This is a genomic window from Lysinibacillus piscis (genome assembly GCF_026012395.1).
Taxonomy (GTDB): Bacteria; Bacillota; Bacilli; order Bacillales_A; family Planococcaceae; genus Lysinibacillus; species Lysinibacillus piscis.
This window is the reverse complement of record NZ_BRZA01000002.1, coordinates 980,418-1,211,103: the sequence shown is the minus strand read 5'-3', so window position 1 is coordinate 1,211,103 and position 230,686 is coordinate 980,418. Positions and strand designations below refer to the sequence as shown.

207 protein-coding genes, 2 pseudogenes and 3 riboswitches (2 of these 212 only partly in view) are annotated in these 230,686 nt (G+C 38.3%); of the genes and pseudogenes, 153 read left to right on the top strand and 56 right to left on the bottom strand.

Features of this window, described 5'->3' with window-relative positions; all coding sequences use genetic code 11:
* The 29 genes from terS to OPF91_RS12330 form a co-directional block, all read left to right on the top strand.
* Positions 1-191: the final stretch of a phage terminase small subunit gene (terS, locus tag OPF91_RS12470; RefSeq protein ID WP_264989077.1), read on the top strand. The gene continues 538 nt to the left of window position 1, outside the view; only the last 191 of its 729 coding nucleotides appear in the window; the start codon falls outside the window, past its left edge; it ends in the stop codon at positions 189-191.
* The gene (locus OPF91_RS12465; protein ID WP_264989076.1) at positions 191-1,399 is read left to right on the top strand and encodes a PBSX family phage terminase large subunit; all 1,209 of its coding nucleotides are present in this window, start codon (positions 191-193) and stop codon (positions 1,397-1,399) included. The genes terS and OPF91_RS12465 overlap by 1 nt, the downstream gene beginning before the upstream one ends.
* Before the next feature lie 12 nt (positions 1,400-1,411).
* Positions 1,412-2,824 (top strand): phage portal protein, encoded by a 1,413-nt coding sequence (locus OPF91_RS12460; protein WP_264989075.1) that lies wholly within the window; start codon positions 1,412-1,414, stop codon positions 2,822-2,824.
* Positions 2,825-2,828: 4 nt separating this feature from the next.
* A complete protein-coding gene (locus OPF91_RS12455) occupies positions 2,829-4,511 on the top strand; it encodes a putative phage head morphogenesis protein (RefSeq protein ID WP_264989074.1) in 1,683 nt (560 codons plus the stop codon).
* 16 nt (positions 4,512-4,527) lie between these two features.
* Positions 4,528-4,734, top strand: coding sequence for a hypothetical protein (locus OPF91_RS12450; protein WP_264989073.1), 207 nt, complete (start codon positions 4,528-4,530; stop codon positions 4,732-4,734).
* Between the two features lie 187 nt (positions 4,735-4,921).
* Positions 4,922-5,569, top strand: a complete 648-nt coding sequence (locus OPF91_RS12445) for a DUF4355 domain-containing protein (RefSeq protein ID WP_264989072.1) — start codon at positions 4,922-4,924, stop codon at positions 5,567-5,569.
* Between the two features lie 29 nt (positions 5,570-5,598).
* On the top strand, positions 5,599-6,462 hold the full coding sequence (locus OPF91_RS12440; RefSeq protein ID WP_264989071.1) for a phage major capsid protein: 864 nt from the start codon (positions 5,599-5,601) through the stop codon (positions 6,460-6,462).
* 12 nt (positions 6,463-6,474) lie between these two features.
* Positions 6,475-6,621 (top strand): DUF7302 family protein, encoded by a 147-nt coding sequence (locus OPF91_RS12435; RefSeq protein ID WP_264989070.1) that lies wholly within the window; start codon positions 6,475-6,477, stop codon positions 6,619-6,621.
* 8 nt (positions 6,622-6,629) lie between these two features.
* The gene (locus OPF91_RS12430) at positions 6,630-6,956 is read left to right on the top strand and encodes a head-tail connector protein (protein WP_264989069.1); all 327 of its coding nucleotides are present in this window, start codon (positions 6,630-6,632) and stop codon (positions 6,954-6,956) included.
* Complete coding sequence (locus OPF91_RS12425) at positions 6,943-7,260, top strand: phage head closure protein (RefSeq protein WP_264989068.1); 318 nt, start codon at positions 6,943-6,945, stop codon at positions 7,258-7,260. The genes OPF91_RS12430 and OPF91_RS12425 overlap by 14 nt, the downstream gene beginning before the upstream one ends.
* A gap of 2 nt (positions 7,261-7,262) precedes the next feature.
* Entirely contained in the window at positions 7,263-7,691 is a 429-nt protein-coding gene (locus OPF91_RS12420; protein WP_264989067.1) for an HK97 gp10 family phage protein, read from the top strand.
* 4 nt (positions 7,692-7,695) lie between these two features.
* On the top strand, positions 7,696-8,115 hold the full coding sequence (gp17, locus tag OPF91_RS12415; RefSeq protein ID WP_264989066.1) for a tail completion protein gp17: 420 nt from the start codon (positions 7,696-7,698) through the stop codon (positions 8,113-8,115).
* 11 nt (positions 8,116-8,126) lie between these two features.
* On the top strand, positions 8,127-8,879 hold the full coding sequence (locus OPF91_RS12410; RefSeq protein WP_264989065.1) for a phage major tail protein, TP901-1 family: 753 nt from the start codon (positions 8,127-8,129) through the stop codon (positions 8,877-8,879).
* Positions 8,880-8,940: 61 nt separating this feature from the next.
* The gene (locus OPF91_RS12405; RefSeq protein WP_264989064.1) at positions 8,941-9,444 is read left to right on the top strand and encodes a tail assembly chaperone; all 504 of its coding nucleotides are present in this window, start codon (positions 8,941-8,943) and stop codon (positions 9,442-9,444) included.
* Between the two features lie 56 nt (positions 9,445-9,500).
* On the top strand, positions 9,501-9,800 hold the full coding sequence (locus OPF91_RS12400; protein ID WP_264989063.1) for a hypothetical protein: 300 nt from the start codon (positions 9,501-9,503) through the stop codon (positions 9,798-9,800).
* A gap of 13 nt (positions 9,801-9,813) precedes the next feature.
* Positions 9,814-14,148 carry a hypothetical protein gene (locus OPF91_RS12395; protein ID WP_264989062.1) on the top strand — a complete coding sequence of 1,445 codons (4,335 nt, stop codon included), beginning with the start codon at positions 9,814-9,816 and terminating at the stop codon, positions 14,146-14,148.
* A 7-nt stretch (positions 14,149-14,155) separates the two neighbouring features.
* Positions 14,156-15,052: a phage tail domain-containing protein gene (locus OPF91_RS12390; protein WP_264989061.1), complete on the top strand. Its 897-nt coding sequence runs from the start codon at positions 14,156-14,158 to the stop codon at positions 15,050-15,052.
* Positions 15,053-15,066: 14 nt separating this feature from the next.
* Positions 15,067-16,716, top strand: a complete 1,650-nt coding sequence (locus OPF91_RS12385) for a tail fiber protein (RefSeq protein WP_264989060.1) — start codon at positions 15,067-15,069, stop codon at positions 16,714-16,716.
* Between the two features lie 4 nt (positions 16,717-16,720).
* Positions 16,721-17,005: a YomQ N-terminal domain-containing protein gene (locus OPF91_RS12380; protein WP_264989059.1), complete on the top strand. Its 285-nt coding sequence runs from the start codon at positions 16,721-16,723 to the stop codon at positions 17,003-17,005.
* Entirely contained in the window at positions 17,006-17,176 is a 171-nt protein-coding gene (locus OPF91_RS12375; RefSeq protein ID WP_264989058.1) for a CD1375 family protein, read from the top strand.
* Between the two features lie 104 nt (positions 17,177-17,280).
* Positions 17,281-18,030: a hypothetical protein gene (locus OPF91_RS12370; protein WP_264989057.1), complete on the top strand. Its 750-nt coding sequence runs from the start codon at positions 17,281-17,283 to the stop codon at positions 18,028-18,030.
* A gap of 38 nt (positions 18,031-18,068) precedes the next feature.
* Complete coding sequence (locus OPF91_RS12365) at positions 18,069-19,925, top strand: phage tail spike protein (RefSeq protein WP_264989056.1); 1,857 nt, start codon at positions 18,069-18,071, stop codon at positions 19,923-19,925.
* A 25-nt stretch (positions 19,926-19,950) separates the two neighbouring features.
* The gene (locus OPF91_RS12360; RefSeq protein ID WP_264989055.1) at positions 19,951-20,313 is read left to right on the top strand and encodes a hypothetical protein; all 363 of its coding nucleotides are present in this window, start codon (positions 19,951-19,953) and stop codon (positions 20,311-20,313) included.
* Positions 20,314-20,390: 77 nt separating this feature from the next.
* Positions 20,391-20,594: a hypothetical protein gene (locus tag OPF91_RS12355; RefSeq protein ID WP_264989054.1), complete on the top strand. Its 204-nt coding sequence runs from the start codon at positions 20,391-20,393 to the stop codon at positions 20,592-20,594.
* A 94-nt stretch (positions 20,595-20,688) separates the two neighbouring features.
* Entirely contained in the window at positions 20,689-21,222 is a 534-nt protein-coding gene (locus OPF91_RS12350) for a DUF4046 domain-containing protein (RefSeq protein ID WP_264989053.1), read from the top strand.
* 62 nt (positions 21,223-21,284) lie between these two features.
* The gene (locus OPF91_RS12345; RefSeq protein ID WP_264989052.1) at positions 21,285-21,530 is read left to right on the top strand and encodes a hemolysin XhlA family protein; all 246 of its coding nucleotides are present in this window, start codon (positions 21,285-21,287) and stop codon (positions 21,528-21,530) included.
* Positions 21,531-21,541: 11 nt separating this feature from the next.
* Positions 21,542-21,724 carry a hypothetical protein gene (locus tag OPF91_RS12340; protein WP_264989051.1) on the top strand — a complete coding sequence of 61 codons (183 nt, stop codon included), beginning with the start codon at positions 21,542-21,544 and terminating at the stop codon, positions 21,722-21,724.
* A 2-nt stretch (positions 21,725-21,726) separates the two neighbouring features.
* Positions 21,727-22,473, top strand: coding sequence for an N-acetylmuramoyl-L-alanine amidase (locus OPF91_RS12335; protein ID WP_264989050.1), 747 nt, complete (start codon positions 21,727-21,729; stop codon positions 22,471-22,473).
* A gap of 144 nt (positions 22,474-22,617) precedes the next feature.
* Positions 22,618-23,211: a hypothetical protein gene (locus OPF91_RS12330; RefSeq protein WP_264989049.1), complete on the top strand. Its 594-nt coding sequence runs from the start codon at positions 22,618-22,620 to the stop codon at positions 23,209-23,211.
* A 98-nt stretch (positions 23,212-23,309) separates the two neighbouring features.
* Here OPF91_RS12330 and OPF91_RS12325 read toward each other — a convergent pair whose 3' ends face one another.
* Together OPF91_RS12325 and OPF91_RS12320 are read right to left on the bottom strand one after the other, a co-directional pair.
* Positions 23,310-24,308: an Ig-like domain-containing protein gene (locus tag OPF91_RS12325; protein ID WP_264989048.1), complete on the bottom strand. Its 999-nt coding sequence runs from the start codon at positions 24,306-24,308 to the stop codon at positions 23,310-23,312.
* Positions 24,309-24,463: 155 nt separating this feature from the next.
* The gene (locus tag OPF91_RS12320) at positions 24,464-25,024 is read right to left on the bottom strand and encodes an Ltp family lipoprotein (RefSeq protein ID WP_264989047.1); all 561 of its coding nucleotides are present in this window, start codon (positions 25,022-25,024) and stop codon (positions 24,464-24,466) included.
* A gap of 321 nt (positions 25,025-25,345) precedes the next feature.
* Here OPF91_RS12320 and OPF91_RS12315 point away from each other — a divergent pair, with 321 nt between their 5' ends.
* The 10 genes from OPF91_RS12315 (at position 25,346) to OPF91_RS12270 (ending at position 35,180) form a co-directional block, all read left to right on the top strand.
* Positions 25,346-27,403, top strand: coding sequence for a hypothetical protein (locus OPF91_RS12315; protein ID WP_264989046.1), 2,058 nt, complete (start codon positions 25,346-25,348; stop codon positions 27,401-27,403).
* A 10-nt stretch (positions 27,404-27,413) separates the two neighbouring features.
* The gene (locus OPF91_RS12310; RefSeq protein ID WP_264989045.1) at positions 27,414-27,743 is read left to right on the top strand and encodes a hypothetical protein; all 330 of its coding nucleotides are present in this window, start codon (positions 27,414-27,416) and stop codon (positions 27,741-27,743) included.
* An 87-nt stretch (positions 27,744-27,830) separates the two neighbouring features.
* Positions 27,831-28,757, top strand: a complete 927-nt coding sequence (locus OPF91_RS19105; RefSeq protein ID WP_309297430.1) for an excalibur calcium-binding domain-containing protein — start codon at positions 27,831-27,833, stop codon at positions 28,755-28,757.
* Between the two features lie 30 nt (positions 28,758-28,787).
* Positions 28,788-29,012, top strand: a complete 225-nt coding sequence (locus tag OPF91_RS12300; protein WP_264989044.1) for a hypothetical protein — start codon at positions 28,788-28,790, stop codon at positions 29,010-29,012.
* A 131-nt stretch (positions 29,013-29,143) separates the two neighbouring features.
* Entirely contained in the window at positions 29,144-29,359 is a 216-nt protein-coding gene (locus OPF91_RS12295) for a DUF1659 domain-containing protein (protein ID WP_264989043.1), read from the top strand.
* 16 nt (positions 29,360-29,375) lie between these two features.
* A complete protein-coding gene (locus tag OPF91_RS12290; protein ID WP_264989042.1) occupies positions 29,376-29,600 on the top strand; it encodes a DUF2922 domain-containing protein in 225 nt (74 codons plus the stop codon).
* 64 nt (positions 29,601-29,664) lie between these two features.
* Positions 29,665-29,787, top strand: a complete 123-nt coding sequence (locus OPF91_RS12285) for a YvrJ family protein (protein ID WP_264989041.1) — start codon at positions 29,665-29,667, stop codon at positions 29,785-29,787.
* Between the two features lie 92 nt (positions 29,788-29,879).
* Positions 29,880-30,494 (top strand): SCO family protein, encoded by a 615-nt coding sequence (locus OPF91_RS12280; RefSeq protein WP_264989040.1) that lies wholly within the window; start codon positions 29,880-29,882, stop codon positions 30,492-30,494.
* A gap of 392 nt (positions 30,495-30,886) precedes the next feature.
* Positions 30,887-32,848: a methyl-accepting chemotaxis protein gene (locus OPF91_RS12275; RefSeq protein WP_264989039.1), complete on the top strand. Its 1,962-nt coding sequence runs from the start codon at positions 30,887-30,889 to the stop codon at positions 32,846-32,848.
* Between the two features lie 370 nt (positions 32,849-33,218).
* Complete coding sequence (locus OPF91_RS12270; protein WP_264989038.1) at positions 33,219-35,180, top strand: methyl-accepting chemotaxis protein; 1,962 nt, start codon at positions 33,219-33,221, stop codon at positions 35,178-35,180.
* Positions 35,181-35,223: 43 nt separating this feature from the next.
* Here OPF91_RS12270 and OPF91_RS12265 read toward each other — a convergent pair whose 3' ends face one another.
* Complete coding sequence (locus OPF91_RS12265; protein WP_264989037.1) at positions 35,224-35,985, bottom strand: glucosaminidase domain-containing protein; 762 nt, start codon at positions 35,983-35,985, stop codon at positions 35,224-35,226.
* Between the two features lie 250 nt (positions 35,986-36,235).
* Here OPF91_RS12265 and OPF91_RS12260 point away from each other — a divergent pair, with 250 nt between their 5' ends.
* The 4 genes from OPF91_RS12260 (at position 36,236) to OPF91_RS12245 (ending at position 41,535) form a co-directional block, all read left to right on the top strand.
* Complete coding sequence (locus OPF91_RS12260; protein WP_264989036.1) at positions 36,236-37,903, top strand: sensor domain-containing protein; 1,668 nt, start codon at positions 36,236-36,238, stop codon at positions 37,901-37,903.
* 117 nt (positions 37,904-38,020) lie between these two features.
* Positions 38,021-38,464, top strand: a complete 444-nt coding sequence (locus OPF91_RS12255) for a hypothetical protein (protein ID WP_264989154.1) — start codon at positions 38,021-38,023, stop codon at positions 38,462-38,464.
* Positions 38,465-38,490: 26 nt separating this feature from the next.
* The gene (locus OPF91_RS12250) at positions 38,491-40,614 is read left to right on the top strand and encodes a YheC/YheD family protein (protein ID WP_264989035.1); all 2,124 of its coding nucleotides are present in this window, start codon (positions 38,491-38,493) and stop codon (positions 40,612-40,614) included.
* Between the two features lie 153 nt (positions 40,615-40,767).
* Positions 40,768-41,535, top strand: coding sequence for a nucleotidyltransferase domain-containing protein (locus OPF91_RS12245; RefSeq protein WP_264989034.1), 768 nt, complete (start codon positions 40,768-40,770; stop codon positions 41,533-41,535).
* A 327-nt stretch (positions 41,536-41,862) separates the two neighbouring features.
* Here the strand turns inward: OPF91_RS12245 and OPF91_RS12240 are convergent, their stop codons facing one another.
* Positions 41,863-43,074, bottom strand: a complete 1,212-nt coding sequence (locus OPF91_RS12240) for an ATP-grasp domain-containing protein (protein ID WP_264989033.1) — start codon at positions 43,072-43,074, stop codon at positions 41,863-41,865.
* A gap of 136 nt (positions 43,075-43,210) precedes the next feature.
* Between OPF91_RS12240 and OPF91_RS12235 the strand changes: the two genes are divergently transcribed.
* From OPF91_RS12235 to OPF91_RS12210, 6 genes are all read left to right on the top strand, one after another.
* Positions 43,211-44,596, top strand: a complete 1,386-nt coding sequence (locus tag OPF91_RS12235; RefSeq protein ID WP_264989032.1) for a Mur ligase family protein — start codon at positions 43,211-43,213, stop codon at positions 44,594-44,596.
* Between the two features lie 15 nt (positions 44,597-44,611).
* Positions 44,612-46,000 (top strand): UDP-N-acetylmuramoyl-tripeptide--D-alanyl-D-alanine ligase, encoded by a 1,389-nt coding sequence (locus tag OPF91_RS12230; protein WP_264989031.1) that lies wholly within the window; start codon positions 44,612-44,614, stop codon positions 45,998-46,000.
* 148 nt (positions 46,001-46,148) lie between these two features.
* Positions 46,149-46,709 carry an RNA polymerase sigma factor gene (locus OPF91_RS12225; RefSeq protein ID WP_264989030.1) on the top strand — a complete coding sequence of 187 codons (561 nt, stop codon included), beginning with the start codon at positions 46,149-46,151 and terminating at the stop codon, positions 46,707-46,709.
* On the top strand, positions 46,687-48,195 hold the full coding sequence (locus OPF91_RS12220; protein ID WP_264989029.1) for a DUF4179 domain-containing protein: 1,509 nt from the start codon (positions 46,687-46,689) through the stop codon (positions 48,193-48,195). Before OPF91_RS12225 ends, OPF91_RS12220 begins: the two co-directional genes overlap by 23 nt.
* 121 nt (positions 48,196-48,316) lie before the next feature.
* A complete protein-coding gene (locus OPF91_RS12215; RefSeq protein ID WP_264989028.1) occupies positions 48,317-49,327 on the top strand; it encodes a hypothetical protein in 1,011 nt (336 codons plus the stop codon).
* A 52-nt stretch (positions 49,328-49,379) separates the two neighbouring features.
* A complete protein-coding gene (locus OPF91_RS12210; protein WP_264989027.1) occupies positions 49,380-49,919 on the top strand; it encodes a GNAT family N-acetyltransferase in 540 nt (179 codons plus the stop codon).
* Between the two features lie 323 nt (positions 49,920-50,242).
* Here OPF91_RS12210 and OPF91_RS12205 read toward each other — a convergent pair whose 3' ends face one another.
* Both OPF91_RS12205 and OPF91_RS12200 read right to left on the bottom strand, forming a co-directional pair.
* Complete coding sequence (locus OPF91_RS12205; RefSeq protein WP_264989026.1) at positions 50,243-51,166, bottom strand: C40 family peptidase; 924 nt, start codon at positions 51,164-51,166, stop codon at positions 50,243-50,245.
* Between the two features lie 161 nt (positions 51,167-51,327).
* Entirely contained in the window at positions 51,328-52,242 is a 915-nt protein-coding gene (locus tag OPF91_RS12200; RefSeq protein ID WP_264989025.1) for an EamA family transporter, read from the bottom strand.
* 73 nt (positions 52,243-52,315) lie between these two features.
* Between OPF91_RS12200 and OPF91_RS12195 the strand changes: the two genes are divergently transcribed.
* Together OPF91_RS12195 and OPF91_RS12190 are read left to right on the top strand one after the other, a co-directional pair.
* Complete coding sequence (locus OPF91_RS12195; RefSeq protein ID WP_264989024.1) at positions 52,316-53,230, top strand: AraC family transcriptional regulator; 915 nt, start codon at positions 52,316-52,318, stop codon at positions 53,228-53,230.
* A 250-nt stretch (positions 53,231-53,480) separates the two neighbouring features.
* On the top strand, positions 53,481-58,550 hold the full coding sequence (locus tag OPF91_RS12190) for an ATP-binding protein (RefSeq protein ID WP_264989023.1): 5,070 nt from the start codon (positions 53,481-53,483) through the stop codon (positions 58,548-58,550).
* A 45-nt stretch (positions 58,551-58,595) separates the two neighbouring features.
* Here the strand turns inward: OPF91_RS12190 and OPF91_RS12185 are convergent, their stop codons facing one another.
* Positions 58,596-59,276 carry a response regulator transcription factor gene (locus OPF91_RS12185; RefSeq protein ID WP_264989022.1) on the bottom strand — a complete coding sequence of 227 codons (681 nt, stop codon included), beginning with the start codon at positions 59,274-59,276 and terminating at the stop codon, positions 58,596-58,598.
* A gap of 141 nt (positions 59,277-59,417) precedes the next feature.
* On the opposite strand from OPF91_RS12185, the gene bioB reads away from it, so the two are divergent.
* Positions 59,418-60,416: a biotin synthase BioB gene (gene bioB / locus OPF91_RS12180; protein ID WP_264989021.1), complete on the top strand. Its 999-nt coding sequence runs from the start codon at positions 59,418-59,420 to the stop codon at positions 60,414-60,416.
* A 56-nt stretch (positions 60,417-60,472) separates the two neighbouring features.
* Here bioB and OPF91_RS12175 read toward each other — a convergent pair whose 3' ends face one another.
* Complete coding sequence (locus OPF91_RS12175) at positions 60,473-61,636, bottom strand: aminotransferase-like domain-containing protein (protein WP_264989020.1); 1,164 nt, start codon at positions 61,634-61,636, stop codon at positions 60,473-60,475.
* A gap of 157 nt (positions 61,637-61,793) precedes the next feature.
* Between OPF91_RS12175 and OPF91_RS12170 the strand changes: the two genes are divergently transcribed.
* Positions 61,794-63,035: a DNA polymerase IV gene (locus tag OPF91_RS12170; protein ID WP_264989019.1), complete on the top strand. Its 1,242-nt coding sequence runs from the start codon at positions 61,794-61,796 to the stop codon at positions 63,033-63,035.
* A gap of 14 nt (positions 63,036-63,049) precedes the next feature.
* Positions 63,050-63,808 carry an alpha/beta fold hydrolase gene (locus OPF91_RS12165; protein WP_264989018.1) on the top strand — a complete coding sequence of 253 codons (759 nt, stop codon included), beginning with the start codon at positions 63,050-63,052 and terminating at the stop codon, positions 63,806-63,808.
* Between the two features lie 192 nt (positions 63,809-64,000).
* Here OPF91_RS12165 and OPF91_RS12160 read toward each other — a convergent pair whose 3' ends face one another.
* Positions 64,001-66,052 (bottom strand): sensor histidine kinase, encoded by a 2,052-nt coding sequence (locus OPF91_RS12160; protein ID WP_264989017.1) that lies wholly within the window; start codon positions 66,050-66,052, stop codon positions 64,001-64,003.
* On the bottom strand, positions 66,039-66,725 hold the full coding sequence (locus OPF91_RS12155) for a response regulator transcription factor (RefSeq protein ID WP_264989016.1): 687 nt from the start codon (positions 66,723-66,725) through the stop codon (positions 66,039-66,041). Before OPF91_RS12155 ends, OPF91_RS12160 begins: the two co-directional genes overlap by 14 nt.
* A gap of 916 nt (positions 66,726-67,641) precedes the next feature.
* On the opposite strand from OPF91_RS12155, the gene hepT reads away from it, so the two are divergent.
* Complete coding sequence (gene hepT / locus OPF91_RS12150) at positions 67,642-68,070, top strand: type VII toxin-antitoxin system HepT family RNase toxin (protein WP_264989015.1); 429 nt, start codon at positions 67,642-67,644, stop codon at positions 68,068-68,070.
* A 588-nt stretch (positions 68,071-68,658) separates the two neighbouring features.
* Here the strand turns inward: hepT and OPF91_RS12145 are convergent.
* A complete protein-coding gene (locus tag OPF91_RS12145) occupies positions 68,659-71,181 on the bottom strand; it encodes a winged helix-turn-helix domain-containing protein (protein ID WP_264989014.1) in 2,523 nt (840 codons plus the stop codon).
* Between the two features lie 271 nt (positions 71,182-71,452).
* Between OPF91_RS12145 and OPF91_RS12140 the strand changes: the two genes are divergently transcribed.
* Positions 71,453-76,264, top strand: coding sequence for an S-layer homology domain-containing protein (locus OPF91_RS12140; RefSeq protein WP_264989013.1), 4,812 nt, complete (start codon positions 71,453-71,455; stop codon positions 76,262-76,264).
* Between the two features lie 113 nt (positions 76,265-76,377).
* Here OPF91_RS12140 and OPF91_RS12135 read toward each other — a convergent pair whose 3' ends face one another.
* A complete protein-coding gene (locus tag OPF91_RS12135; RefSeq protein WP_264989012.1) occupies positions 76,378-77,388 on the bottom strand; it encodes a GNAT family N-acetyltransferase in 1,011 nt (336 codons plus the stop codon).
* A gap of 385 nt (positions 77,389-77,773) precedes the next feature.
* On the opposite strand from OPF91_RS12135, the gene OPF91_RS12130 reads away from it, so the two are divergent.
* A complete protein-coding gene (locus OPF91_RS12130; RefSeq protein WP_264989011.1) occupies positions 77,774-78,442 on the top strand; it encodes a trimeric intracellular cation channel family protein in 669 nt (222 codons plus the stop codon).
* A 43-nt stretch (positions 78,443-78,485) separates the two neighbouring features.
* Here OPF91_RS12130 and OPF91_RS12125 read toward each other — a convergent pair whose 3' ends face one another.
* A complete protein-coding gene (locus OPF91_RS12125; protein WP_264989010.1) occupies positions 78,486-79,247 on the bottom strand; it encodes a hypothetical protein in 762 nt (253 codons plus the stop codon).
* Between the two features lie 846 nt (positions 79,248-80,093).
* On the opposite strand from OPF91_RS12125, the gene OPF91_RS12120 reads away from it, so the two are divergent.
* Positions 80,094-81,461 carry a flagellin N-terminal helical domain-containing protein gene (locus OPF91_RS12120; RefSeq protein ID WP_264989009.1) on the top strand — a complete coding sequence of 456 codons (1,368 nt, stop codon included), beginning with the start codon at positions 80,094-80,096 and terminating at the stop codon, positions 81,459-81,461.
* A 205-nt stretch (positions 81,462-81,666) separates the two neighbouring features.
* Here OPF91_RS12120 and OPF91_RS12115 read toward each other — a convergent pair whose 3' ends face one another.
* The 5 genes from OPF91_RS12115 to OPF91_RS12095 all read right to left on the bottom strand — a co-directional run bounded on the left by OPF91_RS12115 (position 81,667) and on the right by OPF91_RS12095 (position 86,569).
* On the bottom strand, positions 81,667-83,769 hold the full coding sequence (locus OPF91_RS12115) for a methyl-accepting chemotaxis protein (RefSeq protein ID WP_264989008.1): 2,103 nt from the start codon (positions 83,767-83,769) through the stop codon (positions 81,667-81,669).
* Between the two features lie 169 nt (positions 83,770-83,938).
* Entirely contained in the window at positions 83,939-84,775 is an 837-nt protein-coding gene (locus OPF91_RS12110; RefSeq protein WP_264989007.1) for an energy-coupling factor ABC transporter ATP-binding protein, read from the bottom strand.
* Positions 84,772-85,545, bottom strand: a complete 774-nt coding sequence (cbiQ, locus tag OPF91_RS12105) for a cobalt ECF transporter T component CbiQ (protein ID WP_264989006.1) — start codon at positions 85,543-85,545, stop codon at positions 84,772-84,774. Before cbiQ ends, OPF91_RS12110 begins: the two co-directional genes overlap by 4 nt.
* A 3-nt stretch (positions 85,546-85,548) precedes the next feature.
* Positions 85,549-85,821 carry an energy-coupling factor ABC transporter substrate-binding protein gene (locus tag OPF91_RS12100; protein WP_264989005.1) on the bottom strand — a complete coding sequence of 91 codons (273 nt, stop codon included), beginning with the start codon at positions 85,819-85,821 and terminating at the stop codon, positions 85,549-85,551.
* Between the two features lies 1 nt (position 85,822).
* Positions 85,823-86,569 carry an energy-coupling factor ABC transporter permease gene (locus OPF91_RS12095; protein ID WP_264989004.1) on the bottom strand — a complete coding sequence of 249 codons (747 nt, stop codon included), beginning with the start codon at positions 86,567-86,569 and terminating at the stop codon, positions 85,823-85,825.
* Between the two features lie 133 nt (positions 86,570-86,702).
* A riboswitch (cobalamin riboswitch) is annotated at positions 86,703-86,887 on the bottom strand.
* 123 nt (positions 86,888-87,010) lie between these two features.
* Positions 87,011-87,193: riboswitch (cobalamin riboswitch) on the top strand.
* 166 nt (positions 87,194-87,359) lie between these two features.
* Between OPF91_RS12095 and OPF91_RS12090 the strand changes: the two genes are divergently transcribed.
* The 24 genes from OPF91_RS12090 (at position 87,360) to OPF91_RS11975 (ending at position 109,997) form a co-directional block, all read left to right on the top strand.
* The gene (locus tag OPF91_RS12090) at positions 87,360-87,731 is read left to right on the top strand and encodes a (2Fe-2S) ferredoxin domain-containing protein (RefSeq protein ID WP_264989003.1); all 372 of its coding nucleotides are present in this window, start codon (positions 87,360-87,362) and stop codon (positions 87,729-87,731) included.
* 2 nt (positions 87,732-87,733) lie between these two features.
* Complete coding sequence (gene cobJ, locus OPF91_RS12085; protein WP_264989002.1) at positions 87,734-89,401, top strand: precorrin-3B C(17)-methyltransferase; 1,668 nt, start codon at positions 87,734-87,736, stop codon at positions 89,399-89,401.
* A gap of 18 nt (positions 89,402-89,419) precedes the next feature.
* The gene (locus OPF91_RS12080) at positions 89,420-90,307 is read left to right on the top strand and encodes a sirohydrochlorin chelatase (RefSeq protein ID WP_264989001.1); all 888 of its coding nucleotides are present in this window, start codon (positions 89,420-89,422) and stop codon (positions 90,305-90,307) included.
* Entirely contained in the window at positions 90,304-91,065 is a 762-nt protein-coding gene (gene cobK / locus OPF91_RS12075) for a precorrin-6A reductase (protein WP_264989000.1), read from the top strand. The genes OPF91_RS12080 and cobK overlap by 4 nt, the downstream gene beginning before the upstream one ends.
* Positions 91,066-91,078: 13 nt before the next feature.
* On the top strand, positions 91,079-91,738 hold the full coding sequence (locus tag OPF91_RS12070) for a precorrin-8X methylmutase (protein ID WP_264988999.1): 660 nt from the start codon (positions 91,079-91,081) through the stop codon (positions 91,736-91,738).
* The gene (locus tag OPF91_RS12065) at positions 91,738-92,871 is read left to right on the top strand and encodes a cobalt-precorrin-5B (C(1))-methyltransferase (protein ID WP_264988998.1); all 1,134 of its coding nucleotides are present in this window, start codon (positions 91,738-91,740) and stop codon (positions 92,869-92,871) included. Before OPF91_RS12070 ends, OPF91_RS12065 begins: the two co-directional genes overlap by 1 nt.
* Complete coding sequence (gene cbiE / locus OPF91_RS12060; protein ID WP_264988997.1) at positions 92,828-94,048, top strand: precorrin-6y C5,15-methyltransferase (decarboxylating) subunit CbiE; 1,221 nt, start codon at positions 92,828-92,830, stop codon at positions 94,046-94,048. The genes OPF91_RS12065 and cbiE overlap by 44 nt, the downstream gene beginning before the upstream one ends.
* The gene (gene cobI / locus OPF91_RS12055; RefSeq protein ID WP_264988996.1) at positions 94,041-94,748 is read left to right on the top strand and encodes a precorrin-2 C(20)-methyltransferase; all 708 of its coding nucleotides are present in this window, start codon (positions 94,041-94,043) and stop codon (positions 94,746-94,748) included. The genes cbiE and cobI overlap by 8 nt, the downstream gene beginning before the upstream one ends.
* Complete coding sequence (gene cobM / locus OPF91_RS12050; RefSeq protein ID WP_264988995.1) at positions 94,748-95,536, top strand: precorrin-4 C(11)-methyltransferase; 789 nt, start codon at positions 94,748-94,750, stop codon at positions 95,534-95,536. The genes cobI and cobM overlap by 1 nt, the downstream gene beginning before the upstream one ends.
* Positions 95,529-96,650: a cobalt-precorrin 5A hydrolase gene (locus OPF91_RS12045; RefSeq protein ID WP_264988994.1), complete on the top strand. Its 1,122-nt coding sequence runs from the start codon at positions 95,529-95,531 to the stop codon at positions 96,648-96,650. Before cobM ends, OPF91_RS12045 begins: the two co-directional genes overlap by 8 nt.
* 12 nt (positions 96,651-96,662) lie before the next feature.
* Complete coding sequence (locus OPF91_RS12040) at positions 96,663-98,030, top strand: cobyrinic acid a,c-diamide synthase CobB (protein WP_264988993.1); 1,368 nt, start codon at positions 96,663-96,665, stop codon at positions 98,028-98,030.
* Complete coding sequence (locus OPF91_RS12035; protein WP_264988992.1) at positions 98,023-98,661, top strand: precorrin-2 dehydrogenase/sirohydrochlorin ferrochelatase family protein; 639 nt, start codon at positions 98,023-98,025, stop codon at positions 98,659-98,661. Before OPF91_RS12040 ends, OPF91_RS12035 begins: the two co-directional genes overlap by 8 nt.
* Complete coding sequence (cobA, locus tag OPF91_RS12030; protein WP_264988991.1) at positions 98,658-99,440, top strand: uroporphyrinogen-III C-methyltransferase; 783 nt, start codon at positions 98,658-98,660, stop codon at positions 99,438-99,440. The genes OPF91_RS12035 and cobA overlap by 4 nt, the downstream gene beginning before the upstream one ends.
* On the top strand, positions 99,437-99,997 hold the full coding sequence (locus OPF91_RS12025) for a nitroreductase family protein (RefSeq protein WP_264989153.1): 561 nt from the start codon (positions 99,437-99,439) through the stop codon (positions 99,995-99,997). Before cobA ends, OPF91_RS12025 begins: the two co-directional genes overlap by 4 nt.
* 17 nt (positions 99,998-100,014) lie before the next feature.
* Positions 100,015-100,551 (top strand): cob(I)yrinic acid a,c-diamide adenosyltransferase, encoded by a 537-nt coding sequence (locus OPF91_RS12020; protein WP_264988990.1) that lies wholly within the window; start codon positions 100,015-100,017, stop codon positions 100,549-100,551.
* A gap of 19 nt (positions 100,552-100,570) precedes the next feature.
* Positions 100,571-102,064, top strand: coding sequence for a cobyric acid synthase (locus OPF91_RS12015; protein WP_264988989.1), 1,494 nt, complete (start codon positions 100,571-100,573; stop codon positions 102,062-102,064).
* Positions 102,061-102,900: a class I SAM-dependent methyltransferase gene (locus OPF91_RS12010; protein ID WP_264988988.1), complete on the top strand. Its 840-nt coding sequence runs from the start codon at positions 102,061-102,063 to the stop codon at positions 102,898-102,900. Before OPF91_RS12015 ends, OPF91_RS12010 begins: the two co-directional genes overlap by 4 nt.
* Positions 102,901-103,059: 159 nt before the next feature.
* The gene (gene rnz, locus OPF91_RS12005; RefSeq protein ID WP_264988987.1) at positions 103,060-103,995 is read left to right on the top strand and encodes a ribonuclease Z; all 936 of its coding nucleotides are present in this window, start codon (positions 103,060-103,062) and stop codon (positions 103,993-103,995) included.
* A 207-nt stretch (positions 103,996-104,202) separates the two neighbouring features.
* Positions 104,203-106,197 carry a methyl-accepting chemotaxis protein gene (locus OPF91_RS12000; protein WP_264988986.1) on the top strand — a complete coding sequence of 665 codons (1,995 nt, stop codon included), beginning with the start codon at positions 104,203-104,205 and terminating at the stop codon, positions 106,195-106,197.
* An 81-nt stretch (positions 106,198-106,278) separates the two neighbouring features.
* Positions 106,279-106,515, top strand: coding sequence for a DUF4318 domain-containing protein (locus OPF91_RS11995; protein WP_264988985.1), 237 nt, complete (start codon positions 106,279-106,281; stop codon positions 106,513-106,515).
* Positions 106,516-106,763: 248 nt separating this feature from the next.
* Complete coding sequence (locus OPF91_RS11990; RefSeq protein ID WP_264988984.1) at positions 106,764-107,219, top strand: hypothetical protein; 456 nt, start codon at positions 106,764-106,766, stop codon at positions 107,217-107,219.
* A 274-nt stretch (positions 107,220-107,493) separates the two neighbouring features.
* A complete protein-coding gene (locus tag OPF91_RS11985) occupies positions 107,494-107,937 on the top strand; it encodes a MarR family winged helix-turn-helix transcriptional regulator (protein WP_264988983.1) in 444 nt (147 codons plus the stop codon).
* A gap of 54 nt (positions 107,938-107,991) precedes the next feature.
* On the top strand, positions 107,992-108,939 hold the full coding sequence (locus OPF91_RS11980) for a ring-cleaving dioxygenase (RefSeq protein ID WP_264988982.1): 948 nt from the start codon (positions 107,992-107,994) through the stop codon (positions 108,937-108,939).
* Between the two features lie 2 nt (positions 108,940-108,941).
* The gene (locus OPF91_RS11975) at positions 108,942-109,997 is read left to right on the top strand and encodes an LLM class flavin-dependent oxidoreductase (protein WP_264988981.1); all 1,056 of its coding nucleotides are present in this window, start codon (positions 108,942-108,944) and stop codon (positions 109,995-109,997) included.
* Positions 109,998-110,148: 151 nt separating this feature from the next.
* On the opposite strand, the gene OPF91_RS11970 is transcribed toward OPF91_RS11975, so the two are convergent.
* Positions 110,149-110,529 carry a hypothetical protein gene (locus tag OPF91_RS11970; protein WP_264988980.1) on the bottom strand — a complete coding sequence of 127 codons (381 nt, stop codon included), beginning with the start codon at positions 110,527-110,529 and terminating at the stop codon, positions 110,149-110,151.
* Positions 110,530-110,953: 424 nt separating this feature from the next.
* Between OPF91_RS11970 and OPF91_RS11965 the strand changes: the two genes are divergently transcribed.
* Genes OPF91_RS11965 through OPF91_RS11955 form a run of 3 tightly spaced genes read left to right on the top strand, consistent with a single transcriptional unit; the run spans position 110,954 to position 114,504 of the window.
* Positions 110,954-111,706: a DeoR/GlpR family DNA-binding transcription regulator gene (locus tag OPF91_RS11965; RefSeq protein WP_264988979.1), complete on the top strand. Its 753-nt coding sequence runs from the start codon at positions 110,954-110,956 to the stop codon at positions 111,704-111,706.
* A complete protein-coding gene (gene pfkB, locus OPF91_RS11960; RefSeq protein ID WP_264988978.1) occupies positions 111,703-112,614 on the top strand; it encodes a 1-phosphofructokinase in 912 nt (303 codons plus the stop codon). The genes OPF91_RS11965 and pfkB overlap by 4 nt, the downstream gene beginning before the upstream one ends.
* A 12-nt stretch (positions 112,615-112,626) precedes the next feature.
* Complete coding sequence (locus OPF91_RS11955) at positions 112,627-114,504, top strand: PTS fructose transporter subunit IIABC (protein ID WP_264988977.1); 1,878 nt, start codon at positions 112,627-112,629, stop codon at positions 114,502-114,504.
* A 78-nt stretch (positions 114,505-114,582) separates the two neighbouring features.
* Here OPF91_RS11955 and OPF91_RS11950 read toward each other — a convergent pair whose 3' ends face one another.
* The 6 genes from OPF91_RS11950 to proC all read right to left on the bottom strand — a co-directional run bounded on the left by OPF91_RS11950 (position 114,583) and on the right by proC (position 120,557).
* On the bottom strand, positions 114,583-115,221 hold the full coding sequence (locus tag OPF91_RS11950; RefSeq protein WP_264988976.1) for an ABC transporter ATP-binding protein: 639 nt from the start codon (positions 115,219-115,221) through the stop codon (positions 114,583-114,585).
* An 800-nt stretch (positions 115,222-116,021) separates the two neighbouring features.
* Complete coding sequence (locus tag OPF91_RS11945; protein WP_264988975.1) at positions 116,022-116,843, bottom strand: hypothetical protein; 822 nt, start codon at positions 116,841-116,843, stop codon at positions 116,022-116,024.
* Positions 116,824-117,603, bottom strand: a complete 780-nt coding sequence (locus tag OPF91_RS11940; RefSeq protein WP_264988974.1) for a hypothetical protein — start codon at positions 117,601-117,603, stop codon at positions 116,824-116,826. The genes OPF91_RS11945 and OPF91_RS11940 overlap by 20 nt, the downstream gene beginning before the upstream one ends.
* Positions 117,604-117,720: 117 nt before the next feature.
* Entirely contained in the window at positions 117,721-118,128 is a 408-nt protein-coding gene (locus OPF91_RS11935; protein ID WP_264988973.1) for a hypothetical protein, read from the bottom strand.
* Positions 118,129-118,692: 564 nt separating this feature from the next.
* A complete protein-coding gene (namA, locus tag OPF91_RS11930; RefSeq protein WP_264988972.1) occupies positions 118,693-119,703 on the bottom strand; it encodes an NADPH dehydrogenase NamA in 1,011 nt (336 codons plus the stop codon).
* Between the two features lie 47 nt (positions 119,704-119,750).
* Complete coding sequence (gene proC / locus OPF91_RS11925; RefSeq protein WP_264988971.1) at positions 119,751-120,557, bottom strand: pyrroline-5-carboxylate reductase; 807 nt, start codon at positions 120,555-120,557, stop codon at positions 119,751-119,753.
* A gap of 635 nt (positions 120,558-121,192) precedes the next feature.
* Here proC and OPF91_RS11920 point away from each other — a divergent pair.
* From OPF91_RS11920 to OPF91_RS11865, 12 genes are all read left to right on the top strand, one after another.
* Positions 121,193-122,140: an MBL fold metallo-hydrolase gene (locus OPF91_RS11920; RefSeq protein ID WP_264988970.1), complete on the top strand. Its 948-nt coding sequence runs from the start codon at positions 121,193-121,195 to the stop codon at positions 122,138-122,140.
* Between the two features lie 9 nt (positions 122,141-122,149).
* A complete protein-coding gene (locus OPF91_RS11915) occupies positions 122,150-122,899 on the top strand; it encodes an SDR family NAD(P)-dependent oxidoreductase (RefSeq protein WP_264988969.1) in 750 nt (249 codons plus the stop codon).
* Between the two features lie 131 nt (positions 122,900-123,030).
* Positions 123,031-124,224, top strand: coding sequence for an argininosuccinate synthase (locus OPF91_RS11910; RefSeq protein ID WP_264988968.1), 1,194 nt, complete (start codon positions 123,031-123,033; stop codon positions 124,222-124,224).
* 71 nt (positions 124,225-124,295) lie between these two features.
* Entirely contained in the window at positions 124,296-125,669 is a 1,374-nt protein-coding gene (gene argH, locus OPF91_RS11905; RefSeq protein ID WP_264988967.1) for an argininosuccinate lyase, read from the top strand.
* Between the two features lie 409 nt (positions 125,670-126,078).
* Positions 126,079-129,792, top strand: a complete 3,714-nt coding sequence (locus OPF91_RS11900) for a DUF8508 domain-containing protein (RefSeq protein WP_264988966.1) — start codon at positions 126,079-126,081, stop codon at positions 129,790-129,792.
* A 114-nt stretch (positions 129,793-129,906) separates the two neighbouring features.
* Positions 129,907-131,160: an alpha/beta hydrolase gene (locus tag OPF91_RS11895; protein WP_264988965.1), complete on the top strand. Its 1,254-nt coding sequence runs from the start codon at positions 129,907-129,909 to the stop codon at positions 131,158-131,160.
* A gap of 318 nt (positions 131,161-131,478) precedes the next feature.
* A complete protein-coding gene (locus tag OPF91_RS11890) occupies positions 131,479-132,354 on the top strand; it encodes a phosphotransferase (protein ID WP_264988964.1) in 876 nt (291 codons plus the stop codon).
* 384 nt (positions 132,355-132,738) lie between these two features.
* Positions 132,739-132,891 (top strand): YpzG family protein, encoded by a 153-nt coding sequence (locus OPF91_RS11885; protein ID WP_264988963.1) that lies wholly within the window; start codon positions 132,739-132,741, stop codon positions 132,889-132,891.
* A 146-nt stretch (positions 132,892-133,037) separates the two neighbouring features.
* Positions 133,038-133,379, top strand: a complete 342-nt coding sequence (locus OPF91_RS11880) for an RpnC/YadD family protein (protein WP_264988962.1) — start codon at positions 133,038-133,040, stop codon at positions 133,377-133,379.
* 269 nt (positions 133,380-133,648) lie between these two features.
* A complete protein-coding gene (locus OPF91_RS11875) occupies positions 133,649-134,287 on the top strand; it encodes a metal-binding protein ZinT (protein WP_373877051.1) in 639 nt (212 codons plus the stop codon).
* Between the two features lie 110 nt (positions 134,288-134,397).
* Entirely contained in the window at positions 134,398-134,757 is a 360-nt protein-coding gene (locus tag OPF91_RS11870) for a hypothetical protein (RefSeq protein ID WP_264988960.1), read from the top strand.
* 1 nt (position 134,758) lies between these two features.
* Complete coding sequence (locus OPF91_RS11865; protein ID WP_264988959.1) at positions 134,759-135,634, top strand: GNAT family N-acetyltransferase; 876 nt, start codon at positions 134,759-134,761, stop codon at positions 135,632-135,634.
* A 117-nt stretch (positions 135,635-135,751) separates the two neighbouring features.
* On the opposite strand, the gene metC is transcribed toward OPF91_RS11865, so the two are convergent.
* The 3 genes from metC to mscL form a co-directional block, all read right to left on the bottom strand.
* Positions 135,752-136,912, bottom strand: a complete 1,161-nt coding sequence (gene metC / locus OPF91_RS11860) for a cystathionine beta-lyase (RefSeq protein ID WP_264988958.1) — start codon at positions 136,910-136,912, stop codon at positions 135,752-135,754.
* 3 nt (positions 136,913-136,915) lie between these two features.
* Positions 136,916-138,031, bottom strand: a complete 1,116-nt coding sequence (locus OPF91_RS11855) for a methionine biosynthesis PLP-dependent protein (RefSeq protein ID WP_264988957.1) — start codon at positions 138,029-138,031, stop codon at positions 136,916-136,918.
* A 182-nt stretch (positions 138,032-138,213) separates the two neighbouring features.
* Positions 138,214-138,603: a large conductance mechanosensitive channel protein MscL gene (gene mscL / locus OPF91_RS11850; protein WP_264988956.1), complete on the bottom strand. Its 390-nt coding sequence runs from the start codon at positions 138,601-138,603 to the stop codon at positions 138,214-138,216.
* Positions 138,604-138,777: 174 nt separating this feature from the next.
* Here mscL and OPF91_RS11845 point away from each other — a divergent pair, with 174 nt between their 5' ends.
* Complete coding sequence (locus OPF91_RS11845) at positions 138,778-139,476, top strand: lytic transglycosylase domain-containing protein (RefSeq protein ID WP_264988955.1); 699 nt, start codon at positions 138,778-138,780, stop codon at positions 139,474-139,476.
* Between the two features lie 60 nt (positions 139,477-139,536).
* On the opposite strand, the gene OPF91_RS11840 is transcribed toward OPF91_RS11845, so the two are convergent.
* Both OPF91_RS11840 and OPF91_RS11835 read right to left on the bottom strand, forming a co-directional pair.
* Positions 139,537-139,794: a GlsB/YeaQ/YmgE family stress response membrane protein gene (locus tag OPF91_RS11840; protein WP_264988954.1), complete on the bottom strand. Its 258-nt coding sequence runs from the start codon at positions 139,792-139,794 to the stop codon at positions 139,537-139,539.
* Positions 139,795-139,873: 79 nt separating this feature from the next.
* The gene (locus OPF91_RS11835) at positions 139,874-140,422 is read right to left on the bottom strand and encodes a cysteine hydrolase family protein (RefSeq protein ID WP_264988953.1); all 549 of its coding nucleotides are present in this window, start codon (positions 140,420-140,422) and stop codon (positions 139,874-139,876) included.
* Between the two features lie 415 nt (positions 140,423-140,837).
* Between OPF91_RS11835 and OPF91_RS11830 the strand changes: the two genes are divergently transcribed.
* The 13 genes from OPF91_RS11830 to OPF91_RS11770 all read left to right on the top strand — a co-directional run bounded on the left by OPF91_RS11830 (position 140,838) and on the right by OPF91_RS11770 (position 158,272).
* Entirely contained in the window at positions 140,838-142,013 is a 1,176-nt protein-coding gene (locus tag OPF91_RS11830; protein ID WP_264988952.1) for an amino acid deaminase/aldolase, read from the top strand.
* The gene (locus OPF91_RS11825; protein WP_264988951.1) at positions 142,001-143,326 is read left to right on the top strand and encodes a D-arabinono-1,4-lactone oxidase; all 1,326 of its coding nucleotides are present in this window, start codon (positions 142,001-142,003) and stop codon (positions 143,324-143,326) included. The genes OPF91_RS11830 and OPF91_RS11825 overlap by 13 nt, the downstream gene beginning before the upstream one ends.
* A 286-nt stretch (positions 143,327-143,612) precedes the next feature.
* Positions 143,613-145,283, top strand: coding sequence for a dihydroxy-acid dehydratase (gene ilvD, locus OPF91_RS11820; RefSeq protein ID WP_264988950.1), 1,671 nt, complete (start codon positions 143,613-143,615; stop codon positions 145,281-145,283).
* 445 nt (positions 145,284-145,728) lie between these two features.
* Complete coding sequence (gene ilvB / locus OPF91_RS11815; RefSeq protein ID WP_264988949.1) at positions 145,729-147,486, top strand: biosynthetic-type acetolactate synthase large subunit; 1,758 nt, start codon at positions 145,729-145,731, stop codon at positions 147,484-147,486.
* Positions 147,483-147,998: an acetolactate synthase small subunit gene (ilvN, locus tag OPF91_RS11810; protein WP_264988948.1), complete on the top strand. Its 516-nt coding sequence runs from the start codon at positions 147,483-147,485 to the stop codon at positions 147,996-147,998. Before ilvB ends, ilvN begins: the two co-directional genes overlap by 4 nt.
* A 45-nt stretch (positions 147,999-148,043) precedes the next feature.
* The gene (gene ilvC / locus OPF91_RS11805) at positions 148,044-149,078 is read left to right on the top strand and encodes a ketol-acid reductoisomerase (RefSeq protein WP_264988947.1); all 1,035 of its coding nucleotides are present in this window, start codon (positions 148,044-148,046) and stop codon (positions 149,076-149,078) included.
* 102 nt (positions 149,079-149,180) lie between these two features.
* Entirely contained in the window at positions 149,181-150,281 is a 1,101-nt protein-coding gene (leuB, locus tag OPF91_RS11800; RefSeq protein WP_264988946.1) for a 3-isopropylmalate dehydrogenase, read from the top strand.
* A 16-nt stretch (positions 150,282-150,297) separates the two neighbouring features.
* Complete coding sequence (leuC, locus tag OPF91_RS11795) at positions 150,298-151,707, top strand: 3-isopropylmalate dehydratase large subunit (protein WP_264988945.1); 1,410 nt, start codon at positions 150,298-150,300, stop codon at positions 151,705-151,707.
* A gap of 19 nt (positions 151,708-151,726) precedes the next feature.
* Positions 151,727-152,317: a 3-isopropylmalate dehydratase small subunit gene (gene leuD, locus OPF91_RS11790; RefSeq protein WP_264988944.1), complete on the top strand. Its 591-nt coding sequence runs from the start codon at positions 151,727-151,729 to the stop codon at positions 152,315-152,317.
* A gap of 297 nt (positions 152,318-152,614) precedes the next feature.
* Positions 152,615-153,520 (top strand): ribokinase, encoded by a 906-nt coding sequence (gene rbsK / locus OPF91_RS11785; RefSeq protein ID WP_264988943.1) that lies wholly within the window; start codon positions 152,615-152,617, stop codon positions 153,518-153,520.
* A gap of 185 nt (positions 153,521-153,705) precedes the next feature.
* Positions 153,706-155,556 (top strand): dynamin family protein, encoded by a 1,851-nt coding sequence (locus tag OPF91_RS11780; protein WP_264988942.1) that lies wholly within the window; start codon positions 153,706-153,708, stop codon positions 155,554-155,556.
* 86 nt (positions 155,557-155,642) lie between these two features.
* The gene (locus tag OPF91_RS11775; RefSeq protein WP_264988941.1) at positions 155,643-156,851 is read left to right on the top strand and encodes a PDDEXK-like family protein; all 1,209 of its coding nucleotides are present in this window, start codon (positions 155,643-155,645) and stop codon (positions 156,849-156,851) included.
* Positions 156,848-158,272: an aldehyde dehydrogenase family protein gene (locus tag OPF91_RS11770; protein ID WP_264988940.1), complete on the top strand. Its 1,425-nt coding sequence runs from the start codon at positions 156,848-156,850 to the stop codon at positions 158,270-158,272. Before OPF91_RS11775 ends, OPF91_RS11770 begins: the two co-directional genes overlap by 4 nt.
* Before the next feature lie 33 nt (positions 158,273-158,305).
* Here the strand turns inward: OPF91_RS11770 and OPF91_RS11765 are convergent.
* Positions 158,306-158,502, bottom strand: a pseudogene (locus tag OPF91_RS11765) (DUF6366 family protein).
* A gap of 30 nt (positions 158,503-158,532) precedes the next feature.
* Complete coding sequence (locus OPF91_RS11760; protein ID WP_264988939.1) at positions 158,533-159,042, bottom strand: ferritin; 510 nt, start codon at positions 159,040-159,042, stop codon at positions 158,533-158,535.
* A 453-nt stretch (positions 159,043-159,495) separates the two neighbouring features.
* Between OPF91_RS11760 and OPF91_RS11755 the strand changes: the two genes are divergently transcribed.
* From OPF91_RS11755 to OPF91_RS11745, 3 genes are all read left to right on the top strand, one after another.
* The gene (locus OPF91_RS11755; protein ID WP_264988938.1) at positions 159,496-159,816 is read left to right on the top strand and encodes a hypothetical protein; all 321 of its coding nucleotides are present in this window, start codon (positions 159,496-159,498) and stop codon (positions 159,814-159,816) included.
* Positions 159,817-159,909: 93 nt separating this feature from the next.
* Positions 159,910-161,919, top strand: a complete 2,010-nt coding sequence (locus OPF91_RS11750; RefSeq protein ID WP_264988937.1) for a bacteriocin-associated integral membrane family protein — start codon at positions 159,910-159,912, stop codon at positions 161,917-161,919.
* A 2-nt stretch (positions 161,920-161,921) separates the two neighbouring features.
* On the top strand, positions 161,922-162,566 hold the full coding sequence (locus OPF91_RS11745) for a putative bacteriocin export ABC transporter (protein ID WP_264988936.1): 645 nt from the start codon (positions 161,922-161,924) through the stop codon (positions 162,564-162,566).
* A gap of 210 nt (positions 162,567-162,776) precedes the next feature.
* Here the strand turns inward: OPF91_RS11745 and OPF91_RS11740 are convergent, their stop codons facing one another.
* Positions 162,777-163,535 (bottom strand): TerC family protein, encoded by a 759-nt coding sequence (locus tag OPF91_RS11740; RefSeq protein WP_264988935.1) that lies wholly within the window; start codon positions 163,533-163,535, stop codon positions 162,777-162,779.
* A 354-nt stretch (positions 163,536-163,889) separates the two neighbouring features.
* Here OPF91_RS11740 and OPF91_RS11735 point away from each other — a divergent pair, with 354 nt between their 5' ends.
* Entirely contained in the window at positions 163,890-165,647 is a 1,758-nt protein-coding gene (locus OPF91_RS11735; RefSeq protein WP_264988934.1) for an ABC transporter ATP-binding protein, read from the top strand.
* A gap of 57 nt (positions 165,648-165,704) precedes the next feature.
* Here OPF91_RS11735 and OPF91_RS11730 read toward each other — a convergent pair whose 3' ends face one another.
* The 6 genes from OPF91_RS11730 to OPF91_RS11705 form a co-directional block, all read right to left on the bottom strand.
* Entirely contained in the window at positions 165,705-166,865 is a 1,161-nt protein-coding gene (locus OPF91_RS11730; RefSeq protein ID WP_264988933.1) for a Ger(x)C family spore germination protein, read from the bottom strand.
* Positions 166,862-168,313, bottom strand: coding sequence for a spore germination protein (locus OPF91_RS11725; protein ID WP_264988932.1), 1,452 nt, complete (start codon positions 168,311-168,313; stop codon positions 166,862-166,864). Before OPF91_RS11725 ends, OPF91_RS11730 begins: the two co-directional genes overlap by 4 nt.
* Positions 168,297-169,409 carry an endospore germination permease gene (locus OPF91_RS11720; protein ID WP_264988931.1) on the bottom strand — a complete coding sequence of 371 codons (1,113 nt, stop codon included), beginning with the start codon at positions 169,407-169,409 and terminating at the stop codon, positions 168,297-168,299. Before OPF91_RS11720 ends, OPF91_RS11725 begins: the two co-directional genes overlap by 17 nt.
* A gap of 136 nt (positions 169,410-169,545) precedes the next feature.
* Positions 169,546-170,427, bottom strand: a complete 882-nt coding sequence (gene rsiV / locus OPF91_RS11715; RefSeq protein WP_264988930.1) for an anti-sigma-V factor RsiV — start codon at positions 170,425-170,427, stop codon at positions 169,546-169,548.
* Entirely contained in the window at positions 170,420-170,938 is a 519-nt protein-coding gene (sigV, locus tag OPF91_RS11710) for an RNA polymerase sigma factor SigV (protein ID WP_264988929.1), read from the bottom strand. The genes rsiV and sigV overlap by 8 nt, the downstream gene beginning before the upstream one ends.
* Positions 170,939-171,052: 114 nt before the next feature.
* Positions 171,053-171,808, bottom strand: a complete 756-nt coding sequence (locus OPF91_RS11705; RefSeq protein ID WP_264988928.1) for a TSUP family transporter — start codon at positions 171,806-171,808, stop codon at positions 171,053-171,055.
* 132 nt (positions 171,809-171,940) lie between these two features.
* On the opposite strand from OPF91_RS11705, the gene OPF91_RS11700 reads away from it, so the two are divergent.
* Both OPF91_RS11700 and OPF91_RS11695 read left to right on the top strand, forming a co-directional pair.
* Positions 171,941-172,933, top strand: a complete 993-nt coding sequence (locus tag OPF91_RS11700) for an LLM class flavin-dependent oxidoreductase (RefSeq protein ID WP_264988927.1) — start codon at positions 171,941-171,943, stop codon at positions 172,931-172,933.
* A gap of 189 nt (positions 172,934-173,122) precedes the next feature.
* Positions 173,123-173,602, top strand: coding sequence for a hypothetical protein (locus tag OPF91_RS11695; RefSeq protein WP_264988926.1), 480 nt, complete (start codon positions 173,123-173,125; stop codon positions 173,600-173,602).
* Between the two features lie 77 nt (positions 173,603-173,679).
* Here OPF91_RS11695 and yfkAB read toward each other — a convergent pair whose 3' ends face one another.
* Complete coding sequence (gene yfkAB, locus OPF91_RS11690) at positions 173,680-174,792, bottom strand: radical SAM/CxCxxxxC motif protein YfkAB (RefSeq protein WP_264988925.1); 1,113 nt, start codon at positions 174,790-174,792, stop codon at positions 173,680-173,682.
* A 274-nt stretch (positions 174,793-175,066) separates the two neighbouring features.
* Here yfkAB and OPF91_RS11685 point away from each other — a divergent pair, with 274 nt between their 5' ends.
* The 3 genes from OPF91_RS11685 to OPF91_RS11675 all read left to right on the top strand — a co-directional run bounded on the left by OPF91_RS11685 (position 175,067) and on the right by OPF91_RS11675 (position 177,670).
* The gene (locus OPF91_RS11685; protein WP_264989152.1) at positions 175,067-175,753 is read left to right on the top strand and encodes a YjjG family noncanonical pyrimidine nucleotidase; all 687 of its coding nucleotides are present in this window, start codon (positions 175,067-175,069) and stop codon (positions 175,751-175,753) included.
* 28 nt (positions 175,754-175,781) lie between these two features.
* On the top strand, positions 175,782-176,678 hold the full coding sequence (locus tag OPF91_RS11680; protein WP_264988924.1) for an S-layer homology domain-containing protein: 897 nt from the start codon (positions 175,782-175,784) through the stop codon (positions 176,676-176,678).
* A 623-nt stretch (positions 176,679-177,301) separates the two neighbouring features.
* On the top strand, positions 177,302-177,670 hold the full coding sequence (locus OPF91_RS11675; RefSeq protein ID WP_264988923.1) for a hypothetical protein: 369 nt from the start codon (positions 177,302-177,304) through the stop codon (positions 177,668-177,670).
* Between the two features lie 292 nt (positions 177,671-177,962).
* Here OPF91_RS11675 and OPF91_RS11670 read toward each other — a convergent pair whose 3' ends face one another.
* Both OPF91_RS11670 and OPF91_RS11665 read right to left on the bottom strand, forming a co-directional pair.
* Positions 177,963-178,508, bottom strand: a complete 546-nt coding sequence (locus OPF91_RS11670) for a flavodoxin family protein (protein ID WP_264988922.1) — start codon at positions 178,506-178,508, stop codon at positions 177,963-177,965.
* Positions 178,509-178,520: 12 nt separating this feature from the next.
* Positions 178,521-179,540: an S-layer homology domain-containing protein gene (locus OPF91_RS11665; protein ID WP_264988921.1), complete on the bottom strand. Its 1,020-nt coding sequence runs from the start codon at positions 179,538-179,540 to the stop codon at positions 178,521-178,523.
* A 150-nt stretch (positions 179,541-179,690) separates the two neighbouring features.
* Between OPF91_RS11665 and OPF91_RS11660 the strand changes: the two genes are divergently transcribed.
* The 3 genes from OPF91_RS11660 to OPF91_RS11650 are packed head-to-tail and all read left to right on the top strand — an operon-like array spanning position 179,691 to position 182,148.
* Positions 179,691-180,647, top strand: coding sequence for a bile acid:sodium symporter family protein (locus tag OPF91_RS11660; RefSeq protein ID WP_264988920.1), 957 nt, complete (start codon positions 179,691-179,693; stop codon positions 180,645-180,647).
* Positions 180,637-181,821: an MFS transporter gene (locus OPF91_RS11655; protein WP_264988919.1), complete on the top strand. Its 1,185-nt coding sequence runs from the start codon at positions 180,637-180,639 to the stop codon at positions 181,819-181,821. Before OPF91_RS11660 ends, OPF91_RS11655 begins: the two co-directional genes overlap by 11 nt.
* 18 nt (positions 181,822-181,839) lie before the next feature.
* Entirely contained in the window at positions 181,840-182,148 is a 309-nt protein-coding gene (locus OPF91_RS11650) for an antibiotic biosynthesis monooxygenase family protein (RefSeq protein WP_264988918.1), read from the top strand.
* A gap of 166 nt (positions 182,149-182,314) precedes the next feature.
* On the opposite strand, the gene OPF91_RS11645 is transcribed toward OPF91_RS11650, so the two are convergent.
* From OPF91_RS11645 to crcB (OPF91_RS11635), 3 genes are read right to left on the bottom strand one after another with little or no spacing between them, the layout of a single operon-like run.
* Positions 182,315-182,650 (bottom strand): hypothetical protein, encoded by a 336-nt coding sequence (locus OPF91_RS11645; RefSeq protein ID WP_264988917.1) that lies wholly within the window; start codon positions 182,648-182,650, stop codon positions 182,315-182,317.
* Positions 182,651-182,663: 13 nt separating this feature from the next.
* Complete coding sequence (gene crcB / locus OPF91_RS11640; RefSeq protein WP_264988916.1) at positions 182,664-182,996, bottom strand: fluoride efflux transporter CrcB; 333 nt, start codon at positions 182,994-182,996, stop codon at positions 182,664-182,666.
* On the bottom strand, positions 182,993-183,352 hold the full coding sequence (crcB, locus tag OPF91_RS11635) for a fluoride efflux transporter CrcB (RefSeq protein ID WP_264988915.1): 360 nt from the start codon (positions 183,350-183,352) through the stop codon (positions 182,993-182,995). The genes crcB (OPF91_RS11640) and crcB (OPF91_RS11635) overlap by 4 nt, the downstream gene beginning before the upstream one ends.
* Before the next feature lie 483 nt (positions 183,353-183,835).
* Between crcB (OPF91_RS11635) and OPF91_RS11630 the strand changes: the two genes are divergently transcribed.
* The 5 genes from OPF91_RS11630 to OPF91_RS11605 all read left to right on the top strand — a co-directional run bounded on the left by OPF91_RS11630 (position 183,836) and on the right by OPF91_RS11605 (position 190,917).
* Positions 183,836-185,578, top strand: a complete 1,743-nt coding sequence (locus OPF91_RS11630; RefSeq protein WP_264988914.1) for an ABC transporter ATP-binding protein — start codon at positions 183,836-183,838, stop codon at positions 185,576-185,578.
* Complete coding sequence (locus tag OPF91_RS11625) at positions 185,575-187,311, top strand: ABC transporter ATP-binding protein (protein ID WP_264988913.1); 1,737 nt, start codon at positions 185,575-185,577, stop codon at positions 187,309-187,311. Before OPF91_RS11630 ends, OPF91_RS11625 begins: the two co-directional genes overlap by 4 nt.
* A gap of 230 nt (positions 187,312-187,541) precedes the next feature.
* Positions 187,542-188,468 (top strand): LCP family glycopolymer transferase, encoded by a 927-nt coding sequence (locus tag OPF91_RS11620; RefSeq protein WP_264988912.1) that lies wholly within the window; start codon positions 187,542-187,544, stop codon positions 188,466-188,468.
* A gap of 323 nt (positions 188,469-188,791) precedes the next feature.
* A complete protein-coding gene (gene lepB / locus OPF91_RS11610) occupies positions 188,792-189,343 on the top strand; it encodes a signal peptidase I (protein ID WP_264988910.1) in 552 nt (183 codons plus the stop codon).
* Between the two features lie 240 nt (positions 189,344-189,583).
* Positions 189,584-189,680: riboswitch (purine riboswitch) on the top strand.
* A 70-nt stretch (positions 189,681-189,750) separates the two neighbouring features.
* The gene (locus OPF91_RS11605) at positions 189,751-190,917 is read left to right on the top strand and encodes an MFS transporter (RefSeq protein ID WP_264988909.1); all 1,167 of its coding nucleotides are present in this window, start codon (positions 189,751-189,753) and stop codon (positions 190,915-190,917) included.
* A gap of 30 nt (positions 190,918-190,947) precedes the next feature.
* Here OPF91_RS11605 and OPF91_RS19145 read toward each other — a convergent pair whose 3' ends face one another.
* From OPF91_RS19145 to OPF91_RS11595, 3 genes are all read right to left on the bottom strand, one after another.
* The gene (locus tag OPF91_RS19145; RefSeq protein WP_373877050.1) at positions 190,948-191,124 is read right to left on the bottom strand and encodes a VanZ family protein; all 177 of its coding nucleotides are present in this window, start codon (positions 191,122-191,124) and stop codon (positions 190,948-190,950) included.
* Positions 191,125-191,259: 135 nt separating this feature from the next.
* Positions 191,260-191,688, bottom strand: coding sequence for a DUF3231 family protein (locus tag OPF91_RS11600; RefSeq protein WP_264988908.1), 429 nt, complete (start codon positions 191,686-191,688; stop codon positions 191,260-191,262).
* Between the two features lie 47 nt (positions 191,689-191,735).
* Entirely contained in the window at positions 191,736-192,659 is a 924-nt protein-coding gene (locus OPF91_RS11595; RefSeq protein ID WP_264988907.1) for an alpha/beta hydrolase, read from the bottom strand.
* 135 nt (positions 192,660-192,794) lie between these two features.
* Here OPF91_RS11595 and OPF91_RS11590 point away from each other — a divergent pair, with 135 nt between their 5' ends.
* From OPF91_RS11590 to OPF91_RS11580, 3 genes are all read left to right on the top strand, one after another.
* Complete coding sequence (locus OPF91_RS11590; RefSeq protein WP_264988906.1) at positions 192,795-193,271, top strand: dihydrofolate reductase; 477 nt, start codon at positions 192,795-192,797, stop codon at positions 193,269-193,271.
* A gap of 301 nt (positions 193,272-193,572) precedes the next feature.
* Positions 193,573-195,261 (top strand): methyl-accepting chemotaxis protein, encoded by a 1,689-nt coding sequence (locus OPF91_RS11585; protein ID WP_264988905.1) that lies wholly within the window; start codon positions 193,573-193,575, stop codon positions 195,259-195,261.
* 559 nt (positions 195,262-195,820) lie between these two features.
* Positions 195,821-196,648 (top strand): GNAT family N-acetyltransferase, encoded by an 828-nt coding sequence (locus OPF91_RS11580; RefSeq protein WP_264988904.1) that lies wholly within the window; start codon positions 195,821-195,823, stop codon positions 196,646-196,648.
* Positions 196,649-196,716: 68 nt separating this feature from the next.
* On the opposite strand, the gene OPF91_RS11575 is transcribed toward OPF91_RS11580, so the two are convergent.
* Entirely contained in the window at positions 196,717-197,244 is a 528-nt protein-coding gene (locus OPF91_RS11575) for an ATP-binding protein (RefSeq protein WP_264988903.1), read from the bottom strand.
* 137 nt (positions 197,245-197,381) lie between these two features.
* Entirely contained in the window at positions 197,382-198,017 is a 636-nt protein-coding gene (gene trhA, locus OPF91_RS11570; RefSeq protein ID WP_264988902.1) for a PAQR family membrane homeostasis protein TrhA, read from the bottom strand.
* Positions 198,018-198,234: 217 nt separating this feature from the next.
* Between trhA and fakB the strand changes: the two genes are divergently transcribed.
* The 6 genes from fakB to OPF91_RS11540 all read left to right on the top strand — a co-directional run bounded on the left by fakB (position 198,235) and on the right by OPF91_RS11540 (position 203,620).
* Complete coding sequence (fakB, locus tag OPF91_RS11565) at positions 198,235-199,077, top strand: DegV family protein (RefSeq protein WP_264988901.1); 843 nt, start codon at positions 198,235-198,237, stop codon at positions 199,075-199,077.
* Between the two features lie 211 nt (positions 199,078-199,288).
* Positions 199,289-200,221 (top strand): GDSL-type esterase/lipase family protein, encoded by a 933-nt coding sequence (locus tag OPF91_RS11560; protein ID WP_264988900.1) that lies wholly within the window; start codon positions 199,289-199,291, stop codon positions 200,219-200,221.
* A gap of 4 nt (positions 200,222-200,225) precedes the next feature.
* On the top strand, positions 200,226-200,807 hold the full coding sequence (locus OPF91_RS11555; protein WP_264988899.1) for a YpmS family protein: 582 nt from the start codon (positions 200,226-200,228) through the stop codon (positions 200,805-200,807).
* 12 nt (positions 200,808-200,819) lie between these two features.
* Positions 200,820-201,347, top strand: a complete 528-nt coding sequence (msrA, locus tag OPF91_RS11550) for a peptide-methionine (S)-S-oxide reductase MsrA (protein WP_264988898.1) — start codon at positions 200,820-200,822, stop codon at positions 201,345-201,347.
* Positions 201,347-201,775, top strand: a complete 429-nt coding sequence (gene msrB / locus OPF91_RS11545) for a peptide-methionine (R)-S-oxide reductase MsrB (RefSeq protein ID WP_264988897.1) — start codon at positions 201,347-201,349, stop codon at positions 201,773-201,775. Before msrA ends, msrB begins: the two co-directional genes overlap by 1 nt.
* A gap of 66 nt (positions 201,776-201,841) precedes the next feature.
* Complete coding sequence (locus OPF91_RS11540) at positions 201,842-203,620, top strand: sensor domain-containing diguanylate cyclase (RefSeq protein WP_264988896.1); 1,779 nt, start codon at positions 201,842-201,844, stop codon at positions 203,618-203,620.
* Between the two features lie 99 nt (positions 203,621-203,719).
* On the opposite strand, the gene OPF91_RS11535 is transcribed toward OPF91_RS11540, so the two are convergent.
* The gene (locus tag OPF91_RS11535) at positions 203,720-204,211 is read right to left on the bottom strand and encodes a DUF2975 domain-containing protein (RefSeq protein ID WP_264988895.1); all 492 of its coding nucleotides are present in this window, start codon (positions 204,209-204,211) and stop codon (positions 203,720-203,722) included.
* Positions 204,212-204,358: 147 nt separating this feature from the next.
* On the bottom strand, positions 204,359-206,206 hold the full coding sequence (locus tag OPF91_RS11530) for a methyl-accepting chemotaxis protein (RefSeq protein WP_373877044.1): 1,848 nt from the start codon (positions 206,204-206,206) through the stop codon (positions 204,359-204,361).
* Positions 206,207-206,466: 260 nt separating this feature from the next.
* Here OPF91_RS11530 and OPF91_RS11525 point away from each other — a divergent pair, with 260 nt between their 5' ends.
* A complete protein-coding gene (locus tag OPF91_RS11525) occupies positions 206,467-206,688 on the top strand; it encodes a YozE family protein (RefSeq protein ID WP_264988893.1) in 222 nt (73 codons plus the stop codon).
* Positions 206,689-206,769: 81 nt separating this feature from the next.
* Entirely contained in the window at positions 206,770-207,477 is a 708-nt protein-coding gene (gene deoD, locus OPF91_RS11520) for a purine-nucleoside phosphorylase (RefSeq protein WP_264988892.1), read from the top strand.
* Between the two features lie 274 nt (positions 207,478-207,751).
* Here the strand turns inward: deoD and OPF91_RS11515 are convergent, their stop codons facing one another.
* Both OPF91_RS11515 and OPF91_RS11510 read right to left on the bottom strand, forming a co-directional pair.
* Positions 207,752-208,198, bottom strand: coding sequence for a MarR family winged helix-turn-helix transcriptional regulator (locus OPF91_RS11515; protein WP_264988891.1), 447 nt, complete (start codon positions 208,196-208,198; stop codon positions 207,752-207,754).
* The gene (locus tag OPF91_RS11510; protein WP_264988890.1) at positions 208,182-208,469 is read right to left on the bottom strand and encodes a transporter suffix domain-containing protein; all 288 of its coding nucleotides are present in this window, start codon (positions 208,467-208,469) and stop codon (positions 208,182-208,184) included. The genes OPF91_RS11515 and OPF91_RS11510 overlap by 17 nt, the downstream gene beginning before the upstream one ends.
* A gap of 463 nt (positions 208,470-208,932) precedes the next feature.
* On the opposite strand from OPF91_RS11510, the gene OPF91_RS11505 reads away from it, so the two are divergent.
* From OPF91_RS11505 to OPF91_RS11470, 8 genes and pseudogenes are all read left to right on the top strand, one after another.
* Positions 208,933-212,040, top strand: coding sequence for an ATP-binding response regulator (locus OPF91_RS11505; protein WP_264988889.1), 3,108 nt, complete (start codon positions 208,933-208,935; stop codon positions 212,038-212,040).
* Between the two features lie 258 nt (positions 212,041-212,298).
* Positions 212,299-212,409 (top strand): annotated as a pseudogene (locus OPF91_RS11500) (MerR family transcriptional regulator); the annotation flags it as partial.
* A gap of 73 nt (positions 212,410-212,482) precedes the next feature.
* Positions 212,483-213,208: a polysaccharide deacetylase family protein gene (locus tag OPF91_RS11495; RefSeq protein WP_264988888.1), complete on the top strand. Its 726-nt coding sequence runs from the start codon at positions 212,483-212,485 to the stop codon at positions 213,206-213,208.
* Between the two features lie 178 nt (positions 213,209-213,386).
* The gene (locus tag OPF91_RS11490; RefSeq protein ID WP_264988887.1) at positions 213,387-214,121 is read left to right on the top strand and encodes a peptidoglycan recognition protein family protein; all 735 of its coding nucleotides are present in this window, start codon (positions 213,387-213,389) and stop codon (positions 214,119-214,121) included.
* A 240-nt stretch (positions 214,122-214,361) separates the two neighbouring features.
* Positions 214,362-215,876, top strand: coding sequence for a lmo1851 family serine protease (locus tag OPF91_RS11485; protein ID WP_264988886.1), 1,515 nt, complete (start codon positions 214,362-214,364; stop codon positions 215,874-215,876).
* A gap of 67 nt (positions 215,877-215,943) precedes the next feature.
* Positions 215,944-216,843 (top strand): CobW family GTP-binding protein, encoded by a 900-nt coding sequence (locus OPF91_RS11480; RefSeq protein WP_264988885.1) that lies wholly within the window; start codon positions 215,944-215,946, stop codon positions 216,841-216,843.
* A 190-nt stretch (positions 216,844-217,033) separates the two neighbouring features.
* Positions 217,034-217,690, top strand: a complete 657-nt coding sequence (locus tag OPF91_RS11475; protein WP_264988884.1) for a CAP domain-containing protein — start codon at positions 217,034-217,036, stop codon at positions 217,688-217,690.
* Positions 217,691-217,924: 234 nt separating this feature from the next.
* Positions 217,925-218,629: a helix-turn-helix domain-containing protein gene (locus OPF91_RS11470; RefSeq protein WP_264988883.1), complete on the top strand. Its 705-nt coding sequence runs from the start codon at positions 217,925-217,927 to the stop codon at positions 218,627-218,629.
* A gap of 112 nt (positions 218,630-218,741) precedes the next feature.
* Here the strand turns inward: OPF91_RS11470 and OPF91_RS11465 are convergent, their stop codons facing one another.
* On the bottom strand, positions 218,742-220,094 hold the full coding sequence (locus OPF91_RS11465; RefSeq protein WP_264988882.1) for an MATE family efflux transporter: 1,353 nt from the start codon (positions 220,092-220,094) through the stop codon (positions 218,742-218,744).
* 256 nt (positions 220,095-220,350) lie between these two features.
* Between OPF91_RS11465 and murG the strand changes: the two genes are divergently transcribed.
* Positions 220,351-221,427: an undecaprenyldiphospho-muramoylpentapeptide beta-N-acetylglucosaminyltransferase gene (gene murG, locus OPF91_RS11460; RefSeq protein WP_264988881.1), complete on the top strand. Its 1,077-nt coding sequence runs from the start codon at positions 220,351-220,353 to the stop codon at positions 221,425-221,427.
* A gap of 157 nt (positions 221,428-221,584) precedes the next feature.
* Here the strand turns inward: murG and OPF91_RS11455 are convergent, their stop codons facing one another.
* Positions 221,585-222,133 carry a GNAT family N-acetyltransferase gene (locus OPF91_RS11455; RefSeq protein ID WP_264988880.1) on the bottom strand — a complete coding sequence of 183 codons (549 nt, stop codon included), beginning with the start codon at positions 222,131-222,133 and terminating at the stop codon, positions 221,585-221,587.
* Between the two features lie 511 nt (positions 222,134-222,644).
* On the opposite strand from OPF91_RS11455, the gene OPF91_RS11450 reads away from it, so the two are divergent.
* The 5 genes from OPF91_RS11450 to odhB all read left to right on the top strand — a co-directional run.
* On the top strand, positions 222,645-224,663 hold the full coding sequence (locus OPF91_RS11450; protein WP_264988879.1) for a diguanylate cyclase domain-containing protein: 2,019 nt from the start codon (positions 222,645-222,647) through the stop codon (positions 224,661-224,663).
* 98 nt (positions 224,664-224,761) lie between these two features.
* Entirely contained in the window at positions 224,762-225,436 is a 675-nt protein-coding gene (locus tag OPF91_RS11445; protein ID WP_264988878.1) for a response regulator transcription factor, read from the top strand.
* A complete protein-coding gene (locus OPF91_RS11440) occupies positions 225,433-226,830 on the top strand; it encodes a sensor histidine kinase (RefSeq protein WP_264988877.1) in 1,398 nt (465 codons plus the stop codon). The genes OPF91_RS11445 and OPF91_RS11440 overlap by 4 nt, the downstream gene beginning before the upstream one ends.
* A gap of 288 nt (positions 226,831-227,118) precedes the next feature.
* The gene (locus tag OPF91_RS11435; protein WP_264988876.1) at positions 227,119-229,944 is read left to right on the top strand and encodes a 2-oxoglutarate dehydrogenase E1 component; all 2,826 of its coding nucleotides are present in this window, start codon (positions 227,119-227,121) and stop codon (positions 229,942-229,944) included.
* A gap of 88 nt (positions 229,945-230,032) precedes the next feature.
* A protein-coding gene (odhB, locus tag OPF91_RS11430) for a 2-oxoglutarate dehydrogenase complex dihydrolipoyllysine-residue succinyltransferase (RefSeq protein WP_264988875.1) crosses the window boundary here: on the top strand, positions 230,033-230,686 show its 5' portion. 591 nt of this gene lie beyond the right edge of the window; 654 of the gene's 1,245 nt are visible here — the first part of the coding sequence; it begins with the start codon at positions 230,033-230,035; its stop codon lies off the right edge, out of view.

Genomic DNA, 230,686 nt, shown 5'->3' with positions numbered 1-230,686 from the left:
AGTTGCGTTCTTCTATTCGTCAATTTGTAGAGATGGCCGACCAAGATGATGAACGTAGGCTCAAACTTGAGCAGCTGCAGTTGAATATTGATAAAACAAAAGCCGAAATCAATAAATTAGAAAATCCTAATGTCAGCACACAAGAATCCGAAGTTGCTAAAATGTTACGACGAATGGCTGGTGAAGAGTAATGGCTGAATTAACAAAAAAACAACAAGCCGTTATGGATTCGTACATTAAAGAAAAACCTAAAATTACAGTCGCAAGTGGCGCAAAGCGAGCAGGAAAAACTTTTGTGTTTATCTTGCTTTTTTTAATGCACATCGCAAAGTTTGAAGGACAAGGGTTATCGTTTATCATTGGTGGCGCTACGCAGGCTAGTATAAGACGAAACGTACTAGACGATATGGAAATGATATTGGGCAAAGAACTGAAGCTAAATAAGTCTAATGCTGTTACGATTTTTGGTAATAAGGTATATGTATTCGATGGGGCAAAAGCAGATTCATGGAAAAAAGCACGTGGATTTACATCAGCTGGCGCTTTTGTCAACGAAGGTACAGCACTGCATGACACATTTGTAAAAGAAGTTATTTCACGTTGCTCTTATCCAGGAGCACGAGTATTAATCGACACAAACCCTGAAAATCCAGCACACAGCATCAAAAAAGATTACATTGACCAAGACGGTCAAACTTTAAAAAGTGGCCGTTTGAATATCCGTGTATTCCATTTTTCTTTATTTGATAACGACAAATTAGATGAAGAGTATATTGAATCGATTGTAGCCAGTACTCCATCGGGAATGTTTACTGATCGTGATATTCATGGGCGATGGGTAGCTGCTGAAGGCATCATATACAAAGATTTTAATGAAAAGGTACATTATGTTTCTTCGCAAGAATTTGCGAAAAAGAATATTGTTAAATATTTTGCTGGTGTTGACTGGGGGTATGAGCATTTTGGCTCTATCGTTGTACTAGCAGAGGATGATAAAGGGGACGTATACTTATGCGAAGAGCATGCTCATCAATATTATGAGATTGATGATTGGGTAAAAATAGCGAAGGACATTAAAGTACGATATGGCAATATCAATTTTTATTGTGATACAGCTCGACCAGAACATATTGATCGTTTTAAACGTGAAAAAATACGAGCATTTAATGCAAGAAAAGCAGTTGTTGCTGGTATCGAAGAAGTGGCTAGAAGATTTAAGTTAGAGCGATTGTTTATTGTACGTGATGAAATTAAACGTTTTGAAGATGAAATATATCAATATGTGTGGAACTCAGGTACAGGAGAGCCAGTGAAATTATGGGACGATGTACTAGATGCCCTGCGGTATGCTATTTATACACATTATTACAAACAAATTATCACTGGGAAGAATCGATAAGGAGGTGCTGTCATGAATGAATACATCACATATATTGATGAAAAAGGTATAACGCCTCTATTGCTAAACAAATTAGTAGAGGAAACCAAGAGTGAAAGAAATAAACGGCTGCTCAACTACAACCGTTACAAAACGGAGCATTCAGCGGTGCCTATTTTAACACGCAAACCGACGGAGTATGCCCAAGGAAATGAACATGTGCAACGTGTTGATGACAAAGTGAACAACACATTAAATAATTCATTCGATGCTGATATCGTGGACACAAAAATAGGCTACATGTTCGGCAATCCAATTTCATATGTATTAGATAAAAAAGCTCAAACCCTAGCTAAATTAGCAGAGGTAATTGAGCTTTTTAATTTACGTAATGCTATCGATGACTTAGATAGTGAATCAGGCAAAAAGACAGCTATATGTGGCTATTCAGCACGGTTACTCTATATTGATACAGATGGTAATGAAAGGGTGACAGCTATACCTCCATGGGAAACGATTATTCTTTCAGAAACAGCAAATGTGAGCGATCCTAAATATGCATTTCGATATTATAAAGTCGCAGAATTAAACGATGAAGGTGACAAAGTAGAAATAGAACAACTGGTATTTTATGACGCAACGACAGAGCGACTTTACACACGAATCGATACAGATTCACCATTTACTTTGAAAAATGAACGGAAGCATTTATTCGACTATTGTCCGTTGTTTGGGATTATGAATAACGAAGAGTTACAAGGTGATGCTGACAAGGTGTATAAGTTGATTGATGCATATGACCGTACATTTTCAGATGCCTCTAACGAAATTGAACAATGGCGTTTAGCTTATTTGGTGCTTCGAGGTATGGGAATGGATGAGGAGGATGCGAAGAAAATTTCACGTACAGGCATTTTCGAGCTAATGGGAGAAAACGATGACATTAAATACTTAACAAAAGAAGTCAATGATCAAATGATAGAAAATCACTTAGACCGTTTGGAAGAGAATATTATGAGATTAGCAAAGAGTGTGAACTTTAGTGATGAGGCATTCAGTGGTAATGCAAGTGGCGTGGCGATGAAATATAAATTAATGGCGCTTGCTAATAAATGTAAAACAATGGAACGGAAGTTTACTACGGCTTTAAGGTACCAATTCAAAGTGCTATGTAGTGCATGGGCAAAGAAAGGCATCTGTTCCAAAGATGATTATTTAAAGCTTTGGTTCGGCTTCAAACGTAATTTGCCTGCTAATCTACTAGAGGAAGCAGAAATTCAGGAGAAGCTACAGGGCCGGGTATCGGAACGTACACGTTTATCGTTGTTTAGTGAGGTTGATGATGTAGAAGCAGAAGTCGAGGCAATGATACAAGATGAAGAGGAGTTTGGTAATCGCTCAATGCCTCTGACCCAGAATGAATCACAAGCATTTGAAAGAGAGTGATTGAATGGATCAATTACGAATCTTCGCTGAAGTGCAAACAATTCTTGAACAGCTAGAAAAAACGCTTGAAAAAAAGTATTTTCAACTCTCAAACCGTTTATTAAAAATAACAGAGGGCTACTACGGGAAATATGGAGAAACATTATCTGAATTTCAACGATATAAGCGTTTAGAACATTACAAGCATGCAATAGATAAAGAGGCAACCACAACGTACCAGCAGATTTTAGCCGATTTACAACAAGCAGAAGAAGAGAGTTTCAACAAGATGTATTTGTTATATGCCTACTTACTTTATTCGTGGCTTCAGCAAAATCCAGCGAATATCATTGCAACAGGTTTTACAGCGCTCGGAAACGTAACGGAAACATTAATGGGCGGAATTGTTAGTTTTATCAAGTGGCTATTAAGTCGACAGAAGCTTTTGTTTCAAGCCTTTAAAAAAGAATACGCAGATTACACTGTACAACTATTTAGCAGACATAAGAATGATTTGACTCTAAACGTCTACAGGGATATTAGGGAAAATTTGCGCACAGAAGCAGGGCAAATTGAAACGACTAAACAAATAAAAAAGCGAACACTCAATTCTAAATTTTATGGAATACAACGAGCACGGGATTTATTCAATCTCGTGTTAAATTTTGCTCAAGATAAAATTTATGAATTAGCAAAAGAACGAATTGATATACAAAAGATGTGGGTAAGCATGCGCGATATGCAAGTGCGTATGCAACACCGAATACTAGATAGCCAAATAGCAGATGCTGCAGGGTATTTTCATTATGGAGGGGATAAAGCAAAGCGTCCAAAAACGTGGAAAGACCCAGGGATGAATTGGGGATGCCGATGTAAAATCTTTTTACTCATCAACGGAAAAGTCCCGAAAACTAGCAGAATCTATGACTATCAAGATGACCGATACCAAGCTGCAGTACAGGCTAAAATCCAAGAGTATCAAGCAAAGGGAAAGACTTATTTGCAAGCTTTAAAGTTAGCACAGTCTGATATTCACCCTCCAAAAAGAAAATTAAAAGGATATATTACATTTAATGAATGGTTAGAAAAGTTTGGGATTCAGCATGATAAAGCTTCATTCTTAAAAAATCGTCAAGAAATAAATGAAAATATCGAACGAAATAATCCTGATTTATCATCAGAATTCAGGGATTATGTATCAACGGCTGCAGAACAAGCCTTAGACAAAGTACGGATCGATTTCCCACAAGTGGACTTTGAGAATATAATTGTTGATAATGGGCTATTTGTTGAATATGACGAGGAATTCACTGGAGTTGCTGCATATTTCAGAAGGACACTTTATATAAATACGTCCTTTGGTTCTATAGAAGATACAGAGAATTTCATTACACAATCTGTCAACGAAGGGGCATTTGTTAAAACTGATTATAGTGGAATGGAGCAAACAGTTGCTCATGAGCTTGGGCACGCAATCGAAGAACAATTGATAGGTATTCGTAATGTTGAATTTCAAAATGATCTACGTGAATTGGTGAAGGATTATAAAATTCGAGAACAATTATCAGCATACGCAGCAGAAGCATATCATCTAGATGACAATCACATGGAATTACTTTCAGAGGCGATAGCGCTACATTACTTAGGAAAAAGTACCGTACTTTCAGAAAAAATAGTAGAATTGATGAAAAAATACGTAAAAAGGTAAGGTGATTTTCGTGGTTATGATTGTGAAGCCTAAAGAATTAAGAGATATGTATAAAAAGGTAGAACCTTATCTAGTTGAAATCAGCAATAATCAGCAGCCAATACTCAATAATGAAGCACCCCAAGAAATACAAGAGCTGTACCAGGAGTATCTTGAAGAAAATAAAAAATGGCGAGAAAAAACGCGTGCATTTAGAGAATTATTATATAAACAGGAAGAATGAAGCACCTAATTGATGTTAGGTGTTTTTCTTATGCCTAGAAAGGGGCTTTAAATGGCTAACGCTTCTGTTGTATGCAACGAATAATATTTTGTCTTTCCTCTCGCAGACGCTATAAAGAACGAGAACAAATACAATTTTGAACAGTTTAGGGATTCATCAGAGTAACTAAATTGGGCAAGGAGGATACATGATTAAAAATCTATTTAATATCAAACTTATTGTGCCACTAGATCTTCAGTTTTTTGCAGATGACCCTGAACCTACACCGGAGCCACCTCCAGGAGGAAACGGACAAGGGGCAGAATTAACGATTGAAGCTGTAACTGCGTTTCTACAGGAAAATGAACAAGGTAAAACGTACCTGCAATCTTTTGCGGATACACGAGTAACTGATGCTATTAAAACGTATGAAACCAAAACGCTTCCCAAAAAATTAGAAGAAGAAATTGCTAAACGATACCCTCCAGAAACAGAGGAAGCAAAGCAGTTACGTGATTTAAAAGCGCAGTTTGAGCAGTCACAAAAAGAAGCTGCACGTGAAAAATTAGTTAATCAAGCACTTTCTACTGCGACAGAAAAGAGTCTGCCGAGTAAATTAGTAGAATTCTTTGTAGGTGAAGATGCAGAGCAAACAAGTGCTAATTTAAGTGTCCTTGAGGTTGAATTTAATGCAGCTGTTAATGCAGAGGTGGAAAAGCGTTTCAAAGATGGGGGGACACAACCACCATCTAAAGCAAGTGATCCTAAAGCGCTGACGAAAGAGGATGTTCTAAAAATGACACCTAATGAAATCAATGCGAATTGGGAAGAAATCGTTAAAAATAAATTACTATAACCGTTAATCGGTAAGGAGGAAATATTAGTATGGCTACTTCAAATTTTATTCCAGCAATTTGGTCAGCACGATTGTTGCATAACTTGCAAAAATCTTTAGTGTTTGGTCAAACGGGTGTTATTAACCGTGATTATGAGGGTGAAATTAAGGCGTATGGTGACACTGTAAAAATCAATGGTATTGGTACTGTTACAATTGGTGATTATACAAAAAACGCCAACATGGGTGATCCAGAAGAATTAACGGATCATACTCGTTCTTTACAGATTACTGAATCGAAATTCTTCAATTTCCAGATTGATGACCTTGATAAAATTCAACAAAACCCAAAATTAATGGACGCTGCAATGGCTGAGGCTGCATATGCACTATCAAATGTTGCTGACCAATTTATTGCATCACACTATGTTCATGCAACAAATACTATTGGTACAGATGCAGCTCCAATTGATGTGACAAAGGACAATGCGTACGAGTACTTAGTGGATTTATCAACAAAACTTGATGAATCCAACGTGCCGACACAAGGTCGTTTTGCTGTTCTTCCGCCTTGGTTCGAGGGGCTGTTATTAAAAGATGACCGTTTTGTTGGTTCAGGGGCTTTACCGGCTGATGAGCGTTTATTAAATGGGGTTGTAGGTCGAGCTGCAGGCTTTTTATTAATGAAATCTAATAATGCACCTTCTGTTGCAACAGGTTCTGGAGTTGTAGCAAACTCAAAAATCATTGCTGGTCATAACATGGCGTGGACATATGCAGAGCAAGCAGCACAAGTTGAAGGATACCGTCCAGAAAAGCGCTTTGCAGATGCTGTTAAAGGGCTTCATCTGTACGGTGCTAAAGTGACACGCCCAGAAGCTCTAGCAGTCCTTTCAGCTAAACGTCCAGTATAAGGAGGGATTTAGGTGTTAGTGAAAAACTTAAAAACAGATATTACATGGGCGGTCACTGAAGAACATGGTGCCCGTCTTTTACGTACTGAAGATTTCGAAGAAGTAGAAGCACCAAAACCTAAACGGGCTCCTTTAAAGAAAACTGAAACTGAAGAGTAGGTGATTTCATGTGGCAACCCACGCAAGAAGAAATAGATCTACTAAAGCAAATGAATGGAGTTACAGGGGCTAAGCATGATGCATTTTATCAAGCGATGGCTCCCGTTTTATTTGATGTAGCGAAGGACCACTGTAATGGTAATTGGGAACCGTCTGAAATGCCTCAAGGTGTACGTCTATTCATCGCTAAAGCTATTCAATTTAATATGCAAACAACAGGATTAAATAGTCGAAGGATGGGCTCCGTTTCCTATTCTTATGATACAGAGTTCCCAAATGCCATTTGGACTTATTTAAGGCCGTACAAGAAGGTGAAGTTCCATGCCTTACGATGAATTTCCACATACAACAAAAATAAAAGAGGAAAAGTCAGTTCCAAATGGCTCTGGTGGCTCTACAAAAAAATGGGAAGTAACAAATAAAATAGATTGTTTCATGGATACACCTTCAACATCTCGACTTGTGGAAATGAAGCAACTCGGTGTGTCATTCCATCGTGATGTGTACTATCCTTATGGCACTTTAATTCCTGTAACAGCAAGGATAGAGTATGAAGGTGTAGAGTACACTGCTGCAGGTGATGCGGAGGACCAGGGCGGCATGCATGAAATCATGCGATTACCTCTAAAGAGGGTGTAACTTTGGGCATCTATAAATATGGTAATCGTAGAATGTCACGAGCAATAAGAAAATGGCAAGACGATATCATCGATGAAGTAAAACGTATCATTCGCAATACAACAATTTTACTTGAAAAAGAGTTGAAAGCACGTATGCCTCACGAAACAGGTGAGATGGCCGACTCTATTAACGTAACATTTGATGCTGACGGTTATGGTGCGAAGTTAGAGATAGGAGCTTTCTATGCTTTGTACGTGAACTACGGGACGGGAATCTATGCACAAGGACCAGGAGGAAGCAGGGCGAAGAAAATTCCCTGGGTGTACTTTAATACAAGGTGGGGTCGTTTTGTGCTTACGCATGGCCAGAGAGCTCAGTTTTTCTGGGAAGGTGCTGTAGATGAAGCAGCAGATTACTTCATCAAAGAATTTCGTAAGTTAGGGAAGTGACAATATGGCACTACCATTTGTAGAATTACAAACGGCGGTGTATCAGAGGTTATCTACTGATGCATCGCTTTTAAATTTGGTAACAGGCGTCTACGATCATGTGACGGAAGAAACACCTTTTCCTTACGTTTATCTTGGTGAACCAATGTTAAACATAGATCAAGAAGTGAAGATTGAAGAGATTGTTGAAGAAACGATTGCCATACATGTCTACCACAACCAAGCAACTAACGGGGAATATGGTAATGTAAAGGTTTATGAAATCATCGCTTCGATTCATGAAGCTCTTAAATATAAGATTGAGCTAACATCTTATGAAATTATGCAAGTGACACCGCATGAACCTCGTGTCTTTGATGATATTGACAATGTTCATAAGCATGGCGTAATCACTTACAAATACAAACTATTAAAAACAAAATAGGAGGATATACAATGGTAAAAATTATTATGGTACAACCTACCAATAATGTGCTGGGTGCTGATGGTCTAGTACCAGGCTTTCAAACAGATTATTCACACAGCGTAGAACGTGACAATTCGACTGAAGCTACAAAAATGGGCTCTATTTCGGCTATTGGAACATTAACTGAAACAATGGAATTGTCCATGTATGGCCGTAAGGGAGATGCAGGACAGAAAGCTATTTATCGTGCAATAAAGGATGGTAAAGAGCTAAAAGTGTGGGAAATTGAAACAGAAAAGAATGATGAAGGCACGCATGATGCGAAATTTGCGTATGCGGTTGTCGATTCATTTGAAACATCAAGCCCTGTCGAAGGGTTAGACGAATTGAGCGCATCTATGACAGTGCAAATCGAATCAGCCGAAGGCGCATTTATGGATTTACCACCAGGTCTTATTAATTTTGCTAAGTACGGATTCCAGTTACCAGGTGACACAACTGGTGATTCTAGCAATATTGTTAATAAAACAAAGGTCACAGGTCTTACAGTGACGCCTGACACACTTACTTTAGCGCCAACGGATAAGCAACAATTAAGCGTAGAAGTTACACCATCCGATGCCTCAAATCAATATGTAGTATACACATCAACTAATAAAGATGTGGCAACAGTTTCAGCTAATGGGTTAGTAACAGCCTTAGTAGCAGGTAACGCAACAATTACAGTGACTTCAAAGGACAATCCTACAGTTACTGATACAGTGTCAGTAACAGTTTCTTAAAGGGCGGACTTAGGTTCGTCTTTTTCTTATGTCCAAAAATTAAAGAGAGAAGGAATATAAAATGGCTACATTAACAATTAAAGATACGACTTACAATTTAAAATGTTCGATTATGTTGGATAAGGTTTTGAATAAGGTGATTCCTGAGGCGGAATCTCAGGATGGTAAATCCCAAAAGGATAAAGTATCAGGAGGCATTTCTAAGTTGCTCCCCTTACTAATCGAACAAGATTTTGAAGGGCTTTTATATCTGTGGGAATCTGCTATCAAGTTGGATACAAAAAAGCTGCCAACTCAAGATGAAATCCTAACAGCAATCGATCAACGGATGGACGAGGAAGGCGATGCAACTGCGTTATTTGCAGAAGTTTTTGAGGCGATTGATGAATCGGCTTTTTCTCGCAACGAGTTTGCGAAATTCAAGAAGAATATGCTGCTCGTTTCGAAGATGAAGCAAAAGGACGAAGAGGAAATTCAGAAGATGGAATTGATGTTGAAACGTCTAGGGGATGGGTACAAGGAAATCACTGGACAAGAGCTATTCGAGGTAACGACGACAGCTTAACTTATGACGATTTCGAGCGTAACTGTGCTAGGTTTTTATGTATCTATGATGTGAATTTGATTTATTCATGGTCTCCTAGAGAATACCGCAACTTTCTTCAAGGTGCACAGTTAGCAAAAATTGACGAATACGAGCGTCAAGTACAGAGTGCATGGATAGGTGGGATGGTATCTAAGCAAAAGAAATCACGTAAAGAAAATCCACCAAAAAAATACTTTGATGCTGAGAAAGCACGTAAGGAAGTCCTTTCAGGTACTAATAATACAAAACAAATGGATATAGATTTTACATTGTATGACCAAATGCGCGAAGAGTTAAAAACATTTAATTGGCAGCGTGTAGAGAAAAAATCATAAAGGCGGTGAGATTATGCCAGTAGAGCGCTTTAAAGCAGAAGTTGATGCAGATATTAAACGCTTCAAACGAAAAATGGTAGAAGTAGATCGTCAAATGAGAGAGCTAGCAACAGGCGTATCTGTTGAAATCAATGCTTCCATCAACGAATTTGTTGCGAAAGTACAGCAGGTTCAAGCGCAGCTTCAACAACTTGATGCAACGCAAGCGACTGTTGAAATTGAAGCAATACTCAACGACTTTATGCAAGACATCTTACGCGCCAAAGCACTTGCACAAGACTTAGACAAAGAGTCAATAAAAATCAAGGTACATCTTGATATGGATGTATTTTATACACAGATTCTAATGGTCCAAGCTGAGTTAGCTGCACTAGGAAACAGCTCCACAACAGCCACAGTTAACTTAAACGCCCATACAGGGGGAGCTATTGCGGATTTAACTACTGTTGAAACTTTACTTGCAGCTATACGAGATGTGACTATTGATATTAGAGCGGACATTAGTGACTTTTTAGCAGGCGTTGTTGTTGTGGACCGACAGTCAAAAAAAATAAAGAAGAACATCGTCATTAAGATTTGGGCTGATTATACAAATGCTATGGAATCATATGCAACTACGGTTCGAGCATTTGCAGAAGCTGGGCAACAAATGATAGGTGGTGCGCTATTATCATTAGTGCCAGCACTGTCACAATTTTTATCAGTAATTGTAGGCTTAATTGGCTCACTGGGTGTCATGATTGGTGTATTAGCTGGGCAATTATTAATCTTAGCTAGTGCACTAAGTATTGCAGCATTAGGGTTTGTTGGACTAGCTGCTGTGGCCATTCCAACGATTAAAAAATTATTTGATGAGAATGCAAAATTAAATGCTGAACAAAAGCGTGCCAAAGCTTCATGGGATGCTTTTAAGAGCACATACAACAATTTAGTAAAAGCAACAGAAACACCTGTGTTGCAAGCATTTACGAGCGCTATGCAAAGTGCTCAAAAGATACTACAATCGTTGTCGCCAATGATTGAATCGGTAGCGCAAAGCACGGCTAGATTGATGGATGCTTTCAATAAATCAATTGATAGTCAACCCATTCAAAAGATTTTTGAAACGTTTAATAAGTATGGATCAAGTATTTTTGAAAATTTTGTTACGGGTATAGGGCATCTTGTAGCTGGACTAGGTAGTTTAATAGCTGCTCTTGCACCTGCAGCTGAAGCATGGTCGAAAAACTTTAATGGTATGATGAAATCCTTTGCCTCTTGGGCTGATGGTTTAAGTCAATCTGAAAGCCTCAAAGCGTTCATAGATTATGTTCAAACATACATGCCTGTCATTTCTGATATTTTCGGAAATCTCACAATGGGTATTGTTGCATTCTTTTCGGCCTTTGCCGATATGGGTGGAAGCTTTATGACAAGTCTCGCTGAAATGACGGAGAGATTTAGAACATGGGCTGAAACACTGGGCGAGAATCAGCAGTTCCAACAATTTTTAGCATTCATTCAAGCATCTACTCCAGCTGTATTAGATTTATTGAGCAATCTCTGGGATTTAATAATCAATTTAGGGATTGCATTTGCGCCAATGGGTGCTGCTGTTTTAGATGCAGCTAATGCCTTTTTTGAGTGGTTTAACAATTTACTACAGACTAATCAAAACGCAGCTGCATTGGTAGCCTTATTCCCAGTTGTGTTGGGTGTTATTTCTGCTTTGGCTCCTATTGTTATATCTGTTGTATCCGTTTTTGGTAATTTAATTGGCGTTTTTGTAAAGATTGCTCCACACTTAACAAGCTTCTCAACAATCATTGCAAAAGTGACCCCGTATGTTACAAAGTTTTGGAGCGTTATTTCTAAATTAGGCGGAGTATTCACTTGGCTAGTATCTCCAATAGGTTTAGTTGTAGCTGCTATTGGTTTAATTATTGGTGTATTAGTTTTAGCCTATAACAAAGTAGAGTGGTTCCGAGATTTTGTTAATGAAGCTTGGAGTAAAATTGCTACTCGTACGAAAGAAATATTCGGAAAAATTGCTAAAGATATCTCCGAAGCGCTCACTACTATCGTAAATTTTGGAAAGAAACAGCTAGAGAAATTTAAGGGCTTTTGGGCCGAAAATGGCAAAGAAATCATGGACATTGTTTCAAAATTCGGAGTGGTAATCGTCACAGGATTATCATTAGCGATGAACACCATTTTGACAATTGTCCAAGTTGGATGGGCTCTGATTTCTGCGGCCTTTAAAATTGCCTGGACTTTAATTTCTAGCATTATTGATATTGGGGTAACGTTAATTCTTGGCATCGTATCGGCAGGAATGGCTTTACTGCAGGGTGATTGGAAAAAAGCTTGGAATATTATTGTTGATACTGCTAAATCAATAGGTTCAATAATTGTAAAAACATTCCAATCTATTATTGACAGTGTGAAACAAGCTGGAGTTGATATCGTAAATGGACTTATTTCTGGTATCACCTCAATGTTCGGCTCAGTGGCTACAGCACTAGGAAAACTGACTGATAAGATACCTCAGTGGGTTAAATCAGCGCTTGGAATTCATAGCCCCAGTCGTGTCATGGCGGCAATTGCTAAATGGATTCCAGCTGGTATTGCTAAGGGGATTTTAGATAGTATCAATCTTGTAAAATCAGCATCTAAAGAAATGGCAGATGCCGTAGTACCTGATTTTTCAAAGGAAATAAAAGCATCTCAGGCACAGATTGAAGGTGCTCAAAAAGCCGTTAGTCGTGTCATTGCCCAAAATAACAGCGAAATCAAAGAACTAGAGCGTAAGGCAGCCAAGGAAATTTACGATATCAACAGCAAGTTAGCTAAAGATGTCCAAGGCGTTAGTAGCAAAGCATCTAAAGCTAAAAGCAAGACAGCTAAATCTGGCAGTGCTGAAATAGTTAAGGCTCAACGTGATGCAAGTAACAAAATTCTTGGAATCAACCGTAAACTTGCAGAAGAAACAAGAAAGATTAATGATTCGGTAAATGCTGATAAGTTACAAGCATTGCAGGAATATGTGGATGTACAAAAAGAACTATATGGCTTGAGTGCAGTAGAGGAAGCAGCCTATTGGAAATACGCATCTACAGCGTTTAAGGATGGTACAGACGACAAACTTAGAGCACTTAATAAGTATCAAGATGCGTATAAACGTGCCATGCAAGAGCAATTTAGCTATGAAAATGAATTGATTGATCAAGCTGTGAAATATAATGCCATGTCATTTACAGATAAATTACAAGCTTATGAGCAGTATATGAAGCAATACAAAGTAGGTAGTGAAGAACAAATTGCTTATGAAGAAAAAATATATGATGCTAAAAAAGAAATGTATGATCGTCTGAAATCGTTAGCAGATGATTACTTAGCTAAAGTAAAAACTATCTACGATGAACTAGCTAATGAAGAAAAACGACTGCGTGATGAATTCCAGCAAACGTATGATGCAAGGGTAGATACACTCAAAAATACGTGGGGACTTTTTGATGAAGTCAGCTTGACGAAAATGGTTGAGTATGACGATGAGGGCAACATCAAAAAGCAAATCGACCTATTGCAAAATATGCGTGATCAAGTCGGTACTTTACGTGGCTGGATGAATGATTTATTTACTTTAGAAGCACAGGGATTGGATAAAGGGTTGATTGAAGAGTTGCAACAGTTAGGTCCTAAATCAGCTGCAGAGATTAAAGCCTTATCACAAATGACTGCATCCCAGTTGGACGAATATCAAATGTTGTGGCAGACAAAAACAGAGATGGCTAAAAAGCAAGCAACGAAAGAATTAGAATCAGCTCGCTTAAAAATGGAAGATGAAATTCAAAAATTGAATTCAAACGCTGGGGAAAAGTTGAAAGAGCTACAAGATACTTTTGAGAAAGAAGTCAAAGCTCTACGTTATGGTGCAGAGGGTGAATTCAATCTTATGTCAGCTTCTCTTCCTGAAATCGGTGTACATGCTGTACAAGGCTTGATAGATGGTCTAACATCCATGAAGGGTAAGCTTCAAGATGCGGCTAAATCGATGGCCAATAGTTTGAAAAATACTCTTCAAACTACTTTGGATATTCAAGGGTCGATTAAAGGTGCAACCAAAGATGCAGGAGCGTCTTTAGCTTCATGGCTACAAAATGATTCACTTCAGACTGCGTTTGCAGGTAATAATTTTACAAGTGCATCGTCTCAATATTTCAACCAAGAGCTTGTACAAGATGTAGATTATGACAAGCAACCAATCAACGTTATCATTAACCAAGACTGGAATGGTGAAGAGGTAGAGTCCTATTTAGTTGATCGTAGCGCAAAAAATCTGCAATTAAAAACTTTTAAGAAAGGATGATGCCATAATGGCAATATTAGAAACGATGGATGGCGTGCGTCACAATTTAGCTGATTATGGCGTCCCCATCTTGAAAGTTGTACCAATGGATATTGTCTATAATTCCGAAAACATTCAAGGGCGCCCAGGGCGTAATCGAACAGAACGTTATCATGGTGTGAGAAAGTTACAATTGACCTTAATGTTACAAGCCAAAAATGTAACAGATACAGAGTTATTGACAGAGCAGTTAGCAGAAATCTTGGATGGAGATGAGGAATTTTATATTTATCAGCAACTTATGACTGATAGCTATAAGTTTGAATTGCCTGGAGAATCATCATTTAAAAAAGCACTTGATATGGTGAAATGGACACCTCATTTGCATAAGCGTTGGAAAGTGGAACGTATCAATAATGATGCGGTTGAATGGAACGGATTACGAGGAAAACGAGTGATTGAATATGAGACAAGTGACTTGCCCTATGCAGAAACGACATTCACTAGCCTTCAATTAATGGGTAAAGAATGGGATTTAGAACAAATTGCATGGGGAATGGATTTTGATTGGGATGAGGACCCTCCACAATTCATTTTTGCTACTGATAATTTCATTTTGAAAAACTATGGCAATGTGAAAGTTGATCCTCGGTATATGCCATTAAAAATTGTGTTAAAAGGTAGTTTCCCAAGCTTTGTACAAATCACGAATGTAGCAACAGGCGATGTATTTAGATTAAACACAGGCTTAACACCATCTGACACATTAGTCCTTGATGGCGTGAGCTATTTTAAAAATGGCCAACATGTCACAGGTCAAACAAATAAAAAATTAATAACACTCAAAAAAGGGAACAATCAATTTCTGATTAGTGGTGGCCTAGTCACTTCAATCAGTCTTGATTTTCCTTTTTATTTTAAGTAAGGAAGGTGATAACTTTGTCACAGAAATATCCTTTACAAGAAACATTGTCTCCTGTTGATAAGGAGGGCCGTGACAGGATAAATGAAAACTGGACACGTATCATGGCTTATTTTGAGCATGTACAAGGACAAATTAATTTACTGTCAGGGAATGAAGATATCGGTGAATTGATTGCAGATCTTATTAAGGCGACAGAAAATGCGAATATATCTATTGCGGAGATGCAATCGTTAATTGCCCAAGCGAATACAGCACTGATTGATATTGCTGCAGCGATTTTTAATGCAGGACTAGCGACAAGTAATGCAAATGCAGTTATCGCAACAATGGCAACGTTAAAAGGTGAATTAGAAGCATTACAAGGCGATTTACAGAACATTGTGGAGGCGGAAGCTAATCGAGTGACAAATGAAACAGCCCGATCAACAGCAGAAGCTGAAAGAGTTAGTAATGAGACTATCCGCAAAGCTAATGAAACTACTCGGCAAGAAAATGAAGCTGCACGTGTATTAGTAGAACAAGCAAGAGAATTAGCAGAACAAAGTCGAACGACTACCTTTAGCAGTACGATGCAATCTGCTAACGAAAAAATAGCTGAAATGCTTGGAATTATTGAAGAGTTAGATTTCAAGGGTGAATATGATGCTAACACCACTTATGAGGCTTACAATGTGGTGCGACTTAATAAATCGTCTTACGTAGCACTACAACAAGTCACAGGGGTTATGCCGATTGATGATGGCATACATTGGCGTATTTTAGCTGTAGGTGGTATTGACGGCACAGGAGCGGTTGATACAGTCAACGGGCAAACAGGTAATGTAGTTGTAGACTATGATAGCTTACCTAACAAACCTACTGCATATCCACCATCTCAGCATGTCCATGATATGTCAAACATTAACGGGCTACAAGGAGCATTAGCTACTAAAGTAAATGATGCAGATTTGACCGATCTGGAACAGACAGTTACTACACACTTGGCCAAAATGGCGTCTACATCCCAAGCAGGGCATGTACAGCTTAATGACAATACAAACAGTACAAGTACGACACAAGCAGCTACTGCGAATGCGGTTAAAAAAGTGTTTGATAGCACTGTGAAAAAAGCATCAGGTTATCACGCTCAAAACGACGCAAATAAAATAGGCGAAACATCAGTGTATACATTAAATGCAACTGGACTTAACACTCCACCAATTTCAGATGGATGGTCAACAATTTTTACTGCATCATCTTATGATATTAATGCCCGAGCATTTCAGCTTGCACAAAAATGGAATGATAATACTAGAGGATTGTGGTACAGACGTAATGATGGTGATGCAGATACAACATGGGCAACTTGGACACAAATAGTAACAAATAAGCTGAATTGGATACAAGGCACATTGCAAAACGGTTGGACAGGTAATTTACGCTATAGCAAAAATGATTTAGGTATTGTAGTGTACAAATTTGAGATAACTTGTGGGGCATCCCCTACAGGTGTTATCGCAACTATCCCTACAGGCTATCAAATCGGACAAATTGTTAGCTTTTATACAGCAGCAGGTCAATACGCATTTGATGCAATGGTAGTAAATACGGTTTACTTTATACGAGGTACGACACCAGTGCAAGGTGCAACGTATTATGCAAATGTAATTGGATTGGGGTATTAATATTATGATGATACAAGCACATAAAATTGACGCAGATGGGTATGTGACAGAGGTTATTGTAGTTGACGGTGATGACAGTACCTTAACAGATGATATTGTCATTGAGCCGATGCCAAACGGATTTTATAAACCAAGATGGGTAAATGGAGAGTGGATTGAGGGTAAAAGCGAAGAGGAATTTTTAGAAGATGATTTTTTATCATCTTTACAACCAACACAAAATGAGGTAACAAAGGCAGAGAGAGAACTTGAAATAATTAACTTATTAATTGAATTGGAGGTTATTTAGATGAATGTTATACAGAAAAAATTAGTGGAATCATATGCAACACTTGTTATGGCGGAACGTATGGTAATTGAGGAAGTACCTGAAACAAAAGCTGTTGGAAGTAATACTTATGCAATCCGCAGTGAAGTGGAAATCGAGATTGCTAATCGTACTATCAACGCTATGGCGTAACAGTCAAAAAATGTATAGTAAATGAGGCTTTTAGAAGTATCAAATTTTTATCAAAGGTAAATATCTCCTTTTGTCGAATTTAGTAGATGAAAGGAGATATTTTTATGAGTATTCTAGAAACTATGAATCAATTTAAAGGAGCATTTGCAGGTATTCCAATTCTGACTTATTTAATTATTAACTTCATTGATAATATTAATGTAACGGAAATTGAAATCAAGCTTATGGCGCCAAAAAAGAAATTTTTAATGCTATTAACAAAAAACTTATTACCTTCTTTAATATTTGCTTTTATTTCTGTATTCTTTACTTTCAACACTTTAAACGAACAATTTGAAAAACAATTTAGTAATTTCATGGATTTTAATACTTTGTTGTTTGCCTACTTAATTATTTTTTTAATTTTAATATTGTCGATAGCTTATCTCACACATTACTTCTTTCGATTTTTAGCGTTTGTTATAGGTATAAATTATGATTTTTTCATTGAAAATACAGATGGAAAATGGCGAGTAATAAGAACAAATCCACAAGGCAAAATAATTGCAAGAAAAGAAAATGAAATTTGCTTTTTTGATCTTAATGATAATTGTAAATTTGTCGAAGTTGTGGTTACAGGACAGAAGAAAAAAGATTTATATGGTCATACAACATTCATCAAAGCATCCTGTATATCAATAATGAGTGTAGCATTAATTATTTTAGCAGGGGCACTATTTGTATTTTCTAAGGGTTATATCAGTTTCAATATATTTATAGTGCTAGTTGTAATCAGCGAAGGATTAGGGATAACGGGATTAATAATATTTACTAGTAAACAAGAATTCGATAAGTTGGCTGAGCAAGCTCTATAACGGGCTTGTTTTTATTTTTGCTGGAAAGGAGGGCTACCTTGCTAACTGTAATAAAAAACGGAATGGAATATCCAATCAATCATATCCAATCTGCGCGTAGAGATTCAGAAATTAGCTCAGCTCATGAATTGAACTTGATTGTAGTCAATGAAGCTAATAATCCTGGCTATCCATTTTTACAAGATGAAGCGCTAATTTTGATAGATGGTCACGAATATCGCATCAAAAAATTGACTAATAGAACTCACTATAAAAATATTAGTGCTTTACATGCTGTTACTGATTTAATAGGTGTACCATTCAATCAAAAGCTGACAGGTTCCTATACGCCATTACAAGTATTTAATCAATTGCTGGCTGGCACAGATTGGACCGTGAATTTTGACAGTAGTGGTGTGGTTGCAAATGTTGAACTAAAAGAGTTTGGAAGAAATAATGTGTGGAAATTGTTTCAAGAGTTTTGCAATAAAATCCAAGTAGAGTTTGAATTGTTGCCAAACAAAGTTTTCAACATAAGGAAAAAGTTAAGTAGTGATTATGGGCAACAATATCGGTATGGATACAATCTTAAAAGTCTATCTAAAGAATCAACATCAACCAATATTGTGACACATGTCATCGTTAATTATGGCGATGATTTAACAGAAACAGCTACATTTATTTCTCCAACTGCAGGCAACTATAGTCGTTCAATTTATGGCGATATTATCAACGATGAGCGAATCAAAACTATTGAAGATGCTGAAAAGCGAGCTAAAGAAAAATTCAAAGATATTGATATTTCCTATGAGTTAGATATTGCCCAATTAGGTGAAAGTCACGAGCTTGGAGAAACCATTCACACCATTTACGAACCAATGGACGATTTGTCTATAGTGACACGTATTCTTAAAGTGCGTGAAGAGTGGGATGGAGAAGAATTTGTTGTTACAAGTGCAACAGTTGGTAATTATGTTTTTAAGACAGCTGAAGAAATTCTTCAGGACCAAATCAAAGACACGGAATCAAGTGTTAATGATAACATCGATAAAACGAAGGAAATCATCCAGCGAGAATATCGGTGGGAATTATCTGAAACAGTAACAGACTTAGAACGAAATATCACAACTGAATACACCGCCATGATTAGCATGACAGCTCGTGAAATTCGAACCGAAATGACGCAGCATATCACAAATATCAATACAGGCATGGATAGCATGGAAACACGTCTGAGCTCGTCTATCTCTCAAACAGCAGCACAAATTCGAGCTGAAGTAAGTTCAGAAGTCACAACGATAAGTAATAATATCAGCAATGTGCGCCAAGACGTTGCTAGATTAGATATTACAGCTAGTAGTATACAATCTACTGTCACCTCTCACAGCTCGCAAATTGGTGGGTTAAATACTCAAATGAGTAGTGCACAATCAAGCATTACGCAACAAGCAGCGCTGATTTCGCAAAAGGTTTCTATCACGGACTACACTGGTGCATCGATTGTAAGTAAGATTAACCAAGATCCGTATTCTGTTACGATTGATGCGCAAAAAATTAATTTTAACGGTGCTGTGTTTGTTAACGGAAATATTACTGGTAATGGTAGCATCACAGGTGCTACAACTATTGATGTGAGTAGTAACATAAGCATTGGACATCAAATAATATTTTCAGACATGACAACTATTACAACTGGTGGTGGAGGGCTAGCGATTGAAGCATGGAATGGCATAGATATGATAGGCGGAACTAATTTTTCAGGTGTAGTAGATTTTCAAAATGCCTATGTGACAAATCTAAATGGTTTTGTTGCTTCAAGTACACAAGGCTTATCAATTACACAAAGTACTAACAACCCTAAAGTTATGGTATTTAGACGATATGGGGCTGATATAGGCTATTTAACGCTATCTTAATTTAATTACAAAGGAGATATTTAAAATGAATGAATACTTTATTATCATGATGGATGGAAACTATGTTTCCACATCATCTGTAGACACTAGTCTTGTTGCTGCACTTGCAAATAAAAATACAACATTAGCAGTAAGAGTAGGACAGAAAAGTTTATCCAAACATTTGATTGCAGCCGTGATTCCAAAAGAATCACTTACAAAAAAAGAGAATGCTAATTTGGTTGTAAACATCAATAGTGTGTTGATTTATTTACAAGTAGCTGATGTTAATGTAGCACTAGATTTTATAACGAATGAAGTAAATAAAAATAATTACTTCGCTTTTAATGGTACATTAATTAACCGTAACGCCTATCAATATGCTGAAGAAACGCAAGCAAATGCTTAACGTTATTTTTATTGTAAAAATTAGAAGGATATACCTCTTTTGTATCGAATATTGGTAATTAAAAGGGAGGTATGTTTATGGGGAAGGTTCATTTGAAGTGTGGATACTTGTATAGACAAGATGGTAAAGAGAAATCGGATGAATATATTTCTACAAAAGAAAGTCCAAATTTTGTGGATCCTTCTGTTATTGCTCAAAAGCTAGCGAATGAAATTTTGAATGAAACAGGAAGAATGGTTACTTCATTTTTATATGTAGGGAAAGAGCCAGTTAAAAATTAAGTAGTCAGAGCACTCTCAGTAGGGGGTGCTTTTTATATTTCAAAATATTAGTTATAATTGTTACTTAAAAAGTAATAAGAGGTTATAACGAATTATGGAAAATAAAATCACACAGATATATCAACAAATTTTAAGTGGTCAAAAATCTCGTTTTCCCTCCAACACGTGGTCAGATATTTCAAATGCTGTATTTTGTACTAGATATCTAATTGACAATGTGCTTAAATGGACAGATGATGATATAAAGCTAAAGTTAAATAAGACAGTATTTGTTCAATACAAGTTAAAGGGAATGCTAACCACTGTTTATGATGATAGCCCTTATCGAGCTTTTGATGCAGCCTTTCCTGGTCGTTTAAAAGAGTGGGAATTAAAAAGTACACCAAAGAATTTTTGGACAGAGGATAAGGCAATTGAAGCAATCCATTGGTTACTGGAAGAAAAATTAAATGATAATGACCAATTGAGAGTTGACACGTTTGAGAAATATGGTTTAAGTGGTATGTTTCAAACTATTTTCCCTCACAATTTAAGTGAGGCTCTGATAGCTGCATACCCAGATGGACTTACACGTACAGCAGTAATCAAGCGATTTCAAATTCATACAAGAGTTAAAGATAAAGTTTAAAAGTATAGCCTTCCACATCTTTACTGTGGAGGGTTTTTATCATGTGAAAAGGAGGGTGTCTTATGGGAGAAGAGTTAGTAAGAGATGTGTATGAAAAGCTTGGAGAAATCAATGGTAAGTTAGATGGGTTTGCTCAAACTCGTGATACAGCCGATAAAGCTGAAAACACAGCAAATGAAGCGTTAGCAAGCACAAAGTCAGCTCATTTACGGATTGATAAATTGGACAGAATCGTTTTTTGGGCGGGAACCTCGATTATTGGTGTGGTTATAGTGGCGCTTATGGCATTAATTATTAAGGTAAGTTAGGAGGAACCATTTTGAAAAATAAATTAGTAGCTCTTATAGAGGTGCGGAAGCTAGTAACATTAGCTTTTGCACTTCTTTTTATTTATTTAGCTGTTCGAGCGATGGTAAGTGCTGATTATATTGAGAGTATTATCACGATGGTGATTGGCTATTATTTCGGACGCAGTACAGCATTAGACAAAGGAGGTAAATAAAAATGAAACCGACAAAAATTGAGTTACATGTAGGTCATTATGGAGACCGAACAGGAGCGCATGGGATTGTGGATGAAGTGCAATATGCACGTAAGTTTATCAAGCGTATTTATGACATCTTGATAGCTAATAGAGTACCAGCAACATTTTACGAGGATAAAACTTCTAAAAATCAAAATCAAAATATTAACAATTTTATTAATCACCATAATCAAGATCGCAATGGATTTATTGTATCTGGTCATCTCAATGCAAGCGTATTTATGACAGAACAGAGTATCGGTGCAGAGGTGCTATATTACGACCAAGCTACGGTTGCAAAACAGGTAGTAGATGCTATTTGTAGTGCTGGGGGATTAAAAAATAGGGGTGCTAAAAAGCGCACGAATTTAGGTGTATTAGTTTCCACATACGAACCAGCAATTTTAATCGAGTTTGGCTTTGTTAATAGCAAAGAAGATGTAAAATTGTTAGACAAAAATTTTGAAGCTATTTGCCAGTCTATAGCGGTGGTATTAGCGGAGCATATTGGATATAAAATTTCAAAAAAAGAACTAGAAAAAAAGGAGGAAAAGACAATGGAATTATTAAATGAAACAGGACGTAAAGAGGCACGTGAATTAATCAAACGTGCCTGTAAGGAAGGTGTATTTGACGCAAAATATCATACAGATGAAAAGGTTAATAACTATAGCGATGCTGATTTAATCGGTTACAGCATTGCATATGTTAATCGGACAGTTAAGTAATATCAAAGCCATTACTTCCTTAAAAAAGTGGAAGTGATGGCTTTTTTTATATGTTGTGATAAAAAGGATTATAAGAATACATATCTTATTGGTATAATGAAATTAATTTCTGAAAGTATTAAATTCAAAAGGGGTAGATATAACATGAATATCAAAAGAACAGTTTTATCAAGTGTATTAGCAATCGGAGTAACTGCTACTGGGTTTTTATACACGAACACAGCAGCTCATGCGGAATCATTCAATGCACCTCAACTAAATCAAAATTATTTCAAAAAGTTTTTGCCTATTTTGTCTGAAAGATATGGTGATGTATTAAATAACGACTACCGTTTTGATGCTTTATATTTCAGTAGAGACTTTCAAGATACAGTAACAACATTACAAAATAGAATAAAACCAAAAGAAGAATTGTTCGGATATAGTGGTTTCGTAGATGAAAAGGGAAAAATATATGGCAGGATGGAATCTTTTTATTTACCTGAACATTTAACAAAATTAAAAAAATTGGGAATTGATTCAAAAACATTAAAAGATGGTGATGAATTTGTAGTAGTCACGACATATACAAAATACAAGTGGGAAGTTGTGGATGCGTTCATGTTACCTAAAGGCACTGTAACAATTGACCAAGAATATGTGAATATGAACATAAAAAATATGAAAGATATTCTTGGAGAAACTACCGAAAATAAACAGACTAAGAAGCCATTGAAAATTAAAAAGAAGACCAAATAAATTTTTATTTATAGATAAAGTAATCAAGTTAAAGTACTTCTGAATAATTCAATGAGTAAAGCCTAGGAACTCAAGTTTGAGCCTAGGCTTTTTTTCATCTAGTATTCTCTTACTTCAAATGAAGCAATTTTATCGTGTACGATATATTCAGTTACCTTTTTATAAGGTGAAATGGATTTTGAAAATTTGAATGTTGAAGTACCTTGAGCATTATCAAACCAATTTAAGTAATTGTTTAATACGGTATTCGTTACATCATATTCTTTAGTTATACCATTCACCAAAGTGATACTTAGAATCGCACTTGAGAAGTCATTGTTTGGTTTCTTAACAATAACTGTACCTATTGCCGAAATATCTGTATTTTCAATTGTTGCTGTAATGATTGCAGTGCCTTCGCGAATAGCAGTTACATTACCATTCTGATCTACGGTAGCAATCGATTCGTCGCTACTTGTCCAAATTACTTTAGCTGTATCTGGAGTAACTATAGCAGTTAATGTATCTTGGCTGCCTTCTAATAGCTCTAAAGAATTTTTGTCTAATGTAATTGATTTTTCAATAAATACTTCATCTACAAGACTACCATCAGAATCAATATCAATCGCATCTAAAATAAAAAATTTACCCAAATCATCATTCTCTATTTCGATAGTATGTTCAATATTTTCTAAACCTATCTTTTCAAAAAGTAACTTAGCACCAGTCGGAGATCCTACTTTATTAGAAAAATAATAAGGAATACCATCTATAGTTATTTTTGTTTTTTCGGAAATAGCTGAATCTGTCATACTTCCCCAACCAATGAACCTAATCTTAGTTGTTTTAGCTTTAAAAACTATTTTATCTTTAGCAACCTTTGAACTCAGATGTCCATTTTCACCACTTAGTCTATATCCGTTTGGTTGGAACCATAATTCCCAATTTCCAATATATTTAAAATGAGGATCTGTATTTTCGTATCTCTTCCATCCTTTTTCTGGTTGTAAAAGCTGGTATCCAATAGAAGCTGCTTTAACCTCAATAGAATTATTTGTAAATAAAGACAAACTAAACATAGAAATAACTAAAATAAAAATTAAAAAATATTTCTTCATGATTTCTCCTCCTAATACTTTGAAAATCTTCTAAAAACAACTTTCACTATTTGGGTGCGTATTTATCGCAATAAAAATCGTCTAATTTTAATAAAAAAGCGACTAAGTTGAGTGACTATACTTTTTGTGTATAACTGTGGAAAGTGAGCTATTTTTTATTTTAAATTATCTATAGCGTATTGGGCTTCTTCAGGAGTGAATTTTTCGCCATGTTCAGAAATCAATTGCTCATAAATAGCTGAATCTGACATTTGCATCATCTCTGCATATGTTTCTGCTTTTTTCAATGCATTTTCTTTCCAATCAAATACAATATTATCAATTGCATATTGAGCAGCTTCCGCAGGGAAACCTTCCCCATATTCTGATGTTAATTGTTCATAAATTCCTGCCTTCGACATTTGCATAGTTTTTGCATATGTCTCTGCTTTTTTTAGAGCCGATTTATATTCTCTAGGGATACTTTCTTCTTTTGCTTTAGCCTCTGCTTCTTCATCAGCTTTAGCTTTTTCTTCTGCTAACTTAGCTTCGCGTGCAGCTTTTTCTTCCTCAGTTTCTTCTGACTTTGTTTGAGGTTTAACTGATGTTTCAACCTTTTTATCAATGCTGTCACTTTCTTTTATTGCGTCATCCCCGCCTCCAAGTGCGCCAATAATAGCGCCTAGGATGATTAAAGCAATAAATCCAAAACAGCCGATTTTAAAAAACTTTTTCATTATGTAACATCTCCTTTTGAATCTAGTGTAGAGGAATTTAACTTCCTCCATTGTAAGTATGGCTAAATTATACTACCCAATCACAGAATTAAAAGTTTTACATTTCGACAATAATCGACTTGTTATGGATAAATAATGAATCGCTTATTTGTTCACAATTCTTAAATGATTACGTTGAACCACCACTATTAATGCGAATAACCCTACCGATTTATAAATCGGATAATGTCGAATTTCATATTAATTTGTTGAACAAATAAAGTAGAAGTGTGTCGAATTTCCTAGCATAATTCTAATAGACTAAGATATTAGGAGGGAATTATGAAGAAAATCGCACTTATTATTATATCAATGGTAGTATCATTCAATCTCATTTTTACAGATACCGCACATGCAAATTTAGCTTCTAAGCCACTCACGATTGCGACAAAGAAGGCTGCTAAAGAAATTGTGCAAGATACGGCTGTCGAGATGGCTAATAAAATTGTGAGTGAGTATTTGGTTAAGGAATTAATTGATGGTGTAAAAACTGACGATGGTTATTCAGCCGTCTGTATGGATGGAAAGAAGGATAATATAAAAGATTGTGCACCTGATAAGCGAGCGCAGGTTAAAACGAATATGTCTGCTGCGGATAAAAGTAAGTTAGAAAAAACTGTTGAATCTGTACTGGAGCGCAAGACTAATACATCGTCAAAGTGGACAAAGTTTTTAGATTTTTTCATTCCACTTTTTTTAGCTTCGGGTGCTATTAGTTTAATTAGTGCTGCTGTTGATGGTGATATTCTTTCCTTTTTTGATGAGATTGCTCAAGAGTCGCTTTTAGATTCGGGTTTTCTTAAGCCACTTTCTGTAGATGTTGTTATAGAAGATTTGTACGATTTTGAAAGTGTACTTACTACAGCAGATATTTCTGTATATCGTTCATCTAGTGATTTATATGTACACGATGGTGTAACTGTTAAGTTTTTTAATAAAGATAATCAAAAGATAAGTTTTACTACTTACGATGGTAAAACTGAAAACATTATTTATGGTAATTCTTATACTTTTTATACATTTTCTACTTATCGTCCAGTGAGTAGTAGTGAGATATATGCAATTCTTTATTCTGCTAATATTACTTCTAAATCCATATCTGTTACTATGCCAGTTTATGACGTTTGGAGAGGTACTAATATTTATAGATGGGGTGAGTTTGTTAGTGCGAGCAATGAAGCTAGTAATTATGCTAATGCTAATCTTTGGTCACTTGTTCATAATGGTAAAACATTAAATGACAGGCTCAATGCAGTTGTTGCTATAATTAATGCGTTTGGTGGCAATTTGAAATTCAATGTGACGAAACTTGTGCCAACTCCAATTTTAACTGATTATGGTAAACAAACTGCTACAGATAAAATTAAAGATTCTAATGGTAAAGTGCCATTGAAGGGTATTAATAGTTTTAATTTTACTTATGGTGATACACATATCTATCCATCTGATGATTCTTCTACTGGATGGAAGGATAAAAAAACTGGTCAAGATGTACAAATTAACGATGATGATATATCTGTTGAAGAAAACGAATCAGATGACAATAAAGAACCTGAAATAAATCCTAATCCAGATGATTCAGAGGATACCTGCATAAAGCCTGATGAAGAAATGGAAGTGGATTCGGGCCAATGTGAAGGTGTGCCTTATCTAGGTTCAAAATTGGAGTTCATTTTTGGGAATGCAACAGGGAATAAAAAGCATATAGAACGATCTCTAGCTATGGAATTGCAGTTAAATAACATCGGAATTTTTGATGATGCAAAAGGTAAGAAATTGGTGCTCGATAACTTAACGGGTGCTTTTGATAATCCTTCAAGTATTAAAAAGACACAAAATAATGGTCGAATAGTCCGAGAGTCCATACTTACAGGTCCAAATGGTACATTAAAAATTGAATCTATATGGGATAAGGAAAAATTAATAACAGTTGAGTTTGATGAAGATGTTGAAGAGGAGTCAGAAGAGAATACTGATGAAGATAAGGAAGAAACAGGTTGGAGTATGCCAAAGGGTGGAGCTATAATAGACGGTAGAAAATACTCTGAACATGCTTTAGAAAGAATGGCACCTGATACACCTGCAGTGCGAGCTGAATTGACTACAAGAGCAAATGAAAAAGCTAAAGAGCAGGGGTTAGAGCCAGGCACCAAAGAGCATTATGAATTTGTTAAAAAATATGTTGATCCACGTGGAATCACACCAGTTGTTGTGGAAGATGTGATAAAAAATACACCTTCACAACCAGGTAGATATGAAGGTACTTTTATGCATCAAAATGAGAAAGTCACCGTAATCATAAATAATAATGGTGATGTTATTACAGTTATACCTAGATAGGAGACTATAGATGTTTATTAAATTTGATGAGTTTGAATTACTAGAGTTATTTGAGAAAGAGCCTATGGTCATTGGAGACGCAGCTGCTGGTATGTTTATTTATAGTAAAAAGGATGACTTAGGATTTACTTTAGTATTGACTGTCTCTATTTACGAGAAACAATGTAATCTGAGCTTAGTATACCCAAATTTTGAAACTTCAATATTTGAGTTTGAATTAAAGAATATTGATAGAATAATTGGTGAGGACCAAAAATTAAAAATTTTGAGACATAACAGTGAAAAGAGTATTGAAGTCATATTTAAACCGCACTTTGCATTAAAAAAATTAGTTCTGTGATTTGATAATAAGTAAATTACAAAATGAATTCACACCTAAGAAATATAGAAATTAAAGTACCGAATTTATAAAAAAGTGGGTAATTAAATGAGTGGAAATCAAAAAAAGAAATCAAGTACAACAGAGATGAAAGAATTAATACGCGAAAAGCATCCAGATGCTTGGCTCATTGAAAGTGTAAGTCTAGAGAGTGAATCAAAAGCTGACGGGTATGGTGCTTTCACCCAGGATAAACTTTTCATTTATAAACTATCGCCGGAAAAGAAGTTAATGCTTATCAATACAATGAATTGGCCTGAAGGAAAAAGTGGTCAGGTGGACCATTTTGCAATTAAATCATACTTTTCAATTGACGGAATCAATCTCACTATTGCGAATCACGGTAAAGACTTGCAGTTATTTTTAGAAGAACAAAAGAAAGATACCTTCACCAAAATAACAAGACCTTTTTACAGAAAAATTATAGGTTTTAGGTCTAAAAAGATTGGAAAAATGGTTGTAGCATCGTTTATTTATTTACTTTTTATCATTCCTTTCATAATCGGCCTCTTAGGCGGTATAGTAAGTGGAATCGGAGACATAACGTTCGCATCAAAAGAGGAATTACAAAAAAGCGAACAATTATTAGCTATAACTGAAAAAGAAGCTGATACGTTGAAGAAGCAAATAGCGGATAAAGACAAAGAAATAGGAAAGTTGACCAAACTACTAAGTGAAAAAGAAAAGGAAGTTCAAGAATTGGCAGCAATAGGGGAACAGCAGAAAGCAGAAAGTCAGGCAGAGATAGAACGCTTAAAACAAGATATGCTGAAAAAGGAGCAGGCAGAAGCAGAACGTGAAGTAGCCAATGTGGCACAATCATATACATCTCAACAACAAAGTCCCCCAAAAAATGAGTACTACAAGAATTGCACAGAATTGCGTAAGGTTTATCCACAAGGAGTGGCTGCTAATCATCCTGCTTATGCTTCAAAACATGACCGAGACAAAGATGGTTGGGCTTGTGAAAGATAATTAAACGCAGGTCAGAAAGGGAGAAGTAGTATGAATGGAAAGAAAATAGTATTGTTTGACCAGACGGGTGCAGAAGTAAAGTCATTTATTAATCAAGTAGAAGCAATGAAACATTGTGTAGATAACAAAATTTGTAATGCTGGTTGGATTAGAAGAAGTCTGAAGACTGGGGAAAAATTCTACTATCCTAAAGGCAAAGCTTCAAAAATTCGTAACGGCTATCAAGGCTCAGGAATGTTTGTGAAATGGGTTTAATACAATAATGAGATTAATACACCAAAAGACTGTCCAACAACTGGGCGGTCTTTTTATGATTTATTGATGATTCCATCATGGTTTTATACCTATAAATATATGTATATAGTATGTGAAGGGAGGTGAAGCACATGACAAACAGCACGGTATTAAATACAACACTTCGTTTACAGTATACAGTTGGTTATGATGAAAAAAATGAACCGAAGTATGAGACAAAGGCATATCGTCAAATCAATGCTACACATCGTAATGAAGCGTTAGTCACTGTTGGCAATGCCCTTGCTACATTATCCATGTATCCACTTACGCAAGTCGTAAAGCAACAAACAACCGTATTATCTTAACAGGGGAGGAAATGGGATGAGTCAAGTATTAGAGTTACAATTTCAAACAGAGGGTGGAAAAACGGCAACCATTACGGTAGATCATCCGAAAGCACATTTAACACCAGCCGATATTCAGCAAGTGATGCAGACGATTGTTGAACAAAATGTATTTGATAGTCCATCTGGTACATTTACTGCAGTGAAAGGTGCTCGCATCATTGATCGTCAAGTGTCTACTTTTACATTAGTAACACCATAATGATAGTGGAGTCTTTGCGGTCAAATACTGCAAAGGCTCTTTTCAAAAAGAAGGGAGCATGTGGATGGAACAATGGCTTAATATGGTATCAGACATTGGGTTTCCGATGGTTGTGTCATTTTATTTATTACACAGAGTAGAGGTCAAACTTGATGCGATTCATGAAGCACTTGTGTCTCAAAAGTGAAATCAATTTCACAAAGCTGTCACGGAGTAGCCCTTGTTATTTAGAGTACTGTACGATAGGATAGGGGTAATGTTAAGTGGGAGTGTGTTGAAATGAAGTCAAAAGCACTGATTTTTTTCCTATGTTTAGTTAGTGCAGCAGTGCTAAGTGCATGTGGAAATGTAAAATTCAAAGCAGATTACAATGTTGAAATCCAAACCTTTGAACATGAAAATCAACGTGGTGAGCAAGTGTCATTAGATAGCTTAAAAGGGAAGCCTTGGATTGGTATGTATATTTTCACAAAATGTGTCTCTGTTTGTCCACCAATGACTTTTAATATGACACAGGTGCAAGAGAAATTACAAAAAAGAGGGATAGAAGACTACAATATTGTGGCATTTTCAGTCGATCCTGAAACAGATACACCTGATGTATTAGCCAACTATTTAGCAAAATACAATGTACCAGATGCGTCAAAATGGAATCTACTAACGGGATATTCACAAACATATATTGAACAGTTTGCTGAAAAGTCGACGAAAATATTAGTAAGAAAAAATCCTGATCCGAATGATGACCAAGTAATACATGGCAATCAATTTTTCCTAGTGGACAAGGATGGTAAAATGGTCAAAATGTATAATGGCTATGCGGACAATGCAGAAGATGTACCGATTGACATGGTTGTGTCAGATATCGAATCATACATTGATGAAAATTTATAGGCTACGCAAGAAAACCGTCTCCTGATTGAGGCGGTTTTTTATTATATTTAGAGCCAAGAAAATGATGTAAGGTCATTTGAACGTATTTTCTATTGTAGTATAATTATATCAGCAATAGAGATAGGCAATTTTTAAGTGTGAAGGATTATTTGTTGTAACCAATAATGATTTACAGTCATTTATGAGAAAGAGAGAAGCTTGATAGACAAGACACATCAAGCAAATCGTGTACATAAAAAAGTAATTGCAAGGAGCCCCTATCGTAATATCACAAAGAGATTCAATGGAATTCGTAAAGGCTATGTGACAACGGTTTGAAAAATAATATTTCAACCGATAAAACATATAGATGGAGCTAGTTTTGATGAACAGAATGAAAGGAGATTAATCATATGAAAAAAATAATAAATAGCTTTCAAGGGAGGTTATTTATATTATTTGCACTTATCTTACTTGTACCAGTTATTTCAGTGGGCAGTTTATCCTATCTTTCTGCAAAAGAGGCCGTACAAAATAAAATCTTATTTAGTGCAAACGAAAGCATTAGTTTATTAAATAAGCTTATTGATAAAACAATTGGTGATAAATTAGTTGATTTGATGGTGTATAGTGAGACTTTGAAAAAAGAGGCTTATCAAGAAAATGCGGAGGCCATCACAGCCAACTTTGAGCAGTATCTTCATATGCACCCTGATGTGATTGGTGCGTATTTTGGCACAACAGAGGGTCAATTTTTACAATTTCCTATATTAAGTGATGCGAGCTATAATCCGTTAGAACGAGATTGGTATAAAGGGGCTGTAGCATTAAAAGGCAAGCCATTTATCTCCAAGCCATATTTAGATGAAGCGACTGGTGAAATGGTCATTACAATGGCACAGCAGGTGAAGGATGGCTCAGGCGTTATTGGGCTAGATATTAAGTTAAATAATCTTCAACAAACAGCCGCAACAATTAAAATTGGTGAGGATGGGTATTCCTCCATTTATGACGATAGTAAAGTAGCTATTTCACATCCTACATTTGAAGCGGGGAAGGAGGTAAGTGAGTCATTTTTAGAAAAAGTGTACACACAAGATGCTGGTACATACAACTATACCCAAAACAATAAAAAATATTATATATTTTTCACAACCAATGAACAAACAAATTGGAAAATTACAGGCACTATTTTTGTGGATGAAATTGACCAAGCGACATGGCCGATTTTGCAACAGACAGCTATTGTATTAATTAGCGCCATTGTGCTGAGTGCGATGATTGTTTATTTCGTCATGAAGGCACTCTTTAAACCGATTAATCGTTTAAAAAATAGCGCTCTAACGATTAGTCAGGGAGATTTGACAGAATCTGTACAGGTAACGTCCAATGATGAAATCGGTCAGCTTAGCCAAGCCTTTAATGATATGCAGGATAGTTTGCGTACGATTATTCAACAGATTGAATTTAATGCAGAGGAAGTAGCTTCATCGGCAGAGGAGCTAACAGCAAATGCGACACAAACGACAACAGCAACAGAGCGAGTAGCCACTTCAATTCAAGATGTAGCGATGAGTGCAGAATCGCAAACGACAAATGCCACAAGAAATGCAGAAGCTTTACATGAGCTGTCAACGGCTATTCGCCATATTGCTGAAATAGCCTCTGTTGTCACGGACTTGTCACAGGGAGCAACAGAGCAAGCCAATGCAGGTGGACAAGTTATTCAAAATACGAAAGATCAAATGCAATCGATTTATCGATCTGTGTCCGACTCCAATGCGAAAATTCAATCATTGTATGAACGTTCACAGCAAATTACGTCTATTTTAGATGTTATTACAAATATTGCTAATCAAACGAACTTACTAGCATTAAATGCGGCGATTGAAGCGGCAAGAGCAGGAGAACAAGGTAAAGGCTTTGCCGTAGTAGCAGACGAGGTACGAAAATTAGCCGAGCAATCGCAGGCATCCGCACAGCAAATCTTTGAGCTAATTCATGGAATTCAAGAGGAAACTGAGCAATCCGTCACGATTATGTCGAAAGTATCGACAGATGTGCAGCATGGCCTACGTGTATCGGATGAAGCGATTGAAAAATTCCAAGTGATTATGGCAAGTATGCATGATATTGCACCGAAGATGGAGGAGGTATCTTCTGCCTCTGAGCAAATGTCAGCAAGTGTAGAGGAAGTGGCAATGGTAACAGAAGGTTTAGCGACATCGGCAAGAGGAAATGCCACTGCCTCTGAAGAAGTAGCAGCTTCGACAGAAGAACAGCTTGCCTCAATGGAAGAGATTAATGCATCTGCACATGCACTTACCCATATGGCAGATGAGCTTAAACAATTAGTCCATCAATTCAAATATTAATAGACTCATGCTATCCCTGAAATGAGGAGATAGCATGTTGTCTCTGAAATTTAGTAAATGGAAAAGAGATTGGATAGGAGGATTTTAGAAAATCATTACACGAAAAATTCAATTATGATTACGCACACGCAATATAGATAAGAAAACCTAACAACATATGAATTCCCTCTTTCACTTTAAAAAAAAGCCTAGTATACTAATCAAAAGATTATATTTTGGTAGAAGGGTAAAAAGTTATGCGATATCTCAATTTTTAATAAACCATTAAATGTAATTTTATGTTTTAAAATACCATAATTGAAATGAGAGAATAAAAGGCACAAAGACGGAGAAACAGTGAAATAGGCAGTGTTATAAGGGGGATGGAACGATGAAAAATATATTTGGAAATTTTAAAAACAGGCTGTATGGATTATTTGCTATTATACTACTGATTCCCATTCTTTCAGTTGGCGCGTTATCTTATAATTCAGCAAAACAATCATTAGAAAATCAAATTTTATTTAGTGCTAAAGGAAGCGTAGAGACCGTTAATGAATTAATCGATCAAACGATAAATGCAAAAAAGGTTATTGTTGATGCTTACGGGAAAGAATTAAATGTGATCAGCTATGGTTATGAAGACCGATTACGAGATTCATTTACACAAGCGATGAAGCTGAGCCCAGATATTTCAAATATTTACGTAGCAACAGCAACGGGTGATTTTTTTGTGGAGCCAAATGTTAATGTACCACCAGGTTTTAATCCCACAGAAAGAGACTGGTATAAAGAGGCAGTGGCTAAAAAAGGAGATATTCTCATTACACAGCCTTATTTAGATACAGGTACAGGAAATATGGTAGTAACAATTGCTCGACAAATAGCCGATCAATCAGGTGTTATTGGTATTGATATTCAATTAACAGATTTGAAAAAAATCACAGGCTCCATTTCAATTGGGAAAAAAGGCTATCCAGCTGTTTTTGGTCAAGAGAACCTGATTATTACACACCCAACTCTTGAGCCAGGCAAACCAGTAGAAGAAGCATTTATGGACAAAATCTATGCGAGTGATAGTGGAACATTTGATTATGTCTTTAAAAATGAGCAAAAAATATTAACATTTGTAACAAATGAAACGACGGGCTGGAAAGTGACAGGTACATTATTCTCACAGGAACTAGATGATGCAGCTTCTCCAATATTATGGACAACAATCATTGTTCTGGTGATTGCGATTGTACTAAGTATCATCATTATTTACTTTGTGATGAAGGCAATTATTAGACCGATTAATCGTTTGAAAGATAGTGCTGTAACGATTAGTAATGGTGATTTAACAGAAACGGTAGCTATTCAGTCTAATGATGAAATTGGTCAATTAGGTCAAGCCTTTAATGATATGCAGGGGAATTTACGTGATATTATTCAAAAAATCGAGTTCAACGCAGAGGAAGTGGCATCATCTGCTGAACAGTTAACAGCGAATGCCACACAAACAACGACAGCAACAGAGCGTGTAGCCATCTCGATTCAGGATGTAGCGACAAGCGCAGAAACACAAACTATTAATGCAACGAAAAATGCTGAATCTTTACATGAGCTATCAACAGCCATTCATCATATTGCCGAAATTGCAGGAACGGTAACTGATTTATCGCAGCATGCAACGATACAAGCGAATGAAGGTGGACAAGCGATTCAGAATACAAAAAACCAAATGCAGTCGATTCATGTATCTGTAACAGATTCTAATGCGAAAATTCAATCATTGTATGAGCGCTCACAGCAAATTACATCTATTTTAGATGTCATTACAGGCATTGCCGACCAAACGAACTTGCTCGCATTGAATGCGGCGATTGAAGCAGCAAGAGCAGGAGAGCAAGGTAAAGGCTTTGCAGTAGTAGCAGATGAGGTACGAAAGCTAGCTGAGCAATCGCAGGCATCAGCTCGCCAAATTTTTGATTTAATTCATAGTATTCAGGAAGAAACAGAGCAGTCTGTCGGCATCATGTCGAAGGTGGCTGAGGATGTACAGCATGGTTTACATGTATCCGAAGAAGCGATTACGAAATTCTATGTGATTATGGATAGCATGAATGAGATTACACCAAAAATGGAGGAAGTATCTTCTGCCGCTGAGCAAATGTCAGCGAGTGTAGAGGAAGTAGCAATGGTGACGGAAAACCTAGCAACATCCGCTAGTAACAATGCTAATGCGTCAGAGGAAGTGGCTGCTTCGACAGAGGAACAATTGGCTTCAATGGAAGAAATCAATGCTTCTGCCCATGCACTCGCACATATGGCAGATGAACTGAAACAATTAGTCAATCAATTTAAATATTAAATGGAAATGCCCCCATATCACTTTTGTGGTATGGAGGCATTTTTTAATAATGGTAAATATTTAATTGTTGGCCGGCTTCAATTCGGTCAGAGCGAAGTTGATTCCATTGTTTAAGAGAGGTAATCTTCACATTATATGTTTCTGCGATATGTGTCAGCGAGTCACCATCTGCTACTGTAATCGTTTGTTTTTGTTTGATAGGCGTGTCATATTGTTGTAAATCATATTTGGCAATCAACGCATTGAGTTTTTCTTGATAGCTTGAATCAGTTGCATAGGAGCCCGTTAAAAATTTCGTTGCTTCTAAATAAGCAGTCGTATTGCTTTTCCATGCACCTGCATAAAAATTCTTATCCCAAGAAACTCCATTACGTAGCAAGTTAGCGTAGTCTTTCATTGACGCTTCGTAGGATGGATATTTGCGAAATTCGGCTATAATGGTCGTTAACTTGCCTGTCCCATCATCCTCAGATGTTTCAAGTGACACCGCATTATTTTGGTAGCGACCTTTCATGCCAAATAAATTATGATTGGGTGCGGTGCTCAAGCCACTTTGCCCACTATTGCTTTCTAAAATGGCTTGTGCAATCATAACCGAGGCATATAAATCATTTTCAGCAGCGAGCTGGCGGGCTGTTTCGGCGATTAAGCCGATGAATTCCTCTACACTTGGACGATCATCCTGTATGACAGTAGGTGTCGGCGGGGGTGGAGATTGGAAAATTCGAGTTATCATAAAAAAGGCAATGCCAATAATCACAGCAACGAGTAGGAAACCTTTAAGCAATTTGAATACATAAGTCATAGTTGTACTAATGGTAGTAAATTACCACATAACGCTCCTTTCTATAATAATGGTTTTTCTCTAGTATACTGTAAAAGAGGATTACTTGCATATTAATGATTGTGATACTAATACTTTATATTACATAATGATAGTAAATAGACATATTGAGAGTGAATACTGATTGACGAAGTTTGTCGAAATGATCATCTTGTAATAAACTTAAGATAGTTTAGTCATTATCAGTAGAAATATATTGGGGGTGTGACCTATGGAAAAGAAAATAAAGGAATTATACGATATTCAACTAGCATTAAATGCAACAACGATACTAGCGATTACTGATGCAGCGGGACGGATCACCTATGCAAATCAAAAGTTTTGCGATATATCCCAATATACAGAAGATGAACTTGTTGGCAAAACACATCGTGTCATTAATTCTGGCTATCATCCTTCTTCTTTTTTCAAAAATATGTGGAACACCATCTCCCAAGGGAAAACGTGGCGAGAAGAAATTTGTAATCGTGCCAAGGATGGCTCTATTTATTGGGTGGATACCACGATTGTGCCTTCTTGTAATGAACATGGTAAGCCATATCAATATATCTCTATCCGACATGATATTACAGAAAAAAAGAGACTGGCATTTGAATTAGAGCATCGACTGATTTATGATGCCGTTACAGGCTTGCCTAATAATGTATTTCTACAGCGGGCAGTGGAAGGAAAAATTCAGCAGCAGGAGCCGTTTTATTTAATCAAAATCAATATAGATGATTTTAAAAGCTATAATGAGAGCTTAGGAGCCGAGCATGCCGATCAAATCTTGAAACGAATAGGCGAGCGATTAACCACTTTTCTAAAAGAGCCGTCATTTTTATTAACTAGGACATATGGTGATGAATTTGTGTTATTATGCAAAATTCATCCGAATCATATTGATACGTACATTCAATCTCTTTTTCAACTATTTGAAACGCCTATTTTTCATGTAGATAGTGACTATTATGTTACTTTTTGTGTAGGTGCGGTATATTATCCAGATAATGCGACTACTTTTAATAACCTTATCTATCATGTCAATGTAGCGATTGAAGAAGCAAAGAGGAATGGGAAAAATACGTATACAATTTTTCAAAATGAAATGCTATCCAATACAAAGAAAAATTTGCAACTCAAAAACAAATTATATAAGGCGATTCAAGCGAAATCATTTATGATGTATTATCAGCCACAATGGATGGCACAGGGCAATCTGACAGGATTTGAAGCACTCGTTCGCTGGCATGATGAGGAGTGGGGATTTATTTCTCCTGCTGAATTTATTCCATTAGCAGAACGCACAGGTTTAATCACGCCACTAGGTTATGTATTGTTTGAACAGATGCTAAAGGATATAGAGACGTTACAAAAAGCAGTAGGTACACATATTACCATTTCATTCAATTTGTCGTTGCGTCAATTTTTTGATGCACAGTTAATTACACGTTTGCTTGATTTATGTGCTTTGTACCATATTCCACCACATATCATTAAAATCGAGATTACAGAAAGAGTAGCGACCTCCAATATTGAGCATGTCATACTCATTATTCAAAAGCTACGTGATATTGGTATGGATGTAGAGCTAGATGACTATGGCACAGGGTTTTCTGGTCTTCGATATTTAACGGATTTCCCTATTAATTGTATCAAAATTGACCAAAGCTTTATTGAGAAGTACCTAACTTCTGTTAAAAATAAAGCAATTGTTGATAGCATGATCCATGTTGCACATGAGTTAGGCTGTACAACCATTGCAGAAGGTATTGAAACGAAAGAGCAATTACAGCATTTAATCGAACAAGGTTGTGATAGTTTCCAAGGTTATTTATTAGGAAGACCACAGCCTGCTAGCTATTACGAACAACATGAATTGACATTTGATGATCATTAAGCAAAAACCCTAGAAACCCTTGATATACAAGGAATTCTAGGGTTTTGTCGTCATAGTTCGGTTTCTTACATATGATAGCAAGAGGACATGTAAAAGGAGGAGGCTCAGGAGAATGTGATGAATGAAGATTTGGGGGAGAATGGAAAGCAACCTCATTTTTTAGGTGAAGCATTAGCAGATATTCAGGTATTACAAGATACGATGGTCCGTTTTCAATCTCGCTATTTTGGTCAGCTTTTTGTGAAAATGGTCGGTAGTGATACCATTCCGTTTTTATTGACGCTGCATAACGGTACGAACTTGAGGTTGGCGGATACGGTAAGACAATTTGAGACGGAATTCTTTCGTATTGAGGCGATTGAGAAAGAATATGATCGTGGTATCGTGTCACTGCTACGTGCTTTTGACTACGAAGGATATGCGACGAACACGTTAGCAGATGTTGTACGCTTGGAAAGAACGACCACTGAAAAAGCCATTGATTTACAAGCTATTTCGGCGATTCAACTATTAAAACCAGATATGTTAAAGGGGCATTTTATTATTGAGCCCAAATGGTGAGAGTGCAATGAAAAGGAGTTTGATAGATGACAGTAATTGGTATGTTGCATCATCGTTTAGATCCTCGAACAGTGATTAAGTCTTATGCTTATGCTATTGTTGCACAGGCAGAAGGGGCACAGTTTTTTTATTTTACCCCGAAAAGTGTTGATTTTACAAAGCGAATCATTCGAGGGCAAGTGTATGAGCGGGGTGACTGGCATGAGCGTATGATGCCATTTCCTGATGTCGTTTATAACGCAGGAAGTCCCGAAAAATTGGCGGTATCCAAAGAAATTATTGAGCAGTTAAAAAAGGAAATTCCTTTTACAACCCATTCTATAGGTAATAAATGGAATGTGATGAAACGGTTGCAAGAAGCTCAAACGTTTGCTCAATATTTAATTCCAACTGAAATCGTGAAAAATGTGGAGCTGTTTCATAAATTTATTGCCTATCACAAAAAAACAGTCTTTAAGCCAATTGATGGACGAAAAGGGAAAGGCATTTATTTTATTACGAAGGTCGGACATAGTAATTTTGAAGTGCGTAAGGATAGTGAGAAGACGCTGTATACGAAGGCGCAGCTTGATACGTTATTAAATGCTCAATTGGCGACAGGTACTTTTATTATGCAACCGTATATTCAATCGGTGACGAAAACAGGGCAAGTGTATGATTTTCGTTTACATGTACAAAAGAACGGGGAAGGTCAGTGGGTCATTACGACGATTTATCCACGCATTGCACCACAGGGCTCTATTGTGCCAAATATTAATAATGGCGGTTTTACCAATTATTTAGAGCCGTTTTTAGCACAGGAATTTCAGGAGGAAGCCTTTAATATTCGGCGCATGCTGGAGCATTTTTCGCTGTCATTAGCCCAACATCTAGATGGCATTCAAAAAGCACAATTTGGTGAAGTGATTGATGAAATTGGCATCGATATTGGCTTAGATGATAAGCAAAAAATTTGGATGTATGAGGTCAATTGGCGACCAGGCTGTCCACCAGCTTTTTATTTAGAGTTGGATGTAGTAAAGCATATGATTCATTATGCGATGTACCTTGCTAAACAGCCGAAAGTATCACAAGTGCCCATTGTAGCGATTACAGGTAGTGCAGGGAAAACGACGACAAAAGCTTTTCTTGCCTCCATTTTAGCAGAGAAATGGCGCATTTTTGCTTCAAAGGATTATTGGAACACAACAGAGCATACGAAAAAGCATAAGGAAGAAATCAATGACACCCATCAAGCGGTTGTGCTGGAATATGGAATGGCTTATCCAGAGGTTATTACGGAGCATTGTCGGATTATCCAGCCAAATATGGCGATTATCACGAATATTGGCTTAGCACATGTTGGCAATTTTGATGGTGATATTCGAGGGGTAGCAAAGGCAAAATCGGAATTGATTCATGGGATGGATCAACAAGGTGTACTAGTAGTGAATCAAGATGATGAAAATTCACGTTACTTAGAGACAGAACATTTTAAAGGCAAGCTGTTAACGGTGGGTATTCATCAGGCAGCCGATTATCAGGCCTATGATATTCAGTATAAAGAGGATGGTATGACCTTTAAGGTGAAACTACGAGGGCAAGAGGTTGCTATGTTTATTCCCATTTTAGGGGAACATCATGTCTATAATGCGTTGAATGCGATTGCGCTAGCAGATGATTTAGGCTTTAGTGCCGCACAAATTCAAGCAGGGCTCCATTTTAAAAAGCCGCCAAGAAGGCTGACATTATACCATTGTCGTGAGGAGATTACAGTGATTGATGATACTGTCCACTCTCATCCACAAGGAGTACGGGCGGCAATTGATGTGTTGACACATATAGCAAAGGGTAGAAAGGTAGCCATCATTGGACAAATGCGCGAATTGGGCGATTTACGGGAGGCTGAATATCGTAAAGTTGGCGAATATGTGGTGGAAAACGATATTGATATTTTCATCACATATGGCTTCCGTACAGAGGAAATGGGCGAGGCAGCGAAAGCAATGGGGATGGATGCCACAAATGTCTATCATTTCATACAAAAAGATGCCCTGCATGCATTACTACAAACACTTGTACAGCCACATGACACGATTTTAGTGAAGGGTGCAAGTAAAACGAATATGTTTGAGACGGTGCAATTTTTGGATCAAACATGGGGTGAATGAATAAAGGAAAGCTGCCTGAAGTGTAGAGGTATATTGACTTTTCAGGCAGCTTTTTTGCCCTTTTTCAGTAGAAAAGCAGGGATTTTCTAAGTTTATCTTGAATTGTGATAGTAGGTAGCTTAATTTGATATAGAAAATGGTGAGGATACTTTTATGGAAGATTGGAAAATAGCACTCGAAGCGTTTTTGAAAGATTGGCAGACTAGAGATGATGTAGTGGCGGCACTTGTATGTGGAAGCTATGTAACAGGAAATCCTTCGAAGCGTTCCGATATAGACGTACATATTATTTTAGCTGATGATGCCAATTGGAGAGAAAGAGGAAATCGTGTGGTGAATGGTTTTCTTATAGAATATTTTGTGAATCCACCACAACAAATTCAGCGATATTTTCAAGAGGATTTTCAGAGCCATCGCACAATGGCAATGGTGCAATTTATGACAGGCATGCCTTTATTCGATAAAATAGGTGTCATAACTGAATTGAAAGTAGCAGCCTCTGAATGGCTAAAAAAAGAATATAGTCCGCTAAATGAAACGATGTTAGAAATGAAAAAATATTCAATTTGGGATGCCTTGGATAATTTAAAGGATTGTTTTGAACAAAAAAGAGTAGATTTTCATTTTGTTTATTTCAATTCGTTGGCTGATTTATTTTCGGATTATTGTCGTTTTTTACGTTTAGAAACCATTCCTGCTTATCAAATGTATTCCTACCTTACTGATGCAACATATGGTAAAAAATATTTGAAAAAGGTTTTTCCAGATACAACATTTAAACATCTTTTTCTCCAAGCATTACAAGAAGAGGATGGACAAAAAATGGTGAAAATATATGAAGAACTAGTCAACTATGTATTGCATCAGATGGGTGATTTTTATATAGATGGTTGGCAATTAAAAAGCCCAGTTGATTTATAGGGGGGATTGCTTTGAGAATATTCGACCTTGCAGTTTCACTACCTTTACTGATCATTTCATTCGTATTTTTGGCGTTTATATTATATATATGGTTGAAAAATACAAAACTGAAGATATATATCCCTGTAATACTCTCTTTATATGGCTTCGTATTTTGTGTTTTACAAATATATGTTTTAAGTAAGGGCTTCTCAGGTATTCCTTATGTATTAATCTCTTGGTTATTTTTAATATTGCTAACATTATCTCTTTTATATGTAGTTTGGTCTATGTTTAAATTGAGACATTCATAAGAAAAGAGTGGCAATCAAATAGCCACTCTTTCTCTCACACCTTCAAAATAAATTTAATCTCCTTTGCAGCAGTCACAGCATTGTTTTTTGCCTCTGCTAATGTGTCACCCTCCGCTATAACATAGGCATAGCGATGACCCATCGACAATGGCGGTGTCAATAATGTACCTTTTTTCGGCTTCACATAAACGCCTACAACACCCTTTGTCTTCATTGCTCTATTCTTGCCAATCACCTTTTCTAAAATGCCTCTTCGTTCCACAATTACATATTTTGTATAAATAAATTTGCGATATTTTGGTTGAATCATCGGTACTTGCCCAACATGTAGCTTCAATGTTTCCTCTACTAAATTAAAGCCAAATGCAGCGGCGAGCATACGGTTCATCGCTCCTCCTGAAATACGAGGATTGATTTCAATGAGTTTCCAACCTTGCGTCGTTAAGCGCAATTCTAAATGCAGTGCTCCATTTTCAATATGTAGCGCAGTCACGATAGATTGTAGCACTTCTTCAAGACTTGTTTTCATTTCTTGTGATAGGTGGGAGAGGACACCATAGCCTGTAATGATAAAGCGTTGCCCTTGTGTAATTTCCTGCTCCATGACACCAATCAGATGGGGTTGCCTTTGATAAACAAGTGCCTCTACTAAATATTGTGGGCCATCCATATATTCTTCTAACATCACGTTCTCCTGTGGGTGCTTGCTTTGTAAAAAGGCGATATGTTGCTGAAGTTGCTGAGGATCTTTCGCTAGCAGCACATCTTTGGAGCCTGTGGATTTGGGTGATTTCACAATAATAGGGAAAGTCATATTAGCTACATATTTTTCATAGGGCTTCAATAGGACAAATTTCGGTGAATAGGACTGATTTTGCAATAACCTTCTTGTTTGTTCCTTGTCTTCCATGATTTCAATGGCTGTAGAAGATGTGACATTATGGCAAAATTCATCACAAAGCATGGAGGCGATATGCACAAAAGGGTCTACAAAGCTGACAATGGATTGAATCGATAAACCAATACGTTGGAGATGATCAATTTCGTCTTTCATTGCATCTATATTCGATGTGTCAATCAACACCATTTTATGAATATCGGGGTAGGTTCGCCGTTGCTCTAGCTGTTTGGCATTATTGGTGAAAAGAACAGTAAAAAAACCTAATTTTTCGGCTGCTTTTGTTGCTTCCCGACTGGAACCTGATTTATTGGTTCCAATAAAAATAATCGTTTTCAGATAGAACACTCCTTTAACTAGTACTGAGCTACGTATTCTATGTATATGTACATAACTAGCCTTTTTCTAGTTATGTATCTTGCCTAAATCCAAGCAACTTGCATAAATCGGTCATATAGTAGAAAAGAAGGGAGCGTGAAACGTTATGAAGCCTCTTTCAGTGAAGCATTTGACAAGTAGGATAGCAGGTCAGCTTATACAAGGAGAGGAAGAACTACTGATTCAGCATGGGGCTTATCGTTTAAAGCAAGTGAAAAGGCCCTATACAGCATTATTTACGAATAAACGTATTGTGAATTGGAAAAAATTAGAGCCGTTTTTTCCATTTATTTTAATTACGGATTGGCATTATAATCGGCAGGAACTTCCAGAGCAACTTGTATTAATTCAAGTAGTGAATACGGAGGAAGCCTACTGGCAATTTGTATCATTTTATCGCAGTCAATTTACAATCCCTATTGTTGCAATTACAGGCACATCTGGGAAAACAACGACAAAGGAAATGATTAAACATGTGCTATCCGTAGAAAAAAATGTGACTGCTACAACGCTTAGTAGTAATTCTCGCACCGCTTCACTCCAATATTTGCTAGGGATTGATGAGCAGACGGAAGCGGCAGTATTTGAAACGGCAGTTGGCTCGCCAGGGGATGTGCGTAATGCAGGGAAATACTTCAAACCAACCATTGGCATTATTACGAATATTGGTGCACACCATCTGAACTATTGTAAAACATTGGATGGCTATATACAGGCGAAGGCAGAAATGTTAGAGATTTTGGAGCCAGATGGTGTACTCATCATTAATGCAGAAGACCAGCATACACAGAAAATTGATTTGACGACTTTTCAAGGACGTATTATCAAAATAGGTAGACATCCATCCTGTGATTTTCGAGCAAGCCATATCCGATATAGTCAGCACGGTATGCAGTTTTACTTACATTGTCAGCAAAGTGTTTATAAAGTATTTGTGCCAGGCTATGGTGAACATCAAGTGTATAACGCACTTGCCACGATTGCCGCAGTCGATGCGATGGATGTCCCAATTTTAGTTGCGATTAAACAGCTTGCATCCTTCCGTCGATTAAATAAGCAATTGCAAGTAGTCGAAGGACTAAATGGCTCTGTGCTGATTGACGATACGTGGAGCATTACCACAACCTCTTTAGAAGCGGCATTGAAGGTGCTACAAGTATTAGGGCAAGGCAAGCAGAAAATAGCAGTGATTGGCACGATTACCGATTTAGGCTCATGGGGATATATTGTGCATGAGCAAGCAGGTGAATTAATTCAGCGGATTGGTGTAGATGTGCTTATTACCATAGGGGAGCATGCACGCATTATGGCGGACCATGCCGTAAAGCTAGGGTTTAAAGGACGTACCTATTCCTTTAAAAATAGTATACTGGTTTATCCATTATTGCAGGATATGATGGATGAGAAAAGTGTTGTGTTAATTAAAGGTGATATGTATAGCAAGCAAGTAGCCAATTTAGCGAAGGAATTAGCGCAAAAAAAGCACAAGTAAGGAAGGAGGACATTTTTGCAACCGATTAGTGTGAGGAAAATTCAACAGGTCGTCAAGGGAGAATTAGTGAAGGGCTCTGAACAGTGGTCCATCAAACATGCGATTTATTATCAACGTCATGACTTAACTCATAGCCATACAATGCTGTTTGTAAGTAAACATGAGCCCATCCATTGGCAAACATTTCAGCAATATGAGCCTGTGCTAATTGTAACGGATAAGCCACTGACAGAATTGCAGGACGTCCACACCAATGCAACGATTTTGTATGTGAGAAGTCTTGTGCAGGCTTATTGGCTTTTTTTAGATTATTATCGCAAGCTCTTTCAAATCCCTGTAGTAGCGTTAACGGGTACATGTGGTAAAACAACGGTGAAAGAGATGATGAAACATATTGCAAGTCAGGAGTGGGCTGTGCAGGCATCAATTAGTAGTAAAAACGAGCCACGTCAGTCACTACCTTATTTAACAGGGATTGATAAGCAAACAGAGGCAGCGATATTTGAGCTAGGGCTAGGCAATACAGGCAATATTAAGCATCAATGTATGATTTATCAGCCGACCATTGGCATTATGACCAATATTGGTGTCCATCATTTAGATGGCTGTAAAAATTTAGCGGGTTATATTAAAGCAAAGGGAGAGCTACTAGAGGGTATTCGGCAAGGAGGGACATTGATTATTAATGCAGATGACCGGAATATTCAGCAGCTACCGATTAGTAGCTTTCGTGGAAAAGTGTTCACATTTGGCTTGCAAGTGGCAGCCGATTATCGAGCTACTCAAATTCAATATAGCAAAAAAGGTATGACCTTTATGCTGCATTTCGGTGATGATACGTACAAAGCATTTGTGGCAGGCTTTGGCGAACATCAAGTATACAATGCACTTGCAGCGATTGCAGGCTGCCATCGAATGGGACTGTCACTTCCGACAATCTTAGCACATTTACGCACATTCCAACCAATGGCAAGGCATTTAGAAGTGGTCACAGGTGTTAATGGTAGCATGATTATTGATGATACATGGACAAATAACCCAACTTCGATTGAGGCAGCTTTAAAGGTACTAGGTACGATGGGCAAAGGGAAAAAAGTAATCGTGATTTTAGGTGATATTAAACGCTTAGGGCAATTTGAAGAGAAGTATCATCGTGAAATTGGAACATTACTTGCTAAACAAACGGTTCATACCTTAGTGACAATTGGCAAAAAGGCAGAGTTTATCGCCAAACAAGCACAGCAAGACGGCACAATGGCGGAGGTACATTGCTTTAAAGACGCAAAGGATGTGCTTGAATTTTTGAAGCCAAAGCTCGATAAAGGAAGTATCGTGCTTGTCAAAGGTCCGATGTCTAGTCGTTCGATGATTGATTTTGCGAAAAGATTAAGGGCACAAGAATAGATGATGAGGCTATTCAGTTTTCTGAGTAGCCTTTTGTTGATGTAACGGATAGAAATTTCCAAACAAACGGCTAGCTATATATTTTTTAGGAGCAATTGAAATTTTTACATAACTAAACTCGTTATAGTAAGTGAAAGGGGGAGTTGACTTGGACGAACAAGCCGTTATTCAAGATGTGTTAGCAGGAAATAAGCAAGCGTATACACATATTATCGAACAGTATAAAAATCCACTCTATGCAACCATTTTACGCATGACAAGGCAACCACATCTTGCGCAGGATCTTGTACAGGAAGTATTCTTTAAAGTATATGAGCAGCTTGGTAAATATGAGGCAACAGGCTCATTTAAAAGCTGGCTATATCGCGTGGCTATCAATCATTGTTTAGATGAATTACGCAAGAAGCAGTACAAAATCCAAAATGAGCAATTCACAGAAGAGCAGCTCATTGAAGCTGAACATCCTGAAATTATTTATTTGAAAAGGGAAAAGGAGCGGCAATTGGAGCAGTTACTGAGCACATTGCCCGAACAGGAACGTATGATTTTATTGCTACGTTATAGCAATGAGCTATCATATGAAGAAATTAGTGAGCTCTTACATATTTCCTTGTCAGATGTACGCAATAAGCTACATCGCTCAAAGAAAAAGATGCGTGATGAAGTGCGAAAAGGAGGCGATTATGATGAATTGTCCAAGCGTGGATAAACTATCACAGTATGTGGACGAGTTACTGTCAGAAAATGAGCAATATACGATGAAAGCGCATATAGAGCATTGTCAGCAATGTCAGGAAATGATTACTTTATTTCAAGGGGAGTCACAATTTATAACAGACACACTGCAACAGCCTACATTACCAACTGATTTTAATGACCAAGTATTGGCACAATTAAAACCATATCAAAAGAAAAAGAGATTTTGGGCAAAAGGGCTTAGTATTGCAGCAGCTGCTATTTTGACGATAGGTATTGTTACCGCAGTTACACCAAGCTTTGCGCAGTTTGTTACCAGTTTATTTTCTACAGACAAGGTTGATCCGGGGTTGAATGAGGCAGAAAAACTAGGTTTCACAGAGCAAGTAGACTATTCTGTGACAGATAATGGCTATACATTGCAGGTAAAGGAAGTCATGGTCGATACAACCCGTATTGCTTTTACGTATAAATTGCTGGAAAATGGTCAGGAAAAATACCCATTAGATAATTGGGTATACCATAGTACAATGCAATTTGTATCAAAATCTGGAAAAGTGATAGATGGTCAGAATTTGATGCAATGGGTGCAATATATAGAGGGAGGAAGTGCGCTTGTTCAAATTGATACACCAAATGTGACCGAGGATGGTACATTAATTTGGAAAGTTCCTCAGATTAATGACAGGATGGGTAATTGGGAGCTAAAAATACCACTGTCCATTCAAAAGGCGTTTGCTGCATTGAAAAAAGTGGATTTACAGCATGTTGTATTGGAGCAAGGCAATGCTCGTGTAGCCTTTGACAGTGTGGAATACACACCGTCTGCCACAACAATCCATTATACGACAGCATATACAACACCATTTAAGGAAACGAAATTTTCTCCCTTTAGCTTTAGGTCACTAGGGTTAGATGTAGCCTATACAATTGAAGATGAACAAGGTAATGTCGTGCTATCCAACTATGTTCATCAAAATTGGTTGGGTAGTGAACGAGGGGGAGAGTTATCAGCAGATGGCCATACATTGGAAGAATCTCTTAGCTGGGAGCAGAGAGAGCGATTTAAACCAATTGATATACAGCAGCCAACACTTGTAGTAGCAGGCTTTGTCAAAGATAAAATGGTGGATGAGTCGATAACCTTCCATCCGAAAAAGCTAACAGAGCAAACACCGATTCATTATGATAATGAGTTAGTGAAGGTAGCCAAAATGGAGCTTGTGAAAGAGCTTGATTTGAGAAGAAAATGGCCGTTTATCAAGCAGAATAAGCATGTGGAACTAACGCTTGATTACAATGCTAGCAAGATTGCTGACGAATTTACGAATTGGGTACTAGAGGATGCGGAAGGAAAGTTATATGAAACGATGAGAAGCGGTGATACGTTTTATGTTTATGGACTTGATGATATCGATCAAACCTTTACATTGCATTTAACATCTGTAAAAACACTAGAAAAGCCTGAAAAACCAATACGTGTACCATTATATAAATAACGTATTCATCCCTATGACAAAATGTTCTGCTGTTATAGGGATGAATTTTTGTTTGAGATTTAATTATTTGTAATGCATCCGATATAAATGTTAAATATTATAAAAATAGGAGTGGTAGATAGTGAAAGTCATGGCTTATACGAATGCAGTGAATACCGTGCAAGGAAGGCATGTACAATCGAAGGAAGAAGAATTTTTGTCCGTAGCAAAAAAAGAGCAGGATGCTGTGACAATCGGACAGGAAGCACGCGCGTTATTCGATGCGCAAATTCAACTTCAAGATGCACCAGAAGAGATTGCTCAAAAAATAGCCTCTATGTTTAAAGATGGTGGAAAATTAAACTTTGTGGGAAGTGAAGAGCAGCTAGCAATTCGGACAGAACAGCAAGCAAGATTTGACGAGGCAATTGAGCATAATGTGTTAGCTAGCATCATTCCACATATCCAAACAAATGATAAGCTAGTCAACAGCTTAAAGGGAGCAAGCCAGCAAGTACATGATGCGACCTATTCTACAATCTCTAAAAACTTTTTAGTACGAAATATTGGTGAAATGACAGAGGAACAACGTCAAGCAATGATCTCACTTGGCTTAGAAAAAGCACAATTTATTGCAGATAACTATTTAAAGGGGCAACAGGCAAAGGATTACATGGAAGCGATGACAACGATTGCAAAATTTGCAGTCAATGGTGTGAAAAATGATGATGGTACAGTTTCCTATGCAATCGAGAAAGGTCCATTAGTAAATGCACCTGATACTTATATTCATATAGATGACCTAGTAAAAGAAGTCTCTCCTGAAAAATGGCAGAGCGTGCAAGCTAAACTAGCAGTAGCTACTGAAAAACAGGATGAGCAAGCTATTGCAGAGGCGTTCAAGGAATATCAACAACTAGCACAATCAATTTATACGAATCGATCACATCTTGTACAACAAAAAATAAAGGACTATAGTGATTGGCAACAAAATATTAAAAATACAGTGCTTCCCAAGTATTTTAGTCAGTTAGATAAAACATCGCTTAGTCATTTGATAGATGATATCAAGACAACAAATACATGGTTATCCAACGAATTTTTAGCAAAGGACTTAAAAGACTTCCAAAGATATTTGACTAGAACGCAGTGAAGTACTCACCACTTTATTTTGTGAAAAATATGCAACGAATCGGGGATAGATAATGACAACATTAGCAACAGAAAGACTATTATTACGACCATTAATGGCGGAAGATTCTGATAGGATTGAAGAGTTGGCAGGGGACTATGAGGTAGCTAAATCAACGTTAAATATTCCTCATCCATACCCAAAAGGCGCGGCGATACAGTTCATTGAAAGCATGTTAAATGCTGAGAAAAATAATACAATCATCATGTTTGCGATAATAGAGAAAGAATCGCAACTTTTAATTGGTTTGATTAACTTAAACTTATCTGCACCATATAGACGAGGAGAATTGGCGTATTGGATTGGAAAAGCCTATTGGGGAATTGGTTATGGAACAGAGGCTGCACAAGCATTGCTGACGTACGGCTTTCACCATCTTCAGCTAAATAAAATATTTGCAGCCTCCTTTACGGCTAATCCTGGTTCTTGGCGGGTAATGGAGAAAATAGGATTGAAATATGAAGGAACGTTAAAACAACATGTTGCTCGCTTTGGTCAATTTCATGATCTAGCATACTATGGCTTGTTAAAAGAAGAATTTGAAACAGTATGACCATACGTTTTATCTATATAACAAGTAGCTTGTTATATAGATTGTATAGGCTAGAAATTTAACTTCTGAAATAATGCCTTACGTGCTTCCATTTCAATTTTTTGATTACAGTCATCACATGAATATTTACCATCCCGATTTCGTTTATATTCTTGAAATTTCAGTGTACCTTCTAAAATTTTAAACTCTTGTTTGCAACAAAAACACTTCGCTAAATAGTAATACATGCTATCACCTCGTTATACTTATTTTATCATATTTGCGAAAAAAGTGTCATATAGAAAAGGCAACTTCCTACATGTGGAAGTTGCCTTTTTGTATGATTAAAATACACGCTTAGCCGTAATAAAATGCTTATCATAATAATCTGCGAGCAGTACTCTTGTAATAACACCACTTGAGCTAGGGATAACTAGACGGTGTTCACCAGCATAAATAGCAGCGAGTGCAGGTGTTTTTGAACCGACTGTACTATTAAAGAACACTAAATCGCCTTTTTGTAAATTTGCACGTGATACGGTTGTGCCAAGATTCATTTGTTCTTTCAATGTTGTAGCCCCTAGTTTTACCCCACTTTGACGATAGACAAAATCGATAAAATCAGATGCCGTGAAGCGAAGTTTTTGCTCATTTGTCACCGTGCTTACTGTTGCTATATTTTTATAAGTATAGGCATTTTCTACAATTTTATCTCCTTTTGTAGCGGAGCTTGCTGGTAGTAAAGATGGCAATACGCGACGTGCTGCAACGTAATTATCTTTATAGTAGGCTTTGCCATCTAAGTCTGAAATAATAATATTTTGCTTAGAATCTGCCATATGGATGATTTTATTATCCCCAATATACATGCCCACATGATCAGGGTCTGTACCTGTTTTTTTACTTTTAAAAAAGACTAAATCGCCTTTTTGTAGTTGTGTACGTGCAACAGCTGTACCTTGTTGTATCATATAATCCTCATTATAGGTTGCTAAATCTACGCCATTTTGTTCGAACACATACATTAAAAAGGACGCACAGGAAAATTTATATGGATAGGTTGGTTTGTATTCGGTATTACTATACTTTGCTTGACCGATTAAGCCTTTCGCTGTTTGAATTAATTGTTCTGCCTTGGCATTAACTGCTTGTGCATTCGCTACACTTGCTGCCTCTGCTTGAATAGGCTGTGTCAGTGGCTGGGCAATACCGATGCCAGATAGACCGATAGACAGTGCTAATGTAGTTGTTAGAAATCGTTTTTTCATTATTGGTTACCTCCATGTCGATTGGTTACAGGAATAATCGTAGCATGGAAGTACCCAAGTCGAATGCGGTAAATGTTACCATAAGGAAAAAGGTATCGCTGTATTGCTTGTGTGGCAAGGCTCCAGCGTTTAAATTTACAGTTTCATGACAAATGTTGCAATTATGTCTTTTTCTGAAAGGCAGTGAGGTACAAAATCATTCCTAAAATGAATAAAGTACCGATGAACTGCCAGCCACCAAAGGAAATTTTCAGCCATAATACACTTGTAACAACAGCTGTTAACGGCTCTAAGCTACCAAGTAAGCTTGTTTCTTTTGGCGATAAATGTTGGAGGCTAGCAATGTAAAACCAAAATGCTAGCATTGTACCAAAAATAATAATAAACGCAAAATACAGAAAAGTAGATATTTCCCACTGTGTCAATTGAACAGTCCAAGGTGGATGGATAAAACTCATAACGATACCGCCAATGAGCATGGACCAGCCTACGACAAGCAGTGAATGGAATTGCTGTAACAAAGGGACAGCATATAGTGTATAAAAGGCAGCTGTCACTCCTGATAAAATCCCCCAAACAACAGCAGGTATTGGTACGGCTAAGGAGGTTAAAGAACCGTTTGTTAGTAATAAAAATGTGCCCACGAGTGTGAGGGTAACAGCAATGCCATCCTGTCTTGTAATCACACTATGCTTGGTGATGAAATAGTACGCCATAATAAACAGTGGTGATAAGTATTGTAGTAATGTAGCAATCGCTGAATTACCAATAGCAATGGATGCCATATAGGTGTATTGCACAGCGAGCATACCAAAAATACTAAAAATAATTTGGCGAAAGGCACTGTTTTTAGACTGCCATATAATAAAAATAGATTGTGTGCGATAGGTTATTTTATAGACAAGCAACAATAAAATCCCTGCTAATAATAAACGACTGGAGACGAGCCAGCCGACGTCAATGGATGTGTGTTGAAATAGCTTTTGTGCTACTGTTCCACCGATACCCCAAAAACTAGCTCCTAAAATAACAAGTGCCAAACCACGCAGACGATTTTGCTGGAAGGATTGCTTCATAAGCTAACATCTCCTAAACTATCAATATAAGGTGATTATAATGAAAGAATACAAAGGGAAATAGCATTTTATCATGCATATTTATCAAAATATTGAGGTGTTGATTGGCGTGGTATTCACATATATTCAATTGGCAAAGGATTTACAAGAACTCACGATACATGGTTCAAAGGCATTCCCAGTAGCATTGTATGAGCGTGTTATGCACCTAGAGCGCTTTGATTTTGTGCCACTGCATTGGCATAAGGAGCTGCAATTTGTCTATATAAAAAGTGGGTGTGTACAGTACCGAGTGGGGGCAGAGCTGCTGATTTTAGAGGAGGGCGAGGGCTTATTTATTAATACATCAATTTTACATGAAGCAAAGCCATATCAAATGGCCCAGGCAACGACCTATTGTATCAATGTGGATACAACGTTACTTGCAGGCTATCAAGGTAGTGTGTTGGCAGAAAAATATGTACGTCCTTATGTAGAAGGGAATGTTGTACCATATATTCAATTGGCGGGAAAGGAGGCGAAGCGTATTGAGGAAGTAGCCAAACAGCTAGAGCAACAAGCCGATTTTTTTGAGCTACGTGTTTGGCAAGATTTACTGGGGCTTTGGCAAACATTATTGGCAACAGCTATGTTAAAGGTAACAATGGAGCCTTCTGTACAAGTGGTACAACAGGAGCGAGCAAAGGAAATGTTAGATTATATACATGCACATTATCAAGAAAAAATGACATTAGAGCAATTAGCGGCACATGTTTTTTTAAGTCGTGCGGAATGTAGTCGCTTTTTTAAGAAAGTAGTAGGTGTTACACCATTTACATATTTATTGCACTATCGTCTGCATACAAGTATGACATTATTAAAAAATAGTGAGGAGTCTATTACAGCGATTGCTAGTGTGACAGGCTTTAGTACAGTGAGCTATTACATTGAGAAATTTAAGGCATATACAGGCTATTCTCCTTCTGCTTATCGAAAGAGATTTTTGTGATTAGGGCGTGTCTGAAACCTACAAAGTTGGGCGCTATATACACTCAATCTCAATTTTACAAGCATCAATTTTGTACAAAAACCCCTGCCAAAAGTAACGTTTCGCCCGATTAACGGATGAATTCGCCCAATTATTCATGAAATAACAAATTTTCAGACATGCCCTAGGTTTGGAGCATTTTATTTTTAAATTTTTAACCTTATTTTAACCTTGAATGTATATAGTCATCTGTATAGGGAGGTGCTGATAGATGGAGGAGCAGGTTATTGTACAAACATATCCTGAATGGCGTTTACAAAGATTGTATTTAGAAAAAAGGAATAATCGTATGTTAGTGAAAAGTCTTTATCACAATTCACCTGAACATCGGGCAAAGTTGCAATATGAATTTTCTTTATTTTCGCAAAAGGCGAATCCATGGTTACTGAAGCTGATTGCGATGGATTATATAGACGAGCAGTATAGCATTATTTATGAAAATTTCGATGGGATTTCACTGACGGATTTTGCTCATCAGCATTTGACCATTCATCAATTTTTACAAATTGCGTTGGAATTGGTGAATAGCTGCATTCATTTACATCAAAGCCAAATGCTTTTTTTGGCATTCAATTCTTCACAAATTTTGATTCATCCTGCATCGTGTAAGCTCAAATTAATCAGTTCTCATATGAGCTCACCTTATGATGTGGAGACAGCGATTGTTATGGATACATTACAGCCAGACAATCCACAGCTAGCCTATTATGCACCTGAGCAAACAGGACGTTTAAATATTACGGTAGATTATCGGACAGATTTGTATGCGCTTGGTGTGATTTTCTATGAGCTCATCTGTGGTCAATTACCATTTGCAACAGACGATACAGCCGATTTACTATATGCGATTTTAACGAAAAAACCAGCACCATTAACGACGATACCTACCGTTGTGTGGAAGGTAATAGAAAAGTTACTAGCTAAAAGCCCCGATGCTCGCTATCAAAGTGCTGTCGGCTTAAAAGAGGATTTATTACTCATTCAGCAAAAATTAATGACAGATGAACCATTGGCAGATTTTCTATTAGGCACGGAAGATATTTCGCTACAGCCGACCTTATCAACTAAATTGTATGGGCGACAGCCGCAGATTGAGCAGTTGGTACAACACTTCCAGCGAGTAGTAGATGGACATAAAATGTTTTTAGTGATTACAGGGAATGCGGGACTTGGAAAATCACAGCTTGCTTATGAGATAAAAGGTGAAGTCGCAGCGGTGAAAGGCTATTTTATCGAAACGAGGTACAATCAATTACAGCTTGAAAATGACATGATGCTTGTTATTCAACCATTGCGAGAATTATTGAAACAAGTGTATATAGAAGGTGAAAGGTCGGTCAAACAATGGTGTTCTTTATGTGAGGAAGTGCAATTATATGTCACAAAGCAATTAGTGGAACTTTTGCCAGAGCTAACGTGGTTTTATGATGCAGGAGACACTTTACCAAGTATTTCTTATGAAGATACGAAGCAATTGCAAGTGTATATGTCGATGTCAATTCAAAAAATATTACAGACCTTTTCTATAAGAAAAACACCGATTGTCTGGTTGATTGATAATTTACATTGGGCAGAGCCGAGTGCATTAAAGTTCGTTACAGAAATTTATGAACAGCATCGTACAGGCTATTTTATGGTATTAGCGACATCACGTATGACAGGGAAAGAAGTGACATTACCAGCCCATCAACGAATAGATTTACCATTGTTACAGGAAGCAGATATTGAACTTTGGCTACAAGAGTCCTTACATATGAGGTCGCAAACCGTACAGGAGCTTGCACAACACCTTTTGAATATGACACAAGGTAATCCATTATTTATAAAGGAAGTGTTTCGAGCGTCTCAACAAGATCAAACCATTTATTTTGATGTGGAAATGAAGGAATGGCAATTTAATTTGAAGCAATTTAATCAATCCTTTTTATCAGGTGAAATCGTCACGTTTTTAGAAAATCGTCTAGCAAATATTGACCAAGAAGCGTTAAAGGTGTTGCAGATGGCTGCTTGTTTTGATCGACAATTTACATTTGGGCAATTTCGGCAGCTCGTGTCTTTATCAGATGCGAAACTGTTGAATTTGCTGGATATACTGGTCATACAGGGCTTTTTAATTCCGCTAGATAGTCAATTTAAATGGGCTAGTCAGCTAGAACAAGAGGCGACCACGTATATTTACTCTTTGCCATTTCAATTTGTGCATGACCGCATTCAGCAAATCGCCTATGAGGGGTTAGCGACAGATGAGCGCTTGCGATGTCATTATCGCATTGGTCAATTATTTAGTGCGGATTTAGCCAATCACCATCAACTAAATGACGCAGTGAAGCATTTTAATTATAGTATTTCATTGCTCAATCTAGAGGAAAAACAGCAGCTCGCTCTTTGGAATTATGAGCTTGGTGTGAATGCAAAGCGGGGTGGTTTTTTTGAAAATGCACTTTACTTTTTAACGATGAGTTTATCGTTATTGCCTGTGGACCATTGGCAGACAATGCGAGAACAAGCAATGGCTATTTATGCGAATTTAGGGGAATGTGAATGTCTTGTAGGGCAGTATGAGCTAGCGGATGGTCATTTAGCAGAGGCTTTACTACATGCCCACACATTGTTAGAACAGCTCGAAATTTATCATTTAAAAACATTGCTTTATATGGAATCAGATAGTCCGACGATTGGGATTGAGGCAGGATTAGCTGGATTTGCTGCGGCGAATATGGCGATTGCTGAAAACCCTTCTAAAATGCACGTTTTCAAGGAATATGTCCAATTAAAAATGGCATTACGTCATCAAACGGATGAAACATTAGTTATGTCAGCACCTATTCAACAGGCAGAAATAGAGAAGGTTATTCAAATTGCGATTAATATGGCTGCTAATACGATTCGCTTAAATCCGAATTTAACAGGCTTATTATTGATGCGTGCCTTTCGTTTGCAACTTGCCTACGGTGGTGGCACGAAAACAGGCATTATTTTTAGTAATTATGCCATGTTGTTAAATGCAGGATTTGGGGATATCAAACAAGCTACTCGCTTTGGGAAGCTAGCTATTGAGGCGGCAGAACAGCAGGATAATCGAATGACAAAGGGACATGTTTACTATGTTTATGGCTTATTTATTTGCCATTGGACGAACACATATGAGACAAGTATCTATTATATGAGCAATGCCCAAAAGTATTGTATAGAGGTTGGACTCTATTTGATTGTGACGACCGCATCTTGTTTTATCGTAGTAGCACAAATTCTTCGAGGAGCGACACTTGCCGATATCCAGCAGGAAATTATACAGCAGCAAAACCATTTTTCGACGAATGCCAGTGCGTTAACCATTGATTTTTTAGCAGAAATGGCTTTATGGATGGACGTTCTTCAAGAACCGACACATCCTATCGATTGGGCATGTCCGATTACAACACAAGATCAGCCGATTATTCATATGATGCACTATGCCATTCGATTACAGATGTCATTTTTACTTGGCGATGAACAACAAGGTGTAGCGATTTTATCGGTGCTCAAGCAGATTGACAAGGAAGTATTCACGCTCCCTGTGACGACGCTGTACTATGTATATCGGGCATTATGGCAGTTTGAGTGGTTACGGCACAAAAAGGATACACAGCTATTAGCCGATATTCGCCATAGTTTACGTCAATTGAGGAAATGGGCACATTTTGCACCACATAATTATGAGCATTTGTATACATTGTTATTAGCAGAAAAATATAGGTGGAAAAAATTGTATCATCAAGCAGCACTTCACTATGATCGAGCGATTCAATTAGCAACATTACGTGGTTTTACACAAGATGTAGCGGTTGCTAATGAGCGTGCAGCGAACTATTACAAAACTTGTGGTGATGAGCAAAAGGCACAATACTACAGCAAGCAGGCGATTATGTACATGCGGGCATGGGGAGCAGAAACGGTCGCAAAGCGATGGGAGCAATTGTACAAGCATATACAAATACCAAGCAAACAGACACAGCTAAGTGCCTATACGACATTTGAGATGTTAACGGTTATAGAAACAACGCAATCATTGGCAAAGGAAATCCGAATGGAGGATTTACTACGCAATATTTTATTTTCATTGCTAAAACATGCAACAGCGAATATCGGTTACTTTATTCATAAACAACAGCAGGAGCTGATGGTGCTAGCATTGGCAAAAGCAGATAATCGGCAATTTTCACTCTATCATCGACAACCAATTGGGCAATTCGGTGAGAATATGCAGTCAGTTGTTCGCTATGTATGGCAAAGTGGTGAACCGTTAATTATTCATAATGCCCAAGAGCCAAATGCCTTGTTCCACGAGGCTTCCACAGCAAAGTCGATCCTTTGCTTGCCCATCCATCATAAGGATGACATCATTGCCATGCTTTATTTAGAAAACACATTGACGACCAATGCTTTTCAGGAAACACAAGTTGATTTACTGAAAATGATTGCGACCCAGATTGCTGTCTCGATTGAAAATGCGATGATGTACGAGGAGTTGGAGCAGCGTGTCCAAGCACGTACAAAGGAATTGGATGAGATGAATCAGCATTTAAAAATGGTCAATGAACGTTTAGCCAAAAATGAGTTAGAGCGTAAAAAGCTGTTGCATAGTATTTCACATGAGCTGCGGTCGCCTATTACTTCTACATTAGGCTATATCGATTTAATATTGGATGGTGTAATTGTTGAAGCAGATGAAAAGGCGAAATATTTGACGAGAAGTAGAGAGAGATTGTTGGCATTAAATTTATTAATTCAAGATTTATTCGATTTAGCTAATTTAGAGGCGGGGCGAGCTGATTATCAATTTACCTCTGTGAAGGCTTATGAGCTCTTTTCGCAAGTAGAATATCGCTATGAACATGAGATGCAACAGCGTGGCTTAAGCTATCGTGCTCATTTTTATGGCAATGAGGAGGCTCGTTTACTACTCGACCGTACACGTATCCAGCAAGTGATTGATAATATGATGCAAAACGCCATGAAATATACAAACGCAGGTACGATTGAATTGCTGATGTATGTGAAGGACCAGCAATTTACGTGTACCATTCAAGATAGTGGGATTGGCATTCCAGTAAATGATCTTCCATTTGTCTTTGATAGTTACTACCGTGCATCGAATGTAGACAAACAGGAATCACATGGCATTGGTTTAGCAATCTGCAAAGAAATTGTGAAACAGCATCATGGGCATATACACGTAGAAAGTGTGGAAAATGAGGGCTCCATCTTCCATTTTACATTGCCTATTGTACAAGAAAAATGACTGCTTTTAGAGGGAATGGTATCGTCATTCTCTCTGAAAGCAGTCTTATTTAATATGAAATTGATAACCAAAGCCTCTTACAGTTTGGATATATTGTGGTGTGGACGGTGTATCCTCAATTTTACGTCGTAATGTACTAATATGTACTGAAACGGTTTTTGAATCGGCAATCCCATCATAGCCCCATACATGGTCAATGAGTTGCTCCACACTCACGATTTTATTGGCATGCTCAATCAAAAAGAATAGCAATTTTCGTTCTTTTGTAAATAAGCTAATTGGCTCCCCATTTTTGTAGACCATTTTTTCATCTATATGAATTTTTAAATGTTCTAATTCGAGAATGTTGCTAGGCTGTGTAGGTGCTTTTCTTTTTAAATGTGCCTGTACACGTGCGACTAACTCTTTCGGAATAAAAGGCTTTGTGACATAATCATCTGCACCAACAGCAAAACCTTCTAATTTTTGATCGATTAAATGATTGACCGTCACAAAAATAATAATAGCGTCAGATTGCTCACGAATTTTTTTTGCTAGTGCAAAGCCATTGCCATCAGGTAAATTGACATCCAGTAAAATTAAATCAGGCTGTTGTTGAAGAAAGTTTTGCCAACCCTCTTGAAAAGTAGTTGCCTTTATCACAGTATAGTGAGCGCTTGCCATGGAAAGGGATAGTACTTCCATAATGTCGATATCATCTTCTACGATTAAAATTTTTTCATGCATAACATAGTCCTCCCACTATTAAATATACCGTTTTTAGTATAGGAAGTGAATGAAAATTCATAGAAATTTGAAATTTACAAATGGTGCCTTTTTGTGTTAACTTATTTTTATTGAAGGTTAACTAAAAGAGGGGGATGCACAATGGATTGGTTGCAACTAGCGAATGAGGTCGTGGAAGGTAAGGTAATTAGTGATGTAGAGGCATTGGCCATCATAAATAGTGAAGATGATGAGTTATTAGCATTGATGAATGGGGCTTTTGCTATTCGCCGACATTACTATGGTAAAAAAGTGAAGCTCAATATGATTATGAATGCGAAAAGTGGTTATTGCCCAGAGGATTGCGGCTATTGCTCACAATCCTCCAAATCGACTGCACCTATCGACAAATATCCGTTCATTACGAAGGAGGAAATTTTAGCAGGAGCAAAGCGTGCTTTTGACAATAAAATTGGGACATACTGTATCGTTGCTAGTGGACGAGGGCCTACAAGGAAGGATGTCCATGTGGTAAGTGAGGCAGTAGCTGAAATTAAAGAGAAATATGGTTTAAAGGTATGTGCCTGTTTAGGTTTGTTAAAGGAGGAGCAGGCACAGCAGTTAAAAGAAGCAGGTGTAGATCGTTATAATCATAATTTGAATACTTCAGCGCGTCATCATTCATTCATCACAACAACGCATACATATGAGGATCGGTTGCAGACGGTCGATATTGTGAAAAAGCATGGGCTTTCACCATGTTCAGGTGCGATTATTGGCATGAAAGAAACAAAAGAGGACGTTGTGCAAATGGCACGTGCGCTTTATCAATTGGACGCAGATTCGATTCCTGTAAATTTTTTACATGCTATTGATGGGACGAAACTGGCAGGAACAAGGGAATTAAATCCACGCTATTGCTTGAAGGTTCTTGCTTTATTTCGTTATATGAATCCGACAAAGGAAATTCGCATTTCAGGTGGTCGTGAAGTCAATCTTGGGTCGCTTCAGCCACTTGGTTTATATGCAGCAAATAGTATTTTTGTTGGTGATTACTTAACAACAGCAGGGCAGGAAGTAAACAGCGACTATCGTATGCTAGAGGATTTAGGATTTGAAATCGAATTAACAAAGCAACAAGAAGCGGTGTGTTCCTCCTAACTAAAAAGCCTGAACAACGCACATATTGCAGTGATTGTTCAGGCTTTTTAAACGGATTATAAAATGCTAGCTAGACGTTGAATACCTTCACGAATAACTTCTGGTGTGGCATTTGTATAGTTTAGACGCAGTGTATTGACATTTGTTTTATTTGTGTAGAATGGGTCACCAGGTACGAAGGCAACCTTTTGTTCCATTGCTTGATGGAATACTTCTAATGCAGATGCACCATTATTCAATGTAGCCCAAATAAACATTCCACCATCAGGCTTTGTATAGTCCACATGTGCAGGGAAAAACGCTGCCATAGCATCAAGCATTGTTTGTGATTGCTCTTTATAGAGACCGATAATTTTTTGGACATGCTCCATATAGTCATTATTCGCTAAATAATCGTAAATAACATATTGTGCAAAAATATTTGTGTGTAAATCAGAGGCTTGCTTTGCTGTTTCAATATACTGCATTAGTTCTTTATTTTTAGTAATTAGAAAGCCAAGGCGCATACCAGGTGTTACTGTTTTCGAGAAAGAGCCAAGCAACACGCTGTTAGCTAGTTTACCTGCACCGATATAGGGCAATGCTTCACCTTGAAAGCGAAGCTCACCATATGGATCATCTTCAATCAATACCACATCATATTTTGCTACAATCTCACAAATTTGTTCTCGTTTTTCTTTTGAATAGGTTAGACCTGTAGGGTTTTGGAAATTTGGTACAGTATAAACACATTTCACATTGGGTTGCTGTAGTGCTTGTTCTAATTCCTCTAAATTGAGTCCGTCATTTTCGAGTGTTACACCATGGAAAGTAGGCTCACTTAATGTGAAGGCTTGAATAGCCCCTAAATAGCCAGGCTCTTCAATAATAATGCCATCATCTTTATTAATCAGTACTTTTCCAAGCAATTCAAGTGCTTGCTGTGAGCCTGTCGTAATAAAGACATCATCTGCTTGAATATCGAGTCCATGTAAACGTTGATATTTCGCTGCGATATATTCTCGTAAAGGGGCATAACCTTGTGTGGATGAATATTGAAATAAGCGACTACCATTTGTTGTAATGGCATGGTCAATGGATGTTTTCAGCGCATCGATTGGAAATGAAATTGGATTTGGTAATCCCCCAGCAAAGGAAATGACATCTTCTGCATCTGTTACTTTCAAAATATTTCGAATAAATGAAGAGGGGGTTTTTAAAATTCTGTCTGAATATTGCATAAGCTATCGTTCCTTTTTTCTGAGTTTTTCAAAAATTATAGCATTATTATTGTCGGCATACAATATCAACCTAGTAGATGGTACGATTAATATGTTAAAAAACTATTCAAAAAACGAACGTATGTTTATAATAGAAGGAAAAGACGAGGTGAGGGAAATGGCACACATGGGACGTATTATTTTTCATATTGATATGAATAGCTTTTATGCTTCTGTTGAACAAGCCCATGACCCATCTTTGAAAGGGAAACCATTAGCGATTGCAGGAAACCCAAAGGAGCGAAGAGGTATTTTAGTAACATGTTCTTATGAAGCGAGAGCACATGGCATTTATACGACAATGACGGTTCATGAAGCCCTCAGAAAATGCCCAGAATTATTATTATTGCCACCAGATTTCCCGAAATATCGAGAAGCGTCAAAAAAAATGTTTACCATTTTACGTAGTTATACAGATTTAGTAGAGCCTGTATCGATTGATGAAGGTTACATGGATGTGACGCTGCTATGTCAGGAGCAGCATGCGCTAACCATTGCCAAGGAAATACAGAGTCGTATATTACAGGAGCTTGATTTGCCTTGCTCGATTGGTATTGCACCGAATAAATTTTTAGCAAAAACGGCATCTGATATGAAAAAACCGATGGGCATTACAGTATTGCGCATTCGTGATGTAGCACATATGCTATGGCCACGTGAGGTCATTACCATGCATGGCATCGGTGCGAGCACGGCTAAAAAATTGAATGCACAAGGTATTTTAACGATTGGAGATTTAGCGCAGGCAGATGATTATAAGCTTAAGCAACTTTTAGGGAAAAATGGAGAGCGGTTGCGTGCAAGAGCGAATGGAATGGATGAGCGAGTTGTAGATCCTAATGCCATCTTTGATACAAAAAGCGTTGGCAATTCGACTACATTACCAGAGGATATAGCTGATATACGTCAGTTACAAAAGGTGATGAAGGGGCTATGTAAAAAGGTAGCGGAGCGTTTAGAGGCGAAGCGGTTGGCAGGCTTTACGGTCAGCATTCAAATTCGTGATGCCAACTGGCAAAATCATAGTCGCTCGAAAACCGTATCCAATGCGATGTATCAAGCAGAAGATATTTTGGCTATAGCATTTGCATTATTGGAGAGACATTGGGATGAAACACCTGTTAGATTATTAGGTGTTACGGTGTCGAATGTGACGGATCGTAAAGAATATTCACAGCAATTATCCATTTTTAATTTTGAGGAACATAGTAAGGATGAGCCGATATTAAAGGTAGTTGATGAAATTGAAGAGCGTTTCGGAAAAGGCGCTATTACACGTGGTGTCGATATCGGTAAACGACCATCCTATCAGTCACAAACAAGCTTTAGTAAGGATTTTTTGGATGACCATGATGTATAACAGGGGGGAACAATATGGAGTATAAAGAATACGGTACAGCACAGCCAACTATCATCTTATTTCTTCATGGTGGAGGGGTAGGTGGATGGATGTGGGATAAGCAAGTTCGCTATTTCTCTCACTATCATTGTATTGTCCCGACTTTAACAGATGGGGTGACTACATTTTCCATTGAAGCCTGTGCAATGACATTAGCGCAATTATTAACTGAAAAGGCACAAGGCAAAAAAGTGGTTGTTATTGGCTTTTCTTTAGGGGCGCAAATAGCTATCAAGCTGATGAGTATCAGACCTCACAGTATTGATTATGCCATCTTGAATAGTGCATTGGTCATACCATCACCTTTGATGGTGCGGATGATTCGCCCAATGCTTCGCTTGACATTTCCTTTAATTAAAAATCAAACTTTTGCTAGATTACAGGCGAAAACATTATATATAGGTGCCGATTATTTTCCACAATATTATGAGGATAGTCAAAAAATAACCGCAGCCACATTAACGGCAATACTACAGGAAAATATGTCATTTACTATTCCTGAAAATTTCTCGACAGTCACAAGTAAACTATTGGTAACTGTTGGGGCGAAGGAGAAAGGAGTTATGAAAAATTCGGCAAAACATCTTGTCCAAAGTCACCCTAATAGCCAAGGCGTAATTTTACCTAATATCGGGCATGGTATTTCTCTAGCACAGCCAGCCATTTTTAATCAATTTGTAGCGGATTGGCTGCAAACAGGACAATTGCCAGTGGGAGAGGTGATTGGTCAGTAGGGGGAAGTTGTGAAGGTTTTCCTAGACAATATCACTGTTAATGTACTGACTGAAATCCACACTTCTGCTAAAATATCATTTTCCTTTATTTGTGTAAGTAGAGTTTTTCTGAAAATAAAAGTACTTTGTCTATAATGATAGCTATACACAGCAAAAGAATAGGACACTTATTCATCCTATTCTTTTACTACATTATTCATTTTGAAATTTCGGTAGATAAATCATCGCCTTAAATAAATCACCATCTACTTGCACTAAGAACTTTCCATGCTGGATATGAATAAGGCTTTCCGCAATTGACAATCCTAATCCACTACCTTGACTTGATCTAGATTCATCCCCACGTTTAAAGCGTTCCATTAGTTCATCGACTGAAATATTTAATTCATAGGCTGAAATATTTTTAAATGTTACGAGTATTTCATGCCCTAAATCTTCCACATTAATATAGACCCTTGATGCAGGCTGGGCGTATTTAAAAATATTTGAGAATAAGTTTTCAATAGCGCGCCATAGAAGCTTGCCATCAGCCTTCATATATATTTTTTCTGTTGGATAGGCTAATTTAAAATCTAATGAGGATGCTTCAATTTGTTCATCCATTTCACCTATACCTTGTGTTAGTAAGGATACGATGTCAATTCGTTCTAGCTGTACAGGCATACTTCCACTGGATGCTTTAGCAGCTTCAAATAAATCATCAGTTAAGAGTTTTAGTCTTTTCGATTTTTGATCCAACACATCTACATATTCAGCAATAATTTCAGGGTCATGTTCTATTTTTAATAAATCGACATACGTAATGATAGATGTTAAAGGTGTTCTAATATCATGCGAAACATTCGTAATGAGCTCTGTTTTTAAACGCTCACTCTTGATTTCACTATCCACCGACTTTTTTAACCCGTCTGTAATACGATTAATATTCGCTGCAAGTCGGCTAAACTCGCCTTTTCCATCTACGTCAATGCGATGATGAAGATCGCCATTCTTAATTTGCTCTACACCTTCTTTAATGCGGTTAAATGACTTCACCTTTTTCAGCGCAAACCAAGCAGCTAAACCTATCGTAATGGGAAACATGAAAAACGTCGCCGCAACGACTACTGGATAGCCAATGACAAGGAGCACGATTTTCACACCGGTACTGCCACTATCAAATACATTTTTTACAAAAAGAAAAACCTTTTTGAATAGTTGATAGAGGAGTGTATGCTGAAGAAATGATCTGTTTTTGATATGTTTGACGAGCGATAAAATCATCAGTAAGGTAATAAGCAAAATAGGTACAGCGAGAAGTATATACGTACCATGCAACACTTCAACAATCATGGCGAACCACATCGATAGTAAACAAACGATGATGGCAATATTGACATCATTATATAGTTTGTCCATGACATGCAAATGAATTTCTTGATCTTTGAAGGACGTTTTGCCAATCACAATCATCAAATAAACAAAACAGACAATAAATCCTGCTAAAAATAGAAAGAATTCATTAAGAAGATTTTTGGCAATCGCTTTATCTGCCTCCCATTCTGACATTTTTTGTTGTAAGAAGGAGTCTTTAAATGCTACATAAAGGATGTCTGTTTGTGGATTCAACGTTTCGACTTCACTTGTAAAGTAATTCAAATATTGACTTTCTTGCATTTCAGTTGGACGCAATTTTGGTTGATAATCCTCAAATAGCATATAGGCATTAAAGGATTCAAATTGCTCTTTCTTATTGAAGTCACTATTAGAGAATACATGTTCACCATCACTCGCATAAAACACGATACCTTCATATGCTTCTAATGTACTGCGTAACCGATAAAATTCTCTTACTTGTTCTTGTTTGCGTTTATCTTCTTGAAGATTGATGTCGTTTGCATACTCTTTTTGATAAATACGTTTATTTTCTAATTCATCTAAACTTTCATTGTATTGATAGGAATAACGAAAATCATTATATAAACTTTCCTCGATTTCTCTACGATCTTCTTCTGTTAATGTTTTACCACTTAAAATATATTCTTCACTTTTGTATTTTCCAATTAATTGCGTTAAGGCAACGATAGGGCTGTAGCTTTCATCAGCGAATGCGCGACTTTCAAAATAATTATCTTGTGTGATACTACTAAAATGAATCTCTTTAAATTCCATATCGATTATGACTTTTGTGATGCCTGTTAAACAAACAACAGCAATGAGAAAGACCACCAACTTTGTAATGAGTGCATGACTAATATTTTTCAATTTTATACCCAACCCCCCATACCACTTTTAAATACTTTGGCTCTTTTGGATTAATTTCAATTTTTTCTCGAATTTTTCGAATATGAACCGCAACCGTATTTTCTGGATTAATGGCATGTTCATTCCATACCTTTTCATAAATCTCTTCGATTGTGAATACTCTTCCGGCATTTGCTGTCAGAAGTCGTACAATTTTATACTGTACTGGTGTCAAGTGAACCTCTTTTTTATCAACGGTAATGATTCTCTTTTCATCATCAAGCATCAGTCCACCTGTTTGAAATACATAACTGCTCACTTCTAGATTCTTAAATGTTGTATACCGTCTTAGCTGGGATTTCACTCTAGCCACAAGCTCTAATGGATTAAACGGCTTGGCCATATAATCATCTGCTCCGATATTTAATCCGAGTATTTTGTCATAATCCTCTGACTTAGCAGAAAGCATAATGACTGGAATCATATTATCTTGTCGAATTTTCATCGTTGCTGTAATGCCATCCATTTTTGGCATCATAATGTCCATAATGATGAGATGTATCACATGCTCTTGTATAAGGTCAATCGCCTCTATACCATTGTAGGCCTTAAATACTTGATATCCTTCATTTTCTAGATAGACGCTAATCGCTCTGACAATTTCCTTATCATCATCACAAATCAAAATGTTCAACTACATTCACTCCTTCATTTCTTTCAACTTATATGCTCCCTCCTGTAGGATTCGTATAACGATATAATACTAATTAAATCTTAACAAACATACACATCAATTCTTAAGATTTTCTTAGTGTTTTGCGATGTACATGCATATTGCCGAATAGACGATGCTGTTTTTGCTTCAATTAGACAAGTTCAATGTTCAAGATAAGGATTCCTCTATTTCAATCGAAGGGATAAAGGGGGATGGAGGTATGATTTTTGATGTTGAGAAATTGATATATCGATCAAATGCAGGTTGTGAATGGAGAAAATAAGTGATTGATACAATAAATATATTTTGAGCGTCAGTCTAAATAGTATTTTCCTTTTAGAATTGACGGAAAATTTAAATATTTAACTTGCTTTTTTTCAAAGAAAGATATATGATGAAAATCAAATATAATTTAGGCACACCATTAAATGGTATTCTAATAAAAATGTTTGTTAGAGTGCTATTTGTGTTTGCTTTACAGATGGAATGGTTTATTAGTAGGAACTGCTAATTCATTACTCCACTACAAGGTCTTTTTATGAGACGTCTTGTGGTGGAGTTTTTTTGTATAAATTTTCTTCCCTACTAATACATCATGAAGAAATGTCTTGGCGAAGTTCTACATTATTTTATCATCATTATTTCATATGTAGTGATGAGTGCCTTTGAAGCAGGTTTTTCTTTTAGTAGTGTTTTAGACATTAGAATTTATCGCAGCACTCGGGAAATTGACTTGAAATTGTTCCTACTACCGAATTTTAGAAGGATGCCACAAGTTTTAAAGGATATATTACAAGGTGTTTGACCATTGGGAACGATAGCAGTTCTGTTTGATGCCATCGGGTTTCCGTACGATACGAGCAACTGCTATTAAAAAAGATGGGAGAGATGCGTAATGAAGGATGTTATTTTAAATAAATCCGCGACTATCGAGCTTTGTTTGAAACAAATTCATGAGATATATCAGGGGAATATTGGGAATTTAGCTGATTGTACGAAGCAAGATAGTATTATTTTAACTATTCAATGTGCTTGTGAGGCGAGTATTCACTTAGCTATGTATATTGTGAGTGAGCAGCAGTTAGGTATACCAAAAGCAAGTCGTGATGGCTTTAAGTTATTACAAGAGGCAGGGGTAATGGAAGAGAATTTAGCACAGGCAATGATGAATATGATCGGTTTTCGACATTACTATCAAGCATTAGAACTTGATATTTTAGAAATAATTTTAGATAAACATATGGAGAATTTTAAAGCGTTTATCAAAGCTATTTTGCAGTTTGAAGAGACAAGAGAATGGCGTAAACAGCAAGCAAGGTTGTGACAATAAAAACAAGAAGGTCTGTTTATCTTCGTTCAGCCAATGGTTTTTGTATCGAAAGTGAAGCATCAAATACAGAGATCCCTTCCTCAGTGTGCCATGTTTATATGCAAAAGTGTAAGTGAAATATAGCGACACAACAGGGAGGGGATGAATGCCATTTTACTTTCTTCAGTGGGTGTCTCAAATGCCCACTCAAGATAAAGCCTCAATGGATTTGGTAATGTACTTTCTGAGTGAACTCGGAAAATCTGAACGCAATTAGGCTGAGGTGTCACAACCATTTGTTACGATACGTGACTTAGTAAATTTTGTTCAAGTTAGTAGCGTAAATTTGAATTTAAGTGAAAATGTTGAAAGTGTGAGATTGATGATATGACAATCGGTTATCACATAGCCATAGCCTGCGTTTTCATTATCTATTAGCCCAATTCTTGCATCACTTTCAACATATTGCTTATATAGGAGTTTGGGGATACCTCATCCATATTTATTATCATTTTTAGACCTTTTTTGTGACCGATGTAACGCTTTTCCTCTCCATTTAATGGCTCAATAAAAGTAAGTATTAGAAGGAAATTTAGCTACCATTTACTCCATCAAGCCTAACGCCCGTGCCTTCAACACAGCGTCCATGGAATTGTTAACATCTAGCTTGCGATAGGCGGCCGTAGCATGGGATTTGACTGTATGAATTGTCAACCCAGTGAGTTCCATAATTTCTTTGTATTTGTAGCCCATAGCAAGCAGACTTAGAATATGCTTTTGCTGCTTGGATAACTTGATTGCTTTCAGGTTAACCGGAAGAGCGAGTCCTTTTTTTCGTTTAGCTTGTTCAGAGGCAGCCAAGGTGACCTCATGGATATATTTTGCTTTCAGCTCTCCTGTGTAGCTATCTCGTTCAACCTTGAGAGCTATTTTACGAAGAATTGGTAGAACGGCTGCACCTTCCTCCGCAAATATCCGCACATAGCCATATGGCTGTGCAGCAGTCAGTGCAAGTTCCAGTGTATGCTGCGCCTCTTTCTGTTTACTTAGTGCTCCCTCAAGGATGGCTTGTAGAACACTAGCCTCTGCGACATCAAGTGGTCGCTGAAAATCCTCACCCAACTTTTTCAACCTAATAATATAACGCATTGCTTCTTCTGCTTGTCCAAGAACGATATAGGCTCTGGCTGTTGTAAAATGTTGCGAAATTTTATAGAGTTCCAAATTTTTAGAAGGAGTGACAAAATACTGCTCAAACCATACAGAAGCAGCCTCTTTGTCGCCATCAGCCAGACGTAATTTCGTCTCATAAGCCTTGAAATTTGGCCACAAATAACTCGTATTTTGTTCAAAGATACCCTTTTGGACCTCGACAAGCATCGCCTCGGCCTCAGCGGTTTGCCCCATCGCAGATAGAATGACTGCCTGTGTAAGAGAGGCACTAAAACTCACTTCACCCATCATACCTTTGGGGAGTGTAGCTATCGCATGGTCACAACAGGCTTTTGCCTCCTTCAACCTATTTCTTTCATAATAAAGCATTGCACGCAACGCATGAGCCATATATGTGTGGATGCCACCTAATAAAACGGTGAATACTGGAGTAGCCAGCTGTGTATTTTTTTCAATATTTGCTGCGAAATCAGAATAATCCCGATGACTGCGATGGATAAAGGGCAGTGCATTCATTAGCGTAGTTGCTCTGGCATTACTTTGGGTGACCACCTCAATGATTTCAGGAGTGAGCCAATTGGATACATTGAAAATTTGGTGGCGAAAATCAATCGCTGTCATAAAAAGACCATATTTAATGAACGTATGATGCTGCTTCATGATTTCAGGCAATTTCTCGTACAGTTGATCTAAATAGTGACAAAATCGCTGTGCATCGCCAAGTAAATAATAGTACCAACATAGGCTGATTAACAGATAGGGTTCATTTTCTGCCAAGCTCTCTGGAATACTGTCTCCCAACAAATACAAATCCTGCATCGATACATGGGTAGGTAACACACCATCAGACGTACTGTATTCATACATCTCCAACATATCGGCAGTAAGGGCTTCAAAATCCTTTGCTTTTACAGCAAAACGTATACTATTGTAATATTCCTCTCTTTCTCGATAGTAGGCCGCAGTGGACTTATAAAGTGCATCTTTATCAAAATCTATGTTTTCTTCCAGCCTACTTCTTAAAAACGCTAAGAAAATAGGATAGTAGCGGTAGTTTTGACCATATGTATGACTGATAAAGGAATTAGTAGCATAAAGCTGAGCTAGCAATGTCTCGCTATCCTCTCGATCTGTCAGGCAATTGGCAAGTGTTGGCGTTATTTCATCTACCACAGAGGTCTTTAGCATAAAGTCCTGCATGCTTCGATCAAATTTATCCCAGATATGCTGTTTTATATACTGATTTAAAGCTTTATCTGAATCCATCTGTCCACTTTTAGCGACCACATCCACACCAAGAGCCCAACCGCCAGTGACCGTTTTGATTGTAAGCGCTTCTTCCTTTGTAATGACCTGATGACAGGCTTTGAAATATTTTTGTATTTCAGACGCAGAAAAGATAAATTCTTTGGAGGTGATTGGAGCGGCTTTTCCTTCATTAATGGAAGATTCCATATAATCGATGTGCTCCTCTCGAGTTAAAAGCATGGTGACAAAGGACATAGGAAGCCGCTTTAGAATAAAAGGCAAAGATTTTCGGATGGTCTCATCTGTAATTAAATGTGTACCGTCAAGTACGAGTGCGTATGATGTAGCATCTAGCTCAAGATACGACAAAAAATTGATGGTATGTTCAATCGGTGCGTTGATAAAGTTTGGATTTTTCAGTAGCTCCACCATCGTTTGATTGTGAGGAAAAGCGGAGGCAATCCCCGTACAGAGTAGTTTATAAAAGACAACAGGTGAATTATCATATTCATCTAGCTCAATCCAAATGTTTTTTCGCTCAGATGTTGCAAGCCAAAGAAGGGTAGCTGTCGTTTTACCAAAGCCAGCAGGAGCGGAGACTAGGATGGTTCTTTTCCCTGCATACTGTTGAAATGTATTCATAAGTGTATGCTTGGGTAAACAAATATCGGGTAATTTTGGGGGAATGAATTTTTCGTTTAACAAATAAAAACCCTCCTTTTTTTCTAAGCATAATATATTTTTTGATGAATCACACGAAAAATTTTATTTTGTATGAAGTTTTTTATAGTATTTAACTGTGAACAGTATATTTTCATAAGAAAACTTCATACTTTTTTGGGAATGAATCATTTTTATTTAGAAAACAGAAAAAATATCTCTTAAAATCTCATACAAGACTAATAGTTGTTTTTGGTGATACCGTTATAATTAGACGTATATGCTGTAAATGTTTAAGGACATTGGGGGGAAATAGATGAATCCATACAAACAAATTAGGCGCTTTTTAGCGGTGGTTGTGTCGATTGTTATGGTGCTTAGCATGATGCCACCGATGATAACCACAAAGGCGACTGTATCTGCTCCTATTAAAATAGTGCAAATTGCAGCGGCTCAAAATAATTCCATTGCTCTAAAATCGGATGGCACCGTCATTGTATGGGGTAAAAACGTGACCACTTGGGCAAAACCACCAGAGGGGCTCAATAATGTGGTCGAAATTTATGCAAAAGATACTATATTTCTAGCTCGAAAATCGAATGGTAAAGTGGTTGCGTGGGGAGGTAGTGAGGCAGGTGGGATAAATGTACCTGCGGAGTTGAATAATGTCATCTCTATGGCATCAGCAGGTAATCACACTTTAGCGGTATCAGAAACACCCATGATAGCTGGCGCAGGTGCGGTAATCGGATGGGGGCTCAATGGAAATGGGCAATCAGTTATACCAGAGGAAGCGAAAAAGGGTGTTACGAAGGTAGCGGCAGGTGCTTACTATTCGATGGCATTAAAATTTACTGGTACGGTTGTCGATTGGGGATCGAATGGAGCGGGTGCGACAAGCAAGCCTGCGAATTTATCCAATGTAGTGGCTATTGATGCTGGTTATCAATACGCATTGGCATTGAAGTCAGACGGTACAGTCGTAGCATGGGGGAAGGAACATAGCGGAAACGGGATACTCAATGTACCGACAGGATTGAATAATGTCAAGGCGATATCAGCCAATGAAACACATGCATTAGCATTAAAGTCAGATGGCACAGTTATCGGTTGGGGGAATAATCTTTATGGAAAAGCCACACCTCCTGTGGGTCTAAATGATGTCGTTGCCATAGCAGCAGGTGATGATCATTCGCTAGCATTGAAGCGGGATGGAACAGTTGTTAGTTGGGGGTCACAAACTACTGTACCAGGTGATAATACTTTGAGCAGTTTAACACTGGAAGAGGGCAATCTGTCGCCTGTATTTTCTTCAGCAGGCACTTCATATTCCAGTGACATCGCGCCATCGGTATCAACTGTCCACATTAAAGCGGAACTGAATGATACTGCTTATTCATCACTGTACATCAATGACCAATTGCAAAAAAGTGGTTCAACGGTCGCAGTGCCAGTGCCAGCTACGGGTACGACGATAAAAATTCGGGTAGAGCCCTATATGCAGCCAGCTAAAACATATACGCTAACGATAGCCCGTGATCGTGAACCACCTACCGTTACATTTTCACCTAATGATAGTGCTACGCCAGTAAGAGGGATTAACACGACTATTCAGGTTACAGATGCAACGAGTGGTGTGGACCCATCTACATTAGAATATGCTTGGACACAAAGTGCTGTTGCTCCTGTAAATGGTTGGACGCACTTCTCACTAGTACCATCTACAGCCATATCGAAATTTGCACACGTTGGGACGGATGGCATTTGGTATTTGCATATTCGTGCTAAAGATTATGCAGGCAATTTAGCGAATGCGACATCTACGCCATTTTCGATTGATAACACGCCTCCTAACATCAATTTGACGATGCAAACAGCGGATCATGATGTCTATTTGAATGATACGTGGACAAACAAAAATATTGTCGTAACGACTGAGGCAACAGATGCACAAAGCAACATTAAAACATTGCAATATACGCTTGATGGCGGTAAGACATGGACTAACTATTCAAGCCCTATCGAATTAACTGAACCAGAAGTTTACACACTCATCATGCAGGCAGTAGATACGCTAGACAATGTGAAGCTTGAAAGTCGCACTGTCAAAATCAGCAGGGGTGACTTAAAGCTGACACCAACAATGAAAAAGTTAGCAGATGGTAGTGATTATAAAAGTGGAGAATGGACGAACCAAAGTGTTCAAATAAGTGCCACAGCAGACACAGGGTCGATTGCTATTAAATCCTTTACTCGAGCATTAAATGGAGGAACGGCAAATAATTATATTTCTGGGAACACTGAGACATTCTTTCAAGACGGTATAAGTTCATTTGAGTACAAGGTGACTGATAATCTTGATAATAGTGTGAGTGCCTTATTTACAATCAATATTGATAAAACCCTGCCAACAGTTTCCTTTAGTATGAACGGAAATGAAACATCCGCGCAGGAGGCTTTCGTAACAGCAGAGGTTACTGATAGTGGTGGTAGTGGTTTAGTAGAATCCACGTTAAAATATGTCTGGACGCAAAGCACAGAAAAACCAATACTGGGCTGGCTACCGTTGAATAATGGTAGTGTGTTGACAAAGGAAGGGGTCAATGGAGATTGGTATTTGCATATTCAAGGGCAAGATACAGCAGGAAATGAAATGTATGCGGTATCCAATCGCTTTGTACTAGAAACATTATCACATGACAGTACCATTAACCCAGATATAGGAAGTTTCGATAAAAATGTTTTTGCGCAAACCGATGTGATGACGATGCTGACATTGAACGGCAATCTATTGACTAGTATTCGCAATGGAGTAGAGGAACTAGTACCGAATATAGATTATGAAGTAGTTGGCAATACAATCATTATTTCAAAAGCCTACCTAGCAACACAGCCAGTCGGCACAACGACTTTAACCATTTTATTTAACAGTGGAGCAGCGCAAACACTAACCATTATGGTTGGGGATACGACTGTTGTTCCTGATGAAGCACCATCTATTATCGGTCAAACAACATTGATCTTGACGGAAGGCTATGATGCTATATCCACACTAGCCTACATCATTATGGGGACAGCACCAGTAACGGTCAGTAAAACGTCTGGTGATGATAAAATCACATGGAATAATGCAACAAGGAAGCTAGATATTGCGGCAGGTCTTACAGAGGGTAGCTATCCAGTGTCATTGACAGCTAGTAACGGTATTTTTACAGATGCTACACTGCATTTCACATTGGTGGTAAATGCTATAAATGGCTTCGATCATGATGCTAGTCTAAGTGCTCTCACGGTAGGAGGCAGTGCCATAAATAGTTTTAATCCTAATGTGAGCACTTATTATGTAACGTTACCTCAAGGCACTTTACCTACTAGCGCTACAGCAATAGTAGCTGCAACGGCAAATAACACGAAGGCAGATGTAACGATTACACAAGCAACAACATTACCAGGGAGTGCAACGGTGCAAGTAACTGCCGAGGATATGGTAACGACTAAGACATATACGATTTATTTTACGATGGCTACATCAATAACAGGCATTCATATTATTGGTGGAAATGCCATCACTACACCGAATGGTACATTACAACTCGGAGTAGAGGTTATGCCGATAAATGCTACAAACAAGGCGGTTAACTGGCATATTGTGGGTGGTCATTCTTATGCATCCCTGAATTCCACAGGTGTGCTGACAGCTCTAAGCAATGGTATTGTTATTGTACGTGCTACGGCACAAGACGGCTCGGGTGTATATGGAGAATGGCAGATAACGATCTCTGGACAGTATAGTAGCCCTGATAACAATATTTCTGATGGTGGTAGTTATACGCCAGATATTGAAAAGCCTATCGTTCCGACTGAAGAACTACAGTCCGATATGTCAAGGGTGATAAAAAAAGACGTCTCTGGCACGGTGAAGGATGGCGTTCTTACAGCACAAATCACCGAGCAAATGGTGCAAGAGGCAACGAAAGGGGCACAAAACCTTGCTTTGGAGTTCAATCTGATAAGCAATGATAGCTATATTAGCTTAAATACTATTATCGATGCAGGAGCTATAGACCGTCTGAAGGAAGCAGGCGTGAAGTTTGTCAAAATTAGCTCGACGATACTAGATATTACTTTTGACACAAAATCTATTGACGAAATGGATAAACAGTCAACAGATGCGCTTACAGTTTCAGCTAAGGCACTGACGAAGCTACCTGTAGCGGCGAAAAAGCTGATTAACGCTCGACCAGTATTTGATATCACGGTTGCCTATCAAAAGAACGATAAAACAGAATATATAACGAACTTTGGGAAAGGTAATGTAACAGTAGGTATCGCATACAAAGCAACGAAAAGAGATAAAACAGGAAATTTATATAGCGTATATGTCGATAAAAATGGCAAACCACAGCTGCTTGCTAACTCTAGCTATAATAAGGGCAAGTTGATTTTTAGCAGGAATAGTTTATCCATCTACGGTGTAGGCCACAAAGCGCTAGCGACATCTTTTACTGATACGACGAAGCATTGGGCGACAGAGAACATTGATTTTGTTGTGAGTCGAAATTTGATGGCTGGCATAAGTACAACAAACTTTGCGCCAAACAAGACAATTACCCGTGCCGATTTCTTCATGGCACTGGGCAAACTTACAGATATAGAGGTAGCTAGTTACAAAAAGAGCAGCTTCACAGATGTAAAAAACAATAATCCTGCCATGCCATATATAGAATGGGCAGTCAAAAATAAAATCGTACAGGGGATGGACAATGGCGAGTTTGGATTGACACTAGCTATCACTCGTCAGGATATGGCTGTCATGATGCAAAACTATGCGAAGGCTATAGACTATCCATTACCTATGCCTGTTGCAAGCATCACCTTTTCAGATAGTGAAAATATAGCTGCTTATGCGAAGGATGCTGTAAAAGCAGTTCAACAAGCAGGTATGATGTATGGCAAAGGAAGCAATTTATTTGAACCACAGGCGGAAATTACCCGTGCAGAGGCAGCGACCATCTTACGGAGGTTCATAGAGCTTGTCATTAATGAAGATACAGCACGTGGTTGGATACAGAATGATGCTGGGCAATGGCAGTACATTGATGACAATGGTAAAGTGGTGGCCGATTGATTTACTATCGAACAATAACGAACCTTATCAATATAAAATAGCTAAATAGGCTACTTGGTGACCGTTTAGAACAGACACTAAGTAGCCTATTTTTTATTATGGCAATATTCTATCTATAGCAATTGGATGCTTGGATTGTTAAAGTTTGCCCATGCAATATCACTGTTAATGTAGCGAACCATGCGATAAGCGACTGGCTGGAATGCACACTTCGGCCAAAATGTTGAAGAAGCAAGGTTGGTGATACGCCAATCCGTTAGCATATGGTCATAGCCTTTGTCTTTCATCATTTGCCAGCCTTCATTCATCAGCTGTTTACCAATTCCTTTACCCATTTGAGAGGCGTAAGTGCCTGCAATGCTTAGCTCTACACTATTATCGGGTGTCATTAAATTGGCTATACTCGGATAATACACTTGAAATCCTAATTCTTGCTGATCCTGTAACGCAAGAAGAATGGTTTCATCCGCTTCTTCTATGATACCTTGATAGCCATTTTGTATATTTGCGACAACTTCAGGCAATGCCAGCTCAAACGTAGGGGTAGCATTTTGATAGGCTTGAATGATGTTCGACATTTTGCCCATCAAATCACCATCCATTTTATTCGCTAGCCTAATCTCTGCATTACCTACATGCTCAAATGGCTGATAATCCTTCATGTTCATTACGGCATGTACTTGCTGGATAGAAAAGCTTAATCGTTGACAAGCATCATAGTATGTTGGCTGCCCAAGCGGTATCATGGCATAGTGCGTGAAACAACCTTGCTCTAGCCATGCTAACGAAACCTGTGCATATAGGTGTCTGATAAGTTCAGAAGATTGCTCCATTTGGATAGCTATACCTTCATAAGGCACCCAAATATGTCTACCTCTAAGAGAGTCAATTTTGACCTCACCTATGATATAGCCTACTAATTCATTATTCATCCATGCACCCATGCCGATGATTTTCTTTGTAGTCAATAATTTTTCAAATAGCTCTGTTATATAGGCAGTATGTAGATGACTGTTTTTAAGAAAAGGAAACACCTCACCTTCACTATGTTGCCTATGTAGGAGTAAATCTGTCATTACAGGTATATCATCCACACTAATCGGTTTAAAGTTATATGTCGTCATTTTTAGTCCTCCTTATCTGTTTACATTCTATGATATAACATATGTAAAACAATCTATAGTGGTATATTTCATTAAATACTAATCAAAACGATACAGCAAAATGGATGAAAAAGTAACTTACTATCTTGTTCTTTGTAAACAGAGTAGTATAATAAGGGTAATTAATCTTATTTAGACACACTATGAAATGGCATTCTAATAAAACTTTTTTGTTAGGAAGCTATTGATATTTTTTAAATGGAATGGTTTATTAGTAGGGATTGCTAATGGATTACTCCACTACAAGGTTCTTTTATGGAACTTCTTGTAGTGGAGTTTTTTTGTGTAGAGGTTGAACCTGCACCATTTACTTTTTACTAAAAAGAAGAAGGAGTGTTTTGAAAGTATGTCTTGGATTGTCCTACATTTTATCGGCATTATTTCGTATGCAGCGACGGGCGCATTTGTTGCTCTCGAAGCAAGATTTTCGTTTATTGGCGTATATGCACTAGGCTTTATTACAGCGTTTGGGGGAGGATTGATTCGAAATTTAATTATCGATGTTCCTGCCATAGAGCTTTGGGAGCATACGACTATTTTTACGGTACTAATCACATTGACAATTATTGTATTAATTCCATTGCAGTGGATAGATCATTGGAGAAGGTGGGGGTTATTTTTTGATTCCATTGGTCTTGCTTCCTTCGCACTTCAAGGGGCAATGCTAGCTAGCGAAACTTTTTCTAATGATTTAGGTGTGATGATTTTGGCGGCGCTATTTACAGGTGTAGGTGGTGGACTAATGCGAGACGTTATCGCTGGTCGAAAACCACTAGCATTGAAAGAAGAAATTCATGCTATTCTGACGATTCTATGTGCCATTGCTATTTGGTTTGGCTGGCGTTCTCCCTTTGAGCTGACGCTAATTGTTCTAATCGTTATCGCCATCCGTATGTCTGCCATTCACTACAATTGGAGGCTGCCGTTACCTTGTCATGATGAGGAGAATCGAAAATTTTATAGCCAGCTATTTAAACAATCGCTTGTAAAATCAATCTATACAAAAGAGAAGTAATGCAACTCCACTTCACTAAAAATGTCTTTAGTGGAGTTGGCATTTACTCAGTCGCTAGTTGCTTATAATAGGTTAAAGCCTCTAAAAGAAATTCATAAGGATAATCTGTTTTTTCTTGTATTTTTGTGGCCCATGCACTTATAGAAGAGCATTTTTCATCTTCTACTAAGCCCTTCATAGAAGAAGAAAAGCTTCTAAAGTTAGAAAATTCCCAATGAGTTACTTCATTTTCGTACTGTCTACATTCAAGGAGGGGACGAGGTTTAATAAGCCTTTGAGAAAATTCAGCAGCTTCAAACAATACATTGTCATCAATAGCATGCAGACTAAAAATTTGCTTAGACATTTTCCCATTTGGTCGTTGGTATAAAATTTCGACATTGTCCTCTTGAGGATGCACTTGAATCTTCGCACCTGGAAAAAATCCTAGGCAATCATCTGAATGAAACAATGGGTTATTTTTATCTACACATATAGGCTGAATCCATTGATCTCCTAAGTCACATAAATATTTATGCTTATTTTCGTCTATTGCGATAACCGCAATATGAGCTTTTTCGGTAAATAGATTGTGACCAATTGCATATGCTTCGATATGATTACGTTTCAATTCATCTAACAACCAGAGTGTTAAATCAAAACAGTTCCCAGTAATTTTATACTGTTGGTAATGCTCCTTTATTAGTGTAACGGAACGCTGATATTTTAATGGATTTTGTCTTGCATACCAAACCTTTGTCAACGTCTCCATAGGGAAATGCTTGAATTGATTCCAAACCTTCATTATATTTTCTGGTGCTTGCATATGTAATCCCTCACCTTTATAGAGCATAAGATTTATCTTGATTCAGCAAATAGTTTTTGTATCGAAAGTGAAGCGTCAGATACAGAAGACCCCATCCTCAATAGGGAGGGTATGAATGCCAATTTTTACGCCATTCAGTGGGTGTCCAAACGCCTGTATCTGTTGCTGACGCTGCGCTTTCGCACAAAAAAGATTGTCGCTACGTTGCACTGAGCTTTCGATACAAATGTTTTCTGCGCGAAAGTGAAACGTCAGCGGCAAATAAAAAGACATTCACTGAATCAAGATAAAAGCCCCGGCGGATGTTGTACCTGACGCTAACGCTTTCGCACAGAAAAACCGTGTGTCATGGATTTTGAGGGCCTACACGATGTAGGTCAGTTGATGTTTTCTGTGCGAAAGCGAAGCGACAGCAAATCTTTTTCTACGCGAAAGTGAAACGTCAGTGTTAACAAGCCGTTGTCACAGGATGTGATGCTTTTAGGCTAACTTCCTTTATACGAGTGAACTCGAAAAAAATCCAGACGCAATTACGCTGGGGCGTAATTGATTTTATTTATTGCCATACCACTTTGAACCTAGTATAAAGCCACAAGTGTTACGAAAGTTAGTATTTTTTCCTCGAATGTTACTACTACAATTCCTAATGCTATATGATGAAACCATACTCCTTCTCCATACTTATTTAAAGTATAGCTTCGAATTAGAAAATATAAACATTTTTTTGCTAGCCACACTGTATATTTATTCCTATATAATAAAATATCTAATTTCTCATTAATAAATGGACTATATTGGAATTTTGCGATATTATTTTACTAACATTACTACTTAAAGGAGCTAAAAATGCGAATTCAATATAATCAAGGTTTGTTTGCACAAAATCGATATAACGCTACAAATACTGAATTAAATAAAACTTTAAATAAACTTTCTTCAGGCTATCAAATCAATCAAGCTGCTGACGATGCTGCTGGTTTAAGTATTAGCGAAAAAATGCGCTCACAAATTCGAGGGTTGAATCAAGCTGGAGAGAACATTCAAGATGGATTGTCTTTAATTAACACCGCTGATGGGGGATTAGCAAATATCTTGGATCCTAATTTACAACGACTTAGAGAACTTGCCATACAAGCTTCAAATGATACGTTAACAGATGATGATAGACAAAAAATACAGCAAGAGGTAGACCAAATAATACAAGGAATACGTGATATTACTTCTAGTACGGAATTTAATGGCATGCTTTTGCTTGCTGGAACGTATGATAAAGGCGGAAAAAATGTACCATCTGGTTCTTTAGCTCAATATGTTCAACAAATTACAACTAGTAGAGGAATAACGGATAAATATACATATAATTCAATTGATTATGCTAGTGCTATTATTGATTTTAGCAATATGAACTCGGCCAGTGATGTAGCTAAGTTAGATGGAAAAGGGGTTTACTACACTTGTTGTACTTGCAATCAAGCCTATAGTATTAAATTTGTCAATGGGAATCCAGATACATCAAGATTAAATGCTGCTAATCCAGTGATGGAAGTAGATATAAGTACAATTACAAACGGAACTGATTTAGTTAATAAAATAGTTGAAACAGCTTATGGTCAACCAGGATTTGTGTATGATCCAACTAATTCAAATATACTACCAAATGACGCAACAAATTTTGTAAAGCACTTTTCACAGTTAGCGTCTGATGGTGCAAAAATATATATATACGATTATAGACCCGAGAATTATGGTATGAATTGGCCAAGTAATGATAGTGGTGTGTTTGAACTGAATGTTTTTGGTGAAGCAGCGGGAGAACAATTTTTACATTTAAACATACAAGTAGGCAGTAATTCTGGACAAAATGTTAGAGTATCAATACCTAATGTAACAGTAGAGGAGCTCAATATTGATCCTCTCTCTGTTAATTCTCAAGAAAATGCAAATGCAGCAATTACTAAAGTTGACAATGCAATTCTGAAAGCATCCAATGCCAGATCCATTATAGGAGCCTATCAAAATACGTTTGAGCATGGCTACAACTATGTTAAAAATGCTGAAGAAAACTTAACGAAAACGGAATCAACTTTACGTGATGCGGATATGGCGAAAGAAATGTCTAAATTGAAAAAGGATCAAGTTCTTTTGCAATCATCTCAATCGATGATGGCACAAATTAATCAAATGAGTCAAGGTATTTTGGAAATATTAGGTTAATCGCTAATTCAACACAGCATCAAGTCAATAAAGGACTGGTGCTGTGTTGCTTTCTGAAAACCGCACTTATTTAATATCACAAACGAGTGTAAAAAAGCTCGATATCAGCAAGACAGAGGTATTAATCCATTTCTCCTACATTAGTTGATTGTCCAATACAATAAAGCACTCCCAATCAATATCATTGGAAGTGCTTTTATCTTGCTTAATAATGGAATTTAGCTAATGCTTGCTGCAAGGATTCAGCCATTGTCGCTAAGCTTTTTGCCATAGCATTGATTTGGTGAACAGAGGCATTTTGTTGCTCCATTGTAGCTAGTAGTTCCTCTGAGCCAGCAGAGGATTGCTGGCTAATGGCTGTAATATTTTCAACCGCAAGTACTACCTCATGTGTTTCAGTGTTAATGGATGCTGAAGCGGCTGTGACATGCTGAATTTGTTCCACCATTGCTAAAATGTTTTGCATAATATCATCTAAAGCCTGTTTATTGGCATCAATTAGCTGCACGCTTGTCTGTACTTCCTGCACAACGCCATTCATGGATTGGCTCGCTAATGTGGACTCTTGTAAAACATTTTCAATAATCAACGAAATTTGACTTGTCGATTTTGAAGATTCTTCTGCTAATTTTCGTACTTCTTCCGCTACAACGGAAAAGCCTTTGCCATGTTCTCCTGCACGAGCGGCCTCAATTGCTGCATTTAACGCTAATAAATTTGTTTGAGCTGCAATATCGTCAATGACCTGTAAAATGCGATTGATTTCGCTTGATTTTTCACCTAGCTGTTGGACAACCAGTGCTGTTGCGGTCACTTTCTGCTCCATTAAGTCCATCCCTTGAATGGATTGCTCCGCATTCGCCATGCCTAACTGCGAGGATTGCTCGGTTTGTTGGGAGCGATTCATCATATTTGTAACATATGACTGGATTTGCGCCATTTTTCTGCCAACTTCTTGCGTAATTTCTAGTGTAGAAGTGGCTTGTTCTGCTTGCAGTGATGCACCTGTTGCTAATTCACTCGTTGTGGTCAACACATGCTCGATGCCACTGCTCATATCATTTGTGGAGGACATAAGCTCCTCACTATAGGCACTAACTTGGTTGGAAATTGTAGCGGCCTCTTGAATGAGGGCTTTTGTATTTTCAGTCATCATATTCATAGCAAGTGCTAATTCACCGATTTCATCTTTAGATGTTACTTGTAAAGGTTCTATATTTAAGTTACCAGCCGCAATGGTTTGTACTTGTGCTACAGTAGAAACGATTGGCTGGACAATACGACGAGCTACTAACACGATAATGATGATTAAAATGACGATGCCAACAAGAGCAATTAAAGCAGATGTCCACATTAACTGATTAGATTTCGCCATAATTTCGTTTGTTGGAATCGTGATTAATAATGACCATGGTGTTGTTGTATACCCAATTTGAATAGGGGATACCGCAATATAGGCTTCATCATGTAAGTACTCTGAAAAATCTTTTACTAATAAAGGCTGACCTTGCTGAATAGCAGATTGAATTTCTGTTAAATGTGTGTATTGAGCTTTATCTGCCAGTTTCGTATTGATATAATCTGCTTCAGGATGGGCAACATAGCTACCTCCATTGGAAATAATAGCGCCGAATCCAGTGTCATATAATTTTACTTGATTATTTAACGTTTGAAGAGCATCTAAGCTCATATCGACACCTAAAATTCCTGCAAATTGTTTGTCGATAAAAATAGGGCATACGACAGAAACCATTAACACTTCTTGGTCGCCAACTGGATAAATAAGAGGCTCTAAAATCACTTCTTGACCTTGTTGTTTCACAGTCCAATAGTAATTGTCTGGCTCCTCAATATCATAATCAACGAGTGGTACGGTGGTAATCGTATTACCTTCACGACTTACAAAAGGAATAAAGCGTCCTGTTTGATCATGTCCTTCTGTATTTATATACAAGTCGTCTTGCTGGTCAAAGGCATTAGGTTCCCATGCAGTCCATACCGCAATAAAATCCTCATTTTCCTCCTGTTTCAGCACTTGCTTTAGCATAGTATTGGCTAATGCTCGATCACCTTTATGCTCCGAAGCCATCGTTTCTAGGTTCGTCGTGATGGTACGTGCAACGTCAATTGCGTAATCAAGCTCGATTTGAATTTCATTGGCATTTTTAACACCTTCTGCTTGTGCTAGTTGTTTCGCATTTTCCACGGTTAACTGATTGGTTTGAAAAATAGTAATGCCTAAAATGACAATGAAAATGATGATGACTGTTGATAGAATCGTTAATAAAATTTTTTGTAGTAATTTCATTCATATCACCTCTAAACTACCATATAAAACCTATATGCTAGCTGTTCAATTTAGCTATAGTATATCATTTTTAGTATCAATAATAACTAGGTTGCTATGAACAAATGTACTAGCCATGTAAGCAAAAAAGAGAAGCCACATATAGTATGAAGCTTCTCTTTGAAGAAAGTTAAAGCTGTTCTATTAATTTTTGTAAATCTGCTTTGGAGCGGGGCATCGGCATATCGGCTGGTAAGAGCTTTTTCTGCTGTAATGCGAGCGCCATATCGAATACCCATGGACGTTCTAAATGGGCTCTTGCTAGTAAATCATCCTCGTAAAATAAAGCAACCACATCACCGTTATAAATAATACGACCAGCCTCCATCACAATGATTTGGTCAGCCCATTCATAGGCAAGTGAAATATCATGTGTGGATAGGAGAATGGTGCGTTCTCCGTCCACTAATTTTGCTAAGTAGTGCAAAATTTTCGTTGCGTAAAAGGGGTCTAATCCAGCAGTGGGCTCATCCAATAATAAAATAGAAGGCTCCATTGCTAACACACCTGCAATCGCTACACGCTTTTTTTGTCCCACACTCAAAAAATGGATAGGCTTATCTAGCAATGCTTCGACATCTGTTTGTGCCACAGCCCATGCTACTTGCTGCTCAATTTTATCGGTTGACCAGCCAAGATTCATTGGTCCAAAGGCAATATCTTGTTTGACTGTGCCTGAGAAAAGCTGTGAGTCAGCATCTTGAAAAACAATGCCTACTTGCTGTCGTAAGGCTTTTAACGCTTTTCTCGTATACTGTAGTGGTTGTTCATGAAAAAGAATTGTGCCAGTTGTAGGCTGTAAAATACCGTTTAAATGTTGAAAAAGGGTAGATTTCCCGGCGCCATTATGGCCGAGAACGGCAATTTTTTTACCTTTTGGAATGGATAACGTAATATCTGTTAGTCCATGTGTTCCATCCGTATAACAATGGGATACATGCTGTAAATCAAAATAAGTTGTGCTCATTTGTAGAAGCCTCCATAAAGTAAAAGAGCTAAAAATGTGAAAGTCATCAAAATCCAATTTCGCTTACAGTAAGGAATCGGCTCTTGCCAATAGACCATATCACCACCACGAGCTTGCATCGCATTGTTTAAGGCACGACTGCGCTGAAACATCTCTGCAAATAAAGCGACAATCAGCATCGAGATGGAGCGTAACCAAACAGAGAAGGAATGGTAGCCGAGACGAGCTTGTTGGGCGAGATGGATATTTTGCATGCTTTCTAAAAAGAGAAAAATAAAGCGGTACGTTAGCTCAATTAATTCTATCAATAGGATGGGTAATCGCCATTGTCGTAACACATAGCAAATCGCTTGAATGGATGTTGTGAGCATTAAAAAATATAAGCAGCTAATACTGCCAAGGACGGTAAAGAAAAGCTGTTGTGCTGTCGCAAGGCTTGCCGTGCCAATAAATAGTACCCAGCCATGCCAAGAAAAAGCCCAAAGATGGGGTGGGAGCGCATTTGCTGCTGAAGTAAGGGACACGATAATGGATAGTAAACTCGTCAATAAAAAGGCGCTCGGTAAAGCGAGTAATTTTATATAGTAACGAAAAGGAATTTTCGCAGCGATAATGATAAAAGCACTCATTACAAAAAATGTAATGAGTGAGATACGTGCATCCTGTAAAATAAGTGATAACAGCAAAAACCCAAGTGAAAATGTCATTTTTTCTAATGGATGAACAGTTGCTAGTTGATTGATATAAGCATATTTATCAATGAGTAGCATTATTTAGCCTTCCTTATGCTTACCACGCATATAGCCAATAAAGTACCCGATAAAGCTAGCACCAATTGCTGCTTGTAATGCGAATAGTAAACTTTCAATTTCTCCACTTGGTGGCTCCCATAAACTTTCAAACCATGGCTCATAATCTGCATTGATTTCGCCAATTGCCATCTCTGCTTCACCATCAGCTCCACCAAATTCAGCACCCTTTTGTATAAATAATGGAATAATCGCTAATAAGACAACAATGGCTAGTAATAATAAGGTTTTTTTCATTTTAATGAACCTCCTTTGCCGAGAAGACACGTAATGCCTTTAGCTCACTGACATTGTATTTTTTTAAGAAATTCATGACAATGACTGTTAAAATACCTTCGCTAATTGCTAATGGAATTTGTGTTAGGGCAAAAATACCTGCAAATTTAGTAAAGGAAGCAAAGAAGCCACCAACCTCAGATGGAAAAGCAAGGGCAAGCTGAACAGATGTCACCAAATATGTACCTAAATCACCAAGCATCGCTGCAAGAAAAACAGCTATCGAGAAAGACAAGCCTAATTTTTGCGACCCTTTAAAAATAAAGTAGGCGATAAATGGTCCTGCAATCGCCATTGAAAAGGCATTAGCTCCTAATGTCGTGAGTCCGCCGTGTGCAAGTAGTAGTGCTTGGAATAAGAGGACGATGGAGCCAATAACGCTCATTGCTAGAGGGCCAAACAACACTGTCCCAAGGCCTACCCCTGTTGGATGTGAACAACTTCCTGTGACAGAAGGAATTTTCAATGCCGATAGCACAAAGGCAAATGCGCCTGATAAACCAAGCATCATCTTCGTTTCAGGGTTCGCCTCGATGGTTTTACGAATTGAACGTAATCCTAAAATAATAAATGGTAGTGAGAGTGCCCACCAAAAAATTGCCCATTCGATAGGTAAAAAGCCCTCCATAATATGCATGGCAAACGCACGATTTGGCACAAGCAATAATGCCAGTAAAAAATAACTACACTTCCAAATTGATAATCTCATCTTTTTCCTCCTCCATGTTGAAATATTGAGTTGTATGCGGAAAAGAAAAAGCACCTTTCCAAATAGCGGAAAAGTGCATAGCTAAAAATAGATCATCATCCATTAAGCCGCACACCTATCCTCGTAGGGTAAAACGATTGCCTATTTTTCGGCAGGTCTCCTGGCTTAAGTTCAACATTTTATAGGCCTTCCCATCCATTGGACAGTGGCATGCTCTATAAAACTCCCTTTTACAGTGGCGGGACCGCGCTGGATTTGAACCAGCTTCCCTTTTAAGTAAAATGTCTACCATTTTACACCGAAAAACGATAAAATTGTGAGATTTCACGAGAAGTGTAACATGAACGATAGATAAGATGCTATCCTTTTTTCAGGAAAAGTTTTGCGAGAAATATTGAATTTTTCAAATTATGCGTTATGATTAAGACAGTTTTCTATTAAAAATACATATCGTCTATAAGTGCCCGAAGTGTTTCGGGATAATAGGGAAAGCGGTGAAAATCCGCTACAGCCCCCGCTACTGTAAAGCTGATGAAATCGCAGGTGCCACTGGTGCAAACTTGGGAAGGTGCGAGAGTAAAGTGAAGCTAAAGTCAGGAAACCTGCTTATAGATGTCAGCATGTAAACTTTTCGGAGGGAGAAGTTGAAGCGAGAGCGAGTAGTATACATATATTCGTTTTTATTTGGCTTCTATAAACCTTTACTCTTCTTTGGAGAGTGAAGGTTTTTCTTTTTGGAAAAGTGACGGATAGAGCAAGATAAATGGAGGCGAATGAGGGGAGTTATCGTATGACAACATGGAATTTAGAGGGAATGAAAACACATCTTTTTATTTGCAATGGCAGTAGCTGTATGAAAAAAGAGGGCGAAGAGATTACACAGGCGATTCGTGATGAAATCCAGCAGCTAGCACTTGATAAGGAAATACATACAACAAGAACACGCTGTAATGGGCGATGTAAGGATGCCTGTGTCGTGATTGCTTATCCGCAGGGCAATTGGTATCGAGTGCCGACAACAGCACATGCAAGGGCACTTGTCCAAGATTTACACCATGTATCCTTACAGCAGGAGCATGTCTTTGCATTGCGTGAAGGCGTTTTGCAACGTACTACACAAACAACAGCGATTAAAGGAATTGACAAGGTGAAAGAGGGGTAAATATGACACAAAAAGGAAAGATTTTTGTCGTTGGCTTTGGACCTGGTGATTTTAAGCATATTACGACGCGTGCTGTGGAAGCGTTACAGCAAAGCGATATGATTATTGGCTATAAAACGTATGTAGAGCTTATTCAAGACCTTGTGAACGCCAAATCTATTGTTAGTACAGGGATGACAGAGGAGGTTTCTCGTGCACAGGAAGCGGTGCGACAAGCAGAGGCGGGCAGTATTGTCTCTGTAATTTCCAGTGGTGATGCTGGGGTATATGGGATGGCAGGCTTAGTGTATGAAGTGTTAATCGAACAAGGCTGGACAGAGGCAACAGGGGTTGCCGTGGAAGTTGTGCCTGGTATCTCGGCGATTAACTCCTGTGCAAGCTTACTAGGTGCACCCATTATGCATGATGCTTGTACGATTAGCTTAAGTGACCATTTAACACCGTGGAATTTAATTGCCAAACGTGTAGAAGCAGCAGCAATGGCAGATTTCGTGATTGCATTATATAACCCAAAAAGTGGTCGCCGTACAAGGCAAATCGTAGAAGCACAGCGGATTTTACTCGAATATCGCTCTCCCGATACACCAGTTGGCTTGGTAAAGAGTGCCTATCGTGAGCGTCAAGAAATTACGATGACGACATTGGCAGAAATGCTAGAGCATGATATTGGCATGTTAACAACGGTGGTAATCGGTAACTCGTCAACGTTTTTCTATGATAATAAAATGATTACACCGCGTGGCTACCAGCGTAAATATACACTTGGGGAAGAAAAACAGCCACTACGTCCACATCAGCGTTTACGAGAAGAAAATGAACCATGGGCACTCAATCAGCAAACAGGGCAGGCACGAGATGATTTTGCCACAGACCCAAATGCCAACCGTATTCAATCGACTGTAGCGATTAAGCCGAAGCCTAAAAAAACAGCACTTGAAATGGCAACAGCCGCATTGACAATGATTAAGGGTGCAACCACTGAGGTAAAAGTGACACCGAAGCTAGTTCAGCAAAAAATAGAATCCATTTTTGAATTGGCTGTCAGTCCTGGTGTTGCCAATAAATTTTTCACTCCACAGCAAATGATGACATTGGCGGAGGTTGTGGGTGAGGCAGGTACGATGGAATATACACCTGAGCACCAAATTCATTTGAAAATTCCTACAACAGAACCTGAGGTAATTACTGAAAAATTGCGTGCAGTTGGCTTTTTACTTGCACCAATTGGTGATGTACTAAATTTGAAAGCTTGTGATTTTTGCTATGGTGAAAAGGCAGATTCGATTCCCTATGCAGAGGAAATTCAAGCAAAGTTAGGTGGACTGGCATTACCTAAAACATTGAATATCGGCTTTAATGGCTGCGGAATGGCTTGTTATCGTGCTGTATTCGATGATATTGGTATTGTTTATCGCAAACAGAAGTTTGATGTCTTTATCGGGGCAAAGCCAGTAGGACGTACAGCACATGCAGGACAACCTGTTGTTGAAGGGCTAGAGCCAGAACAATTGATTTCGTTTATTACGAATATTGTCGAGGAATATAAGGCAAATGCTCACCCGAATGAGCGTCTTTTTAAATATTTCAAACGAGTGAAAAAGATTTTGCATTTCACGTATCAAGATATGTCTTCCAAAATTGAAATAGAGCCAGCTCCTTGTGGCGACTAATAGAAAGGTAGTGTTGAGATGAAAGCAATTTTATTTGTAGGGCATGGTAGCCGTTTAGCAGCAGGAAATGATGAGGTGCGTACATTTATTGAGCAAATGACACCACGCATTGATAAGGAATTTTTAGTGGAAACATGCTTTTTAGAGTTTGCTTCACCGAATATTGAGCAGGGGATTACAAATTGCGTCAAAAAAGGGGCAACAGAGGTGCATGTGATTCCCATTATTTTATTACATGCAGGGCATTCAAAATTGCATATTCCAGCTGAAATTGAGCATGCGCGTGAGCATTACCCACAGGTTACCTTCACATATGGACAAACAATTGGTGTCCACGATGAGATTTTTGCTATTTTAGCAGATCGTTTAGCTGAAATTGGCTTTAATGCAGAGGATAATCCTGAGGATACAGCCATTTTATTAATTGCACGAGGTGGTAGTGATCCAGAGGCGAATGGTGATTTCTATAAAATTACACGTCTTTTATGGGAAAAATCACCTGTGAAGTATGTGGAAAGTGCCTTTATGGGAGTAACAGATCCACGAGTGGAGGAAGGTATTGAGCGCTGTGTGAAATTAGGTGCGAAAAAAATCATTATGCTACCATACTTTTTATTCACAGGCATTTTAATGGAACGTATGAAGGGTATGTGTCAGCAATTCAATGAGCAGTATCCAGCTTGTGATATTGAAATTGCTAACTATTTCGGCTATCACGAACGCTTACAAAATGTGCTATTAGAGCGTATTGAGCAGGCAGTCAATGGCACATCAACGGGTATGCAGGATTTAGAGAATTACCGTGCCTATGCAGCGGAACACGGTCATGCACATCATCACCACCATCACGAACATCACCATCATCACGACCATGACCACCATCATGAAGAGGAGCCAGTACAATGATTTTCATGCTAGCGGGGACAAGCGATGCCAGAAATTTAGCCTTAGCCTTACAGCAAGCAGATTATGCTGTGACAGCAACAGTTGTGACAGAATCGGCCGCCTCCACATTGGCGGAGGCTGGCTTACCACATTTAGTTGGTCGATTAACGGCTGAGGAAATGGCAGAGATATTAACAAAGCAACAATATCGCTTAGTTGTCGATGCCTCTCATCCATTTGCGGAGGAGGCATCGAAAAATGCGATGGCGGCGGCTGAACAAGCAGGTATACCGTATATTCGTTATGAACGTGCCAATCAGCAGTACAGCCATCCATTGATTACTGTTGTGAAAGATTATGAAGAAGCGGCACAGTTAGCGGCTGAAAAGCGTGGTGTCATTATGCTGACAACAGGTAGTAAAACGCTTGCTACCTTTACGAAAGCTTTGCTTGGCTTAGATAATACAAGGGTCATTGCCCGTATGTTGCCTCGATTAGATAATATGGAAAAATGTGAGGCATTGGGTGTGGCACAGCGTGATATTGTGGCGATACAAGGACCATTTTCACAGGAATTAAACGAGGCACTATTCCGTCAATATAATGTAACATTGATGATTACTAAGGAAAGTGGCAAGGTTGGCTCTGTCGATGAAAAACTAGATGCTGCTCTTGCTTGTGGGATTGAAACGATTTTAATTGCCAGACCAAATATTAAATATGGTGTGCAATATTCCACATTTGAAGATGTGATACAAGCCGTACAACAGACACTTTAGGAGGCCATGACAAATGGATTTTAAAACAGAATTTAAACCGTTAACAGTAGACCCAGATAAAATTTATGATTATAGTTTTGCCATTATTGCTGAGGAAATGGGCAAGCACAATTTCTCAGAGGATGAATGGAAGGTAGTGCGTCGTATTATCCACGCATCGGCTGACTTTGAGCTTGGACGTAGTGTCATACTTACACCAGGTGCAATTGAAGCGGGGATTCAGTCGATTTTGGCAGGTCGCCATGTCATTGCAGACGTCCAAATGATTGAAAGTGGCTCAGGAAAAAAACGTTTCCAAAAGCATGGCGGCGATTTACATTGCTATATTGCCGATGAGGACGTTTCCATTGAAGCGAAAAAGCAAAATACAACACGTGCGATTATTTCGATGCAAAAGGCAGCAAAGTTACATGAGGGCGGTATTTATGCCATTGGTAATGCACCAACAGCTTTATTAGAGCTTATTCGTTTAATCAAAGAAGGTTTAGCAAAGCCAGATTTAATTATTGGGATGCCAGTTGGTTTTGTGTCAGCAGCTGAATCGAAGGAGGAGCTAACGAAGCTAGAAGGTATTCCTTATATTACAAATGTTGGACGCAAAGGCGGTAGTACAGTGACGGTTGCCGCATTAAATGCGATTTCACTTTTAGCAGACGAACAGGCAAAAAAATAATGGAGAAAAAGCCGAAAAAGGACCCTAAGGACATGCGTCACGGGTACACGACAGGGTCCTGTGCTACGGCTGTAGCGAAGGCCGCATTAATAGCGCTCATTACAAAGGAAGCGCAAGAAACAAGTACAATCCATTTACCAATTGGACGTGATGCTACCTTTACCATTGAAAAATGTCTATTTGAACAGGACGCAGTGCGCTGTGAAACGATTAAAGATGCAGGCGATGATCCAGATGCCACACATAAAGCCTTAATTGTTGGTACGGTGAGCTGGGCGGATACACCAGGTATTCATTTGGATGGCGGTATTGGCGTTGGACGTGTCACAAAGCCAGGTTTACCAGTACCTGTTGGAGAGGCAGCTATTAACCCTGTGCCACGTAAAATGATTACAACGACTGTACAAGGTGTGTTGGATGATTTCCATATTGAGCGTGGTGTCAATGTCATCATTTCCGTACCTGATGGGGAGGAAATAGCGAAAAAAACGTTGAATGGACGGCTTGGCATTATCGGAGGAATTTCAATATTAGGCACACGAGGAACGGTCGTGCCTTTTTCAAGTTCAGCGTATATGGCGAGTATTGTGCAAGCGATTAGTGTCGCAAGAGCGGCGGGTTGTGAGCATGTCGTGATTACAACGGGTGGACGCAGTGAAAAATACGGCATGGCACAATATCCTGAGCTACCAGAAGAAGCCTTTATTGAAATGGGCGATTTTGTTGGCTTTACGTTAAAGCATTGCAAGCGACTTGGTGTGAAGCAAGTATCACTTGTTGGCATGATGGGGAAATTTTCAAAGGTGGCACAAGGTGTCATGATGGTGCATTCCAAAAGTGCACCGATTGATTTTAATTTTTTAGCACAGTTAGCACAGCAAAGTGGGGCAGATGAAGAAACTGTAGAGGAAGTGCGTACAGCGAATACAGCCGCACAAGTGGGTGATATTATGCTGGAAAAAGATTATCTGGCATTTTTCCAACATTTGTGTGAGGCATGCTGTTATTCTTCCTTACACCATGTGAAAGGCGGCTTAACGCTATCTACATCGATTTATTCGATGAAGGGACAATTATTAGGAAGGGCTGATGACATTGCATCCATCGATGAAGTTAATTGGGATCGGGGATAATGGGCAAGCAAGCCTATTGCCACAGTATTTGCAATGGATTGAGGAATGCGAGGTACTGGTTGGCGGTGAGCGTGTGCTAGCCTTTTTCCCTGATTTTACGGGTGAAAAAATCGTGATTAAAGGTGGTTTAGTGGCACTTGTTGACAAATTGGCTGCTGAAACAAGAAAAACGGTTATTTTAGCATCGGGTGACCCATTATTTTATGGGCTTGGTAGTTATTTAGCGAAAAAATTAACAATAGAAGTATATCCCTATATTAGCTCAGTTCAGCTAGCCTTTGCGAAAATGGGCGAAAGCTGGCAGGATGCGTATGTCACAAGTATTCATGGACGCTCGATGAAAGGCTTGGCACAGCGTATTGATGGCAAAAAGAAGATTGCACTATTAACAGATGCAGACAATAGCCCTAATGCTCTTGCCCGTTATTTAAAGCATTTTGGTATGCATGAGTACCGTGTCTTTGTGGCGGAAAATTTACAAGGTGCTAGCGAGAAATGTGGCTGGTATTCCTTAGATGAGCTGGAGCAAGCAACGTTTTCCACATTAAATGTCGTGATTTTACAGCAAACAGCACCAGCGCCAATGTATACACTTGGCATTGATGATGAGGCATTTTCACAGCGCAAGCCTGATAAAGGGTTAATTACGAAAAAGGAAATTCGTGTTCTAAGCTTGCAGGCGATGCAGCTTCAAAAGGATAGCATTGTGTGGGATATCGGTACATGCACAGGCTCAATGGCCATTGAAGCAGGCAAGCTCGCACCAGAGGGGCAAATTTTTGCGGTGGAAAAAAATGCGCCTGACCTTGAAAACTGTGTGCAAAATCAACAAAAATTTCGTGTAGATATCACAGCGATTCATAGTAAAGCACCAGCGGGACTAGAGGCATTCCCTGACCCTGATGCTATTTTTATCGGCGGTACAGGTGGCGAAATGGTGGAGCTACTACAATTATGTTGCGGGCGTTTGAAGCCAAATGGGCGCATTGTATTAAATGCAGCAACGATTGAAAATTTATATAAGGCAGTGGAGGCGTTTAAAGCTTGTGGCATGGCAGTCGAAATTTTACAGGCACAGCTTGCACGCAGTAAGCCTATTTTAGATATGACACGCTTTGTACCACTAAACCCGATTTATATTATTTCGGCCTATCGAAAGGAAGACAATGATGAGTAATGTAGGTATTTTATATGGCTTGGGCGTAGGGCCTGGCGATCCAGAGTTAATTACAGTAAAGGCATTCCGAGTGATTCAAGAGTCACCTGTGATTGCCTATCCAAAAAAGCTACGTGGCAGTAAAAGCTATGCCCACCGAATTGTCGATGTTTATATCAATCCTGAGGAAAAGGATATGTTAGGGCTTGTGTTTCCAATGACAAAGGATGAGGAAGTGCTGGCACGTGAATGGACAAAGTCAGTAGAGCTTGTTTATGAAAAATTGCAAGAGGGTAAGGATGTGGCATTCGTTACAGAAGGCGATCCGTTATTATATAGTACGTTTATCCATATGATGAAGTTGATGCAGGACAAACATCCAGACGTAGAAATTCGCACAGTGCCAGGAATTTCGTCCTTTAATGGCTCGGCTTCTCGCCTTGGTATTGCATTAGCAGATGGCGATGATCGTGTGGCCATTATTCCTGCTTATGATGATTACGAGGCGATGCGTGAAGCGATTGAAACGCATGATGCCGTTGTGTTTATTAAAGTAGCCAAGGTCATTGATTTAATGCTGGAAGTGTTACGTGATTTAGATTTACTGGATAAAGCATCAGTTGTAACGAAGGTGACATCTGATGAGGAAATTATTTGGGATGTCCGTGAGCTTGATGGTGTTGATTTAGAATATTTAACATTAATGGTGGTGCGCAAATAATGACGAAAAAAATTTATGTGGTTGGAGCGGGTCCTGGTGATCCTGATTTAATTACGGTAAAAGGCTTACATATGCTACAAACGGCAGATGTTGTGATGTATACGGACTCGTTGGTCAGTGAGGATTTAGTGGCAAAGGCAAAACCAGATGCAGAGGTCATTCGTACAGCGGGTATGCACTTAGAGGAAATGGTCGCCGTCATGGTGGAGCGTGTGCAGCAAGGTAAAATGGTGGTACGTTTACATACGGGAGACCCTGCGATGTATGGGGCAACAATGGAGCAGGTTGCTTTATTAAAGAAGGAGGGCATTGGCTATGAGGTGATTCCAGGGGTTAGTTCGGTCTTTGCCTCGGCAGCTGCCATTGGTGCAGAGTTAACAATTCCTGATTTAACGCAAACATTGATTTTAACGAGAGCAGAGGGACGTACACCTGTACCAGAGTTTGAAAAGCTACGTGATTTAGCAAGCCATCATTGTACAATTGCTTTATTTTTAAGTGCGACATTAACGAAGAAAATTGTCAAGGAATTGCAAAGTGCAGGCTGGGCAGATGATACACCTGTAGCGGTGATTCAACGTGCTTCATGGCCAGATCAAAAAATTGTGCGCACCACATTGATAGAATTAGATGAAGCTATGCGTGTTAATGGTATTCGCAAACATGCGATGATTTTAGCAGGCTGGGCATTGGATCCAAATATTCATGATAAAGACGAATATCGCTCAAAACTATATGATGCCACCTTTACACATGGCTTTAGAAAAGGTGTGAAAGCAAATGATTGAGCTACAGGAAGGCGTTTTACCTAACGTAGAGCAGCGCAATCCTTATGCAGTGGTAGCGATTACCAAGCATGGTGTTCAACTTGGACGTCGCCTACAGCAAACATTTGCGGCAAGTGATTTATATTATATGAGTAAATTCGAGCAGGGCGATGAGGTTGAAAAGCATATTCAGCTTTTTACAGGCACAGTCCGCTTGCTTTTACCGACTCTTTTTAAGCAATATAAAGGGCTGATTTTAATTATTTCACTTGGGGCAGTGGTGCGAATGATTGCGCCGATTTTACAGGATAAAAAGACAGACCCTGGTGTAGTGGTCATTGATGATCGTGGTGACAATGTCATTAGTGTGTTATCAGGCCATTTAGGTGGTGCAAATGAGCTAACACATGAGGTTGCCGCAGCAATTGGCGCAACACCGATTATTACAACCGCCTCCGATGTGCAAAAAACGATTCCTGTGGATTTATTTGGTGCACGTTTTGGCTGGGTATGGGATAGTGCAGACAAATTAACACCTGTTAGTGCCTCTGTCGTCAATGAGGAGCATGTGGCGATTGTGCAGGAAACAGGTGAGCGGGATTGGTGGATGCGTGATACACCAATGCCAGCACAAATTCAAGTGTATCCATCCACACAAGCAGCCATAGCAGCGAAGCCACATGCTACATTGCTGATTACAGATCGTATGATTGAGCCTGAGGAAGAAGTATTGCTTGAAAATGGTGTCATTTATCGACCAAAATCTTTAGTGCTTGGCATGGGCTGTAATCGTGGGACATCTATAGAAGAGATTGAACAGGTCATTGATGACACATTAGCGGAATTGAAATTATCGAAGAAAAGTGTCAAGGCAGTATGTACAATTGATTTGAAAAAGGATGAAGAATGCTTCCTTCAAATTACGAAAAAATATGATTGGGCATTTGTTACTTATACACCTGCTGAATTAAATGAAATCGATTTCCCATCACCGTCAGAAACGGTTTTTAAATATACAGGTGCATATGGGGTGAGTGAGCCTGCTGCGATGCGTTATGCACAGGTAAATTCATTATTAATAGAAAAGAAAAAATCAGGCAATGCAACGATTTCAGTTGCACGTTTACCATTTTAAGGGGTGAAATCTATGCAAACGCATCGCTTTGTGTTGGCAGGGACAGGTAGCGGTGTTGGGAAAACAACCTTCACCATTGGCCTAATGAAAGCTTTCCAAAATAAAGGCTACAACGTACAAGGCTTTAAATGTGGACCAGATTATATTGACCCAACCTATCATACAGCTGTAACAGGACGTAGCTCACGCAATATTGATAGCTGGATGTTTTCACAGGAGGCTGTACGCGATATTGTCGCTAGAGCAAGTAAGGATGCGGACGTTTCAATTATTGAAGGCGTCATGGGCTTTTATGATGGGAAAAGTCCATTATCAGATGAAGGCTCTGCGGCAGATATTAGTGTCATTACAGAAAGCCCAGTCATTTTAATCGTCAACTGTGCAAGTATGGCACGTAGTGTGGCGGCAGTGGTCAAGGGGTTTCAAATGTTATCCGATAAGCCAAATATTGTCGGTGTCATTGCCAATCAAGTAGGTAGTGTGGGGCATTATGAGATTGCGAAGGCAGCCATTGAGCAAGAATGTGGTATTCCTGTGATTGGCTATTTAAAGCGTGAGGAAGGGATTGCCATTCCAAGCCGGCATTTAGGGCTAGTGCCAGCGATTGAACGTGGTGAGCTCGATTCCTTTTTTGATAAGCTTGGTGCATTAATGGCTGACACGATTGATTTGGAGCAGTTGCTAGCCTTAACGACAGCACCTGTGTTAGAAGAAACGGCTCAGCTATTTGAGGAACAGCCTGCCCAAAATATTTGTATTGCTGTGGCAAAGGATGCCGCCTTTAATTTTTATTATGAAGAAAATCTGGCATTGCTACGTGCAAAAGGGGCAACATTGCAATTTTTCTCACCGCTTGCCAATGAGCCTGTGCCAGTAGAGGCAGATGGTTTATATATTGGTGGTGGCTTCCCAGAGGAATTTGCGGATGTGCTGGCTCAAAATGAAGTGGCGAAAGCATCTATTCGAGAAGCGATAGCTAAAGAACTGCCAACATTAGCGGAGTGTGGTGGCTTTATGTATTTAACAGAGGCGATTACGACAAGTCAAGGGGAACGCTATGACATGGTCGGCGTGATTACTGGTGAGGTAGCTATGCAAACAAAGCTTGCAGCACTAGGCTATCGTGAGATTTTTGGCACAGCTGAGAATTTTTTAATCGGTGCAGAGGAAACGGCGAAGGGACATGAATTCCATTATTCCAAGTATACTGGCGAACATCAAAGCCCTGCCTATGAAACAGTTGGACGCTTTGGCAAAAAGAAGGAAGGCTATCAAGCAAATAATCTAGTAGCAGGCTATACACATTTTCATTTTGTATCGAATCCCAAGCTGGTAGATAATTGGCTACTAGCTTGCAAGAAGGTGAAAAACAATGACTAATTATTTTCCAATTCATTTGAATCTTGACTATAAAAAAGCCGTGATTGTGGGTGGGGGACATGTAGCTTTACAAAAGGTGGCATCCTTGCTGCCAACAAAGGCTCAAATTGTAGTAATTAGCCCAGAGGTGACAGAGGGGTTACAGCCTTTTATAACAGCACAGCAAATTACGTGGCATAAAAAAGCATTCGAGCCAAGTGATTTAGATGATGCGATTTTAATTATTGCGGCAACAAATGATACAGCTGTTAATGAAGCAGTACAAGAGGCAGCACAGCATTGGCAGCTAGTGAATCGTGCAGATCAGCAGAGTGAGAGCGATTTTATTATGCCAGCTACAGTGCGTCGTGGACCACTCGTTTTAACGGTATCCACATCTGGTGCAAGTCCTGCCTTAGCACGGAAAATTAAAGCAGAGCTGGCTGAACAATTTGATGATGTTTATGACGACTATATCAGCTTTTTACAGCAGGCCCGCTTAATGATTACAGCAAAATTTGATAAAGGTGCACAAAGAAGAGCAGCATTACAAGCGTTATTAGCACCATCTTTATTAGAATGGACACGTAACGGAGAAATTGAACAGCGTGAAGCTTATTTACAACAATTATTGATGGGAGACACGCTATGAACAACGGAATCGTTTATTTAGTAGGTGCAGGGCCAGGTGATCCAAAGCTTATCACAGTCTATGGCTTGGAATGTATTCAAAAGGCAGATGTCATTGCCTATGATCGTCTAGTGAATCCAAAATTACTCGATCATGCCAAGCTAGATGCAGAGCTGATTTATTGTGGAAAAATGCCTGGTAAGCATCATCTGATTCAGGAGGAAATTCATACATTGCTTGTCGAAAAGGCACAGCAAGGTAAAGTGGTGACACGTTTAAAGGGTGGCGATCCTTTTGTGTTTGGACGTGGTGCAGAGGAGGCAGAAGTGTTACGACAGCATGGTATTCCATATGAAGTTGTACCAGGCATTACAGCAGGCATTGCTGCACCAGCTTATGCAGGGATACCTGTGACCCATCGTGATTTGGCAACAAGCTTTGCGATTGTGACGGGGCATGGGCGTGATGAAAAGGGGCAGGATTTTTTAGATTGGTCAGCTTTAGCAACAGGCATTGATACAGTGGCTTTTTATATGAGTGTTGGCAATATTGCGTATATTACGCGGAAGCTCATTGAACACGGTCGAGCTGCTTCTACGCCAGTAGCGGTCATTGAATGGGGCACAACAGAAAAACAACGTACGATAACAGGACAGCTAGATGAAATTGCTGTGATGATTGAACAGGAGGGCTACAGTAATCCGTCTATGATACTTGTTGGTGATGTAGTCAGCGTGCGTGAGAAGATTCAATGGTTTCAGGAGCAAGGAATTGAATGGAAAAAGGAGATAATCAAATGACGGTGATGGAAGCATTAAAAAAACGTCGAGCAATTCGTAATTACACGACACAGCCTGTTGAAAAAGAGAAACTAGCGCAAATTTTACAGGCAGCAACGTATGCACCGAATGACCGTATGCGTGAGCCATGGCATTTTTATGTGCTACAAGGGGAAGCGATGCAACGTTATGAAGCGTTGGCTTATGCCTATTTACAAGAGCGCTTCCCAACAAAGCCAAATTTGGTGGAAAGTTCTATTAAAGTTGTTCAAACAACACCCGTTGCGATTGTTGTTACGGCAGATATAGTAGAGGGTGATGAGGAGGCAACAAAGGATAATGTCTTTGCGGTATGTAGTGCCATTATGTCAATGTGGCTAGCAGCAGAGGAGCAAGGGCTTGGCTTTGTTTGGCGTACACGTGGTGTTGGACTTGTACATGATGCGCGTATGCATGCCTTTATTGGTGCAAGTGAGACACAGCAAGTTGTTGGCACAATTTTTATTGGTTATCCAGAGCAAGAGGAGCTAGCTGATAAAAAACGTACACCTTTTGAAGAAAAAACAACATGGCTGTAAAAGGAGGCAGGAGCTAGATGGCTAGAAAAGGCTTGTTGCTAGTATATACAGGAGATGGCAAGGGCAAAACGACTGCCTCGCTTGGTGTGACATTGCGTGCGGTTGGTCGAGGCTTGAAAGTGCGCTATATGCAGTTTATTAAATCACCAGAGCGAACATATGGTGAGCAAATCGCCCTGAGAAAGCTCGGTGTGGAGATGGAGCAAATGGGCATTGGCTTTACATGGACAAAAACACCTGAGGAGCATCGCCTTGCTTTAAAGAAAGCGTGGGGTAAGGTGAAAGTCGCTTTACAAGATGAAACGATTGACCTTTTGGTGCTAGATGAATTGAATAATGCCCTCGCTATTACGAAGTTTCCAATTGATGATGTGTTGCCATTAGCAGAGGTGTTAGAGGCAGTACAGCAACGTCCGTCCACAATGCATGTCGTCATTACAGGGCGCAGTGCACATCCAGCCTTGATTGCTATGGCGGATTTAGTGTCTACCATTGATGCAACGAAGCATTATTATGAGGAAGGTATACCAGCCGTCAAAGGGCTCGAATTTTAATCGCATGGAGGAATGATGAATGCCAGCAAAAGCAATTATGATTCAAGGAACGGCCTCAGATGTTGGCAAAAGCATGATTTGTACTGCCTTATGTCGTATTTTTTCCGATGATGGCTTGAAGGTTGTGCCCTTTAAGTCGCAAAATATGGCACTCAATTCATTTGTCACGCAGGATGGCGGAGAAATTGGGCGAGCACAGGGTGTACAGGCGGAAGCGGCTCGTGTAGTCGCAACAACTGATATGAACCCGATTTTACTAAAGCCCAAGCAGGACATGGTATCGGAGGTCATTGTGCATGGCAAGCATTTTTTGAATATGGATGCTAAAAGTTACCGCAATCAATTCGTACAAGAGGCAATGCCCATTGTGGAAAAATCTGTACGAACGTTACAACATACATATGATGTGATTGTGCTTGAAGGTGCAGGAAGCCCAGCAGAAATTAACTTAAAAGATCGAGATATTGCCAATATGCGTATGGCTCATTTAGCGGATGCAGCAGTTGTCCTTGTGGCAGATATTGACCGTGGCGGTGTTTTTGCCTCCATTGTTGGGACATTAGCCTTACTAGATGAAGATGAGCGTGCCCGTGTCAAAGGCTTGATTATTAATAAATTTCGAGGACTGCGTGAATTATTGGATGATGGTATTGAATGGGTGGAACGTGAAACAGGGATTCCAGTGCTTGGGGTGATTCCGTATGTGGATGTCAATATTGAGGCAGAGGATTCACTTGCTTTGTCGTCTCTACGCTTTAAAAAGCCAAAGCTTGGTGAATTTGCGATCGATGTGGCGATGCTTCGTTTACCACGTATTTCAAATTTTACGGATATTGACCCATTTTTTGATGAACCAGAAGTCGGTGTACGTTTAATTGGACATATCAAGGAATTAGGGACACCTGATTTACTTATCATTCCAGGGACAAAGAGCACAATGGATGATTTAGCATGGCTGAAGGAACAGGGCTTTGATGAAGCGATTCAAAAATTGCAGCAACAAGGCACACAAATTATCGGAATTTGTGGTGGCTTTCAAATGCTTGGGGAAACATTGCTTGACCCCGATGCAGTAGAGGGAGATGGCGAGGCGGCACAAGGTTTAGGGCTACTCCCCATTGAAACAGTATTTGTTGGGGATAAAAAGACGGTCCAAATGACAGGCACAAGAGGACAGGACACATTTACAGGCTATGAAATCCATCTTGGGCGTACAAAAATTTTACGTGAGGAAGTAGCACCATTTTTACAGCTAGCAGATGGGCGAGTAGATGGGGCTGTGAGTACCGATGAACAAGTAATCGGGACGTATTTCCATGGTTTATTCCATAATCGCTCGTTTACACGTCAGCTTGTTAATGCGCTGCGTGTAAAAAAAGGTTTAGTGGCACTACCAAGTGATGTAAAAAGTGATGCAGAACGTCGAGAGGATGCTTATAATATGCTGGCGAAGCATGTACGCACACATCTCGATATGCAAAAAGTTTATGAAATAGTAGGAGTATCCATATGACGAGAAAAGGTCCATTAGCCATTGATTATGAAGCATTATGGCAAGAGGGGATGAAGGATTGGCATGGGCATATGCCTGAACGAATGATTGATGATACCTTGGAGGAACAGTTTTGGGCGCAGTCAATTGCACGCAAAAAGATAAAGCAAACAGACCCCTATGCTACCTCTATTTATCAGGAAATTGAAAAATGGATTCAGCCTGAGCATTCAGTCATTGAAATTGGACCAGGTTGGGGCAATTATACCTTTCCTTTAGCCACTAAAGCACGTCAATTAACATGTGTCGATAGCTCAGAAAGTGTCTTGCAGTATTTAGCTGCCTGTATGTCAAATCAGTCACATATTTCCTATGTACATGCCAAATGGGAGAATCTTGCCGAAGAAGAGCTAATGCCACATGATATTGTGGTGGGCGTGAACTGTTTTTATCGAATGTATGAAATTAAAGTAGCGCTCACACATATGAATCGTTTAGCAAAAAAGCGTGCTATTATTGGCATGACAACAGGACCGATTCAGCCACATTATGAAGTTTTATATGAGCAATATGGCTACGCTATTAAATTTCCCCGTCGAGATTATATTGAATTTTTAAATTTGCTGTATGAAATGGATATATATGCAGAGTGCAAAATTATTCCCTTAGAAAGAGTATATGAATATGAAACATACGACCAGCTTGTCACTGTGCAAAGTAAAAAAATACTACAGGCTGATTTTGAGCGTTCACATGTTGAGCAAGCACTTGCACCATTTATCGAGGAACGAGATGGACGTTATTATTATCGACATGATTTCCATGCAGCCCTTGTTTCTTGGGAACCAAAATTGTAAATATGAATGGCTGGAGCTCTGTCTAGAACAGAATTTCAGCTATTTTCTTTTGATTGGGATTTGAAGCTAGAAGTGTTTCATGTCATACAAAACAATTTCCAACCACTATTACAGTAGGATACAATAGGACGATAGAGAACAGGAAACGAGGTGGCGTATATGCAGCTACATTTTTTAGGAACAGGCGCAGGAATGCCTTCAAAGGAGCGTAATACAAGTGCGTTAATGGTCAAGTTGCTGGATGAAGTGGGGGAAATGTGGTTAGTGGATTGTGGCGAGGCGACACAGCACCAAATTTTATATACCTCGCTCAAGCCACGAAAGGTGACAAAAATCTTTATTACGCATTTGCATGGAGATCATATTTTTGGTTTACCAGGCTTTTTGAGTTCTCGTTCCTTTCAAGGTGGGGATGAGCCGTTAACAATCTTTGGACCAAAGGGGTTACAGCAATGGCTAGAGCAAACCTTTGCCTTATCCAAAACACATCTAACCTATCCCATACACTTTGTGGAAGTTCATGATGGCATAGTATATGAAGATGCTCACTTTATAGTCTATGCACAATCTTTGCGTCATGTTGTGCCATGCTTTGGCTATCGTATTGAGCAAAAGGAGTTGCCTGGGGAATTATTGATGGAGAAAGTGCAAACATTTGGTGTGCCAAAAGGGCCGTTATTAGGACAGTTAAAGCAGGGGCAAGATGTTATGTTGAGTAATGGGACAGTTGTGAAGGCAATCGATGTTGTAGCACCACCGAGAAAAGGCTTTACATTAACGATTTTAGGCGATACTAAATATTGTGATGAGGCCATTATCCTAGCAAAGCAGGCAGATATTGTGATTCATGAAGCAACGTTTGATGGGCACACAACAGAATTAGCCGCAAGCTATGGACACTCAACAAATGTAGAAGCGGCAATGGTAGCCAAACAGGCAGGTGCTCAAACTTTATTGCTCAACCATTTAAGTGCACGATTTTTACCACAAGATTTACCTCATTTTTTAGCAGAGGCACAGGCTATTTTTCCACAAACATATTTAACGGCAGATCAAGCTGTCTTTAGTTGGGGGAATAATCAGCTATCTTATTAAACATTCTTCTTTATTAAGGAAATTGAATGAGATTTGACTAATTTCCGTGATATATTTGTAATGGTTTTATTTTCTCTAAGTGTGACTATTGTGGCAGATTACTAACAATTTACCTTGAAGTTAATTAATTATTTCAATTTGAATGAAAATTATTTACAATAGAGAAAATTAATGCTGTATGGATAGAACGTGTTAGGGGGATTGTCTATGAGGAAGTCGATGAAGTGGAAGATGATTGTGGAAATTATGACTGTTGTTGTGCTAGTGATTGGTGCATTTTCTGTTTATATTTTTCAATCGACGAATAAAAGTGTCAAAAGTAATGGAGAGGCACTTGCTAATTCGATTGTGATGGGAATGGAAGGCGCGATTCACTCTAGAGAAAAAGCCGAGGAGATTATGGAAAAGGAAATGGTTGCCGAATCGGTGATGGCTTCTTATATTATCGATAAGGGGGCAACATTTGAGGATTTAAAGGCCATTGCTGAACGTGGTGGCATTGATGAAATTTGGAGTACAGATGATAAAGGGAACACAGGTGTCACATCTGTAGCACCAACTGTTGACTTCAATTTCGGTGCAGATCCAGATGGTCAAGCTGCTGAATATATGCAGCTATTGGATGGTCGTGCTACGGAAATTATACAAAAAGCACAAATACGGGATGTAGATGACCAGTTTTATAAATTTGTTGGTGTGAGCAGTTGGAACCCAGCTACACCACAAATTGTACAAATTGGCCGAAATGGGCAGCAATTAGTAGCTTTAGAGGAAAGTATTGGAAGTGAATATTACATAAATGAATTGAAAAAGCATCTATCCGATACCATATTATTTGCGGCTATTGTGGATCAAGACGGGCAAGCAGTTGTTGCGACAACGGATAGCAAACTAGAGAGTATTGGCTTTACAAACAAGCGCTTTGCAGATAATAAATCTACAGAATTTTCCGGGAAATATGATGGGGTACGTGTTACACAATATGTAAAACCATTATCGAATGGCACATATTTAGCCATTGTAGTATCTAATGGGGTATTGTCAAATATTCTACTAGGTACACTAGTGGCATTTGTCATTGCAGTAGCTGCGATTTTCTTTATGACGAACTTCACCGTGACGAAACAAACATCACGTATTTTAAATGTGCGTAATTCATTAGAAGAAATCAGTCATGGAGAAGCCGATTTAACGAAGCGTATTCAAGTGACATCTAATGATGAAATCGGTCAATTGGTCACATCCTTTAATGGTATGATGGAAAATTTCCAGCATATTATGATGGCTTTACGAGAGGATGCTATTCAAATTAAAGCGGCGACCTATGTGATTCATGAAAACGCACATCAAACACTTGATTCATCTAAGGTTATTCAAGAGGAGTCTCAGCAGGTAGCACAGGCTTCCGTGACACAACTAGCAAATACAGAGGATACGACATGCTCGATGGAAGAATTGGCAAAAAGTATTCAGCATATTTCAGAGTCCATTACTGAAATTTCAACGATTTCTCGTAGTACAGAAGAAAATGCGCACAACGGCTTGCAAATTATGAATCGTTTCCAAACACAATTGCTTGAAATTAATGATAAAACAGCGTTATCAGTTGTCAGTACACAGGAATTAGAGAAATTGTCCAACATGATTGGTGAATTTACTAATGTGATTACAGGTATTTCTGATCAAACGAATTTATTAGCATTGAATGCGTCTATTGAGGCAGCGCGTGCTGGTGAAGCTGGAAAAGGCTTTGCGGTCGTGGCAGATGAGGTGCGCAAGCTAGCAGAGCAATCCAAAGAAGCAGCTGATCGTATTGCCGATGTAGTAGTCAATGTGCAACGTGAAACAGCAAATATTGTTACAGCAATCCATTCCACAGCAGATGTTTTACAGAATGGCCGCTCGATTGCTAGTGAAGCACAGCAATCCTTTGAAGGCATTAATCACGATGTACAAATATTAGCGAAGCAAGTGGATTTAGTGTCTAGCGCAACGGAAGAAATTGCTGCCAGCACAGAGGAAGTAACCGCAACAATGGAGGATATTTCATCATTAGCTAAACAAACAACATCTAATGTCGAGGCAGTTGCACATAAAGCACAAGACCAAGCAACAAGCATGAATGATATGACAACGATTATCGATAGCCTAAATGCGACAGCGGAAAGCTTACAGCAATCAGCAGGGAAATATAAGGTATAAAGGATAAACGCGTAAAATCGCACAAATATTTGGTGATTTTACGTGTTTTTATTTATAATAAATGGAAAGGGGTGATGTGAAATGAGATTTTTCAAGAAATTGAGAAACAAAGGTTTTTTGATTGAGCTGCATGAAGCATTGACTTATCCATCGGCTAAAGTGATTTGTGAGGCAGTTGAAAAACATGTGACCGACAAAGAATTTTTATTATTTGAAAGCACCGAAAAGCCTGTGACATTCTATCTTGATGATGTGCTATATCGTGTAGAGATTAAGTTGGCATATGGTGGGTATATTTTACATTGTAAGGAAGCATAAAAAGGGGGTTGAGAAATTTTTCTTGACCTCCTTAAATTATTTTCAATAGCACGACACTTAACATAGGTAAAACAAAGGCGCTGATGGTAGGACAGATAATTTGTAAATGTTTGGACAATTCAATACACATCTGTTCCATATCACAGAGCATTACGTCTAAAAAGAAATGATAAATATTGAAAACAAATGAATGAAAAATATAGTTATTTATTATATAAAAAGAAATTAAATATAGGCGGAGGGTATTTATGCATGAATTTTTTTTGATAAAAAAGACCGAAACACAAGATGACGATTTTTTTAATAATTTTTATAGAAATAGAGACAATCACAAGGATATAATTGTTGATTACATTACAATTGAAATTAAAGTATTTGATTATATTTTTGATTCACTTACATGGATTCCATGTATGAACCCCGCCTTGCCAGGAAAACCTATGGAAGTAGGGATTAATCATATTGGGATAACACTATTTGATGAAAATTCAGCTTCTTCCCTTATTTCTATTTTTACTGCTTGGAGAGATTTATTTAAAAATGGTCCAAGTGTAATCAAAAGGCTTATTTATTTCCATGATTACACTGATGAGGATTTATTGACTTTTGATAGAGATGACACTTTAGAAAATTTTGAAAAATTCATTGATCTATCTAAACAGTTGTCTGATGGCAAGTACTACCTATATCATTGTGGTATATGAAGACTAAAAACAATGTTACATTGAGCAGAAAGCGCTAAGAATGAATTCTATTTTTAAACTAGAGATATAAAAAGGGGGTTGAGAAATTTCTCTCAGCCTCCTTAAATCGTTTTTAATAACACGAAAATCAGAATTGAAAATGAACGATATATGAAGGTTATAACCTAAAGTTATAGGTTTGATGAAATTATCTTGAATTCAAAATAAATAACTTGCTTTTTTATCACTTGCGTAGTAAAGTGATAATAGAAATACAAAATGAGTAGGTGAAACGATGGAAAAGCATACATTAGGCTCTTTAACTTGGCTACGGATGATGCGCTTTACGACAAAAAGTAATCAATTATCTGATGAATTTTTAAAACGTTTCGATTTAACAACAGCTCAGTTTGATGTATTAATACAAATCAAAACCTATGCGCCATTGACCCAATCACAGCTTGCTGACAAAGTGACTGTGACGCAGGGGGGGATGTCTCGGATGCTGGCTCGTCTTGAAAAAGAAGGGCTGATTGAACGCAAACAGCAATGGAAAACAAAAGCCATTTCACTGACGGCAAAAGGTGAACAAATAATAGATACCGCAACACCTAATCAGCTTCAGTTCCAAACATCTTTTTTTGAGGAAGTGTTAACGGAGGAAGAGTTAAAATCGTTATATACAGTTATGACAAAATTAGATAAGCATAGTCGTGAAAAAAAATTGCCACCAGTGTAATTTTTTTTACCACATCACTTGCTTAATCAACTGATAAATTAGGAGGAATTACTTATGTTAAGTGGACATCATCATATTTCAATGTTAACGAAAAATGGCAAAGAAAATCATTATTTTTATACAACTATTTTAGGCTTACGTCTAGTGAAAAAGACGGTCAATCAAGATGCACCTTCCATGTATCATTTATTTTATGGTGATGCAGCAGGGGCGGCAGGTACAGAATTAACCTTTTTTGAAATGCCAGTTGCGGGGCGCACGGTTCGAGGTACAAATGCCATTACACGTATTGGCTTATTAGTACCAAGCTATGACAGCTTAGTGTATTGGCAGAAACGCTTCGAGCAATTGGGTGTTACACATAGTGAAATCACTACTTATGCTGGCAAAGATGCCTTATTATTTGAGGATCATGAAGGCTTGCGAATGGTGCTGTTGAATCACAATAATCAAGCTATACCTTCCGCATGGCAAGCATGGGATGGCTCAAAAATCCCTGCTGAACACCGTATTTTAGGCATGGGCACAGTGGAAATAACAGTGCGCTCTATTGAACGTACAATGAGCGTCTTACAAGAATTATTCCAGTATACTGTCGTAGCAGAAAAGGATAATGAAGTATTAGTGCAATCTGTTGAGGGCGAAGTATTTGGAGAAATTTTAGTGAAAGAGCTAGAAGGACCAAGCGAAAAACCTGGACGAGGTAGTGTGCATCATTTGGCACTACGTGTGGCAACAGTAGAAGAATTGCAGGAATGGAACGCTAAAGTTAAAGCAAGAGGCTATGATAGCTCAGGTGTTGTGGATCGCTTTTATTTCCAAAGCCTGTACTTTAGAGATCGCAATGGTATTTTATTTGAGATGGCCACAGATGGACCAGGCTTTACAGCGGATTCATCCATCGAGGACTTAGGGAAAAACTTAGATTTACCACCATTTTTAGAGGGGAAACGTGCAGATATTGAGGCATTGTTAGAACCGTTAAATGAAGAGGAGAGATAACCATGGAAAACTATCGTATTGATCCATCAAAAGGCATGGAATTTGGACTATATTCATTAGGTGATCATATCCCGAATCCATTAACAGGTGAACGTGTATCAGCACAGCAACGTTTAGGCGAAATGATTGAAGCAAGCCAACTAGCAGAGCAGGCAGGCATTGATGTATTCGCTGTAGGAGAAAGTCATCAGTCTTATTTTACAACACAGGCACATACAGTTGTACTTGGAGCGATTGCACAAGCTACCTCTAACATTAAATTAGCAAGTTCTGCGACAGTGCTTAGTGTATCAGACCCTGTGCGTGTTTATGAGGATTTTGCGACAATTGATTTAATCTCAAATGGTCGTGCAGAGATTGTGGCAGGTCGTGGCTCTCGTGTTGGGGCATATGAATTATTTGGCGTTGATTTACATGATTATGAGGAAATTTTTGAAGAAAAATTAGCATTATTAAAGCAAATCAATGAGGGGGAGCTGATTACGTGGGAGGGTAAATTCCGTACACCTTTACGCAATACGCAAATTTTGCCACAGCCGAAAACAGGCTCCTTACCCATTTGGCGTGCAGTTGGTGGACCTCCAGCTAGTGCGATTAAAGCAGGGTATATGGGCATTCCAATGATGCTGACAACATTAGGTGGACCTGCTATTCGTTTTAAAGCCTCTGTGGATGCTTACCGTGAAGCAGCAGATCGCAGTGGCTTTGACCCGCAAACATTGCCTATTGCGACAACGAGTTTATTTTATGTGGCTGATACAACAAAAGAGGCATTGGAAGGCATGTATCCACATTTAAACGGTGGTTTTCAAGCGATTCGTGGTAGTGGCTACCCGATGCAGCAATTTGCTGAAGCACCTGCCGTTCAAGATGCGTTGATGGTGGGCAGTAAAGAGGAAATCACTGAAAAGCTGTTGTACCAATATGAGTTATTTGGTATGCAACGCTTTATGGCACAAATTGATTTTGGCGGTGTACCGTTTGAGAAAATCATGAAAAATATTGAGTTGATTGGTAATGATATTATACCTGCGATAAAAAAATATACGAAAGCATAATCGAAAGAGGCTGTTGGTTAAATCTACAGCCTCTTTTGTAATGGTTTATCTTATAATGCTTCATAGCCAACTGTCATAACATAGCGTAATAAAGTGAACAATAAATAGTGTTCCTAACATCTCCAATCTCTGCCTTCATCTAAATTCCTATTTAACTTTCTTTAGTAGGTGTATTCATAACCACTCTCCATTGGTCTTTTTCAAAGGTTAGCGTTATCTTTGCAGAAAGTGAACCCTCATTTGAACGATACTTACTCGCTTCGATTATCATATTTTCCTTATTATCTGATTGCACTTGCTTTTCTATTTTTAACAAAATTCCTTTAAGTGTAGTTCTTGGCTGATTATATAATCCTTCTTGAATTAACTGTTCATAGGTGTGATTATAAATCTTTATATGATATTTGCTATGAAGGTAATCCTCTATGCTCTTCTTATCAGAATCACTTAAAGGCAGCTCTTGGTTGTAGTCCAGAGAAATATACTGCATGTTTTCATTAAGAGCTGTATCTGTTGAAATTAATTCATCCAACGCTAAAAAATAAGGCTCACTTAATCGATTCTCTGAACCAGTAACGTCATTCGAGCAACCCGAAATGAGAAAAATCATCATAACACTGAAGATAAAATAAATCGACTTATTTTTTATGGTATGTCCCTCCTTGTTCTCAGTTACCTACATGAACGTAAAAAAACAAAAATGTTGTAACCTCAAATACGGTTTAGACTAAATAGTATTTTTTTGCTCTTCTAGACGATAGCACAGTTGAACTTCATTTTAAATGTTAGTGAAATCAAACCTGTGGGCGTCTGAACGATTTCGTAAAATTTCTTTTAAATAGTCAATAGATAAAAGAAAATGATAGTTTATGAATGTTTTTGAAAGAAAGTTGTTGATTTTTCGGAACATTTCCTCTACTATAAAGGCAAAGATAGCTGATAGGGAGGTGTGACAAATGCTAACCGCTGAACGGCATCGTTTAATCCGTGATTTATTAAAGAAACAAGACATTGTAAATATTCAAGAATTGATGGAATTGACGGAGGCTTCCGAATCCACTATTCGGCGAGATTTAACACAGCTAGAGCATGCGAAATTTTTAAAGCGCATACATGGTGGTGCAGCAAGATTACAAGGCAAGTTGGATGAACAAAGCGTGGTCGAAAAATCCGCCAAAAACCTTCAAACAAAAATGGCCATTGCCAAATTAGCGGCAAGCTTTGTGGAAGATGGCGATTGTATTTATCTAGATGCAGGTACAACGGTGTATCAAATGATTCCTTATTTACAGCAGAAAAAAATTGTGGTGGTGACCAATAGTGTCCACCATTTAGATGCGTTAATCGTAGGAGGCATTAAGACATACTTAGTCGGCGGTGAAATTAAATACACCACAAAGGCGATGATTGGTCGAGGTGCTTTTAGTAGTTTACAGCAATATCGCTTTGATAAATGCTTTATGGGGATGAACGGCATTCATGCCACATATGGTTACACAACGCCTGATCCTGAGGAAGCGATGATTAAACAAGCGGCTATCCATTTGTCACGTGAGGCTTATATACTCGCCGATGAATCAAAGTTCAATGAAGTGTCCTTTGCAGAAGTGGCTGCATTACATGAAGCGACGATTTTAACAAATGCTATTGAAGCAAGCACCTTAAAGGCACTAAAAACAAAAACCACAGTAAAGGTTGTGACAGGATGATTTACACAATGACATTAAATCCATCGATTGATTACATCGTGGAACTGGACACTTTTGAACTAGGTGGATTGAACAAAATTCAAAAAGAAGCAAAATTTCCAGGTGGCAAGGGCATTAATGTTTCTCAAGTGCTCCAACGATTAGGGGCAACAAGCAAAGCACTTGGTTTTATCGGTGGCTTTACAGGGAAATACATTGCAGATGCGCTAAAAGCAAAAGGCATTGATGCACAATTTGTAGCAGTACAAGGAGATACACGCATTAATATTAAATTAAAAACAGGGCAAGAAACGGAAATTAATGGGCAAGGACCAATTATTAGCGAAGAAGAATTAACGCAATTATTCCAAATCGTAGAGCAATTAACGGCTAGAGATACGCTTGTATTAGCAGGAAGTATTCCACAGTCCATTCCTGCTTCGATTTATGAAACATTAGCTCAAATGGTGACGCAAAAGGGTGCAAAGGTTGTAGTTGATGCCACAGGTGAGGTATTGATGAATGTATTGCCACACCGTCCGTTCTTAATTAAGCCAAACCATCATGAATTAGGGGAACTGTTTGATGTCAAAATTGAAACGGTGGAGGAAGCGATTCCGTATGGTAAACGTTTAGTAGAAATGGGCGCACAGCATGTCATTGTGTCGATGGCTGGCGCAGGAGCCTTGTTATTTAGTCCAAACATTTCACTTTATGCCAATGTACCAAAAGGCACGCTGAAGAATTCTGTCGGTGCAGGAGACTCCGTTGTTGGTGGATTCCTTAGTGCATATATGCATACAGGGGATGTGGAACAATCCTTTGCTTACGGGGTAGCATCTGGTAGTGCAACAGCATTTTCATTGGAATTATGTACAAAAGAGCAAGTAGAGGCGCTTTTACCTCAAATTCAATTAACACAAGTATAAGGGGGAGTTTGTATGAAAATTACAGAGCTATTAAAAAAAGAGACAATTATTTTACAATTAGCTTCATCATCCAAAGCAACTGTTATTGATGAATTGGTCAATCAATTAGATGCAGCAGGTCGTCTAGCTGATAAAGATGCATTTAAAGAAGCCATTTTAGCTCGTGAAGCGCAAAGCACAACAGGGATTGGGGAAGGCATTGCGATTCCACATGCGAAAACAAGTGCTGTTCGCATACCAGCTTTAGCATTTGGACGTTCAACGGCAGGGATTGACTATGAAGCATTGGACGGTCAGCCAAGTCATTTATTCTTTATGATTGCAGCTCCAGAGGGCGCGAATAATACACATTTAGAAACATTATCACGTTTATCGATGTTATTAATGGATGCTTCTTTCCGTGAAAAATTGCTTGCAGTAAACACAGAGGAAGAAGTTTTAGCGCTGATTGACCTTCATGATCAAGATGAAGAAGAGGAAGAAGTCATTGTGGAAGCACCAGTGACAAGCAGTGGCAAAATGAAAATTTTAGCGGTAACAGCTTGTCCAACAGGAATTGCACACACTTATATGGCTGCGGATGCATTGAAAAAGAAAGCGGATGAGCTAGGCGTTGACATGAAAGTTGAAACAAATGGTTCCACAGGTGTCAAAAATGCATTAACGGCAGCGGAAATTGCTGAAGCTACAGCGATTATCGTTGCTGCTGATAAACAAGTCGAAATGGCACGTTTTGCAGGCAAGCATGTGATTCAAGTACCTGTAGCTGATGGTATCCGTAAAACAGAAGCATTGATTGAGCGTGCGATGAAACAAGATGCACCTATTTATCAAAGCACAGGTAATGAAACTTCGGGGCAAAAGGAAAAACAAGGTTCAGGTTTCTATAAACATTTAATGAATGGTGTATCCAATATGCTACCATTCGTTGTTGGTGGCGGTATTTTAATTGCTATTTCTTTTATGTTCGGTATTCATGCATCCGATCCAAATGATCCGTCCTATCATCCAATTGCAGAGGCGTTAAATACAATTGGTGGTGGTAATGCATTTGGCTTAATGATTCCAGTGCTAGCTGCCTTTATTGCGATGAGTATTGCGGATCGACCAGGTTTTGCACCAGGTATGGTCGGCGGTTTGATGGCAGCAACAGGTGGCGCAGGCTTTTTAGGCGGTTTGATTGCAGGTTTCTTAGCTGGTTATATTGTAGTAGGCTTGAAAAAAGTATTTAATGGTTTACCAGCATCACTTGAAGGTATTAAACCAGTGCTTTTATATCCATTATTCGGTATTTTAATAACAGGTATCATTATGATGTTCGTTGTTGTCGATCCAGTACGAGCAGCAAATGAAGCATTAATTGGTTGGTTAGAGGGCTTAGGTACAGGGAATTTAGTATTATTAGGCTTATTGCTTGGCGGTATGATGGCCATTGATATGGGTGGTCCGATTAATAAAGCGGCCTTCACATTCGGTATTGCGATGATTGGCTCAGGAAATTTTGGACCACACGCAGCGGTAATGGCAGGTGGTATGGTACCACCATTAGGCTTAGCATTGGCAACAACATTCTTTAAAAGTAAATTTACAAAAGCAGAAAAAGATGCAGGGAAAACATGTTACATTATGGGGGTATCCTTTATTACAGAGGGTGCGATTCCATTTGCGGCTGCAGACCCAGCACGTGTTATTCCAGCAGCAGTGATTGGTTCAGCAATAGCAGGGGCATTGACAATGGTATTTGGCATTGGACTACCAGCGCCACATGGTGGGCTATTCGTTTTCCCAGTAGTAGAAGGCAATCCGTTCTTATACTTATCAGCTATACTAATTGGGGCAGTGGTAACGGCTGTGATTGTAGGGCTAATGAAAAAACCAGTGAGTGAATAATTAAAAACAGCTTGTTCGCATTTGATGCGGGCAAGCTGTTTTGTTAGATTGGAATAGAAAGATGTTGATATACGGGAGCTAATGGTGTTGTGTTAATTCGCCATTATCCATTTTATACACACTATCACATAAAAGAGATATATCTTCAGCATTATGACTAGCTAGTAAAATAGTCATTCCTTGTTTTTTGAAATCTATGAGCATATTGCGAATATCTGATACACCTGATTCATCAAGTCCATTCATTGGTTCATCCAAAATTAAAAGTTTTGGTTTTTCCATAATGGCTTGGGCAATTCCAAGACGTTGCTTCATACCAAGGGAATATTTACGTACGGCACTTGTATCATCTGGATTTAGACCAACTAAAGTTATGACCTTTCTTATATCTTCCTCAGTCACACGATTTTGAATAGACCCTAATAATTTTAAATTACGAAAACCTGAATAGTGTGGCAGAAAACCAGGAATATCTAACAAAGCGCCAAAATTTTTAGGAAATTTTCCCGTTCCAATATCTTCATCGAAAACTTTTATTACACCTTTCGATGGAACAAGAAGTCCAGCAATTGTTTTAAACAATATGCTTTTACCAGAACCATTTCTTCCTATCACTCCGTATATTCCTGGAGTATCTATCTTCATTTGAATATTTTTTAGCAATGTACGATTCTTTATTTCTTTCGATAAATTTTGTATTTCTAGTATAGTATTCATTATATATTCTCCTTTATTCATGTCGCATAAAAAGATACTCTCTACGGGCTTTAACTATCCTAAAATTAATAATAATTAACACAACGATACTTATTAATATGCAAAAATAACACCAAATCAATGAATAATTATTTAATTCGTGAAAGGCAAATAAACCATATGTTAAGGGCAACCATTTTAACGCATTAGGAAAGATGCTCCCTATTGTTATAGATAGGATAAAGCACATAATGGTTAACAAAAAAGTAAAAGAAAGATTATCTATTAAAAAAATAAAAAATAAATGGATTAACACTAATAAAAAAACGGATAGGATGAGTAAACAAAATTGGTTAATAATCAAATTTAGATAATTAGAAGTGTATAAATAATTTAATAGCTGAATCCAATCAGCTGATACGTTTTCTCTTGGTATAAAAGTAACAACACCTAAAGTTGTAAAAAAACCTATTGTAAAAGTTAAGAAAACAAAAATAAACAATACAATAATAAGACTGTAAAACCAATGACTCAAACTTTTCATATGTAACAGTAAATAGACTGTTCGTTCTTTTATTTCCGTATTCATAAATAAACCAAATATAATTAAAATAGGCAATAAAATCAATATACATCTAAACAAATCTAGCTTGAAATTTATTGGCAAATAAAACATAAATATGGTTGCCTGTATATTCCCTTGAGGGATACTATTATTACTGTACATAGAAAAGACTAGGAGTGCATTTGTAATAAATGTGGCTATGATGAATAATAATTTTTTTGGTGTTATTATACATAAAAAGTGATAATTTATGATTCTAGCTAACATGATTCTTACTCTCTTTCTCTAAAAGGATATCTACTCGGTTAACAGTAAATAAACCAATCAAATACATGATGAAAATTAAGAGAATCCAATATAGAACGATACTGTATGGAAATTGTTGCTGACTTATATTAAATCGATAAATATATTGTAGAATATTTACATGGTCAGTAAAAAGATATCTAGATAGACCATCAAATTTGCCTAATGTTATGGAGATATTTAGTAAATTTAATATAAAAACAGCCATAAATGAAATCATTGTTTTTCTTGTCCATAGAAATATCAGAAAATAAATTAGTCCTAATAAAAATAAAATAAGCCATAGCAATATGATCGTTACTATGGAGTATAGTATAGGAGAATAATTAGATAAAAAAATAGCATAATTTTCATAATAATTAAGAGCAAATTCACTCCAAGTATTCTTAAAGCTAAAAACAAATACAGATTGTAGCAACATAATACCAACAACTGTAAGGGAAAAAGTAGCCGCTAGTTGAGTAATAAAAATTACATTCATTTGATACCATTGTCGTTTACTCTTAAATCGAAAGGCTATATAATTTTGAACATCACCTACTGAAAAATGTACAGTAATAACTATTAAAAACATTGGTATCATTATGTAGGATAGGGGAAGAAAGCTAGTTATCTTCATCAACAAATCATATACGTTAGTTTCTAAGTCATTCTCCACTGTTGAAAATAAAAGATCTAGACTGTATAGTGAAAGCAAAATAAGAATTAGCATAGTGATATTTTTGTTATAAAAAGCCTTTATCAACTCATTATTACATATTTTTTTGTTCAATCTTATAACCTCCTATAAAGAAAGTTATGATTCCAATCATACATAATATAATTCCATACAAGCATCGTTGTGTAAAATTCACTCCAAAATGATTAACATCATATAACACTGCTGCATTTAAATATGTATGAATGTTAATTAATACGGTTGCAGAAAAAATATAGTAGATGAAAGGTAGCAATACAACCAAATAAACGTTTTGGATAAATGTTGATATACCTAAAGCAAAAGTGGCGAAGGTAAATCCACAGAAAAACAAAACGATTAAAATAATTAAAATAACGATAATAGGTGAATGGATACCTAAACTTTCAAAGTATTCAAACGTTTCCATCTGTTCTTTTGCCATTGGAATATGTGTAAAAACTTTGATTCCCAAAAGAAATAACAATGAAATAAATGGACCAATAAATAAAACAAATCCTCCAACAAGTCCATTTACCAATAACCTTATCAATCTATATCTAATTTTACTCATTCGAATATAGATATATTTATTTAATCCAGTCTTACAATCACTTACATAGGATGTGGCAAAGGGTAAGCAACTAATAATTGGAAAAGCAATAATTAAAAAATTAGCTGTCCCAGAATTATAACCTGATAAAAATAAATATAAAACGGATATATCACCATATTTAATCCAACTTATGTATTCAAACATACCTCCAAATACTAAGACTATCGAAAAGATGGCTGTAAAAAGAGTTATTTTCGAGAAAAATGCTCGTTTAAATTCTTCTTTTACGTAAGAATTCATATATGACACCTCAAAACACATTTATTTTATTATGTAACCTCAAATTTGTGGTGCAGTCTATCATTTAATGAAAATCAAAAGCATCATCACTATCCAAAATAGTAGGATGATATGTAGCTAATGAATAAATGTCCTATTAATTGGGTGTCCATTCTCCAGAAGTTTGAATATCTTCAAGTGTCCCCGTAGAAGTTGAGATATTAAGAAGCACTTTTTATCTTTCCATGTACTAGCAGCTGTATAGTCCATTGTTTTTTTCCCTGTTGTCGAATAGGAAACCTTTGAAGAAATATTTGAGCCTGATGTATCTTCAATCCAAGAAACTAATTTTCCATCTTTTTCAATATAATTTACTTGGTTATAGGCTGATCCAGTAGTTGTTTTTGTCATAGCTGTTGTTTCATAGTCATTAAAGGTTGGTACATTGGCTGAGTAACTCTCCCATGTTGCTGCGGCAGCACCCATTGCTGAAGTCATTACACCAACTACAACAGTAGCTGCCATGATTTTTATTGTTTTTTTCATTATTTTTCCCTATTTAATGAATACTAAATAATTAAAGTTTGAAATGAAAAGACTTACACCGCGAATCAAAATATAAAATAATTTGGTTTAATAGTAAATGGTTTCGGCAAAAATAGGTAATTATCGACAATTATCGACAGTTCTTAAATGGTGGTTTTACGGAAAACATTTTGTTACAGAGGGCATAATATCATTTGTACCAGTAATCAGTTGGCACACTGACAATGGTATTTGAAGTTGGACTATCGGCATCACACGATGAAATATTCGTGTCTCAGTAATAGAGGATAATCCATTCGTCTATTTATTAGCTATAGTAATTGGTGCAGCAGTTATGGTTGTGATTATGGAATTATTGAAAAACAGTGGATGAATAACAAAACAGCTTGCTCGCTTTTTATGCGAATAAGCTGTTTTTATGTTTACTGAAAAAAGGTTGTGTTAATGTTAGAAAACTAACACGTGGTCTTCATACTAATCAATTCTATTACTAGAATATTTTTGATAGCAGTTTATCGATAAATTTGTATAGAATATCGACAAATTTCTACACAGGATGCAATTTTACCAGCCTCTTACATACTGCACAGGTGGCTGAATCTCTGCTCGCAATTCTTTCGCAGCATGAAGGGGCCAATACGGTTCACGCAATAGGGCACGAGCTAGGAAAATTAAATCGGCTCGTTGATTTTGTAAAATTTCTTCTGCTTGAATGGCTGTTGTAATCAGACCAACTGCGCCTGTAGGGATACCAGCCTCTCGTTTAATCGTTTCAGCATGTGGTACTTGGTAGCCTGGGAATGCATGGATAGAGGCTTCCACAACGCCACCTGTTGACACATCCACTAAATCCACACCTTGTGATTTCATCCAACGGCTAAAGACAATGAAATCCTCCATTGTTGTACCATCCTCGGCGTAATCCTCCGCAGACACACGTACAAGTAGTGGCCCAGTCCACACACTGCGTATCACATCAATGACTTGACGTAGTAGACGGTAGCGATTTTCCTGTGAGCCACCGTATGGATCTGTACGCTTATTTGTAGCAGGAGATAAAAATTCACTTAGTAAATAGCCATGTGCAGCGTGAATTTCAAGTGCGTCAAAGCCAGCTTGTGCAGCACGAACGGCAGCTTGTTTAAAGGCTTCGACAACATAGGCAATATCATCTAATGTCATTTCCTGTGGTGTACGATAAGCATCACTAAAGGCGATAGCAGATGGGGCAAAAATGTCACCATCCACCGTTGCCTTCCGTCCTGCATGAGCAAGCTGGATAGCGGTTTTTGCTCCATACGCCTTCATACTGTCAACTAATTGACGTAAACCTTCTATATGGGCATCATCCCAAATACCAAGGTCCTTACTTGAAATACGACCTTCTGGCACAATGCCTGTTGCTTCTACAATAATAAGCCCAGCTTGACCTGCTGCTCGTGTAGCATAATGCACAAGATGAAAGGGTGTGACGCGTCCATCCTCTTCTGCTGAATACATACACATAGGCGCCATTACAATACGATTTTTTAAAGTGATTGATTGCAACTGATAGGGTTCAAATAATTTTGCCATCGAAAAGCCTCCTTAAAATCCAAGTAGTCAGCTTTATTTTGCCTTGATTAAGAATGTTTTGCAAGTGAACGAGATCTTGCTTCGGCTTCTTTAATACAAGCTTCAATTGCCGCTTGGAATTGATGAAGCTCTAGTGCATTAATACCCGCTTCTGTTGTACCACCTGGACTCGTCACTTTTCGACGTAGTACAGTAGGCTCTTCTACCGACTGTTTCAACATTTCAGCTGTACCTGCCAACGTTTGAGTCATCAGTAGGCGCACAGTATCCTTTGACAAGCCGACTTGTGTGCCAACACGTTCAAATGCTTCCATTAAATAATAAATATAAGCAGGGCCACTACCTGAAAGGGCTGTCACCGCATGTAATTGATCTTCCTCTACCTCAATAACTTCACCAATAGCAGCAAGTAATTGCAAAAATTGTGTGCGTTGTGTAGCACTAATTTGCTCATTAAAGGCAATGCCACTAGCTGACATGCCAATAGTAGCTGACGTGTTAGGCATCACACGCGCGACAGGACGATCGCCTAAATAATGAGTAATCGTTTCGATGGATGTGCCTGCAAGTACAGATAAAATGGTTGTATGCGCCGCAAGCTTTGGTTGTAGTGCTTGCATCGCTTCGACAGCATCCTTTGGTTTCATGGCTAAAATAATGATGTCTGCTTGCTGATACGTACTTTCATCAAACTCACTATGAATGCCATATGTTTGTGTTAAAAATTGTAGTCTTTCTTTGTCAGAGCGATTGATTACATAAATTTCTTGTGGTGTGAGCACCTCTTTCTTAATCCAACCTTGTATTAAAGCCTCTGCCATATAGCCTGCACCAATAAATATAATTTTTTTCATTTAAAAAACCTCCATTTAAATTCAACAAAATCCATAATAGCCATCAGGACTTTTAGTTTGATTCGGTGAATGTCATTTGTAGTATCTGCTACTAAACTATTTATCTTGATTCAGCAAATGTTTTCTGCGCGAAAGTGAAACGTCAGCGGCAAATAAAAAGACATTCACTGAATCAAGATAAAGCCTCGGCGGATGTCATGGATTTGGAAGAGGAACTTTCCGAGTGAACTCGGAAAAATCCAGACGCAATTACGCTGGGGCGTAATTGATTGAACCAAAATAAAAAGCGCCCCCGTCCTTCATAAATAAAGGACGAAGACGCTACAATCTCCGCGGTACCACCTTAGTTTGCCAATTAGCACAACTTCTGTCCCTTTTATCGCAAGGGAGACGGTTATGTTTGCATAACTGCTCGGAAGTAGGTTCAGTAATGGGGAGCAGTGATGTACCTTTCACCAAAATGGCACACTCTCTAACACGTTCCAGCATTACTTACTTGGCTTCTTCAACGCACTAAAATAATTTGATTATTCAAAATTATAGTGATAATTTAGCTCGATGTCAACTAAAGGATGACGAAAAGAGCAAAAACTTGTAAAATAATATGAATCAATATTCAGAGGAGCGAAACCATCGTGCATATACATAAAATAGAAATACCAACGCCTTATGCGGTAGGGGATGTTAATGCGTTTGTTGTGAAAGGAGACGCATTGACTATTTTCGATGTTGGACCAAAGACAGCAGAGGCGTATGAAGCATTACAGCAAGGTGTAAAGGCTGCTGGCTTTGCTATGACCGATATCGAGCAAGTTGTACTGACACATCATCATCCAGATCATGCAGGATGGGTAGAAGCCTTTCCGAATGCGACAATTTTAGGGCATCTTTATAATGATAAATGGCTGCGTCATGACGAGGAATTTTTGCGCTATCATGAAGCGTTTTATCGTGAGCGTTTATTTGAGCATGGTGTGCCACAGGAATATATTGCTCCAAGTGTCCATGTACGACGGGAATTAGAGCTTGTAGGGAAACGTCCATTAACACATATTTTAGCGGATGGCGATGAAGTGCCAGGGCATCCTGGATTGAAGGCATTTGAAACGCTTGGTCATGCACAAAGTCATCTTATTTTTTGGGATGAGGCATCACATCGTGTAATTGGTGGCGATTTACTATTAGATAAAATTACACCCAATCCATTAATTGAACCACCATTAGATCGTACAGTGGGACGTACAAAATCATTGCTGCAATACAATGAATCATTAGAAATTTTACGTCAGCTTCCTGTGACGACAATGTATACGGGGCATGGGGCAGATTTAACGGATATACCTGTATTGATTGAGACACGACTAGCAAGACAGTATGAACAGTCTATGAAGGTCTATGAGCTGTTTGGAGACGATGCTTTAACGGTTGTCCAAATGACGAAGCGAGTATATCCAGCGATTTTTCAGCGTCAATTAGGTTTAACGATGTCCAAAACGTTAGGGCATTTAGATTATTTGGAGGCAAATGGCTTGATTACTTCCTTCCAAACAGCAGAGGGCATTTATTTATTCAAACGAAAGTAGTGGTTGTGTATGCAGAAAAAAACGATTTTTGTGACAGGGGCAACAAGTGGTGTTGGCTTGAAAATAACGGAATTTTTAGTGGTACAAGGTCATACAGTTTATGCGACAGGACGGAATGTAGTAGCGTTAAAGGCATTGGAGCGATTAGGTGCACATGTTATACAGGCTGATTTGCAAAATATAGAAGAAATTGATGCAGTATGTGCACAGCTACCTAGTATAGATGTGGCTATTTTATCCGCAGGGGTAGGGCGATTTGCCATAGCGCCAGAGCTGTCAGATGAAGCGATTGCTGAAATGGTGGCACTTAATATTAGCGTGCCGATTTATGTGACAAAGCGTATTGTGCAACCGATGATGCTACGTAAACAAGGGCATATTATTATAATGGGCTCACAAGCAGGCAAAGTAGCAACGCCAAAAGCGAGTGTCTATGCGGCGACCAAGCATGCGATGGTCGGCTTTACCAATGGGCTACGAATGGAGCTAGCACCGTATCATATTAAAGTGACAGCGATTCACCCAGGTCCAATCGACACACCTTTTTTAGATAAAGCAAGTGATGATACAGGCTACCGTCAATCACTAGGCCGCTATCTATTGTCTCCAGAGGAAGTCGCACTGGCAGTCATGAAAACGATTGAACGCCCTGTAAGAGAAGTAAATTTGCCAAGGTTTATGGGATGGACGAGCAAGCTGTATGCACTCGCTCCTGCAGCTATTGAATATGTAGGAAAGTCATTTTTTCATAAAAAATAATAAATGTTATACAATAAAATTAATAAAAATACACTTGTTTTTATTTTTATACTATGCTACTATGTGTGTATAAAGTTTTGTATTTATGAATAAATATACGAATATCGCACAGCAATTGGAGGCATACATTTATGACAAATAAAAAAGTAGTATTAGCATATTCAGGTGGTCTTGATACATCTGTCGCCATTCCATGGTTAAAGGAGCAGGGCTGGGATGTAATCGCTGTTTGCTTGGATGTCGGAGAAGGCAAAGACCTTGAATTTATTAAAAATAAAGCATTACAAGTAGGTGCAGTGGAATCCTATATGGTGGATGCTAAAGATGAGTTTGCAGAGGAGTATGCACTGATTTCCTTGCAGGCACATACATGGTATGAGCAAAAATATCCGTTAGTATCAGCGCTATCTCGTCCATTAATTTCAAAAAAATTAGTGGAGATTGCGAACCAAGTAGGCGCAGATGCAGTGGCACATGGCTGTACGGGTAAAGGGAATGACCAAGTACGCTTTGAAGTATCCATTAAAGCATTAAATCCAAATTTAGAGGTACTAGCGCCTGTACGTGAGTGGGGCTGGAGCCGTGATGAGGAAATCGAATATGCGACAAAGCATAATGTACCGATTCCTGCAACACTTGATTCACCGTTCTCTATTGACCAAAACCTTTGGGGACGTGCGAATGAAGCTGGTGTGATGGAAGATCCTTGGGTATCGCCGCCAGAGGAAGCATATGGCTTAACGGTATCACTTGAAAATGCACCAGATGAAGCGGCATTCGTGGAAATCGAATTTGTAGCAGGCAAGCCAGTTGCCTTAAATGGTCAGGAAATGAAGCTGGCAGATTTAATTCAAGAGTTAAATGCTGTAGCAGGTGCGCATGGCGTTGGACGTATCGACCATGTGGAAAACCGTTTAGTTGGTATTAAATCACGTGAAGTATATGAAATTCCTGGTGCAAAAGTGTTATTAACAGCGCATAAAGAGCTAGAGGATTTAACACTTGTAAAGGAATTGGCACACTTTAAGCCAGTCATTGAGAAAAAGCTATCCGAGCTAATTTATGAAGGCTTATGGTTCTCTCCATTACGTGAGGCATTAGAGGCATTTTTAGCGGAATCACAAAAATTTGTTAACGGTACAGTGCGTGTGAAGCTATTTAAAGGACATGCGATTGTAGAAGGACGTAAATCGCCGAATTCATTATATAGTGAGAAATTAGCAACTTACTCGAAGGAAGACCAATTCAACCATGCATCAGCAGTAGGCTTTATCGAGCTATGGGGACTACCAACTGTTGTCAATGCTGCGGTGAATCAAAAATAAAGACGAAAAGGTGTAGCGTAGCTTGATGCGACGTTACACTTTTTACTAGATGAAAGAATAGGTGAACGGTTATGACAAAACTTTGGGGCGGGCGTTTCCAAAAATCAGCGGAGGCATGGGTCGATGAATTCGGTGCATCCATTGGCTTTGACCAACAGCTTGTATTAGAAGATTTAGAGGGCAGTGTTGCACATGTGACGATGCTTGGTGCTACAGGTATTTTGCCAGCCACTGATGTGGAGGCGATTCTTGGTGGGCTTGCACAGCTACGTGAAAAGGCGATGGCAGGTGAGCTTGAATTTACGGTGGCAAATGAGGATATTCATTTAAATTTAGAAAAAATGCTGATTGATTTAATTGGTCCTGTCGGTGGTAAATTACATACAGGCCGTAGCCGTAATGACCAAGTGGCGACAGATATGCATATTTTCCTGAAAAAGCGTGTACAGGAGACGATTGATTGTATCAAAGCCTTCCAGCAAACATTAATCGATAAAGCAGAGGTACATGTAGAAACGATTGCACCAGGCTATACGCATTTACAGCGTGCCCAGCCGATTTCCTTTGCCCATCATTTAATGGCGTATTTTTGGATGCTAGAGCGTGATAAACAGCGCTTTATAGAGTCCATCAAGCGCATTGATATTTTACCATTAGGCGCAGGAGCAATGGCTGGTACGACCTTCCCGATTGACCGTTTACAATCAGCGGAGTTACTAGGCTTTAGTGAGGTTTATGCTAATTCGATGGATGCGGTGAGTGACCGTGATTTTATTGTGGAATTTTTAAGCAATGCATCCCTACTAATGGCCCATTTATCTCGCTTTGCAGAAGAAATTATTCTATGGTCTACAGATGAATTTAAATTTATCGAGCTAGATGATGCGTTTTCTACAGGCTCATCCATTATGCCACAAAAGAAAAATCCTGATATGGCAGAGTTAATTCGTGGAAAAACAGGTCGTGTTTATGGTAATTTAATGGGCTTGTTAACCGTATTGAAGGGTACACCATTAACGTATAATAAGGATATGCAGGAAGATAAAGAAGGCATGTTTGATACCGTGCACACAATTTTAGGCTCACTGAAAATCTTTGAGGGTATGGTGCGCACAATGACAGTCAATACCGAACGTTTACAACAGGCGGTACACAGCGACTTCTCCAATGCAACAGAGCTAGCGGATTATTTAGCGACAAAAGGTATGCCGTTCCGTGAAGCACATGAGGTGACAGGTAAGCTTGTCTTTACATGTATTCAAAAAGGGATTTACTTATTAAATTTACCACTTGAAGAGATGCAAAAGGAAAGTAGCTTGATTGAGGCAGATATTTATGATGTCTTAGCACCTGAAGCGGCTGTGCGTCGCCGTCATTCATTAGGTGGTACTGGCTTTGAGCAAGTCAGTCAGCAAATTGCAAAAGCGAAAACGTATCTTGTATAAAGTGTACAAACATTGTCCATAATAACAGCAGATACACTTTAGCAAGTGAATAGGATGAGGAGGATGCAGAATGAGTAGTTTAACGACAGGTGACAAACCATCTCAGGAAAGTCCGCCACAACTGTTTGATTTAGCGTAAGTGTGCAAAGACCTAGAAAACATTCTAGGTCTTTTTTCTTGTAGGGAAATTTTATCGGAACTTTGAATTTGTTTTCATAGGATGATTAGTTCCAAAGAATTAATTTCTATAGGACATAATAATTAAAATACAGTTTCTTAATATAAATTTACAAAAAATTAATAAAAGAAAACGCTTTATTTGCTACAATGTTAGACGTATGACAAGTGAGGGGATGAATGGCTCATCTGTATTGTCTAACATATAAAGCAAATAAAGGGGAATAGAGAGATGAGATATGGAAAATGGCGTAAATCGTTCAATATGCTAGCTGCTTCTGCATTAGTTGTCAGCGCAGTAGCACCAGCAACGCCGATTATAGCAAGTGCAGCAACAACTTTAACGGTGGCAGAGGCAATTGGAGTATATGATGCTACAAAGAAAGTCTCGTCAACAACAGTTCGTGGTTATATTGTTGGTTATGTGGAATCAGCAACCAGTGTTGTCCCAACCGCAGGAGATAATAATAACCTTGCCATTGCAGACACTCCAAATGAGACTGACCCTGAAAAAATGTTATTTGTACAATTGACTACTAATTATCGTTCAGCTTTTGGATTACAATCAAATCCAACGATAATTGGTCAACAAATTGAAGTAACAGGAAGTTTAGAGAAGTACTTTAGTGAACATGCAGGTTTAAAATCACCATCTGCCATCACACCAGTAGGATGGGTGCCAACAACACCACAACCACCAGTATCAGCACCGCCTATTACAATTGCAGCAGCACATGCGCAACAAACAGGTACAGTCACTATTCAAGGTACGGTAACGGCAAAATTGAAAAATACGATTGCGGTGCAAGATGCAACAGGTGGTATCGCTGTTCGTCCTACATCACTTCAAGTAGCAGAAGGTGACCTTGTGACATTAACAGGTACACTGTCTAACTACAAAGGCTTATTACAATTGGATTCAGCGACAGTAACATCAAAAGATACAGGCACAATTATAATGCCAAAACTAATTGCTGGTGCAGAGGTAAATGAAAGTCATGAATCACAACTAGTTACAGTGCAAAACATCTCGTTACAGGCTGGTGTAAATGGTAACTATAGAGCAACTGATGACAACAATAATACATTCATTGTGCGTGATGAAACAGGGCAACTAGGCTTACTTGCTAGCCGTTACTTATCTATTACAGGTATCGTGCAGCAATTTGATAATGACTATCAAATTATTCCACGCTCAACGGCAGATGTAGTAATTGATTCATCTATTTTATTACCACCAACAGCCAACCCAGCAGGTGGCACAATTGTAGGAAGTAGTAAAGATATAGAATTAATAGCAACAACAGCAAATGCACAAATTTTCTATACAACAGATGGTTCAGACCCAAGAACAAATAGTGGCAAACCATATATTGGACCAATTACTATAACAACAGACACAGTATTAAAAGCAGTTGTGAAAACAGCGGATAATCAATACAGTGATGTGATTACAGAGAATTATAAACTTGTAGATAAATTGCGTATTCATGATATTCAAGGCGCAGGACATAAATCACCATATGCTGGTCAAACGGTAAGTGGTATCGAAGGTATTGTGACATCGACGTATGCTCTAAATGGTGCAGCATATTATACAATTCAAACACCTGATAATGAAGTTGACAATGATCCGAAGACGTCAGAAGGAATTACCCTGTATGCAAGCAAAGCACTCTCAACGATTAGCGTGGGTGATTTAGTCTCTGTCAAAGGAAAAGTATCTGACTATGCGATTGATGGTTATGATGAGCGTCAATCAACAGATTTATTAACAACACAAATCACGGTGGGTAGTACAGATGTAACACGTCTAGCACAAAATATGCCATTACCAACACCAATCACAATTAATGAAAACAATTTGCCAACAGGTGCGATTGATAGTGATAACTTAACAGTGTTCAATCCAGAAACAGATACAATTGACTTCTGGGAGAGCTTAGAAGGAATGCGCGTGCAAGTATCCAATGTTAAAGCAGTTGGTCCACAAGCAAAGGGTGATTTAACAACTGTGTTGCCAAGCAGAGCAACGAATACGAAACATGGTGGTGTTTTGTTAGAGAAGGACTATAAAAATCCTGATATTATCCAATTCCGTTTAGACCCTAATGGTGCTGCACGTGAATTTGCTGTAGCGACAGGTGACAAATTTGTAGGAGATATTATTGGTGTTGTCGGTTACTCTTATCAAAACTATAAAATTTACGCATCCTTAGCAGATATGGAAGCTGCACATGTTAAAGGCTCTGTAACGCCTGAAAAAACACATATTGTCAAAGATGCAAACAAGCTGACAATTGGCTCTTACAATCTTGAAAACTTCTCTAATAATAAAAAGGGAACATCTGATGATAAAGCGGCTAAATTAGCACGTGCGTTTGTACAAGACTTAAATAGCCCTGATATTGTCGGTGTTACAGAAGTACAGGATAATAATGGTGCTGATGACAATGGTGTCGCAGCAGCGAATGAGAGTTATGAGCGTCTAATCCAAGCTATCCAAGCGGCAGGTGGCGTAGAATATAAATATGCCAATATCGACCCAATTAACAATACAGATGGTGGTGCACCAGGTGCGAATATTCGTGTAGGTGTGTTATATAATCCGAATCGTGTATCTTTAAGTGATATTCCAGCGGGAGATGCAACAACAGCAGTTGGCTATGAAAATGGCAATTTAACGGTCAATCCAGGACGTATTGAGCCACAAAATCCTGCGTTCAACAATAGCCGTAAGCCATTAGCAGCACAATTTAACTTTAAGGGTGAGAAAGTGATTGTGATTGTCAACCATTGGAATTCAAAAAATGGCGATGATGCTTTATATGGCTCTAAGCAACCAGTTGTGAATAAAAGTGAAGTCCAACGTAAAAATATTGCAACGCTTGTAGAAGGCTTTATTAATAATGTAAAAACGAAAAATCCAAACGCAAATATTGTGGCAGTAGGGGATTTCAATGATTTCCAATTCGCAGATTCTGTGAAAATTTTAGAAAATCGACATATGACAAATATGATTAATAAACTGCCAGCGGAAGACCGTTATTCGTATGTATTCCAAGGTAGCTCACAAGTACTTGACCATATTTTAGTGTCGAATAATTTAGCAGCGAAAACAGAAATCGATGCCATTCATATTAATGCTGACTTCACCGATATGGCTGGTCGTGCAAGTGACCATGATCCAGTGCTTGTGCAAGTAGATGTGCGACCAACAGTAAGTCAGCCTAATCCACCAATCACACCAGAACCACCAGTAACAAATGAAGGTGGTAATAGCAACAATGGAACAGGTAATACAACAACACCAGAAACGAAGCCTGAAGTAAAACCAGAGACGAAACCAGAAACAAAACCTGAAACACCAAAGCCAGAAGAACCAGTAAAACCAGCACCATTTGTGCCGACAGATTTGCCAGCGAATCATTGGGCAACGAATTATATACAGCAAATGATTGATAAAGGCTTATTTAAAGGTGATGCAAATGGAGCAGTGAAACCAGATGCGAATATTACACGTGCACAATTTGCATCTATCCTTGCTCGTGCTTTTGATTTAAAAGGTGAAGGAAATGCACCATTTAGTGATATTAGTCACTATGCACCTGAAACACAAGCTGAAATGATAGCAGCTTTTGAAGCAGGACTGATTAAAGGCTCAGATGGAAAATACAGCCCATCAAATGAAGTAACACGTGCACAGGTGGCATTAATGCTATATCGTGCATACCAGTATATGACAGGGGAAAAGTATGTACCAGAAGGTAGTGCATCATTTGCTGACTTAGGGAAATATGATACAGAAACAATCGCAGCGATTACGATGCTTGAGGAATTAGGCATTGCATCAGGTTCTGCCGGTAAATTTAACCCATCTGCTTCTGCAACACGTGCACAAGTAGCGAAAATGGTTGTCAACTTCCTAACGATGCTGGATAAATAATAAATGATAAAAGAGTAATGATCTCGTAGATATGCGAAATCATTACTCTTTTTCTCTAATTGATTCTTTTTTAAAAATTGTGCTACTATATATATAACAGTTAGGAGGGATATCATGAAAAAATGGTTATGTCTTTGGCTGGTTGTATTTATTTTGACAGCTTGCACACAAAAGGAGGAGGAAAGCAATATGAATAAGCAATTCGTTGGTCGATGGGAAGGTATACTTACCACACCAAATGGCGCATTACCAATTGAAATGGATTTGCAAAGAGATAGTGGTACATTTTCTGTACCTGCACAAGGCTTAGCGAACTATCCATTGAAAAGCATTGCCTATAAAGGAGATGAGGTCAATATCACGATTAATCTAAAAGGCTCCATGGTTGGTATCAAAGGCACATTAAAAGACCAGCAAATTGAGGCAACATTCCAGCAAAATGGTGGTACATTTCAACTTGTGTTAAAGCCTTATCAGGAGCAATCTATTACTTATGATACGATAAAGGTTCCTGTCAAAAATGGTGAGCTGACAGTAGCGGTCCAAAAAGCAAGCAAGGAACTGTCACCTGTTGCTGTCATCATTGCAGGCTCAGGTCCAACAGATAAGGATGGCAATTCAGCTATTGGCGGAAAAAACAATAGTTTAAAAATGCTAGCAGAGCAATTAGCTACACAGGGGATTACAACCGTTCGTTACGATAAGCGAGGGATTGGGGATAATCAATCTTTGTTAATGAAGGAGCAGGATGTGACGATTGATGTGTATGCCGATGATGTTGTACAAATTTTGAACACATTAGCAGCGGAGAAAGCCTATTCAAGTATACATGTCATTGGACATAGTGAAGGCTCATTAATTGGCATATTAGCGGCACAAAAAACGCCAGTTACGTCCTTTATCTCCATTGCAGGTGCAGGTAGACCAATCGATGCTGTTTTACTAGAGCAGTTACAGGGACAATTACCACCACAGTTAATGGAGGAAGCAACAGCAGCTCTTGCTACATTAAAAAAAGGTGCATTCGTCCAAAATGTGTCGTCTGAACTACAATCGTTATTCCGTCCTTCGATACAGCCATATATGATATCATGGCTAAAATATGATCCTGCAAGTGAGCTAGCAAAAGTGAATAGTTCTGTCTTACTTATTCAAGGAACATCAGATTTACAAGTAGTTGGAACAGATGCAGAGGCATTGAAAAAAGGGAAGCCAGATGCCAAGCTGGTGTATATGGAAGGCATGAACCATGTGCTGAAAAATGCACCAATGGATCGTACGAGTAACTTAGCCACATATGCTGACCCATCATTACCATTGCACAAAGAATTAGTGCCAACTATCCAGCATTTTATTTTAGGAGAATAGTATGGTAGAGATAATCGCACCGCTAATTATGATGATTTTTTTATCATATTGGTTATTATATTGCCAAAAGAAAAAGGAGCATATGAACAGGAGTTAGAGGAACATTGATGTATGTTTAGTATAGATAACTTTTTGTACACAGAATGTCTATCCTTATGAGGATTTAAGTGTATACAAGTAATGATTTTAAAAAGCATCTCTACATTAGTAGATGTAGATTTATTTTGATTAACATGATGATATATATATCATTTTGCCTTATAGTTGTTATATGTAATAAATGCATAAATTACCTGACGATTTGAGGTGCACTATATAATGACTGGAATAGTAAACGTTAAAAATATAATCATGGATTTACAAGAAAAAGGTGTCATTAGTTCTAATCAACAAGATATTGATAGGATGAAGAGTGGCACTACAGATGGACTAGTATATACTCTTTTAGAAAAGGGTGTACCCAAATATGTTCTTAAGTTAGATGACCCTAAAAACATACAATTAACTGAGCAATTTTTCCATATGTATCAACATGTTAATTTATTACCTAAAATTTTTTATATAGATCCTAAAAAGGAATATATTCTCTACTCGTATATTGCAGGAACAACTCATTATAATCGTGGCTCTAAACTAGAATGGCTGACACTTTTAGTAAAAGAATTATTTAATCATTATGAACAATATGATCAAAATGCAAATTGGGGCAGATTAGGCGGAATCCCTAGACAAACTTGGTATGAATTTAATAGTTGTAGTTTGGAGTCAGCCTATATCAATATAGGTAGTTTATTGCCAAATGAGGATTATCAGAAAGTAAAATCCATCGTTGAGCGAATAGCTTTGTATGAAAAACAAGAAATGAAATATTTACTTCATGGTGATACGGGTGTTCACAATTTTGTGTTTGACAATAACGCAATAGTAGGCATTATAGATCCTTCGCCATTGATAGGCCCAATCATATATGATTTTACTTACGCATTTTGTTCATCACCTGATGATTTAAATTTAGAAACACTATTTAATTCATTCGCTTTACTTAAACAAGTGACATATATCGAAAAAACGCAGCTTATTGAAGAAGTTATTTTTCAGTTATATACGCGTATTGGTGTTTGTGTAAAAGTTCATCCACATGATTTAGAGGATTATCTTAAAGCATGGACATACTGGAGATCTTTGATGCCCTAATAGATTTATTACTTGGATATTTTTTGGCTTGAATCAGCAAATGCTATATCTATCGAAAGCAAGGTGATTGATACAACAGACATCTGTTTTTTATTTTTTTGACATTGACCGAAATTTATCGCTTATGAGAAGATAATCAAAATAGCAATTGAGGAGAAGAAACCGATGAGCAAGGTTTTCAGTTCATGCCTATTAGCCAATTAGCAGAGCGATTTCCAGAAGATTCTTGGTGGGCGAGGTTTTATAAGGCTTTGCTGAAAATGAAAAAGATATCGAAAAGGACTTTGAATAAGTGTAGTGTCTTACAATGCTCAAAAGTATAGCAATGTGATAAATCGTTCATACTACAGAAGATTTCACTTATGTAGATGAGGAGGCTGGATGATGAGTAAATTTGAACGATTAGACCCAAAATCTCAAAAAATCCACCGCAACTGGACGCGGATTAAGCATGCGAAAGCTCAAGTCAATGGTGAAACGGAAATCACGCTTCATAATCGAATCTTGAGAAGTGAAGCCAAAGCCCGACAGTTTTAATCAGCATCAAGTAATAAGTGCAATCAAGCCCAGAACATTCTGGGTTTTTTGTGTTGTTTGTGAGAATGAATGAGATGCAAGTGCATTGGGAGCGTTGTATAATAGCGATATAAGATAAACAGTCAGCAGTTGGCTATGTTGAAACAATGCTACGCTATATTTTTGATGCAGGGAATGATTTATCTAAACAGGATATGGTGCGTATCATTAAGCAACTAGAAACAAATGAGATGAAGGGAGAGGAGCTTGCTATGACATTAGCAGAAATGTGGAAAGAAATAGGTGTACAACAGGGGCTACAACAAGGAAAAAATGAAGCTTTACTTGAGGTCACATTACTCCAATTAACACACAAATTTGGCGCATTACCAAAAAATTTTAAAGAAGTTCTTGCTCAAGCAGATGCTCCAGCGCTCCAGTTAATTTTGACCAATATGTTCACGTTTGAGCATATAGATGAAGTGAAGCGTTATTTACATGTAGAGTAAAGGTTGGACCTAAAATAATATTCATCATTGCCATGCAACTCATGCATACAACAAGTTCAAACCTTCTTGACTAGCACATTTTCCTAGTCAAGAGGGATTTTTTTATGCAAAAATCCACTGCACATTGAAGAATGATGATACATGCTTGACAGGCTAGATACATACCGATATAATCATAAATCGTAATCATTACTATTTGTAGGAGGAGTAACATGAAAAAGAGAGATTTGAAAAAAGGTTTAGGCTTGTTGACGCTAAGTCTATTATTAATGGGATGTCAACAGGTAGAGGTAGCGCAAGAGGAGAAAAAAGAATCTGCACGGAAAGAGGAACATAGCCATGAGCATAGTCACAGCCATGATGAAGCAACAATGCAAATTTATAAGGGCTATTTTGAGGATGCTCAAGTGCAAGAACGGTCATTACAAGATTGGGAAGGAGATTGGCAATCCGTCTATCCTTATTTGCAAGATGGTACATTGGATGAGGTTTTCACATATAAGGTTGAGCAAGGTGGCGACAAGACATTTGAGGAATACAAGGACTATTATGCTATAGGCTATCAAACAACGGTTGGTCGTATTGCGATTAAAGGCAATGAGGTAACATTTTTTAACGAGGGACAAGAGTTAAGAGGCACATATCAGAACGATGGCTATGAGATTTTGACCTATGAAGCAGGAAATCGTGGAGTAAGATATAGCTTCAAGCTAGATGAGGCGAAAGAAGGGCTACCGCAGTATATCCAGTTTAGTGATCATAATATTTACCCAACAAAATCAGGTCATTATCATTTATATTGGGGAGATAATCGCGAGACATTGTTACAGGAAGTAGAGCATTGGCCAACCTATTATCCTATCCAGATGACTGGTCATGATATTGTACATGAGATGATAGCGCATTAGAATAACTTATACTACTGTTCGTTTCAATAGATACAGGATAGAGTTGAAGTGTTAAAAATTTCCGTTTATAATTATTTTAGACGAATTGTAAATGGAAGTGAACATATTCTATGAGAACAACAAGTTTGCTCATTATTTTGTTTTATAGTTTCCCCTTTGTCTATTTTGCGATGTATCAAGACTTTATGAATCAATCCATGCTTGGTTATTTATTGATACTAATTGCGGCTCCCTTTCTTGCTGTTCTGAGTATACGTTTTAGTCATAGATTGACATTTATCATAGGGAATAGTATATCTACACTTACTTCCTTTTATTTCATTCATCAAATGACGGAAAAAGTGCAATGGGGTTATTATTTTACACCGCTAACTGTCCATCAATTATTCATCGTTGTGAGTTTGTTAAATGTCATACTACAAATTATTACTATTAAGGTAGCCAAGTATAGAAAAGAGGGGGGAAGTTGATTTGTCTTATCAATTAGTTATCATCGACCAAGCACAGCAAACATACCGAGAAAGTTTTAATGAATTAGCAAAATTAATATTTGATTTGGATTTTCAGCCATGGTATAAGGAGGGCTGCTGGGGAGAGCAATATACTTGTTATGCCTACATAGACGAGGAACGAGTAATTGCCAATACCTCTGTTAGTAAAATGACCGTGATTATACATGGACAAGCCCATCAAGCTATACAGATTGGCACGGTGATGACACATCCAGATTATCGTCATCAGGGACTAGCTCGTCAATTAATGGAACATATTTTAACAGCATATCAAACAACATGTGATTTTATTTACTTATTTGCGAATGAAACAGTGCTCGATTTTTATCCGAAATTTGGCTTTACACGGGTGACGGAATATCAGTATTCGCTACCTGCTCATGCGATATCACCACAGCCACATACAAAGGTGCGTAAACTATCCATTGATAATGAAGAGGATCGACAATTAATGCGTCATTTTGCGAATCATCGTGTAGCGATTTCACAAACATTAGGTATTCAAAATGGTGATGGCTTACTCATGTTTTATTTTTTATTAGTCATGCCTGATGTGATTTACTACATAGAAGAGTATGAATGTATCGTGTTATTTGCAGAAGAAGATGGTGTATTAGCATTATTTGATATTATTAGTACATCCGAAATCGTACTGGAGAAAATTATTGGTACATTGATGACGGACGAAACGACGAAAATTATGCTTCATTTCATGTCATCACATCCAGAAGCGGTTAAAGAACGCATAGAACACAATGACGATGTATTATTTATACAGCAACAGGCTCATTTTAATGTAACATATCCGCTATTTCCATTCACCTCACATGCCTAAATTTTATCATGTGTCCTTCAATAATTTAGTATTCCTTAATATTTTATTAAAAAGCAATAGCGCAATAATTAAAAATCAACTCCTGCCTTGGTTGGCAGGAGTTGATTTTTTAAATGATTATAGTTTTTCTACAGCCTCTAATGCTTGTTTAAAATCAGCAATTAAGTCTTCTTCATGCTCTAAGCCAACAGAGAAACGTAGTAAGCCATCTGTAATCCCACGTTTGGCACGTTCCTCAGGCTCCATCGCGGCATGGCTCATTTTAGCAGGGTAGGACAGAATGGATTCCACACCACCAAGTGAAACAGCAAACACAGGAATCGTCATAGCGTCTACCAATGCCTTCGCCGCTTCATAGCTTGCTAAGCGGAAGGATAAGACAGCACCAGCACTTGTACATTGACCATGATGGATGTCATAGCCAGGATGTGATGCTAGACCAGGGTAATACACTTGCTCCACAAGCGGATGGGCTGCTAAAAACTCAGCAATTTTTTGAGCTGATTGTGTTGAGCGACTAAAACGTACATCCGTTGTTTTCATGTTTTGCAATAATGTAAAGGAATCCTGCACACCTAAAATATTGCCAAAGGAATTTTGGATAAAGTACAAATCTTGCCCTAATTGTTCATCTGCTGTTACAGTCAAGCCAGCGATAATATCAGAGTGACCTGATAAAAATTTCGTTGCGCTATGGATTACGACATCGACACCAAGTTCTAATGGACGCTGATGTAAAGGTGTCATAAAGGTATTATCTAAAAATGTTAAGCAATCATGCTTTTTCGCTAATGCTACAACACCACGGATATCCGTAATACCAAGCGTTGGGTTGGACGGGGTCTCAATGTATAACAGCTTTGTCGCTGGTGTAATCGCCGCTTCCACTGCCTGTAAATCAGTGAAATCAACAAATGTATGTGTAATACCAAAGCGAGGTAACACCTTTGTCACAAAACGGTATGTCCCGCCGTAAACATCCTCTGTCATGACAATATGGTCACCCTGTGATAACAGCATTAAAGCAGCAGACACCGCAGCAATACCAGAGGCGAAGGCATGAGCACGCACGCCACCTTCCAGCTCTGCTACTGCTTTTTCTAAGGCATCACGTGTTGGGTTGCCTGAACGAGCATAATCATATTCGCCAAATTCATCGATGCTCTCCTGATGGAAAGTGGAGGAGAGGTACATTGGGACATTGACAGCACCTTTTTTATTGGCATAGCCATCACGTACACCCGCATGAATTAAACTTGTTTCAAGACGTTGTGTCATGGTTTACGCCTCTTTTCTTAAAATATCAAATACTTGCTTCAAATCAGCAATTAAATCATCAGCTTCCTCAATCCCAACAGAGAAGCGTAATAGACGGTCACACACACCACGTTCCACACGCTCTTCATATGGCATATCTGCATGTGTTTGTGTCGCAGGGTAGGTGATAAAGCTTTCTACACCACCTAAGCTTTCTGCAAATGTAATGAGCTGTAAGTTGCGTAGGAATGGATCAACCCATTCAGGTTTTTGTAAGCGGAAGGATAACATACCACCTTTACCTGTGTATAATACATCTGTGACAAGTTCTTCTTCCTCTAAATATTTCGCAATCGCTTTAGCATTTGCATCATGCTGTTTTAAACGTAAGTGCATTGTTTTCAAACCACGAATTAATAACCATGCATCCATTGCCCCTAATACCATACCGCTACCATTATGAATAAAGCCAAGACGCTCTGATAGTTCTGCCCCTTTGGAGACAACTAAACCAGCTAATACATCATTATGACCACCGATATACTTTGTCGCAGAATGGAGGACAATATCTGCACCAAATTCAATTGGGCGTTGGTAGTAAGGTGTATAGAATGTATTGTCGACAATTAATAATGCACCATGTTTATGGGCAAGCTCTGCATAAATTTGCAAATCGAATTCTTGCATTAATGGGTTTGTTGGTGTTTCAATAAAGATGGCACGTGTATTTTCTGTTATTAAAGCTTCTACTTGCGCCACTGATTCAAACTTCGAGTAAACAGGTTTAATATTGTATGTCTCTTGGAAAAATTGGAATAAACGATATGTACCACCATATAAGTCATCAGGTACGACTAGCTCATCACCTGGTTTAAAGATAGAAAGAACTAGCTGAATCGCTGCCATTCCTGAACTACAGGCAAAACCTCTATCGCCGCCTTCTAAATCAGCAATTCCTTCTTCTAATAGGGTACGTGTTGGGTTTTTTGTACGTGTATAGTCATAGCCAGTGGATTCACCGATGCCTGTATGTTTGTAAGCAGTTGATAGGTGGATAGGAGGGCTCACAGCGCCTGTTCGTGGATCACTTAAATTACCTAATTGTACAAGTTTTGTTTCAATGCTTCTGTTATTTGTCATGTCGTCACTCTTTTCACTAAAATATTGTCGATAATTGTTACCAATTTAACATGTATAGCGCGGAAGAACAAGGGTGTTTTCTGAAAATTAACTAGATTATTGGTTGTTAATCCACTAAGAATACTAAGGAAAATAAAAAAGAAAAAAACTACAAGTATAAGGACTTGCAGCTTTTTTCTCCATTAAGCATGTTCTTTCTTTAATAAATCACGGATCTCTTTTAATAACTCCTCTTTTGCATCGATTTCTGGTGCAGGCTCTTCCACAATTGCTTCTTCTTTTTTACGTGTGAGCTTTGTCATAATGCGTAACGCCATAAAAATCGCAAAAGCAATAATTAAAAAGTCAATGATGGATTGTAAAAATATACCGAGTGAGATTTTAGCATCGCCATATTTATAGATGAAGCTTGTTGTTAAATCAATCCCACCCGTTAAAATTCCAACAAGTGGCATAATAATATTTTCTACTAGAGAAGAAACAATTTTACCGAAAGCTCCGCCAATAACTACGGCTACAGCTAAATCAATAATATTGCCTTTCATCGCAAATTCCTTAAAATCTTTCCACATCATAAATCACTCCATTTTTCTCTCGATTCAGCTGTTAGAGGCAGTGAACTTCCCCTAACAGTTGACTCATATTGCACCGAGGTATAGTTAATCGATAGTCCACATTGCATTTTACTATATTATTTACTATGATTTCAACTATAGAAAGAAAATGTACAGTAAGAGGTGGGACATATGGAAGAATCATTAAAAAAAGAACCATTGCTATCTTCAACAACCCAGCTCCGTGTCATATTGTTGTTACTACCGATTGCGTTAACAATGTGTATGTACTTCTTTTTTACATGGAATGAACTACAGGTTGTGCCGATTTTTGAGAAGCTAACACCGCAAAAACAACTAGCTGAAATTCAGCAGCATTTTGATATGGCGATTCCAGAGCCACTATTACCCATTTATATGGCCGCAGAGGAAAAATATCACGTGCCATGGACATTGCTTGCTGCTCACCATCGTATTGAGACACGCTTTTCTACATTAAAATCCCTCATATCACCAGTTGGGGCAACAGGACATATGCAGTTTATGCCTTGTACATTTGTTGGTTGGCAGCATCCTACATGCTCGGGACTAGGGAAGGGGAACATACCTCAAGAAGAATTAACGAATCCTGCTGCCATTAAAAAATATGGTGGCTATGGAATTGATGGTAATGGAGACGGAGTGGCTGATCCGTATAATATGGAAGATGCGATATTTAGCGCTGCCCATTATTTGGCGAAAAATGGTGCTGCGGATGGCAAAATTGAACAAGCCGTTTTTCAATACAATCATAGTGATGAATATGTGGAAAAAGTGCTGGAGCATTTTATGATGTACAATGAATACCATGATGAAATGCGAGCCATTGTGTTAGCTAAAACGACCAAATAAAAATGCCAAAACGTTGATGGAACAGCGTTTTGGCATTTTTTATGGTATTACGTCATAGCATTAAGTTGCTTTGCGCATACTTTTTAAAATAAAGCTGACAATGAAAATAAGCACGATGGCACCAATTAATGCAGGGAATACATAAAAGTCACTTATTCGCCAGCCCCAATTTCCTAAAACGGCACTACCAATCCACGAGCCGATAATCCCAGCAATAATATTACCAATAACACCGCCAGGAATATCTTTCCCTAAAATGACACCAGCCAACCAGCCTAAAATCCCGCCAATGATTAAATACCAAATGAAGCTAATCATTTTTTCATCTCCTTATCATGTAAGATATAATAGCGATTACTTAGTTATACCCTGATTGATGGCGATTAAACCTAGCTAATTATTGACAAATAACGCGTGCACCTAATGTATGCTCGAAATGACGTAAAGCCCATTCGTGACCTGCTGCGTCAAAACTTGCGACACCATCTGCATAAATAACTGTAGAAATGCCCAAATTATATGCATCGACTGCTGTGTGGAGCACACAAATATCTGTACAAACACCTACTAAATGAATTTCTTCAATGCCACGTTCTTTCAATAAAATAGCTAAATTTGTTCCTGCAAAGGCACTGTAACGCGTTTTATCAAGCCAGAGGATGCGTTGCTGATGCTGTATATATGTTTCGCTAACCAGCCCATATAGTTCACGACCCTTTGTTCCACGAATATTATGTGGTGGGAACAGTTTAGTTTCAGGATGGAAAATGTCCTGTTCTTCATGTAAATCATTGGCACAAACTACAAATTCGTTGTCTGCTACAAACTGTTGCATCAATGCAGCAATTTTTCCATCTAATGCTTGACCAGCCTCACCACATGTTAGTTTTCCATCAGTAGCGACAAAATCATACGTGTAATCAATGACAAGTAATGCTTTTTTCAACTTTTCCACACTCCTTTAGGTAGTTTACTAGTTCTATCATGCCATATTTGCAGATGTTTGTCAGAAATATGATACAATTTTAATAGTCAGAATAATTTGATTATTGAAGAGGGTGGGTGTATACTGTGAAAAAAGGGAGGTTGATTTGTATGGATATGATGTTGATGAAACGTTTGAACAGACAAGGATTACTCATTGCAGGCCTACATTTAGTGGTGATGTTAAACTTTGCAGCAGAATTTTTATTATCCTCATAATCTTCTAAAAATGAATTAGAAAGGTGAGTAAGATGCTACTTTATTTTTAAAGCAACTGTGTAGATGAGTGTACACAGTTGCTTTTTATTTGTGTAGAACAGAAAAAGGAATTTTCTTAGTGGATGTCAAATATTTTAACAACAAGGAGGGATGCTGTTATGACGGCAAGATTTGAACAAGCATTTTATTCACTAGAGCGACCGTTTGCTTGGCTAGATTTTGATGCGCTCGACCAAAATATTCGTACTGTTCAACAAGCATGTGGCATGAAAAAAATTCGTATTGCCACCAAGTCGATTCGTTCTGTCGAGGTGTTGCGCTATTTACAGCAACAGCTACCTAATAGTCAAGGCTTCATGACATTTACAGCAGCAGAAACCGCCTTTTTATTACAGCAAGGCTTTGATGATGTGTTAATAGGCTATCCTGTAATGGAAGAAATAGCTGTACGACAATTACTGCAATTTGTGAAAGAAGGTAAGACCGTTACATTCATGGTTGACCGTATCGAACATGTCCAATTTTTAGCACGGCTTGGCACAGAGTTAGATGTGTGTGTAGCCGTCTGTATCGATATCAATGTATCCAATGATTTTAAATTCCTTTACTTTGGCACAAAACGGTCTTCCTTACAGTCCTTAGCGTCTTTAACACCTTTTTTATACTATTTAAAAAATCAAGCATGTATCGAAGTTGTAGGTGTAATGGGCTATGAAGCGCAAATAGCGGGTGTCGGCAATCAACCAGCAAGCGCTGTAAAGGGAAAATTCATTGGTATGATGCAGAAGCAGGCAAAAAAACAGGTGACACAGTTCCGTAGATTAGCTGTAGCACACGTCAAAGCTTTTTTTCCACATCTTCGCTTTGTCAATGGCGGTGGCTCCGGCAGTATGAGCTATACAGCAAAGCAAAAGGAAGTGACGGAAATTACGGTTGGCTCGGCTTTTTACGCACCCGCACTATTTGACCAATTTACCCATCTACAGCTTGAAAAGGCAGCTGGCTTCGCTTTACGTGTCACACGACAGCCAGAGCCTACCATTGTTGTTTGTCATGGTGGTGGCTATATAGCTTCCGGTGCTATAGCAGCCGATCGACTACCTGTATTCTATGAGCCACATTATTTTTCATATCTTAGTTTAGAAGGAGCTGGCGAAGTACAGACACCTGTGAAAGTAAAGGGGAAACAGGTGCAAGTAGGAGATACATTGTATTTTCGTCATGCAAAAGCTGGTGAACTTTGTGAACGCTTTCAAGTTTTGCATGCTATCAGAGGCAATCATTATGCAGGATGTTTGACAACATATAGGGGGGATCATCAATGTTTTCTATAGACAAATGGAAAAATGGAGAGAAATGGACGAATTGGGCTGGCAATGTGGTGGCGTATCCTGGAGAAATGTATGCACCAACCTCGGTTGAAGAAGTAGTAGATATTGTGAGCCGAGCACAAACAGTAGGGAAAACTATTCGTGTAACAGGGGCTGCTCATTCTTTTAGTGCTGTCGCCATGCCAGAGCATATTGCATTATCTTTGCATAATATGCGTGGCTTAATTGCCGTCAATGAAGAGCAACAGGAAGCGACATTGTGGGCGGGTACATATTTATATGAAATTGGACCATTACTTGCGCAATACGGCTTTGGACTTATCAATATGGGCGATATTCAAGAGCAATCACTGGCAGGAGCTGTATCAACGGGTACACATGGAACAGGAATTACACTTGGTTCTTTATCCTCTGCTGTGACGAAATGGGGCTTTGTAGATGGCACAGGTACATATCAGGAGCATGTAAGAGGAGCGGATGACTTGTCTGAGGCACTACATGTTTCTCTTGGTATGCTCGGTGTACTTGTGAAGCTTACGATAAAGGTGATACCACTTTATAGTCTGCATTATATTGGTTCAAAGGATACATTAACGAATGGATTAGCACATTTTGCAACAGATATTCGTCAGCATCGTCATGTGGAATGGTTTTATTTCCCTGGCAGTGAAACGATTCAAGTAAAGCGCATGAATGCCATAGCGCCTGTTTATCAAGGTGAATGGAGCAAACGGATAGAATTGTTAAAGCTGCAAGTAGTAGAAAATGGTGCTTTTTTTGTGATGTCAGAGCTTTGTAAATGGAAGCCTTCGATGAGTGGAGCAATGAGCAAGCTAGCCGCAGCAAGTGTTGTTGAAGGAGAAAAAATCGGTATTAGCTATGAAATTTTCCCCTCACCACGCAGTGTAAAATTTCAAGAAAGTGAATATGCCATACCATTAACGCAATTTGAAGCCTGTATGGAAGAAATTCATGCGACTTTACAAAAGGATTTATTCCATGTGCATTTTCCATTAGAATGTCGGACAACGGCTGGTGAAGCAGGCTATTTGAGTCCAACACAAGGGCAAGAATCGGCCTTTATTGCTTTTCATATGTATAAAGGGATGGAAGAAGGTCCTTATTTTCAATGGATTTATACCTTGATGAAAAAATATCATGGTCGACCACATTGGGGCAAACAACATCAGTTAACGGCAGAGGATGTGGATACACTGTATCCGAATTTGCAAAAATTCCATGCTATTCGTCAAGTATATGATCCACAGCAACTCTTTTTTACAGGGTATTTGCGAAAGCTATTCTTGCAAAATTAAAAAAATTTCAAATTTGAACGAAATGTCATAAAAAAAGCACAAACGAGAAAAAAGAGCGCTATATCTAGCATGTAAACGATTTCAAATTTGACTAATTTTTTAAATTGTTCAAACAATTCTAAAAATAGTGTTGACGTGCTCTCGTTTTCATACTATGATAACAACAATTTAATACGTTAGTTGCCATGCACAATACTTGAAAGCAAGGCATTGTAACAGATGTAGATAATAGACAGAATTTTCTGTTTACAATAAGAATAGAGTAGTACAATGAGGGGCGTTTGCAATGAGAAGTGACATGATTAAATTGGGTGTAGATCGAGCACCACATCGCAGTCTTTTATATGCGACAGGCAAAGTGAAAGCAAAGGATTTAGGCAAACCTTTTATTGGGGTTTGTAATTCATATATTGATATAATACCAGGTCACGTTCATTTGCGAACATTTGCGGATGTCGTCAAAGAAGCAATTATTGAAGCAGGTGGCATTCCATTTGAATTCAATACAATCGGCGTGGATGATGGCATTGCAATGGGACATATCGGCATGCGTTATTCATTGCCAAGTCGTGAGTTGATTGCAGATTCTGCAGAAACGGTCATCAATGCCCACTGGTTTGACGGTGTATTTTATATTCCAAACTGTGACAAAATTACACCAGGCATGTTGATGGCGGCAGTTCGCACAAATGTACCATCCATTTTTGTATCTGGAGGTCCAATGGAGGCTGGTACATCTGCAACAGGTAAACAGCTTTCGCTAACTTCTGTATTTGAAGGAGTAGGCGCTCATAAATCTGGCAAAATGTCAGCTGAGGAGCTATTGGATATCGAAAATAATGCATGTCCAACATGTGGTTCATGCTCAGGGATGTTTACAGCAAACTCGATGAACTGCTTAATGGAAATGCTTGGTGTAGCGCTTCCTGGCAATGGAACAATTTTGGCAACGTCAGACGAACGTCACAAGCTGATTAAAGAAGCAGCAAAGCAATTAGTGCGTATGATTAAAGAGGATATTAAACCTCGTGACATTATTACAAAAGAAGCGATTGATGATGCATTTGCACTCGATATGGCAATGGGTGGCTCAACGAATACAGTGCTCCACACATTAGCGATTGCTAATGAAGCAGAAATTGATTACAACATTGAGGACATTAATAAGGTAGCTGAGCGTGTACCATATTTGGCGAAAATTATGCCTGCAAGCGATATCTCAATGGATGATATTGCAAAAGCAGGTGGTGTACAGGCTATTATTAATGAATTGACAAAAATCCCAGGAGCGATTCACCCAGACCGTCCAACCGTTGCAGGTGTGACGATGGGTGAGCTCGTCAAAGATTATACGATTACAAATGAGCAAGTCATTCGTACAAAAGACAATCCATATAGTCCTGTTGGTGGTTTATCCGTGCTCTTCGGTAATATTGCACCAGAAGGTTCTGTGATTAAAGTTGGTGCTGTAGATCCTTCTATTAAGGTCTTTACTGGGGAAGCCATTGTGTTTGATTCACAGGAGGCGGCACAGGAAAATATCGATAATGGTACAGTAAAAGAAGGGCATGTCGTCGTCATTCGTTATGAAGGACCAAAAGGTGGTCCAGGGATGCCTGAAATGCTTGCACCAACATCAGCTATTCAAGGGCGTGGGTTAGGTACAAAAGTAGCTTTAATTACAGATGGACGTTTTTCAGGGGCTTCCCGTGGGATTTCTATCGGTCATATGTCACCTGAAGCGGCAGAGGGTGGTCCAATTGCCTTAGTCGAAAATGGTGATATCATCACAATTGATTTACCAAATCGAACAATCAATTTAGAAGTGTCTGATGAAGTATTAGCAGAGCGTCGTGCAAAGCTCCCAGTATTTGAACCAAAAATTAAACGTGGTTGGCTGGCGAGATATTCTAAACTTGTAACAAATGCGTCAATGGGCGGCATTATGAAAATTTAATATTTAAAACGTTGATGAGGTTAAAGGTTCTAGAGCCTTGTATCTACCAGAGAGTCGGTCATGCTGGAAGCCGATGATACAACTAGATCCGACATCCCCTTGGAGTGAGCTATTAAACGTGTTTACACCATTAGATAGCTTCGGGCATAATCGAAAGTGCTCGTTATTAATGAATAAATAATTTATGACACTGTATTGAATGCGCGTTATTTCGCATGGTGCATAAATGCTTCTATTTATTCACGAGGTAGCCATTTTCTGTACTGGCAATGTAGTGTCAGTAACAAGTACAGAAAAAAAGGCTATAAAAAAGGGTGGTACCATGGAAAGTCTTTTTCATCCCTACGCAAGGTAGTCTTTTGCGTGCGGAGAAAAAGGCTTTTTATTTTTTCATAAAATTAGGTCACAACTGTGAGCACATAGAGTGAAAGGGAGGAATAGTTGAATGAGTACAAATACATCAATCAACGAAAAAGAAGAGCAAGAAACAACAAGCCCAATCTATCAGATAACAGATGGTGCCGACGTATTAATACAAGCACTACATGACCAAGGTGTGGAAATTGTCTTTGGTTATCCAGGTGGTGCGGTCTTACAAATTTACGATGCCATTTATAAAAATCCAATTCGCCATATTTTAACTCGTCATGAGCAAGGGGCCATCCATGCAGCGGAAGGCTATGCACGCGTATCGAATAAACCAGGTGTTGTTATTGCAACAAGTGGTCCAGGGGCAACGAACTTAGTCACTGGTATTGCGGATGCTATGATTGATTCGATTCCATTGGTGGTCTTTACAGGGCAAGTATCTACGGCTGTTATTGGCACGGACGCTTTCCAAGAAGCGGATATTATGGGCATTACAACGCCAATTACAAAACATAATTATCAGGTACAGCATGTCGATGATATTCCAAGAATTGTGAAGGAAGCATTTCATATTGCTAACACAGGTAGAAAAGGGCCTGTATTGGTCGATTTCCCGAAAAACGTCTCACAAATGTTGTTTGACGTAGCGAATCCACCAAAGGCACCAGAAGAAATTAATTTACCAGGCTATCAACCAACGTATCAGCCGAATTATTTACAAATCCAAAAAGCAATACAGGCCATTTCAGAGGCAAAAAAACCATTAATTTTAGCTGGAGCAGGTGTATTATTTGCCGATGCACGTGAGGAATTAACAACATTTGCTGAAAAATATCGTATTCCTGTTATCAATACATTGCTTGGTCTTGGCTCGATTCATGGGGAACATGAACTATTCCTTGGTATGGCAGGAATGCATGGCACTGTAACCGCTAATACCGCCATTATCGAATCCGATTTATTGCTCAATATTGGTGCACGCTTTGATGATCGCTTAACAGGTGATTTGAAGACCTTTGCACCAAATGCAACTATTATTCATATTGATATTGACCCGGCGGAAATTGGGAAGAATGTACCGACAGATATTCCGATTGTGGCAGATGCGAAAGAGGCATTAAAAGCATTATTAAGAAAAGAGTTTGAGGCACCAGAAACAGCGGAATGGCTAACATTCTTGCAAGACCACGCAGCAGAGTATCCATTATGGTACTGCAAAGAACCTGAGGATCAAGAAATTTTACCACAGGAAGCATTGCAGCTAGTGCACCAAATTACAGAGGGTGATGCCATTGTTACAACAGATGTAGGACAGCATCAAATGTGGGCAGCACAATATTATCGTTTAAATAACCCGCATGGTTGGGTAACGTCTGGTGGACTTGGTACGATGGGCTTCGGCTTCCCAGCGGCAATTGGGGCTCAATTTGCGAAGCCAGACAAAAAAGTTGTAGCGATTGTAGGGGATGCAGGGTTCCAAATGACGGCACAAGAGCTATCCATTTTACAAGAATTCAACTTACCAGTAAAAATTGTGATTTTAAATAATAGCTGCTTAGGAATGGTACGCCAATGGCAAGAAACCTTCTATAAAGAGCGTTATTCATCATCGTTAATGCCTGTTCAACCAAATTTTGTGAAACTAGCAGATGCTTATGATATTAAGGGCTATCGCATTGACACAATCGACGAAGCAGAAAGCATTTTCCGTGAAGCATTACTATCAGATGAGCCAGCACTAATTGATTGCCGTGTTAAACAGGCGGAATGTGTATACCCAATGGTTGCACCAGGTACAGGCTTACATCAAATGATTGGGGTGAAGAAAGATTGAAGCGAGTAATTACAGTAACGGTTTTGAATCAAAGTGGTGTATTAAACCGCACAACAGGTTTATTAATGAAACGTCAATTTAATATTGAATCCATCACAGTTGGTCATACAGAGCAGCCAAATGTCTCAAAAATGACCTTCGTAGTAAACGTGGAGGATGAGAGTAAAATTGAACAATTAGTGAAGCAACTATCGAAGCAAATCGATGTCTTAAAGGTCAATGATATTACAGACAAAGCGATTGTTGTGCGTGAGTTAGCTTTAGTGAAAGTCATTTCGCCACCTAATCTACGGCTGGAAATGAACTCGATTGTCGAGCCTTTCCGACCACAAATTATTGATACAGCTAAAAATGTAGTGACCTATCAAGTAGTAGGGCACCCAGAAAAAATCGATGCCTTTATCGAATTAATTCGACCATATGGTATTAAAGAATTAACACGCACAGGCGCTACGGCAGCCGTACGTGAAAACCAAGTGAACACAAGCCCGCAGCTTTCTATTTTAAAATAGTTTGCATAGATAATCTTAATTTGAACTTTCAGGAGGAACTAAACAATGACAACAATGTACTATGAGCAAAACATCAACGAGGACGTATTAAAAGGTAAAAAAATCGCAATTATCGGCTATGGTTCACAAGGTCATGCCCATGCATTAAATCTAAAAGAATCAGGTTTCGATGTAGTAGTAGGTGTACGTCCAGGTGGCTCATTCGATGCAGCTAAAGCAGATGGCGTAGAAGTAAAAACAGTAGCAGAGGCAGCACAATTAGCTGATGTCATTCAAATTTTATTACCAGATGAGCGTCAAAAAGCCGTTTATGAAGCAGAAATTGAGCCCTATTTAACAGCGGGCAAAGCATTAATGTTTGCACACGGCTTCAATATCCATTTCGGTCAAATTACACCACCAGCAGATGTGGATGTATTCTTAGTAGCGCCAAAAGGTCCAGGACATTTAGTGCGTCGTCAATTCCAAGAAGGTGCAGGCGTACCAGGCTTATTCGCTATCTATCAAGATGCAACAGGTCAAGCAAAAGATTTAGCACTTGCTTACGGTAAAGGAATTGGTTCAGCTCGTGGTGGCTTACTTGAAACAACATTCAAAGAAGAAACAGAAACAGATTTATTTGGTGAGCAAGCAGTACTTTGTGGTGGTGCAACAGCGTTAGTACAAGCGGGCTTTGAAACATTAGTAGAAGCAGGCTACCAACCAGAATTAGCTTATTTTGAAACATTGCATGAATTAAAGCTAATTGTTGACCTAATGTTTGAAGGCGGCATGGCAACAATGCGTTACTCTGTATCAGATACAGCAGAGTGGGGTGACTATGTAGCCGGACCACGTATTGTAGACGAATCTGTGAAAGCACGTATGAAAGATGTATTAACAGATATTCAAGATGGTACATTTGCACGTCGTTGGATCCAAGAAAATGAAAATGGTCGTCCAGAATATACAAAATTCAAAGAGGCTGGCGCTAACCACCAAATCGAAGAAGTAGGTGCAAAATTGCGTGCGATGATGCCATTCATTAATAAAGGAAAAGAAAAAGTAGTACGTGAAACAGCGACAAGTGCAAAGCAATAATCGTTGATTACAAAGCAGAAGTAAACGGGAGCTCTCACTGATGAAAAAGTGAGAGTTCCTTCCTAAACAGAATAGAATTCAACAAGAAATGGGTGCATGACGATGGAGAAAAAAATTACGGTACTTCCTGGTGATGGAATTGGTCCAGAGGTTGTCGCTTCTGCTGTACGTGTATTACAAGTAATTGGAAAGCGATTTAACCATACATTCCAATTAAACTATGCTACAATCGGCGGCGCTGCCATCGACCAACATAATAATCCATTACCAGATGAAACAATCGCTATGTGTGAAAACAGCGATGCGATTTTACTTGGGGCAGTGGGTGGACCAAAATGGGATAACAATTCACCTGAACTGCGACCTGAAAAAGGCTTACTACGCATTCGTAAGCATTTTGATTTATTCGCCAACTTGCGTCCAGTGAAAGCTTTTGCGAGCTTGCTAGATGCCTCACCATTAAAACGTGAAGTGGCTGAAAATGTGGACTTAATGATCGTTCGTGAATTGACAGGTGGCGTCTATTTTGGAGAACCACGTATGCGCACAGAAAATGGTGCGATTGATACAGTTGTTTATTCCACAGCGGAAATCGAGCGCATTGTTGAAAATGCTTTTGAGTTAGCACGTTTACGCAATGGTAAGTTGTGCTCAGTCGATAAAGCCAATGTGTTAGAAACAAGTCGCTTATGGCGTGAGGTTGTGGAAGCAAAGAAAAAAGATTATCCAGATGTGCAAGTCGAGCATAATTTAGTAGACTCTGTTGCGATGAAGCTCATTACAAACCCTGGTCATTATGATGTCGTTGTGACGGAAAATATGTTTGGCGATATTTTAAGTGATGAGGCATCTGTTATTACAGGCTCACTTGGTGTTTTACCATCAGCTTCTATCCGTGGTGATAATTTCGGTCTATATGAACCTGTACATGGCTCTGCACCAGAAATTGCAGGGCAAGGTGTGGCAAATCCAGCTGCAACGATTTTATCTGTTGCGATGATGCTACAATATTCATTTGGCTTAAAAGAAGAGGCTGCAGAAATTGAACGTGCTGTCAGCGCTGTATTCAATGATGGTTATTTCACAGCCGATTTGGCACGTGATGGCAGTCGTATTTTATCAACAACAGAATGGACAGATAAAGTAATCAATGAAATTGATACAAGTTTTGTGTCAGAAAGTATTATGACAACATATATATAAGAAATAGGTGAAGATGATGGGCAAAAATATAATTGAAAAGATTTGGGATAAACATGTCGTTTATCAGGAAGAGGGCAAACCTGACCTGTTATATATTGATCTTCATTTAATTCATGAAGTAACATCACCACAGGCTTTTGAAGGCCTACGAATGAATGGACGTAAAGTACGCCGTCCCGATTTGAGCTTTGCTACAATGGATCATAATGTACCGACGAAAAATTTACCAACGATTACAGATCCTATTGCACGCAATCAAATTGAAACACTTGCGAAAAACGCTGAAGAATTTGGTGTAGAGTTAGCAGGAATGGGACATCCAGATCAAGGAATTGTCCATGTTATCGGGCCAGAGTTAGGGCTAACACAGCCAGGTAAGACGATTGTTTGCGGTGACTCACATACTTCTACACATGGTGCATTTGGAGCGATTGCCTTTGGGATCGGCACGTCAGAGGTCGAGCATGTGCTATCCACACAAACATTATGGCAAAACAAGCCAAAAACGATGGAAATTCGTGTGGAAGGTGAACTGCCAGTAGGTGTAGCAGCCAAGGATATTATTTTAGCGATTATTGCGAAGTTTGGTATCGGTGTTGGTACAGGTCATATTGTGGAGTTTACAGGTGATGCGATTCATCAGCTATCAATGGAAGAGCGTATGACGATTTGCAATATGTCCATTGAAGCAGGCGCAAAGGCCGGTTTAATTTCTCCTGACCAAACAACGGTTGACTATATTCGCGGACGTCGCTATGCACCAAAGGGCGAGCAATTTGAAGAGGCAACAGCTTATTGGTTAAGCTTAGCTTCAGATGAGGATGCAACATATGATACGGTGCGTATTATTCAAGCAGCAGACATTGAGCCAATCGTCACATGGGGCACAAATCCTTCTATGGGATCTGGCGTATCAAGTCATGTACCAACACAGGCAGATTATGCAGATGAATCGGATAAAGCCGCATTACGGAAAGCATTGGCTTATATGGGCTTAGAGGAAGGACAGCCATTAACATCCATTGATATCCAGCACGTATTTATCGGTTCTTGTACGAATTCACGTATTAGTGATTTACGTGCCGCAGCCGCTGTGATTAACGGGCGTAAGGTGCATGATAATGTAACGGCGATTGTTGTGCCAGGCTCACATACAACGAAACTGCAAGCAGAGGCAGAAGGGTTGGACAAAATTTTCACAGCAGCAGGTTTTGAATGGCGTGAATCAGGTTGCTCGATGTGTTTAGCGATGAATGATGACGTAGTACCAGCAGGCGAACGTTGTGCTTCTACATCGAATCGTAACTTTGAAGGACGACAAGGGGCAGGGGCACGTACCCATCTTGTATCACCAGCAATGGCAGCCGCAGCCGCAATCGCAGGTCATTTTGTGGACGTGCGCGAATTTGTGAAGGAAACTGTCTAATAGAAAGGATGATTACCAGATGGAACCAATTAATATCGTCAACAGTGTCATCACACCGCTTGACCGTAAAAATGTTGATACAGACCAAATTATTTCAAAAGAATTTTTAAAACGTATTGAGCGTACAGGCTTTGGACAATATTTATTTTATCACTGGCGCTTTGATGCAGAGGGCAATGAAATACAGGACTTTGTATTAAATAAGCCAGAATTCAAAGAGTCGAAAATTTTAGTAGCGCAGGATAATTTCGGCTGTGGTTCTTCACGTGAGCATGCACCATGGGCTATTTTAGATTATGGCTTTACAGTGGTGATTGCTCCATCTTTTGCAGATATTTTCCATAATAACTGCTATAAAAACGGAATTTTGCCAATTAAGCTAACAGAAGCGGAATGTGATGAGATTTTAGCAAAAGGGCTGGCAACTCCTTATACAGTAGAAGTGAACTTGGCAGCGCAAACGGTCACAGGTGAGGATGGGCAAGTCTATCACTTTATGATTGATCCATATTATAAAGAAACATTGTTAAATGGCTGGGATGAGATTGCTTTAACATTTAAATACGAAGAGCAAATTGCAGCTTATGAAGCACAGCGTATTGCTTTTTAGTCATTGAAGAGCTGGAGACAACAGAGTGGTTGTCTTCAGCTTTTTGCTTTGTATTCTAGTTTTCAGAAAATTTATCAAAACAAACGTTCTTTTGTGTTAAAATAAGTATACACATCATATGTAACTAGTAGGCAGTTGATAACCGATAAATCAAAAATATTACCTTGGATTTGAAAGTAGATAAATAGAATCCATAATCATTATATTTTGAAGGTGATTCTACTAAAACATTTGTTATGTATATACCATTCAATTGCAATTTCTATTAAAATGAGAAAGATAAAGGTAGGTGATGAAATGATTACAGTAATTGGGAGTATTAATATGGATTTTATCATCCAACTGACTACTTTTCCACAGCAGGGAGAAACAGTTATTGGTCGAAGTTTGCAAACCATGCCAGGTGGGAAAGGGGCAAATCAAGCAATTGCCATAGCACGTCTTGGTAGTGATGTGACAATGGTTGGCTGTGTTGGTTCGGATGATTTAGGTCGGGCGCTAAAGACACAGTTACAACAAGAGCATGTCAAGAGTGATTATGTGACAACGGTGACGGGGGCAACAGGTATTGCCAATATTTTGTTGCATGATGAAGATAATCGTATTATTGTTGTGCCTGGAGCAAATGAAGCCTTACAGCCTGCACAGCTAATGGCAGTAAAAGAAGTCATTCAACGAAGTCAATTGGTGGTGATGCAGCTAGAGATTCCACAGCAAACTGTTTCATATGCTTTACAATTATGTAAAGAGGCATCCGTTCCAGTATTGTTAAATCCTGCACCTGCTACGAATTTCGATCCGCAATGGCTAGAGGATATTACCTACTTAACACCTAATCAAACAGAATTTGAGCAACTCTTTGAAGGTGATTTAGAATCTGTGCTAGCCCATTATCCGAATCAACTTATTGTAACATTGGGCAATGAAGGTGCTTGCTATTTCGATGGGGCACATCTTATACACATCCCCGCATATATGACGCCAGTAGTAGACACGACAGGTGCAGGCGATACATTTAATGGTGCATTGGCATATGCACTCGTGGTAGGACAAACATTAGAAGAAGCGGTGTATTTTGCTAATGTTGCTGCCTCATTGGCTATTGGAGAAGTAGGTGCACAAACAGGCATGCCATCTGCGAAAATGGTTTATGCACGTATGATGGGGCTTGAAGATGAGTTTGGAATAATTAACGACGACTAGTCAATATTATAAGCAAAATGTCGATAATAAAAATGTATTTATCATGATAGAGGCATTCTACTACGTGTTTGTCACTTCGTTAATAGGATGAAATAATGGCTAACCAATTACCCCATAGTAACAGGTAGTAAGTGCCGATTTTCGGTAAAGCCAAGGCAAATTTGATATGAAAGGGGTTTTTGCATATGACAAATGAAGATGCTTTACCAACTACACAGACAACCTCTGCCCATAATATTTTGCCGCAATTAGTCGATCGATTACGTCAATTATATGGCATTATTATACCGAATACATATGTAAAAGATACGGCTAAACATTTAAACCGTATTATTCAAGATGCCAATAACCAAACGATGATTTTAATTGTAGGTAAGGAACGTGTTGGAAAAACAACATTGGTGAATGGGCTTTTAGGGCAACCGATTTTACCTGTGAGTGCGCAACGTCCAACAGGTGTCAATACATTTTTACGCTATGGTGAAAATGAAGAAATTAAAGCCTATTTTTTAGATGGTATGGTAGCCATTTTTGATATAAGTAAGCTAGAATTACTGACGACAGGTGATACATTTGCCTCTGAAATACTACGTGAGCATCTAGATTATCTAGAAGTGTATTTAAAAAATGATTTATTAAAATCAGTGACGATTATTGATTCAGTTTCATTAGAAGCTGGTGGAGGCGAGATGGCTTACTTCTCCGAATCCATCATGAATCGGGCGGATGAGGTTTTTTGGGTATTACGAGCAGGGTCACAAGCAATTGATGCAGAAATATTATTGATGCAGGCCTTAAAAAATAAAGGAATTGAACCGCTTTGTATTGTGAATGGCATTGATTCACCGATTAATTCAAAAGATTTTCTTCAAGAGGAGAAACGACGAATTGGGCATTTAGTTAATCATTTTGTGCAAGTATCGGCAACATATGCATTAGAGGCACAGCATACAAAAAATGATGAACTATGGCAGCAAAGTAATTATACGCAATTAATTGAGCAAATCCACCGAGTTGCAGAAAATAGTGATAAAAAAACAGAAGCGATTTTAATTCGCTTTTTACAGTGGCTTGAACGTTTCCGCTTTGAATTAACGATTATCCCACAGCGTGACCCATTCCAATCGGCTGTCGCAAGTGTTGAAAAATATGCAGGTGATGCGCAATATGAATTTTCACGTTATCAGCGGGATTTAGCCATTGTCACAGAGTATGAACAGGAATATGAACAAGTAGCCAATATCTTTAAAAATGTGCAAACATTGTATCAATTGCTGCAAACGATTTCTAATCATGACTATTTGCAGGACGCTGTTGTAGATAGCTTTACAGAAAAAGCTGTATTGTATCAGCAAATGCTACGAGAATACCGTAACATGCATAGTGAGTATGTGCAGGAGTATGAGCGTTTGGATGCACAACATAACAAAATCCATGGCAAAGGTTTGATGAAATCGATATTTGGTTCACATGCACAAAATGACTTTTTTAAAGAGCGAGTGGATAAATTAAATGAGCAGCAAGCGCTCTGTATCGGTCAACTTGAAAAAGTGCAAGAAGCCGAGCAAGATATGCTGAGTGCTGTTCATGTCATTCAAAGCTATTTAATGGGCTTGTTGAAAAAGCGTTTAATGGGTATTGAGCAAAAAGTGCAAGTATTGAATCAGCAACGTGTCAAAGAAAAGCAACAATTGCGCTTATATGCGGATAAATTAAATGAATTTTCTTGCTTGATTGAAGCACAAGGCTATTTAAAGACAACCATTTTACCATTTCTATTGGCCGAGCATATGCCATTAAAGGCAAAGGATCGAGCGATGTTGCAAGAAACCATTGAGCATATTTTAGCCGTGGATTTATCAAGCAATGGTCTATTGGCACGTAGTCAAATGAATAATCGAATGGAGAGTATGGAAATTGCTTTTGATGTAGGCACGCGATATCCAGCTTATGTACTAGCTTTGAAGGATGAAGATGTAAAATCTCATGATATTCCTGAAATTCCGAAAAAATTAGAAATCAAGTATGAGGAATAATGGATTGTTTTCTTCTTGCGAAAATGCTCTAAAAGAGACAAACTCTTTTGGGGCATTTTTTGATTGAATGGTAACGAGGTGATGCTATGAATATAGAGCAACTTATTCATGACGTTGTACAAATACAAGACAAGCATAGACTTATGAAGCAAAAGACAGGTGGCTATTTTAATATTTTTACTATCACCAATATCGCTACAAATGAAGTAGCGATTTGTCGAATCCTATACGAATTATTAAATCCAAAGGGTAGTCATTATCAGGGAGGTGTCTATTTAGCACTATTTGTTGAACATGTGTTAAACATGAATATACCTGTGTCAGAGCTTCAGCAAGCCGCTGTTTACAGGGAATATGTAATTGCCAACAATCGACGGGTGGACCTCGTGATTACAACACCGCATTATGTTATTCCCATTGAGGTCAAAATCTTTGCAGGTGACCAAGAAAATCAATGTGCGGATTATGTGAAAATTGCTCAACATGCGAATGTTTATTACCTTACTCGTTTTGGGGATGCTCCGTCAAAAGTGAGTAGTCAAGAGGAAAAGTGCATTACGACCATTTCTTTTGCGCAACATATTGTGCACTGGCTATTGCAATGTGTCACATATAGTCAGACAATGAAGCTAGCGTCAATTTGTGAAATTTTACGGCAATTACTTGGAGCGATTCGTCAATTTACAGAGCAAGTGGAGGATGAGCAAGAGATGGATATTCAACAGGTATTAACTGCTTCAGCTACCACAATGAAAAGTGCCTATCGAATTGAGCAAGGTGTGAAAAAGGCGAAAATTAACTTATTGCATCGTTTATTTAAAGAGCTAGAGCAACGTATACAATGTGAAAAATTAAACAATGACTATGATTATGCACAAAAACAATATCGTAAATTAGACACATACTATGATGTCAAAAATTCTACCTATCCAGGGATTAGCTACCTATATAAAAAGGATATTCAATCAGGTGTAGATATTTGGTTTCGAATTGAACTTGATGGACGACTATATGCTGGATTTGTAGTGGCTGTAAATGGGCGAGATGGCAAGCAAGTATTGAGCGAAACTGAAATTAAAGGGTATTTGCCACATATTGAGCAAGCCTGTATTGATAATTGGTGGGCTTATTGGGAGCTGTTACCTGATGCTAATGAAGCACAGATTCCAAATTTTAAATATCCAAATGAGGAAGATTTCTATTTTGAGTTATTTGAGGAAACGACTTTTCAAACATTTATAGAGCAAATAATGGAACGTGTATATCAATTGTTTCCAGAAGGGAGAAGCGAATGAAAAAAGGTTTATGGATTGATGGCAAGTGGCAATGGACAGAGGAGACAGTCGCGATATATGCGCCTTATTCAAAAGAGCAAATAGCCGAATTGGCTGTAGCGACGGAGACCGATGTAGAGCGAGCTATCGCTAGCGCTCAAAAGGCAGCCGTACAAATGGCGGCATTGACAGCTTATGAGCGAGCGACTATTTTGGCACAATTGGCTGATCTTTTTGCTGAACATCGAGAGCGAGCGGCACGAATTATTGCATTAGAATGTGCAAAACCATTGAAATATGCCTATGTAGAGATTGACCGAACGATTGAAACCTACAAATTTGCAGCGGAGGAGGCAAAGCGATTAACAGGGGAAATGATACCGATGGATGCCTCTAAAAGTGGGGCAGGGCGTCTAGCTTATACAATGCGTGAGCCACTTGGTGTTATTGCAGCGATTACGCCCTTTAATTTTCCGCAAAATTTAGTGGCACATAAGGTAGGACCAGCACTGGCGGCGGGCAATACCATCGTTTTAAAGCCGGCCACACAAACGGCGCTATCTGCTCTTTTTTTAGCGGAGCTGTTGGCACAAACGGCTTTACCAGCAGGCGCTTTTCAGGTAGTGACAGGGCAGGGAAAAGTAGTGGGCGATGTCTTTTTAGCACATCCTGCTGTTAAAATGATTACCTTTACAGGAAGCCCTGCTGTTGGTTTATCCCTCCGTAATCGAGCTGGCTTAAAGAAAGTAACATTAGAGCTTGGATCCAATTCAGGTGTCATTATTGATGAAGGGGTAGCACTTGATACGATTATGGAACGTATCGTCATGGGCGCCTTTTCAAATCAAGGACAGGTTTGTATTTCATTACAACGAATTTATGTCAAAGAAGCGTTATTTACTGATTTTATCGAGCAGCTCCAAGCAAAAGTAGCACAGCTCCAACTTGGAGACCCATTGGATGTGGCAACAGATGTCACAGCGATGATTGCAGAATCTGAACAGCAGCGGGCACTTACTTGGATAGAAGAAGCGATTGCAGAAGGGGCGCAGCTGATTACAGGTGGACGAATGGAAAACGGTATGCTTTTGCCGACAGTGCTTACAGGTGTATCAGCTCATAGCCGTGTAGCTTGTGAGGAAATTTTTGCGCCTGTTGTTATTGTCAATGCGGTATCCACTATTGAGGAAGCGATTATCGCTATGAATGATTCACACTATGGCTTACAGGCAGGTATTTTTACGCCATCCATTCAGACGGCATTTGCTGCTACAAAGCAGTTACAGGTCGGTGGGGTGATGATTAATGATATTCCAACCTATCGTGTAGACCATATGCCGTATGGTGGTGTGAAAGATAGTGGTACAGGGCGAGAGGGCGTGAAATATGCCATGGAAGAGATGACAGAGATGAAATTAGTCGTGTGGAATCAACGACTATAAATCAAAAGCAACGGCCATCTAGCCGTTGCTTTTTTAAAGAAGCTGATAAACGATAAAGCCAACAACTAGTAACAAAATTAAAAGTGCTGTTCCTTTCCAGCTCATATCTGTTATATGTCCAGTTTGAGCACGGTTAAGCCCCTCTGATAGTGAGCCTGTTGCATTGCCTTTTAATTCCTCAAGCCGTAATCGTTCTCTTTTTCCTCAGGCGATTCTTGACGGTTCGTCATTTGTCACACCTCCTACAGTAGGGAAGATACTTACGCTTCGTTATCAGGTGTAAAAGAGCGAGCTGCTAATTCTGTATCTAACATAAAGATAGCATTGGAGTCATTTTCGATACGCTCGATTTTACGAATTAAATTTTCAAAGGATGCTTCTTCTTCGACTTGCTCATCGATAAACCATTTTAAGAATGCCATTGTGGCATGCTCACGCTCATCTAAGGCAATATCAGCTAAATTGTAAATACGTCGAGTTACTTCTTTCTCATGTGATAAACCTGTTTTAAAGGCATGTAACAGTGAATTAAATTCATTTTCTGGGTGTTCAAAGCCGCTCACTGTTGCGCGGTAGCCCATATCGCTTAAAAAGTTATAAAATTTCATCGCATGGAAACGTTCTTCTTCTGCTTGAACAAGGAAGAAATTTGCAAAGCCATCATAGTTTTGGTCTGTGCAATAGGCAGCCATCGCCATATATGCGTGTGCAGAGTAAAATTCATAGTTCATTTGTTCGTTTAAAGCTACATGTAGTTTTTCAGATAACATTTCAAAATTCCTCCCTATATGTTTCTATTTTTTAGTATACATGAAGGATGAGAAATTTACAAAAAACGACTGTTAACTAATGATAAAATCAACTACGCTCAAATTTATTAATTTATATTATGGTATTTAGTTGGGTTACTACATTCAGCCGTTATAAAAGATTTTTACTATTGTAGAAAATTTGATTTATAAATGATATTGAATTTTTTAAGATGAACTTGATAAATTTAAAACGATGTATAGAAAGAACTAATTTTCCGATAAAATTCCTATTTACCTAAAATAGTTATATATCAAAAATATACAATAATAATTTATTTGTAATAGAAAAATATGTATATTATCTATTAGAATAGGTAATTCATATTGTTTTAAATCCCTTTATTTACAATTATATATTAAATATGTTATTTTTCTTACAGTAATATCACAGATATACAAATGGAGGAAAAAATGAAAAACATAAAAAAAGGAACACTGTCTATTATTGCTCTTTTAATTTTTGTAGCCTCTTCAATGGCCGTAAGTGCAGCAACTGATTCTATCGCTGGTACTGATTTATATTTTGATGGAGGACAAACTGGCACACATGTATATTCAGATATTTGGGATACAAACACTTCTAATTCTCAAAAATGGAAAGTTAATGCTATTGTGAAAGTATGCTCAAACACAACGCAAAGTGGATTTAAGGATGATAGCGCTAGTATTAGGGAAGCAAGATCATTTTGGTGCAATGAGACATCACACTATGATTACTATGCTAGAAACTAGTAAATAAACATAAAAGTTATATCCAAATACATTATGTAAAATAATTATCCGTAATATTCCTTGCTTAATATTGTTTCTACTTTAGGAGGTAAGATGAAAAAGTTACTTTTTATATTTTTAATAGGGCAGTTGCTGCTTTTATCATATATTTTTAATCAATCTGTTTATCAAATTTATGAATTAAATAATATAGGAGATTCCTCACTTGACATGTATATGGTAAATGATGCTACGAGTGAGAAATTGAAAAAACTTTATCAAATATATAATGACAATTGTCTTATTGATAATAAATGTAAAATTCAGCTTGTTAAAACACCTGTTTCTGAAAATCAGAAAATGTTTTATGAAATTTATCATAGCCAAATAGAGACAATTCAAACGCCAGCTTCAATTAGAACCAACAATATATTTCATTACCTCCCTCTAAAAGAAGAAGATTTTGTAGATAGCAATGGTATTTTTTATACAAATTTGTCTATTAAAGAAATAACCGAATTTGGGAAACAAACTCAGCTAGATATTCAACCTTATAATAATTTGATTAATTATAAGGAAATTATTACATTTAATTTGTTCAATTTTATTGTATTTTTGGTTATTTCACAACTCATCCTATTTATCTATACATTTACTAAAATAAAAACAAATGCTATCAAAAAGGTACTAGGCTATTCTGGTCTTAAAATAATTTTTAATTCATTTAAGAGTTTCTTTTTTATGGAAATTTCTATTTTACTGAGTACATTCTTTATACATTTCATATATTATTGGATTACTAATAACATAGTTTGGCGTTATTTCTATTTTTTATTTCTATTTTTAGTGATAGTAATTCTGATAAATATGATGATGTTCATGTTTACTCAAATTAGTCTTAAATTCATTGATATTCCAACAATGATTAAAAATAAAATTTATTCTAATAAGCTGAATTATGGGCTGTATACAGTGAAAATATTATTGATTTTAGTAATAACTGTATCTACTTCAATTTTTATCGCTGATTATAAGGATTATAAAGCAAAGGTTGCTAAATTAAGTGAATATGAGAAATTGGATCATTATTTTACAGCAATTGGATTTAATTCAGATGAATTCGAAAAGATTAATAATGAAAAAAAATTATTAAAACAATATGGAGATTATATAAAAAATTTATATGAACATTTTGATAATCTTGAAGAACTGTATGTCTTTGATGCTTCTGATCTTATAGGATCATTATCATCTTTTTGGCTTGAAATGAAAGGTAAGAGTAAAGAAGATATTTATTCTGATTGGGAAAATAACTATATTATTGTAAATAAAAGATATTTGGAAGATTTAACAACTATTAAAATTAATAATAATGTAGAACCGACTATTTTAGTTCCAACTGTGTATAAAACAAAAGAATCTAAAATTAAAGAAACATATATTGAAAAATACAACAATCTATTAAATTATGATGAAATTTATCAATTTGATGATTTTAAGCCTAAAAAAATAACCAATATAAATATTATTTATATTGAAGATCATTTGAACATAGAGTTATTTGGTAAAAATATAGATGATGATGGCTCAAAAATTAATCTTCAAAATCCAATTATTATATTGGATCAGGGGAACTTTGGAAGTCAATATTATTATACTCAATTAAATCAAGGTGATATCATCTTTAAATTAAGAGATAAACAAGATTTTTCGCAAGCATTAGCAAAATTTCATTTGAGTCAGCTTGTCAATACAGGTTCTCTTTTAACACCTTTTATGACAGCTATTCATAATGCCGAATTTTTCATGTACAATTCACTAATTTTTACACTTCTTTTTTTACTTACATTAATTTTTATTATATGTATTTCAAATTATATAGATTTAATATCGAATAGCAAAAAATATGTTATACAGTATATTTTTGGCTTAGGAATGATTAAAATTTTTAAAGCAAATATCGTTATATATATAGTACTTTTAAGTGTTGTGTTTATAGATTTTTATTGGGATTTTAACATTCTATTTTATTTATCAATATTGCTAGCTGATTTTTTAATATTACTGACATTATATACGCTCATTATCAAGCGAGATGTTCACAAACTAATAAAGGGAGGATGAGTATGGCTATAGTAGAACTTACTAATGTTTCAAAGAAGTATGATGGTCAGGAAATATTTTCAAATATTCATCTCACAATTGAATATGGAGAAATGGTAGCAATTACAGGAGAGAGTGGAACGGGAAAAACCACACTATTGAATTTAATGGGGTTAATCACAAAAAAAGATGATGGAGAGTTAATTGTATGTAATGTTAAAAATCCCCATATCCATTCTAAAGCGGCTATGCTTTTAAGAAGAGAAAAAATTGGCTATTTATTTCAAAATTATGGGTTAGTAGATGATGAAACTGTACTATGGAATTTAATGTTAGCTTTAGCATATAAAAAAGGAAATAAAAAGAATAAAAATGAAAAAATAGAGCAGCTTCTTCATGAATTTAACTTAACATACTTAAAAAATAAGATGGTTTATCAACTGAGTGGTGGTGAGCAACAACGTATAGCAATTATTCGATTGATTTTACAAGAAAGCGAGCTTATATTTGCAGATGAGCCAACTGCTAGTTTAGATACTAATAATGAAAAAGTGATAATGGACTATTTACAACAATTAAATATAGCAGGTAAAACCATTGTTGTTGTTACGCATAGTAAAAGAATTTTAAATTATTTCACAAGAGTTATTAATCTAAATGAATTGTAGGATAAGCAATTTGAGTGTAACAAATGGAATGTAAGATATGTATTCAAAAAATTCGCCCTGATTTAGCATCAAGGCGAATTTTTTCATCCCGTATTAATAGGCTGTAAGATCCCCGTATCAAAATAGGGAGTGGAAATAAACTGTTTAAGTGGGGAATTAACAGTCTGTAAAAACCCGATTGGTGAAACTGCCAATTGAAGGTTCACTTTATTAGACATTTTTCTTTTGATTTTTCACACCAATTAAGTAACCACCAAGAGCAATAGCGATTAATACAACCCAGAACGTAATTTTCCATCCTGTAGAGTGTGGGAATGTGTGTGGGATAATCTCTAATTTTTCATGTCCTAATGTTAATACAGCAAGCTTCACACCAACCCAACCAACGATTAAGAAGGCTGCCGTTTCAAGCGATGGGTATTTTTCAAGCACTGTTACGAACCAACGAGCAGCGAATCGCATCATAATCACCCCGATAATACCACCTAAGAACATAACGGCAAATTGACCTGCATTAATGCCACCGATATCGAAGCCACCAAGATGTGGTAATGTTACAGCAATCGCAACGGCTGCTAAAATAGAGTCTACCGCAAAGGCGATATCAGCTAATTCAACTTTTAATACTGTCATCCAGAAGCCAGATTGTTTTTTTGGCTCTTTTATTTCGTCGTCATCACCAGATCCTTTTCGGGAATCATAAATATGTTTGATTGACATAAACAATAGGTAGGCTGCACCGATCGCTTGAATTTGCCAGAAATTCACGAGTACTGTAATTAGGAATAGTGCAGCGAAACGGAAAATAAAGGCACCGACTAAGCCATAAAGCAATGCTTTTTGTTGCTGATGCTTCGGTAAATGCTTGACCATCACGGCCATCACGACGGCGTTATCTGCAGCAAGTAAGCCCTCCAGTACAATTAATACGACAAGTACCCAAGCGTATTCTAATAAAATCGTTTCCATTAAAAAATTCCTCCTTTTTTGAAATGAATGAAGCTCTTTTTTACAAAGGATTTTTTAGGCAAAAGAAAAAGACCCATGCCTAAAAAATAGGCAAAGGTCTTGCTAAGTCATGTTAATAACCTTCACACCCGATGGTAAAAACCATGTAATGACGAATGTGAAATCAGATGTACAATGCACATCTGCAAGCTACTCCCCTTTGACATCATTGTCAAAAGATATTCAATTCTTGTAAACATTGTAGCATGTAAAGAAATGAATGTAAATAAAAAATCACCGTGAAAACATTATTTTTCCTAAATGGAATAAGAAGTGGTACGATGGGAGATAGTGTGACACAGAAAGGAGAACTATATGTATCGAAAGTTTTTTTCTTATTACAAACCACATAAGCGGCTGTTTGTCATTGATTTTTCTAGTGCTATTATTGTAGCCGTTTTAGAGCTGTTCTTTCCATTGGCTGTCCAGTGGTTTATTGATAAGCTATTGCCAACAGGGGATTGGGGGATGATTGTTCAAGTCAGTGTGCTACTATTGCTCGTTTATGCACTCAGTACATTGCTGAATTTTATCGTCAACTATTTAGGGCATAAGCTTGGCATTAATATCGAAACAGATATGCGGGAAGAGCTTTTTACCCATGTGCAACGCCAATCCTTCCGCTTCTTTGATAATACGAAAACAGGGCATATTATGAGCCGTATTACCAATGATTTATTTGATATTGGAGAATTTGCTCATCATGGACCTGAGGATTTATTTATTGCCATTATGACCTTTATTGGGGCTTTTGCTATTATGTTTAACGTTAATCCAACATTGGCATTGATTGCAGTAGGAATGGTGCCATTTTTAGCGTGGCTTGTCACATTCAGCAATATAAAAATGAATAATGCATGGAAAACGATGTATGGCAAAATTGCCGATGTGAATGGGCGTGTTGAGGATAGCGTATCAGGTGTGCGTGTTGTCAAATCATTCACGAATGAAGCTTTTGAAATCGAGCGTTTTCAAGAGCAAAATGGCTTTTTCCGCTCAGCAAAATTATATGCCTATAAAATTATGGCAGGCACACATTCCAGCATTTATATGATGACACGCCTTTTAACATTAGTGGTGCTCGTGGTTGGGGCATGGCTAAGTTTTAATGGTAAATTATCGTATGGTGAGTTAGTGAGCTTTGTGCTGTATACTAATGTTTTGATTAAGCCAATTGATAAAATTAGTGCTTTGTTGGAGCTGTATCCAAAGGGCATGGCTGGCTTTAAACGTTTCCGTGAATTAGTGGAGCAAGCACCCGAAATTCAAGACCGCCCAAATGCACAGGTGGTGTCACATTTGAACGGTGATATTGCCTTCCATCAAGTAGATTTCCATTATGATACATCCAAAACCGTATTAGAGGATATTTCCTTTGATGTACGTGCAGGACAAACGATTGCCTTTGTTGGACCATCAGGCGCTGGAAAAACGACGATTTGCTCGTTAATTCCACGTTTCTATGAGGTGAGCAGTGGCGCTATCACGATTGATGGTATCGATGTGCGTGATATGACACAGGCTTCATTACGTGATCAAATCGGTATTGTCCAACAAGACGTCTTTTTATTTACAGGGACGATTCGTGAAAATATTGCCTACGGAAAATTAGGAGCAAGTGAGGAAGCCATTCGGGAAGCGGCGAAAAAAGCGCATTTAGAAGCCTTTATTGCAGAGTTACCAGATGGCTATGATACACAAATTGGAGAACGTGGCTTGAAGCTATCAGGTGGTCAAAAACAACGATTAGCGATTGCAAGAATGTTCTTAAAAAATCCACCAATATTAATTTTGGATGAGGCGACATCTGCATTGGATACAGAAACAGAAATGATTATTCAGCAATCATTAACAGAGTTAGCTGAAAATCGTACAACGCTTGTGATTGCGCATCGTTTAGCAACCATTCGTAATGCAGACCGTGTATTAGTGGTGACACCAAATGGTATCGAAGAAGATGGTACATATGATGAGCTTGTAGCACAGAATGGCATTTTTGCGAAGCTTCATCATATCCAATTTCGTAAAGGGCAGGCAGCACAAGAATATGTAGCAATGTCAACGCATTCGTAATCAAAAACGGCTTGTCCCAGTATATGAATAGGGACAAGCCGTTTTCGATATATGATGCTATTCTTTAATCGTCTCCTCAAATGTTTTCCGTCCAAGCTGTACTTTATTGACATGTATATTGACATGGCCGATAGAATTAGCGGTTAAAGGAATCTTGCCATCCTTCTCTAACTTCTTCCAAATTTTCACGTTTTTCCGATACAGATGTTCCGAAAGACGATAAATATCAACATCCTTCTTTAAGCCTTCTGTATATGTTAACAAAATTTCCTTTTTTGCCTCTTCTATAATTTTTTTGCGAATATCATCGGGGGCCACTTTACTTTTAAAGCCATTGACTGTTGCATTGAATTTCACGTCTATATCAAACACAGGTTGCCCATCCTTCTCAACAATTGGCTGTACATGAACGTTAATTTTTTGTAATGTTACCGTTAAATAATCCTCTTCTTCTTCGGCTAATTGAAAGGTGAGCTCGCCTCTTTTCGTTTCATCCGTCATCCATTGCATTCCACGTACAGCTTCTCCTTTGATAAAACCTTTAAAGCCATCTTTCGATAAAATACCTACACCTGAGAGCGTTGTTTCCTGTGATGCACCTTCTGTAGATGCCCAATTAGAATTGAGGCTGACATAGGGAATGGCAATTTCATGGCTTGGCTCATTTAAGCCAATCACTAACTTCCGCAAATTGATGGGCTCAATAAATGTTTCTTGTTTTTCTGTATTTAATGGGTTGCTTAATTTTGATGCATTTAATGATTTATCTAAAAGAGGCGTTACTAGCATGATTTCTTTGATGGATTCTTGTGTGCAGTATGTCCAAATTTGGTAGCGGGTTTGTTGAAAGCGTAAAGCACTATCAATAATGGCAATCGCTTTTTCATGTTTGAGTGCTTCCTCAGATAACAGCAGATAGGTCATATGTCCCCAAAACATTTCTTGATCGACAGAGCGATACAATTTAAAAAATGCTTCTTCCATCGTTTTACCTGTTGCATGACCAATTTCTGCGATAGGTGCATCTGTATTCGGTTGTTCGGATTTTGCTACATTAGCAAAATTAATGATTTGTAGATAAATTTCGTATTCACCATCCTTCATGTCTACACCAACACCGTTGATATAATACATACGCTGTGGTTCAGCGACATCCCAACAGCCTGTGAGCAATGGGAGTGTCAGAAGGCTTATTAAAAAGAATCGCTTTTTTTTCATGATTTTTCCCTACTTTTTGCTGTTCGTGTATAGTCTTGTGGAGCCAGTGCTTTTGGTCGTTCTGCATAACCAGAGGGAGGAGAGCGTAAAAGGGATTTTTTGATGGTATCCCAATTTAAATCTGCCGCAACATTGACGTAGGAGTAGCCATAAATACGAATGTTGCATACATAGAGCGCTGTTATATAGAGCGAGACAAAGAAGCCGAATAGACCGAAAAAGGCACTAGCTAAAATAAAGCAAATGCGTAATACGCCAACCGTTGTAACCAGTGATTGATTGACCAAGGTAAAAGTGGCAATGGTGGAAATGGCAATAACGACAATCATTTCAGGGCTAGTAACGCCTGCACGAATGGCTGCATCCCCAATAATAAGCCCGCCAACAACACTAATGGTTCCACCAATAACGGAAGGTAGCCGTAAGCTCGCTTCACGAAATAGCTCAAACATGAGGAGCATTAATAGCATTTCAAGGGATGATGGAAGCGGCAGACCTGTTTTAGCTTGGACGACTGTTGCTAACAGTTGCAATGGTAACTGGCTTTGATGATAGGTCGTTAAAGCTAACCAAAAGGCAGGCAATAATAGACCAATTAAAATACCTGCAATTCTCAATACACGTTCAACAGAGCTATAAATATACGGATATTCATTATCCTCGGCTGATTTTAGTAATAAAAAGAGGTTGACAGGTGTAATCACGGCATAGGAAGTACCATCTACAAATATCACAAATCGTCCCCTCATCAAAGCTTGTATCGCATAGTCAGGGCGTCCTGTATAATCTGTTTTTGGAAAAAGCTTGGTGTTTTTATGGACGCGCTCCATTAATAAATCTCCACTGAACACAATATCGGTATCTACGGTTGCTAATTGCTTTTTAATACCATGTAAAATATCCATATCGACAATATCATCAAAATAGAGGATAGCGACATTTGTTTTAGAGCGTTTACCGACCTCTACCTTTTCTACACAAAGAGAATTGGTTGGTAGGCGCTTTCTTAATAAGGCAATATTGACGCTCACATCTTCGATAAAATTATCACGAGGGCCTTTGACCAATACCTCCATACGTGTTTCTTCAGGTGTACGATTGGGCTTTTTCGCAATATTGCTAGCGTATAATAATTGTTCTTCTTCAAAATAGAGTAGTAAAAAGCCTGTATAGACGAGTGAAATTGCTTCATCTTTGCTGTCGATTTTTTGAAGATTCGGAATGCGTAATTGTTGGTGAATGTTCTCTTCATCAAGTGGCTCTGAAATTTGCTCATAAAGCAATTGCACACGTTGAACAATGACATCATGAAGCAATTGCTGGTCCACCATCGCGTCACAGGTAAGAAAGTACACATTGTGCTGTGCAAAAGAATAAGCCTGAAAATGAATGTCGGCTGACTTTTGAAATAAAGCTTTTAGCGTGTGTAAGTCAATTTTTTGATTCATGCTTGTTCATCACTTCCCGTTTTTGTTTTTTAGGTACAAGGGCTAGTAAGATGAAAAAAATGGATAGGATGAAAAAGAAAATAAAAGTAGATGTTAAGATATACTGTCCTTTGATTTTTAAAAATAGGTTTTCATTCAGCATGATTAACGGTAAGCACAGAATGAAAAAAGGGGCAGCTAATAATCGCCATATATCTTTTGGCTTCTCTGTTATATTGAGCAAAGTAGCGATAATATATAACAAAAACCCGACACGTATAAAGGTGCCTGTTAGCCATTGATAAATCGAAAAAAAGTCAAGATGCTCGATATAATGACCAATCGTGACAAGTCCCCATTCCTCATAAGCAGGATAGCGTTGTTTCGCCGCTTCCGTTGGACCAAATTCAGTAATGGCTCCGATAAGTGGTCCTAATGTTAGCCCCATTAAAATAAGGAGCATAATGGCAAGCTGATACCAGCGCATAGGCCCTTTCATCTGATGCTGGATAAATAACAGCATAAATAATTCGATAAAGCCTGATGCGGGATAAATCATTCCTGCCATAACAGGTCGAAAACCATGCTCTAAAAAAGGGCGTAATAACTCATAATTTTTCACCTGTAAATTGGTGAATGCCACGAAAAACCCAAAAATAACAACCCCAAGTAAGACAAAGACGTTGACAATGACAATGGTTTGAATGCTAGTTGTGACAAGTACTATACAAAGTGCCGTATAAATCGCTAATAATATAATGACGGGTGTACGAGGTAAAAAGGTTGTGTTGACCCATTGTAAGGTTTCAACCATTGTAAAGGCAGCAATCACCATTAACGCAATGACGATGCTATAAATGACAATGGTTGAGCCGATTTTGCCTAATTTATCATGTAGCCAGTCTTGGATGGGCTGTTGCTGTGTATTTTTTTGAATATAGACTAAAAGAAAAAGCCAGCCGAATATCAACATAGCTGCTAGGACGACAGATAGCCAACCATCTCTTTTGCTTATATCGAGTAATGGAGGAAGAATGGTCACATGATTTTTCAAACCAATAACAGTCATAGACAGGAAAATCACGTGCAAAATACTAATAGCGTTTGCATTTTTCATTGGAAAACCTTCTTACATTGATTGATACATGTTAGTTTAACCAAAACGTAGGGGAGCTATAACGACATAAAAAGAAACAACCTTAGCCTTGTCAGAAAGCAGGGGTTGTTTCTTCACTGGGTATACTTTGTAAAAATTAATGAATATAAGTGGCGCTTACAAGGTCATTTTGTAGTATGTCAGTTGGAATTTCAAATTCTACAACGCCCATATAACCAGGGGCAACCTCATATTTATCGAAGGAAATAATCAGCTTGCCTTGCTCGGAAATATAAAATGGTTGGTCTGCACGAATGGCTGTAAATGATTCACCAGGCATTGTCTCCTCATCAAGCCAATAGATTTTGCCTTGCTCGGCATCCGCCATTTGTGCACGCATTTGCTCTTTAATATTTTCGCTAATCGTTGTTAAATAATGGTCATCCTTGAAAAGCATTGGCAATGTAATTAAAATTTCTTGTTGTTTATCAATTGTATCGTATTGAATGGTTGTGGAGGAAGAGCCAGCTGTGTTGACAACATAGCGACCGATGGATAAAATTTGCTCATTATCAGTTTTAATTTCATAGCCACTATCCACTCCTAAATGTGCTTCGACACCATTTTTCTTTAAATCACCAATTTCTGCGACGAATTCATCATACAATGCTTTGCCTTCTGTACGATATTTTTCATTTAATGCATTAGCCAGTGCTGGATTTGTTAAATTTTCAATCGCAGGCACTTTAATCGTTGCATCATATGTGTCCTCTGCTAGTTCATATTCTGTCCATGTTAACACTTTCACAACACTGCCTACTACAGGAATATCAGCCAATGTACGTGCCATGGCAGGGCTCACATTTAAGCTCGCTGTGAACAATAAAGCGGCGGCGGCTGAGCCAATTAGCCATTGAGGGGTGCGGCGCTTTTTCTTTTGACGATTTTGCTTTAAAGCACGTTCGACAACCTCATCCAGCTCTTGAGGAATCGGTATGTTATGATAAGTTTGCTCTAAATCCTTTAATTTTTTATCCATGTGTGATTTCTCCCTTCACATCTTGCAATTGTATTTTCAGTAGCTGTAAGGCCTTATACAGGCGTGATTTAGCAGTGCTAAGCTTAATGTCTAAAATAGAAGCAACATCTGCAAGCTTTAAATCCTCAAAATAATGTAGAATGACAACCTCTCGATACATTTGTGGCAAAGTATCAAGGGCATATTCTAAATCAACGTCCTCATAGCTATCTTCTTGTGCAGGTGTTAAATAGTGCAATGTGTCGTCATCTGTCACTTGTAGTCGTTTATGCTTGCGTAAAAAATCAATTGCTGTTCGCACCACAATTTTATAAAACCAGCTTTTCATATAGTCCACATTTTCTAGTCGATCCAGTGATAGCATCGCCTTTTGAATACTATCTTGTACGACATCTAGTGCATCCTGCTCATTTTTCGTATAGCTATAGGCAAGCAAATAAAAGCGCTCTTTCTGCTCACGTATAAACTGGACAAATTGTTCCTCATATTGAAATGCATTTCTCGTTTTCATGTCCAATGAAGCTCCTTTTTTATTTGTATACAAGTACTAGACGTGTGGAGAGGGGGAAAAAGTTGATCGTATAGAAAAAAACTTACCTCAATTGATAAGATAAGTTTTCCTTGTTTAAGAAATAAAATAATCATAACCATTTTTCAAAAGTAATAGAAGCGTGACGACGATAAATAGTTTACGCACATAGCCACTGCCACGTTTAATAGCAAATTTTGAGCCCACAATCGCACCTGCAATTTGTGCGAGTCCCATTGGTAAACCATAGGCATAATGAACTTGTCCCACATACATAAATAACAGTAATGCTGCTACATTACTACCGAAATTTAGAAATTTGGCATTCCCTGCTGCTTGTAAAAAATCATAGCCAACTAGTAAAAAGGCGAAGAGTAGAAATGAGCCTGTGCCAGGACCTAAAAAACCATCATAAAAGCCAATTGCTGTGATGATGAGGAGAAAATAAATGGTAGAATGCTGTGATTTTACTGGCTGTTGTCCCCATTCTTTTTTCTTAATCGTATAAAGGGCCACCACTGCGAGCATTACAAGCATCACAGGTTTCAGGATGTTTGGGTTCATGAGATGGACAATCCAAGCACCAAACATAGAGCCGAAAAAGACAAGTGGAAAGAGCTTGTAAACTGACTGGATCGTTAATTGACCTGAGCGGTAAAAAGTAATAGTGCTGGTCAAAGAGCCCATTGTCCCTGCTAATTTATTGGTTGCCACCGCTACTGAAGGCGGTAAACCCACAAACAGTAATGCAGGCAAGGCAATTAAGCCACCACCGCCAACAACCGAATCAACAAAGGCAGCTAGAAAGCCAAAAACAATTAAAATAAGTAAAATATCAATATCAATGGACATAGGTCGTCATCCCTTTTCGTTCAACATAAACTGATAGTAGTAGATAGGAGATTAGATGTAAATAGACCTGAGCGTTTTCTTTTGCTTCTAACGGATTCCGTAGTAGACTTTGGCATAGAAAGGATGTTGTTGATGAGAGTAAGTATATTAGATCAAATGCCGATTCCAAAAGGGCTTTCTGCGGAAGAGGCTTTTGGGCGAACAGAACAAATCGCTCTTTTAGGAGAGCAGTTAGGCTATCATCGGATGTGGCTGGCTGAACATCATAACACACATTCACTAGCAAGCTCAGCCCCTGAAGTGACAGCTGCCTTTTTAGCTGCTAAAACGAAGCGCATTCGTATTGGGACGGGTGGCGTGATGATGATGCATTATTCACCTTATAAATTAGCAGAAGTCTTTAAAACATTAGCTGGTCTAGCACCGAATCGCATTGACTTTGGAGTTGGGCGTGCACCAGGTGGCGACCATGCAGCAATACTAGCATTAGCAGAGGGACGCAGACAGGCATTTAACGAGCAATACGATAAATTGGCAATTACATTAAAATTAATGAACAATCAAAAAACAGGAGAGCCTATTTACGATCAAGTCGTCGCAGCACCACCTCATATTGCATTACCAGAGGCTTGGCTACTGGGCTCTAGTGGACAAAGTGCCATGCAAGCAGGGCAGCTCGGTGTGGGCTATTCCTATGCACAATTTTTCACAGGCAATATGTCAAAGGATATTTTTGATACGTATCGCACGTATTTTACACCATCTTATTATATGGAAACAGCGCAAATCATCGTGACCTATGCAGTGACAGTGGCAGAAACGTTAGAGGAAGCGGAGTATTTAGCGAAGCCAATTGATATTTCCCGTCTACAATTAATGAAGGGGCAAATTATACAAGGCATCTCTCCAGATGAGGCGAGAGATTACCCATTATCAGAAATGGATAAAATGATGATAGCAGACAATCGCAAAGCCCATCTTGTAGGAACACCACAGCAAGTCGCTGATAGATTACGAGCTGATCAAGCATATTATGGTTTTGATGAAGTGATGCTCAATTGCAATCAATATACATTGACAAGCCGTCTACATTGTTATCAATTACTTGCGGAGCAACTGCTGTAATGGCTAAATGATAGGAAAGCAAAATAGCAGCAATTAAAGTCGATTGATGAAGGGAAATGTCGAAAAAATTCGTCATTTTCCTTTTTTTATGTATTATAATGACTGCATAGCATAATTGAAAGAATTTATTTAATATTCTGTCATTATGGTATAGAATCTACTAAATATTTGGGGAGAAAGGTGGTGTGAATGAAAAAGAGGTTTAGTATTTTACTGTTTGTCGCTACATTTATTTTTGGTATTTTATCATTTTCGACCGATTCTTTAGCTGTTGAGGGTAAAAGCAATGGTAGTATAGGTGAAATTGTCACTGAATCAGATACATTGTATGAACCACAATTAGTACCTGAATTTGACAATGAAAAAGAGTACGCAGTGGGAGAAATTATCGTTGAATCGGATACATTATATAATTCAGAATTCACGAACACTGTCACAAACAACAATGAAGCAAATAAAACAATCACGCCATATGGTTTTTATCTTTATAAAAACAAAACAATCACAGCTTATTATCCAAGTATTAGCACTGTAACAGAAACACGTTACTATGAAGAATATGATGGTGGCTATTGGTATAAAGGGAATTTAAAATTAATGAGTGTTGTAGCGTCTGGAAATGGCTACACGGCTACATTCAGCGGGAAACTTTCTGCATGGGTTGAATAAGTGATTCAAGGGGTATGATGTTGAAAGGTCAATAAAGAAGGCGAAGACATGAATAATACATGCCTGCGCCTTTTTCATTATTTCGCTGAGCCACTAATAAATGGCGTATCTTGATAATACATATTTTTCACCAAAACATTAGGCCCTAAACATTTGACAGCTGGACAGTGACAGTTTAAGGACTTGGCTAAATCGGTTGCCAGCCATTTTGTAAAAATAGCAGGTAGTTCATCGTGGACAATATTGCCGAGTGCGGGTGTATCACCGAAATCAGTGACAATGACATCCCCTGTGAAAATATTAATATTTAAGCGAGAGCGTCCATCTGGATCATTGCGCAACGTGACATTTTTGGCGTTACGCAGCCGTTGTAGCAATGCTTGATCTTCCTCATTTGTACTGCAAGGATAAAACGGCAATGTGCCAAATAACATCCATGTTTGTTCGTCACGGACATCTAGTAAATGATGGATGGCTGCACGTGTTTCTTCCAGTGATAAAGAAGTAAGGGCACTAGCAAAGTCAGAAGGGTACATTGGGTGTACTTCATGGCGTGCACACTTCATTTCATGCACAATTTGCTGATGAATATGCTCTAAATAAGGCAAGGTCTTTTTGTTTAACATCGTTTCTGCTGATACCATAACACCATGCTCAGCCAGCATTTTTGAATTATCAATCATCCGTTGAAATAAAGCAGCTCGTTGATCATACGTGGGTTTACGCTCCATCATCGCAAAACCTGTTTCTACAAATTCTTCGACAGTGCCCCAATTGTGTGAGATATGTAGCACATCTAAATAAGGAGCAATCAGCAAATAACGTTCAGGTTCTAATGTTAAATTGGAGTTCATTTGTGTACGAACCCCTCGCGCATGGGCATATTGCAACAAAGGTAATACATAATTTTGTACCGATTTTTTGCTCATCATGGGCTCTCCGCCTGTAATACTAAGCGTTTTTAAATGAGGAATTTCATCAAGGCGCTTTACAATTAAGTCAATCGGCAATGCTATAGGGTCTTTCGTTTGTAATGTATAACCGACTGCACAATGGGCACAGCGCATATTACACAAAGTCGTAGTAGTGAATTCAATATTAGAAAGCGTCATTTGTCCATGCTGTTCTACATCTAAATAGGCTTCCCATGGATCGAAACTAGGAGTAATTTCTCGTAAGGTTGTTGTCATTCTTCATCTTCCTTTCAACGTCTTATTGTCTCACATTCATTGAAAATTTCAATTGTTTATCATATTTCTGTTAAAAAAGTGGTATGATGAAGGCAGAAATTTGTCTCAATTGCACCCCGGCTAACTCTCGTCTGGATTTTCTGTGCGAAAGCGTCAGGTACAATATCTGCTGGAGATAGATATCCATTGAATAGAGGTAAAATAAGCATTTATCCCCTTTCTCTATAGAAGGGGATGAATATTGAACCAAGATAAAAAGAAAGTAGGTAAGATGATGGCAAAATATGAAACATTATTATTTGATGTAGATGATACATTACTCGATTTTGATTTAGCAGAAAATGCGGCATTACAGCAATTATTTCAACAAGAGCATATTGATGCAACGCCAGCGATGATTACACGCTATAAAGAAATTAACGAAGCGATGTGGCGTAGCTTTGAACGTGGAGAGGTATCAAAGGAGGCATTACATAATACACGTTTTGCGGTGGCATTGAAGGAATTTGGTTTAGAGGTGGATGGACCATATTTTGAGGAGGTTTTCCAGCATTATTTGCAGGAAGCCCATCATTATGTAGACGGTGCTTATGAGACGATTGAAATGCTTGCCAATCACTATGAATTGTATATTGTGTCAAATGGCAAAACGACGACGCAAAATAAGCGCTTGGCAAGTGCTGACTTAGCGCCGTATTTTAAAGATATTTTTATTTCTGAGCAAACAGGCTATCAAAAACCAATGCCAGATTTTTTCAACTATGTTTTTCAACGTATAGACAACTTCAAAAGAGAAAAAACATTAATCGTCGGGGATTCGTTAACTTCGGATGTGAAAGGTGGATTATTAGCGGGAATTGATACATGCTGGTTTAACATACATAATATTACGAATACAAGTGATATAAAACCACACTATGAGATTAAAAAGCTACAGGAGTTACACCATATTCTTGGATAATGAGGATTAAAACAGGAGGAATTAGGTGATGTTCATGTATCAAAAATTAGCAAAGATAGCACTTGCAGGGGTTGTTAGTTTGTCTATGATTGTGCCGTTACAAGCTCATGCTTACCAAGAGCCAAGCAAGTATGTATATACAACAACAACCAATATGACAGTATATTCAGCCTATGGGGCAACGATTACGGCTGCTGAAAAGGGAAATGTTTTCAGTATAAAATCGACGATTGTCAATAATCGCCAACCGTTAGAAGTGGAAATTTTTAAAAATGGACAGGGTGGTGTATTAAAGCAAATCGCTAAAAAAGGGGTAGTAGAACCCGTTGCCTATCGAGATTTAGGGGATCGTGTTGTGGCGACAATACACAATAATATGGATTTACAATTTGTCTATCCACAAACCAATTATTTTCGTGATGTAGCGAATTCACCTTATCAATCCTATATTACAGCATTGACGGAGCGTGGTATCGTACAGGGCAAAAAGGCGGATTATTTTGGTGTGAGTGATCAGTTAACACGTGCTCAAGTGAGTGCCTTCATTGCAAGGGCTTTTAGTTTCCAGCCAGTGTCAATTACACAGTTTCGAGATGTGGATAGTAAAAAATCTTGGTATGGTGGTTATGTTGGGGCACTACATACATTAGGTGTGATTCGTGGAAAGACACCTACAATCTTTGAACCAAATGGCAAAATTACACGTCAGCAAGCCGTGTTAATGTTAGGACGAACATTGGATGCAGTGGATTATCAGCCAGAGGAAACGTATAGCTTCTTAAATGAAACAGCACGTCATACAGAAATTTTGTACGAATTAGGAGCATTAGATAATCAGACGGTATTAGCACCAAATCAATTGATTACACGAGGCGAGTTTGCAAAAATGTTAGCAATCGTGTTAAAAGAAGCAGGTAGATTATAACGATGATTCAATCACAGGTGGTAAGCACGCCTGTGATTTTTTTTATCTTGATTCAGCAAATGTTTTCTTGTAGCGAAAGCGAAGCGGCAGCTACAGAAGACCCCTTCCTCAGCGTGCAATGTTTTTTGTGCGAAAGCGAAGCGTCAGCAACAGGGAGGGGATGAATGCCAGTTTTTATGCCATTCAGTAGGTGTCCAAACGCCCACTGAATCAAGATAAAAGCCCCAGCGGATGTACCTGACGCTAACGCTTTCGGTACAGCAAAACATTGTTACAGATTTTGGAGAGGAGCTTTTCGAGTGAACTCGAAAAAATCTGAACGCAATTACGCTGGGGCGTAATTGATTTGCAAAGGACGCATAGAGAAGTCCCATCAATGACTAAAAATTTTTAATTTCATAGATTTATTTTTAGGACAGAATAGGAAATAGGAGAAAGGGTGCGATATATTTTTTGAAATTTAAATTATGGCATATTTTCCGACAATTTTAATCATAAATTCTTGATAATTTACGCTTTTTCGCATTTTGACTTTCTAGTAACTTGCCGATAGAATAAGGATATAGAAACGTTGATAACTGTCTAGTGATGATATAAAAGTGAAGCGAGAGGAGGTCAGATAAGTGGGACAAGAGGTAGGACAAAACGTGATTCTACAGGCCATTTTAGAATTGTCACAGCAATTAAAGGATACAAAAGTGGACCTGCAGCAGCAAATTCTAGAAAAAACCGAAGAATTACGTCAAGAGATGGTAGAAATGAAAGTTGAGCTACGTCAAGAAATGCTAGAAATGAAAAATGAATTACGCCAAGAGATGGCTGAAATGCAAGAGAAATTAACGCTTCAAATAGATACGGTGGAGCAAAATTTAAGCCAGCAAATCAATATGATGGATACGAAAGTGCATATTTTGTCAGACGAATTATTGGAAACAAAAACAGATGTGCGCAATCTTAAAAAATTAGATAATATTTTAAAAATGAATGGGTAAAAGCGCTTTGATGGCATATGTCATCAAAGCTTTTTCATTGTCGTGGAATAAATTTACATGTTGTATACAAATAGGCGTTTTTACGATGAGAAATGGTCAATTTAGGCATTTTACGAAAGAAGGGCATCATGGTAGTGAAGCGTCTCAGAGAACAAAACATTTCGCCATGGAGCCATTTTAGAAACGAGACTGTCTCACACCCTCCACAGCTTGAATCCATTAGGAAACGATATAACGGTGGCAAAAAATAGTGAAAACGACCTAAAAGCGCATTGGCCTTTAGGTCGTTTTTTTAACGTGCTTTTAATTGTTTATTTAAAATAGCTGCTTGTGCAAGTGCTCGTTCATCCTGCACGATATCACCAGGCTGATTACCTTCACCAATAATATAAGAAGAGAAGGGCATATTTAAAAAGTCAAAAATATAACGGAATTGCTGAATCATTGGCAAGCCTTTAATAGAGGGGGTATCTCCACCAACAGCGAGCACTATCGCCTCCGTTGTTGACAGTTTTTCTTTTAACTGTGGATAGCGTTCATCGCGAATGGCATGACTGAAGCGGTCTATTATATTTTTTAAAATGCCCGACATACTATACCAATAAATAGGTGTTGTAAAAATCACGACATCGCTTGTCAATAAAGCTTGGATAATTTGATCGTAATCATCGTCTACTGCTTGAAAGCCGTTTGCATCATGACGTAAATCATGAATAGGCTCAATGTGTAAATCTTTCACATAAATTTTCGTATGTGGTATTCCTTCAAGTACATAGTCCGTTAATTGTTCACTGTTGCTTTGTGCTCTAGAGCTACCGATAAAAGCTGTAATATTCATTCAAATAACCTCCTATTGTTTCTTTAATGTGCCTGAAAATGTGACACCCTCATCTCGGAACGAACGGCAGTCCACCTCGGTTATTTTTAGTGCTTGTGGCAACTGTTCCAATTCAATCACACAACGTTGACCGTTGCTAGTTTGAGTCAAAATGGCTTTAGTTTTACTTGTCATCGTTGCGGTTCCTTCGACATGTCCATCAGCTGCACCATCATTCGCGGTCATTGCAACGGTAAAGCCCTTTGTCGTTACATTGGCAATCACAGCCTCACGACGATTGATATCATCTAAACTTTGCCCCCATTTGTAGTAATAGGCATAAACACCCTCCCAAGCGCTTTTCGTTGGCGTTGTAAGGTGTAGGGAAGCATCGAGCTGAAGCTGTGCATGTTTGGCACGGATAAGCAAGGATTCCAGACTATCATGGGTGGATTGTGCATCCTCTGAAATCGCATAAAAATTACGTTCATGCATACGATGGAGCATCAAAATGACCTGTGCACGTGTCAAGTTATTGGTAGCGCCAAAAAATTTCTGCAAATGCCGATTTTCATACTGTGGATTTTGTCCTGTCGAAATGTAGTAATCAAGTAAAAATTGAATGGAGGCATCTAATCCACTCTTACCATTTGCTAGATGGGCAATTGCTTGTGCTACAACACCACGTTTCACAGCGGTAGCACGAATTCCATAATCAAAATAGCCGTTTAATGGCACACCATAGCTGGCAAGACGATTATAATAATCATCAGACCAATTGGCAATAGTAGTGTGCTTGATGAGCTCATCCTCAGGAGATTCTAGCTCATAGAAATTAGCAAGTAATTTAGCAAATTGCTGCTCTGTGATGGTATCGCTTGGTCTGAAGGTTCCATCTGCATAGCCATTGATAATATCATAGCGTTCAGCCCATGTAATGGCATCATATGCAAAATGATCTTCAGGTACATCCCGAAAGCTTGCAGCACTTGCCTGTTCTCCGATACAAAGTGTCAAGAAGACGCACATGACAAGATAGCATATTTTTTTCATTGATAGGCACACCCTTTCTCCTTCATCCTATGTTCAGTGTGCAATAGTTAGCCGAAAACTGCAAATTTTTTGAAAAAAACTTGCCAATTTAAATGAAAGGTGTATAGTAGCAAATAAGCTATTTGGCAAGGGAAGAGGGACTTATCGAATATGTTACAGCAAATCAATACATATCTTCAAAAATGGATGCCTATTTTAACACCTCTTAGTTTAATAGTAGGTGTGCTATTTGCTACTATTGGGCAGCAATTTTTATTTTTAGTGCCATGGTTATTTGCTTTTATGACATTTGCAGGTAGTTTAAGTATGAATATGGACAGTGTGAAAAGTGTTCGACAATATCCAGCCGTGATTGTTTTGGTACTTATTTTTTTACATATGCTGATGCCATTATGGGCGTATGCAGTATCGATCGCTATATTTCACGATCATTTACTGACAGTAGGCTTTGTCTTGGCAGTGGCGATTCCAACGGGTGTCACAAGCTTTATTTGGGTCAATGTTTGTCGAGGGCATTTAGCTTTATGCTTAGCGATTATTTTACTGGATACTGTATTATCACCTATCATACTACCAGCCTTATTACATATTGTGGCAGGACAAACGATTGCCCTTGATACAACAGGTTTAATCATCGATTTATGTTGGATGATTGTGTTGCCGTCCATATTGGGTGTCGCATGTAATGAGGTGACAAAGGGCAAAATTGTGCAAACATGGGGTAAAACATTATCACCGTTTTCAAAGCTAAGTCTATTTAGTATTGTGATGATTAATAGTAGTGCCATTGCACCTTATATGACTCATTTAAATTGGGAGTTGGTTTGTATCATAGGGGTAGTGCTGTTATTGGCGATTTCTGGCTATGCGTTTTGCTTCCTAATAGGGCATCTACTATGGAAAGATCGCTCGATTACAACGATGTTTGTCTTTACAGGTGGGATGCGTAATATTGCAGTTGGTGTTGTTATTGCGACTACCTATTTCCCAGCAAAAACAGTGATGCCTGTCGTATTTGGTATGTTGTTTCAACAGGTGCTCGCCTCTTTCTTTAGCCGTATGATTGACAAATATCAACAACAAAAGGAGACGAATCATGTGGCGTAACCGAAATGTATGGATTTTATTAATAGGGGAATTTGTTGTAGGACTTGGTTTATGGGCTGGCATTATTGGCAATCTCGCCTTTATGCAAGAGGTTGTCCCATCAGATTTTCATAAATCCTTAATTATTGCGAGTGGTGTTTTAGCGGGCTTTCTTGTAGGACCGTTAGCAGGGCGTATGATTGACCAATCCAAGAAGAAAACGGTGGTGCAATGGGCAAGTATTGGGCGCATTGTTAGTATTTTATTTATGTTTATTGCACTGTATACAAGCTCTGTCTTCTGGATGGTGTTATTTTTAATTACACTGCAAATCGCAGCGGCGTTTTATATGCCTGCCTTACAAGCGATTGTACCGTTAATTGTCAAGGACAAGGATTTAATGACTTTAAATGCGTGGCAAATGAATGCCCGAACAATTTCTCGTATTGTGGGTACGGCTGTGGCTGGGCTTATGCTAAGTTATTTTGAGTTGAAATGGTTGTATATCACGTCACTTATTGTGTATTTGATGATGTTTGTACTGACAAGTCTATTACATATAGAAGAAGGGCAACAGTCATCTATGGCGAATAAAGAGAAAAGTAATTTTAAAGAGGTGTTGCCAATGGTGAAGGCGCATCCAATGGTCTTGATGACACTCGTTTTAATACTTATTCCAACGCTATTTTTAGGCTCGTTTAACTTAGTTATTATGAAAATATCAGAAATGCATCATTCTGCGGCACTTTCTGGGATGATTTACACAGTGGAAGGAATAGGCTTTATGTTAGGGGCGGCGAGCTTAAAATGGATTTCGGAGCGTGTCCAAATTGGTAAGTTACTCTTTACATTAGCCTTTGTGATTGGGGCAATGGAATTGCTGCTATTATTAGCTGACCGACAATTATTTGCTTTAATCGCTTTTGGTGTATTTGGTTTTTCTGTAGGTTGCTTTTTCCCAATGACGATGGTTATTTTTCAAAAGCAAGTACCGAAAGAGTTTCACGGTCGCTTTTTCTCCTTCCGTAATATGATTGACTCCGTTATCTTCCAAATTGTCATTGTCTCGACAGGGATGCTGCTCGATTTAATTGGTTTAAACGGTGTAGGGCTTGTATTTGGTATGATTAGTATAGGTTTAACCATCACATTTTTAGTTTATGCCAAGCAAAAAAATGTAGTGATGGATGTGTAAAGAATGGGGGAATGATGGATGGACATGTACTATGCTGTAGTGTTTACTTCACAAAGAGCAGTGGATGATGGAGAGAGCTATGCAAAGATGGCAACTGTGATGAATGATTTAGCCTGTCAGCAGCCTGGCTTTCTCCGAGTAGAAAGTGTTCGTAATACAGAAGGCAAAGGGATTACAGTATCTTATTGGGAATCGTTAGAAGCCATTCAAGCGTGGAAGGATAACATGAAGCATAAGATGGCACAGCAATTAGGGCAAGAAAAATGGTATACACAGTATCAAGTAGAAATCTGTCAAGTCATCAAAGACTACTCATTTGAGAAATAAGAAGTAGGGCTGGGACATAACTAAATGATCGCTTCAAAAAGCCGAATGATAGCAGGCATAACTAGTCCAAATTAAAGAGAACAAGCCGAACGATGAAGGAACATTTCACAATTGTTTCTTCAATAGTTCGGCTTTTTGACTGGCTAAAATACTTTTTTCCCAGCCTCTAAAATAATTGAGGTAAAAATTCTTTCATAAGCTGTGGATGCTTGCGAAGCCATATTTTTAAAATATGACGATGGGTTAATAAGCCATGCCTTTTGTGTGGCTTCTTCTTGGCTTCCTGTAAGCTTTCAAGTAGTAGGCATATTTCTGTCGTGAAAGCTTGCGGTTCCACAAGGACATCGAGTTTGTAATCAATCAATTGTGCTGCCTGTAATTTGGCGAGCAATCGAGCAAAATATTGATTCATTTCTGCGTAATTTTCTTCAAGTTCAAGGTGGATGAGTTGCTGTATTGCTGCGGCTAACTCTACCTCGAGTGCTTCATTATGTGCCTGCATAAAAATTCACCTTTCATTGGATAATCATAAAACCGAGTAAAGCAGATAGTAGACCTATTAAAACAGAGCTACTTATGTACAGACAGGCTTGCCTTCCCTTTTGTTGTTCGATTAATTGAACAGTTTCAAAGCCAAATGTTGAAAAGGTTGTGTAGGCCCCTAAAAAGCCGATACCGAGCAACTGCCATAACCAAGCTGCTGGCTGCAGGGCAAATAATAATCCAAGTGCGAAGGAGCCTGTACTATTAATGAGGAGTGTCGCCCATGGATAGGCAGAGTGGAGCTGTTTGCTAATCAAATAGCGAGTGAGTGCGCCAAAAATGCCACCAATACCTACCAATATCATACTTTTTTCCTCCTTGCAAGTGTTGTACCTAGCCATGCACAAGTGAGGCCACCACTGACACTTATCATACTATAACAGATGGCTTGAACTGCGTGTCCTTGTTGCAAAAGACGCAGCGTTTCTAGTGAGAAGGTGGAAAATGTCGTAAAGGCGCCTAAAAAACCTGTGCCAATGCCTGTGACAAAGGCTGTGCGTTTGGTAAAAGTGGTAAAAAGCCATGCTAAACAAAGACAGCCTATTAAATTAATACTAAGCGTTGTGAAGGGGAATCCTTCTTGCTGGAATAGTAGGCTAAGTTTATACCGACAAAGAGCCCCCAAAAAACCACCTGCACCAATAGCTACAAATACTTTCAAGCTGAAAATCTCCCTTTATCTATGAAATATTGTTGAATATCTACAACCAAGTGTAACATGTACAACTATCAATTTAACACTTTAAAGCGCTGATTATTTTTCTGAAAAAATCAAAAATAACCAATAGATGGTTGACAATTATTTCAATAGTGTGATAATCTGCAATAGCACTAGAAAAAATGACAAAAGGAGGGCATGACAATGGTTATTTTATTCACAGTAGTTCAACAAACAAATTCATACATTGTCTATGCCTAAATTTGTATTGCTTCATAAAAAAGGATTGGTTATACCAGCAACCTTTGTATATGGACACATACTCTATTTCGGGTATGTGTCTTTTTTTGCGGCAAAAAAGGGCTAGTGACGTTAAAAAAGGAGAGATGTTGTATGAACAACACAGGACAACAAATGATTTTCACAAAGGAGTCGCTAGATAGCGGGTAGTGACAGCCAAATAGTTGGGAAGGGAAGGTAGAACGAATGTTTGATGTATTAAGGAAATTAAAATGGTTTTTTAAGATGTATTGGAAACAATACACAGTGGCGATTGTTGTATTAATGATTGCTAGTGGTATAGAGGTGATTCCACCTTATTTATTAGGCTCAATTATTGACAGTTTGACTACTGGCGAAATGACAGCAGCGATGTTAACCAATTATGTTTTACTGTTTATTGCTATTATCATTGGGAGCTATGCGTTGAATTTTGTATGGCAATTCCGTTTATTTGAAGGGGCCATTAGTTTAGAGAAAATATTACGTCGTCGTTTAATGCAGCATTTTTTACGGATGACGCCAACCTTCTATGAAAAAAATCGTACGGGTGATCTAATGGCTCGTGCAACGAATGATTTAAATGCAGTATCGTTAACAGCTGGCTTTGGGATTTTAACACTAATTGATTCGACGGTTTATATGGGTTTCATTATTTTTGCTATGGGCTATATGATTTCGTGGAAGCTAACATTGTTGGCGATGCTGCCAGTACCGATTATGGCTGTGCTGATTCAATATTTAGGGAAAATTGTACATGAACGCTATACGAAAGCACAGGATGTGTTCGGTGAGCTGAATGACAGTGTATTGGAATCAGTAGCGGGTGTACGTGTTGTACGTGCCTATGTGCAGGAAAAGAAAGATGAGGCTGACTTTGCACAAATGAGTGAAGAAGTATACGCCAAAAATATGCATACGGTAAAAATTAATGCATTGTTTGGACCGATTACGAAGGTTGGAACAGGGATTAGCTTTGTGGTTGCACTTGGCTATGGAGCACAACTAGTGGCAACAGAGGCGATGACAGTAGGACAGCTGATTACATTCAACGTTTATTTAGGGCTTGCGGTGTGGCCGATTTTTGCGATTGGTGAGCTGATTAATGTCATGCAGCAAGGGAATGCGTCACTTGATCGTGTACAGGAAACATTGAGCTATGAAGCAGATGTTCAAAATATTGCGAATCCTCATACGATTGCGACGCCAAGCACCATTGGCTTTGAGGATTTCACATTCCAATACCCACTGAGCCAAGTGAAAAATTTACAAAGTATTTCGTTGTCACTACAAAAAGGGCAAACACTTGGCGTTGTCGGGAAAACAGGTGCAGGTAAAACAACGTTCTTGCGTCAATTATTGAGAGAGTATCCGATAGGGCAAGGGCAGTTGGCTATTGATGGTGTTGATATTGCGAGCCAAACGAAGGAGCAGGTATTAGATTGGATTGGCTATGTACCGCAAGACCATGTCCTATTCTCACGGACGATTCGAGAAAATATTTTATTTGGGAAAGAGAATGCAACAGAGGCTGAGTTACAGCAAGCCATCTATGCAGCGTATTTTGAAAGAGATTTAGAAAATTTACCAATGGGCTTAGAAACACTTGTTGGAGAAAAGGGTGTATCATTGTCAGGCGGTCAAAAGCAGCGTGTATCGATTGCACGTGCGCTTATTAAAGACCCTGAAATTTTAATGCTGGATGATTCGTTATCTGCGGTGGATGCAAAAACAGAGGCAAAAATTATTGAAAATATCCAGCGAGAACGCCAAGGCAAAACGACGATTATTACGACACATCGTTTGTCAGGCATTCAGCATGCAGACCACATTATTGTGTTAGATGAAGGGCAAATTGTTGAACAGGGTACACATGAAGAGCTTATCTCAGGGCAAGGCTGGTATAAAGAGCAATTTGACCGTCAGCAGCTAGAGGGAGGTGCGTCATGACAACAAATCAACGTTTAATGCGTTATGCAATGTATTTTAAAAAACCGATATTGCTTGGCTTATTTTTCTTAACAATTGCCGTTTTTACGGAGTTAGTTGGACCGTTTATTGCTAAGTATATCATTGATAACTATATGATAATTGGTCAAATCGAGTTACAGCCGATTATCTGGCTATTAGTAGTGTTTATGATTTTAGCCATTGCGACAGCCATCTTACGTTATTTTATGTATATTTATTTACAAATGGGTGCGAACCGCATCGTGCAAAAAATGCGTCAAGATGTTTTTGAGCATATTCAAACATTACCAATCCAATATTTCGACAATTTACCAGCAGGGAAAATTGTGGCACGTGTCACGAATGATACAGAGGCCGTACGTAATTTATATGTACAGGTGCTATCAAACTTTGCGACAAGCTTTATTTCTATCTTTGGTGTCTATATTGCGTTATTTATTTTAAATTGGAAAATGGCTTGTTTAGCTTTACTTATGGTGCCGATTGTTTATATATGGATGGTGTTATATCGTAAAGTGGCAGCGAAGTACAATGATGTGATTCGCACGAAAATTGCCGATATTAATGCAATGATTAATGAATCGATTCAAGGGATGACGATTATTCAAGCTTTTCGTCGTGAAAAACAAATGACGAAGGAATTTGATGACTTGAATAATGAGCATTATACGTATGAGCGTAAGCTATTGGTACTTGATTCAGCTACGTCCTTTAATCTTGTCAACACATTACGATTAATTATGTTTGCCGTTTTTATCGTTTATTTTGGTAGACAATCATTATCGACAGAGGCGATTGTTTCAGCAGGGACACTGTATGCCTTTGTTGATTATTTAACAAAACTATTCAATCCGATTACGAATATCGTCAACCAATTCTCACAGCTTGAGCGTTCCATTGTGGCAGGAAATCGTGTTTTTGAAGTGCTCGATATGAGCGGAGAGCCTGTGTCAGAACAAAGCATTCCACGTTATAAAGGTAATGTATCCTTTGACAATGTGTCCTTTGCCTATAAAGATGAGGATTACGTCTTGAAAAATTTATCATTTGAAGCGAAACAAGGAGAAACAATCGCCTTAGTTGGTCATACAGGCTCTGGTAAAAGCTCGATTATGAATTTATTATTCCGTTTCTATGATCCATCGAAGGGCAGTATTCAAATTGATGGTATCGATGTGACAGCTGTTCCACGTCAAACAATGCGTGAACATATGGGTATTGTTTTACAGGACCCATATTTGTTTACAGGCACGATTGCGTCGAATGTTAGCTTAAATCATCCGAAAATTTCAAGAGAAAAGGTTGAGGAAGCATTACAGGCCGTTGGGGCAGAGCGTGTTTTAGCGAATTTACCACAGGGCTATGACGAACCAGTGATTGAGAAGGGAAGCACCTTATCTTCTGGTCAACGTCAGCTTGTTTCGTTTGCCCGTGCATTAGCCTTTGATCCAGCTATTTTAATTTTGGATGAGGCGACATCGAATATTGATACAGAAACAGAGGAAATTATCCAGCATGCGATGGATGTGCTGAAAAAAGGACGCACAACATTTATTATCGCTCACCGTCTTTCTACCATTAAAAATGCAGATCGTATTTTGGTGTTAGATCGAGGGGAAATTGTGGAGCGTGGCACACATGAGGAGTTACTAACTTATGGTGGTATATATGAAAAAATGTATCAAATGCAGGTTAACTCTTTGCAAGCATAATAAAAGATAAGCATTGTTATAGCACAAACGAACATCAACGTTTGTGCTATTTTTTATCTATAAATGTAAAATAATATGTACAATTTGGGTAAAAGGAATTAACTAGTAAGAGAGCAGGATAAGATGGACAGAATTATACCCATTCACGCACGTCTTTTTTGTTTGTATACCGCATATGAATAATGGTAATAACTTTTTTAGTTAGACATAGGGCGGAAAGGATTTTATACATGGAGCAAAAAATGCGGCGTTCAAAAGAGAAGAAATCGAAGAAAAAAATAGGACTTTGGATCATCGTTTCTTTATGTACATGTATTCTTTTGGCAGTAGGGGTAGCTTTTTATAACGTACATAAAACAATGAACAAAATCCATACCCCTTTAACAGAGGAAAAGCAAGAGGATGATAAACCTGTCACAAAAGCAGCCCCATTTTCTGTGCTTTTACTAGGGGTAGATGAACGCAAAGCCGATAGTGGCCGTTCCGACACAATGATTGTCATGACGGTGAATCCTGAGCAACAGACGATGAAGATGCTAAGTATACCAAGAGACACACGTACAGAAATTATTGGTCATCAAACAGTGGATAAAATTAACCATGCCTATGCTTTCGGTGGTGTACAGATGGCAGTGGATACAGTTGCCCATTTTTTAGAGATTCCGATTGATTATTATGTGTTTATTAATATGGAAGGATTTCTACAAATTATTGATACAGTCGGGGGCATTACCATTGATAATGATATGGAGTTAACCTACGATCAGTACCATTATCCAGAGGGAGAAGTGACGTTAAATGGCGAAGAAGCGCTGATTTTTTCTCGTATCCGTTATGAAGATCCACGAGGGGATTTTGGGCGTCAAATTCGTCAACGTCAAATTATTGAAGCGGTAATGAAAAAGGCAGCAACACCATCCATGCTATTAAAAGCGTCCGATATGCTGGAGGTTGTGGGAGATAATGTACGCATGAATTTCACAATGAAAGAATTATGGCAACTACAGGGCTTATATAAAGAGTTGAATCAGCAGATGGAGCAGCTATCATTCCAACAAGGAGCGGGTGAACGCATCGAACGGATATGGTATTACATTCCAGATGAAGCCGAATTACAAACCATTCGTACAACATTACAAACCCATCTTCAAAAATAAAAAGAAATATTTGAAATGTCAGAAAATTTAGTGTAGAATAAATGTAACGAATTGGTTTGAGGGGTGATTGTGATGATGATAGCGACAATTTTACTAACATTTACATTACCAGTAGGTATACATTTGATGATTGATTTATTCCGTGCACAAGAAGAACATCCCTCACATTAAATCATTGAATGACAGATTATCAGACAAAGTAAGCATTTGCATACTTTGTTTTTTTGTAGTATCCAAACTTTCACTAAATTGGTGTAGCCTATGATTTGACGTAGCCCTATTGTGCTCAGTATACTATAGAAAAATAGTATTGGGGAATGGCTATGGAAAAGCAAAATACAAAAAGTGAAATGCTGTCTTATTTAAAAATTATTGTCGTGACAGCGATTGTCGTGTTAGGTTGTAAACAATTTTTATTTGCGCCTATCAAAGTGCAAGGTGCTTCAATGTTTCCGACTTATCACAACCAAGATATTATTATTATGAGTAAAGTGAGCAAAATTAATCGCTTCGATCAAATCATTTTCCAATCACCTGTGGAAGATCGCTATTATATTAAACGTGTAATTGGCTTACCTGGTGATTCAGTTGAGATGAAGGATGATATTTTGTATGTCAATGGTCAGGCGTATCCAGAGGACTATGTCAATCGTCAAACGGATAATCCTAATCAATTGCGTATTACAGAGGACTTTACATTAGAACAGCTAACAAATGAAACAAAAGTGCCAGAGGGAATGTATTTTGTGCTTGGGGATAATCGGCTGAAAAGTGCAGATAGCCGTGCCTATGGGTTAATTTCAGAAGATGCTATTTTAGGAGAATCAAAAGTGGTTCTCTATCCATTTAGTCATTTTCATATTGGCACTAAATAATAAAAAGGGGCAACTCATGACGAGATGCCTCTTTTTATCTGAAAAATAATATCTTGTATAAACTGATGTTCGTGAGCAAAGATTGTCCATGTTTCCATTACAGGTTCAACACCATAAAAAAGGGCTAGAAAATAAATAACGAGGCCCAAAATACGCATCGTATCACCTCACTACTTTTTTTATATGTTGAAACGTTAAAAAATAGAACTTGCTAGATTGTGTAACATATGCTACTATGGCTAAAGCTGAATAACGAACTGTATAACCTCAATAATATGGATTGAGGGTCTCTACCAGGAACCATAAACTCCTGACTACAAAAGGTACTTCACTTTTGTAGTTAGGGGTTTTTTATATTGTTTGGAAGAATATTTGTAACGAATAATGAACGAGAGGATGAATGAATAATGAATTGGCGTGTATATATATTAGCTATTACAGCCTTTGCCGTAGGGTTAGTAGAATTGATTGTCGGAGGAATCTTGCCGAATATTGCAGAGGACTTACATGTATCGCTATCATCAGCAGGGCAATTAATTACGGTTTTTGCTTTTGTTTATGCGATTTCTGCACCGATTTTATTGTCGGCTACAGCAAAAATTGAAAGAAAGCAGCTTTTTTTAATTGCTTTAGCTATTTTTGCATTAAGTAATTTTATGATGTTTATGAGTACAACCTTTGTCATTGTGATGATTGCCCGTATTATTTCAGCGATGAGTACCGCACTTGTTATTGTACTATCCTTAACGATTACAGCGAAAATTGTAACGCCACAATATCGTGCAAAAGCATTAGGGTTGATTTTTGTTGGGGTGAGCTCAGCACTAGTTATTGGTGTGCCGCTTGGTATTTTTATTACGGAATCATTTGGTTGGCGTTCGGTATTTTTAGGAATTTCGATTTTGGCCCTTCTATCGATGGTATTAAATGCTCGTTTCCTTGAAAAAATGCCTGTGGTAGAAGTGGTACCACTCAAAACACAAATCAAATCATTGGCAAATGTGAAAGTATTGAGTGCACAATTAACAACCTTATTGATGCTAGCAGGACATTATATGCTGTATGCGTATTTAACAGCGTTTTTAGTAGAGGCTTTCGATATGAGTGCGGCATGGATTAGTGCTTGTTATTTAGTCTTTGGTGTAGCTTCTGTTAGTGGAAATGGCTTTGGAGGCTGGTTGAGCGATAAATTAGGTACAGGAAAAGCAATTTTAATTGTGGTGACATCCTTTGTCCTTGTATTGCTAGTGATTCCATATACAACAATGTCCTTACCATTATTTTTAATCGTGACTGTTTTATGGGGAGCATTAAGCTGGGCATTGACACCTCCATTACAAAGCTATTTAATTCAAATTGCGCCAGAAACATCAGATATTCAGCAAAGCTTGAATACAGCTGCTTTGCAAATTGGTATTTCCATTGGCTCAGCTGTTGGTGGTATGGTTTATGCGTATACAGCGTCTGCTATTCACTTATCCAGCTTCGGTGCCATCTTTGCTTTAGGGGCGCTGGGCTGTGCAGTGATTTCATTAAAAAAACCAGCTACGATACGTCAGCAAGTAAATGGGTAATGTAAACAATAAGCGATTTGGGCTCCTTGCTCAAATCGCTTTCTCTTTTTGGCTAAGCTTCACATAGAGATATCTTGCCAGTAGATAACCAACAACGCCCCCCAATGTATTGAGGAAAATATCATTTATATCAAATACTTGGCTATATACATATGTATGACTGATGATACTTAACAAGCTACCAAATAATTGTGTGGTTTCAATGATACATGTTGATAAAGTGAGCCTTCAATCTGTGGAGTTTTTCCTCATCCCCCACAGATTGATAGTTTCACCATATTTATTCTCCTAATACAGTTATATATCCTAAAAATAATAAAAATTATTGGATTTATTTTTGAACTAGAGCCAACCATTTTGCTGACTAAGCTCAATTAATTTGGCGCCGAGTGAGGCATAGCGCATATGGAAAAGAGCGGCATGCTGTTGATTGTCTATTTGGCTAACAGTCAATAAGCAGGCGGCGATATTCATGGAAAGAATCGCACTTATTTCAGCATCAGGCATTGTTAATTTTTGACGATCTGTCTTTTTGATAATGGGCGGCTGTGTTGCTTGTGGGGCAACGATGCCATTGTCTTGTAAAAGCCATTGCAGGCGTCTATTTTCATCCTTTAAACAATGAATAAATTCTAACAGGATATACTGTAGCTGTTTATTTGTGACTTGATGAAAAAAGGTATGATTGGTCGCAATATAGCCGTGGTTAGTACTCAACTGTGTCCACACTTTAAAAATCTCTTGAAAACGTAATTCCTTTTGTATATGCATTCGTATGCTCCTAACGTGGTTCTTTAGCGCTAGGATGCCCCGTTTTCTTAAAGACTATTCATTTGTAAGAAGGACGCCATTTTTTGTACGGTTTCTCGTGTATCTTGCTCAAAGAATGCTGTTTTACTAAAGTAGCTATGGATCAAGCCTGGCATAGTGAGATGCTGTACAGTCACACCTGCTGTCGCTAATTTTTCTGCATAGGCAAGCCCTTCATCGTAGAGTACATCTGCCTGTGCCGCAATCAGCAATGTTTTAGGCATAGCTTGTAGCTGGTCAATTTGTAAAGGTGAAACAAGTGGGTGTAAATAGTTTTTTTCTTCTGTGTAGTGCGCGGCAAACCATTGCATGCCAAGCGTATCTAGACCATAATGTTCCCCGTATTTTTGATAGGAGGTCGTTGTAAAATCCAAGTTGGTAACAGGATAGATGAGTATTTGCGCTTGAATGGCAGGTCCGTTGTTGGAAGTAGCTAAATAAGCGACAACAGTTGCTAAATTGCCACCAGCGCTATCTCCTGCTACTGTAAGCTGATGACGATTTCCACCAAACTGTTGAATATGTTCGTATACCCACAATAAGCTGTCATAGGCATCATGTAATGGTGTTGGAAAAGGGTGTTCGGGTGCAAGACGATAATCAACTGATACGACAATCGCCTGTGCTTGCTGAGCTAGTAGTTGACAACCTGCATCTGTAGATTCAATCGTGCCAAAAACCCATCCACCACCATGGTAATAAATAATGACAGGTAGCTCTTTCGCAAAAGTGGGGATGTAAAGTCGAATATTAATTTGTGCACCATCTCGCATTGTAATCACTCGATTGTCGATGGCGGCAAGTGGTGTAGAAGCTGTCCACGAGGGCACAGCTTTCATTTCCCTCGCTTCTTGTGGCGTACATTGATAATATGGCTTCATTGTTTTCGTGTAATTTATATAGTGAATGGCTTCTTTTGTTAAAGTAGTCATATCGGCATCGCTCCTTCATAATAGATGAATAATTCAATTATAAACTATTCTTATAAAAATACTAGGTATTTGTGGCGATAAATTTTTAGCGTGTTTGGCAATCATTTTGTTTATACTAAGAAGTGAGGTGATAAAATGATTTCATTAATTGTGGCACATGATGAAAAAAATGTGATTGGCTATCAAAATGGGATGCCGTGGCATTTACCTGGGGACTTACAGTATTTTAAAGAAAAAACAATGGGTAAGCCAATCATTATGGGACGTAAAACATTTGAATCGATTGGTAAACCTTTACCTGGTAGACGAAATATTATAATTACCCGCAATACGGAATATCAGGCAGAAGGCATTGAAACAGTGGCGAGTTTAGAGGAAGCATTGCAATTGGCTGGAGATGTACCTGAGGTGATGATTATTGGCGGGGAGCAAATTTTCCGTTTAGCAATGGAGCTAGCAGATCGTCTGTATATTACGAAAATTAATCATACATTCCAAGGTGATACTTATTTTCCAGCATATGAACAAAATTTTGTATTGGTAGCGACAGAGGAACCAGTGACAGCAACAGCAGGCTACACATTCCAGTATCAAATTTTTGAACGTCGATAGTAGAAAAGGAATTTATGATTATGTAGCAAGATTGCATAAGCATCATTGTAGAAGAGTTAGAACTCCTTATAAGGATTCTAGCTCTTTTGTTTGATTGCTTCATCGTGCTGTAGAATTCAATGAGAGGGCTTGCGTTTCTTAGATGTACCGTACATAATAAAATAATTACAAACTTTTAGAAAGAGAGGGTTCACGATTCGTTACTAAAAGGGAGAATATATAAATCCCGCTTCAAGCATCTATAAAAGGACAAGTAAGGATTTATGTAAAGGATTACGTAGTTCAATGAGGGGGAATTAGAATGAGTATAGGAAAAAAGCTGAATACGATTTTTATTACATTTATTGCTTTATTAATCATATCCATGGGGAGCAGTGTTTTTAATTTAACACAAATTAATAAAAAAGCGGACGAGGCGTTAGATTATCGCTTAAATCAACTTCTTTTCATTGAAGTTATTCGCTATGAAACAGGGATGCGGGCTTCTCACCTTCGTGCCATTATGTTAGACCCAGAAATGAAAGCTCATCGTGATAACGTTAAGCTTGCTGAAAAAAATCTGAATGAGAGTTTAGCTGATTTAGGTGGCTATATTCAATCTGATACATTTAAAGCGCAATGGGAAAAAGCGGATACGAATAACAAAAAATTAAATGAACTCGTACCTGATATTATAGCAATGATTGATAAAGGAGATATAGAACAAGCAACAAAAACAATGAATACAACGGTTCATGAGGTTAATACAAGAATACTTGAAGCAGCCGAAGAAATGAATGCTTTTCAAATTGAACAAATGCGAGATATTCAAAAGGATATTCATTCAACGGTTGGAAATGCCCAAATCACTTCTTATATTATTTTAGCCATCAGTATTCTTATCGGCATTGGCTTTATTATTTATGTTCGTCGTACAATTACAACACCATTACAGCTCATTATGGGTCAAGCAACGGCGATTGGTGATGGTGATTTATCAAAAGAGGATATGACAATTGCTTCTCGTGATGAGTTAGGTAAACTGGGTACTATTTTTAATCAGATGAAAGGGAACATACGCACACTGATCGTGCAAATTCAATCCAATGTGGAACAATTGAATGTATCTGCAGGAGAGCTTTCTGCAAGTGCTGAAGAATTAACAGCAACAGCAGAGGATGTGACAAGACAGGCTGTGGATACAGCTCAAACTTCACAAGGAGCTACCCGTTCTGCTAATGAAAGTGCGCTGGCAATGGAAGAAACGGCACAAGGTGTACAACGGATTGCAGAAGCCTCACAGTCACTGCATGCTTCTTCTTTACAGGCAAGTGATGTAGCTGTAAATGGTACACAGATTATTACAGATGCAAGCATACAAATGACAACGATTAGTCAGGCAACGTTTGCAGTAAGTGAGCTTGTACAGAAGTTAGCAAAAGAGACAGAGGAAATTGAAAATATGGCGAAGGTCATTACAGAAATAACAGATCAAACAAATTTATTGGCACTAAATGCAGCAATTGAGGCAGCACGCGCAGGAGAGCATGGTAAAGGCTTTGCAGTCGTGGCAGATGAAGTTCGCAAACTAGCGGAGGAATCGAAGGCTTCTGCAACAAACATTGCTTTACTGACAGCTGAGATTAAACAAGATACAGACAATGTCGAACAGGCGGTAAAAGATTCACTTGTTTCTGTAGAGGGTGGTGTCAACGTTATTATACAGGCAGGTGAATCGTTTGAAACGATTGTTGGTGCTGTCAACGATATGACTCATCAAATTCAAGAAGTTTCAGCAACCTCTGAACAGCTTTCCGCAAGTGCTGAGCAAGTATCTGCTTCTGTCACAGAAATTGCCACAGGTACACAAAATATTTCAGCTAATATTGATACAGTAGCTGCTGCAATGGAGGAACAAACGGCAACGATGAATGAGGTTGCTAACGTCGCTACAACATTGACAGAAAATGCGCAGCTTTTACAAGAAGAAGTGCAAAAATTTAAAGTATAAGAAATTGGGGTCAACACCAAAATATGTGCTTGCCATTTGATAGATTACATATGGAGTGGAGGGTGGTGACTCCAACAGGAACAGTACAAGCCGAAATAAATTAGTTGAAGTCGTACCTGTGAAAAGCGTTCACCTGCAACGGAATATGTAGTCAAGAGCCAAAATTTGTGATAAAAAGAGTAGCAATCGATTGGGAAAGCATTGAAAAAGCTGGTTTATGCTACTAACAAATAAGCATTATGAATTTGTTAGTTTTCAGTGAGCTAATCCATAGTGCTACTCTTTTTTACGTAACGTCAAACACAGAAGAATTTGAGTTCTACACGTGATAAGGAAAGGGATAGAAACATAGCGAGGAAAGAATATGTACACGCTGACGATATGTATCAAATTTCTTATCATATAGTGCTGATTTTATTGAAAATTTTGGGAAAAGTAAATTTTGTTATCTTTTAACAATCAAAATAGCACACCACATATGGTTTTTATTGCTATAATAGGATTTAAAAGTCATTAATGGAAGTGGCAAGAATGAGGGGTTATAGGAGGAGAAATACAAATGATTTCTGAATTACAGCAAAGTGATTTTCACAAATGTCTAAGGATACTAAATGAGGAGGGGCAATTAGAGGCTAAAGCAATTATTGCTGGAGTCAATCCTGGACGTGTATTTGTAGACGATACGAGTATACCTAAATCTGGGCTTATTTGGTTGGGGAATAATGATGGTTTTATATTTATTGGAGATGAAAATAATGAGCATTTTAACAAAGAAATAAATGCTTTTATTGACAATGTCATCACACCAGAGGCGAAAAAAATAGGCTTACAATGGTTTGAAGGAGTAGGCAATCATCAGAGATGGAATAGCCAAATAGAGTCATTATTTGAACACCGTAAGTTAGGAAGCTGGCCCCAAAAAGTGTATATGCTACATAAAGAGGATTATAAGCCTGAAAGAGAGCTTGTGCTGGAGCAAGGCTATGTAGTCCAAAAAATGGACAAGGCTCTTTATGAAAACAAGAATGGCTTAATAAAGAATATTGAATTTTTACACGCAAAAATAACGGAATTTTGGTTATCGCCTGAGCATTTCTTTAATGAGGGTATTGGTTATTGTATTATTTTTAATAACGAAATTGTTAGTGTCTGTTTTTCAGGCTTTGTTGTTGACAATATACACTGTATAGATATTGAAACATTAGAGGCGCATCAAGGGAAAAAATTGGCTCAACTAATAGCCCATCATTTTGTACAAGATTGCCTTGAGCATAATAGAATTCCATATTGGGATTGTATGGAGGGTAATAAGCCTTCTGTTGCAGTCGCAGAAAATGTAGGATTTTGTAATACATTTAACTATAAAGGCTATGAATTTTTATTTTAAATACGATTGAAAATTATGTGAAGCTATAAGGGATGAGTGAAAACAAGCTGTTTTCCTCATCCTTTTACTTAGCGGATTAATTTTCCTTTGATAGCATGAACAACAGCGTCAATTGTAACGTTTTCAGTATCGATATACTCGCCAAAATCATATGTATCATACGCTTTCAAGCATGTATCTGTTTGTTGGAAGCACCAATTTCCTTCTTCCTCCCCACGCAGTCGCAGCCTTTCATAAATGGTCTCTTTATTGGCACGCAAACAAAAATGATAGGTTTGTTCATCGATACATTTGAAGCCATCATGAATGAAATGAAAGTATTCAATTTTCCGAATTGTCATAGGCACAATTAAATGCATGTGATAATTCTTTATTAATCGTTTGGCCACATCAACGGTTAGTTCTTTCCATAATGCTAAATCTTGAAAGTCTCCTGTAGTGGCTTCCCTTTTTTTGATAGCCTCTGGTACAACATTTCGTAACATGTAGCCAATTTCTTCAGGATCATAAATCATACTATTTTTTATTTCACTTTGGAGCTTGTTCGCAATTGTCGTTTTCCCCACACCAAATGCGCCATTTATCATGATAATCATTTCATTACTTCCTTTCATATCAGTGAATAGGTATAAGTATAGGGTGAAATTTGGAAAAAGAAAAGGGAGCCTTACATCGATGATGAGAAACGCTTATCTTCATCATAGGTGTGAGGTTCCCTTATAGGCTACGTTCGTTATAAATAAAAATAGACACAAGTATACATAGAAGCACAACCAGCGAGTACGAAAAGATGCCAAATGGCGTGATTGTAGGGCAGTTTGCGCCATGCATAAAAAACAGCACCAATTGTATAGAACAGACCACCTGCTAGCAATAAAGCAAAGCCATGACTACCTAAGTAGGCATAAATAGGTTTCGCAGCGACAACAATGAGCCAGCCCATTAAAATATAAAACAGCAATGACAGTAGCTCAAAACGGTGAATAAACAAACATTTGAACACGATCCCAAGTAAAGCCAATGACCAAATGATGCATAACAAGGTGATACCTAATGTGCCACCAATCGCAATTAATAGAAATGGTGTATATGTGCCAGCAATTAAAATATAAATCGCTGAATGATCCAAAATGGACAATATTTTTTTATAAGTAGCAGGTAAGCTATGCAGTAAGGTAGACATTAAAAACAGCACGATGACAGAGACGCCGAAAATGCTAAAGGCAGTGACATGTAGTGCGCCTCCCGTTTGTACCGCTCCTAAAATAAGGAACACGAGTGCAGGAATGCTGATAACAAATCCAATACCATGTGTAATCGCATTCCATAGCTCTTCCCTCCATGTTTTATAATCAAATGAATCGACCATTTCTAACACTCCTTTCTCGTTGCTATTACTATACTTCAATAATTTGATGATGCCTATTTACATTTGTCATGTTTTTGGACTTAATAATGTCATACTGTATAGAAGCCTTTTACCGCTAAGAAAATACGATAATCTATTTGAAATGACAAATGTCATCTTTACATAGATGATTACTCATCTATATAATAATTTTAATGACGTAAAAGGATGTGTCGAAGTGGGACGAATTCATATAGTAACGGACTCTACTTGTGATTTAACACAAGCAGAAGTAGCACAACATGGCATCCATATTGTGCCTTTAACAATTCAAATTGATGGAAAAACGTATATAGACCGTGTAGATTTAGAGCCAGAACCGTTTTTAGACTTAATGCACAATGCAGCGAATTTACCAAAAAGTTCACAACCTGCACCAGGAAAATTTAAGGAACTGTACGATGAACTAGGCAAAGAGGGCGACCAAATTCTGTCCATTCATATGACAGGCGGCATGAGTGGGACGATGGAATCTGCTCGTCAAGCAGCACAAATGACGGATGCAGATGTGACAGTGGTAGATTCTCGTTTTATCGCTATTGGTCTGGCGATTCAAATTCGAGAAGCCATTCGACTACGGGATGCAGGGGCAACAATGGAAGAAATTGTGGCTCGTTTGGAAACAGTGCGTGTCAATACGCATCTTTATGTGATCGTGGATACATTAGATAATTTAGTAAAAGGTGGACGCATTGGGAAAGGGAAGGGTTTTATTGGCTCACTATTGAATATTAAAATGATTGCGAACTTAGAAGGTGGCGTACTGAATCCTGTAAGCAAGGCGCGCAGTCATAAACAAGTTGTTAATTATTTATTTAAACAATTTCAAGAAGACACAGCAGGTAAGGTGGTAAAATCAGTTGGTATTTCTCACGCGGATGGGCTGACAACAATGGGGAATCCACTGAAAGAACTTATAGCAGGCACAGGCTTTACTGATGTAGAAATCGCTTTCACATCCCCAATCATCTCGACGCATACAGGGCCTGGTGCAATAGGCTTGATTTATTTTGCAGAGTAACAAGGAGACTACTACATGTACGATATGTAGTAGTTTTTTCTCTTCTTTCACAGCTGTTATGGAGCTGACATAAAATTATATGCACAAACGGGAAAAAGCTGTGCATTGTGAGGCTGAAGTGTAATTGATATTGTAATTTGATTCACGAGATAGGCTTTTTTTGTTATGATAAGAAGGAAAATAGAAACAAGCAGGTGTATGAAAGTTGATAGTGAAGTACTTTATAAATATAAGTATAATCTGTTTGCTTGTTGGTGTATTAAGTGGCTGTGCCGTATCCATCGATGAAGCCGATTCACATGTTTCGCCTGATAATGAACAAGCAGAAACAACACAGGAGACGAAGCCGAGTGAACCACCACTAGCAAATACAGAAGAACCGTCAAGCAATGTCTTGACACAAATTTTAGAACATTTTTTTGAACCAACCGATGAAGAGCTACAACAAATGGACGCTGAAAATGCTAAACCATTACAGTATTTAGCATTGGGTGATTCGTTGACAGATGGTGTTGGAGATGAATATGACAAGGGCGGCTATGTTGGACGATTAGGTGATTCGTTAATTACTTGGCCATCTATTGCAGAAATTGACACCGATAACCGAGGCAAACGAGGTAGACGGAGTGATCAATTATTAAAATTACTCGAAAAAGGGCATTATGATAAAGAGCTACAAACAGCACAGCTTGTTTCGATGACAATGGGTGGCAATGATGTCATGAAAGTAGTCCGACAAGATTTATTCCATTTAAAGCGTAAAGCCTTTGATAAGGAGTTACTTGCTTATGGAGAACGTTATCGTCAAATATTAGCCAGTATCCGTATGAAAAACCCAACAGTGCCATTACTATTGATTGGCTTTTACAATCCATTTTCCATTGTGACAAATGAGGCGAATGAATTTGATAGCATTATTACTGAATGGAATCAAGTCATTGAAAAAGCAGCGAGCGAAGACCCGAACGCTTGTTATGTGTCGGTAGAGGATTTATTTGATTCCAATGAAGAGCTTGTCTATCATACAGATTTCTTTCATCCGAATGCTAAAGGATATGACAAAATGACAGAACGAATTTTACAAGCAATGGAGCAATGTGATATGGAACAAAAAATTAATCAGGCAATAGGCTTTGAGGAGTGACAAGATGAATAGATGGAAATTTGCCTTTTTTACATTAGCAGGCACTGTTATTTTTGCACTGCTCCTCATCGCGTATTTAGCAACAAAGCCAGTAAATAGCGTTAACGTACTGCAAGGGATGCATGAGACAAGCAATGGAAAAGAAAATGTACTTGTTGTGCAAACGACGACAAAGGAATTAGAATCCATATCTAAAAAATATTTAAAAGATGCGCTGAAAGGTTCGCCTGTGCCAGTGGATTTTACGATGGATAAAGATATTGAGCTAATGAGTACATTAAAGGTGTTTTACACAGAAATCCCGCTATCTATGCACTTTGATCCGATTGTGGATGAACGTGGCAATATTATTTTAAAGCAAACAAGTATGAATGTTGGATTATTGAATATTCCACCTGAAACGACAATGAAAATTATGCGTGATTCGGTCCAATTCCCATCATGGATTACAGTGAATCCGAATAAGGCAGAAATTTATGTTGATTTATCACGTGTGAATATTGCATCAGGCAACCGTGTCCGTGCAAAAGAGCTGGATTTAGCTCATGATAAAATTTTATTAGAAATACTTGTACCTGGTGAATAAGGAGGAAGTGGCATGGCAAAACAATATGCAACATTTGCGGGTGGCTGTTTTTGGTGTATGGTGAAACCATTTGATGAAATGCCTGGAATTGAGTCAGTCGTTTCAGGCTATACAGGTGGTCATGTAGAAAACCCAACCTATGAACAAGTTTGCTCAGAAACAACAGGACATTTGGAAGCAGTGCAAATTACGTTTGAGGATACACTGTATTCCTATGAGCAATTGCTTGCAGTTTATTGGACATTAATTGATCCAACTGATGCAGGGGGACAATTTTACGACCGTGGTGAATCTTATACAACAGCTATTTTTTATCATAATGAAGAGCAGCATCAGTTAGCAGAACAGTCCAAAGCAGATTTAGCAGCATCGGGAAAATTCCAGCAACCGATTGCTGTGAAAATTTTACCAGCTAGTCCATTTTATCCTGCTGAAACATATCATCAGCAATATTATAAAAAAAATCCGATGCATTATGAGCGGTATGCAGTCGGCTCAGGCCGTCAAGCCTTTCAAGCACATCACTGGGGGAAACAATAATGGATAAAGCAAAGCGTTTAAAAGAATTAACAGATATACAGTATTATGTGACACAAGAAAATGGGACAGAACCACCATTTCGCAATGAATATGATGAGCATTTTGAAGAGGGGCTTTATGTGGATATCGTATCAGGGAAACCTTTATTTAGCTCCATCGATAAATTCAACTCAGGCTGTGGTTGGCCAGCCTTTGCTAAACCTGTATCACAAGAAGAAGTGACAGAGCATTTTGATACATCACATGGTATGCGTCGTGTGGAGGTGCGCAGTAAAGAAGCTGATTCCCATTTAGGACATGTTTTTCCAGATGGACCAAGTGAGCTAGGTGGTTTACGTTATTGTATTAACTCGGCTGCACTACGCTTTGTGGCAAAAGCAGATTTAGAACAAGAGGGTTATGGCCAATATTTATCCTTATTTGATTAACAAACAAGTCGATTTACTACAGATGCTGTAGATAAATCGGCTTGTTGGTACATAGGAGAGTAAAAGATGAGTAGACGTTTATGGATGATGTTACTGGTCACTGTGTTGCTATGCGGTGGTTGTTCCATTGAGAAAAAGACAATACAGGATATCGTTCCAACAACACAGCAGACTGTTTATCAATTAGATGGAGAATGGGCTATGTACCCAAATCAATTGTTGGAGCCAAAGCAAATGGAACAGCAGCAAGCTACAATGGTAGCAGCACCACTAGCTTTTCAGGATTTGTGGGGAGATGCTAATGGCTATGCGACATTTCATAAACAACTACAGGTAGATGCTGATTTTGTGGATAAGACAATGAGTATTTATTCACAATATATGTATACAGCTTACCGACTGTACATAGATGGAGAGCTTGTCATACAGGCTGGACAAGTAGGAGCGACAAAAGCGCAAAGTGTACCAGAGATGGCGGCACAAATTGGTTATTTTACACCGAAAAAAGATATAGTGGATATTGTTTTGCAAATTTCAAATTTTCATCATCAGCAAGGTGGTGTGAATAATGATTTCGTGATAGGCAGCGTCCAAAATGTAGCGGATTATTATTACTACCAGCAATATCAGCTATTTTTCCAAATTGGCACAATCCTAGTAATGGGTGTATTTGCAGTGTTGTTTGCACTACTGGCTAAAAGGCAAAAATCCTTTTTCGTTTTTGGGCTATTTTGTTTTTTAATGGTCGTGCGTGGCTTCTTTACAGGAAATATATTAGCGACGACATGGCTGCCTAATGCATCTTGGCTAACGATTACGCGCATTGAGTATCTAGTAACAGATTGGCTAAGTGTTGTCTATGTATGGACAATCTATCAATTATATAAAGGGCGTGTGTTAAAGTGGCTGCTGTATAGTATTGTAATCATCGTCTGTGTATTAACGGTTGTGACGGTGTTGACAGAAGTGAGCACATTCCAATTATGGTTTAAATGGTTATTTTTATTTGTCGTTCCGATTTGTATATATGTATTGATTTTGCCCATTTTACGTCTTCGTAAAAGAGATTTTACAGCGATTTGGCTTTTAATCGGTAGCTTACTGATGCTCGTTACAGTTGTCAATGATTATTTAGTGGCACAAACAATCATCAATACACCACAGCTAGCGATGTATGGAGCGACTATATTTGTGCTATGTCAAGTGATTGCAGTGAGCCATTCCTATGCAAAAGAGCTACAAAAAACAAAATATTTAAACGATGAATTGCACGCATTAAATCGCACATTAGATGATAAGGTACAGGCAAGTGTACAAGATGTAGTAGAAATGAATGAGCGATTACAGCAACAAGTATGGAAAGATGGGCTGACGCAAGTATACAATCGCCATTATTTTAATGAGCAATGTGAGCAAATTTGGCATCAACCAAGTAATATTGGGCTAATTTTAATGGACGTGGATGAATTTAAGGCATTCAATGATTATTACGGACATGTCGAGGGTGATAAAGTGTTGCATACATTTGCACAGGTAGCCTCGTCAGTCATACCATCCACAGGCTTTTTAGCGCGTTATGGTGGTGAAGAATTTGCTGTATTGTTAATGTCAACAACAGCAGCACAATGTTTAGAGGTAGCTGAAACAATACGCCAAACGATTGAACAGCTACACATTGAGCATAAGGTATCTAAACAAAACCAAGTCACAGCCAGCATAGGTGTTGTTTTCGCAGCCAATTTACATGTGTACCCTAAAATAACAGATTTTATTAATGCAGCAGACCAGGCTTTATATAAGGCAAAGGCAGAGGGACGCAATCAAGTGATCATGACTTCGAACTAAATGTGCATCCGTCATCAGGAGATGAATTTTATCAACTGATGACGGATGTTTTTGCTATATCAAAAGGCTTGAACCTAGACACCATGGACAGCAAGTGAATCAGACTGTTAACTCATTTTCATACTGCATCGTTAAGGCTTGTTGTAAAAGTTTTTGTAAAACAGTCGCAAAGGTTGCGATAGCACTAGATGCTAATAGACTAATCAAGGCTAACATGATAATACCTGTTATATCTTCTTTACCAGAGAATAAGACGAGCGCGATGAAGATACCAAGCACAATTAAAGAAATAATAGTTATCGCACAATATTTAATAGTCGCTAAAGCTTTAATCGAAGACGGTGAAAACGCTTTGTTTTGATCGATATTGCTCAATAGTCGATAAGCTTGATATAAAGCAGTATAAAAGGGTATACAGGCGATATACGCATAACCTACAAAAAGATAGGCTACATAAGCTGATTGAGGATGGGCCATTGCGTCTTTTATGGCGATAGCAGGTATCCCAAATATACAAAGTGCCAAAATAGCAATACCGATAAGGAAAAGAACAACCTTCAAAAAAATAGTGGAGCTGTGTCGATATTTCATAAAATCACCTCACAAATAAATGGATATATTGATTTTAAATTAAATTTTATTGTTTTTCAATAAAAATATATTGAAAATAAGTAATGTATACATAAAAAATGTCAGCCAAATTGTCCGAAGACCATATGGCTGACACGCTTTCTGTTGTTATACTTTGAACTCATTCACAAGATTGCGTAAATCATCTGCTTGATGTGTTAATTCTACGGCGGCTGCATTAATTTCTTGCATGGAAGCAGAGCCTTGTGTAGCGGCTGCTGCGGACGTAACTGTATTTGATGCAGAATGTTCTGCATAGGCATTGACATGCACAAAATCATTTGCTACCGCATTACTGTAATCGAGCGTTAAAGCAATTTTCTCAACCATTGTAGCAATAATAGCAGTTGTTTCATGTGTTTGCGCTAAAATATTTTCTAATGATTGATTTGTTTCGTTTGTGACTTCTACACCACGAATGACGGATGTGACACCTTCATGGTTTTGCGCAATAATAGAAGACACTTCATGTTGAATCGATGTAACAATCGTTGTCACTTCTTTGGCTGCATATTGTGACTGCTCTGCTAACTTTCTCACTTCATCTGCCACCACTGCAAAGCCTCGTCCATGTTCACCAGCACGTGCCGCTTCAATTGCTGCATTTAGTGCTAGTAAGTTTGTTTGCTCTGCAATGGCGGTAATCGTACTAATAATCGAAGTAATATCTGCCGATTTACGCCCTAATGCTTCCACCGTTGTCGTCGTAGAAGCCATTGTTTCTTCAATCGATTGCATGACTAAAGAGGATTGCTGAACAGATTGACTGCCTGTATCTGCAGCCTGTTGCATAGCACCTGCTGCACGCTGTACGGCATTAGCTTGATCGTTTAATTGATGAATAACGTGCTCTAATTCACTCATTTTTTGCTGTGCACTGTTCATGCTTGTAATAGTATTTTCACTATCGCTCGCAATATCGGCAGAGACGTCTGCGATATTTTGAATAGTACGTGAATTTTCATCAGCTAATGACATTAATTCTTGACTGCTACTTGATACATGATCTGCTAACTCACTTACACGTTTAATTAAATTAGAAATCGAGACAATCAATGTATTTGTTGAAGCAGCAATTGTTGAAAATTCATCTCGATTACGCACTTTCACGCGACGTGTTAAGTCACCGCCAGCTTGTGCAATATCCAGAATCGATTCATTAATCGATTGTGTATTATTTTTCAATGATTTGAACAATATATAGCCAAAAATAACAACTAGTACAAAGCCAATCAGTGAAATGACTAAAAAGACCATAACAGAGATATTCACTTGCTGATTCAGACGGGCTAATGTCTTTTGATTTGTTTGTTCTATTTCTGCATTAATGGACTCAATACTGCGGTCAATTTGCAGCTTCATTGCTTCTCCTGTACCACTCATCACTAGCTTTTGTGCTTGTGCTAAACCAAGTTCATCTCGCATTGTCATTACTTTTTTTGAATAATCAAGATAATTGCGATAGTATTGGTCAATTCCTTGTATTTGTTTGAGCTCATTTTCTCGATTGGCAAATTGTTTTAAAAGGGCTGTAATATTTTTATTAATCAACTCAATTTTTATTTTATGGGAAGTGGATAGACTGCCATTCCCTGTAATTAAATAAGCTTGCTCTAAATTGGTTAGCCGTGCAAGTTCATAGGCCAGCTTATTCACCATCATTTGTTCTTGTACATTCTTTTCAGTAAAATCGCTCATCTTACTCTGTAGGTTATGTATATTAATGTAAGATAACACACCCATTGTCCCGTTAATTAGAATAATAAGTGTGAAGATAATAAGGACTTTTCCTCGAATTAAATGGTAAAAACGTTGCTTTTTTTCTTCAGGTGTAGAAGGTATTTTCTCATGTCCTTCAGAAGTATGCGCTTTCTTTTTCCGTAAAGGCTTTATTTTAAAGAGAGACGGGCGCTTTAGAGAGAATTTTGAACGTCTGCGAGAATTTTTCATCGCCATCACCTTTCCATTTTTTAAATAGTCGATTTCAATTTTAGCTTATTTTGCTAAATATAGCTATCGTTATTTCCAAAGATTTTTATTTTTCAGATTATAAATAGTTATTTTATATCTAAATTAGTGGTAAGAAAATGATTCTAAATACTTATTGTTTGTAGTCTATCATAGTTAGGATGGAAGAAGTGGGGAGCCATTGTATGACGATGGCTCGTTTTTTTGTTAAACTGGCAAAAAGTATTTGAATGAAGAGGAGATTTATCATGCGTAATAGAAGTTTTTATATGTATGCACTTACATTCCGTGGAGGAGATTGGGGAGATATCAAGGTACGCTTTGCGGAAGATATGTTTCATGAGCATAATTTTCCGAAGCAGAGCACAGATTTTGATGAGCTTTCTTCTTATATTGAATCATTTGCAACAGACAATTTAAGTATTGAAGCTTTTGATGCACTGTGGGCTTTATATGAAGAAGATTTTTAGTTGCTAGACGTCTAGCATTGCGAAATTTTCTGAAACCAAGTATGATGGAAAGTGAAACTGATAGAAAAGAGGGATTGGCATATGAGTATTCATATTAATGCAAAAAAAGGTGAAATCGCTGATACAATTTTATTACCAGGGGACCCATTACGTGCAAAATACATTGCAGAAACATTTTTAGAGGATGTTACTTGCTACAATGAAGTACGTAATATGTTTGGCTATACAGGAACATATAAAGGAAAACGTGTTTCTGTACAAGGTACGGGTATGGGTGTACCATCGATTTCAATTTATGCAACAGAGTTAATGCAAGAATATGATGTGCAAAAATTAATCCGTGTAGGTACTTGTGGTGCGATTCAAAAAGACGTGAAAGTACGTGACGTGATTTTAGCGCAAGGAGCAACATCTGATACACGTATGAATCAAATTATTTGGGGTGGCGCAATCGACTTTGCACCAATCGCTGACTTTGATTTATTATTAAAAGCATACAATGCAGGACAAGCGGCTGGCTTAAATCTAAAAGTAGGGAACATTTTTACAGCAGACCTGTTTTATTCAGATGAGCACCAAAATGAAAAATTAGCGAAGTATGGTGTACTAGCTGTCGAAATGGAATCAGCAGCACTTTACACGCTAGCAGCAAAATTTGGACGTCAAGCACTTGCAGTTCTAACAGTAAGTGACCACATTTTAACAGGTGAGGTTACAACAGCAGAAGAGCGTCAAACAACATTCAATGATATGATCGTAGTAGCATTGGATGCAGCGATTCAAGACTAATTGATATATCCATGTTTTAGCTGTATGTGATTTTGGAGAAAAACGTGCAGCCAACCAAAAACCGACTAAAATGGTATCAAGGATTTAGAGGTTGAACGAACCTTTAAAGCCTGCTATTCATGACCTGTTAGGTGACTGAACAAATCAGAGCCTAATGGGTTTTTTGATTTTGCTACAGGACACTTGCTTGAGATTTTGGTTTTCTAATTGTAAATGTAAGAGCCTTGCTATAGTCAAATTATAGCAAGGCTCTTTAAAAGTTGTTGAATAAACACTACAGTTTATCAATTACTTTTGTTAGTTTTTGAAGTGCTGATAAAAAATTGGTTAATTCTTCAAGTGATAAATTTGCATAATATTTTTCAGAAAGCTGTTGCATAAATAGGTCACATTCTTTTTTATACAATAAGCCTTTTTCGCCTAGCTCAACTGAAAATGCACGTTTATCATCGGTATGTTGCTTTCTAATAATATACCCTTCCGCCTCAAGCTTTACTAACTGTTGGCTGATTGCACTCTTGGTTATATTCATTATTTCTGCCAACATTGTAGGGGTGGAGGAGGGGTATCGAATAATTAATGTTAATAACGTATATTGTTGATTATTTAATTGAAAATTTGTATAGCTCCTTTCTTTTGTTTCAAGTAACAGCCATAGTTCTTCCAGTGTTTGATTGATTTTTGTAGCTATATTTTCATTTGTTCTACTGTTGTCTGTCATTTTTTTTTCTCCAATTTTTTGGATTTAACTTACTTTTATATTTGGTTACTACTTCTTTTCCAACAAAGGCAACACCTATCAAAAAAAAGATTTCTCCTACTATTATACATGCTGTTATGATAGTAGCCTTTATAGAGGTTGGAAATGGGATAAATGGTACGATGGCTGCAAAACCCCAAAGTATAGGATAAAAAATCAGAAGCCCTATCCCAAGTTTAAAAAGAAATGGTTTCTTTTGTTTATTTTCATTGATAAGTAATTCTTTTTCCAATGGTAATCCTCCGTATCTAAAATAATTTAGTTAACTTAACTAAATTATAAATGAAAGGTGTTTGGATTACAAGGTTTTGAAACTGCATTCTCTAAAAATCAACTTATGATGTATGTAAAAAGGCTTCCGATATCTAACATGTTCTTTTGTTACTTTCTTATAGGAAAGTGTCTTACATCAATTCATTATGAACTTGCCAATTAGAATGAAATAATTTATTACTTACTGGTTGTTCTAGCAGTAAGTCATTACATCTTAATATATAGCGAAAAAGTATCATATGGTATTGCGAGAACAAAATAAACTCCCCAATGGGTGACTGAATATATCAGAGCCTATTGGGGAGTTTTTTGTTTTCTCTGTGTAGAAATATTTTGTTAGACTAGTTGTTCAGTTTATGTGTAGGAGCATTTGATATGATATAAATTTCGCAAAATGTTGATTTATGCATAAAGGGGGCGTAGTGTCAAAGCGCTACATCTATATAATGTGCTTTGATATGGCAGGTATGAAACAAAGAAAAATTATCATCATCATTAGCTTATTTATTTTGTTTTTAACAGGCGCAAGACTTTTATGGTTTGACGTGTTCAATCATCCAAGTCAGAGCTATGCTGTAAAAGGACAAATCGATTTACGCAATCAAGCGATTCAAGAGGGACAAGTCGTCACATTAGATGGGGAATGGTTATTTTACCCATACGAATGGCTAGCAGAGCAAGGCAAACAGTCAGTGCCAACAAAGGCTCCAACTGCTATCCAAGTGCCAAAAGGTTGGAGTACAGCATTAAAAGAAGGTGACAAGACCCCTTATGGTTATGGCTCTTATCATTTGAAGATTATTGTGAAACCTGAGGAAGATATGACATATAGCCTGCGTATACCTAGCATTCGAAGTGCTTCAGAGGTGTATGTTAATCACAGACTATTAGGTAGAGCAGGTCAGCTAGGAGAGCGGGCGAGCGACACGGTAGCCCAAAATATTCCGTATACGCTTTCTTTTCAAACAAATGGGCAAGAGGTTATTGATATTATTGTGCAAGTAGCCAATTTTCAAGACCCACGTAATGGAGGAATTGTGCGCTCGATTCAATTCGGCAAGGCAGATGTAGTGAATCGAGAAGTACAATTGTCCATAGCCATGCAGCAATTGGTGGCAGTCGTGTTTCTTATTCATGCGATCTATGCGGTGATTTTGTATACAATAGGCGATAAGGATAAACGATTACTTGATTTTTCGCTGTTAATGTTTAGCACGATGTTATTTTATTTGTTAGGAAGTGATGAAAAATTATTATCCTATTGGTTGTCCATCAATTATGAATGGGGCTTTAAAGGAGTGCACCTTGCCATGCTTGGTATAGGCTATTCCTTGTGGCAATGTATGATGAAATGGTTGCCAACGAAAATACATAAATGGATGCCTTACTCCTTTGTTCTGTACGGTGTGGCAGCATTTTTAACACTTATACTGCCTGCTCGTTATGTTGTGTTGATTCAACCTGTTTATGGGACATTATTAGGCATTCCAATGGCATTAACAATGGTCATTATGTTGTGCAAATCCATCAAAGAATGGCGAGAGCATCTTTTTCTATTGCTTGCCATTGTAGCTTTTATTAATAATATTGCTTGGTATGGTATTTTACTTGTCACGGGCACAAAAATGATTCATTATCCATTTGATTTGATAATAACGATGGCTTGCTTAGCAACAGTGTGGTTTAAAGAGTATGCGCAAGTACATGCAGATACTCAAAAGCTAGCGATGAAGCTCCAAAAGGCAGATAAATTAAAGAATGAATTTTTAGCCAATACATCACATGAATTACGTAACCCACTTCATGGTATTTTAAATATATCAAAGGCGGTTTTAGAGCGTGAAGCCCATGCATTAAGTACGAAAAGTGTGAATGATTTAGAAACAGTGCTCTCTGTTGGTCAAAGGATGTCTCTCATGTTAAATGATTTACTGGATGTGATGCACTTAAAGGAAAATACGCCGACATTACAGCTTCAAACGTTTTCGATTCATACCATTATTATGGGCGTTATCGATATACTGTCCTTTATGAAGGAAGGGAAAGATATTCAGTTCATACTTGAAATTCCTGAAGATTTTCCCAAAGTGTATGCTGATGAAAATCGGGTGATTCAAATTGTCTTTAATCTATTGCATAATGCATTGAAATTTACAAATGAAGGCCAGATTGTTATTACAGGGAATCAGCAAGATGGAAGGGCAGAGTTTGCCATTAGTGATACGGGTATTGGTATTGATTCGGATACAATGCAGCGACTATTTGAGCCATATGAACAGGGTGAGCTCAGCAAGGCAATGGTAGAAGGGGGCTTTGGGTTAGGTCTTAGCATTAGTAAGCGTCTTGTGGAATTGCATGGAGGTATATTACAGGTAGAATCTATGATAGGGGTGGGATCAACGTTCCGATTTACTTTACCACTATCTACTGTAATGGATCGATTAGTGGACAGTAAACAGCCAGTAAGCAGTCCATATGAGGAAGTGGCAGCAGCTAAGCAACTAAAATACCAACCCGAGCAAGCTGTTATAGATGGGAAGCGTGCTCGAATATTGGTAGTAGATGATGAATCGATTAATCTACGAGTGGTTGAAACGATTCTGCCAAGTGAGTTGTATGAGGTGGTAACTGTGACAAGTGGTATGGCAGCACTAGACATGTTACATACACATACTTGGGATTTGATTATTTCAGATGTCATGATGCCTAAAATGTCAGGATATGAGCTGATACGGGTAATTCGTCAGCGTTTTTCCATGATTGAGCTTCCTGTGTTACTGTTGACAGCTCGTAATCAGCCAATGGATATGGACAATGGTTTTTTAGCAGGTGCTAACGATTATGTGACAAAGCCTGTCAATAGCTTGGAGCTAAGAGCAAGAGTAGAGGCACTGACAAACATGAAAACAGCAGTACAGGAGCGACTGCAAATGGAGGCAGCATGGCTTCAGGCGCAAATAGAGCCCCACTTTTTATTTAATGCCTTAAATGCGATTGTGACCTTTAGTGAAATAGGAGATGAGCGTGCTAGTAAATTACTAGAAGCGTTAAGTGACTTTTTAAGAGAATCCTACAAATTCCAAAATACGAAGGACCTTGTACCACTGGAGGATGAGCTACATTTAGTCCATTCCTATATGTACATTCAGCAAGAACGTTTTGGTGAACGTATCACCTTTCAGTGTCATGTTGAAGTAGCCACAGATGTACGCATCCCATCCTTAACCATTCAACCTTTAATCGAAAATGCCCTCACACATGGTATTTTGAAGCGTAGAGAGGGAGGGACGATTTATTTACATATTGTCAATGTTGGTGGAAATATTGAAATTACGGTGACAGATGATGGTGTTGGTATGGAGGAGGAGCATGCGGCACAGTTGCTGGAGCTACAAACTAGCCATGCGAAAGGAATTGGCTTATTAAATACTAATCTACGTCTAAAACGACTATATGGTCAAGGTTTGCATATAAAGAGTAAGCCGAATCAGGGCACATCCATTTCCTTTATTGTGATGCGAAAAAAATAAAGTGAACCTTCAATCGGTGGGGGTCTTACAGCCTGTTAATATAGGATAAAAGTGACTACAGCAAGAGACAGTCTATCTCAGACCGTCTCTTGTTGCCATTTTAGGCAGGGGTTGCCTTGGTCAATAATAATTTGAGACCAAAGCCATCTCTGTTAGCTGCTCCATGTAATCTTGGACAACAGGTGCTAACAGCCATTCGCGTACAATATAGGAGATAAACCACATAATTGATAGCAATGCATTAATCGTAAATGTGTATTACAGACGGGGGATAGTGTGAAAATTCCAGCGTATGCTGAGCATCAATGGAGCAACCGTACAGTACATGAGGTGAGTATTTTATTTTCCGTCACACCACCGTCTTTTTAGCTCAGCAATGCATGTTTTCTTATCTTCCTCAAATAATAAAGTATCGACTATTTAAAATAGAGGAAGTGAAGCATTGAAAAAGTGGCTGCTTTTGCTGTTATTTGCCTGTTTGTGTACCTCTGCTGTCTTTTATGTGAAGGCGAGCACATTGGAAAATAAAGGACGAAAATATTATGAGGAAGCAGGACAAATTGTATGGGAAATTGATACAAAGGAAAAAATGATTGCGTTGACCTTTGATGATGGACCACATCGCCAATATACGGCTGACATTCTAAATGTGCTAGCGAAATATCAGGCAAAGGCTACCTTCTTTATTGTTGGGGCAAATGCAGAAAAAAATCCTGAGCTTATTTTGAGAATGTATGAGGAAGGACATGAATTGGCAAACCATACCTTTACCCATCCGTTAAAAAAGACGAATGTTCCTGCGTTATTGCAAGAAATTGAACAAACCAATGCTGTTATTTATAGTATTACCGGATTTAAGCCACATTTATTCCGACCAGTGGAGGGGCAGTATACGGATGCCATGATTGAAGGAATTACAAAAGCAGGCTATAAGGTTGTGATGTGGTCATGGCATTTAGATACGATGGATTGGAAAAGCCCTGGTACAAATCGGATTGTACGTACTGTGTTAAAAGGAGCTAAACAAGGCAATATCGTGCTTTTTCACGATGGGGGTGGCAATCGACAGCAAACAGTCAAGGCATTAGCCCATATTTTGCCTGAGCTAGAGAAGCAAGGTTATCGTTTTGTGACCGTTTCAGAATTAGTAGAGGCACAAGAGAAATAGCTTGTGTCTTTTTTCATGAATACATTGAATACCTCTTTCATGATGTGCTAGTACACAAAGAGAATGACTGTCAAAGCATATGTATAGTAGTAATGCCTTATCTACTCTCGGAAATTTCTAGCAATAAAGATAGGAGATAGGGCATATCATCTATTATACATGTAAAGGAGGGAATTCATTGATTACCATTCGCCAAAAATTAGTAGCCGCTTCAAAAGCTGTGATGATAACAAACGGTCAACATAATAAAAAGAAATATATTGTTGTGCATGAGACAGATAATACGAATATTGGGGCGGATGCCGATGCACATGCACGCTTGCAGTGGAATGGCAATAGTAGACAGGCAAGCTGGCATTGGCAGGTAGACGATCAAGAAGCAGTGCAATCCTTTGAGCATTTTTGGGAGTGCTGGGGAGCAGGGACATATCAAGGCAATACAGAAGGCATACAAATCGAAATTTGTGTCAATCAAGATGGAAATTATCAAAAAGCTGTACAAAATGCGGCCCAATTAATTGCTAAAATTATGAAAGAAGAAAATATTTCCATCGACCATGTTGTCCAGCATCATTTTTTTAGTGGTAAAAATTGTCCACGCAATTTAAGAGCAGGGAAAGTGAAATGGTCACAGTTTCTTGATATGATTCGGCAGGCGCATGATGTGCCAAAAACACCAATTGGCACGAATAAATATCGTATTTTAACAGGCACTTATAGCACAAAGCAAGCCGTAGATAGTGCAGCACAACTGATGAAAATAAGATTTGGGTGGCTTGTCTATATTGAACAAGATGGTGCATATTACCGTATTAAAACAGGCACGTTTACAGGTCTTTCTGCTGTCAAGCAAGCTGAAACAAAAATAAAAACAGCCAAACTAGCACAGCTTACCTATATTTTAGACGTTTAAGTGGAACCGTCTATCTTTAGAAGACGTTAGAAGAATAGGAGCCAAGAAAAAGTGTGCCATTCAATGATTTTGGCAGACTTTTTCTTTTCGTCTTCATGATAACCTGTTAAGATAGTAATGATGTGGTCAATCGCAAAATGGTGCGTATATGACACAAAAGATGACCTGATTGAAGAACCTTTCAACAAGCAGTCAATCGAAAATAAGCAGTTAGTGTATATGAGAGTGGTGACAATCAAGATGGACGAACAGAAAAAAGATGAAATGGAGCAACAAGAACAAGCAAAAGCAGATGTCAAATTGGCTGGACGCTTTATACAGATGAAACCGTTTAAATTTATTATGCTGATGTTTTTAACCATTCTTATTACAGCAGCTTTAACAATTTTTGCGTTAACATTTGGTGAGGAAAAAATCGTAGAGGTGAAAATACCTGTTGAACGGTCTGAGTTTACGAAGTTATATGATGCCTTTGATTTATTGAAAAAAGAATATTATCAGGATATTGACGATGAACAAGTAATTAACGGAGCAATCAATGGCATGTTCGATGCATTAGGCGATCCGTATTCTGATTATATGGCGAAGGAGGAGGCTGAACAGTTCAATTCAAGCCTGTCTTCGAGCTTCCAAGGAATTGGTGCAGAAGTGCAAGAGCGTAATGGTTTCATTACTGTTGTATCGCCAATTAAAAATTCCCCAGCTGAAAAAGCAGGGATATTACCACAGGATATTATTTTAACAGTGGATGGAAAAAGCATTCAAGGTTTCAGTGCTACAGAAGCAGTTGCCTTAATTCGTGGTGAAAAAGGTACCGCAGTTAAATTAACGATTAAACGTGACGGTCATACTGAACCGATTACGCTGACGATTATTCGTGATGATATTCCAGTGGAAACGGTGTATGGTCATATGCTAGAGGGCAATATTGCACATATTCAAATTACATCGTTCAGTGAGAATACAGCAGAAGAATTCACAAAAATGATGTCAACATACGAAGAACAAGGCATGAAAGGGATTATTTTGGATTTACGCCAAGACCCAGGTGGCTACTTGAAGGCGGCGGAAGGCATTGCTGATTTATTCGTACCAGAGGGCAAGCCGATTGTACAAGTACAAAATAAAGATGGGGAGCCACAAGTAGTCAATGCGACAAGTGGTAAAAAATATCAATTACCAATTACTGTACTGGTCGATGGTGGTAGTGCTTCAGCCTCTGAAATTTTAGCGGCAGCACTAAAAGAGTCAGTAGGTGCTAAAATCGTTGGTGAGACGTCATTTGGTAAAGGAACTGTGCAAAATGTAGCATCATTAAAAGACGGTTCTAACTTGAAATTCACAATGGCAAAATGGTTAACACCAAATGGCAACTGGATTCATGAAAAAGGAATTGCACCAGATGTGAAAGTAGCGTATCCAAGCTATGCGTCATTGCCATACTTGAATCCTTCTTTAGAAATGAAGGAAGGTATGCAGTCTGACTCCATTAAAGCGGCTGAGCAAATGCTAGAGGCATTGGGCTATGAGCCAGGTAAAGCAGATGGACAATTTGATAACTATACAACACGTGCTGTGAAAAAACTACAAGAAGAAAAGAAATTAGAAGAAACAGGTGTGCTAACAGGAGATACAACCTATGCTTTAATGGATGCTTTACGTGTGAAAATTAAACAAGATGATCCACAGCTAGGCAAAGCAAAAGAGCTAGTAACAGCAAGTATAACTGAACAAACAGAAGATACAAACAATTAAAGCAAGGAGCTGTCGTCACCATTTGGTGTGTGCGACAGCTTTTTAGCTTGAAGTGGAGGGTATAAGGATGAAAGATGTGTATTTATTGAGTGGTTTTTTAGGTAGTGGTAAAACATCTATGCTGACAGATCTCATTCGTCAGCTTAAAGAAAAGGGATTAAAGCCAGCCGTTATTATGAATGAGCTAGGGAAGCTTCCCTTTGATTCACAAGCTGTTGAGAAGGATATCCCATTAAAGGAAATGCTAGAGGGCTGTATTTGCTGTTCGGGAGCAGAAAAAACAGAGGCACAAATTCAGTCTTTATTAGCCGATTATGATTTTGATGTGTTGGTGATTGAAACGACAGGAGCGGCTCATCCTGTAGAAGCACTTGATGCAGTATATTCTCCATTATTTGCAGATCAACTACATGTGAAAGGGATTGTGACGGTAGCAGATGCAAAACTGTGGTTAGACCGAGCGACATTGACACCACAAGTGCGTACATTGTTTATGGAACAAATTCGCCATGCGCATTTATTGCTGGCTAATAAAATGGATTTATTAACAGCAGCGGAGCAAGCACAGGTTGTCTATGAATTACAAGGGTTCAATCCACATGCCATGATTATTCAAACGACGAATGGGCGTGTACCCTTATCATTGCTTGAACGTTTAACGGCAACAGTCGGACGTACACAAGAGGTTGTGAAAACGCCCATTGCTTCGATGCAGCTAGGTTCTCGATTAATCGTTTTTCAAGATGTATCCTTTACACAGGAACAATTTGAAGAATGGATACGGGCCCTTCCAGATACAGTCTATCGTATGAAAGGCTATGTACCAATTGAGGGAATTCGTAATCCAATGCTTTTCCAATATGCATATGGCATGGTGCAATGGCTACCTGAATATGTGAAAATGCCTGCCCAGCTAGTGGTGATTGGTGAAAATATACAAGCATTGTCTATCATCGGCGAATCCTAGTTTGCTAGACTGTCAACCCCATTTCAAATGTAAGTGTTGCACAAATTAACGAATATTACTAAAAAATAAGGCATGAAAACCTTGATATTACGCTCTTTTTATAGAAGTATGGTTTGATTGGTAGATGTTGCTAAAAAAAGTGTGCAAATCATCATTTACGATTGGTGACAGAAAAGGAGGAATTGCAAACATGAAAAAAACACTTACTGCAATTTGTGCAACATTTCTTTTAGCAGCTCCCGTTCAACTGGCTTCTGCTGCATCAAATACAACAGAGGGGAACCAAGTAAAGCAAACAACAAACTGTCAAGTTTACCAATATAAATGGTCTAATCATAAATGGCAGATCGTTGTACCATCTACTCCACCAAAAGGAGAGAATGTGACACAACCAAAGCCAACGACACCTTCAACAGAAACACCAAAGGATAATACAACGACAGCACCAAAACCATCAACATCATCTGATGTGAATGCTTTTGAGCAAGAGGTTGTGAAGTTAACGAATGCAGAGCGTACAAAAGCGGGCTTAGCGCCATTCCAAACGGATGATAAACTAATGGCAGCTGCACGTGAAAAATCACTAGATATGCAAAGCAAAAACTATTTTTCACATACAAGCCCAACATTCGGTTCACCGTTTGACCGTATGAAAGCGTTAGGTATTTCGTATAAGAGTGCAGGGGAAAATATCGCGCAGGGGCAACGCACACCACAAGAAGTTGTCCAAGCATGGATGGATTCACCAGGCCACCGTGCCAATATTTTAAATGCGAAATTTACGCATATTGGTGTCGGTTATGTGAAAACAGGTAACTACTGGACACAACAATTTATTCAGAAATAATGAATGTGCAGAAGCTGATGGAAAGGAATCAAATACCTTTCCATCAGCTTTTTGGTTTTATCTAATTGGATGCATTCGTATATTTCATCTTTCCACACGTATCTTTAGTGATACATAATATGGTTTATGCCATTTATTTTGAGCAAATAAAAGGCTTGAAATAGGGATTCAACCACCAGTTGATTGTTTATTTTGGTCAAAAACGATACGCTAATTGTGAAAGGGGAGATGGGTATGCTATTAGCGAATATGTTAAAAATTCATCGAAAAAGAATGGGCTACACACAGGAGCAGGTGGCACAGAAATTACATGTGACAACACAAGCCGTTTCAAAATGGGAGAAAGGTTTATCTGTGCCATCTATAGATAATCTTGTATCTTTATCAGATTTATATGGTATATCACTAGATGAACTCGTGCAAGGTAGCCCTTTTTTCAAAAAGCCTTATATCGTAGGGCAAAAATATAGTGTTAAAAAGGGAATATGGTTTCTATTTGTCTGGCTCATTATCAGTCTATTTCTTACAGGTTTTGGCTATCAACCAATAGGACTCTTGTTGTTTGTCTTTCTTATAGGCTGTATACTGATTTTTCCTGTTTTGTTTAACGATTATTGGGTTATTGAACAAGATGGCTTAGGGATACAGACCTATTCGAATACGACGACTAAAAAAATAGTGGAATTACTAACCTATCGCACAGAGAAAAAAATTAATTATACAGATATCGCTGCGGTGGAAATCATATATCAAGCGAAGCAAAGAATATCTCCATTTGATATTAGCTTTGATCCTTTTGATTTGAAGGTGATTCTTCATAATGGCGATAATATGTATCTTGAGCTACATCATTCACCAAAGATGTTTTTACCGCAATTTAGTGTCTTTTTGCAAAGACAGCATATTCAAGTAATCATGACCAAATTGTGCAACGATTAATGGAGGAACAAGATATTTATACACATTTTCATCAGCAGAGAGCAACTAAATGTGAAAAATGCTCATAATAAGCAAAAGCATCTACGCTAAAAAAGTAGATGCTTTTGCTTATTTATACACGCTGTGTCAATTGTTTTTGCACAAGCAGTAAGCGTATTAATAACGTAACTGCACCTGCTGTTAATCCTGCAACAAGGCCAAGCCAGTAACCAAATGGACCAAAGTCTGTATATGTAGCAATGGTGTAGCCTACAGGTAGACCAATCACCCAATAGGAAATAATAGCCATGATAAAGGTAATCATCACATCTTTATAGCCACGTAGTGCACCTTGGACAGGGGCTTGAATGGCATCTGATAATTGGAAAATCGCTGCATACACTAAAAATTGGACTGCAAAGGATAATACTTTACCATCTGTTGTATACATACTAGCAATTGGTTCACGGAAGACAAATAAAATACAGGCGGATACGAAGCTAAAGACAATTGCTGTCCCCACACATAAATAACTGTACAATTTCGCATCATGGTGGCGACCAGCTCCAATTTCAAAGCCGACTAAAATGGTTACACCCATTGCAATACTAAGAGGAACCATGTATAACAAGGAAGTGAAATTTAAAGCGATTTGATGAGCTGCAATAACCTCAGTGCTAAAGCGGCTCATCATCATCGTCACTGCCGCAAAAATGCTTGTTTCTGCAAATAAAGAAATCCCAATGGGTACACCAATCATGAGAATTTCCTTCCAGCGTAGCCATTCAAGTCTCGGCCAATCATGGAATAAGCGGAAACGATTAAATGGCGTATGCTTGGCAATAATCCAGATCGTTACGAAAAGAATCATCCAATAGGTAATTGCTGTTGCGACACCTGCACCAATACCACCTAGCTCTGGTGCACCCCATTTTCCAAAAATGAAGAGATAATTCAAAACGATATTAATGGGTGCTGTGAGTAGGGTAATCATCATTGTGACACGTGTTTTACCAAGTGCATCGATAAAGCAGCGTAGTACGAAAAATAAAAAGAACGGTATCAGACCAGCACACATGGCGTAAATATAAAATTTAGCGATATGATGCACGGCAGGCTCTAAGTTCATATGACTTAAAATCCAGTCAATACTTGAAAAAAGTCCGATAAAAATGATGCTCGCTAATAACAGGGCAACATAAATACCTTGTTGTACTGCTTTTTTGGCATCGTGCTTCTTTTTAGCACCGACAAGCTGTGAAACAATGGGCGGAATAGCTAATAAAATACCAGACAAGCCTGTATAAATCGGCATCCAAATGGAGGAGCCAATCGAGACACCCGCTAAATCTGCAGTACCGTAGCGACTGGACATTAAAATATCAAAAAATGAAATAAGATACATTGCTACTTGCGTCACTAAAATAGGAACAATCATTTTTAAAAGTAGTGCATATTTTGCTTTTAGTGTTGTTGTTTGGTGCATGAGGCGTACATCCTTTACTAGAATAATATCTTGGTTCAGTGGATGTCATTTGTTGTATCTGTCGCTAGCGCTTTCGATATAGAAAACGCAACCTAGTGTCAGATATAGACGGTTGGACATCCGTTGGAGCAGAATTGATTCAGTATAGCATACACACAATGGATTTTGGTATATATCATCTATCGTTTTTGAAATGCATATAGTAAAATAAAAGACTAGAGAGAACATGAAGATCGTTTTGAATAGGAGAATTAATGTGAAAGAACAAACAATTATGTTAACAGGTGGGGGCACAGCGGGGCATGTATCGCTGAATCAAGCGATTATCCCATCTTTACAGCAACTTGGTTATGCTGTTCATTATATTGGCTCAGAGCAGGGCATTGAAAAAGAATTAATTGGCGATGCCTTTCCGAATGTGCCTTTTTACGGCATTGCAAGTGGCAAATTACGCCGTTACTTTTCTATGAAAAACTTTACCGATCCGTTTAAAGTCGTGGCAGGTATGATGCAAGCTTTACGCATTATCAAAAAAGTAAAGCCTCAAGTTATTTTTTCAAAAGGTGGCTTTGTTTCAGTTCCTGTGGTGATGGCGGCGAAATTAGCGGGTGTTCCTGTGGTTGTCCATGAATCAGATGTGACACCAGGCTTAGCGAATAAAATTGCCTTACCATTTGCTTCTCATATTTTTACAATTTTTGAGGAAACATTAAAGCATGTACCACAAGATAAGGCAACATGTACAGGCTCAATTATTCGTCCAGCGCTCTTTACAGGTAATCGGACAAAAGGGCTGACATTGTGCGGATTTACAGGCGAAAAACCTGTACTGCTTGTCATGGGAGGAAGCTTAGGGTCAGTTGTTGTCAATGACGCCCTTCGTCAAAATTTACCTGAGCTATTAAAGCGTTTTTCGATTATTCATTTATGTGGTAAAGGCAATCTTGACCAAACATTGGTGGATACAGTAGGCTATAAGCAATTTGAATATGTGACAACGGAATTACCTAATTTATTGCATGCTGCTGATTTTGTTGTATCACGTGCAGGTTCAAACTCTATTTTTGAATTTTTAGCCTTACATAAGCCGATGTTACTGATTCCATTGTCTGCGCAAAAAAGCCGCGGTGACCAAATTTTAAACGCAAAACTTTTTCAAAAACAAGGCTTTGCGGATGTTTTGATAGAGGAAGAGCTGACAAAAGACTCCTTTATGCAAGCGATAGAGTCATTAGTAGGGCGACAATCACAAATGATATTGACGATGGAGCAAACACAGCGTCCTAAAACACCAGATGAAATGGTGCAGTTAATTTTGCAATACAAAAAATAAGCCATTACGTTCCAGCATAATGGCGTCTATATTTTTTATAAGCTTGCAAAAAATTGTTGCTGCTGCTATGTTTTACTCAAGCTTTCGCAAAAAAATGGCTGAATCAAGATAAAAAGCGATGTTTGACTGTTTATGACAGCCAACATCGCTTTTTGCTTTACATTGCTTGTTCTTCTTCCTCTACCTGCTCGTGGGCAGTTGTTAAATAAAATAAATCTTTTGGAATTTTATATAAGTTATACTGTGCTTCACCACTGTTAACTTGTGCTAATAATGTTGGATGACTATCATTCGCTTCCAGTACATACGGTAATTTTAAAGCAGCACGCTGTGATCGTACGTTGTTTACACGAATACGTAAGAAAACCGTATGGAATTGATAGTCAAAAAATAATTCATTTAAAAATAATAACTTTGCTTTTTGATTATATCCTTTCCCTTGATAGGGAAGTCCGATCCACGTACCTAAAAATCCAGCACCATCTTCTACGTCATGAATGCTGATTGTACCGATTGGCTGTCCCCATTCATCTGTAATTGTGCGAGAAATCGTTAGGCCTTGTGCCTCTTCTTCAATAAGCTGTTTTGTCATAAACCAATATTCATCAGCTGATGTCGCTTTTTGGCGGACAAATGGAAAAACAGCAGGGTGTGATAATAGTTCATAAAGCTCAGTACATTCATGTAGGTCTCGATGTTTAAGCATGCGAAACGCCTCCTTTGCAAGGGTAGTTAAAACAATTCCATTCAAACAATCCATCAACTAAAATTCGTGCAGGAATTCAAACCCAAAGAACTAGACGTTACAACTATGAAAACCATAATCTTCCGTTGTCTTACTGATTTTGACCGTACCGAAAAAAGGCTAGTTTTACTAATATAATATAACAGTGACAAGTCATTCTGCAATTATTTTATTCGCATTTTGATAAGTATTTTTAAGGTGTACTAGTACAAAAATTTCTATAGGGCATTATCATGTATACTATGTCAACTTCTGCATGAAAATGCCGATAACATATACGGCATTATGAGGGGATCACTTCCTGATTTTGATAACGATAAATGACGTTATATTATGGTATACTAATATTACTAGAAGCCTTTAGTTACATAGGTCAACAGTCATAAAATAACAATTGACACAGCATTCAATTTTAAATATAGAAGAAAACTAATTAGGCAATTGTAGCTAAATAAAATAGAGGGGGAATAGCATGGAGAATTTTTTAAGCGAGCATGTGTTTAATGAATTATTTATGGGCAAAGATTTTGCTTTCTTAATGAAAAAGATAGGAAATGACTATCAATATATTCGCTTAAATCAAGCAGCTCAAACTTTGTTAACAAATGAAGCTGTAGGTAAAATGCTTTCTACCGTGACGTCAGAACGTACCTTTACCTTAGTTCGAGCAAATTATGATTTGGCTATCGCCACACAACAACAGGTTGATTATATGGATTATGTTTTCATACAATCTGAACAGCGGAAATATGAAACAACAGTCCGCCCGTTACGCCATCAAGAGGAAGATTATATTTTAGCCATTACGAAGGAAATTCGTTATGAGCGAAAGATTGAAGATAAATTTTTATTTATGCGTTCCGTATTTGACCGCTCGTTTATTTCTACAGCCATTTTATCCCAAGAAGGCACGATTTATGAAGTGAATGCCCGTTTTGTAGAAGATTTTGGCTTACATGCTGAGGATGTGAAATCACAGCCTTTTAGCAAGTTGCCCATTATTACGGAGCAAGAGGCAGCTAAAATGGACACATATATACAAAACGTAGTCGCTGGCAAAGTGATTGGTCAGAAAATTATTCGACTTCGCACACTTGACCAGCAAGAACGTGTATATTTGATTTCATTTTCCTCATTTACCTATGATGCAGACTCTTTAGCCATTTTTCTTGTGATGCAAGACTTAACGATGTTTACTGAACAAGAAGTGGAGTTGCGTTCAAAAACACATCATTTAGAAGTATTTAAAGCCGCATTGAACTTTGCAACAGCGATTGCGATTTTAGATGTAGATGGCAATATTGAAGAAATTAATGAATTGTTTTTGAATGCATTAGGCTACACGGCAGATGAAATCATTGGACAGCCCTATCATCTTATTGACCCTCGCACTTCAGAACAAAGTGTGACAACGATGATTGCTAGCATTAAAGACGGTAAGGTTTGGCGTGGTGAACTATGTTTCCGCACAAAATATCTTGTAGATTACTGGGTAGAAGCAGTTATTATTCCATTGAAGGATGAACAAGGGCAAATTACGCAATACTTATCCATTAATTATGATATTACGGACAAGAAAAGAATGTTCATTGAATTGAAAAATACGGAGCGTACATTCCGACTCATTACAGAAAATACAAATGATTTAATTGTGATTACGGATGAAGACGGTATTATTATGTATGCATCGCCGTCGTATCAGCTTTATTTAGGTTACCGAAATGTTGAATTACAAGGACATTTTTACAGTAATATTTTGGCGGACGAAAGCAAAGCTGTATGGCAAGCATTTTTAACAGATTATAAGGATCAACATGATACACAGTTGGAGTTATTGTTAAAAGCAAAGGACGGCTCAACACGATGGTCAGAAGGCAATATAACGATTGTGAATGATCCAAAGCGTGAGAAAGTGTCACAAATTATGATGCTATCGAGAGAAATTACACATCGTAAGGAATGGGAAAACGATTTACTTTACCTTGCTTATCATGACACACTGACACAGCTACCTAATCGTCGTTATTTAGCAAAGGAATTTCCTGTGATTTTAGATAAAATGACGAGCAATCAGCATTCTTTAGCATTATTTTTCATTGATGGCGACGATTTTAAAGATGTCAATGATAATTATGGACATGATATGGGGGATGAATTCATCCGTAAGTTTGGGCAAGTATTAATTACATCCATACGTAGTCATGATTTAGTGATTCGTATCGGTGGCGATGAATTTGTCGTGGTCTTAACTGGTTTAGCAGGGGACCAAGAGAAACGGCATGTACAAACGATGCATATTATCGAGCGAATCCGTGAAGGATTACGACGTGGCTGGACAATCGAAGGTCATGATTTTGCACCGACTGCTTCAATGGGCATTGCTTATTATCCTGAACATGGTCATACATTGGACCAATTATTAGAGCGAGCAGACCAAGCTTTGTATAAAGCAAAGGAGCAGGGGAAAGATCATTTATGTATAGCTGAATAATCATACGATTGGTCTGTAGGACATGTGCACCATTACTTGTCCGACAGGCTTTTTCTTTGATACTATAACAATGAAATATGAAGATAGAAGGTGAGTACATGCCAAAAAAAATACTGTTGGTGGAAGATGAAAAACATATTGCCCGATTTGTTGAGCTTGAATTACAGCATGAGGGCTACGATATTCGTGTGGCAGCAGATGGACGTGAAGGCTTGGCACTAGCTGCTTCAGAAACGTTTGATGTCCTATTATTGGACGTCATGCTACCTAGTATCAATGGCATCGAAATCTGTCGTCGTGTTCGCACACAATCTGATGTACCGATTTTATTGCTAACAGCGAGAGATGCAGTGATGGACCGTGTAGCAGGTTTAGATGCAGGAGCAGACGATTATTTAGTGAAACCGTTCGCTATTGAGGAACTGCTTGCCCGTATTCGCACGATTTTACGCCGTGTCACGCCAACTGAAACAACAGGTGAAGCACTGACCTGTCGGGACATTGTGATGGATGTAGCAGCCTATGAGGTGGAAATAAAGGGGAGCAAGCTAGAGTTAACGAAAACGGAATTTGATTTATTAAAATTATTAATCGAGCGCAAAAATAAGGTTTGTACCCGAGAGCTTATTTTGACAACGGTATGGGGCTATGATACGGATGTTGAAACAAATGTAGTCGATGTGTATATTCGCCATTTACGTACGAAGCTACCAGGTGGGATGAATACTTATATTGAAACCGTTCGAGGAGTTGGGTATGTGATGCGAGAATGAAAAAACTACAAGAATGGATGCGTCATCAATCATTACAGCGTAAATGGATGATTACATCAAGTGCAGTCATCTTTTTTAGCTATGCCATTATTTGTTTTGTCGTTTATTTAGCACTTCATACATGGCTATTGAACGATGAGGAAAGCAAAGTAAAGCGCACAAGTGATGATGTCGCCGCTTTTTTAGCTTCCCAAGGACCCAATATTACGATTGAGCAAATTCAGCAAAATACAGGACTGCTAAATGCCATTGTGGATCGTGAGCAAACGGTGAGCTTGTTGACGATAAAAGGTGTGCCCGTGTTACGCATTAATGATACTGCACCAGTCGCTCCTTTAACATTGACAGAGGAAATACTAGAAACGACGCTTGATCAAACCGATGTGTATGTCATCAATGAGCCAATTCAGCTTGGCTTTTTTCAAGGCTATATTCAAGTCATTCATCCATTGTCTAAATTCCAGTCTTTGATGAAATATGTGTTAACAGCTATGCTAATTGCTGGGCTTGGCGCATTGGTACTATCAGGCTCTATTGGTTATTATTTAGCAAGTTATTTGATGCGTCCATTACAAGCATTACGTACATCGATGAAAACGGTGACAGATACAGGCTTTAATGAGCCGATTCAGCTAGCACATACATCTCATGATGAAATTGGCGATTTATTAAAGATGTATAATCATATGATGAATGAGCTACAAATTTCGTTTACTCAGCAGCAGCAATTTGTTACAGATGCTTCTCATGAGCTACGTACACCGATTCAAGTAATTGAAGGGCATTTGTCGTTATTGAAAAGATGGGGCAAAAATGATCCAGCTATTTTAGAGGAATCGATTGATACATCACTGTCTGAAATTGTGCGAATGCGTAAAATGATTGAGGAGTTATTGGAGTTGGCACGACGTGAGGAGAAGGATGATAGTAGTGAAGCGGATGCAATAACCGTTATAGAAGCGGTCATAGAGGATATGCAGCAATTGTATCCCACTGCCAAGATACAATGGACGCAGAAAGAGGAAGTAGGTCGATTATTTATTACTGAAAATGCACTTGGTCAAATTGTGCGAAATTTAGTGGAAAATGCGATTCGTTATTGTGAAAATACACCACAGATTGAACTAGATTTATCGAAGATAGGGCAAGAGGCTGTGTTGAAAGTTGCTGATAATGGTATTGGTATGATTGCTGAACAAATACCCCATATTTTTGATCGCTTTTATCGTGTGGATAAGGCAAGGAATCGTCAACAAGGTGGAACAGGTTTAGGATTAAGTATTACGAAAATGTTACTAGAAAAATATAATGGTTCCATTACTGTACAAAGTGAACCAACAATGGGCAGTATTTTTTCCGTGCATATTCCATTAAAAAATAGCGATGAAATATAAAATGTATTTTTTGTCATTTACTAGATAAAAAGTGCGATTTTGATCAAAAAAAACATGCTAAAAATAGATAGTTTCCAGCATTATTTCCGCCTTTACGAAAAAAATTGCTGAATTTGCTAAAAAGAGTTGTATTTTTTGTGAAGCGTAGTAAGATTGAAATGGAAAAAATGTTCTTGCCGTGATGGAATGAGTGTATGAACCATCCTTTAAAAGAGCGGTAAAATATTATATAATAAATTGTAATTTACAATGGAACTGCCGACAGGCAAAATTTGGAGGTCATTTTTCATGTCGAACAACGTTACACCTGTAAGTTCCCCATGGTCAGCTTTTGCGGGTCCTAACTTAGGATATGTGATGGAGCAGTATGACTTGTTCTTACAGTCTCCTGAAGAAGTAGAGCCAGAGCTTGCATTATTATTTCAACAATTTGGCGCACCAGTAGTGGTAGAAGGGGAAGTAGCGGTAGCAGCTAGTCCCGCAGCGGCTCCAACTGGTGATTTACAAAAAACATTAGCCGCAATCCATTTAGCAGATGCGATTCGTCGTCATGGGCATTTAGCTGCTGATATTTATCCATTAAATAATCGTGCGCGTAACACAAAGCAAATTGAAGAAAGCGCATTCCATTTGAGTGCACAAGATTTAGCTGCGATACCAGCAACAGTATTCTTCAAAGATGTGCCAGCTAATGTGAAAAATGGCAAAGATGCAATCGATTATTTAAAAGCAGTTTATACAGACAAAGTCGCATTTGAATATCGACATGTTGTAGTTCCAGAAGAGCGTGATTGGATTCAATCTAAAATTGAATCAGGCTTTTTCAAACAAGCACAAGCACCTGAAAGTAAAAAAGCAATTTTAGATCGTTTATCACATGTAGAAAGCTTTGAAAAATTCATTCATAAAACATTTGTTGGTCAAAAACGTTTCTCAGGTGAAGGGTTAGATACACAAATTATCCTACTCGATGAAATTTTAAACACGGCAGAGGCAAACCGTGTAGAAAAAGTGCGCATTGGGATGGCACACCGTGGTCGTTTAAATGTATTAACACATATTTTACACAAACCGTATGACATGATGTTCTCTGATTTTGCACATGTAGCAAATCATTTATTTATGCCAGAAGATGGGCGACTTGAAATTACAAAAGGCTGGACAGGTGATGTGAAGTACCATATGGGTGCCAATTACACGCGTGAGTCAGGTATGAAAGTAAAACTTAGTTATAACCCATCACATTTAGAAGTGGCGAACCCTGTTGTTCTTGGTGCGACACGTGCGACACAGGATGATACAACACAATCAGGGCCAGTACAGCACGATAGCTCAAAAGGTTTAGGCATCTTACTTCATGGTGATGCCGCATTCCCAGGACAGGGGATTGTGACAGAAGTGATGAACTTTGCCAAAACAGAAGGCTTTACAACAGGTGGTACAATTCACATTATTGCCAATAACATGATTGGTTTTACAACAGAATTGTATGATTCACGTTCAACTGTGTACTCATCTGACCCTGCAAAAGGCTATGAAATTCCTGTTGTACATGTGAATGCAGATAGTCCAGAAGCTGTTGTCCAAGTAGGACAATTTGCGGCAGAATACCGACAAAAATTTGGTAAAGATATTGTCATTGATTTAATTGGTTACCGCCGTCATGGTCATAATGAAACAGATGATCCAACAGTGACAAATCCTGAAACATATAAATTAGTGGCACAGCATGAAACAGTTCGTGCATTATATGGTGCACAATTAGTAACAGAGGGGCTTGTAACAGCAGAAGAAGTCGCGGCAGTGGATGTGGCAGCTTATGCAGAAATGCAGGCAGCTTACGATCATGTGAAGGAAATGCAGGCACAAGATGATCATCAACAACCAGAAATGCCTGAAGAGCTAAAAATCGAATTTCCACAAGTGAAAACGGCTGTAGCGATGGAGCGTTTAACTAAAATTAATGACGAATTATTAGTGTTTGAAGAAAACTTTGAACCTCAAAAAAAATTAGGTAAAATTTTAGAAAAACGCCGTGATGCCTTTACATCAGCAAAAATCGATTGGGGACATGCAGAAACATTAGCATATGCAACGATTATTCAAGATGGCACACCAATCCGTTTTACAGGTCAAGATGCACAACGTGGTACGTTCTCACAGCGTCACCTTGTGTTACATGATAAAAACAATAGTAAAGAATTTACACCATTACACCATATTTCAGATGCTAATGCCTCGTTTGTTGTGTATAACTCACCACTAACAGAAGCGGGTGTTGTTGGTTTTGAATATGGCTATAGCTTAGAGAAAAGCAATGCTCTAGTTGTGTGGGAAGCACAATTTGGTGATTTTGCGAATATGGCACAAGTGATGTTTGATAACTTTATTTCAGGTGCACGTGCAAAATGGGGACAAAAATCGGGGTTAGTGATGTTATTACCACACGGTTATGAGGGGCAAGGGCCTGAGCATTCATCAAGCCGTATGGAACGTTTCTTGCAAATGTCAGCAGAGAATAACTGGTTTGTAGTGAACTGTTCAAATGCAGGTAACTATTACCACTTATTACGCCGCCAAGCAGCATTACTAGGTACAGAAGGTGTTCGTCCACTTGTTGTCGTATCACCGAAGTATTTGCTACGCCATCCATTAGCAGCAGCAAGTGCAGAGCAATTAGCAACAGGCTCATTCCAAGAAGTGATTGAACAACCAGGCTTAGGTACAAATGTAGAAGCAGTGGAACGCATTGTTTTAGGAACAGGAAAAGTGATGATTGATTTAGCTGACCATGTTAAAAATGGTGAAGGTTTCGATCACTTACACATTATTCGTGTAGAACAGCTTTACCCATTCCCAAAAGCGCAAGTTGCGGCTATCATCGCTAAATATCCAAATGTTCAAGAAGTTGTATGGGTACAAGAAGAGCCGAAAAACCAAGGTTCATGGAATTATGCATTGGAGACATTGTATGAGCTTGCAGAAGGGAAAAAACTACGCTATGTAGGACGCCCAACAATGAGCTCTACGTCTGAGGGAGATGCAGATTCACATAAAGCCGCTCAAGCAGCATTGATTGAAGCAGCAGTTGCAGAGCCAGTAAAGGTTAAATAAGTTTTGAACTAATAAACTCGGGCTACTTGCCTTAGGTAGTAGCCCTTTGATGTGCAAATAAGCACGTAAATTAAAGGAGGAAATGAAAGTGGCTGACATTAAAGTCCCTGAATTAGCAGAATCGATTACAGAAGGTACAATTGCCCAGTGGGTTAAAAAAGTGGGCGATCGTGTGGAAAAAGGTGAATTCATCGTTGAATTAGAAACAGATAAAGTAAACGCTGAAATCATTTCAGAAGAAGCAGGGGTATTAACACAAATTTTAGCTGAAGAAGGCGATACAGTACTTGTAGGCCAAGTAATAGCAGTTGTTCAAGCAGGAGAAGGTGCAGCACCAGCACCAGTGGCTCCAGTTGAAGTAACACCTGCGCCAGCAGCACCACAAGCAGCTGCTTCTGCACCAGTTGCAACGTCTGTTGTCGAAGAATCGACAGGTGAACGTGTAATTGCTTCTCCAGCAGCACGTAAACTGGCACGTGAAAAAGGTATTGACCTTGCAGCCGTTTCACCAGTAGATCCACAAGGACGTGTACGTGTACAAGATGTATCTGCACATGGCACAGCACCAGTAGTAGCAGCGCCTGTTGTGACACCAGCGAATGGTCCAGTTGTGTTTGCACCTGCTTCAGAAACAGATCGTGTCACAATTGAGAAAATGTCTCGTCGTCGTCAAACAATTGCAAAACGTTTATTAGAAGTAAAACAATCAACAGCGATGTTAACAACATTTAATGAGATTGAT

What these genes read in the sequence shown, in the direction of transcription:
- OPF91_RS12095 (WP_264989004.1), bottom strand. Translation starts at nt 86,569, where the DNA reads ATGAGATTATCAATTTGGAAGTGTAGTTATTTTTTACTGGCATTATTG.
- OPF91_RS12110 (WP_264989007.1), bottom strand. Translation starts at nt 84,775, where the DNA reads ATGAGCACAACTTATTTTGATTTACAGCATGTATCCCATTGTTATACG.
- OPF91_RS11890 (WP_264988964.1), top strand. Translation starts at nt 131,479, where the DNA reads ATGACTGGAATAGTAAACGTTAAAAATATAATCATGGATTTACAAGAA.
- OPF91_RS11775 (WP_264988941.1), top strand. Translation starts at nt 155,643, where the DNA reads ATGAATATAGAGCAACTTATTCATGACGTTGTACAAATACAAGACAAG.
- cbiQ (WP_264989006.1), bottom strand. Translation starts at nt 85,545, where the DNA reads ATGCTACTCATTGATAAATATGCTTATATCAATCAACTAGCAACTGTT.
- OPF91_RS12010 (WP_264988988.1), top strand. Translation starts at nt 102,061, where the DNA reads ATGACGAGAAAAGGTCCATTAGCCATTGATTATGAAGCATTATGGCAA.
- OPF91_RS12395 (WP_264989062.1), top strand. Translation starts at nt 9,814, where the DNA reads ATGCCAGTAGAGCGCTTTAAAGCAGAAGTTGATGCAGATATTAAACGC.
- OPF91_RS12100 (WP_264989005.1), bottom strand. Translation starts at nt 85,821, where the DNA reads ATGAAAAAAACCTTATTATTACTAGCCATTGTTGTCTTATTAGCGATT.
- OPF91_RS12140 (WP_264989013.1), top strand. Translation starts at nt 71,453, where the DNA reads ATGAATCCATACAAACAAATTAGGCGCTTTTTAGCGGTGGTTGTGTCG.
- leuB (WP_264988946.1), top strand. Translation starts at nt 149,181, where the DNA reads ATGGAGAAAAAAATTACGGTACTTCCTGGTGATGGAATTGGTCCAGAG.
- OPF91_RS11605 (WP_264988909.1), top strand. Translation starts at nt 189,751, where the DNA reads ATGAATTGGCGTGTATATATATTAGCTATTACAGCCTTTGCCGTAGGG.
- OPF91_RS12310 (WP_264989045.1), top strand. Translation starts at nt 27,414, where the DNA reads ATGTTTATTAAATTTGATGAGTTTGAATTACTAGAGTTATTTGAGAAA.
- pfkB (WP_264988978.1), top strand. Translation starts at nt 111,703, where the DNA reads ATGATTTACACAATGACATTAAATCCATCGATTGATTACATCGTGGAA.
- cbiE (WP_264988997.1), top strand. Translation starts at nt 92,828, where the DNA reads ATGACATTGCATCCATCGATGAAGTTAATTGGGATCGGGGATAATGGG.
- OPF91_RS11830 (WP_264988952.1), top strand. Translation starts at nt 140,838, where the DNA reads ATGACGGCAAGATTTGAACAAGCATTTTATTCACTAGAGCGACCGTTT.
- OPF91_RS12045 (WP_264988994.1), top strand. Translation starts at nt 95,529, where the DNA reads ATGATTGAGCTACAGGAAGGCGTTTTACCTAACGTAGAGCAGCGCAAT.
- OPF91_RS11440 (WP_264988877.1), top strand. Translation starts at nt 225,433, where the DNA reads ATGAAAAAACTACAAGAATGGATGCGTCATCAATCATTACAGCGTAAA.
- OPF91_RS12270 (WP_264989038.1), top strand. Translation starts at nt 33,219, where the DNA reads ATGAAAAATATATTTGGAAATTTTAAAAACAGGCTGTATGGATTATTT.
- OPF91_RS11760 (WP_264988939.1), bottom strand. Translation starts at nt 159,042, where the DNA reads ATGTTATCTGAAAAACTACATGTAGCTTTAAACGAACAAATGAACTAT.
- OPF91_RS11475 (WP_264988884.1), top strand. Translation starts at nt 217,034, where the DNA reads ATGAAAAAAACACTTACTGCAATTTGTGCAACATTTCTTTTAGCAGCT.
- OPF91_RS11740 (WP_264988935.1), bottom strand. Translation starts at nt 163,535, where the DNA reads ATGGAAACGATTTTATTAGAATACGCTTGGGTACTTGTCGTATTAATT.
- OPF91_RS12370 (WP_264989057.1), top strand. Translation starts at nt 17,281, where the DNA reads ATGAGTATTCTAGAAACTATGAATCAATTTAAAGGAGCATTTGCAGGT.
- bioB (WP_264989021.1), top strand. Translation starts at nt 59,418, where the DNA reads ATGGATTGGTTGCAACTAGCGAATGAGGTCGTGGAAGGTAAGGTAATT.
- OPF91_RS12025 (WP_264989153.1), top strand. Translation starts at nt 99,437, where the DNA reads ATGACGGTGATGGAAGCATTAAAAAAACGTCGAGCAATTCGTAATTAC.
- crcB (WP_264988916.1), bottom strand. Translation starts at nt 182,996, where the DNA reads ATGATATTGGTAGGTATTGGTGGCATTTTTGGCGCACTCACTCGCTAT.
- OPF91_RS11580 (WP_264988904.1), top strand. Translation starts at nt 195,821, where the DNA reads ATGATTTCTGAATTACAGCAAAGTGATTTTCACAAATGTCTAAGGATA.
- metC (WP_264988958.1), bottom strand. Translation starts at nt 136,912, where the DNA reads ATGACACAACGTCTTGAAACAAGTTTAATTCATGCGGGTGTACGTGAT.
- OPF91_RS11680 (WP_264988924.1), top strand. Translation starts at nt 175,782, where the DNA reads ATGTTCATGTATCAAAAATTAGCAAAGATAGCACTTGCAGGGGTTGTT.
- OPF91_RS11965 (WP_264988979.1), top strand. Translation starts at nt 110,954, where the DNA reads ATGCTAACCGCTGAACGGCATCGTTTAATCCGTGATTTATTAAAGAAA.
- OPF91_RS12290 (WP_264989042.1), top strand. Translation starts at nt 29,376, where the DNA reads ATGAGTCAAGTATTAGAGTTACAATTTCAAACAGAGGGTGGAAAAACG.
- yfkAB (WP_264988925.1), bottom strand. Translation starts at nt 174,792, where the DNA reads ATGACAACAACCTTACGAGAAATTACTCCTAGTTTCGATCCATGGGAA.
- OPF91_RS11825 (WP_264988951.1), top strand. Translation starts at nt 142,001, where the DNA reads ATGTTTTCTATAGACAAATGGAAAAATGGAGAGAAATGGACGAATTGG.
- OPF91_RS12360 (WP_264989055.1), top strand. Translation starts at nt 19,951, where the DNA reads ATGAATGAATACTTTATTATCATGATGGATGGAAACTATGTTTCCACA.
- OPF91_RS11485 (WP_264988886.1), top strand. Translation starts at nt 214,362, where the DNA reads ATGGACGAACAGAAAAAAGATGAAATGGAGCAACAAGAACAAGCAAAA.
- OPF91_RS11935 (WP_264988973.1), bottom strand. Translation starts at nt 118,128, where the DNA reads ATGAAAAAAACAATAAAAATCATGGCAGCTACTGTTGTAGTTGGTGTA.
- OPF91_RS11555 (WP_264988899.1), top strand. Translation starts at nt 200,226, where the DNA reads ATGAATAGATGGAAATTTGCCTTTTTTACATTAGCAGGCACTGTTATT.
- OPF91_RS11670 (WP_264988922.1), bottom strand. Translation starts at nt 178,508, where the DNA reads ATGAATATTACAGCTTTTATCGGTAGCTCTAGAGCACAAAGCAACAGT.
- OPF91_RS11655 (WP_264988919.1), top strand. Translation starts at nt 180,637, where the DNA reads ATGTGGCGTAACCGAAATGTATGGATTTTATTAATAGGGGAATTTGTT.
- OPF91_RS12185 (WP_264989022.1), bottom strand. Translation starts at nt 59,276, where the DNA reads ATGCATGAAAAAATTTTAATCGTAGAAGATGATATCGACATTATGGAA.
- OPF91_RS11980 (WP_264988982.1), top strand. Translation starts at nt 107,992, where the DNA reads ATGTTAAGTGGACATCATCATATTTCAATGTTAACGAAAAATGGCAAA.
- OPF91_RS11770 (WP_264988940.1), top strand. Translation starts at nt 156,848, where the DNA reads ATGAAAAAAGGTTTATGGATTGATGGCAAGTGGCAATGGACAGAGGAG.
- OPF91_RS11840 (WP_264988954.1), bottom strand. Translation starts at nt 139,794, where the DNA reads ATGATTAGCTTCATTTGGTATTTAATCATTGGCGGGATTTTAGGCTGG.
- OPF91_RS11470 (WP_264988883.1), top strand. Translation starts at nt 217,925, where the DNA reads ATGCTATTAGCGAATATGTTAAAAATTCATCGAAAAAGAATGGGCTAC.
- OPF91_RS12275 (WP_264989039.1), top strand. Translation starts at nt 30,887, where the DNA reads ATGAAAAAAATAATAAATAGCTTTCAAGGGAGGTTATTTATATTATTT.
- OPF91_RS11855 (WP_264988957.1), bottom strand. Translation starts at nt 138,031, where the DNA reads ATGACAAATAACAGAAGCATTGAAACAAAACTTGTACAATTAGGTAAT.
- OPF91_RS12335 (WP_264989050.1), top strand. Translation starts at nt 21,727, where the DNA reads ATGAAACCGACAAAAATTGAGTTACATGTAGGTCATTATGGAGACCGA.
- OPF91_RS11445 (WP_264988878.1), top strand. Translation starts at nt 224,762, where the DNA reads ATGCCAAAAAAAATACTGTTGGTGGAAGATGAAAAACATATTGCCCGA.
- OPF91_RS12390 (WP_264989061.1), top strand. Translation starts at nt 14,156, where the DNA reads ATGGCAATATTAGAAACGATGGATGGCGTGCGTCACAATTTAGCTGAT.
- leuD (WP_264988944.1), top strand. Translation starts at nt 151,727, where the DNA reads ATGGAACCAATTAATATCGTCAACAGTGTCATCACACCGCTTGACCGT.
- OPF91_RS12040 (WP_264988993.1), top strand. Translation starts at nt 96,663, where the DNA reads ATGCAAACGCATCGCTTTGTGTTGGCAGGGACAGGTAGCGGTGTTGGG.
- cobA (WP_264988991.1), top strand. Translation starts at nt 98,658, where the DNA reads ATGAACAACGGAATCGTTTATTTAGTAGGTGCAGGGCCAGGTGATCCA.
- msrB (WP_264988897.1), top strand. Translation starts at nt 201,347, where the DNA reads ATGGATAAAGCAAAGCGTTTAAAAGAATTAACAGATATACAGTATTAT.
- OPF91_RS12350 (WP_264989053.1), top strand. Translation starts at nt 20,689, where the DNA reads ATGGAAAATAAAATCACACAGATATATCAACAAATTTTAAGTGGTCAA.
- OPF91_RS11950 (WP_264988976.1), bottom strand. Translation starts at nt 115,221, where the DNA reads ATGAATACTATACTAGAAATACAAAATTTATCGAAAGAAATAAAGAAT.
- OPF91_RS12450 (WP_264989073.1), top strand. Translation starts at nt 4,528, where the DNA reads ATGATTGTGAAGCCTAAAGAATTAAGAGATATGTATAAAAAGGTAGAA.
- OPF91_RS11745 (WP_264988936.1), top strand. Translation starts at nt 161,922, where the DNA reads ATGGCTATAGTAGAACTTACTAATGTTTCAAAGAAGTATGATGGTCAG.
- OPF91_RS12460 (WP_264989075.1), top strand. Translation starts at nt 1,412, where the DNA reads ATGAATGAATACATCACATATATTGATGAAAAAGGTATAACGCCTCTA.
- cobK (WP_264989000.1), top strand. Translation starts at nt 90,304, where the DNA reads ATGATTTTCATGCTAGCGGGGACAAGCGATGCCAGAAATTTAGCCTTA.
- OPF91_RS12190 (WP_264989023.1), top strand. Translation starts at nt 53,481, where the DNA reads ATGGAGGAGCAGGTTATTGTACAAACATATCCTGAATGGCGTTTACAA.
- OPF91_RS11875 (WP_373877051.1), top strand. Translation starts at nt 133,649, where the DNA reads ATGGGATGTCAACAGGTAGAGGTAGCGCAAGAGGAGAAAAAAGAATCT.
- OPF91_RS12235 (WP_264989032.1), top strand. Translation starts at nt 43,211, where the DNA reads ATGAAGCCTCTTTCAGTGAAGCATTTGACAAGTAGGATAGCAGGTCAG.
- deoD (WP_264988892.1), top strand. Translation starts at nt 206,770, where the DNA reads ATGAGTATTCATATTAATGCAAAAAAAGGTGAAATCGCTGATACAATT.
- OPF91_RS11625 (WP_264988913.1), top strand. Translation starts at nt 185,575, where the DNA reads ATGACAACAAATCAACGTTTAATGCGTTATGCAATGTATTTTAAAAAA.
- OPF91_RS11735 (WP_264988934.1), top strand. Translation starts at nt 163,890, where the DNA reads ATGTATCGAAAGTTTTTTTCTTATTACAAACCACATAAGCGGCTGTTT.
- OPF91_RS11900 (WP_264988966.1), top strand. Translation starts at nt 126,079, where the DNA reads ATGAGATATGGAAAATGGCGTAAATCGTTCAATATGCTAGCTGCTTCT.
- OPF91_RS12255 (WP_264989154.1), top strand. Translation starts at nt 38,021, where the DNA reads ATGAATGAAGATTTGGGGGAGAATGGAAAGCAACCTCATTTTTTAGGT.
- OPF91_RS11985 (WP_264988983.1), top strand. Translation starts at nt 107,494, where the DNA reads ATGGAAAAGCATACATTAGGCTCTTTAACTTGGCTACGGATGATGCGC.
- OPF91_RS11845 (WP_264988955.1), top strand. Translation starts at nt 138,778, where the DNA reads ATGGAAGAATCATTAAAAAAAGAACCATTGCTATCTTCAACAACCCAG.
- OPF91_RS11910 (WP_264988968.1), top strand. Translation starts at nt 123,031, where the DNA reads ATGACAAATAAAAAAGTAGTATTAGCATATTCAGGTGGTCTTGATACA.
- OPF91_RS12065 (WP_264988998.1), top strand. Translation starts at nt 91,738, where the DNA reads ATGGAGAAAAAGCCGAAAAAGGACCCTAAGGACATGCGTCACGGGTAC.
- OPF91_RS11915 (WP_264988969.1), top strand. Translation starts at nt 122,150, where the DNA reads ATGCAGAAAAAAACGATTTTTGTGACAGGGGCAACAAGTGGTGTTGGC.
- msrA (WP_264988898.1), top strand. Translation starts at nt 200,820, where the DNA reads ATGGCAAAACAATATGCAACATTTGCGGGTGGCTGTTTTTGGTGTATG.
- mscL (WP_264988956.1), bottom strand. Translation starts at nt 138,603, where the DNA reads ATGTGGAAAGATTTTAAGGAATTTGCGATGAAAGGCAATATTATTGAT.
- OPF91_RS11540 (WP_264988896.1), top strand. Translation starts at nt 201,842, where the DNA reads ATGAGTAGACGTTTATGGATGATGTTACTGGTCACTGTGTTGCTATGC.
- OPF91_RS12115 (WP_264989008.1), bottom strand. Translation starts at nt 83,769, where the DNA reads ATGAAATTACTACAAAAAATTTTATTAACGATTCTATCAACAGTCATC.
- OPF91_RS11660 (WP_264988920.1), top strand. Translation starts at nt 179,691, where the DNA reads ATGTTACAGCAAATCAATACATATCTTCAAAAATGGATGCCTATTTTA.
- OPF91_RS12280 (WP_264989040.1), top strand. Translation starts at nt 29,880, where the DNA reads ATGAAGTCAAAAGCACTGATTTTTTTCCTATGTTTAGTTAGTGCAGCA.
- OPF91_RS11665 (WP_264988921.1), bottom strand. Translation starts at nt 179,540, where the DNA reads ATGAAAAAAATATGCTATCTTGTCATGTGCGTCTTCTTGACACTTTGT.
- OPF91_RS11955 (WP_264988977.1), top strand. Translation starts at nt 112,627, where the DNA reads ATGAAAATTACAGAGCTATTAAAAAAAGAGACAATTATTTTACAATTA.
- OPF91_RS12320 (WP_264989047.1), bottom strand. Translation starts at nt 25,024, where the DNA reads ATGAAAAAGTTTTTTAAAATCGGCTGTTTTGGATTTATTGCTTTAATC.
- OPF91_RS11990 (WP_264988984.1), top strand. Translation starts at nt 106,764, where the DNA reads ATGCATGAATTTTTTTTGATAAAAAAGACCGAAACACAAGATGACGAT.
- OPF91_RS12295 (WP_264989043.1), top strand. Translation starts at nt 29,144, where the DNA reads ATGACAAACAGCACGGTATTAAATACAACACTTCGTTTACAGTATACA.
- OPF91_RS11725 (WP_264988932.1), bottom strand. Translation starts at nt 168,313, where the DNA reads ATGAATCAAAAAATTGACTTACACACGCTAAAAGCTTTATTTCAAAAG.
- OPF91_RS12135 (WP_264989012.1), bottom strand. Translation starts at nt 77,388, where the DNA reads ATGACGACATATAACTTTAAACCGATTAGTGTGGATGATATACCTGTA.
- OPF91_RS12355 (WP_264989054.1), top strand. Translation starts at nt 20,391, where the DNA reads ATGGGGAAGGTTCATTTGAAGTGTGGATACTTGTATAGACAAGATGGT.
- namA (WP_264988972.1), bottom strand. Translation starts at nt 119,703, where the DNA reads ATGGCAAAATTATTTGAACCCTATCAGTTGCAATCAATCACTTTAAAA.
- OPF91_RS12465 (WP_264989076.1), top strand. Translation starts at nt 191, where the DNA reads ATGGCTGAATTAACAAAAAAACAACAAGCCGTTATGGATTCGTACATT.
- OPF91_RS12015 (WP_264988989.1), top strand. Translation starts at nt 100,571, where the DNA reads ATGCCAGCAAAAGCAATTATGATTCAAGGAACGGCCTCAGATGTTGGC.
- OPF91_RS12285 (WP_264989041.1), top strand. Translation starts at nt 29,665, where the DNA reads ATGGAACAATGGCTTAATATGGTATCAGACATTGGGTTTCCGATGGTT.
- OPF91_RS11940 (WP_264988974.1), bottom strand. Translation starts at nt 117,603, where the DNA reads ATGAATTCTTACGTAAAAGAAGAATTTAAACGAGCATTTTTCTCGAAA.
- OPF91_RS12170 (WP_264989019.1), top strand. Translation starts at nt 61,794, where the DNA reads ATGGCACACATGGGACGTATTATTTTTCATATTGATATGAATAGCTTT.
- OPF91_RS12245 (WP_264989034.1), top strand. Translation starts at nt 40,768, where the DNA reads ATGGAAGATTGGAAAATAGCACTCGAAGCGTTTTTGAAAGATTGGCAG.
- OPF91_RS12330 (WP_264989049.1), top strand. Translation starts at nt 22,618, where the DNA reads ATGAATATCAAAAGAACAGTTTTATCAAGTGTATTAGCAATCGGAGTA.
- OPF91_RS12445 (WP_264989072.1), top strand. Translation starts at nt 4,922, where the DNA reads ATGATTAAAAATCTATTTAATATCAAACTTATTGTGCCACTAGATCTT.
- OPF91_RS12325 (WP_264989048.1), bottom strand. Translation starts at nt 24,308, where the DNA reads ATGAAGAAATATTTTTTAATTTTTATTTTAGTTATTTCTATGTTTAGT.
- rsiV (WP_264988930.1), bottom strand. Translation starts at nt 170,427, where the DNA reads ATGGATAAAAAATTAAAGGATTTAGAGCAAACTTATCATAACATACCG.
- OPF91_RS11575 (WP_264988903.1), bottom strand. Translation starts at nt 197,244, where the DNA reads ATGATTATCATGATAAATGGCGCATTTGGTGTGGGGAAAACGACAATT.
- OPF91_RS11730 (WP_264988933.1), bottom strand. Translation starts at nt 166,865, where the DNA reads ATGAAAAAAAAGCGATTCTTTTTAATAAGCCTTCTGACACTCCCATTG.
- OPF91_RS11645 (WP_264988917.1), bottom strand. Translation starts at nt 182,650, where the DNA reads ATGCAGGCACATAATGAAGCACTCGAGGTAGAGTTAGCCGCAGCAATA.
- OPF91_RS11995 (WP_264988985.1), top strand. Translation starts at nt 106,279, where the DNA reads ATGAGATTTTTCAAGAAATTGAGAAACAAAGGTTTTTTGATTGAGCTG.
- OPF91_RS12020 (WP_264988990.1), top strand. Translation starts at nt 100,015, where the DNA reads ATGGCTAGAAAAGGCTTGTTGCTAGTATATACAGGAGATGGCAAGGGC.
- argH (WP_264988967.1), top strand. Translation starts at nt 124,296, where the DNA reads ATGACAAAACTTTGGGGCGGGCGTTTCCAAAAATCAGCGGAGGCATGG.
- OPF91_RS11695 (WP_264988926.1), top strand. Translation starts at nt 173,123, where the DNA reads ATGAAAAAGAGGTTTAGTATTTTACTGTTTGTCGCTACATTTATTTTT.
- OPF91_RS11450 (WP_264988879.1), top strand. Translation starts at nt 222,645, where the DNA reads ATGGAGAATTTTTTAAGCGAGCATGTGTTTAATGAATTATTTATGGGC.
- OPF91_RS12175 (WP_264989020.1), bottom strand. Translation starts at nt 61,636, where the DNA reads ATGCAATATTCAGACAGAATTTTAAAAACCCCCTCTTCATTTATTCGA.
- OPF91_RS11705 (WP_264988928.1), bottom strand. Translation starts at nt 171,808, where the DNA reads ATGTCCATTGATATTGATATTTTACTTATTTTAATTGTTTTTGGCTTT.
- OPF91_RS12165 (WP_264989018.1), top strand. Translation starts at nt 63,050, where the DNA reads ATGGAGTATAAAGAATACGGTACAGCACAGCCAACTATCATCTTATTT.
- OPF91_RS11720 (WP_264988931.1), bottom strand. Translation starts at nt 169,409, where the DNA reads ATGAAAAATGCAAACGCTATTAGTATTTTGCACGTGATTTTCCTGTCT.
- OPF91_RS11700 (WP_264988927.1), top strand. Translation starts at nt 171,941, where the DNA reads ATGAGAGTAAGTATATTAGATCAAATGCCGATTCCAAAAGGGCTTTCT.
- OPF91_RS12375 (WP_264989058.1), top strand. Translation starts at nt 17,006, where the DNA reads ATGAATGTTATACAGAAAAAATTAGTGGAATCATATGCAACACTTGTT.
- OPF91_RS11480 (WP_264988885.1), top strand. Translation starts at nt 215,944, where the DNA reads ATGAAAGATGTGTATTTATTGAGTGGTTTTTTAGGTAGTGGTAAAACA.
- OPF91_RS12425 (WP_264989068.1), top strand. Translation starts at nt 6,943, where the DNA reads ATGCCTTACGATGAATTTCCACATACAACAAAAATAAAAGAGGAAAAG.
- rnz (WP_264988987.1), top strand. Translation starts at nt 103,060, where the DNA reads ATGCAGCTACATTTTTTAGGAACAGGCGCAGGAATGCCTTCAAAGGAG.
- OPF91_RS11595 (WP_264988907.1), bottom strand. Translation starts at nt 192,659, where the DNA reads ATGACTACTTTAACAAAAGAAGCCATTCACTATATAAATTACACGAAA.
- OPF91_RS11780 (WP_264988942.1), top strand. Translation starts at nt 153,706, where the DNA reads ATGACAAATGAAGATGCTTTACCAACTACACAGACAACCTCTGCCCAT.
- OPF91_RS11455 (WP_264988880.1), bottom strand. Translation starts at nt 222,133, where the DNA reads ATGCTTAAACATCGAGACCTACATGAATGTACTGAGCTTTATGAACTA.
- rbsK (WP_264988943.1), top strand. Translation starts at nt 152,615, where the DNA reads ATGATTACAGTAATTGGGAGTATTAATATGGATTTTATCATCCAACTG.
- OPF91_RS11755 (WP_264988938.1), top strand. Translation starts at nt 159,496, where the DNA reads ATGAAAAACATAAAAAAAGGAACACTGTCTATTATTGCTCTTTTAATT.
- OPF91_RS11435 (WP_264988876.1), top strand. Translation starts at nt 227,119, where the DNA reads ATGTCGAACAACGTTACACCTGTAAGTTCCCCATGGTCAGCTTTTGCG.
- OPF91_RS11620 (WP_264988912.1), top strand. Translation starts at nt 187,542, where the DNA reads ATGGAGCAAAAAATGCGGCGTTCAAAAGAGAAGAAATCGAAGAAAAAA.
- sigV (WP_264988929.1), bottom strand. Translation starts at nt 170,938, where the DNA reads ATGAAAACGAGAAATGCATTTCAATATGAGGAACAATTTGTCCAGTTT.
- OPF91_RS12455 (WP_264989074.1), top strand. Translation starts at nt 2,829, where the DNA reads ATGGATCAATTACGAATCTTCGCTGAAGTGCAAACAATTCTTGAACAG.
- OPF91_RS12035 (WP_264988992.1), top strand. Translation starts at nt 98,023, where the DNA reads ATGACTAATTATTTTCCAATTCATTTGAATCTTGACTATAAAAAAGCC.
- OPF91_RS11885 (WP_264988963.1), top strand. Translation starts at nt 132,739, where the DNA reads ATGAGTAAATTTGAACGATTAGACCCAAAATCTCAAAAAATCCACCGC.
- OPF91_RS19105 (WP_309297430.1), top strand. Translation starts at nt 27,831, where the DNA reads ATGAGTGGAAATCAAAAAAAGAAATCAAGTACAACAGAGATGAAAGAA.
- OPF91_RS11535 (WP_264988895.1), bottom strand. Translation starts at nt 204,211, where the DNA reads ATGAAATATCGACACAGCTCCACTATTTTTTTGAAGGTTGTTCTTTTC.
- OPF91_RS12210 (WP_264989027.1), top strand. Translation starts at nt 49,380, where the DNA reads ATGACAACATTAGCAACAGAAAGACTATTATTACGACCATTAATGGCG.
- OPF91_RS12130 (WP_264989011.1), top strand. Translation starts at nt 77,774, where the DNA reads ATGTCTTGGATTGTCCTACATTTTATCGGCATTATTTCGTATGCAGCG.
- trhA (WP_264988902.1), bottom strand. Translation starts at nt 198,017, where the DNA reads ATGGTCGATTCATTTGATTATAAAACATGGAGGGAAGAGCTATGGAAT.
- OPF91_RS12205 (WP_264989026.1), bottom strand. Translation starts at nt 51,166, where the DNA reads ATGAAAAAACGATTTCTAACAACTACATTAGCACTGTCTATCGGTCTA.
- OPF91_RS11585 (WP_264988905.1), top strand. Translation starts at nt 193,573, where the DNA reads ATGAGTATAGGAAAAAAGCTGAATACGATTTTTATTACATTTATTGCT.
- OPF91_RS12080 (WP_264989001.1), top strand. Translation starts at nt 89,420, where the DNA reads ATGAAAGCAATTTTATTTGTAGGGCATGGTAGCCGTTTAGCAGCAGGA.
- lepB (WP_264988910.1), top strand. Translation starts at nt 188,792, where the DNA reads ATGGAAAAGCAAAATACAAAAAGTGAAATGCTGTCTTATTTAAAAATT.
- OPF91_RS11685 (WP_264989152.1), top strand. Translation starts at nt 175,067, where the DNA reads ATGGCAAAATATGAAACATTATTATTTGATGTAGATGATACATTACTC.
- gp17 (WP_264989066.1), top strand. Translation starts at nt 7,696, where the DNA reads ATGGCACTACCATTTGTAGAATTACAAACGGCGGTGTATCAGAGGTTA.
- OPF91_RS11880 (WP_264988962.1), top strand. Translation starts at nt 133,038, where the DNA reads ATGCTACGCTATATTTTTGATGCAGGGAATGATTTATCTAAACAGGAT.
- OPF91_RS12380 (WP_264989059.1), top strand. Translation starts at nt 16,721, where the DNA reads ATGATGATACAAGCACATAAAATTGACGCAGATGGGTATGTGACAGAG.
- OPF91_RS12430 (WP_264989069.1), top strand. Translation starts at nt 6,630, where the DNA reads ATGTGGCAACCCACGCAAGAAGAAATAGATCTACTAAAGCAAATGAAT.
- OPF91_RS11465 (WP_264988882.1), bottom strand. Translation starts at nt 220,094, where the DNA reads ATGCACCAAACAACAACACTAAAAGCAAAATATGCACTACTTTTAAAA.
- OPF91_RS12090 (WP_264989003.1), top strand. Translation starts at nt 87,360, where the DNA reads ATGACAACATGGAATTTAGAGGGAATGAAAACACATCTTTTTATTTGC.
- OPF91_RS11530 (WP_373877044.1), bottom strand. Translation starts at nt 206,206, where the DNA reads ATGGCGATGAAAAATTCTCGCAGACGTTCAAAATTCTCTCTAAAGCGC.
- OPF91_RS11630 (WP_264988914.1), top strand. Translation starts at nt 183,836, where the DNA reads ATGTTTGATGTATTAAGGAAATTAAAATGGTTTTTTAAGATGTATTGG.
- OPF91_RS12120 (WP_264989009.1), top strand. Translation starts at nt 80,094, where the DNA reads ATGCGAATTCAATATAATCAAGGTTTGTTTGCACAAAATCGATATAAC.
- OPF91_RS12250 (WP_264989035.1), top strand. Translation starts at nt 38,491, where the DNA reads ATGACAGTAATTGGTATGTTGCATCATCGTTTAGATCCTCGAACAGTG.
- OPF91_RS11525 (WP_264988893.1), top strand. Translation starts at nt 206,467, where the DNA reads ATGCGTAATAGAAGTTTTTATATGTATGCACTTACATTCCGTGGAGGA.
- OPF91_RS11895 (WP_264988965.1), top strand. Translation starts at nt 129,907, where the DNA reads ATGAAAAAATGGTTATGTCTTTGGCTGGTTGTATTTATTTTGACAGCT.
- OPF91_RS12405 (WP_264989064.1), top strand. Translation starts at nt 8,941, where the DNA reads ATGGCTACATTAACAATTAAAGATACGACTTACAATTTAAAATGTTCG.
- ilvB (WP_264988949.1), top strand. Translation starts at nt 145,729, where the DNA reads ATGAGTACAAATACATCAATCAACGAAAAAGAAGAGCAAGAAACAACA.
- OPF91_RS11975 (WP_264988981.1), top strand. Translation starts at nt 108,942, where the DNA reads ATGGAAAACTATCGTATTGATCCATCAAAAGGCATGGAATTTGGACTA.
- OPF91_RS12345 (WP_264989052.1), top strand. Translation starts at nt 21,285, where the DNA reads ATGGGAGAAGAGTTAGTAAGAGATGTGTATGAAAAGCTTGGAGAAATC.
- OPF91_RS11590 (WP_264988906.1), top strand. Translation starts at nt 192,795, where the DNA reads ATGATTTCATTAATTGTGGCACATGATGAAAAAAATGTGATTGGCTAT.
- OPF91_RS12315 (WP_264989046.1), top strand. Translation starts at nt 25,346, where the DNA reads ATGAAGAAAATCGCACTTATTATTATATCAATGGTAGTATCATTCAAT.
- OPF91_RS12220 (WP_264989029.1), top strand. Translation starts at nt 46,687, where the DNA reads ATGAATTGTCCAAGCGTGGATAAACTATCACAGTATGTGGACGAGTTA.
- OPF91_RS11870 (WP_264988960.1), top strand. Translation starts at nt 134,398, where the DNA reads ATGAGAACAACAAGTTTGCTCATTATTTTGTTTTATAGTTTCCCCTTT.
- OPF91_RS12200 (WP_264989025.1), bottom strand. Translation starts at nt 52,242, where the DNA reads ATGAAGCAATCCTTCCAGCAAAATCGTCTGCGTGGTTTGGCACTTGTT.
- hepT (WP_264989015.1), top strand. Translation starts at nt 67,642, where the DNA reads ATGAAGGATGTTATTTTAAATAAATCCGCGACTATCGAGCTTTGTTTG.
- OPF91_RS11750 (WP_264988937.1), top strand. Translation starts at nt 159,910, where the DNA reads ATGAAAAAGTTACTTTTTATATTTTTAATAGGGCAGTTGCTGCTTTTA.
- cobM (WP_264988995.1), top strand. Translation starts at nt 94,748, where the DNA reads ATGACGAAAAAAATTTATGTGGTTGGAGCGGGTCCTGGTGATCCTGAT.
- OPF91_RS12265 (WP_264989037.1), bottom strand. Translation starts at nt 35,985, where the DNA reads ATGACTTATGTATTCAAATTGCTTAAAGGTTTCCTACTCGTTGCTGTG.
- OPF91_RS12125 (WP_264989010.1), bottom strand. Translation starts at nt 79,247, where the DNA reads ATGCAAGCACCAGAAAATATAATGAAGGTTTGGAATCAATTCAAGCAT.
- cobI (WP_264988996.1), top strand. Translation starts at nt 94,041, where the DNA reads ATGAGTAATGTAGGTATTTTATATGGCTTGGGCGTAGGGCCTGGCGAT.
- proC (WP_264988971.1), bottom strand. Translation starts at nt 120,557, where the DNA reads ATGAAAAAAATTATATTTATTGGTGCAGGCTATATGGCAGAGGCTTTA.
- ilvD (WP_264988950.1), top strand. Translation starts at nt 143,613, where the DNA reads ATGAGAAGTGACATGATTAAATTGGGTGTAGATCGAGCACCACATCGC.
- OPF91_RS11515 (WP_264988891.1), bottom strand. Translation starts at nt 208,198, where the DNA reads ATGACAGACAACAGTAGAACAAATGAAAATATAGCTACAAAAATCAAT.
- OPF91_RS12440 (WP_264989071.1), top strand. Translation starts at nt 5,599, where the DNA reads ATGGCTACTTCAAATTTTATTCCAGCAATTTGGTCAGCACGATTGTTG.
- leuC (WP_264988945.1), top strand. Translation starts at nt 150,298, where the DNA reads ATGGGCAAAAATATAATTGAAAAGATTTGGGATAAACATGTCGTTTAT.
- OPF91_RS11650 (WP_264988918.1), top strand. Translation starts at nt 181,840, where the DNA reads ATGGACATGTACTATGCTGTAGTGTTTACTTCACAAAGAGCAGTGGAT.
- cobJ (WP_264989002.1), top strand. Translation starts at nt 87,734, where the DNA reads ATGACACAAAAAGGAAAGATTTTTGTCGTTGGCTTTGGACCTGGTGAT.
- OPF91_RS12195 (WP_264989024.1), top strand. Translation starts at nt 52,316, where the DNA reads ATGCATATTTATCAAAATATTGAGGTGTTGATTGGCGTGGTATTCACA.
- OPF91_RS11600 (WP_264988908.1), bottom strand. Translation starts at nt 191,688, where the DNA reads ATGCATATACAAAAGGAATTACGTTTTCAAGAGATTTTTAAAGTGTGG.
- OPF91_RS12070 (WP_264988999.1), top strand. Translation starts at nt 91,079, where the DNA reads ATGGATTTTAAAACAGAATTTAAACCGTTAACAGTAGACCCAGATAAA.
- OPF91_RS12300 (WP_264989044.1), top strand. Translation starts at nt 28,788, where the DNA reads ATGAATGGAAAGAAAATAGTATTGTTTGACCAGACGGGTGCAGAAGTA.
- OPF91_RS12410 (WP_264989065.1), top strand. Translation starts at nt 8,127, where the DNA reads ATGGTAAAAATTATTATGGTACAACCTACCAATAATGTGCTGGGTGCT.
- OPF91_RS12260 (WP_264989036.1), top strand. Translation starts at nt 36,236, where the DNA reads ATGGAAAAGAAAATAAAGGAATTATACGATATTCAACTAGCATTAAAT.
- OPF91_RS12000 (WP_264988986.1), top strand. Translation starts at nt 104,203, where the DNA reads ATGAGGAAGTCGATGAAGTGGAAGATGATTGTGGAAATTATGACTGTT.
- ilvC (WP_264988947.1), top strand. Translation starts at nt 148,044, where the DNA reads ATGACAACAATGTACTATGAGCAAAACATCAACGAGGACGTATTAAAA.